The organism is Pseudomonas sp. MIS38, from assembly GCF_019891575.1.
GTDB lineage: Bacteria > Pseudomonadota > Gammaproteobacteria > Pseudomonadales > Pseudomonadaceae > Aquipseudomonas > Aquipseudomonas putida_A.
The window spans coordinates 1-191522 of the sequence record NZ_JAFLXF010000013.1 but is presented as its reverse complement, the minus strand read 5'-3'; the positions used below and the strand labels follow the sequence as shown (position 1 = coordinate 191522).

The following is a 191522-nucleotide window of genomic DNA, read 5'->3' as shown; positions in this document are numbered from 1 at the left end:
CGTAGCTCAGTTGGTAGAGCACGGGATTGTGACTCCCGTTGTCGTGGGTTCGATCCCCATCGTCCACCCCATATTTCGAAAGGCGCCAGATTTAACAGTCTGGCGCCTTTTTTGTTTTACGGCTGGTGGTTTGTCGCGCAGCGTTTCGGGTCGAAGGGCAGGGCGTTTCGTCGTGTTCAGGGGCTTGCTGTCAGCGTGCCGACCGCCGGCCATGTTCGCGGGATCAGCCGTCAGGGAGATGGCTCGCAGTCTCTTCTATATATAGAAGCGGTTGAAGCAGAGCCTTGGCGTGATGGTCTTTATTCGTCTTCGAGGTGGAGTGCATTGCTGCATTCACACCTATAAATGGCCTGCTGTTTTTTTACCCGTTTTCAGTAGGGTGACTTCTTGAGTTTGACCCACTAGAATGCATGCCCTTGATTCTGGGGTCGGAAACGGCCGGCTAACGTCTGTGCAACGAGGAATATCCATGCAAGTTTCTGTTGAAAATACTACTGCTCTTGAGCGCCGCATGAGCGTCACCGTGCCGGCTGAGCGCATTGAGAGCCAGGTCAACAAGCGTCTGCAGCAGACTGCCCAAAAGGCCAAGATTGCTGGCTTCCGTCCAGGCAAAGTGCCAATGAGCGAAATCAAGCGCCGTTTCGGTGCTGACGCTCGTCAGGAAGCTGTTGGTGATGTCATCCAGTCCTCCTTCTACGAAGCCGTGGTTGAGCAGAAGCTGAACCCTGCCGGTTCGCCTTCGATCGAGCCGAAGTCGCTGGAAGCTGGCAAAGACCTGGAATACGTTGCCGTATTCGAAGTGTTCCCTGAGTTCACCGTTGCCGGTTTCGACGGCATCACTGTCGAGCGCCTGAGCGCTGAAGTGGCTGACGCCGATCTGGACAAGATGCTGGACATCCTGCGCAAGCAGAACACCCGTTTTGAAGTGGCCGATCGTGCCGCTCAGAACGAAGACCAGCTGAACATTGATTTCGTTGGCAAGGTTGACGGCGAAGTCTTCGCTGGCGGCTCGGCCAAAGGCACTCAGCTGGTGCTGGGTTCCGGTCGCATGATCCCGGGCTTCGAAGAAGGCCTGGTGGGCGCTAAAGCGGGCGAAGAGCGCGTTCTGAACCTGACCTTCCCTGAGGACTATCAGAACCTGGACCTGGCCGGCAAAACCGCCGAGTTCACCGTGACGGTCAACACCGTTTCCGAGCCTAAGCTGCCAGAGCTGAACGAAGAGTTCTTCGCTCAATTCGGCATCAAGGAAAGCGGCATCGACGGTTTCCGCACCGAAGTTCGCAAGAACATGGAGCGTGAGCTGCGTCAGGCCATCAAGTCCAAGGTAAAAAATCAGGTAATGGACGGTCTGCTGGCCACCAACCCGATCGAAGTGCCGAAGGCTCTGCTGTCCAACGAAGTTGACCGTCTGCGTGTGCAGGCGGTTCAGCAGTTCGGTGGCAACATCAAGCCTGACCAACTGCCGGCCGAGCTGTTCGAAGAGCAAGCCAAGCGCCGTGTAGTGCTGGGTCTGATCGTGGCCGAAGTGGTCAAGCAATTCGACCTGAAGCCTGACGAAGCCCGCGTTCGCGAAATGATTCAGGAAATGGCTTCGGCTTACCAGGAACCTGAGCAGGTCGTGTCCTGGTACTACAAGAACGAGCAGCAACTGAACGAAGTTCGTTCGGTTGTGCTGGAAGAACAAGTTGTGGATACTGTTCTGCAGAAAGCTAGCGTGACCGACAAATCGGTCTCTTACGAAGAAGCGGTCAAGCCGGTAGAAGCTCCAAAAGCCGACTGATTGTTTTTGCGTTAAGAAGTACACACATAAGCCAGCCTTCGAGCTGGCTTATGCGTATTCAAGACATAACTATTTGGGAGTGACTGCAGAGCATGTTCCGTAATTCGTATATTCAGCAGAACTCTGATATCCAGGCCGCTGGCGGCCTGGTCCCGATGGTTGTCGAGCAATCTGCTCGTGGCGAGCGCGCCTATGACATCTACTCGCGCCTTCTGAAGGAGCGCGTCATTTTTCTGGTGGGTCCTGTAGAGGACTACATGGCCAACCTGATCTGTGCGCAATTGCTGTTCCTTGAAGCGGAAAACCCGGACAAGGACATCCATCTCTATATCAACTCCCCGGGCGGTTCGGTGACAGCGGGCATGTCGATCTACGACACCATGCAGTTCATCAAGCCAAACGTCTCGACGACCTGCATTGGTCAGGCGTGCAGCATGGGTGCATTCCTGCTGACGGCCGGTGCTCCAGGCAAGCGTTTCTGCCTGCCGAACTCGCGTGTGATGATTCACCAGCCACTGGGCGGTTTCCAGGGCCAGGCCTCGGATATCGAAATCCATGCCAAGGAAATCCTCTTCATTCGCGAGCGTCTGAACACGCTGATGGCCAAGCACAGCGGTCGTACGCTTGAAGAAATCGAGCGTGACACCAACCGCGACAACTTCATGAGTGCAGAAGCTGCGAAGGAATACGGCCTGATCGACGAAGTCATCAACCAGCGTCCTGCGTAAAATAAGCAGCTCAAAATAAGGTGGGTCGGCAGGTCCGACCACCAGCGGGCTTGAAAAAGCCCGCAATAGCCTTCATCTTGTGTTGCAAGCCTATCGGATTTGGATCGAACGAATGACTGACACCCGCAACGGCGAGGACAACGGCAAGCTGCTCTATTGCTCCTTCTGTGGCAAAAGCCAGCATGAAGTGCGCAAATTGATTGCCGGCCCCTCGGTCTTTATCTGCGACGAGTGCGTCGACCTGTGCAATGACATCATCCGCGAGGAGGTGCAGGAAGCACAGGCCGAAAGCAGCGCGCATAAATTGCCTTCGCCTAAAGAAATCAGCGGCATCCTTGACCAGTATGTAATCGGTCAGGAGCGTGCGAAAAAGGTTCTGGCCGTAGCGGTGTACAACCACTACAAGCGCCTGAACCAGCGTGACAAGAAGGCTGACGACGTCGAACTCGGCAAGAGCAACATCCTGCTGATCGGCCCGACAGGCTCCGGTAAAACCCTGCTGGCCGAAACACTGGCCCGCCTGCTGAACGTTCCGTTCACCATCGCTGACGCAACCACCCTCACCGAGGCCGGTTACGTAGGTGAAGATGTCGAGAACATCATTCAGAAATTGCTGCAAAAGTGCGATTACGACGTGGAAAAGGCCCAGATGGGCATTGTCTATATCGACGAAATCGACAAGATTTCCCGCAAGTCCGACAACCCGTCGATCACCCGCGATGTTTCCGGTGAAGGCGTGCAGCAGGCCTTGCTCAAGTTGATCGAAGGCACGGTCGCTTCCGTTCCACCGCAAGGTGGTCGCAAGCATCCGCAGCAGGAATTCCTGCAGGTCGACACCCGTAACATCCTGTTCATCTGCGGTGGTGCGTTCTCTGGTCTGGAAAAGGTTATTCAAAACCGTTCCACCAAGGGCGGCATCGGTTTCAACGCAGAAGTGCGCAGCAAGGAAGAAGGCAAGAAAGTCGGTGAATCCCTGCGTGAAGTCGAGCCTGACGATCTGGTCAAGTTCGGTCTGATCCCGGAATTCGTCGGTCGTCTGCCGGTTCTTGCGACGCTGGACGAGCTCGACGAGGCTGCGTTGATGCAGATCCTCACCGAGCCGAAAAATGCTCTGACCAAACAGTATGCCAAGCTGTTCGAGATGGAAGGCGTGGATCTGGAGTTCCGGACCGACGCACTGAAATCGGTCGCCAAGCGTGCCCTGGAACGTAAAACCGGTGCCCGTGGCCTGCGTTCGATTCTCGAAGGTGTGCTGCTCGACACGATGTACGAAATCCCCTCGCAGTCCGAGGTGAGCAAAGTCGTCATCGATGAAAGCGTGATTGAAGGCAAGTCCAAGCCACTGTATATCTACGAAAACAGTGAGCCGACGGCCAAGGCAGCGCCGGACGCGTAAGCGTCCACACTGCCGGAACAAAGAAGGGGCCTTCGGGCCTCTTTTTTTTTATGTCGTTTTTTACATCCGCTTTGCGCTTGTTTTTTTTCAAGGCAGCCCCCATCTTGGTTTCAAGTTTAATTCCATCTGATTACGGCCATATGGCCGCCGTAGAGGCGAAATCATGAAGACAACCATCGAATTGCCTCTCCTGCCATTGCGTGATGTCGTGGTTTATCCGCACATGGTTATCCCGCTGTTCGTGGGGCGCGAGAAATCCATCGAAGCCCTCGAGGCCGCGATGACGGGCGACAAGCAGATCCTGCTGCTGGCCCAGAGAAACCCGGCTGACGATGATCCCGGTGAAGACGCTCTCTATCGCGTAGGTACTATCGCCACTGTGTTGCAGCTGCTGAAGCTGCCGGACGGCACCGTCAAGGTTCTGGTCGAAGGTGAGCAGCGCGGTGCTGTAGAGCGCTTCAGCGAAGTCGACGGGCATTGCCGCGCCGAAGTCTCGCTGATCGACGAAGTCGACGCCGCCGAGCGCGAATCCGAAGTGTTCGTGCGCAGCCTGCTGTCGCAGTTCGAACAATACGTGCAGTTGGGCAAGAAGGTCCCGGCTGAGGTCCTGTCGTCGCTCAACAGCATTGATGAGCCTGGTCGCCTGGTTGACACCATGGCCGCGCACATGGCGCTGAAGATCGAGCAGAAGCAGGAAATCCTCGAAATCATCGATCTGTCGGCCCGGGTCGAGCACGTGCTCGCCTTGCTGGATGCCGAAATCGATCTGCTGCAAGTTGAAAAACGCATTCGCGGCCGCGTCAAAAAGCAAATGGAGCGCAGCCAGCGCGAGTACTACCTGAATGAGCAGATGAAGGCCATTCAGAAAGAGCTGGGCGACGGTGACGAAGGTCACAATGAAATCGAAGAGCTGAAAAAGCGCATCGATGCTGCCGGCCTGCCGAAAGATGCCTTGGCCAAAGCCACCGCCGAGCTGAACAAGCTCAAGCAAATGTCGCCGATGTCCGCTGAAGCCACCGTGGTGCGCTCCTACATCGACTGGCTGGTGCAGGTGCCGTGGAAGGCGCAAAGCAAGGTACGCCTCGACCTGGCGCGTGCTGAAGACATTCTCGACGCCGATCACTACGGTCTCGAAGAGGTCAAGGAGCGCATCCTTGAATACCTCGCCGTGCAGAAGCGCGTGAAGAAGATCCGTGGCCCGGTGCTGTGCCTGGTGGGTCCTCCTGGCGTGGGTAAGACCTCGCTGGCAGAGTCGATTGCCCACGCCACCAACCGTAAATTTGTGCGTATGGCCCTCGGTGGCGTGCGTGATGAAGCGGAAATTCGTGGTCATCGTCGGACTTACATTGGTTCGATGCCAGGAAGATTGATTCAAAAGATGACAAAGGTGGGCGTACGCAACCCGCTGTTCCTGCTCGATGAAATCGACAAAATGGGCAGCGACATGCGTGGCGACCCGGCGTCGGCGTTGCTGGAAGTGCTCGATCCGGAGCAGAACCACAACTTCAACGATCACTATCTGGAAGTCGATTACGACCTGTCCGATGTGATGTTCCTGTGCACCTCGAACTCGATGAACATCCCGCCGGCATTGCTGGACCGGATGGAAGTCATTCGTCTGCCGGGCTACACCGAAGACGAAAAGATCAACATCGCCGTAAAGTACCTGTCGCCCAAGCAGATTGCCGCTAATGGTCTGAAGAAGGGTGAGCTGGAATTCGACGAGGAAGCGATCCGCGACATCATCCGTTACTACACCCGTGAAGCCGGTGTGCGTGGCCTCGAACGTCAGATAGCCAAAGTCTGCCGCAAGGCCGTGAAAGAACATGCGCTGGAAAAACGCTTCTCGGTAAAAGTGACAGCTGACCTGCTCGAACACTTCCTCGGTGTGCGTAAATTCCGCTACGGTCTGGCAGAGCAACAGGATCAGATCGGTCAGGTGACTGGCCTGGCGTGGACGCAGGTGGGCGGTGAATTGCTGACCATCGAAGCGGCTGTGGTGCCGGGTAAAGGTCAGCTGATCAAGACCGGTTCGCTTGGCGATGTAATGGTCGAATCGATCACTGCGGCGCTGACCGTTGTGCGCAGCCGTGCCAAAAGCCTGGGCATTCCGCTGGACTTCCATGAAAAGCGCGACACCCACATTCACATGCCGGAAGGGGCGACCCCGAAGGACGGTCCTAGCGCGGGTGTGGGCATGTGCACGGCACTGGTGTCAGCCTTGACCGGGATTCCGGTGCGCGCCGATGTCGCCATGACCGGCGAAATTACCCTGCGTGGCCAAGTGTTGGCGATTGGTGGTCTGAAGGAAAAACTGCTCGCGGCTCACCGTGGCGGAATCAAGATTGTGATTATTCCGGAAGAGAACGTGCGCGATCTGAAGGAGATTCCTGACAATATCAAGCAGGATCTGCAGATTAAACCGGTTAAATGGATTGACGAGGTCCTGCAAATTGCGCTGCAATACGCGCCGGAGCCCTTGCCGGATGTGGCTCCGGAGATAGTTTCCAAGGACGAAAAACGTGAGTCTGATTCAAAGGAAAGAATTAGCACGCATTAATACGTTTTTGCCTGGTGGGCTTCCTTGACAGCTTTTTAGAGCCCTTGTTATAAAGCGGCTCTTAAGTGTCTGTAGGCCATTCAGCACTCGTTTTTGCTTTCACCAAAAAACTTAGAATCATCTCAAAATAGATATAAGGGGACTTAGAGTGAACAAGTCGGAACTGATTGATGCTATCGCTGCATCCGCTGATATCCCGAAAGCTGCTGCTGGCCGTGCGCTGGACGCTGTAATCGAATCCGTCACTGGCGCTCTCAAGGCTGGCGACTCCGTTGTTCTGGTTGGTTTCGGCACTTTCTCCGTGACTGATCGTCCAGCTCGCGTTGGTCGTAACCCACAGACCGGCAAGACGCTGCAAATCGCTGCTGCTAAAAAGCCAGGTTTCAAAGCCGGTAAAGCACTGAAAGAAGCTGTTAACTAAGTTAGTTTGTTTCAGGTTTTTACCCATCCGGGTCGGGGTCATGCCTGACTTGGCAGCGGAGCGGTAGAGCAGGTCGCTGGAACAGCCGCCTGTAACGCCGGGATCGAGGGTTCGAGCCCTGTCCGCTCCGCCAGTTACGAGAAGGCGCATCCTCGGATGCGCCTTTCTTCTATCCGGATTCTACCCACGCTCCACGGTTGCCTAATTTTTGAAGTTCAACCGTTTCTGGGGGACGCATGCTGCAGAATATCAGGGACAATTCACAAGGCTGGATTGCCAAGACCATTATCGGGGTCATCGTTGCACTGATGGCTCTGACCGGTTTCGATGCCATTTTCAAGGCCACGACGCACACCAACGATGCGGCCAAGGTCAATGGTGAAGAAATCAGCCAGAACGAGCTGAGCCAGGCCGTTGACATGCAACGCCGTCAGCTGATGCAACAACTGGGCAAGGACTTCGATGCTTCCTTGCTTGACGAAAAAATGCTCCGCGAATCGGCCCTCAAGGGCCTGATCGATCGCAAGCTGCTGCTGCAAGGCGCAGAACAATCGAAATTCGCTTTCTCCGAAGGTGCACTGGATCAGGTGATCCTGCAGACCCCTGAATTCCAGGTGGACGGCAAGTTCAGTTCCGAGCGCTTCGACCAGGTGATCCGTCAACTGGGCTACACCCGTATGCAATTCCGCCAGATGCTGGCTCAGGAAATGTTGATCGGTCAGTTGCGCGCCGGTGTTGCCGGTAGCGGCTTCGTCACCGACGCCGAAGTGCTGGCATTCGCCCGTCTGGAAAAACAGACCCGCGACTTCGCTTCGCTGAACGTCAAGGCCGACCCGGCCGCGGTCAAGCTGACCGACGATGAGGTCAAGGCTTACTACGACGAGCACGCCAAGGAGTTCATGACCCCTGAGCAGGTGGTTGTCGATTACGTCGAGCTGAAGAAGTCCTCGTTCTTCGACCAGGTGGCGGTCAAGGATGAAGACCTGCAGGCGGCGTATCAGAAAGAGATCGCCAACCTGTCCGAACAGCGCCGTGCCGCGCACATCCTGATCGAAGTCAACGACAAGACCACCGACGCTCAGGCCAAGGCGAAGATCGAAGAAGTCCAGGCGCGTCTGGCCAAGGGCGAGAAATTCGAAGCGCTGGCCAAGGAGTTCTCGCAGGATCCGGGTTCGGCCAACAATGGCGGTGACCTCGGTTTCGCCGGTCCTGGCGTCTATGACCCAGCTTTCGAAAAAGTCCTGTACTCGTTGAACAAGGACCAGGTGTCCGAGCCGGTGCGTACCGACTTCGGTTACCACCTGATCAAGCTGCTGGGTGTTGAAGCGCCTGAAGTGCCGACCCTGGCCAGCCTGAAAGACAAGCTGACCCGCGAGCTGAAGACTCAACAGGTCGAGCAGCGTTTTGTCGAGGCGACCAAGCAGCTGGAGGACTCGGCGTTCGAAGCGTCTGACCTGGCCCAGCCTGCGGCAGATCTGAAACTGACTGTGCACACCTCCAAGCCATTCGGCCGTGAAGGTGGCGAAGGCATCGCCGCCAACCGCGCGGTGGTGACGGCTGCGTTCAGTCAGGAAGTGCTGGAAGAAAACGCCAACAGCACCGGTATCGAGCTGGACCCGGAAACCGTGGTCGTGCTGCGCGCCAAGGAACATCTGAAGCCTGAGCAGTTGCCACTCGAAGCGGTGAACACGGCGATCCGTGCCCAACTGACCAAAGAGCACGCCAGCGCTGCGGCCAAGACCAAGGCTGACCAGTTGATTGCTGGTCTGCGCGATGGCAAGACTGCACTGGACAAGGCGGTTGACGGCCAGAACTGGAAGGTTGTGACGGCGGCGACCCGTGCTCAGGAAGGGGTTGACCCGACTGTGCTGCAGGCGTTGTTCCGCATGCCGAAACCGGCAGCCAAGGGCAAGCCGACGTTCAGCAGCGTGACCTTGCAGGACGGTAGTTTGATGATTGTGCGTCTGGACGGTGTGAATGAAGCAGTAGCGCCGACTGATGAAGAGAAGGCGCAGTACCGTCGCTTCCTTGCTTCGCGTGAGGGTCAGCAGGATTTTGCGGCGTTCCGCAAGCAGTTGGAGAGTCAGGCGGACATCAAGCGGTATTGATGGTTGACTGAGTGGTAACAGGAAAGCCCCGGCCTTATGGTCGGGGCTTTTTTTTATGGTCGGGATTTGGGTGTATATCCGTTGCTTCGGGTGCTGCGCCTGGCGGTTTCGCCCTTACGGCGAGTCACTTTGGCAAACGCCCCAAAGTAACCAAAAGTCTGGGCCCCGGCGTTCGGCCCTCGCTTAGGCTCGGGTTCCTTCGCAGCGGGATTCATCCGGGGGCATCGCCTCCGGTTTGCTTCGCTGCACCTCCTCTCGATGTGTTTGGCTTCGCCAAACGTCGCTGCGCTCCTTCCCCCGGATAAACCCCTCCACTCAGCCTGCCGATGGGGCCGGCACGGCAAGATCAAGAGCTTTCGGCGAGCTGACACTCGGCCTGTGTAGGAGCTGCCGAAGGCTGCGATCTTTTGATCTTTTGATCTTGATCTTGTGGGAGCTGGCCTGCCAGCGATGGCGGCCTGTCAGCCGACCAATCTCTGACTGCCCACACTCAACCCCACTGTAGGAGCGAGCCTGCTCGCGAAGGCGGTCGATCGGTCAACCAATCCGCGACAGGCAAACCCATCACCTCACCCCCGCGAACCCATGACCTCGCGCAATGAGCGCCGCATACAAGGTCAAAACCAGCAACCCCACAACAATCCACGGAAAACCCCCAACCCCCAGACTCCCCAGCAGCAAACCACCCGCCAAACCACCCCCGGCAATCCCGACATTCCACAGGGTCACCAGCATCGACTGCGCCGTATCGGCAGCCTCTCCAGCGGTTTTCGCCGAGGCAGTCTGTAGCAGCGAAGGCATCGCACCGAACGCCAGGCCCCACACGGCGACGGCGATGTAGATCACGGTCGCCGATTCTCGCCACAGGCCAAGAGCGGTGGCCGAGAGCATGAACAGTAGCGTGCTGATCAGCACCAGTTCGCGTAGCCAGTGATCGATCAGGCTGCCGACGATCCATAGGCTCAGCACTGAGGCGAGGCCGAACACCAGCAGCACCCGGTCGATATCGCTGGCCAGTCCCGACGGTTGCAGGAATGGCGCGATGTAGGTGTACAGCAGGTTGTGGGCGATCACGTAGGTCAAGGTCACGAACAACACCGAGCGTACGCCGGGCAGGGCGAAGACCTGACGCAGAGGCAGGCGTTTTCCTGCGTGTTCTCCGGCAAAGTCCGGCACTTGCCAGCGGACCCAGATCACCAGCAACAGCGTCAGCGCGGTCATGATGGCGAAGCTCAGGCGCCAGCCGACCAGTGTACCGAGCAGTGTTCCCGCCGGAATGCCCAGCGACAGCGCCAGCGGCGCGCCGAACATGGCTACGGTGATCGCGCGGCCTTGCAGGTGTGAGGCAACCATGCGGCTGGCGTAGCCTGCCAGCAACGCCCACAGCAGCCCGGCAAATATCCCGGCGAGCAAACGTGCTATCAGGGTCAGCCAGTACCACTCCGACACGGCGGTGATGCTATTGGCGATGGCGAAGCCGCCGATGGCTGACAGCAGCAATGGCCGACGACGCCAGCTGCGGGTGACGATGGTCAGCGGAATGGCGGCGAGCATCGAGCCAATCGCGTACAGCGTGACCAGTTGCCCGATCAGTGCCTGGGAGACATTCAGCCCCGCGCTCATTTGTGGCAGCAGGCCGGCGGGCATGGCTTCGGTCAGCACCGTGATGAAGCCGGCGGTGGCCAGGGCCAGCAGGGCGCCGAGGGGCAATCGTTCGCGGGTGTCGAGTGGCTGGGTGAGGGCCGAGGTCAGTTGTGCGTCGTTCATGAGTCAGCGTCCATGTGCCGAAGTGGGTGAAGGCCATAGGCTAGGGCGCTGCGCATTGGAGAAAAATGGGTTACGGTTCCGAACATATCGGACATGGATGTCGTGAATCGGAGGGGTGGAATGGACAGTCTGGGCAGTATTTCGGTGTTTGTTCAGGTCGCCGAGACCCGCAGTTTTACCGAGGCTGGGCGGCTGCAGGGCGTGTCGCCTTCAGCGGTGGGCAAAAGCATTGCTCGGCTGGAGGCGCGACTCGGCGTGCGGCTGTTTCACCGCACCACCCGCAGCATCACCCTGACCAGCGAGGGCGCGCTGTTCCTCGCACGCTGTCGCAAAATTCTTGCCGAGGTGGAAGCCGCCGAGTTCGAACTCTGCGATTCCGCATCACAACCCCATGGCAAACTGCGCATCAGCCTGCCGCAGGTGCACGGGCTGGTAATGCCGGTGATTAATGAGTTCATGGCGCTGTACCCGCAGATCGAGCTGGATCTGGATCTGACTGATCGCATGGTGGACGTGGTCGAGGAGGGCTTTGATGCAGTGATTCGTACCGGTCAGCCACGTGATTCACGCCTGATGGCGCGGCCCTTGGGCGAGTTTCACATGGTGCTGGTGGCGAGCCCGTTGTATCTGCAGCAGCGCGGCGTGCCGCAAATCCCCGCCGATCTGGCGGAGCACGCCTGCTTGCGGCACACCTTTCATGCCACCGGCAAGCTGGAGCCGTGGCCATTGATTGGCGAGGAGGGCGCGCCGGAGCCGAGCTTGCCGACGCGGCTGGTCACCACTTCCATCGAAGCCGTCAATCATGCAGCCCTGGCAGGGATGGGTATCGCCTGCCTGCCGGATTTCATGACCCATGAGGATGTGGCGCAGGGGCGTTTGCAGCGTGTGCTGGATGCGCATATGAAACACACCGGTCAGTTCTGGGTGTTGTGGCCCTCCAGTCGCCATGCCACCGCCAAATTGCGCGTCTTCATCGATCACTTGTCGCTGCGACTTTTTCCGGCAATCAAGGGTCAATAGGGTTGTAACGGCTTTAAGACACAATCCATGCGCCGCAGGGCCACGTTCTGTTGCACAATACGCCCCGGACTGTTTTTCCTCAGGATGTTCAATGTTGATTTCAACTCCCATGCGTGTCGTTGGGTTGGCGCTGTTGTTGACCGCTGTTGCTGGCTGTTCGAAGGACAAGCCGATCTATGAGCATGAGAACTTCGATGATTCCGGCACGTTCTCGCGCAATTATCCGGTGGCCGACACCGCGAGTTGCGAGGCGGCCCGTCGTGCGTTGCTCAGCCAGGGCTACATCATCACCAGCAGTGACCCGAAACTGATCAGTGGCCACAAAAGCTTCCAGCAAACCGGTGAAACCCACATGGAGATCAGCTTCAATGTGGTGTGTACCGAAGACGGCAGCTCCAAGCACCATGCCACGGTGTTCGCCAACGCCTTGCAGGATCGCTATGCGCTGAAGAAGACCAACAACTCCGCCAGCCTCGGGGTTGGTGTGTTGGGTTCGGTGTCGATGCCGATCGGCTCATCCGACGATTCGATGGTCAAGGTGGCCAGTGAGACCGTGACCTCGCAGAAGTTCTACGAGCGTTTCTTCACGCTGGTTGAGCTGTTCCTGCCAGCCGATGCGAAAAAAGCCGCACACATCGAAGAAAAGCCCAAGACCGATCTCGGTGTGCCGGAGCCCAAGCCTGCCGCTGTAACGCCGGCAACACCTGCCCCGGCGGTAGAGGCTACGCCTGCGCCGCCGCCAGCCGGGATTGTCGAACCAGCCCAGACCACGACGCCGGCAGCCCCGGCAGCGACCCCGGCGCCGGCCCCGGTTGCACCGACGCCCACGGGTTCCGAACCTGTGGTACCGCCTGCGGAGTCTGCGCCGATCACCCCGGCACCGAGTGCTGAACCAGCACCGGCCAGCGAAACGATCACGCCGCCGGCCAACCCGACCAATATCCCGCCACCGTCCGAGCCGATTCCGGCAATGCAGTAAGCCCGGTGCGAAACCCTGTGGGAGCAAGTCTGCTCCCACAGTTGTTTCTGCGATGCGTGAAATCTCGTTACATTCCCCTGACAAAAATCCCGCGATAAATTCCTGACCAACTGCTACGTTTTATTCATGAAGGCTGGATGTCACTTTTCCTTCATGCGGGCACGATAGGCTCGAGGCACTGGTCATATGACCGGGCTATTTTTCAAGCGGGCAGCAGGGGGATTACACGATGGATGACTATCAAGAAGAACTGCTCGAATACCAGGCGTATGAACTGGATCAGCCAGAGCCGGCCGAAGACGCCACCGAGTTGTAAGGTGTCAGGCGGTTTTACGGTGACTGCGGCGAAACTCGCCGGGGGTCTGGCCGCTCCAGCGCTTGAAGGCACGTTGAAACGCCTCGGCTGAAGCAAAGCCCAGCAGGTAGGCGATCTCGCCGAACGCCAGTTCGGTGTCGCGGATGTAGGTCATCGCCAGATCACGGCGGGTGTCATTGAGGATTGCGCGAAACTGCGTGCCTTCCTCGGCCAGTTTGCGGCGCAAGGTCCAAGTCGGCAGTTTCAGGCGCGTCGCCACTTCTTCCAGGTCGGGTTCCCGGCCACCATTGAGCAACGGCCCCAACAGCTGAGTGATGCGTTCGCGCAGGCTGCGGGTGCGGGTCAGTTGCTCCAGTTCCCGTTCACACAATTGCAGCAGATGCCGCCAGGTACTCGGGCAGTGCTCGGGATTACGCTGTGCGAGGCTGTTCAGGTTCAGGCGCAATTGATTGCGTTCGGCGCCGAACTGGATCGGGCAGTCGCCCAGCGCGTTGTAGGCGTCGCGGTAGTCCGGCGCGTCAAATTCGATCTCGATGCGCTCGGCGCGCAGTGGCTCGCGACCGACGCTGGACAGTTGATGCAACCAGCCGGCGATGATCGAATCCACTACAAAACGGTTATAGGCGTTGTACGGGCTGATCGAATAGAAGCGCAGCCACGCGCCATGAGCGTCTTCGTGAAAACTCGACTGCCCGCGATAGTTGGAGCCGTACAGCGGCTCGAAGCGGATCAGACAACGGGCGGCCTCGCGCACGGTCGGCGCCTGCGCGGCAGTGACCCCGGCGAGTCCGGCCTGACTCAAGCGGCTGAGCTGGCCCATGCGCAAGCCCAGTGCCGGATCGCCGGTCAACTGAATCGCGCTGTGCCCCAGACGCATGTAGCGCGGAATCGACAACCGCGCGCCGGCCTCGGCCAGTCGCGCAGCATCCAGCCCATATTGTTCGAGCAGCGGTTGCGGATCGGCACCTTGGCTGCGCACGGCATCAGCGAGGCTGTGCACGAAACCTACCGACAGATCCCCCAGACGCATCGGCAGCGGCTTCATGGCTTACAACCAGATGTTCAGCAGACGCGCGCCACGGGCTTCGCCATCGGCGAATTGCTGGCCGTTGCTGCTGAGGAAGCTTTGCCCCGAACCGGGCTTGTCCCAGAACTGGCCGCGCAGGAACACACTCATGCCAGCAATCGCGCGACTGCTCGGCGGCTGCGCGGTCAGCGTCAGGCGATGCCAGGCCTGCCCCTCACTGATTTCCCCGGGCTTGAGGCTGACCGAACCCGGTGTGCTCGAACCCTTGTAGCCGGCCCACGGCTGATCCCACGCACCGTGGCCGACGACGAAGGCCGGCACCGCCACCAGTTGCGCGCCTTGCTCGTCGAGTCGGCGATAGTTGTCGGGGTACCAGCTGTCGCTGCCGATCAGCACACCCAGACGCCCGGCCGGGGTCTCGATCACGTTGATTGCATGCTCGTCTTCGCTATTGATCACGTCGCGCTGTTCGAAGATCGGGTGCATCTGCCGCTGGGGCTGGCCCAACGGCACACCATCACGGCCGAACACCACGCTGCTGTTGAACAGCGCGCCGCTGCCGGGCTTGAGCTGGCCGTCGCGGATGCTCGGTTCGGGCAGGACGATGGAACCGGCCACCAGTGTGACGTGGAATTCCTTGGCCAGACCACCGAATAACGTCTGGTAATCCTTGGCCATGGCTTTGGACTTCATCCGCAGATGGGCGTCGTCGAGGCGATTTTCGCCCTTGGCAGTGAGCCAGGCGCGGACGAACAGCAACGGATTGCTCGCCGCCAGCCAGTTCATCGCTTCGACGAGGGTCGGCGCCTGATACAGCTCGTCTTTCTCGCCGCTGATCATCAGCCAGGTGCCGACATGCTCGGGCAGTACCACCACGGTTTTTTCGTTGAGCAGCCCCTGATCCTGTGCCTGCTGCAGATAAGCTGCGAGTTTGCGGTGCAGGCGCTCCGGGCTTTGGTAGTCGGTGGGAAACAGTTCCGGCTGGATGCCCAGCAGATTACCGCGGTCGGCGGGCGTGCCCTGATCGACCGCCAGTTTGATGCGCAGGTCCGACAGGTAATGCCCCGCCGGCCGGTCCGCCGCCCACATGGCGTAGGTGGTCAGGGCGGCAACGATGGCCATGGAGAAAAACAGATACAGAAGTTTGCGCATGAAAACCAACAACAGCCGGGTACAGGGTGTGGCGACTAGGGTAGGGCGCATACCTGCGCTTGCCAAGGGGCGCTGCGCATTTGGATCAATAAGTTGTCAGTTTCGGTCATTGAGTGACAGCGGTGCGACTCTTAGTCTGTCGAACATGACTGACGGGGGACGCAGAGCTCCCGCAATTTCCGTGATCGCACGTTGTGGAGTTACCGATGACCGCCGCTCATTACCCGCACCTGTTGGCCCCGCTGGACCTGGGATTCACCACGCTGCGCAACCGCACCCTGATGGGCTCGATGCACACCGGCCTTGAAGAGAAACCGGGTGGCTTCGAACGCATGGCCGCGTACTTCGCCGAGCGTGCCCGTGGCGGTGTCGGCCTGATGGTCACTGGCGGTATCGGCCCGAACGACGAGGGCGGCGTGTACTCCGGCGCAGCCAAACTGACCACCGAGGAAGAAGCGCTCAAGCACCGCATCGTCACTCGCGCAGTGCACGAGGCGGGCGGCAAGATCTGCATGCAGATCCTCCACGCCGGGCGTTATGCCTACAGCCCGAAACAGGTCGCGCCGAGTGCGATTCAGGCGCCGATCAACCCGTTCAAGCCCAAAGAGCTGGACGAGGAGGGCATCGAGAAACAGATCAGCGATTTCGTCACCTGTTCGGTACTGGCGCAGAGCGCCGAGTATGACGGTGTGGAAATCATGGGCTCGGAAGGTTATTTCATTAACCAGTTCCTCGCCGCGCACACCAACCACCGCACCGACCGCTGGGGCGGCAGTTACGAAAACCGCATGCGCCTGCCGGTGGAAATCGTCCGCCGCGTGCGCGAAGCAGTCGGCCCGAACTTCATCATCATTTTCCGTTTGTCGATGCTTGATCTGGTCGAGGGCGGCAGCAGCTGGGAAGAGATCGTGACCCTGGCCAAAGCCATCGAGCAGGCCGGCGCGACCATCATCAACACTGGCATCGGCTGGCACGAAGCGCGGATCCCGACCATCGCCACCAAGGTGCCGCGCGCGGCGTTCAGCAAGGTCACCGCCAAATTGCGTGGTTCGGTGAACATTCCGCTGATCACCACCAACCGCATCAACACCCCGGAAATCGCCGAGCAGATTCTCGCCGAAGGCGATGCCGACATGGTCTCGATGGCACGGCCGTTCCTCGCCGATCCGGACTTCGTCAACAAAGCCGCAGAAGGCCGCGCCGACGAAATCAACACCTGCATCGGCTGCAACCAGGCGTGCCTCGATCACACCTTCGGCGGCAAACTCACCAGTTGCCTGGTCAACCCGCGTGCCTGCCATGAAACCGAGCTCAACTATTTGCCGGTGCAACAGATCAAGAAGATCGCCGTGGTCGGTGCCGGCCCTGCCGGTCTGTCCGCCGCGACCGTGGCCGCCGAGCGCGGGCATCAGGTGACCTTGTTCGATTCCGCCAGCGAAATCGGCGGCCAGTTCAACATCGCCAAGCGTGTGCCGGGCAAGGAAGAATTCTTCGAAACCCTGCGCTACTTCAAGCGCAAGCTGCAGACCACGAATGTCGAGGTGTGCCTGAACACCCGTGTCGACGTGGCGAAGCTGGTCGAGGGCGGTTACGACGAAATCATCCTCGCCACCGGCATCGCGCCGCGTGTGCCGGCGATTCCGGGCGTGGAGAATGCCAAGGTGCTGAGCTACCTGGACGTGATCCTCGAGCGCAAACCGGTGGGCAAGCGTGTCGCGGTGATCGGCGCGGGCGGCATCGGTTTCGATGTCTCGGAATTCCTTGTGCACGAAGGCGTGGCCACCAGTCTGGATCGCACCGCGTTCTGGAAAGAGTGGGGCATCGACACCCATCTGGAAGCCCGTGGTGGCGTGGCCGGGATCAAAGCAGCGCCGCACGCGCCGGCTCGCGAAGTGTTCCTGTTGCAGCGCAAGAAAACCAAGGTCGGTGATGGTCTGGGCAAGACCACTGGCTGGATTCACCGCACCGGTCTGAAGAACAAGCAGGTACAGATGCTCAACAGCGTCGAATACCTGAAAATCGACGACGAAGGCCTGCACATCCGCATCGGCGAAACCGGCGAGCCGCAAGTGCTGGCGGTGGACAACATCGTGATCTGCGCCGGCCAGGATCCACTGCGCGATCTGCAGGAAGGTCTGGTCGCGGCGGGGCAGAACGTGCACCTGATCGGCGGCGCCGATGTGGCGGCGGAGCTGGATGCCAAGCGCGCGATCAACCAGGGTTCGCGCCTCGCCGCTGAGCTCTAAGCCCCACAAATCTCCAATGTGGGAGCGGGCTTGCTCGCGAAGGCGTCGTGTCAGTTGACCTATGCACTGACTGACAGACCGCATTCGCGAGCAAGCCCGCTCCCACAGTAGATTTGTGGTGTTCGCAGAATATATGCATGCCGCGGATCCTGTAGGAGTGAGCCTGCTCGCGATGGCGTCCTGTGAGCGACTAGAATGCCGGCTCTGCCTCGAATGATCAGTCGCCCATGCTTCTTCCTCCCGCCAACTGGCTACCCCAAGCCCCCCTCGAATTGCTTCAACTCGACTGGCTCACCAACGCCGGAATCGAGGTCGCCATCCTGCGCCTCGACCAGATCGACCCGCTGATCAGCGGCAACAAATGGTTCAAACTCACCGAACACCTCAAAGCTGCCGACCGCGCCGGGGCGCAGGGCATCATCAGCCTGGGTGGTGCGCATTCCAATCATCTGCATGCGCTGGCGGCGGCTGGTAAGCGTCTGGGTTTCGAAACCGTTGGGCTGTTGCGTGGCCATCCACAGCAGACGCCCACGGTTGAGGACCTGCAGGCGTTCGGCATGCAACTGCACTGGCTCGGTTACGGTGGCTATCGGGCGCGGCATGAGCCCGGATTCTGGGAGCCTTGGCAGGCGCAGTTCCCGAATCTGCACGCAGTGCCAGAGGGTGGCGGCGGATTGGCCGGTGCCTTGGGCTGCAAAGCGCTCAAGGAACAGGTGATCACGCAACTGAACAATCTGGGCTGGAGCGATTTCCACGGCTGGTGGCTGGCCTGCGGCACCGGGACGACCCTGGCGGGGCTGGTGCTCGCCGAGGCGGGTGCACATCCGGTGTACGGCGCTCTGGCGGTGCCCGAGGATCATGGCGTGGCACCGCAGGTTGAGGCGATTGTTCAGGAGGTGGGGCGGGTTGCGGTGGACTACGCGTTGTTCGACGCGAGCCGCGGTGGGTTCGCCAAGGTCGATCCGGTGTTGCTTGAGTTCATCGAGAGCACTGAGCGCAGTAGCGGCGTTCCGCTGGAGCCGCTGTACACCGGCAAGGCGTTATTGGCGCTGAAGCAGCAGGTTGAAGCGGGCAGGTTCGAGCACGGCACGCGGCTGATCTTCGTGCATACCGGTGGCTTGCAGGGGCGCCGCGGATTCACCAGGATTTAGCGTGAATGGTTTTGTAGCGAGGGGATTCATCCCCGATGGGCGGCGCAGCAGCCCTTTCTTTCAGGGCCGCTACGCGCCCCATCGGGGATGAATCCCCTCACCACAAGGCATGGACAAAACTGGGCCTCAGCGTTCCGCGCGCTTGGGCATCATCCGCACCAACGTGTTATCGCCGACCACATAATGGTGATACAGCCCCGCCAGCGCATGCAGGCCGATCAGCCAGTAGCCGATGTTGCCGATCAACACGTGCCAGTGCTCCACCTGCTTGGCGAATGCCTTGTCTTCATGAACCAGCAGCGGCAGATCGAAACCGTAGAACATCACCTGATGCCCCTCGGCGCTAGTGATCAGCCAGCCAAGAATCGGCATGCTGATCATGAACAGGTACAACAACCAGTGCATCACCCGCGCCAGCAAAGTCTGCCATTGTGGCGAGGCCGGGAAGATTTTCGGTGCCGGGCCGATGCTGCGCGCTACGAGGCGAAACCACACCAGCACGAACACGGTCAGGCCGAGCATGTAGTGCACTTCGCGGATCAGCGTGCGACCGCCACTGCCTTTGGGAAAGATCCCGCGTAGCTCCATGCTGGCGTATACCAGCACCAACAGGACCAGCATCAGCCAGTGCAACAGCACGGACACGGTGCTGTAGCGGGATTCGGAACTTGTCCACGGCATACGGTGTTTCCTCACAGATCAGGGTCGCCACGTGCCGTTCTTGTGCGACGGCATGCTTTAACTGTAATCCGCTTTGGCGGATTTGCCTGAGGCTGATCGGAGTTTCACTGCGCTGAGTCAGGGCTTTAGCCAAAAAAAAACGCCAGTGTCGCGAAGACCCTGGCGTTTTCTATTGTTTTGACGAAAAGGCGCAATCAGCTCGATTGCGGCATCTCACCGTTGGCCAGACGCTTGTTGATGTCGGCAATCACTTCCGGCAGGTCGCTGATGGTGTCGATCATGTAGTGCGGGCGCGAATCGGCGAACAGCGCGTGGATGCGTTTGCGTTCGCTGGCCAGTTCGTCGCTGCCCAGTGCTCGGTAGCCGGCGTAATCCAGGCCCAGCGCGTTGCCCGAGCAGATCAGCGCCACGGTCCACATCCCGGCGCGACGGCCTTCGAGGATGCCCGGCACGGTGTCGTCGATCTTCACGCAGGCCGCAACATCATCGATGCCCAACGCAATCACGTTGGCCAGGGCCTGGGCCGGCCATGGGCGACCGTTCGGCACTTCGTCGGTGGCGACCACGTGGTCGGCGACGTAGCCGTTAGTGGCAGCGAGGGCCACGACCTTGTCCATCACCTGTTTCGGGTAGCCGGAGCAGGAACCGATCTTGATCCCTTGCTGACGCAGGTTGGCAATGGTTTCCAGCGCGCCGGGAATCAGCGCCGAGTGCTCGGCGATCTTCTCGATCTGCAGCGGCATGAAGCGGTTGTAGATCGCGGTCACGTCATCGTCGGTCGGGGTGCGGCCGAAAGCTTTGCGATAACGCTCGGCGACCTGCGGCTGATCGCACAGCGTGCGGATGTGGTCCCACTTGCCCATGCCCATCGGGCCACGGGCTTCTTCGATGGACACCTGAACGTCGAACTCGGCGAAGGCTTCGACGAAGATCTGCGTCGGTGCGAACGAGCCGAAATCGACCACGGTGCCGGCCCAGTCGAGGATCGCGGCTTGCAGCTTGCTTGGGTTGGTGTAGTTCATGGCAATCAATTCCTGAGTTGGCAATACGGTTCAAAACTGTGGGAGCGGGCTTGCTCGCGAATGCGGCGGCACATTCAACATTGATGGCGGCTGACACTCCGCCTTCGCGAGCAAGCCCGCTCCCACAGGGGATTAGTGGTGTTTCAGATATCGAGGACTTCCATCTCGCGCAGCACTTCACCCACTGCTGCCACGGCCTGGCGCATTTCGTCCGGGTTGACGTGGCCGATGCAGCCGACGCGGAAGGTTTCGACCTGGGTCAGTTTGCCGGGGTAGAGGATGTAACCCTTGGCCTTGACCCGTTCGTAGAAGTCCTTGAACTGGTAACGCGGGTCTTGCGGGGCATGGAAGGTGGCGATGATCGGGGCCTGGATCGCTGCCGGCAGGAAGCTGCGCAGCCCGAGCTTGCCCATCTCTTCCATCAACGCCTGACAGTTGGCGGCGTAGCGCGCATGGCGAGCGGGCAGGCCACCTTCTTCGTTGTATTGCAGCAACGCTTCGTGCAGCGCCGCGACCACGTGGGTCGGCGGGGTGAAGCGCCACTGGCCGGTCTTCTGCATATACGTGTGCTGGTCATACAGGTCCATCGCCAGCGAATGCGAGTTGCCGGCCGCTGCTGCCAGTGATTCCTTGCGAGCGAAGACAAAACCCATCCCCGGCACGCCTTCCAGACACTTGCCCGAGGCGGCGATCAGCGCATCGAACGGGACTTTTTGCGCGTCCACTGGCAACGCGCCGAACGAGCTCATGGCATCGATGATCAGGCGCTTGCCGTGTTGCGCGACGACCTCGGCGATTTCCGGCAACGGGTTGAGGATGCCGGTGCTGGTTTCGCAATGAATCAGCGCGACGTGGCTGATGTCGCCGTCGGCACGCAGCAGACGATCGACGTCGGCAGCGGTGGTCGGTTCGTCTTCGGCGGTTTCGAAGGTGCTGAGCGAGCGGCCGAGCACTTCGCAGATCTTCGCCAGACGCTTGCCGTAGGCACCATTGATCAGCACCAGCACCTTGCCGTCACGCGGCACCAGCGTGCCGATGGCGGCTTCGACAGCGAAGGTGCCGCTGCCCTGCAATGGCACGCAGTGGTGAGTGGCGGCGCCGTTGAGGATTGCCAGCAATTGCTCGCAGAGGCTGGCGGTCAGTTGATTGAAGCGGTCATCCCATGACCCCCAGTCGATCATCATTGCCTGGCGGGTGCGGGCCGACGTGGTCAACGGGCCGGGAGTGAGCAGGATGGGTGCGGCAGTACTCATTCGTGTGTCCTCGCGATAGCGCTGTGGGATGAAGCTACGGGGCATACGTTGCAATTCGGCGGTCTATCAATCAAATTGTTTGTTGTTATGCCAGCCATCAGTGAGGGTTATCCATGAATCTGTTCCAGCTGCGCGCCTTCGACGCCGTGGCCCGGGAAGGCAGCTTTACCCGCGCCGCCGCGCGCCTGTTCATCAGTCAGCCGGCGGTCACCGGACACATCAAGGCGCTGGAGGAGCACTACCAGATCACCTTGTTGCGTCGCACCGCACGCCGGGTGGAACTGACCGAGGAGGGCACCAAACTGGCGGCGATCACCCGCGCCATGTTCGGTCTGGCCGAAGAAGCCCAGACCCTGCTCGAAGCCAACCGCCAATTGCTCACCGGGCGCCTGGAAGTGGCGGCGGACGGTCCGCACATGGTCATGCCGATGCTTGCCAGCTTGCGTGCGCGCTATCCGGGGATCACGGTGAATTTGCGCCTGGGCAATGCTCAGGAAACCCTTGCCGCGCTGTTATCCGAGCATGCGGACGTGGCGGTGCTGACCGAGGTCGAACCGCGCAAGGGCCTGCATCTGCAAGCGTTGAGCGAATCGCGGATCTGTGCGCTGGTGCCGGCGGCGCATGCGTGGGCGCAGCGTGCCGGCGAAGTGAAGCTCAAGGAGCTGGATCAGGTGATCATGGTGTTGCGCGAGCCGAGTTCGATCACCCGGCGCACCTTTGATCAGGCGTGTGCGCAGGCGGCGGTCAATCCACGGGTTCTGCTGGAACTGGACAGCCGTGAGGCGGTGACCGAAGCGGTGGCGGCGGAGCTGGGGGTGGGCGTGGTGTCGTCGGTGGAGGTCAGCCATGACCCGCGGGTGGTGGCAATTCCGATTGTCGGCGACGGGCTGGTCAATCGGCACATGATTGGCTGCATGGAGCGGCGGCGGGAGTTGCGCCTGATTCAGGCGTTCTTTGGTCTGGCGCCGGCCTGATACACCGTGTTGCTCCAATCGCGAGCAGGCTCACTCCTACAAGTGTTGTGGGGAGCACACAATGTTTGACCGACATAGATCCTCTGTAGGAGTGAGCCTGCTCGCGATGAGGCTAGGCCTGTTTACACCAGGCTCTCGCGCACCATATCGAGAAATGTCGCCACCACCCGCCGCGAACTCTGCTCGCGCAAGCACACCAGCGTCTCGGTCAAGCGCCGGGTGCAATCGGTGATCGGCAACGCACACACCCGCGAATCCGCGCCAAACTCCGCCGCTGATACCACCCCCACACCGATCCCCACCACCACCGCCTCGCGCGCGGCTTCCCGGCCCTCGACCTGGATTGCCGGGCGAATGCGAAATCCGGCGCGGGCCATTTCTTCTTCCAGAGTCTGGCGGGTTACCGAGCCGTGCTCGCGCAGCACCAGCGGCGTGTCATCGAGATCGGCCAGACAGATCGACTCGCGCTCGGCCCACGGGTGATGGCGCGAGACGAACGCCACCATCGGGTCGTTGCGTAGCGGCACGCACAGCAGACGTTCATCAGTGACATCGCGCCCGAGCAGCGCCAGATCGGCCTGATAGTTGAACAGGCGAAACAGCGATTCATCGGTGTTACCGGTCTCGATCTTCACGCTGATCCCCGGATACCGCTCGCAGAACCGCGCGATCTGCGGCAGCACGTGTATCGGTGCGTCCACTGCGAGAATCAGGCTGCCAGTCTGCAACGCCTGGGATTCCTGCAGCAGTTCCTGGGCTTCAGCCTCGATCACAAACAGCCGCTGAGTAATCGCCAGCAGCCGCTCACCGAGATCGGTCAGGCGCACCGAACGCTTGTTGCGATGGAACAGCAACACACCAAAGCGCTCTTCGAGTTTGCGCACCTGGTCGGAAATTGCCGGTTGCGTGAGAAAAAGCCGTTCGGCGGCTTTGGTGAAGCTTCCATGGACGGCCACGGCGTGGAAGGCTTTGAGCTGGGCGTGGGACACCGACATGCAGCCTCCAGTAACAAGCTGAGCTTATGTGTGAAATACGATAAATCGATTTTATTTATTAAACAGTAATTGCTTTGATCCGCTCACGCCAGCGCTGACTGTCCGCTCGGACAGCAGCGTTGGCGATGAGCCTGTGCGTGCAACAACAGGACTCATCTGACCGCTATCGCCATCAGGGATGGGGCGCTGGCGCAGTGCTCAACAATAAAAACACAGGCGTTTACTTAACGATTCTGCCGGCACACTCACACCCTGAGGTCAGAACCACAATGAACAAGCACATCGGCACCATTGCGCGTTGGCGCATGCAGATTTTCGCTGTCACCTGGCTCGCATACGCCGCTTTCTATTTCACCCGCAAAGCATTTTCGGTGGCCAAACTGGGCATCGCCGAAGACCCGACCTTCATGCTCGACAAGATGGCCATGGCCAACCTCGATGCGATCTATCTGGCGGCCTACGCCATCGGCCAATTCACCTGGGGCATGCTTGCCGACCGTTTCGGCCCAAGGGTCGTGGTGCTTGGCGGGCTGCTGATTTCCGCTGGCGCGGCATTGGTGATGGGCAGTTTTGCCACCTTGCCGATCTTCGCCACCTGCATGCTGATCCAGGGGCTGGCGCAGTCCACTGGCTGGTCGGGATTGTGCAAAAACCTCGGCAGTTTCTTCCCGGCGCAGCAGCGTGGGCGGGTGCTCGGATTGTGGAGCTCCTGCTATGCGTTTGGCGGTCTGGTGGCCTCGCCGTTCGCCGGCTGGTGGGCGTATACGCTGATGGGCACCTGGCACGCGGCGTTCATTTCCAGCGCGGCAGTGGTCGCGGTGGTGGCGCTGTTGTTCTTCATTTTTCAGCGCAACAAACCGGAAGACGTCGGCCTGCCGGCGGTGGAGCCGGAGCCGGAACTCAGTGCCGCGGAAACCGAAGCCAGCAGCAAGCTCAGCGTCTGGGAGCCGTTGAAGGAAATCCTGCGCAACCGCACGGTGCTGGTGCTGGGCCTGGCGTATTTCATGTTGAAACCGGCGCGTTACGCGATTCTGTTGTGGGGCCCGGTGATCGTCTTTGAGCAGATGCCAAGTGTCGGCAAGGTCGGCGCGGCGATCATTCCCACCTCGTTCGAACTGGCCGGGTTGCTCGGGCCGATCATGATCGGTCTGGCCTCGGACAAACTGTTCGGCGCCCGGCGCATGCCGGCCTGCGTCCTCAGTCTGCTGGCACTGACCGTAACGTTGGCGCTGTTCATGGGCGCGTTGCACACCGGCAGCGTGATGCTGGTGGTGGCGCTGCTGTTCGTCATGGGCCTGACCCTGTACGGGCCGGATTCGATGATCAGCGGCGCGGCCGCCATTGACTTCGGCAAGGCCAAGGCCGGTGCCACGGCAGCCGGTTTCGTCAACGGTTGCGGCTCGGTCGGCGCGGTGCTCGGCGGATTGCTGCCGGGTTACTTCGATTCGGTGACGGTGTTCATCGTCTTCGCCGGCTGCGCATTGTTCTCGGCGCTGGTGCTGATTCCGCACTGGAACAGCCGCCCGGTCGGGGTGATGGAACCGCGCGCGGCCATTCCCAATTGCCCACTGACCATCAAACCCCTGCGTAACTGAAAACCCTTGCCCTGCGGCCTGCTGCGGCGCTCGCGGCAGGCTGTGTCGTGGCCATCTGACTGGAGAATCCCATGCGACCGTTTTGGCTCGAACAGGCCTTGCAGGCCGATCCATCCGCGACGTGTCCGTCACTGCAAGGCGAAGTGCGCAGCGACGTGTGCATCGTCGGCGGCGGCTACACCGGGTTGTGGACGGCGATCATGCTCAAGCAGCAGAACCCTGAACTCGACGTATTGCTGATCGAAGCCGACATCTGCGGCGCCGGTGCCAGTGGGCGCAACGGTGGGTGTGCGTTGTCGTGGTCGGCCAAGTATTTCACCCTCGAGCGGCTGTTCGGCGTCGAGGAGGCGGTGCGCCTGGTCAAGGAATCCGAGCGCAGCATCCACGCCATCGGCGCGTTCTGCGAACAGTACGGCGTCGATGCCGATTATCGCCTCGACGGCACGCTGTACACCGCCACCAACAAGGCGCAGGTCGGTTCGACCGACGCCGTGATCGCGGCGCTGGAGCGTAACGGCATCAACTCGTTCACGCAGCGCCCGGTGGTCGATGTGCAGCGCATGGCGGGTTCCAGCAAGCATCTGGAGGGCTGGTTCTCGCCAGCGGCGGCCAGTGTGCAGCCGGGCAAACTGGTACGCGGGCTGCGTCGGGTGGCGTTGCAACTGGGCGTGAAGATCCACGAGAACACGGCGATGACCGGCCTGGAGGAGGGCCGTCCGGCGCGTATTCACACCGCTGGGGGCTGCGTGATAGCCGACCGTGTGGTACTGGCGATGAATGCGTGGATGGCCCGGGCGTTTCCACAGTTCGAACGTAGCGTGGCGATTGTCTCCAGTGACATGCTGATCACCGAGCCGCGCCCGGATCTGCTGCAGGAAATCGGTTTGACCAGCGGTGTCACGGTGCTCGATTCGCGGATTTTCGTGCACTACTACCACAACACGCCGGACGGCCGGATCATGCTTGGCAAGGGTGGTAACACGTTTGCGTATGGTGGGCGAATGTTGCCGGTGTTCGATCAGCCATCGCCCTATGCGGATTTGCTCAAGCGCAGTCTCGGCGACTTCTTCCCGGCGTTTGCCGATGTAAAGATCGACGCAACGTGGAACGGGCCGTCGGATCGATCGGTCACCGGGTTGCCGTTTTTCGGGCAGATGAGTGCCAGTGGCAATGTGTTTTATGGCTTTGGTTATTCCGGCAGTGGCGTCGGGCCGTGTCACATGGGCGGGCAGATTCTTGCCTCGTTGGTGCAGGGGCTCGATAACCCTTGGACCCGTTCGCCGTTGGTGAACGGGCCGCTGGGGTATTTTCCGCCGGAGCCGATTCGGTATCTGGGGTCGTTGATGGTGCGTAATGCGATTCGGCGCAAGGAGCGGGCTGAGGATCATGGGCGGCGGCCGCGGCATCTGGATGTGCGGTTGGCGAGGTTTGCGGCGGCGGCGGGGAAGGCTGACAAGGGGTGATTGGGGGCTTTGATTTATGGGGGCATATCCGTTGCTGCGGTAACGGCTGCTTAGGGTTCCGCCCTTACGGCGGGTCACTTTTGCAGACGCCCAAAAGTAACCAAAAGGCTGGGCCCCGGCGTACGGCCCTCGCTTAGGCTCGGGTTCCTTCGCTCCGGGGTTCATCCGGGGGGCAGCGCCTACGGTTTGCTTCGCTGCACCTCCTCTCGCTGTGTTTGGCTGCGCCAAACGGTCGCTGCGCTCCCACCCCCGGATAAACCCCTCCACTCAGCCTGCCGAAGGGGCCGGCACGGCAAGATCAAGAGCTTTCGGCGAGCTGACACTCGGCCATTTGAGTGGTGAAAAGCATGCGCTTGGCTTTAGCTCCCTGTGGGAGCTGGCCTGCCAGCGAAGGCGGCCTACGAGCCGACCAGCCTCCAACTGCCCGCACCCAATCCAACTGTGAGAGCTGGCTTGCCAGCGATAGCGACCTCCCAACCGACCAATCTCCAACATCCCACACCCAATCCACTGTGGGAGCGGGCTTGCTCGCGAAGGCGGCCTGCGAGCCGACCCACCTCCAACAGCCCACACCCAATCCAACTGTGAGAGCTGGCTTGCCAGCGATAGCAATCTCCCAGCCGACCAATCTCCAACAACCCACACCCAATCCACTGTGGGAGCGAGCTTGCTCGCGAAGGCGGCCTCCCAGCCGACCCAGCTCCAACAGCCCGCACCCAATCCAACTGTGAGAGCTGGCTTGCCAGCGATAGCAATCTCCCAGCCGACCAATCTCCAACAGCTCACACCCAATCCACTGTGGGAGCGGGCTTGCTCGCGAAGGCGGCCTGCGAGCCGACCCACCTCCAACAGCCCGCACCCAATCCAACTGTGGGAGCTGGCTTGCCAGCGATAGCGACCTCACAACCACCCAGTTTCTTCCAGGTGTACTCAATGCCAATGTCTGCGGCGCTTAGGGATCGGCACCGTGCAGCAGCCAATCGAGCAACAGGCTGCTGTCGCGCGGTGGTGGTGTTTCACTCGGTGGCGCAGGGCGTGGGTTGGCGAGGCACAGAATCGGTCGATCCGGGTCGCTGTCGAGGAAGCTGACCCACACCTCACTGCCGGCGCGGGGCAACTGGTGGGTGGCGAGCCGGCCGGCGCCGGTCAGTGCGATTGGCAGCCACAGGCATGCAGACTCAGTTGTCTGCGCCGGCCAGAGGTTGACGCCGATGCGCCCGCGATCATCCAGTTGCGCGGGCTGGCCGGGCGATCCCAGCACTTGTGCCAGATGGTAGCCGCCGATGTTCGGACGCGGCTGTGCCAATGGCGGGCGAAAATCGCTTGACCAGGGCAGGGCAGTGAAGTCGTTTCGATAGCGATGCACATCAGTGGTCGGGTCGAGGATCGAGGGGTGCTGGCCCTGGTGATGCAGTTCGGTGATCAGCCATTGTTCATTGAAGGTATTGATCGGATGCTCGCTGATCTGTAACAGATGCCCGCTGCGCAACGCGCTGCAATCGCAGTTGCCCCGGATCGAGCGCGACTGACAGCGCTGGCGCTGCAGATGGCGACGGCTGCGTTGTTCGGCGTGACGCTGTTCGCCCGACAGGTTCTGCGGTGCGAGTGCGGGCAAGGGATGGTTGGCCGCGTCGGTGGCGATGGCCTCCTGCCCGCGGTTGCGAATGCCGTGCGCAGCCATCACCGGTGGCGCGTCATGGCGCTGAAACAGCGTGCTGACGCGCGGTGATGGTGTGTCGTCGGTGATGCCAAACGGCACCGGCAACGGTTCCTGCGGCAGGCTGAGGTTGTCATCGGCAAACACCAGCACATGCCCGTTCGGGTGATGCTCGAAGTGATAGTGGATGCCTTCCTCCTCACACAGCCGTTGCACGAAGGCCAGGTCACTTTCTTCGTACTGGATGCAAAAGGGCCGCGGCGGGTATTGGCCGACGCTCATTTCGATCCGGTAACTGTCCGCCGGCAACGCATGCTCGCCGAGCAATTGCGCGAGGATCGTCGGCACGCTCGTTTGCACGAAGACCCGGCGCCGGGGCGGCTGGTCCAGACTCAGCAGCAGCGGGACGAGGATCAGCCGGTAGCCGATGCGGTGGCTGGCGCGATGCTCGCAACTGACGCTGTGGATCAGACCGTGGATCCCGTGATCGGCGCCCAGGCGCAGGAACGCCGGTTGGCGCAGCAGACTGCCTGGGGGCAACGCCGGTGCCAGACCGATCATTTCAATCTCGAAGCGAAACGGCTGATTGAGTGCTTCCTTGCCACTAAAACGCAAGACCGGCAGGCACAGCGGGCCGTCGGTCAGGGTCAGGGTGAACGGGCTTTCCTTATCATTGAGCATTCGTACGGGCTCTGTGGGCAATACGGACGGCAGAGGGTACGAAAACGCGAGCACGAATGGTCATGGCTGGTGGGCTTTTCAGAATCGCCCTACAAGTCGTGGTGACGATGTCGATTCAACAATGATTTTTTTGGTCGATTGCCGACTTTAGGCCGTATAAACTTGGCGCCACGCGTCGGCCAATAGATGTCTCGGCGCCACAGATCAAGAGAGTGAGTAATGGGCGCACAGTGGAAGGTTAAACACAAAGAAGCGGCAGCCAACGCCAAGGGCAAGATCTTCGGCAAGCTGGTGAAAGAAATCACCATCGCTGCCCGCAACGGTGCCGATACCGCCACCAACGCACACCTGCGTCTGGTGGTCGAGCAGGCCAAGAAAGCCTCGATGCCCAAGGAAACCCTGGACCGCGCCATCAAGAAAGGCGCCGGCCTGCTGGGCGAAACCGTGCAGTACCACCGCGTGACGTACGAAGGTTTCGCACCGCATCAGGTTCCGTTGATCGTCGAGTGCGTCACTGACAACATCAACCGCACCGTCGCGGAAATCCGCGTGGCGTTCCGCAAGGGTCAACTGGGCGCTTCCGGTTCGGTGGCCTGGGACTTCAACCACGTCGGCATGATCGAAGCGTCGCCGGACACCCCGGACGCCGATCCGGAAATGGCCGCGATCGAGGCCGGTGCCCAGGACTTCGAGCCGGGCGAAGAGGGCGCGACCCTGTTCCTGACCGATCCGACCGACCTCGACGCCGTGCAGAAAGCCCTGCCTGAGCAAGGCTTCACGGTGCTGTCGGCCAAACTCGGCTACCAGCCGAAGAACCCGGTCAGCGGCCTGAGCGCCGAACAGATGGCTGAAGTTGAAGCGTTCCTCGAAGGCCTCGACAACCACGACGACGTGCAGGACATGTTTGTCGGTCTGGCGGGCTGATTTGCTGCAAAGATAAACTGTGGCGAGGGAGCTTGCTCCCGCTCGGCTGCGCGGCAGTCGTTGTTTTTGGGACGGCTTTGCCGTCCAGCGGGAGCAAGCTCCCTCGCCACAGGATTTGCTTCAGTTAAAGCGTTTCCAGGACCTCGATCACTTCGCTGAACCCCGGCCGCGCCAGCACGTCCGGCTGACAGCAACGCTGTTCCAGCGCCTCCAGCACCTCGCGTTGTTCATCGCGCAACCCCGAGTCGACGCGCGCCAGCAATTCCCCGAGCAGAACCCCGAACGCCCGCACTTCGATGCGTTGCAGTGCCCGGGTTTCCAGGTTGTCGGTGGTGGCATGGAACGACGCCGCGCCGAAATCCCCGAGCAAGCAATCGCCCTGATCGTTCAACAGAATGTTGTGGCCGTAGAGATCGCCGTGGGTGATGCCCTGTTGATGCAAGTGCTCGGCCGCCGAAGCGATGCCCTTGGCAATGTTCAGCGCCACTTCGGCACTGAAGCGGCAGTCCTCGGCATAGACATCCCGCGAGCAGCTCGCCAGGCTCGGCAATGCCGCCAGGTTGCGAAAGCTTGGGTCGATCAGTTGCATCACCAGCCCCTGTTGGCCATCGGGATGCCCGTGAATACGGCCTTCCACGCGGATCAGGTTCGGGTGCAAGCCGGCGGTGATGCAGGCGTTCATCTCGTGCAGCGGCGAACCGTCGCTGGTCATTTCACCTTTATAGAGCTTCACCGCGACCGGCACCTGCGAGCCGTCGGCGCGCTGCCACTGCGCCCGGGAAATCACCCCCGAGGCGCCTTCGCCCAGGCGCTGTTCCAGACGCAGCGCCGACCAGTCGATCAGCGGCGTGGCTTCCAGCGCGGCGGCATCGGCTTCGGTTTCCAGCGGATTGCCGGCATACGCCAGCCAGGTCAGGCTCGGCAGGGTCAGCAGCCACTGCGGCAGTTCACGCATCTGGTTGGCGGCGATGCGGATCAGCTCCAGGCGATGGCACTGGCTCATTGAAGCGGGCAGCGCTTGCAGGCGATTACCGGCCAGCAGCAGTTTTTGCAGGTGGGGGCGCTCACCCAGTTCGACGGGCAGGCTTTCGATGCAGTTGTCGGTCAGGATCAACCAGCGCAGCAGCGGCGGCAGTGCTGCGCCCGGCACGTGGCTGATGCGGTTGGCCTTGAAGCCGATCATCGTCAGCGCCGCACATTTTCCGACGCACTCCGGCACCTCGGTGAAGCGGTTGTCCGAGCAGAACAGAATGCGCATCCTGGTCAGGCGATGCAGGTCGTCGGGCAGACTGCTCAAGGCGTTGCCGCTGAGATTGAGCACCTCCAGCGTATCGGCCAGTTCGAAAATCTCCCGGGGGAACTCGGTCAGGCCGCAAGACAGATCCAGCCGGGTAATGCCCGACAACTCGCCGGCGCGCAATTGAGCAAGGGTGTGCATGGGGATGTTCACTATCAAAGGAAAGAAGCGCCGGGCGCTCGGAATGGGCGACATGATAACGGCAAAGCCGGGATTTGCACTGAAGAACACTCTGATCCACTGTGGGAGCGAGCTTGCTCGCGAAGGCGTCCTGTCAGTCAGTGATTCGTCACTGACACTCCGCTTTCGCGAGCAAGCCCGCTCCCACAGGGGATCCGAGGGATCAGTGGGTTTCCTGCAACTGCCCCAGGCGACTGCGGGTGCGCGCCAGATCGATGGCATTGCCGCCAAGGGCCTCGCGCAGTGGCAAGCGGCTGAGCAGGGTCAGGTGCTTGTCCTGGTCGTAGAGCACGTCGATCAGGTTGATGAAGCGCTGTTGTGCGGCGATCGAGCACTCACCGAGTTCCGGCAGGTCGTCGATGATCCACTGGTCGAAACGCCGACACAGCTCCAGATAATCCATCACCGCTGTCGGTTGCTCGCACACGTCGCTGAAGGTGAAAGCGACCCGGCTGCCATCGCACAGGCGCGCCTGAACGTGTCGGCTGCCCACCGGCAACGCAATGGCCGGGGCACCTTCGGGCGGCAGGTTCAGCGCCTGGCGCTGGGTTGCGGTGGCTGGCCACACATAGTGGCCCTGCGTGAAAACCTGATGCGCATGGTTGCTCGCCTGGCTGCGGTAATCGTGCGGGCCGCCGACCTCCATCACTTGCATTCGGGCGTTGATCAATTCGATCACCGGTTTGAAGCGCGCATGATAGAGCGGGTTGGGCAGCAAGCCTTCCGGCGGATAGTTGGAAGTCACCAGCAGCAGAATCCCGCGCTGGAACAAGGCCTTGAACAGGCGGGTGATGAGCATCGCATCGCCGATGTCATGCACATGAAATTCGTCGAAACACAGTACCTGGCAATCGGCTAACAGCTCGTCGAGGGCGACGCCGAGAGCGTCGTCCTGTTCGCGATGGTTAAACATGCCCTGATGCAACCGGGCAAAGAATTCATGGAAATGCACGCGCTGTTTCTGCGCGGTCGGCAGTGCCTGGAAAAAACCGTCGAGCAGCCAGCTCTTGCCGCGTCCGACCGCGCCATGCAGGTACAGGCTCGGCGGCATTTGCGGCTTGGCGCCGAACAACAGGCTGGCCTGCTGCGCCATGCAATCGATCACCCGCTGTTGGCTGTGGCTGAGGGTGTAACCCTGACTATGGGCCTTGTGCCGGAAATAGTCGCGGATCGACTGGGCATTCGCGTCATGCCCGGCATGCGCGGGCCGGCCCTTGGCGAACCAGCGGCGCAGCGCCGACCAGCGCAGGGTCAGTGGCGATCGTTTGGGCGCTCGAGAGGGCACAGTGCAGTCACTCCGTGTTCATCAGACCCGCGCCCGGGAGCGCGGCGCCGTAGTGTAACCAGAGGCTGCGCCCGGCTTCCATCGCGGCTCGTCGACAGTGGGCGATCACTGAACAGATTTGTGCGGGGCGTACAGCTATTTTCAGCGATGTAATTCGCCGTGTTGCCAAACTTTCGAAACATATCCCGGCAGATCCATGGATCCAATCGACTGGCGGATTCGTCGTCCGTTGCTACCCTGAAACACAGTAACGTCATCCAGGATGTTCCCTCACAAGGAATGGGACAGTGATTGTACGCGTGGTGATGGGCCTGCTCGGGGTGCTTGGGGCCTCGGTGCATGCGGCGGATCTTCAGGTCGAAGTCCGCGTTGACGTGCAGCGTGGTTGCCAGTTGATCGGCCAGCAGCGCGAGGCAGGTATTGAACAGCTGGGCGTGCTGGATTTCGGCAGTGCTGCGCGTCTCGATGATCCGGCCGGGCCACTGGGTGCGGCGCTGACCAACCAGCGGTTGCCGCGCCTGGAGTGCAACCCCGACACACCGTATCAATTGCGGGTCGACGGTGGCCTGCATGGCGGCGCTGGCGAGGTTCGCTACATGGCGGGGGCGGCGGGGAGCCAGCCGATTCCATATCGGCTGTATCAGGACGCGGCGCGCCGGGTGCCGCTGGTGGTGAACGTGCCAGTCAGCGGCCGGGTGCCGGACACCGGCACGGTGGAGTTGCCGCTGTACGCGCGGATCGAGCGTCTGGCGCAGGTGCCGCAGGTCAGCCGCTATTCGGATCTGGTGAAAGTCACCGTGACCTGGTGAGTGCAGGATTTCAGGCAATCCGCTGGAGGCGGGTTGCGCAGGGAAGGGGCGTTCAATCCTGAACGCAAGGTACGCAGGCATCCTGAAGGAGTAGGACGGACGCAATGACAGGCAAGCACTGGATGGTTATCGCCACGGGTACGTTGCTGTTGCTCGCTGACGACGCACAGGCGGCGATCAGTGGGCAGATCAATGCGCGGCTGATCCTGATCGCCGGGTGCGAAGTCACCAACAGCGCCACCCCGGCGATCCCGGTGAGCAATCTGGGCACCCTCGATTTCGGTCAGCAGGGGCCGACCTGGAACGCGCCGATCAAGGCCAGTCTCGACGGCGACAGCAGCGGCAAGCTGAACGTCGCCTGCAATCCCTCGGTCACCGGTTTCACCGTCACCATCGACGGCGGCAGCCACGGCGACGGCACCACCCGCCGCCTGAGCAACGGGCGCCAGACCCTGCCTTATCAACTCTTTCTGGATGCCTCCGGTAGCCAGCGCTACAGCATCGGTCAACAACACAATTTCGCTGTCACCAGCGGTGCGCAGATACCGATTCCGGTGTTTGGCACGGTGGTGGCGAATACCCGCGCGGTTCCGGCAGGTGTCTACACCGACACGCTGACGGTGACGCTCGACTGGTAACCCCGTAGAGGACGGACACCATGCGCAAGTTTGCATCAAGGATAGGTTTGTCGTTGCTCGGCCTGACGCTGGTTTCCAGTGCCAACGCCGCCACCACGGTCACCGGCCAGATCACCGCCAGCCTGACCCTGATCAGCAGCTGTCAGGTCAACGGTGCCGGCGGCTCCACCGGGCTGAACTTCGGTGCCTTGAACTTCGGCACCGCCAACAGCCTGTTCACCACCGCCAGCGGGCAGGTTCTGGGCGGTGGCGGCGGGGCGCTGTCGATTCTCTGCTCCAGCGGCACGACCCCGGTGGTCAAGGTGCGTGCCGGTGCTCACGATGGGCAGTCGCCGGGCGGCGCTCGCGCGCTGTACGACGGTGTCGCCAACTACGTGCCGTACGACTTCTACACCGACGCCGGGCATTCGCAACTGCTGCCGATCGACGGCACGATCAACCTGGCGACCAGCACTGGCGTGGCGCAGACGGTGAATATCTACGGTCAGGCGGTGGGCAAGGCCGGGCTGCCGGCAGGGACTTACACCGACACCGTCGCTGTTGAACTGACGTTCTGATGCCATGCGCCGCCAGTTCTGCGCTGCGATGCTCCTGCTCTGTGCGGGCAGTGTGCCGCTGCCGCTGGGGGCGGCGAACAGTCAGAGCTTTCAGGTCAGCGCGACCATCACGCCGGGATGCCTGGTGGTGGGCGGGGTGTCGAATTACGGCGGACTGAATTTCGGTTCGAGTTCGGCCCTCGCGACCGGCACGGTGCAAGTGGCATTGACCGGCGGCGTGCAGTTGCAATGCACGCCGGGGGTGGCACTGAACATGACGGTCGATGGCGGCCAGTACAACAGCAGCGGTCGCCACATGCAGATCAACAGCGGCAGTGCGCGGGTGGCGTATGCGCTGTTTCGCGATGCGGCTTACAGCCAGAGCCTGGGCATCGGCCAGAGCGTGGCGGTGGCCTATAGCGATGCGAACAACATCAGCCTGCCGATTTACGGTCAGGTGCAATTGCCGGGCAATCAGCCCGGGGGGACGTACAGCGACGTGTTGCAGGTGCAGCTGTCGTGGTAAAGCGAAATTTGAATGGCCGACAAGGAGCAGGTTCATGGGGGCAGTTACGTCTGGGCATTCGTTGTTGCAGGGCGCGTTGCTGGCACTGGTCATGCTCGGGGCCGGCCATGCGCAGGCCGCCAGTTCGGTGCTGATCTGGCCGATCGATCCGGTGCTGGAGGCCGATCAACAGGCCAGTGCGCTATGGCTGGAAAACCGTGGCACGGAAACCGCCAACCTGCAGATCCGCGTGTTCGGCTGGAGCCAGAGCGGCTTTGCAGAGCAATACCAGAACCAGCGCGACGTGATCGGCAGCCCGCCAGTGGCGAAGATCGAGCCGGGGCAAAAACAACTGGTGCGCCTGACCCGGACCAAGGATGTGCCGCCGGGGCAGGAACTGGCCTACCGGATCATCATCGACGAAATCCCTTCCGCCCAGCCGCCGGCCGCCGAAGGCGGCAAAACCGCAGCCGCGATCCGCTTTCAGATGCGCTATTCGGTGCCCTTGTTTGCCTACGGCGCGGGGCTGTGGAGCAAGGAAGACAGCACCCGCCCGCGTGACCCCAAAGGTATCGGTGTGCCGCAGCTGAGCTGGCGCACGGTGGCGGTGGACGGTCGACCGTATATCGAAGTGCGCAATCAGGGCGCTGTGCATGCGCGGCTGACCGACGTCGCGATCAAACAGGGTGGACAGAGCAAGCCATTAGCCGAGGGGTTGCTGGGTTACGTGCTGCCGGGCGCGGTGATGCGCTGGCCGGCACCTGGAGCGTTGGCGAGTGAGTCGGCGTTGCAAGTGCGAGTCAATGGCGGGGCGCAGGTGCAGAGCATTGCGCCGGGACGCTGAAAAGGGAGCCATGCCGAGTGGACTTTTGTGGCGAGGGAGCTTGCTCCCGCTGGGTTGCGAAGCCGCCCCAAGCCATGTCAGGCAGTCCGCTTAAACAGTTCTGACGACGGCTGTGCAGCCGAGCGGGAGCAAGCTCCCTCGCCACAATGAATGCATCGTGTCGTCAAAATTCCAGAGAAAGATAACTGGCTTTGGCAAGAGTGGCATCAGGAGGATCGAGTCCATTGACGGACGTAAAGCGTGTATGAGCCCGGGATGGGCTCGTCGTATTCAGCGTCCGTTGTGGCTCATGACCGGCGCGTGTTGCCTGATGTTCGTGCAACCATCCGAGGCCGGCGAACTGCCGCCACCGCCCAGCGGCATGGAGGCCGTGAGTGATGCACAGTTGTTTCTGGAGTTGGTGGTCAATCAGATGAACACCGGGCGGGTGGTGGCGGTGCAGCAACGTGACGGGCATCTGTTTTTGCCGGCCAGCGTATTGGCTGAAACCGGGATGAAATTGCCGGGCAATCCTGGTGCTGAAGTTGATCTCGACGGCCTGCCTGGACTGCACAGCGAATACGACAGTGTCGGCCAGCGCCTGCTGCTGGTGGTGCCACCGCAGTGGCTGCCGGATCAGTTCATCGGTAATCGCGAGAACTATCCGCGCACCCCGGCGCTGAGCAGTTTCGGCGCGTTGTTCAACTATGACCTGTACCTCAACGACACCGACGATGCCGGCACTTATCTGGCGGCGTGGAACGAGGTGCGGCTGTTCGATAGCTGGGGCACGTTGTCCAACACCGGGCAGTACCGGCGCACCTTGTCCGGCGATTCGGTCAGCACACTGGACAACGGCTACCTGCGCTACGACACCACCTGGCGTTACTCCGACGACGAGCGAATGCTCACCTACGAGGGCGGGGACGTGATCAGCGGCGCCTTGCCGTGGAGCAACTCGGTGCGTCTGGGCGGTGTGCAGTTCTCGCGGGACTTTGCCGTGCGTCCGGATCTGGTCACCTATCCGTTGCCGCAGTTCGCCGGTGAGGCCGCGGTGCCGTCGTCGGTGGATCTGTTCATCAACGGCTACAAGTCGAGCAGCACCGACCTGCAACCGGGTCCATATACCCTGACCAACATTCCCTTCATCAACGGCGCCGGTGAGGCCGTCGTGGTGACCACCGATGCGCTGGGGCGGCAGGTGTCGACCACGGTGCCGTTCTATGTCACCAGCAGTCTGCTGCAAAAAGGCCTGAGTGATTTCTCGGTGGCGGCCGGTACGTTGCGCCGCGATTACGGTTTGAAGGACTTCAGCTATGGCCCTGGCGTGACCTCCGGCAGCCTGCGCTACGGTGTCAGCGACAGCTTCACCCTGGAAAGCCACGCCGAAGCGGCTGACTCGTTGACCCTCGGCGGGATCGGCGGCAATTGGCGTCTGGGCAATTTCGGCGTACTCAACAGCGCCATCAGTCAGAGCCGATTCGACGGCGACGGCGGCGAGCAGTTGAGTCTCGGTTATCAGTACAGCAGCCAGCGCTACAGTTTTTCCTGGCAGCGCCTGCAACGCCGCGATCAGTACGCCGACCTCAGCGTGATCGACAGCCCGTATATCAGCCTCAGCCGGCGCAGCGAGCAGGCGACCCTGAGCGTCAACCTTGAGCGCTGGGGCAGCCTCGGTGCCGGTTATTTCGATGTGCGCGCGGCGGACGATTCGCGTACGCGTCTGCTCAACCTGAGCTGGAGCAAACCGCTATGGCGCAACAGCAGCTTCTATCTGTCGGCCAACCGCGAGATCGGCGACAGCAACTGGGCAGTGCAGGCGCAACTGGTGATCCCGTTCGATCTGCGCGGCAGCCTGGCGATCAGTAGCGAGCGCAGTAAGACCGGGCAGAGTCAGCAGCGGGTCAATTACAGCCGCTCGGTGCCGACCGAGGGCGGGGTGGGTTTCAATCTGGGTTACGCCAAGGGTGATGGTCCCGATTATCGCCAGGCCGACGTGACCTGGCGTCTGCAATCTGTGCAGTTGCAGGCCGGGGTCTACGGCACGTCCGAGGCCGAGACCCGTTGGGCCGATGCCAGTGGCTCGCTGGTGTGGATGGACCGCCAGGTGTTCGCCGCCAATCGCATCGACGACGCGTTTGTGGTGGTCAGCACCGAGGGTTTCGCCGACATTCCGGTGCGCTACGAAAACCAGCAGGTCGGTCAAACCGATAAAAACGGCCACTTGCTGGTGCCTTGGAGCAGCGCGTACTACCGCGGCAAATACGAAATCGATCCGCTGAATCTGCCGGCCAACGTGCGCAGCCCCAACGTCGAACAACGCATCGCCGTGCGCCGTGGCAGCGGTTATTTGCTGGAGTTTCCACTGACCCGGGTGATCGCTGCGAGTATTGTGCTGGTGGATGCGCAGCAGCGTGAATTGCCATTGGGCACGGGTGTGCTTCATGAGCAGAGCGGTACGCGCACGGTGGTCGGTTGGGACGGCTTGGTCTATCTGGAAAACCTCCAGGCGCAGAACTCGTTGCAGGTGACGCTGGCCGACGGCAAGACCTGCAACGCGCAATTCGCCGTGGATATGCAGCAAAGCCAGGTGCCGCTGATCGGCCCGTTGGTGTGCCAATGAGCGCGGCGCGGATTTGCCTGTGTCTGGCGTTGCTGCTGCCGGGGATGGCGCAGGCCTTGTGTTCGGTGGTCAGCACCACGCCGGCGGCGTTCGGTTCGATCAGTTCGATTGCCGTGCGCACCACGACGCAGCCCAGTTCCACGCTCAATGCCGGGTTGAGTTGTACCGGTTCGCTGTTGTCATTGCTGACCAGCAACGACCATTTCTACGCCACCATTACCTCGACCCAGAGCGGCTTGCTCGGGCCGACCGGTGACGTCATCGGCTACACGATCTACGCCAACAACAGCACCAGCTACCCGGTCACCCGTGGCACCGCCTTCGACTTCGCCCGCAACGGCATCATCGATGCTTTGGGGCTGCTCAACGGCACCACCCCGAAAACCGTGCCGCTGTACTTGGGCACGACCATTGGCAGTAACGTCGCCGCCGGGGTTTATACGGAAACCCTGAGCATTTTCTGGAACTGGAATTACTGCTCCGGGATCGGTATCGGCAGTGTTTGTCTGGGGCGCGACATCAATAGCGGTACCGCGACGTTGACGGTGAACCTGACCGTGTCCAACGACTGCACGATTACTGCGCCGAACATTGCCTTTGGCAGTGCACCGGTAATCAGTGCCTTTACCCCGGTGACCGGGCAGACCATCAATCTGGCCTGCACCAAGGGCAGTGCTTACACCGTCGGTTTGAGCGACGGACAGAACCCGGTCAGTGTCGGCGGTCGGCGGCGGATGATTTCCGGAAGTAATTATCTGGCCTACGATATCTTCAAAAGCGCTGGCACCACCCGGTGGGGCAGTGTCGGCAGCGCACGCCGGTCGAGCACCGATGCCGAGGTGAATCCGGGGAATGGGCTGGGCACCGGAAGTCAGATCTTCAACTACAACGCGAAGATCTACACCGATCAGACCACACCGCCGGCGGGGACTTACCTGGACAATGTGGTGCTCGACGTAGGGTTCTGACTCATACGATGACCCCTGTGGGAGCGGGCTTGCTCGCGAATACGGTGTGTCATTCAACAATGATGGTGGCTGATCTAGCGCTTTCGCGAGCAAGCCCGCTCCCACAGGGGGATTGGCGCAGTTTTCACAATGGCAGTGACTGCCTCAATTGCTGCACCGCCGGCGAATCCGTCGGGCTGACCATCGCATAGTTGTACCCGCCACCGGACCAGTAATCGGCCTGCAGATCGCCGTCGCTGCGACTGCCGCGTGGCAGGAAGGTGTTTTCAGGTCCCGGTGGTCGCACATAGAAACTGACCTTGTGGCCGCTGCGGTCCTCATACATGACCATCGCCGCCGGGCCTTCGTCGGTGCTGAGCAGGCGGCCACTGACCGGTTCGAAACCGGCGGATTTCAGATCCGGCAAGCGACTGGCCTGGGTGAAATAACGGTCGAGCCAATGCTGCATGTCGCCGTCAGTGTCGACCTTGTAGTCCGCCGGTAATATCCCTTGCTGGGCGATCAAACGATAGGCCTGCAAGGCATCGGTCATCGGTAGTGTGGAAGAGCGCACGAGGGTCATTTCCCGCGCCTGCCAGCCACTTAAACCGCCGATGCCGACCGCGATCAGCAACACCGCCGCGCTGGCCAGATGACGTCGCGACTGACGCTTGAGGCGCTGGCGAATCAGCGTGGGATCGAGCTCCGGATTGGCCGGTTGCTGCAAGGCACCGCCCAGGGCTGCGCGCAACAACTGGGCGTCGTGCTGCCAAGCGCGCACCTGCGCGGCGGCTTCCGGGTGAGTGGTCAGCCAGGTGTCGACCAGACGCCGGTCGGCTTCGTTGAGTTGGTGATCGACGTACGCGTGCAGGTCGCGCTCGCTGGGGGGCATGCTGATCATTTGAGTATCCGCAAGGAAGGGCTGCTGATTTCGCCGTCGCTGAGTTGGCGCAAGGCTTGGCGGGCGCGGGACAGGCGCGACATCACCGTGCCGGTGGGGACGTCCAGAATTTCGGCGACTTCCTTGTAGCTCAGGCCTTCGACCGAGACCATCAGCAACAGCGCGCGTTGTTCGGTGGGCAGGCGATCGAAGGCTTGCAGGGTCGATTGGGCGATCACGGTGCGCTCGACCGAGGGTTCGGCGTCGTCGCGACCGGTGAAGAATTCGAGCATCCGCGCATAACGACGCGAGCGCCGATGGGCGTCGAGAAATTGCCGATAGAGAATCGCGAACAGCCATGCGCGCACATCACCCTCGGCGCGTTTCGCACCCCAGCCGGACAGGGCCCGCTCGAGGCTGGCCTGCACCAGATCGTCGGCGCTACTGCTGTTGCGGGTCAATGACACGGCAAAGCGGCGCAATCTGGGAATGATTTCTCTCAACTGTTCGTCGAATTCGCTCATGAATTTCTGCTAGTCACTACGCTGTGGACTAGGGAGACGTCTGCCGTTCGAGGTTATTCCACGTTCGGAAAAATAAATACCGGGCCATGGAATAAATCCCGCTGGGGCGCGTCTTGCTGATTCTTCCTACTTGTGGCCGATGGCCCTGGAGTTATTCATGGTTGATCGCACTTCACCGCCGGGCAGGCCGTCGCGCCCGCCCTTGAGTGCCGCGAGCACAGTGTTGCGCCTGACGGCGATTGCCGTGGTGGTTGCCGCAGTGGCCGGGGCGTTTGCCTACGTGCACGGTAACCTTGACCCACAACGTCTGACGCCCAAGGCGCTGGTCGATGTGCTGGAGAAAAACAACGGCGTGCATCCCGGGTTTCGGCGTAACCACGCCAAGGGCGTGTGCGTGATCGGGCATTTCGAGAGCAGTGGCGAGGCGCGGGCGTTTTCTTCGGCGCAGGTGTTCAACGAGGCGCAAACCCCGGTGGTCGGGCGTTTCGCATTGCCGGCGGGGAATCCCTACGCCCCGGACAGCAGCGTGCCGATCCGCAGCCTGGCGCTGCGTTTCACCCAGGCCAACGGTCAGCAATGGCGCACCGGGATGAACAGCATGCCGGTGTTCCCGGTCGGCACTCCAGAGGCGTTCTATCAATTGCAGCAGGCGCAGTCGCCGGACCCGGCCACGGGTAAACCGGATCCGTCGAAAGTGCCGGCATTCTTCGCCGCGCACCCGGAAGCCGTGCCGTTTCTGACGTGGGTGAAGACCGCCAAACCGTCGGCCAGCTATGCCACTGAAACCTACAACAGCATCAATGCGTTCTATCTGGTCAACGCCAGCGGGCAGAAGCAGGCGGTGCGCTGGAGTGTCACGCCACTGGCGCGCGATGCCGCCGGAGCCTCGGCGCCGGAGGGGGCGGATTTTCTCGAGAAGGATCTGGCGCAGCGCCTGGCCGAGGGACCGTTGCGCTGGCAGTTGAATATCACCCTGGCCAACCCCGGTGATCCGGTGAACGATGCCAGCAAAACCTGGCCCGAGGGTCGCAAGGTGATCAACGCCGGCACGCTGGTGCTGGAGAAGACTCAGCCGCAGCTCAGCGGCGAATGCCGCGACATCAACTACGATCCGCTGGTGCTGCCAGCCGGGATCGAGGGCTCCGACGACCCGCTGCTCGCGGCGCGTTCCGCCGGTTACGCCGATTCTTATCTGCGGCGCACCAGTGAAGTCAGCCAATTGCCCGCCGCCCGTCAGGAGGCTCGCCCATGAGCACGCAACCGACTCATTTCGCGCTGTTGGCGCGGCTGCTGCACTGGCTGATGGCGCTGATGATCATCGCCATGTTGTTCATTGGCGCCGGCATGGTCACTTCGGTTTCACAGCGGCATGAATGGCTGATTCATCTGCACAAACCGCTGGGGATTGCGATTCTGCTGCTGGTGGTCGTGCGTCTGTTGGTGCGGTTTTCCACTCGACAGCCGCCGCTGCCGGCGGATCTGCCGGGCTGGCAGGTGATGGCGGCCAAGGCTTCGCATGTGTTGTTGTACGCCTTGATGCTGGTGCTGCCGCTGCTCGGTTGGGCGATGATCAGTGCCTCGGGGGAGCCGGTGATGCTCAGCAATACCTTGCAGTTGCCATCGATTTTGCCAGCCGACGCGCAAGTATTTGCCCTGCTGCGCAAGGCGCATGGCTATCTGGCGTACCTGTTGTTCCTGACTGTGCTGTTGCACCTGGCGGCGGCGCTGTACCACGGTTGGGTGCGCCGCGACGAGGTGCTCGACAGCATGTTGCGCGGTCGCGATCGCGATTAACCCGCTTGTGTGGCGCACCGCTGCGGTGCGCCACTTCTCAGGGTCAGCCACCAATAACCCAGCGCCACTGCGTTGATAACGGCGCCAAGCAGACACACGCCGGTCCAGCCGGCCCAGGCGTACATCGCCGTCGAGGTAATCGAACCCAATGCACTGCCGATCGAATAGAACAGCATGTAGCCGGCGGTGAGGCGGCTTTGCGCTTCAGGGCGCACGCTGTAGATCATGCTCTGGCTGGTGACGTGCACGGCCTGCAAGCCCAGATCGAGGGTGATCACGCCGAGCAACAGCGCCCACAGCGAGGACTGGGTGAGGGCGATCGGCAGCCACGAGGCGAGCATCAGCAGCAGCGACAGACCGCTGACCCATTGGCCCAGACCGCGATCAGCCAGATGTCCGGCGCGCGCGGCGGCGAGTGCACCGGCGGCGCCGGCCAACCCGAACAGGCCGATTTCACTGTGCGACAGCGACAGTGGCGGGGCGGCCAGCGGCAGCACCATCGGCGTCCACAGCACCATGGCGCTGGCGAAGGTCAGCAGCGCGAGAATCGCCCGTTGCCGCAGCACCGGCTCTTGCCTGAACAGGCTGAACACCGATGCGATCAGCGCGCCGTAACGGCTTGCGGGCTGCGCGGCTTCATTCTTGGGCAAGACGCGCAACAGCAGCAGTGCCATCAGCAGCGTCAGCCCCGCCGACAGCAGATAGATCGCCCGCCAACCGGCCAGATCAGCCATGGCCCCGGCAATGGTGCGCGCGAGCAGAATGCCGACGACGATGCCGCTGGTGACGACGCCGACCACCCGACCGCGTTGCGCCGGGACGGCTAATGTCGCGGCGTACGCCACCAGCACTTGCGTCACCACGGCGAGCAAACCGGTCAGCGTCATGCCGAGCAGCAACCACACACTGTTGGGCGCCAGCGCGATCATCAACAGTGTGGCGGCCGAGAGCAGGGTCTGGGTGACGATCAGTCGCCGTCGGTTGAGCAGGTCGCCGAGTGGCACCAGCAATACCAGACCGATGCCATAGCCGATCTGCGTCAGGGTAATGACGATGCCGATGGTTGCCGGTGACATGGCGAAGGCATCGGCCATGGCGTCCAGCAGCGGCTGCGCGTAATACACGTTGCCCACCGCCAGTCCACAGGCAATGGCGAACAGCAGCACCACACTGCTTTTGAGGGGTTGAGATTGCATGCCCTGATTCCTTTTTGGGTTTTAAATTAAAACCAGAATCAAAGTAGATAGTTTGGTTTTAATTTGCAACCTGATTGGAGGTGGCATTTTATTGCGCAAAAAAAAGATCGCAGCCACAGCTGCGATCTTTGGGTGGAGCGGGGGAGGGATCAACGCAGAGTGTCGACCATGTCTGCGATGGTGGTCAGCACGTCCTTGCCCAACTGTTTCGAGCGCTTGCCCGACCAGCCCGTTTTTTTGTCCGGATGGTCGTCGTGATCCTTGAACGGCATTTCCAGGGTCAGCGCCAGGCAGTCGTATTGCTGCCCGACCGCGTTGCAGGCCAGGGTCATGTTGGCCTGGCCCGGTTCGTCGCGGGTGTAGCCGTATTTGGTCTGGAAGTCTTTGGTGGTGTGCTTGAGGTGCGTGCGGAAATGCTCTTCGAGCTTCTCGATGCGCGGCGTGTAACCCGGGTTGCCTTCACAACCGGCGGTGAACACGTGGGGAATTTCTTCATCACCGTGTACGTCGAGGAACAGATCGACGCCGTACTTTTCCATCTGCTGCTGTACGAAAAGTACCTCGGGGCTGACTTCCTGACTGGCGCTCTGCCAGGCGCGGTTCAGGTCCTGGCCCATGGCGTTGGTACGCAGATGGCCGTGGAAGGCGCCGTCCGGGTTCATGTTCGGCACCAGATACAGATCCGCGCTGGCCAGCAGCTTGTTCAACACCGGGTCGTCGTGGCGTTCCAGGCGTTCGATCACACCCTCCATGAACCATTCGGCCATGTGCTCACCCGGGTGCTGTTGCGCGATGATCCAGATTTTGCGCTGGCCTTCGGCGCCCCTGCCCTTGCGCAGCAGTTGAATGTCACGACCTTCGACGCTTTTGCCGGTAGCCAGCAACTCGGTGCCGGCCTTGCTCAGCGCCTGCTCAATCAGCCAGTCGTGACGACCGCGGCTGTAGGGTTCGAAGTAGGCGAACCAAGCGTGAGTCTGCTCGGCTTCGAGGCAAAAGCGCAGGCTGTCGCCTTCGAAACTGGTAGGAATACGAAACCAATTCACATGGTCGTAGGACGCAACAGCCTGATAGCCAGTCCAGGCCTTGTTGTAAGAGGATTGACTGGCGTTGACCAGGCGAAACCAGTGTTCCTGATGAACATGCAGGCCGCTGGCCTTGAAGTGGAACCACTGGAAGTGAGCGCTCCGGGTATCCGGGCGAATGGCCAGAACCGGGTTGAGCGGATTGGAAATATCGATGACTTGAATGTTGCCGCTGTCGAAGTTGGCGCTGATGTCGAACGAAGATTTGGCCACGGTCATAATCGGTTCCTGAATATGATTTTTATGGCGGCTACTTTACACGCAAGACTGGGGTGAAACCGAGGGAAATTGCGGGTTGCGGTGGGGGGCGTCTTCCGTGACGCGCAAGCAGCTTAGAGACTGTGCGATTGATTCTCAAGTGCTAATTGTCATTAGTTTGCCCCAATCTGGCCGGGCTTTGCTTGCCAAGCGATATTCTTTTGATATTATCCGCGCCATCGAATTTGCAGCACCCAAAGACTTCATTAGCCTGAAGCCATAAGCCCGAAAAGCGGGCAAAAAAAGACCCGGCAAAAAGCCGGGTCAAAAACCGTGATTAGCCTGATGAGGAGATAGTCCAGAAGACCGACCTAAGGTCTCTGGTCCATCGACTGATCTCGCGACCAGCTGCCTGCAATAATAATCATTATCATTTGCAAGTCAAATGTTTTTATCTGCGCGATTGGAAAACTCTTTCCTGTCCGTCCGCTTCCCGTGTCCGTTAGAGCTGTTCGCCATCAATTGAATGGTCGACCATCGCTCGCGCCATATCCACCATATGCACCACCGAAAATGCCAGGTCGCGGCTTGCACCCTGCAGGTTTTCGGCTGCCTTGAGGGCGGTGGCGGCTGCGCAGCGCAACAGATCCGACGCGTGCACGAGGGCCTCTTCGCCGCTGAGATGGCGTTTTACATCAAAAAAACGTTCATCTACCTCGGGTTCTGACACAGCTGGTTTCAAGTAATAGTCCAGTGCTCGCTGCGCTGCTGCATTGCCTTGAGGGGAGGTGAACGTGGTGTCCATTTGCAGATCGGGCAAGTCTTTGCTGCTGATATTCATGGTGAAGGGTCACTCCTTGTTCGATTGAAAGTCCGTGCTTCCAGCATAGTACGATGCGTAGTTGTGACCAGAATTTAAATACTACAATATGTGTTTTGCCGGCCGAAGGCGGGGCAAGTAAGGTGCCGCACATGGATAAATGGATTGAGTTGGTCAAGGCCAAAATGAGTGAACTCAAAATCACTCAAACAGAGCTCGGAGAGCGCGTCGGCATGTCCCAGGGCGGGATCGGCCATTGGCTGAACAAACGTCGCGAGCCGGGTATTACGGAAATGAACCGCGTATTGCAGGCGCTGGGGATGGACTTCCTGGAAGTGGTGCTGGTGATTCGCGAGCCGCAGGAGACCGACGATGACGAGATGCCGCTGGCGCAGAAGTACAACCCGTATTTCCGCTATCCGGTCAGCGATTGGCACACGCCGTGCGAATCGCGTGAGAGTGCAACCGCCGCTTACGCCCCGTCACATGACAAGCAGCGCTTCGAACTGACGGATTATCACGCCCGTGGCGCAGCGTTCTGGCTGACCGTGACGGGAAATTCGATGACCGCACCTTCAGGTCAGAGCATCGCCGAAGGCATGCTGATCCTGGTGGACCCGGAGGTGGAGGCGCTGCCCGGCAAACTGGTGATCGCCCAGTGGCAGGGCTGCGATGAAGCGATCTTTCGCAAGCTCGACGAAGAGGGCGGCCAGCGTTATCTGGTACCGCTCAATCCGACCTGGCCTAAAGCCCTGTTCACCGATGAGTGTCGAATCATCGGCGTGGTGGTTCAGGCCACGGCGCGTTTCTAGTCAGATCGATCCTCGCTCGGCGTAGGATCGATCTCCCATTTACTCGGCTTCCAGTTCCACCAAAGCGCTGCCTTCGCCGACCATTTCGCCTTCCTGGCAATACAGCGCTTTGATCACTCCCGCATGGGGCGCGCGAATGCTGTGCTCCATCTTCATCGCCTCCAGCACCACCAGTTGCGCACCGGCCTCGACCGATTGCCCGGCCTCCACCAACACCCGCACGATGCTGCCGTTCATAGGCGCAGTCAGACCGCCCTGATGGCTGTGGCTGGCGTCGACGGCGCTGATTGGGTCGAACATCTGAATACGCCGCAACTCGCCTTCCCATTGCAGGTACAGCGAATCGCCCTGACGAATGGCGCGCAAGGTGCGACGTACGCCATCGTGCTCGACGACCAATGCTTCATCCGACAGTTTGGCGTTGTCGGTGCTGCCCAAGGTCAACGCCCGATCCTGACCTTCGCAGCTCAAGTGCAAGGTGACTTCCGCCGGCAACCCTGCGCGCAACCCGCTGTTCAACGCCCACGGCGAACCCAGGTCATCCGCCCGAACAGCGCCCGGCAGACTCTGCGCGAAAGCCTGTGCTGCGGTCTGCCAGAACTCATCGCTCAGCTCACCCGGAGCGGGCAGCAGCGTTTCCTGATAACGCGGAATAAACCCGGTATCCAGCTCCGCGGCGGCAAACGCGGGATGCGCGATGATCCGCCGCAGGAAGTTGATGTTGGTCTTCAAGCCGCCAATCGCGAACTCATCAAGCATGCTCAACAGCCGTAGGCGCGCCTGTTCGCGATCTTCGCCCCAGGCGATCAGCTTGCCGAGCATCGGGTCATAGAACGGCGAAATTTCATCGTCTTCTGCAACCCCGCTATCCACCCGACGCCCCGGTCCGGCGGCCGATTCACGGTAAAGCTCCAGACGTCCGGTGGCGGGCAGGAAATCATTCGACGGATCTTCGGCATACAGGCGCACTTCAATCGCATGGCCATTGAGCGGCACCTGATCCTGCGTGATCGGCAACGCTTCACCACGCGCCACACGAATCTGCCACGCCACCAGATCGAGGCCAGTGATCGCTTCGGTGACCGGGTGCTCGACCTGCAGGCGCGTGTTCATCTCCATGAAGAAGAATTCGCCACGTGCATCCAGGAGGAACTCCACGGTCCCCGCGCCGACATAACCGATCGCCTGCGCCGAACGCACCGCCGCTTCGCCCATGGCGCGGCGCAGTTCCGGGGTCAGGCCCGGGGCCGGGGCTTCTTCGACGACCTTCTGGTGCCGGCGCTGGATCGAGCAATCACGCTCGTTGAGGTACAGGCAGTTGCCATGCTGATCGGCGAACACCTGAATTTCCACATGGCGTGGTTTGAGCAGGTATTTCTCCACCAGCATCCGCGAATCGCCGAACGACGACTGCGCCTCACGCTGCGCCGAGGCCAGCGCTTCGGCCAGTTGGCTGACGTCCTCAACCACTTTCATGCCTTTACCGCCGCCACCGGCCGTGGCCTTGAGCAGCACCGGATAGCCAATGCGTGCGCAGGCATCGCGGAAGGTTTCGAGATCCTGCGCCTCGCCGTGATAGCCCGGCACCAGCGGCACACCGGCGGTTTCCATCAGCGCCTTGGCTGCGGATTTGCTGCCCATCGCGTCGATGGCCGAAGCGGGCGGGCCGAGGAAAATCAGCCCGGCCTGTTCAATGGCACGGGCGAAGCCGGCATTCTCCGACAGGAAACCGTACCCCGGGTGAATCGCCTGCGCGCCGCTGGCCTTGGCCGCCGCGATCAGCTTGTCGATTTGCAGATAACTGTCGGCGGCTTTGCTGCCGCCGAGATCAACGCGGATATCCGCTTCGCGGCTGTGCCGCGCTTCGCGGTCGGTGGCGCTGTGCACGGCGACGGTGGTCAGGCCCAGCGCCTTGGCGGTACGCATGACCCGGCAAGCGATTTCGCCACGGTTGGCCACCAGCAGGGTGGTGAGAACAGGTGCGCTCATCAACGCGGCTCCTTGGGGGTGGTTGCGGCTTGCCAGCTCGGTGCACGTTTTTGCAGGAAGGCGCGCAAGCCTTCCTGGCCTTCAGGGCTGACGCGGATGCGCGCGATGGCGTTTTCGGTGTAGCGGCGCAGCGCCGGGGTCAGCGCGCCGTTGCCGACTTCGCGCAGCAGATCTTTACTGGCGCGCATCGCGGCAGGGCTGTTGAGCAGCAGGTTGTCGATCCATTGTTCGACGGCTTGATCAAGCTCGGCGGCCGGGTAGCTCTCGGACAACAAGCCGATTTCCCGCGCACGCTGCCCACCGAAGCGCTCGGCAGTCAGCGCGTAGCGACGCGCGGCACGTTCGCCGATGGCTTGCACCACGAACGGACTGATCACCGCCGGCGCCAGGCCGATGCGCACTTCCGACAGACAGAACTGCGCATCATCGGCGCCAATCGCCATGTCGCAGCAACTGATCAGCCCCAGCGCGCCGCCGAACGCCGCGCCTTGCACCACGGCCACGGTCGGGATTTTCAGCTTGGCGAGGTTGTACATCAGCTCCGCCAGTTCGCGGGCATCGTCCAGGTTGGTGTGGTAATCGAGTTCGGCCGATTGCTGCATCCACGCCAGATCGGCGCCGGCGCTGAAATGCTTGCCACGCCCGCGCACCAACAGGAAACGCAGGCTGGCGTCGCTGGCAACCTTGTCCAGTGCGAGGATCAGTTCGCGGATCATTTCGGCGTTGAACGCGTTGTTTTTCTCCGCGCGGTTGAGCCACAGGGTGGCGAAACCCCGTGAGTCGTTGTGCAGTTCGAGGGTGTTGAAGTCGCTCATATTCTTCCGTCTCCACGGTTTCTGTGGGAGCGGGCTTGCTCGCGAAGACGGTCTGTCAGTTGCGGATACGTCGACTGATACACCGCTTTCGCGAGCAAGCCCGCTCCCACAAAAAAGCATCACATCCGGAACACGCCGAAGCGGCTCGGTTCGATAGGCGCGTTCAACGACGCGGACAAGGCCAAGGCCAGCACATCGCGGGTCTGCGCCGGGTCGATGACGCCGTCGTCCCATAGGCGTGCGCTGGAGTAGTAGGGGTGACCCTGCTCTTCGTACTGGTCGAGGATCGGTTGTTTGATCTCGGCTTCCTGCGCGGCGCTGAAGGCTTGGCCGCTGCGTTCGGCCTGCTCGCGCTTGACCTGCACCAGCACGCCCGCCGCCTGCTCGGCACCCATCACGCCGATGCGCGCATTCGGCCACATCCACAGGAAGCGCGGATCGTAAGCGCGCCCGCACATGCCGTAGTTGCCGGCGCCGAAACTGCCGCCGATGATCACGGTGAATTTCGGCACTTTGGCGCAAGCCACGGCGGTCACCAGTTTCGCGCCGTGCTTGGCGATGCCGCCGGCCTCGTATTTCTGGCCGACCATGAACCCGGTGATGTTCTGCAGGAACAGCAGCGGAATGCCGCGCTGGCAGGCCAGTTCGATGAAGTGCGCGCCTTTTTGCGCGGCTTCGGCGAAGAGGATGCCGTTGTTGGCGAGGATCGCGATCGGGTAGCCATGCAGGTGCGCAAAACCGCAGACCAGGGTGGTGCCGAACAGCGCCTTGAATTCATCGAACACCGAACCGTCGACCAGCCGCGCAATCACTTCGCGCACGTCGAATGGCTGTTTGGCGTCGGCCGAAACCACGCCATATAACTCGTCGCTGGCGTACAGCGGCGCAATCGGCGTGCGCTGCTGCACTTCGCCGAGCTTGCGCCAGTTGAGGTTGGCGACGCTGCGGCGGGCGAGGGCGAGGGCGTGTTCGTCGCTCTCGGCGTAATGGTCGGCCACGCCGGAAATCTTGCAGTGCACATCGGCACCGCCGAGGTCTTCAGCGCTGACCACTTCTCCGGTCGCGGCTTTCACTAAAGGTGGGCCGGCGAGGAAAATCGTCGCCTGATTGCGCACCATGATTGCTTCGTCCGCCATCGCCGGCACATAGGCGCCGCCTGCGGTGCAGGAGCCCATGACCACGGCGATCTGCGGAATGCCCATGGCGCTCATGTTGGCCTGGTTGAAGAAGATCCGGCCAAAGTGCTCGCGATCCGGGAACACTTCGTCCTGACGCGGCAGGTTGGCGCCGCCCGAGTCCACCAGATAGATGCACGGCAGGCGGTTCTGCTGGGCGATGGTCTGCGCGCGCAGGTGTTTTTTCACGGTCAGCGGGTAGTACGAGCCACCTTTCACCGTCGCGTCGTTGGCGACGATCATGCACTCGACGCCTTCGACCCGGCCGATCCCGGCAATCACCCCGGCGGCTGGCACGTCTTCGCCATACACGGCGTGGGCGGCGAGCTGGCTGATCTCGAGAAACGGCGAGCCCGGATCAAGCAGGCGGTTGATGCGTTCGCGCGGGAGCAACTTGCCTCGCGAGGTGTGACGTTCCTGGGCTTTCGCACCGCCGCCCTGCGCCACTTGGGCGAGCAGGGTGTGCAGCGCGTCGACCTGTTCAAGCATCGCCGCGCTGTTGGCGGCGAACTCCGCTGAACGGGGATTGAGCTGGGTATGCAGGATAGCCATGTGCAGCTCCGTTTAGCGGGTTTCGTTGAACAGTTCGCGGCCGATCAGCATGCGCCGGATCTCGCTGGTGCCGGCGCCGATTTCGTACAGCTTGGCGTCACGCAGCAGACGTCCGGCCGGGAATTCGTTGATGTAGCCGTTGCCGCCAAGAATCTGGATCGCGTCGAGGGCCATTTGCGTGGCGCGCTCGGCGGTGTAGAGGATCACCCCGGCGGCGTCCTTGCGCGTGGTTTCGCCACGCTCGCAGGCCTGAGCGACTGCATACAGGTAGGCGCGGCTGGCGTTGAGCTGGGTGTACATGTCGGCGACTTTGCCCTGGATCAGCTGGAATTCGCCGATGCTCTGGCCGAACTGCTTGCGATCGTGGATGTACGGCACGATCAGATCCATGCACGACTGCATGATCCCGGTCGGGCCGCCGGACAGTACGACGCGCTCGTAATCGAGGCCGCTCATCAGCACTTTCACGCCACCGTTGAGCACACCGAGGATGTTTTCTTCCGGCACTTCGACGTCATCGAAGAACAGCTCGCAGGTGTTGGAACCGCGCATGCCGAGCTTGTCGAACTTGTTGCTGCGGCTGAAGCCTTTCCAGTCGCGTTCGACGATGAACGCGGTGATGCCGTGCGGGCCTTTTTCCAGGTCGGTCTTGGCGTAGATCACGTAGGTGTTGGCGTCAGGGCCGTTGGTGATCCAGGTCTTGCTGCCGTTGAGTACGAAGCGGTCGCCGCGTTTGTCGGCGCGCAGTTTCATCGAGACCACGTCGGAACCGGCGTTCGGCTCGCTCATGGCGAGTGCACCAACGTGTTCGCCGCTGATCAGCTTCGGCAGGTATTTGGATTTCTGTTCGTGGTTGCCATTACGGTTGATCTGGTTGACGCAGAGGTTGGAATGCGCGCCGTAGGACAGGGCCACCGAGGCCGATCCACGGCTGATTTCTTCCATCGCCACCACATGCGCCAGGTAACCCAGGCCCGCGCCGCCGTACTCTTCCGGCACGGTGATGCCGAGCAGGCCCATGTCACCGAATTTGCGCCACATGTCGGCCGGGAACAGGTTGTCGCGGTCGATCTGCGCGGCGCGTGGGGCGATCTGATCGGCGACGAAGGACTGAACCTGATCGCGCAGCATGTCGATGGTTTCACCGAGGGCGAAGTTCAGGGATGGGTAGCTCATGGGTCACCTTTTGGCTTTTTTGTAGGGTGGGGAGGGCGGTCGAACGGCTCTCACCTTTACGTTAACGTAAGCCTGTGACGAATGGCTGTCAATCACCCTTTACGTTAACGTCAACATAGGCGAGAGTAGGACCAGTTCAGGATTGAAGCGGAGTGCTTTTGGTGGGAGCGGGCTTGCTCGCGAATGCAGTGTGTCAGCCTATACATCTGGCGACTGATCCTCCCCATTCGCGAGCAAGCCCGCTCCCACCCGAAGCAAAATCCCGGTAAACCCACTAATAAAGACAATAGGGGTCATCATGGATCAACCCAGTGCAAACCCGCAGCGCAGCTATACCCGAGGCTCCCAGGACAAAGCCTTGCTGGCGATGACCATCGGGCAGAAGTTCGATCAGACTGTCGCGCAACACCCGTACGGCGAGGCGCTGGTCGTAAGGCATCAGCAGTTGCGTTATACCTGGCAGCAACTGGCCGATAGCGTCGACCTGCACGCCAGAGCCTTGCTGGCGCTGGGTTTGCAGGCGGGAGATCGGCTCGGCATCTGGGCGCCGAACTGCGCGCAGTGGTGCATCACGCAAATCGCCACGGCGAAAATTGGCGTGATCCTGGTCAACATCAACCCGGCCTACCGCAGCTCCGAACTGGAATACGTGCTCAAGCAGTCCGGTTGCCAGTGGCTGGTGTGCGCCGGCGCTTTCAAGTCCTCCAACTACCACGCCATGCTGCAAGGGCTGGTACCGGAACTCGCCGAACAATCCATCGGCCAGTTGCGCAGCAAACGTCTGGCGGATTTACGTGGGGTGATCAGCCTCGACGCACAGCCACCGTCGGGGTTCCTGCCGTGGTCGCAATTGGCCGATCTGGCGAGCAGTGTTTCGCCCGAACAACTGCGTGAGCGCAGCGACAGCCTGCACTTCGATCAACCGGTGAATATCCAGTACACCTCCGGCACCACCGGTTTCCCCAAGGGCGCGACCCTCAGTCACTACAACATCCTCAACAACGGTTACATGGTCGGCGAAAGCATCGGCCTGACCCCGAGCGACCGCCTGGTGATCCCCGTGCCGCTGTATCACTGCTTCGGCATGGTCATGGGCAACCTCGGCTGCATCACCCACGCCAGCACGATGATCTACCCCAACGACGCGTTCGACCCGTTACTGACCCTGCAAACCGTCGCCGAAGAACAAGCCACCGGCCTCTATGGCGTGCCGACCATGTTCATTGCCATGCTCGATCAGCCGCAGCGCGCCGTGTTCGATCTGTCGACCCTGCGCACCGGGATCATGGCCGGCGCCACTTGCCCGATCGAGGTAATGCGCCGGGTCATCAGCGAGATGCACATGAGCGAAGTGCAGATTGCCTACGGCATGACCGAGACCAGTCCGGTGTCGCTGCAGACCGGGCCGAACGATGAGCTGGAACTGCGCGTCACCACCGTCGGCCGCACCCAGCCGCAACTGGAAAGCAAAATCATCGACGAGGCGGGCAACCTGGTGCCGCGCGGCACCATCGGTGAGCTGTGCACCCGCGGTTACAGTGTGATGCTCGGTTACTGGAGCAACCCGCAAGCCACGGCCGAAGCCATCGACGAGGCAGGCTGGATGCACACCGGCGATCTGGCGAGCATGAACGATGAGGGTTACGTGAACATCGCCGGGCGTAACAAGGACATGATCATTCGCGGTGGCGAGAACGTTTATCCGCGTGAGCTGGAAGAATTTTTCTTCACCCACCCGGCGGTGGCGGACGTGCAGGTGATCGGCATTCCGTGCTCGCGTTACGGCGAGAAGATTGTCGCCTGGATCAAGTTCCATCCCGGCCACAGTGCCACCGAACAAGAGCTGCAAGCGTGGTGCAAGGAACGCATCGCGCACTTCAAGACGCCGCGTCATTTCAAGTTCGTCGAAGAGTTTCCGATGACGGTGACGGGCAAGATCCAGAAATTCCGGATGCGCGAGATCAGTATCGAGGAGCTCCGCGAAAAGCAGGCCTGACAACAATCAAATGTGGGAGCGGGCTTGCTCGCGAATGCGGTGTATCAGATACAAATTTGTCGCCTGACACTCAGCATTCGCGAGCAAGCCCGCTCCCACAATGGAGATAGAGTATTTTCAGGAATCACAGAAAGCACAAAGGGGAGCCGAAGCTCCCCTTTAATTTTGTCGTCGCGTGCTCTTTTTTATTATTGAGGGGCGGTCTGTTGTTGTTTTTGGCAACCGTGGCCCTTTACCGCTGTTTTTGGCGACCCCCATCCGGGGTCAAGAGCAAACGTATTTTTTTGAGCGCTGATCTGCTTTCTCGTTAAACGATCCAACCGATTCGGGAGCTACCTGAAGGTAGTTTTATTGTTCTCTGCCCGGTTGCGGGTCACTCCTGAGAGCACCCTGAAAAGCACACCTTCTCCAAAAAAATCTGTTAGCTGCGTCTCTGCCGTGTTGTTTTTGTTATGTCAGAGTCGGTACGTCTTATTTTTATTGGTTTGCTGCTTTTTATTCTTGTTATGCCATAGAGATAGCAGAAGCCGTGCCAACTTTTTAAATCCCTTGTAAATCAATGCCTTGAGATTTTTGAAGGATTTTTCCTTCAGGGCAAAACAGACAATTTGTTTCCGTGTTACTCGACTACGCCCACGTTTCCGACACAGCGGTAACACCTTCGCCCTCACTGGGCGTTACGGGCCTTGGCCACACGCGAACCGCTCGGGCGACCGAGCACCGCGCTGATCTGCTGACCCGCCGCAATCAGGGCGTCGAGGTCGATACCGGTCTCGATGCCCAGGCCGTTGAGCAGGTACACCACGTCTTCGGTGGCGACGTTACCGCTCGCGCCTTTGGCGTACGGGCAGCCGCCGAGGCCGGCGATAGAGCTGTCGAACACCGCGATGCCTTCCAGCAGGCTGGCATAGATGTTGGCCATCGCCTGGCCGTAGGTGTCGTGGAAGTGCCCGGCGAGTTTTTCCCGTGGCACTTGCGCCGACACCACTTCGAACAACCGCCGGGTCGCGCCGGCGGTGCCGGTGCCGATGGTGTCGCCGAGGGACACTTCGTAGCAGCCCATCGCATACAACTCGCGGGCGACCATCGCCACTTGTTCCGGTGCGACCTCGCCTTCATAAGGGCAACCGAGCACGCAGGACACGTAACCGCGCACGGTAACGCCGTGCTGTTTCGCGGCCTCCATGATCGGTGCGAAGCGCGCCAGGCTTTCGCTGATCGAGCAGTTGATGTTGCGCTGCGAGAACGCCTCGGACGCCGCAGCGAACACCGCGACTTCTTTCACGCCGGCAGCCAGCGCATCTTCAAATCCGCGCAGGTTCGGCGCCAGTGCGCCGTAGGTCACACCGGGTTTGCGCTGGATCTGCGCAAACACTTCGGCGGATCCGGCCATCTGCGGCACCCATTTCGGCGAGACAAAACTGCCGACTTCGATATAACCAAGGCCGGCGGCGCTCAGGGCGTCGACCAGTTGCACCTTGTCAGCCACGCTGATCGGTTGGGCTTCGTTCTGCAGGCCATCGCGCGGGCCGACTTCGATCAGGCGTACTTGGGAGGGGAGGGACATGGGTTGACCTGCTCTTCTGGATTCGAGGAGATCCCCTGTAGGAGTGAGCCTGCTCGCGATAGCGGTGAGTCAGTTAATATTTGCTCGACTGACACACCGCTATCGCGAGCAGGCTCACTCCTACAAGGGATTTGTGTTGTTTACTAGCTCGCCTGCTGGCCCTTGAGCGTCTGCTCCAACGCCTGCACGCAGCGCTCTTCAGCGGTGTCGAGTTCCAGCTTCATCTGTTCGATGTCGAGCAACTGCTGCTCAAGCTGTTCGCGGCGTTCGCTGATTTTCGCCAGCATGCTGTTGAGCTGTTTGGTGTTACCGCTGGACGGGTCGTAGAGTTCGATCAATTCGCGGCATTCGGCCAACGAAAAGCCGATGCGCTTGCCACGCAGGATCAGCTTCAGGCTGACCTTGTCGCGCGGCGAGTAGATACGTTCCTGGCCACGGCGCTCAGGGCTGAGCAAGCCTTGTTCTTCGTAAAAGCGGATCGCCCGGGTGGTGATGTCCAGCTCGCGGGCGAGGTCGGAAATGCTGTAGGTCTGGCTGCTCATGAAAGCGCTCGGAAAAAGGTCTTGGCGCTAAGCTAATGGCGAGTTGACGTTTACGTCAAGCAGGAAGGATCGTTGTTGTCAGTGCCGGCCTCTTCGCGAGCAAGCTCGCTCCCACAGGATCAGTGGCCTACACAAGATCATGTGGGAGCGAGCTTGCTCGCGAAGAACGATGACTCGGTAAAAAGACTTACACTTTATCGAGCTTCTTCTCCTGCGCTGCCACCTGCTGGCACAACTCGATGATCTGCTCGCGCATCCAGCGATTTGCTGGGTCCTGGTCGGTGCTTTCATGCCAGTACAGGTGAGTCTCCAGCGGCGGCACGTCGTTGACTGGCAGGTTGAACGCATGCAGGTCATTACGCCGGGCAAAGCGCTCGGGTACCGTCATCACCATGTCGGTCTGCTGCATGACCTGCGACGCCATCAGATAATGCTGCGAGCGCAGGGCGATCTTGCGCTGAATGCCCATTTTGCCTAGCGCCAGATCGACGTAGCCCAGACCACTGCGGCGGCTGGAAATGTGGATGTGGGTCAGCGACAGATAGTCATCCAGCGACAGTTTCTCCTTGCCCGCCAGCGGATGGCCCTTGCGCATCGCACAGACGTAACGGTCCTCCATCAGCTTGACGTGGCGCACCTGCGGGTCGGTGTTGAGCGGTGCATCCACGGCGAAATCCAGACGTCCGGCGGCCAGTTCCTTGGTGGTCTCGCGGCGTTTGGACAGAAAGCTCTCGATGATCACCGTCGGCGCCAGACGCCGCAAACGCTGGAACAGCGGCGGCAGAATCACTGCTTCAGTGAGGTCGGTCATGCTGATGCGATAAGTCTTCACCGCCTGCGCCGGGTTGAAAATCCGGCTCTCCTGGACCGACACCCGCAGCAGCGACAGCGCGTTGCGCACCGGGCCGATGATGTTCTGTGCCATCGGCGTCGGCACCATGCCCTGCGCGGTGCGCACGAACAGTGGATCGTTGAAGGTCTCGCGCAACCGCGCCAGCGCGTTGGACACCGCCGGCTGGGTAATCCCGACAATCTGCCCGGCGCGGGTCAGGTTGGCTTCGGTGTAGATCGCGTCGAAGACGATGAAAAGGTTGAGGTCGACCTTACTCAGATTCATAACGCGGCTTCTCTTGTTCTAGGGGCTGACGATCAGCGGATCATATATCGGTGATGAATGTTTATACACGCCGAGAATAGGCTAGGTAAATTATCAGCGCTGTTCTAGCATCGATTGCATGATCTGAACAACCTCTGCCTAAAGAAGGTAATTGCTCATGGATTTCGCTTATTCGCCCAAGGTGCAAGAACTGCGTGAGCGCGTGACCGCGTTCATGGACACTTACGTTTACCCGGCCGAAGCCGTGTTCGAACGCCAGGTTGCCGAGGGTGATCGCTGGCAGCCGACCGCGATCATGGAAGAGCTCAAAGCCAAGGCCAAGGCTGAAGGGCTGTGGAATCTGTTCCTGCCTGAGTCGGAACTCGGCGCCGGTCTGACCAACCTTGAATACGCACCGCTGGCAGAAATCATGGGCCGTTCGCTGCTGGGGCCGGAGCCGTTCAACTGCTCGGCGCCGGACACCGGCAACATGGAAGTGCTGGTGCGCTACGCCAACGAAGAGCAGAAACAGCGCTGGCTCGAACCGCTGCTGCGCGGCGAGATCCGCTCGGCGTTTGCCATGACCGAGCCGGACGTGGCCTCGTCCGACGCCACCAACATGGCCGCCCGCGCCGTGCGTGATGGCGATGAATGGGTGATCAACGGCAAGAAATGGTGGACTTCCGGCGCCTGCGATCCGCGCTGCAAGATTCTGATCTTCATGGGCCTGAGCAACCCCGACGCACCGCGTCATGCGCAGCACTCGATGATCCTCGTGCCGGTTGACACCCCCGGGGTGAAAATCGTCCGCCCGCTGCCGGTATTCGGCTACGACGACGCACCGCATGGTCACGCTGAAGTGCTGTTCGACAACGTGCGCGTGCCTTACGAAAACGTCCTGCTCGGCGAAGGTCGCGGCTTCGAAATAGCTCAGGGTCGCCTAGGTCCAGGGCGGATTCACCACTGCATGCGCTCGATCGGCATGGCTGAACGTGCGCTGGAATTGATGTGCAAACGCTCGGTGAGCCGCACCGCGTTCGGCAAGCCATTGGCGCGTCTGGGCGGTAACGTCGACAAGATCGCCGACTCGCGCATGGAAATCGACATGGCGCGCCTGCTGACCCTGAAAGCGGCGTACATGATGGACACCGTCGGCAACAAAGTGGCGAAGAGCGAGATCGCGCAGATCAAGGTCGTCGCGCCGAACGTGGCGCTGCGGGTGATCGACCGGGCGATCCAGATCCACGGCGGGGCCGGGGTCTCGAATGATTTCCCGTTGGCCTACATGTACGCCATGCAGCGCACCCTGCGCCTGGCCGACGGCCCGGACGAAGTGCACCGCGCGGCGATCGGCAAGTTCGAGATCGGCAAGTACGTGCCGAAGGAAATGTTGCGCAGCAGTCATTAAGACCGCGTCGCCGGCTTCGCGAGCAAGCCCGCTCCCACATTCGACCGCATCCCGACTGGAAGAATGCGATCAAAAGTGGGAGCGGGCTTGCTCGCGAAGGGGCCCATGCATCCAGCACACCTGCATCAGATTCAGTACACCCAAACCTCAACCCGCCGATTCTTGATCCTGCCTTCATCCGCACTGTTCGCCGCCACCGGCATCAACGCGCCAAACCCGCGCACTTCGCGCATCACCACGCCGTTCTTCACCAATTCACGGCGCACCGCCATCGCCCGCAGCTTTGACAGCAGGTCGGCGCGGGCCGGATCGTCTTTCTCGTCGCCAAACCCCACCAGCGTCACCGCGCGCTCGGTCTTGTCATGGCGCTGTATATAGTCGAGCACCCGCGCCAGATCCTGCCGCGCCTTGTTGTCGAGGCTGGCGCTGCCTTCTTCGAAACGGAAATTCACCGTCAGACGCTGGGCATGGCGGCTGAGGGATTGATAACCCTCGGGCATCAGCGCATTCGGTGTCACGGTCATCGCGTGCACGGTCTGGCTGATGAAGCCGTTGGCCGCAACAATCTTCTGGCCCTGTGGGCTTTGCGCAAACGCCACCAGTGCCGATGCCCACGGATTCTGGTTGCCCGGCGGCAGATAAAAGAACAGGCGCCGCGACAGCGGATAGTCCTCAGTGGCAATCAGGCTGTTGAGCGGCAACATCGATTGCGATGCGCCGTCGGCAATCGCCACGGCTTTGGCCTGACGCACATACGGCAGACCGATGAAACCGATACCCTGCGGATCACTGCTCACCGCGTCGGACAATTGCTCGCTGGATTCGAAGCGTTTCGCACTGGAACTCAGACTTTTCCCACGCCGACCCAGCACCAGTTCCTTGAACGTGTCGTAAGTGCCGGACTGATCATCCCGCGCATATAAATGAATCGCGCCGCCGCGACCGCCGAGGTCTTCCCAGGTTTTCACCTCACCGCTGAAGACCCGCGCCAGTTGCTCTGTGTCCAGTTGCTGCAGTGGGTTGCCTGGGTGAAGGATGATCGCCAGGCCGTCGATGGCAATCACCTGCTCGGCGGCGGCGCTTTTCAGATCGCCGAGCGCTTGCAGGCTGAGCAGTTCGCTGTCCTTGATCGGTCGGGAGGAGGCGGCGAGGTCGGCACTGGCGCTTTTCAGCGCGGTGAACCCGGTGCTGGAACCGTGGGCGGCGACTTCAATCACCACCCGTTTGCCTTGGGCAGTCTGGCCGACGATGTGTTGTTCGTTGGCGGTGTCGGGATTTTCGCGGTGGACTTTGAGCAGCCCTTGCTCTTGCAGAAAACCTTCAACCAACGCCGGGCCGAGATCGGCACCGATGGTGTTGGAACCCTGAATGCGCAATGCCGGGCCGTGTTCGGGGATAGGCAGGGTGGCGGCACTGACCGTCAGCCATGCACTCGACAGAAAAGCGAACAGAACACGCAGGGTCATGCCGGCACCGAATCAAGCCAAGGGGATTGCCGGGGAGATTAAGTCAGGCGCATGACCAAAACATGACAGTGATCCAATGTAGGAGTGAGCCTGTGGTGAGGGGATTTATCCCCGATGGTTGGCGAAGCCGACCCAAAATCTTCATTTCGATCTACTAGAGACGACTGGGGCCGCTTCGCAGCCCATCGGGGATAAATCCCCTCACCACAGGCTCACTCCTACAGGGAGAAGCGTTGTGAATCAGCTCAACTCAAGCCAGATCGGCGCATGATCCGACGGTTTTTCCATGCCGCGCAGTTCATAGTCCACGCCCGCATCCTTGACCCTTGGCAGCAAACCATGGGACGCCAGGATCACGTCAATCCGCAGCCCGCGCTTCGGTTCGTCTTCAAAACCACGGCTGCGATAGTCGAACCAGCTGAACATGTCGGTCACGTCCGGGTTCAAGTGGCGATAGCTGTCGGTCAGGCCCCAGTTTTTCAGGCGGGCCATCCACTCGCGCTCTTCCGGCAGGAAGCTGCATTTGCCAGTTTTCAACCAGCGCTTCATGTTGTCCGGGCCGATGCCGATGTCGCAGTCCTCCGGGGAAATGTTCACATCGCCCATCACCACCAGCGGCTGTTCGTTGTGGAACTGGCTTTCCAGCAGGGTTTGCAGGTCGCTGTAGAAGCGTTGTTTGGCCGGGAATTTGGTCGGGTGGTCGCGGCTTTCGCCCTGCGGGAAGTAGCCGTTCATGATGGTCACCGGCACGCCATTGGCGTCGGCGAAGGTGCCCCAGATAAAGCGGCGCTGCGCGTCTTCTTCATCGCTGGCGAAGCCTTTGTGGATCGCGATCGGTTCTTTGCGCGAAAGCAGGGCGACGCCGTAATGGCCTTTCTGACCGTGGAAATAAACGTGATAGCCCAGCGCACGCACTTCTTCCAGCGGGAACTGGTCGTCGTGAACCTTGGTTTCCTGCAGGCCGATCACGTCCGGCTGATGCTTTTCGATCAGCGCTGCCAGCTGATGCGGACGGGCGCGCAGTCCGTTGATGTTGAAGGAAACAATCTTCATGGTCGGCAGTCCTGGCAAAAGGGCGATGCTAGCTGACATGTGGGATGGGGGCCAGTGTGGGGTGGGAGAAATCATTTTTGTCTGTGGGATGTGGGTTGCCCGAGCTGACGCCATCGCGAGCAGGCTCGCTCCTACAATTGGAATGCGTACCCCTGTAGGAGTGAGCCTGCTCGCGATTGACGGCCGCCCGGTCGATGAAGCTCCCGGCTTGGTCTATACCTGTGGGGAACTGCGCCACCCGCAAAAGGTTCGTACCATCAAGAGCGCAGTCATTTGAGCCGCGCCCCGGGGGAGAATCACCGTCATGCCTGAAACCCAGACCGCCATCGCCGACATCCACATGCTCGACCGCGGTTACTCGCGCGAAGCCCGATCGCTGCTGTATCAGGCCTATCGCCACGAGCCGACCTTCGGTTACTTGTTCGAGGCCGAGCGGCCGGGTTACGAGCAGCGCGTGCGGGCCACGGTGCGGGAACTGGTCAAACAGCACTTTCTGCAGGATCAGCCGGCCATCGGCCTGTTGGTCAATGACCGTCTGATCGGCATCGCCCTGATCGCGCCGCCGCAGCGTCGTCTGGGCATCACCGAAAGTTGGGCGTGGCGCCTGCGCATGGTGCTCAGCACCGGATTCCGCTGCACCCGGCGTTATCTGGAATACCACGATGCGGTGGCCGCCTGCGTGCCCAGCGATTCGGTGCACATGCTGCCGCTGCTGGGGATTCATCCGCAGTTTCAGGGCAAACACTTCGGCGAGCAGTTGCTGACCGCCGTGCATAACTGGTGCGCAGTGGACGAAACCTCGCAAGGCGTGGTGCTCGACACCGGCAACCCGCGCTACCTGGAATTCTACAAACGTCAGGGTTATGAGGAGATTGGCGAAGTGGCCGTCGGCCCGGTGCGCGAGCACGTGTTTTTCCACGCCAATCCGCAGGTGTTACAAACTGCAACGGCTTAGCCATAGAACTTTTTCGGAAATTTCCTGTTCTATCACGCTCCCAAGCCCGTGATAGCATCCGCGCCTATGAAGTTTCCAGGAAGATTTACCAGTGGCGTGCTCATGCTGTTAACCAGCTGCGCGGCGCTGGCGCAAAGTGAATTGGACGTGCGGATCAAACCGTCCAACGATGAACTCAAGGCCAATATAGAAGGTTATATCGGCAGCCTCGGCGATCGTGACGAACAAGCCTTGCTGCGCTTCAGTCGCGGGGCCGAGGAGCAGGCGCGCAAAGCCGCGCAGGCCTTGGGTTATTACCAGCCGCAGATCGACAGTGACGTGAAGGGCGGCGAAAAACCGCGCCTGGTGCTGAACATCGATCCCGGCGAACCGATTCGTCTGCGCAACGTCACCATCCGCGTCGATGGGCCTGCCGCCTCCCTCAAATCCTTTCGTGTGCCGAGCAGTGACACGCTCAAGTCCGGCGCCGTGCTCAACCATGGGCGTTATGAAGACGCCAAACGCCTGATCCAGAACCAGGCCTCGCGCTTCGGCTTTTTCAGTGGCCATTTCACCAGCCAGAAACTTTTGGTCGACCCGCGTGCCGGGGTGGCCGACGTTGAATTGATCTACGACAGCGGCCCGCGTTATGCGCTGGGCAAAGTCAGTTTCGAGGGCGATACGCCGTTCGACGAAGACCTGCTGCAACGCATGGTGCCGTTCAAGGCTGGCGATCCGTATGACTCCGAGCTGATCGCCGAACTCAACCGCGACCTGCAATCGAGTGGCTATTTCGAAGGCGTGCGCGTCGATGCGGCGCCGACGGCGGCGAAAAACGACGTGATCCCGGTCGACGTCAAACTCGACACGCGCAAACCACGCACCATGGGCCTGGGCCTCGGTTATTCGACCGACGTCGGCCCGCGGATCAAGGCCAACTGGACGCGCCACTGGGTCAACCCGCAGGGCGACAGTTACGGCTGGGAAGCCGAGTTGTCGGCGCCACGGCAGAACGTCGGATTGTTCTATGACATCCCGCTTGACCCGCCGCTGACCGACAAACTGCGCTGGGCCGGTGGTTATCAATACGAAGACATCGACGGCTCCGACACCCTGAGCAAGCTGCTGACGTTTGGCCCGGAATGGCACAGCAAGTTGCCCAGCGGCTGGCAGCGAGTGATCTCGCTGAAATGGCAGCGCGAAGAATATGAACTCGGCGACGACTCCGGCCTGAGTACCTTGCTGATGCCCGGCATCAGTTACTCGTACCTGAAAAGCGACAACCGCATCGACCCGCACAACGGCTATCGCCTGACCTTTGAAAGCAAGGTGGCGAAGGAGGGCCTCGGTTCGGACAACAACCTCTTATATGGCACGGCGTTGATCAAAGGCCTGACCACGGTGTTCGACAACCACCGCTTCCTCGGTCGGGTGCAGGTCGGCGGCAGCGCCACCAATGGTTACAACTCGGTACCGCCGTCCCTGCGTTTCTTCGCCGGTGGCGATCAGAGCGTGCGCGGTTACGACTACCAAAGTCTGTCCCCGGAGAACTCCAAGGGCGACCGTATTGGCGGACGCTACATGGTCGCCGGCAGCGTCGAGTACCAGTATTCGATTGCCGAGAAGTGGCGGGTCGCGACCTTCGTCGACCAGGGCAACTCCTTCAACAAACTCGAACTGCCGAACCTCAAGACCGGGGTCGGTATCGGTGTGCGCTGGGTCTCGCCGGTGGGGCCGATCCGCCTCGACCTGGCCCACGCGCTGGACGACGACGGCGGCATCCGGCTGCACTTTTCCATGGGGCCTGAGCTGTGAAGCGTGGTTTGAAAATTACCGCTCTGGCGCTGTTGGCGCTGGTGTTATTGATCGTACTGAGCATCAGCGCGGTACTCGGGACGCAGGCCGGCAGCCGTTGGGCGCTGAGCCTGGTGCCGGGTTTGAGCGTGGAGAATTTCCAGGGCCGTCTTGGTGGCCAATGGAGCGCCGATCATCTGCTGTGGCAGCAGGACAGCAGTCGCGTCGAGCTGAATCAGGCGATCTTCGCCTGGTCACCGCTGTGCCTGACCCGCATGACTTTGTGCATCGAACAGCTCAAGGCCGATCAGGTAATTCTGCAATTCCCGCCGAGTGAAGAAACCACTGAAAGCGGCCCGATCAAACTGCCGGATCTGCAACTGCCGGTGGCCATCGAACTCGGCGACGTACAAGTCGGCAGCCTGCTGTTCAACGGCAGCGAGCAGCTCAAGGGCCTGCAACTGGCGGCGCACTGGACCGCCCAGGGCATGCAGATCGACAGCGTGAAATTGCAGCGCGACGACCTCAGCCTGAACCTCTCCGGCCTGCTGCAACCGACCGGCAACTGGCCGCTGAACATCGCCGGTGACCTGAGCCTGCCGTCCCCAGGCACTGGCCCATGGACGCTGGCGTTGAAAGTCGACGGCGATCTGCTGAAAACCCTCAACCTGCACGCCGACAGCCACGGTTACCTCGACGGCCAGTTGAGCGGCGAACTGCAACCGCTGGCGGAAAACCTGCCGGCCAAGGTGCGTATCACCTCCGAGGCATTCAAACCGAGCGCCGATCTGCCGGACACTCTGCAACTCAATCAACTGGTTTTGACCGGCGAAGGTGACTTGAAAAACGGTTACCAGTTAAACGGCAATGCCACGCTGCCCGCCGATAAAGGCCCGGTGGCGCTGCTGCTCAAAGGCAAGGTCGATGCCAGCGGCGCGCAGATCGCCGGCCTCGACCTGACGGCCAACGATAAGCAAAGCCTCAAGCTCACCGGCAGCGTTGACTGGAGCAAAGGCCTCACGGCTCAGGCCAACATCAACTGGCAGGATTTCCCGTGGCATCGGCTGTATAACGAAATCGACGAGCCGCAAGTTGCCTTGCGTACCTTCACCGGCGAAGTCTCCTACACCGACGGTCAGTACCTCGGTAACTTCGCCGCCGACTTCGATGGCCCGGCGGGGGCGTTCAGCCTGAGCAGTCCGTTCAGCGGCAGCCTGAAACAGATCGCCTTGCCGCAATTGAAAATGGAAGCCGGGCAGGGCAAGGCCGAAGGTCATGTCAACGTGCAGTTCGCCGACGGCATCGCCTGGGACACGGCGCTGGATCTATCGGCACTCAACCCGGCGTACTGGGTTGCGGAGCTGCCGGGCACCTTGGCCGGGCCACTGAAAAGCAAAGGCGAAATGAAGAACGAGCGCTTGAGCCTCACCGCCGATCTCGACCTCAAGGGCAAATTGCGCGGGCAACCGGCCGTCCTCCAGGCCAAGGCTGACGGTGCCGGTGAGCAATGGAATCTCAACGCCCTGCAAATCCGCCTCGGCGATAACAGCATCAGCGGCAAAGGCAGCCTGCAACAGAAACTCACCGGCCAGATCGACATCAAACTGACGCGTCTGGCCCAGCTCTGGCCGCAGCTGCGGGGGCAGGTCACGGGTCAGGTCAACGTTGCCGGTACGCTGAAAGCACCGCAAGGCAAACTCGGCCTGCAAGGTTCGCAACTGGCGTTCCAGGACAATCGCCTGCAAAGCCTCAACCTCGACGCCACGCTAGACAGTGCACAGCGGGTGAAGATCGACCTCAAGGGCAGCGGCATTCAGGCCGGCGATACCAATCTTGGCGTGTTGACCGCCAGCGCGCAGGGCGACATCAAGAGCCAGAAACTCAACCTCGACCTGCTCGGGCCGAAGTTGAAACTGGCCCTCGGCCTTGATGGCAATCTGGACAAGGGTAACTGGCGCGGTCGTTTGGCCAGCGGCGATATTCAGGCCGGCGGCCAGGACTGGAAACTGCAGAGCCCGGCCAAACTCGAACGCCTCGCCGACGGCAAGATCAACTTCGGCGCGCATTGCTGGATGTCCGGCAATGCCAGTCTGTGCGGTGAAGATCAGCGCCTGCTGCCGGAGCCGAAACTGCGTTACCACCTCAAGCAGTTCCCGATTGAAAGCCTCGCACAATGGCTACCGAAAGACTTCGCCTGGCAGGGCAAGCTCAACGCCGACCTGCAACTGGACCTGCCAGCCAGCGGCCCCAACGGCGTGGTCAGCGTCGACGCCAGCGGCGGCACCTTGCGCATGAAGGAAAAGGATCAGTGGCTGGACTTCCCGTACCAGACCCTGAAGCTCACCAGCAAACTCACACCGAAGCGCGTGGACACCGAACTCAACTTCGTCGGCGGCAAGCTCGGCGAATTGATGGTGCAGGCACAGCTCAATCCGTTGCCGAAAAACAAACCGCTGAGTGGTTCTTTCCGTCTCAGCGGGCTGGACCTTTCGGTGGCGCGGCCGTTTGTGCCGATGGTCGAGAAACTGACCGGGCGCCTCAACGGCAGCGGCACGATATCCGGCGGACTGCTGGCGCCGCTGGTCAACGGCACGGTGAAGCTCAGTGACGGCGAAGTCTCCGGCGCCGAGCTGCCGATGGAACTCAAAGACCTGCAACTGCAGGCGGTGATTGCCGGTGAATCGGTGCGTCTGGACGGCGGCTGGAAGAGTGGCAAGAGCGGGCAGGGCAGCCTGAACGGTAACGTCGCCTGGGGCCAGGCGCTGGTGGTCGATCTGGCGCTCAAGGGCACGCAATTGCCGGTCACCGTTGAACCGTACGCCAAGCTTGAAGTGGCGCCGGACCTGAAAATTTCCATGGCCGGCGATGAGCTGAAGATTGCCGGCAAGGTACAGGTGCCGCGAGGCGAAATCACCGTGCGTGAACTGCCGCCATCGACGGTAAAGGTTTCCGACGACACGATCATCGTCGGCGCGCAGACCGAAGAGGGCAAACCACCGCTGGCGATGAAAATGGACATCGACGTGGTGGTCGGCGAAGACAAACTGAGCTTCGCCGGGTTCGGCCTGACCGCCAACCTGCAAGGTCACGTGCACATCGGCGACAACATGGACACCCGTGGCGAGCTGTGGCTCAACGACGGCCGTTACCGCGCCTACGGCCAGCGCCTGAACGTGCGCCGTGCGCGTCTGTTGTTTGCCGGCCCGATCGATCAGCCGTATCTGGACATCGAAGCGATCCGCCAGACCGACGACGTGATCGCCGGTATCCGCCTGAGCGGCAGCGCCGAGCAACCGACCACGCAAATCTTCTCTGAACCGGCGATGAGTCAGGAGCAGGCGTTGTCGTATCTGGTGCTCGGGCGACCGTTGAGCACCAACGGCGAAGACAACAACATGCTCGCGCAAGCGGCGTTGGGTCTGGGCTTGATGGGCAGTTCCGGGGTCACCAGCGGCCTGGCCAAAGACCTTGGGATTCAGGACTTCCAGCTCGACACCCAAGGCAGCGGCAACACCACCAGCGTGGTCGCCAGCGGTAATATTTCCGAGAAGCTCAGCTTGCGTTATGGCGTCGGCGTGTTCGAGCCAGCCAACACCATCGCGCTGCGCTACAAGCTGAGCAAGAAGGTATATGTCGAGGCGGCGAGTGGCGTGGCCAGTTCGCTGGATATCTTCTACAAGCGCGATTTCTGAGAACTGGGCCAATAGCCGGGTCGTGACGCTGCGATCCGGTTTTTCCAGGATGTATTAGACTCACCGAACCCTCAAAACCTTGCCGGTTGCGCCTATGGTCCGCTTGAGTATGGTCTTGCTCGGTAATGACTTTGTCCGTAACCGTTGGTCGACGCTGGCGCTGACCGGCATTGTCTGGGGCGCGGCCGGGGTGGCGATCTTCATCGATGCACTGGACGGCGTGCTGTATTTTCCGCTGCATGTCTTTGGCTATCTGCTGTTACTCGAGGCCCTGATTATCCTGCTGGTGCCAGCACCGCAGACCGGCACCGCCGCCGCTTTGCGCAAGGCGCGCGGTCTGGCGTTCCTGCTGCTTGGGCTGCTGATCGTCGACCGGCAACATGTCGCCAGCCTGATTCTGGCAGTGCTGTTCGGTGTGGCGTTTCTGCTCGATGGCGGCTTTCGGCTGGCGGCTGCGGTGGTGGTGCGCTTTGTCGGTTGGCGATTGTCGCTGCTCACCGGATTGTTCGAAATCACCTTTGGCCTGTTCATCCTCGAACCGTATCCGACGTTGTATAAGGGCACGGTGCCTTTCTGCATTGGCATGAGCATCTTTCTTTCGGGCTGCGCGTTGTTGCGCCAATCACTGCGCTTCAAACACCAGCCACCGTTGGCGAGTCCGGCCTCGGTCGGTGGGCCGGCCCCCAGCACAGCGCTGGTGATCCATGTCTGGACCCCCAGCGGCACCGTCGATGACACTCTGGTGCGCAATCGCCTGCTCAACCGCTATATCGCCGCGGTCGACATCAACGGCGTGATCTCCGCCGGCCACGCGGCGCTGGAATGTGGCCCGGACATTTACATCAGCCATTACCCGCTGGACGACATCGATCGTTCGGCGGGGGATTTCGTGCGCTTGCTGCGGGCGACGCCGAACAACGATGTCGCCGGGCGGTTTCTGCCGGACTATGCGGGGGAGGTGGCCGACTGGTGCCCGTCTTCGGTTCAGGTCAGTTTTGCTCACTATGACGCCCGGCGGTTGCAGGCGTTCTGGGCTGAGTATCGACAGAACAGCACATACAACCTCACCAGCCGCAACTGCTCGAGTGCCGTCGCCCACAGCCTCGAAGCAGCCCTTGAAGGGGCGATGAATCGCGGGCATTCGAGCATGCTCGATTTCGCCAGAGTGATCCTCAGCCCCGAGTTCTGGGTGGCGGCGCAGGTGCGTAAACGCGCCGAAGTGATGGCCTGGACGCCCGGTCTGGTGCTCGATTATGCACGGGCGTTGCATGCCGCCATCGAGCCGGCACCGCCGGGCTGGCACAGCATGTATGCGGTGATCAAACGCGCTTGCGGTTATGCGCTGACGGCCTTGCGCGGGCGCGAAGTGCATCCCCTCCAGCCGCCGGCTGTGCATCCTTCCGACAAATCCTGACCGACGTTACACCGAGTCGCTGCCTTCGCGAGCAAGCTCGCTCCCACATTGATCCATGTATGCATGAGATCCCTGTGGGAGCGAGCTTGCTCGCGAAAGCGTCAGTGCGGGCAACACAAAAACCCAGTCCACTGGTCAACTAATTACAAAGCAACCTAACTATTACGTTGACATTCGCTGCCTAGGCAGTAACATCTCGACATACATTCACTGCCTAGGCAGTTATTAGGTGAGCACATGAAGCATTTCACCCCGGACGAATTCAAACATTGCCATCTCGGCCTGTTGCTCGGCCGTGCCGCGCTGCTCAAGGACCGGATCATCGACACCCACATGGAACCCCACGGCATCACAGCCGCGCAATTCAAGGTGTTGATCATCATGGCCCAGTTCGGCGTCGACACCCCGGCCGAGCTGTGCCGGCATTTGTCGCTGGACAGCGGTTCGATGACACGCATGCTCGATCGTCTGGAGCAGAAAGGCTTCCTGGTTCGCCAACGCAGCGAAGGCGATCGCCGTCAGGTGCAGCTCAAGCTCACCGAGCAGGGCCAGCAACTGGCCGATCGCCTGCCGCACATCGGCGCCGATGCGATGAATGAACTGGCCGGTGCCGTCACTACGGACGAGTTGAAGACCCTGGAATACATCCTCAAGAAAATCCTGCTGGCAGCCGGTGACCCGATCACTATCCAGCGGTTAGGTGAACACAATGAGCGGTAAAACCTTGCGCACCAGCCTGACCCTGGTGCTGTCGGCGATGATCCTCGCCGGCTGCGCCAATTACAGCGGCCTCGACACTCAAGGCAAAAGCCTGGATGCGAAAAGCCTCAACGCCAGCCAGTCCCTCAACGGCGTGACCCTGTCGCCGGCCGCGTGGCCAAAAAGCGACTGGTGGACCAGCCTCGGCGACCCGCAACTCGACGGGCTGATCCGCGAAGCGCTGCACGACAGCCCGGACATGCAGATCGCCGAAGCCCGCGCGCATCAGGCCAGCGCCGCCGCGTATGCCGCCGATGCCGAACGCTATCCGACCCTCGACGCCAGCGCCGGCATCAGCCGTTCGCGCCTGGCCAAGGATCAGGACCCGCGAGGGCAGGGCGATGCCTACGCCACCGTGCGTAACGTCAGCGCCGGTTTCAATTACAACTTCGACCTGTGGGGCGGCCAGCGTGATGCCTGGGAAGCTGCACTCGGTCAGGCTCGCGCTGCCGAAGTCGACCGTCAGGCCGCGCAATTGACCCTCGCCGCCGACGTGGCCCGGGCCTACAGCGATCTGGGTCAGGCGCATATCGTTTACGACCTGGCCAACGACGATCTGAAACGCACCAAACAGATGCTCGATCTGAGCCAGCGCCGCTTGAGTGCCGGGATCGACAGCCAGTACCAGTTCCAGCAAACCCAAAGCCTTGAGGCCAGTTCCGAAGCCAGCCTGATCGACGCTGAAAAACGTCTGAACAGCGCGAAAATCGCCCTGGCCGTACTGCTCGGCAAAGGCCCGGATCGCGGCAACGAAATTGCTCGACCGAAAGTTCTGCAAGCCAGCGCCGTGGCGGTGCCGTCGGTGTTGCCGGCGGAACTGCTTGGTCGGCGTCCGGATCTGGTCGCTGCGCGCTGGCGCGTTGAGGCCGCGAGCAAGGACATCGACTCGGCGAAAACCCGCTTCTATCCCAACTTGAACCTCACGGCTTCGGCCGGTGCCGAATCCTTGTTGGGTGACGCGATGTTCGGGTCGGCCAGTCGCTTCTTCAGCATCGCCCCGACCATTTCGGTGCCGATCTTCGACGGCGGGCGCCTGCGCGCCAACCTCGATGCGCGCGACGCCGATTACGATCTGGCGGTGGCGCAGTACAACAAAAGTCTGGTGAAAGCACTGGGCGATGTCAGCGACACGATCAACCAGTTGCGTGACATCGGCCGGCAGATCGGCGCGCAGCAGCACGCCACCGAGATTGCTCAGGATTCTTACAACACCGTCGTCCAGCGTTACGGTTCCGGCATCGGCAACTACCTGGACGTGCTCAGCATCGAGCAGCAATTGCTGCAAGCCCAGCGTCAGCTGGCCAACCTCAATGCCGAGCAGATCGACCTGTCGATTCAACTGATGCAAGCGCTGGGCGGCGGCTTTCAGGGTGAAACCCTGACCGCAGCCAACGCCACCCCAGCCACGTCGCACAACTAATTCAGGTATTTGTCATGGCCACTGCCGAAAACACCCAAACTCAAACCAACACCCCCGACACCGGCAATCCGCGCAAGCGCAAATTCATGCTGCTGGTGCTGGCCGTCGTGGTCCTGCTCGCCGGTGCTGGCGTGTGGGCGTATCACGAATTCATCGGGCGCTTCAACGAGAGCACCGACGACGCCTACGTCAACGGCAACGTCGTGGAGATCACCCCGCTGGTGACCGGCACCGTGGTCAGCATTGGCGCTGACGATGGTGATCTGGTTCACGAAGGTCAGGTGCTGATCAACTTTGACCCGAACGACGCCGAAGTCGGCCTGCAAAGTGCCCAGGCGAAACTGGCGCGCACTGTACGTCAGGTGCGCGGCCTGTACAGCAACGTCGATGGCATGAAAGCCCAGGTCAACGCGCAACAGGCTGAGGTGCAGAAGGCTCAGGACAATTACAACCGCCGGAAAAACCTCGCTGCTGGCGGGGCGATTTCCCAGGAAGAACTGTCCCACGCCCGCGACGACCTGACCTCGGCGCAAAACGCCCTGGCCAACGCCAAGCAGCAACTGAAAACCACCAGCGCGCTGGTCGATGACACCGTGGTTTCGTCGCACCCGGACGTGATGTCCGCCGCTGCCGATCTGCGTCAGGCGTACCTGACCAACGCCCGTAGCACCCTGATCGCGCCAGTCACCGGTTACGTCGCCAAGCGCACCGTGCAACTCGGTCAGCGCGTACAGCCGGGCACCGCGCTGATGGCGGTGATTCCGCTGGATCAACTGTGGATCGATGCCAACTTCAAGGAAACCCAATTGCGTGACATGCGCATCGGTCAACCGGTGGACATCGAGTCCGACATCTACGGCAGCAGCGTGAAGTACAGCGGCACCGTCGACAGCCTCGGCGCCGGTACCGGCAGCGCGTTCGCCCTGTTGCCGGCGCAGAACGCCACCGGTAACTGGATCAAAATCGTGCAGCGTGTGCCGGTGCGGATTCACATCAACGCCGAAGAACTGGCCAAGCACCCGCTGCGGGTCGGGCTGTCGACCAACGTTGAAGTGAACCTGCACGACCAGAGCGGCCCGGTGCTGGCCCAGCAACCGCCGCAAAAGGCCTCGTTCAGCACCAACGTTTACGACCGCCAACTGGCCGAAGCCGACGCGATGATTGCGCAACTGATCCACGACAACAGCGCTGCGGTGAGCAAGACCGCGCAACGCTGAATCTTCCCCCTGTGGGAACAGGTTCTCAAGGTGATGAGATTTACTGTGGTGAGGGGATTTATCTCCGATGGACTGCGCAGCAGACCCAGCTTTTCTGAATCAAAGGAGGGGCCGCTTCGCGACCCATCGGGGATAAATCCCCTCACCACAGATGAACTTCCTCATCACAAGGGCCTGTTCCTTATGGGCAACTGCTTCTTTAACAGACGCAGCGTCAACCCGGTTTCATAGGATTCACAATGAGCAATAACGCCTCTTTCACGCCGCCCAGCCTGTTGCTCAGCACCATCGGCCTGTCGCTGGCGACGTTCATGCAAGTGCTCGACACCACCATCGCCAACGTGGCGCTGCCGACGATTTCCGGCAACCTCGGGGTGAGTTCGGAGCAGGGCACCTGGGTGATCACCTCGTTTGCCGTGAGCAACGCCATCGCGCTGCCGCTGACCGGTTGGCTCAGCCGCCGTTTCGGCGAGGTGAAGCTGTTTCTCTGGGCCACCATTCTGTTCGTGCTGGCCTCGTTTCTCTGCGGCATCTCCACCTCGATGCCGGAACTGATCGGTTTCCGCGTGCTGCAAGGCCTGGTGGCCGGGCCGCTGTACCCGATGACGCAAACCCTGTTGATTGCGGTCTATCCCCCCGCGAGGCGCGGCATGGCCCTGGCGTTGCTGGCGATGGTCACGGTGGTCGCGCCGATTGCCGGGCCCATCCTTGGTGGCTGGATCACTGACAGCTACAGCTGGCCGTGGATCTTCTTCATCAACGTACCGATCGGCATCTTTGCGGTGATGGTGGTGCGCTCGCAACTGGCCAAGCGCCCGGTGGAGACCAGTCGCCAACCGATGGACTACGTCGGCCTGATCACGTTGATCATCGGCGTCGGCGCGTTGCAGGTGATCCTCGACAAGGGCAATGACCTGGACTGGTTCGAGTCGAACTTCATCATCATCGGCGCGGCGATTTCGGTGATCGCCTTGGCAGTGTTTGTGATCTGGGAAATGACCGACCAGCATCCGGTGGTGAATCTGCGCCTGTTCGCCTACCGCAACTTCCGCATCGGCACGCTGGTGCTGGTCCTTGGATACGCCGGTTTCTTCGGCATCAACCTGATCCTGCCGCAGTGGCTGCAAACCCAGATGGGTTACACCGCGACCTGGGCCGGTCTGGCGGTGGCGCCGATCGGGATTCTGCCGGTGTTGCTGTCGCCGTTTGTCGGCAAGTACGCGAACAAGTTCGACCTGCGCCTGCTGGCTGGTCTGGCGTTCCTGGCGATTGGCCTGAGCTGCTTCATGCGCGCCGAGTTCACCAACGAGGTGGACTTCCAGCACATCGCTCTGGTGCAGCTGTTCATGGGTATCGGCGTGGCGCTGTTCTTCATGCCGACCCTGAGCATCCTGATGTCCGACCTGCCGCCAAGCCAGATCGCCGACGGCGCAGGCCTGGCAACCTTCCTGCGCACCTTGGGCGGCAGCTTTGCGGCATCGTTGACCACGTGGATCTGGATCCGCCGCGCCGATCAGCATCATGCGTACATGAGCGAAAGCATCAGTACCTTCGAACCGGCGACCCGCGAGACCTTGAACCATTTAGGCGGCGCGAGCCAATCGGCGTACGCGCAGATGGATCAGATCCTCACCAGTCAGGCGTACATGCTCTCCACCGTGGATTACTTCACGCTGCTGGGCTGGGGCTTCATGGGGCTGATTCTGATTGTGTGGCTGGCGAAGCCGCCGTTTGCGGCGAAGGCCGGGCCTGCTGCTTCAGGACACTAAGGTCAAAAGCCCCTCACCCTAACCCTCTCCCGGAGGGAGAGGGGACTGACTGAGGGTTTCTTTCGAGGTCCGCCGACCTGAGCCACCGAGTTGAACTCAGGTTTTGAATAGCATGAAGATCGGCTCCCTTTCCCCCTCGCCCCCCTGGGGGAGAGGGCTGGGGTGAGGGGGGGCGATCTTCAGCCGTGCGGCAGGGCCGGCGGCGGAGCAAAATCGAACGGTGCCAGGGCATACCCGTTCTCATCCACCTGCAACGCCCAACCCTGACGATCCCAGTCCCCCAGCACAATCCGCTTCGCCGCCTGCTCGCCGAGTTGCAGCTTGTGGATCGCCGGACGATGGGTATGCCCGTGAATCAGGGTTTTCACCGCGTATTGCTGCATGATCCGCGGAATTTCCTCAGGTGTGACATCAACAATGTCATTGGCCTTCATCCGCGTCTGCGCGCGGCTTTCGCTGCGCAGCTTGCGCGCCAGTTTGTGGCGGGTGCTCAGCGGCAGGTGGCGCAGGATGAACAGGGTGATCGGGTTACGCAGGTAGCGGCGCAGCTTCATGTAGGCTTCGTCGCGGGTGCACAGGCTGTCGCCGTGCATCAGCAGCACCGGCTCGCCGTAAAACTGCACGACACTCGGGTCCTTCAACAGGGTGCAGCCGGCTGCTTTGCAGAAGGCCTTGCCGAGCAGGAAGTCGCGATTGCCGTGCATGAGAAAGATCGCCGTGCCGCTGTCGCTCAGTTCGCGCAGGGCCAGGCAGATGGAACGCTGGAAGGGCGTCATGGCATCGTCGCCAATCCACGCCTCGAAAAAGTCGCCGAGGATGTACAACGCACTCGCCGAGCGGGCGCGTCCGGCGAGCAAATCCAGAAACGCCCGGGTAATGTCCGGGCGCTCCTCTTCCAGATGCAAGTCTGAAATCAGCAATATCACGCTTCGATGATCTCGGCTTTCTCGATGATCACGTCGTCTTTCGGCACGTCCTGGTGACCGGCCTTGGAAGTGGTGGCCACGCCTTCGATCTTGTCGACCACGTCGGTACCGGCAACGACTTTACCGAACACGGCGTAACCCCAGCCCTGAGCGGTCTTGGCGGTGTGGTTGAGGAAGCTGTTGTTGGTGGCGTTGATGAAGAACTGCGCCGAGGCCGAGTGCGGGTCCATGGTGCGGGCCATGGCCAGGGTGTACTTCTCGTTCTTCAGGCCGTTGTCGGCTTCGTTCTGGATGCTCGGGCGCTTGTCTTTCTTTTCCTGCATGCCAGGCTCGAAACCGCCGCCCTGGATCATGAAACCCTTGATGACGCGGTGGAAAATCACGTTCTCGTAGTGACCGTTTTTAACGTATTCGAGGAAGTTGGCAGCGGTGATCGGCGCTTTTTCCGCGTCCAGTTCGATGACGATGTCGCCGTAGTTGGTGGTCAGTTTGACTTGAGTCATGATCGGTGCTCTTTTTCAATGAAGCGTTTTATAAGGAATTCGTGGTTTTCGGACACTGCGTCCCGAAACCGGTTCAGCCTGCTTCGGCCAAGGTGCGCAGTTTAGCGTGACAGGCGCGAATTTCGAGGCTGTTTTTCATATCCCGGCGATTAAATGCGCTCCTTTATAGGCCGCGCTCTGTCAGGCCCTTGACAGCATCGGCTATGATAGCGGCTTTGTTTTGTCTGGCCCCCTTTGCGGCCGCGCACATGTAAGTCAAGGATCCTATGAGCAAGCCCACTGTCGACCCTACCTCGAATGCCAAGTCCGGCCCTGCCGTGCCGGTCAATTTCCTGCGGCCGATCATCCAGGCAGACCTGGACTCGGGCAAGCACACCCAGATCGTCACCCGTTTTCCGCCTGAGCCCAACGGCTACCTGCACATCGGCCACGCCAAGTCGATCTGCGTGAACTTCGGCCTGGCCCAGGAGTTCGGCGGCGTCACGCACCTGCGTTTCGACGACACCAACCCGGCCAAGGAAGACCAGGAATACATTGACGCGATCGAATCCGACGTCAAATGGCTGGGCTTCGAGTGGTCCGGCGAAGTGCGCTACGCCTCGCAGTATTTCGACCAGTTACACGACTGGGCGGTCGAGCTGATCAAGGCCGGCAAGGCCTACGTCGACGACCTGACCCCTGAGCAGGCCAAGGAATACCGTGGCAGCCTGACCGAGCCGGGCAAGAACAGCCCGTTCCGCGACCGTTCGGTAGAAGAGAATCTCGACTGGTTTGCGCGCATGCGCGCCGGTGAGTTCCCGGACGGTGCCCGCGTGCTGCGCGCGAAGATCGACATGGCCTCGCCGAACATGAACCTGCGTGACCCGATCATGTACCGCATCCGCCACGCTCATCACCATCAGACCGGTGACAAGTGGTGCATCTACCCGAACTATGACTTCACCCACGGTCAGTCCGACGCCATCGAAGGCATCACCCACTCGATCTGCACCCTGGAATTCGAAAGCCATCGTCCGCTGTACGAGTGGTTCCTGGAAAACCTGCCGGTGCCGGCCAACCCGCGCCAGTACGAATTCAGCCGTCTGAACCTGAACTACACCATCACCAGCAAGCGCAAGCTCAAGCAACTGGTCGATGAAAAGCACGTGCACGGCTGGGACGACCCACGCATGTCGACGCTGTCGGGTTTCCGCCGTCGCGGCTACACCCCGGCATCGATCCGTAACTTCTGCGACATGGTCGGCACCAACCGTTCCGATGGCGTGGTCGACTTCGGCATGCTCGAGTTCAGCATCCGTCAGGACCTGGACGCCAACGCGCCGCGCGCCATGTGCGTGCTGCGTCCGTTGAAAGTGGTGATCACCAATTACCCGGAAGGTCAGGTCGAAAACCTCGAACTGCCGCGTCATCCGCAGAAAGAAGAACTCGGCGTGCGCCAGCTGCCGTTCGCCCGTGAAATCTACATCGACCGCGATGACTTCATGGAAGAACCGCCAAAGGGCTACAAGCGCCTGGAGCCGAACGGCGAAGTGCGTCTGCGTGGCAGCTACGTGATCCGTGCCGACGAAGCGATCAAGGACGCCGACGGCAACATCGTCGAGCTGCGTTGCTCGTACGACCCGGACACCCTCGGCAAGAACCCTGAAGGCCGCAAGGTCAAAGGCGTGATCCACTGGGTGCCGGCCGCTGCCAGCATCGAGTGCGAAGTGCGTCTGTACGATCGCCTGTTCCGTTCTCCGAACCCGGAGAAGGCCGAAGACAGCGCGAGTTTCCTCGACAACATCAACCCTGACTCACTGCAAGTGCTGACCGGTTGTCGTGCTGAGCCATCGCTTGGCAACGCACAGCCGGAAGACCGTTTCCAGTTCGAGCGCGAAGGCTACTTCGTCGCCGACATCAAGGACTCGAAACCAGGTCAGCCGGTATTCAACCGTACCGTGACCCTGCGTGATTCGTGGGGCCAGTGATTTAGCGTCAAGGAAATATAAAGTGCTGACGATCTACAACACGCTCACCAAGAGCAAAGAAGTCTTCAAGCCGCTGGATGGCAACAAGGTGCGCATGTACGTGTGCGGCATGACCGTGTACGACTACTGCCACCTCGGCCACGGCCGCAGCATGGTCGCGTTCGACCTGGTGACCCGCTGGTTGCGCTTCAGCGGTTACGACCTGACCTACGTGCGCAACATCACCGACATCGACGACAAGATCATCAATCGTGCCCGCGAGAACGGTGAGTCGTTCGAAGCGCTGACCGAGCGCATGATCGCGGCGATGCACGAAGACGAAGCGCGCCTGAACATCAAGAAGCCGGACATGGAACCGCGCGCCACGGATCACATTCCGGGCATGCACGCGATGATCCAGACCCTGATCGACAAGGGCTTCGCTTACGCCCCGGGCAATGGCGACGTGTACTACCGCGTCGCCAAGTTCATGGGCTACGGCAAGCTGTCGCGCAAGAAGATCGAAGACCTGCGCATCGGTGCGCGCATCGAAGTCGACGAATCGAAAGAAGATCCGCTGGACTTCGTCCTGTGGAAAGCCGCCAAGCCGGGCGAGCCGAGCTGGGAATCGCCGTGGGGCGCCGGGCGTCCGGGCTGGCACATCGAGTGCTCGGTGATGTCTACCTGCTGCCTCGGTGAGACCTTCGACATCCATGGCGGCGGCAGCGACCTCGAGTTCCCGCACCATGAAAACGAAATCGCCCAGAGCGAAGCGGCCACCGGCAAGACCTACGCCAACGCGTGGATGCATTGCGGCATGATCCGTATCAATGGCGAGAAGATGTCCAAGTCCTTGAACAACTTCTTCACCATTCGCGACGTGCTCGACAAGTACCACCCGGAAGTCGTGCGTTACCTGCTGGTGTCGAGCCACTACCGCAGCGCGATCAACTACTCGGAAGACAACCTCAAGGACGCCAAGGGCGCACTCGAGCGTTTCTACCACGCGTTGAAAGGCCTGCCGAGCGTGGCCCCGGCCGGCGGCGAAGCCTTCGTCGAGCGTTTCACCACGGTGATGAACGACGACTTCGGCACGCCGGAAGCCTGCGCGGTGCTGTTCGAGATGGTGCGTGAGATCAACCGTCTGCGCGAGAGCGATCTCGACGCGGCGGCCGGTCTGGCGGCACGTCTGAAAGAACTGGCGAGCGTGCTGGGCGTGTTGCAGCTGGAAGCCGATGACTTCCTGCAAGCGGGCGCCGAAGGGCGTGTCGATGCCGCTGAAGTCGACGCGCTGATTGCTGCACGTCTGGCGGCACGCGCCGGCAAGGACTGGGCCGAATCCGACCGCATCCGCGACCAGCTCACCGCCATGGGCGTGGTGCTGGAAGACGGCAAGGGCGGCACGACCTGGCGTCTGGCTGACTGATTGCCTGATCCGCTTTAAAACAAAACCCGCCTTGTGCGGGTTTTTGTTTTTCCGGGGGCATAAGTTAGAGCTAGGTATTTAGTTGGTGTGGTTTTTGAAATTCTGATATGTGATTTCCGGGCCTGCCAAAGCGGTTAATCACTCTCATCGCTTTTCGAAGCGGAATCTTTATACATCGCATTAATCAAGACAATATGCTTGGATTCACTCAGTCCGTTTTTTGTGAGTATTCTCTGAACTTTGTCTCTTTCAGAAAAGTTGAAGTATAGTATGACCATTATAGGTGGGTTCGTGGCTCTGGAAGCATCGCTATAGATTTTTGCTTGATGTTTTATGTTTTTCTCCATATGCGAGTTTTTTGCAAGCTTAAACTCAATTATGGTTTTGTCGTCGCTTCCATAAGATACGAGAAAGTCTGCAGGGCCTCTTCCGTTGTTGACTTCTGCGTCTGAACTGTATTTTGAAGCAAACCATGTTAGTTTGAACATGATTTGTAGATCACTTTCTCTCGATATTGGTTTTTTATTTACATAGAAAAGGCGATACCCATCTTGCTTTTCGATTACATGCTTGAGATGCATTACCCGTTGCATTCCGGCTTCGTAGCTGTCCGGTTCGGTTTCGTAGAATTGATTTTTATCTAGCAAGTCAACTAGCTTGCGAAGATGGTCTTCGAACAGTTTTTGCGCAATAGAAACCTTTTCCAAACTCTCGGATGTAGCCTCCTCTTTACTAGTCTCTCGAATATTGACATATATATCCATTAGGTTTGGGTATTTCAATATTGTTTTTTCAAAGGCAAGGGCTTTTTCATCTTTGGTTGGATCTGAAGGCATTACCTTAGTAATATAAAGGTTTATTTGATCACGTAATTGGTCGTTCGGGACGGAACTTACTACTTGGCTGAAATCTTCAATAAAACCTTTGTGGGATATCCAGGCTTCATCTTTGGTAAGTATTTCAATTGGTGTGAGTAAAACGTATTCAGAGCCGTATTTTGGTAGGGTGTACTGTTTTGATTTCCATGTTTCTGTCGTGTAGTTAAACTCGGCCTTTTGTATTGTGAACTTCTGTAGTTTGCTGGTTGCAATGTGTCTTAGTGAAAATTGTTCCGTATAATATGCAAGGAATCCATGTATTAAGTTGCATGTGAAATCACTGATCTGGTCTTTTCCTACGCCGTGTTTAACAAGTGTGAGTTTGCCTAGGTGTGTTGCTCCACCAGTTTCGTTACCGAAATCAGAAAATACGCCTTTAAAGTTAATTTGCAATGATTTTGCAAACGAAGGGCCGAGTCCTCGACCACTATTGCCTGCCTTGCTAAAGCCGAACCAGTTTTCTTTGACTTCGGGAAACATGTACCAGGATTTGATTAAGCCTGATGGGAGGTCTAGTGCTGATTTTTGCTTAAGAAATAGCATGTACTTTATTATATCGTTGTGTAGCTTCTGAAATGTCTCGTCATCACTATTGAATAGAAGGAATGGGTCTACAAATAACGGAAGGTCGTTTATTAGAGAGATGTTGAAAGCCCCGTGGGACTCAATAAGTTCACGGGGTACGTCAAAAAAATCAGAGAAATAAATCTTGAGTTTGCGCTTGGTAAGTTCCATGTGCTTGTCATTCCTGGTTGATCTGTAAGTTGAATCCCGATTCTTATATTGTTTTATAGTTTGGGTGACATAGTGCCACTATAGGGTTGTCTCTTCGAAAAGCCAATAGGGGCGCATCGCCTGCAATCTCTAGATAGATGGAGGACGTCTTTGTGCTGAAATTTGTTGAAGAAGTGTTAATGAAAAAAGTTTGCTCAGATTCCCGTTTGTAACTGCCTTTCTTCAGCTATATAAGAGATTTTTATTTAAATTCAATAGGTTAGATTTTTGATGAGGCGAGGAGCGTGACAAATGAGTCAATTGATCTGCCGCAGCCTTTTATAGAGCGTGTTGCGGCTTATACCCAACCGCCGCGCCAGATGCGAAATATTCCCCCCGGCTGCTTTCAACTCGCGGTTCAACGCCTCCACATCATTCAGATCCAGCCCCAGCGGCTGCACGCTCTCCACCGGCTCCATCTCCAGATCGACAAAAAAGTCATCCGGCAAATGCTCTGGCCGCACCGGCTGTTCCTCGGCCATCGCCAGCGCTACCTGCATCACACTGCTGACCTGACGCAGATTACCCGGCCACGGGTGCCGCTCGAACAACTCCAGCACTTCGCGGCTGAGCCCGGCCCATTGTGTCGGTTCGCGATGTTGTTCCCACAGGCGTCTGAACAGCGCCTCTTTATCACTGCGCTCTCTGAGCGGCGGCAGTTCCAGTGTCAAACCGCCAATTCGGTAGTACAAGTCCTCACGAAATCGGCCCAATTGCACTTGCTCGCGTAAAGAGCGGTTGGTCGCCGAGATGATCCGCAAGTCCACCGCGAACAACTCGCTGCTGCCCACCGGTTGCACGCAGCGCTCCTGCAACACCCGCAACAACCGCGCCTGAGTCGGCAACGGCATGTCGCCGATTTCGTCGAGGAACAGGGTGCCTTTGTCGGCTTTGCGGATCAGGCCGATGCTGCCTTTCTGGTTGGCGCCGGTGAACGCGCCTTTTTCATAGCCGAACAGTTCTGATTCCACCAGTTCGGCGGGGATCGCCGCGCAGTTGACGGCGATAAATGCCTGTTTGCTGCGCGAGCTGGCCTGATGCAGGGCTTTGACGAAGACTTCCTTGCCGACTCCGGTTTCGCCGTGGATCAGCAGCGGAATGTCTTTTTCCAGCAGGCGTTCGGCCTGACGCACGGCTTTTTCCACGCGGCTGTCGCCAAAATGCAGAGAGTTGAGGCTGATCACGCCCGGCGCTTTGATCGGCGCCGTTTTCGGTTCGGCAAATACCCGAGGCTGAACAGGCGCCTGTTGCGGTCGCTTCAACAGGCACTGGAAACGGTTGCGCCCCGAGGTCTGCAAGGCAAACGGCAAGCCGTCCGGCTGATTCAGCAGCTCCAGCAGCGACACGTTGAACAGGCTTTCGACGCTGACCCGCGACAGGCGCACGCCAAGCAGATTGTCCGCGCGGCGATTGGCCGACAGCACTTGACCGCTCTCATCAAAAATCAGCAAACCGGCCCACTGACTGTCGAGGTTGTTCAACCCGGTGTTGAAGGTCAGTTGAAAGTGCTGGCCATGGAACAGGTTGAGGATCAGCCGGTTCTCCACGGTCTGGCTCATCATCTTGACCATGCCCAGCGTGTGCGAGGGCGGCAGGTAGCTGTCGCTGGACACGTCGAGCACGGCGATAACCTTGCGCTCGGCATCGAAAATCGGCGCGGCGGAACCGGTCATGAAACGGTTGGCTTTTAGAAAGTGTTCATCGTGCTCGATGTGCACCGCTTGCTCGCAGGCCAGCGCGGTGCCGATCGCATTGGTGCCGCTGCAGCGTTCCATCCAGCTCGCCCCGGCGCTAAACCCTCGGGCCAGGTTCGGCTCGATAAAGCGCTGAGTGCCCCACGAGGTCAGCACCTGACCCTGATGGTCGGCGAGCATGATCAGGCAATTGGAGTTGCTGAGGATGTTCTCGTAATACGGCAGCACTTCCTGATGGGTGGTTTGCACCAGCGCGTGGTGACGGTCGAGCAGCTGGGCGATGCCGGCGGCGGGCAATTGATCGAAGGCCGGGGCGCTCTGGTGGTCAAGGCCGAAGGCGCGGCAACGTTGCCAGGAGGTCTGGACAATCGCGTCGTGGGACAGCGGCGGGGCAGGTGCGGCCATGGTGGTGGGCCTCTGAAGCAGCGTTTTTTATTGTTGTTATGAACCCAAATCGTGAGCAAAACACAGATCAACTGTGGGAGCGAGCTTGCTCGCGAAAGCGTCGTATCAGTCACCGAATCGGTTGAATGACACACCGCATTCGCGAGCAAGCTCGCTCCCACAGGATCTCCGGTGTTCACCGAAATGAGTTCATAGAGTGTTGTTCACTATTGTTCATTGTCAATCGCCCAGCTGTTCAAATGTGTTCAGCAATGAACGCCTGATCCCCGCGTTTTCAGCCCTTTTCACGACAAATCAACCACTTGCCATTTCTGGCACGAATGTCGCTCTGCTGCATAGGTCGCTTGACTCCAATAATAAAAAGGCCGAGCCATGTCACTCACCCTGGAGCACGTCAGCCGCACCGTCGAGGGCCAGACCTGGATCGACGATGCCTGCCTGAAATTCGAACCCGGATCTTTCAACGTTCTGCTCGGCCGCACGCTGTCCGGCAAGACCAGCCTGATGCGCCTGATGGCAGGCCTGGACAAGCCCGACAGCGGCCGGATCCTGATGAACGGCGTCGACGTCACCCAGCGCCCGGTGCGCCTGCGCAACGTGTCGATGGTTTATCAGCAGTTCATCAATTACCCGACCATGACCGTGTTCGAGAACATCGCCTCGCCGCTGCGTCAGGCCGGTGTTTCCAAAGAAATCATCCATAGCAAAGTGCTGGAAACCGCGAAGATGCTGCGCATCGAGAAGTTCCTGCAGCGCTATCCGCTGGAGCTGTCCGGCGGCCAACAGCAGCGCACGGCGATGGCCCGGGCGTTGGTCAAGGATGCCGAGTTGATCCTGTTCGACGAGCCGCTGGTCAACCTCGACTACAAGCTGCGCGAAGAACTGCGCCAGGAAATGCGCGAGCTGTTCAAGCTGCGCCACACCATCGCGATCTACGCCACCACTGAACCCAACGAAGCGTTGGCGCTGGGCGGCACCACGACGATTCTGCACGAGGGCCGGGTGATCCAGAGCGGCCCATCGACCTCGGTCTACCACCAGCCGCAAACCGTGCTGGCGGCGGAGTTGTTCTCCGAGCCGCCGATCAACCTGATGCCCGGGCGCATCGCCGGCAACGAAGTCAGCTTCGCCAACTTCGTGCACTTCCCGTTGAACGTCGACCTGCGCCCGGTGGGTGAGGGCGAGTTCCGCTTTGGCGTGCGCCCCAGCCATATCTCGCTGGTGCCGAGCAACGATGACGATTTGGAACTGGCAGTCACCGTCGAAGTGGCGGAGATCAGCGGCTCGGAAACCTTCCTGCACGTGCGCAACGAGCATTTCCTGCTGGTGCTGCACCTGCCGGGGGTTCACGAATACGACGTCGATGCGCCGATCCGCATCTACATCCCGACCCACAAACTGTTCGTGTTCGATGCGCAGGGCCGTCTGGTGCAGGCACCGGGTCAACGTGTCGCGAGGGTTGCCTGATGGCCGAAATCCGTTTGCAGCACCTCGCCCACAGCTACAGCAAGCAGCCGAGCGGGCCTGACGATTACGCGATCCGCGAGATGGATCACATTTGGGAGCAGGGCGGCGCGTATGCCTTGCTAGGCCCTTCGGGTTGCGGCAAGTCGACCTTGCTCAACATCATTTCCGGCCTGCTCAGCCCCTCGCAAGGGCATGTGCTGTTCGATGGCAAAGCGGTCAACGACCTGACCCCGGAGAAGCGTAACATCGCTCAGGTGTTCCAGTTCCCGGTGGTCTACGACACCATGAGCGTGTTCGACAACCTTGCCTTCCCCCTGCGCAATCAGGGCATGGCCGAGGCGAAAGTGCTCAGCAAGGTGCAGGAAATCGCCGAAGTCCTCGACCTGCAAAACCTGCTGAGCAAGAAGGCGCGCAACCTCACCGCCGACGAAAAACAGAAAGTCTCCATGGGCCGTGGCCTGGTGCGCGACGACGTTTCCGCAATCCTGTTCGACGAGCCGCTAACGGTGATCGACCCGCACCTGAAGTGGAAACTGCGGCGCAAGCTCAAGCAGATCCACGAGCAGTTCAACATCACCATGGTCTACGTCACTCACGATCAACTGGAGGCCTCTACCTTCGCCGACAAGATCGCGGTGATGTACGGCGGACAGATCGTGCAGTTCGGCACGCCACGGGAATTGTTCGAGCGGCCGAGCCATACCTTTGTCGGCTACTTCATCGGCAGCCCGGGGATGAATCTGATCGAGGTGCAGCCGCAGCCGGGCGGGGTCGGTTTCGCTTCGACGCACTTGCCACTGTCCGACGCCTTGCAACGGCATATCGAACATGGTCAGTGGAAAAATCTGAAGGTCGGCATCCGCCCGGAGTTCATCCATGTCTGGGACGAGCCGTTTGACGAGGCGATGCAGGCGCGGGTGGTTCACGTCGAAGACCTCGGCACCTACAAGATCCTCACCCTCGACCTCGATGGCGCGCCGCTGAAGGTGCGTCTGGCCGAAGACAAACCGGTGCCGCAGGGCACGGCGTACATCAGTTTTCCGGCACAGTGGCTGATGGTCTATGCCGATGAGTTTCTGCTTGAAGCCGATGAAGAGGTGCAGCCATGAACAAGGTGCAGAACAACAAGGCCTGGTGGCTGGTGTTGCCGGTATTTCTGCTGGTTGCGTTCAGTGCGGTGATCCCGATGATGACCGTGGTCAACTATTCAGTGCAGGACATCTTCGACCAGTCCAGCCGCTACTTTGTCGGCGCCGACTGGTACAAGCAGGTGCTGCTCGACCCGCGTCTGCATGACTCGCTGCTGCGCCAATTCATCTACTCGGCCTGCGTGCTGCTGATCGAAATTCCGTTGGGTATCGCCGTCGCCCTGACCATGCCGACCAAGGGCCGCTGGTCGTCGGTGGTGCTGATCATCCTGGCGATTCCGCTGCTGATCCCATGGAACGTGGTGGGCACCATCTGGCAGATTTTCGGGCGTGCCGACATTGGTCTGCTGGGGTCGAGCCTGAATGCGCTGGGCATCAGTTACAACTACGCGGCCAACACCATGGACGCCTGGGTGACGGTGCTGGTGATGGACGTCTGGCACTGGACTTCGCTGGTGGCGCTGCTGTGTTTTTCCGGGTTGCGGGCGATTCCCGACGTGTATTACCAGGCGGCGCGAATCGACCGCGCCTCGGCGTGGGCAGTGTTCCGCCATATTCAGTTACCGAAGTTGAAAAGCGTGCTGCTGATCGCGGTGATGCTGCGTTTCATGGACAGTTTCATGATCTACACCGAGCCGTTTGTGCTCACCGGTGGCGGGCCGGGCAATGCCACGACCTTCCTCAGTCAGACGCTGACGCAGATGGCGGTCGGCCAATTCGATCTGGGGCCGGCGGCGGCGTTTTCGCTGGTGTACTTCCTGATCATCCTGCTGGTTTCGTGGCTGTTCTACACCGCCATGACCCATTCCGACGCCAACCGCTGAGGGCCCGGCCATGAGCAAGAGAAAGCTGATTCCGCTGCTGGTGTACATCCTGTTTCTGCTGGTGCCGATCTACTGGCTGCTGAACATGTCGTTCAAGAGCAACACCGAAATTCTCGGCGGGTTGACCCTGTTCCCCCAGGATTTCACCTGGCACAACTACAAGGTGATTTTCACCGATCCGAGCTGGTACACCGGTTATCTCAATTCGCTGTATTACGTCAGCCTGAACACGGTGATCTCGCTGAGTGTGGCGCTGCCGGCGGCGTACGCGTTTTCGCGCTATCGCTTCCTCGGCGACAAGCACCTGTTCTTCTGGCTGCTGACCAACCGCATGGCGCCACCGGCGGTGTTTCTGTTGCCGTTCTTCCAGCTGTATTCGTCGATTGGGCTGTTCGACACGCACATCGCCGTGGCCTTGGCGCACTGCCTGTTCAACGTGCCGCTGGCGGTGTGGATTCTTGAAGGTTTCATATCCGGGGTGCCCAAGGAAATCGACGAAACCGCGTACATCGACGGCTACAGCTTTCCCAAGTTCTTCGTGAAGATTTTCATCCCGCTGATCGGCTCCGGCATCGGTGTGACGGCGTTTTTCTGCTTCATGTTTTCCTGGGTCGAACTGCTGCTGGCGCGCACGCTGACTTCGGTCAACGCCAAGCCGATTGCCGCGGTGATGACCCGCACGGTTTCCGCTTCGGGCATCGACTGGGGCGTGCTGGCGGCGGCGGGGGTGTTGACCATCCTCCCGGGCATGCTGGTGATCTGGTTTGTTCGCAACCACGTGGCCAAGGGCTTTGCCCTCGGTCGGGTCTGAGGAACGCATGATGGAATGGATGAGCTGGACTACCCCCACGGCGGGGTTCTTTATCGCCATCGGCCTGTTGCTGGTGGGCATGACCACTTGGGAATTGCGCTCGCCAAGCATCCTGCGACGCGGTTTTCTGCCGATTGCCACCACCCGTGGCGATCGCTTGTTCATCGGTCTTCTCGGCAGCGCCTACCTGCATCTGCTGGTAATCGGCGTCACCGACTGGAGCATCTGGGTGGCGTCCGCGCTGTCTCTGGTGTGGCTGTTGGTTGTGATGCGCTGGGGCTAGTCGAGTCGCTCGGCAATCGTGCTCCGTAACTCAAACTGGAGGTCTCTATGTTCGACAAAAACAATAAGCTGCGACATAGCATTTCATTGGCAGCCTTGCTGGCACTCAGCGGTTTGAGCGCATCTGCCTGGGCCGATGCCTACGAAGACGCTGCGAAAAAATGGATCGGCAGTGAATTCAAGCCGTCGACCCTGACGGCCGATCAGCAACTCGAAGAATTGAAGTGGTTCATCAAGGCCGCCGAGCCGTTTCGCGGCATGGAAATCAAAGTGGTTTCCGAGACCCTGACCACCCACGAATACGAGTCCAAGGTGCTGGCCAAGGCGTTCACCGAAATCACCGGGATCAAGCTCACCCACGACCTGCTGCAAGAAGGCGATGTGGTGGAAAAAATGCAGACGGTGATGCAGTCGGACAAGAACATCTACGACGGCTGGGTCAACGACTCGGACCTGATCGGTACGCACTTTCGCTACGGCAAGACCGAATCGATCACCGACCTGATGGCCAACGAAGGCAAGAACTTCACCTCGCCGACCCTCGACATCAAGGACTTCATCGGCATCTCGTTCACTACCGCGCCGGACGGCAAGATCTATCAACTGCCCGACCAACAGTTCGCCAACCTGTACTGGTTCCGCGCCGACTGGTTCGAACGCGCCGATCTGAAAGCCAAGTTCAAGGAAAAGTACGGCTACGAATTGGGCGTGCCGGTGAACTGGTCGGCCTATGAAGACATCGCCAAATTCTTCAGCGAAGACGTCAAGGAGATCGACGGCAAACGCGTCTACGGACACATGGACTACGGTAAGAAAGACCCGTCGCTGGGCTGGCGTTTCACCGATGCCTGGTTTTCCATGGCCGGTGGCGGCGACAAGGGCCTGCCCAACGGCTTGCCGGTGGACGAGTGGGGGATTCGCGTCGAGGACTGCCACCCGGTCGGCTCCAGCGTGACCCGCGGCGGCGACACCAACGGCCCGGCGGCGGTGTTCGCGACGCAGAAATACGTCGACTGGCTCAAGGCCTACGCGCCACCGGAAGCGGCGGGCATGACCTTCTCCGAGTCCGGCCCGGTGCCGTCGCAAGGCAACATCGCCCAGCAGATCTTCTGGTACACCGCGTTCACCGCCGACATGACCAAACCGGGCCTGCCGGTGGTCAACGCCGACGGCACGCCGAAATGGCGCATGGCGCCGTCGCCGCGCGGGCCGTATTGGGAAGAGGGCATGAAGCTCGGGTATCAGGACGTGGGTTCGTGGACATTCATGAAATCCACCCCTGAGAAACAGAAGTTGGCGGCGTGGCTGTACGCGCAGTTCGTCACTTCGAAAACCGTGTCGCTGAAGAAAACCATCGTCGGCCTGACGCCGATCCGCGAGTCGGACATCAACTCGCAGGCGATGACCGATCTGGCGCCGAAACTCGGTGGCCTGGTCGAGTTCTACCGCAGCCCGGCCCGCGTGCAATGGACCCCGACCGGCACCAACGTGCCGGACTATCCGCGCCTGGCGCAATTGTGGTGGAGCCACATCGCCGAAGCGGCCAGCGGCGAGAAGACTCCGCAACAGGCGCTGGACGGCCTGGCCAAGGATCAGGACGCAATCATGACCCGCCTCGAACGCTCCAAGGCGCAAGCAGTATGCGCCCCGAAAATGAACCCGGAACGCGACGCGCAATACTGGTTCGACCAACCGGGCGCACCAAAACCAAAACTGGCCAACGAGAAGCCGCAGGGCGAGACCGTGAGCTACAACGAACTGCTGAAATCGTGGGCGGATGCGCGTAAGTGATGGTTGATGTGTGAAAAGCAAAACGGCACCGTGAGGTGCCGTTTTTTTTGTTGCCTGATCTACCGCTTTCGCGAGCAAGCCACGCTCCCACAGGGTTCTGTGTTGCTTACAAATTCAGTGTGCACCCGAAACCACTGTGGGAGCTTGCCTGCAAGCGATTGCTTTCTGACATTCAACATGGATATCGCCTGATCCGACGCTTTCGCGAGCAAGCTCGCTCCCACAGGTTTTGGCGGTGTCCACACATTTTGTGAATGACTACTGTCCCTGTGGGAGCGAGCTTGCTCGCGAAGGCTCAGTATCAGGCAGTGCAGATGTTGCAGGATCCACCGCCATCGCGAGCAGGTGAAGGCCTACAGGTTTCAGTGGTGGTCACAAAACCTGAGTACCCCGCAAATCACTGTGGGAGCTTGCCTGCAAGCGATGGGGCCATGGGTGTCGCCGCAGGAAAACCGAGGCGGAACACGGTCATGACACCTGGCAAGCTCTTCACCTCCGCTACCCCCTGATGCAGGCTCATGATCGAGCGCACGATCGCCAGCCCCAGCCCGGTGCTGCCCTGTGAGCGCGAGCGGGCGCTGTCGACGCGGTAGAAGCGGTCGAACAGATGCGGCAGATGTTGCGCCTCGATGCCGGCGCCGGGATTGCTCACCAGCAGTGAAGCCTGCGTTGCGCCTTGCTCGATCAGCAAGGTGATGGTTTTGCCGTTCGGGCAATGACGCAGCGCATTCGACAGCAGATTGGAAATCGCCCGCTGGATCATCAGCCGATCGCCCAACACCGATGCGCTGCCAACAACATTCAAATGAATCTGCTTGTCCTGCGCCGCCAGCGAAAACATCTCCGCGACCTTCGCCGCTTCCTCCTCCAGCGCCACCGATTCAAACGGCGCCAGTGCCGACGGATGACTGACCTGCGCCAAAAACAGCATGTCGGAAACAATCCGCGCCACGCGCTCCAGCTCCTCGGTGCACGACACCAGAACGTCCTGGTATTCCTCGCTCGTGCGCTCGCGCGACAGCGTCACCTGGGCCTTGCCCATCAGGTTGTTGATCGGCGTGCGCAGTTCATGCGCCAGGTCATCGGAGAACTGTGACAACTGCTGCACCCCGGCATCGAGGCGATGCAGCATGAAGTTGATGCCCTGCGCCAGTTCGCTCAACTCCTGCGGCATGTTCACCACCGACAGCCGATGCTCCAGGTCCTGCGTCGAGACCATCGCCGCCACTTTGCGAAACTCGCGCAGCGGCGCCAATCCACGCTGCACCGCGCCCCACGCCGTCAGGCCGATGAACACCAGCAACAGCGGCAAGGCAATCAGCGTCGAGCGCAGATAGGCGCTGAGCAGCGCCTGATCGTGCGCGTTGTCCATCGACAGCAGCACCGGCACGCTGCTGCCGTCCTTGAGCCGAATCAGCTTCGACGCGGTAAGGAACTTCGCACCCTCGTCATCGATGCTGTCGCTATAGGCCAATTGTTCGGTGGTGGTTCGCACTGCGCGCAATTCGGCGCGTGGATCCTTGAGTCCCGAGCCGGATTTGAGCAGCGGCGTACGCAGGTTCGAGCGGTCATAAATCGTCAGCGTCAGGTTGTCGTGGCCCATGACCTGATCGAGCAGAATGTGCGGCTTGCCACTGACCTCATTGGCGTCGACATACAGCGACAGGCTGTGCTCCACCTGCGCCATCTTCTTTTGCAGGCTGTCGCGGGACAGCGCATTCAGCTCATGGGTCAGGGCGAAATAGGCGAGGATCGCCAGGAATACCACCAACAGCGCGCCGAGAATACTTACCGTCAGACCGAGGCGCATCGACAGGCTGGCCGGCCTCATTCTCGCGCCTCCAGCACATAGCCGACACCGCGCAGGGTGTGGATCAGCTTGTTGTCGAACGGGTCATCGATCTTCGCCCGCAAGCGCCGGATCGACACTTCGACCACGTTGGTGTCGCAGTCGAAATTCATGTCCCACACCAGCGAAATGATCTGCGTACGGGTCAGCACCTCGCCGGACTGGCGCATCAACAAGTGCAGCAGGGCGAATTCCTTGGTGGTCAGGTCGATGCGCTGCGCACCCCGAAACGCCCGATGCCGGCCCGGATCAAGCTCCAGATCGGCGACTTTCAACACCTGCGGCACCGGTATGTTTTCGCTGCGGCGCATCAGGGTGCGCACCCGCGCCAGCAGTTCGGGAAACTCGAACGGCTTGACCAGGTAGTCGTCGGCGCCCAGATCCAGACCACGAATCTTGTCCGCCAGCCGCCCGCGCGCGGTGAGCATCATCACCCGCGTCGAGTGGGTGCGGCGCAGTTGCTCCAGCACGCCCCAGCCGTCCAGTTCCGGCAAGTTCACGTCGAGAATGATCAGGTCATACGCCTGCTGTTGCGCCAGATGCAATCCATCGGCACCGGTGGCGGCGTGATCAACGATATAACCACTTTCGGTCAAACCCTGATGCAAGTATTCGGCAGCTTTAAGCTCGTCCTCGACGACAAGGATTCGCATGATCTATCACCACTTTTATTTAATGGATATCTAATTAAGGCAACCCCTCACCCTAACCCTCTCCCCGAGGGAGAGGGGACTGAATGCGGGATATTTCAGAACTACGCCAACGTGAAAAAACTTTACTGAATCCATAATCGACTTGATGTAACAGGTCGATAAAAAACCCGAGACACTTCGGTCGGCCCCCTCTCCCCCCGGGAGAGGGCTGGGGTGAGGGGATGTCCGCAACGATAAAGGTTGTAGCGGCTACAGGGTCAACAACCCAATGCTTTAAACCGGGGCTGTGCGACAGTCCGCCGCAGCGCGGACCACGTGATTCTCGTAAGTTTGATTCCGACAAGTACTGTTCAGCAGTTAACTACCGAGTATTTGTTTCTATGTATTGCGGCAAAGCCGATTGCACTTCGCATCCTAGAACAAAACAACTTTGCCAAACCGTGGATAACGGATTTGTAATGTTCCAGTCACCTTGTCGATAAGTTCAAAACCCTAACGTGGCGGCATCGAAAAATCCTGAATTAAAGGAAGTCCTCCATTGCCCGGTTTAATCGAACTGACGGCGCGATCACGCCTGAACAAAACCGCCAGCGGCCTCTTGTTGCTGGCGTGCAGCAGCCTGGCCAGCGCATCGACCCTGACACTGGATCAGGCGCTGCAAAGTGCCTTCGCCGGCAACCCCGATCTCGCTGCCGCGCAATGGGAAATCGGTATTGCCGAGGGCGATCGCCAGCAGGCCGGGCTGATCCCCAATCCCGAGGTGTCGTGGGAGGCCGAAGACACCCGGCGCAACTCGCGCACCACCACGGTGATGCTCAGTCAGCCGATTGAACTGGGCGGCAAACGCGGCGCGCGCATCGATGTCGCCAGGCGTGCGCAGGACGCCGCCGGCATCGAGCTGGAGCGCAAGCGCAATGCCTTGCGCGCCGATGTGATTCAAGCGTTCAACAGCACGCAAACCGCGCAGCAACGCTTGCAGCTGGCGCGCCAGTCGCTGCAACTGGCCGAGCACGGTGTGCGCGTTGCTCAGGGGCGGATCGAGGCCGGTAAATCGTCGCCGGTCGAAGGCACGCGGGCGCAAGTGCAGCTCTCGGAAGTGCGCCTGGAGGTGAGCCGCGCCGAGCGCGATCAGGCCAACGCCTATCAGCAACTGGCGCAGGTCATGGGCGCACCGTTGCCGACTTCGACCAACGTGCAACCCGGCACACAGAACCTCGCCACGCTGCCGCCGCCCGGCCGTTTGCTTGAGCGTCTGAACCAGACTGCCGAGCTGCGTCTGGCGGAGCTGCAGATCGATCAGCGCGAAGCCTCGTTGGGCCTGGAAAAGTCGCAGCGCATTCCCGATCTGACCGTGAGCATCGGCAGTCAGTACAGCGAAACCGAGCGCGAACGGGTCAACGTGGTCGGGCTGTCGATGCCGATTCCGCTGTTCAACCGCAATCAGGGCAACGTGCTCGCCGCCGCACGCCGCACCGATCAGGCGCGGGATCTGCGCAACGCCACCGAGCTGCGTTTGCGCACCGAAGTCCAGACCAGCCTTGAGCAATGGCAGACCGCCAACGGCGAAGTCAACGCGTTCAACCAGACCATCCTGCCTGCCGCACAAAGCGCAGTGGACAGCGCCACGCGCGGTTTCGAAATGGGCAAGTTCGGTTTCCTCGACGTACTCGATGCCCAACGCACCCTGATCGCTGCGCGCAGCCAATACATCCAGGCCGTCAGCGAGGCGACCGACGCCCGCGTGCGCCTCGAACGGATCTACGGCGACCTCAGCGTCAGCCCTTGAATTTCACTTTTCAGACAACTGCGCGATGGCACGGCGCAGAGGAGTTTCCATGGATAAAAAACTGATGGTGGTCGCGGTGGCGACCTTGGCGCTGGGCATTGGCCTCGGTTCGATGTGGCCGGCCAATTCAAATATCGACGCGCATGCTGATGAGGCCTCCGAACACGCCGATCACGCCGAGGAGGGCGCTGCCGCCGAAGGCGAACATGCCGAAGAAGGCCACATCGAATTGAGCGCCGAGCAGATCGCCGCCGCAGGCATTCAACTGGCCGAGGCGCGGGCGCAGAGCATCAGTCTCGGCCTGTCGTTCCCCGGCGAAGTGCGCTTCGACGAGGACCGCACGGCGCACGTCGTGCCGCGCGTGCCGGGGGTGGTCGAGTCGGTGGCGGTCAACCTCGGGCAACCGGTGAAGAAGGGCCAGTTGCTGGCGGTGATCGCCAGTCAGCAGATTTCCGATCAGCGCAGCGAGCAGGCCGCCGCGCAACGTCGCTTGGCGTTGGCGCGCACCACCTACGAACGCGAGAAAAAGCTCTGGCAGGACAAGATCTCCGCCGAGCAGGATTTCCTCCAGGCCAGGCAGGCGTTGGAAGAGGCGGAAATCGCCATGAACAACGCCCGGCAGAAAATCAGCGTACTCAGCGGCAGCGTGGTCGCCACCGGCGGCAATCGCTACGAACTGCGCGCACCGTTCGACGGTGTGGTGGTGGAAAAACACCTGACACCGGGCGAGGTGGTCGATGAAACCACTGCCGCATTCACCCTCTCGGATCTGTCGCGGGTGTGGGTCACGTTCGGTGTCTCGCCCAAGGATCTGACCAAAGTGCAGGTGGGCAAACCGGTGACTGTCAGCGCGCCTGAGTTAAAGGCCGAAGTGACCGGCAGCGTGGCGTACGTCGGCAGCCTGCTCGGCGAACAGACCCGCACCGCGACCGTGCGCGTGACGCTGGAAAACCCGCAGGGCTCATGGCGTCCGGGGCTGTTCGTCACCGCACTGGTCGCCACCGAGAGCCGCCAGGCCAAAGTCGCCGTGCCGGAAACCGCGATCCAGACCGTCGAGGACAAACCCACGGTGTTCGTGCGCACCGATGACGGTTTCAAGGCGCAGGCCGTCGAGCTGGGCAGCCGCGCCGCCGGCCACGTGGAAGTCACTCAAGGGCTGGAACCGGGCGTGCAAGTCGCCAGCGCCGGCAGCTTCGTCCTCAAGTCGGAGCTGGGCAAAGCCTCAGCCGAGCACAGTCATTAATTCTGGAAGGTCACCATGTTCGAACGCCTGATCCAGTTTGCCATCGAGCAGCGCATCATCGTGCTGCTCGCCGTTCTGCTCATGGCCGGCCTCGGCGTCGCCAGTTATCAAAAGCTGCCGATCGACGCCGTGCCCGACATCACCAACGTCCAGGTGCAGATCAACACCGGCGCCGCCGGGTTCTCGCCGCTTGAGACCGAGCAGCGCATCACCTTCCCGATTGAAACCGCGATGGCCGGTTTGCCGGCGCTGGAGCAGACCCGTTCGCTGTCGCGCTCGGGCCTGTCACAGGTCACGGTGATCTTCAAGGACGGCACCGACCTGTTCTTCGCTCGCCAACTGGTCAACGAGCGTCTGCAGATCGCCAGGGAGCAATTGCCTGAAGGCGCGGAAGCAGTGATGGGGCCAATCTCCACCGGCCTCGGCGAGATCTTTCTGTGGACGGTGGAAGCCCAGGAGGGCGCGCTGAAGGACGACGGCAGCGCCTACACGCCGACCGATCTGCGGGTGATTCAGGACTGGATCATCAAGCCGCAATTGCGCAACGTACCGGGCGTTGCCGAGATCAACACCATCGGCGGGTTTGCCAAGGAATACCAGATCGCGCCGGACCCGAAACGCCTCGCCGCGTACAAGCTCACGCTTACCGATCTGATCACCGCGCTGGAGCGCAACAACGCCAACGTCGGCGCCGGCTACATCGAGCGCAGCGGCGAGCAGTTGCTGATCCGCGCACCGGGGCAAGTGGCGAGCACCGAGGACATCGCCAACATCGTCATGGCCAATGTCGATGGCACGCCGATCCGGGTGAAGAACGTCGCCACGGTGGAAATCGGTCGTGAGTTGCGCAGCGGTGCGGCCACAGAAAACGGTCGCGAAGTGGTGCTGGGTACGGTGTTCATGTTGATCGGCGAGAACAGCCGCACCGTTTCGCAAGCGGTGGCCAGCAAGCTGGAACAGATCAATAAATCCCTGCCGCAAGGCGTGATCGCCGTGCCGGTGTACGACCGCACGCACCTGGTCGACAAAGCCATCGCCACGGTGAAAAAGAACCTGATCGAAGGCGCGATTCTGGTGATCGCGATTCTGTTCCTGTTCCTCGGCAACATCCGCGCCGCGCTGATTACGGCGATGGTGATTCCGCTGTCGATGCTGTTCACCTTCACTGGCATGTTCAGCAACAAAGTCAGCGCCAACCTGATGAGCCTCGGCGCGCTGGACTTCGGGATCATCGTCGACGGCGCGGTGGTGATCGTCGAAAACACCCTGCGTCGTCTGGCGCATGCGCAGCAGCATCACGGCCGTTTGTTGACCCGCGCCGAGCGTTTCAAGGAGGTCTTTGCCGCGGCGAAGGAGGCGCGCCGACCGCTGATTTTCGGCCAGTTGATCATCATGGTGGTGTATCTGCCGATCTTCGCGTTGAGCGGCGTCGAAGGGAAAATGTTCCACCCGATGGCGTTCACCGTGGTCATCGCGTTGCTCGGTGCGATGCTGCTGTCGGTGACCTTTGTGCCGGCAGCGATTGCGCTGTTCGTCACCGGCAAGGTCAAGGAAGAAGAGGGCGCGGTGATGCGCGGTGCACGTCGGGTGTATGCGCCGGCGCTGGCCTGGGTCATGGCCCATCGCACGGTGGCCGTGGGCGCGGCGTTGGGCGTGATCGTGCTCAGCGGCGTGCTCACCAGCCGCATGGGCAGCGAGTTTGTACCGAGCCTCAGTGAGGGGGATTTTGCCCTGCAAGCGCTGCGCGTGCCGGGCACCAGCCTGACGCAATCGGTGGACATGCAGCAGCGGCTGGAAACGCTGATCCTGGCCAAAGTGCCGGAGGTTGAAAGGGTGTTCGCCCGCACCGGTACGGCGGAAATCGCCTCCGATCCGATGCCGCCGAACATCTCTGACAGCTACGTGATGCTCAAACCGAAGGATCAATGGCCAGACCCGAACAAGTCCCGCGAAACACTGATGGCCGAGTTGCAACAAGCCGCCGCGACGTTGCCGGGTAGCAACTATGAACTGTCGCAGCCGATTCAACTGCGCTTCAACGAACTGATCTCCGGTGTGCGCAGCGATGTCGCAGTGAAGGTGTTCGGCGATGACATGGACGTGCTCAACGCCACGGCAGCGAAGATCGCGGCGGCGATGCAAAAGGTCAACGGCGCCTCTGAAGTGAAAGTCGAGCAGACCACCGGGTTGCCGGTGCTGACCATCAACATCGACCGCGACAAGGCGGCGCGTTACGGGCTCAACGTCGGTGATGTACAGGACACCATCGCTGTGGCAGTGGGCGGGCGTCAGGCTGGGACCTTGTATGAGGGTGATCGGCGTTTCGACATGGTGGTGCGCTTGTCCGATGCCATGCGCAAGGACATCGACGGCTTGTCGGCGTTGCTGATTCCGGTGCCGGCGCTGAGCGGTGCGGCGAATCAGATCGGGTTTATCGCGCTGAAAGACGTCGCCAGCCTCGATCTGGTGCTCGGGCCGAACCAGGTCAGCCGCGAAAACGGCAAGCGCCTGGTGATCGTCAGCGCCAACGTGCGCGGGCGGGATATCGGCTCGTTCGTCAGCGAGGCGGGTGCGCTGATCGAGCGTGATGTGCAGGTGCCGGCCGGTTATTGGACCAGTTGGGGCGGGCAGTTCGAGCAACTGCAATCGGCGGCCAAGCGCTTGCAGATAGTCGTGCCGGTGGCGCTGCTTCTGGTGTTCGGCTTGTTGTTCATGATGTTCAACAATCTGAAGGACGGCTTGCTGGTGTTTACCGGTATTCCGTTTGCCCTGACCGGCGGGGTGATGGCGCTGTGGCTGCGGGATATTCCGTTGTCGATTTCCGCTGGCGTGGGGTTTATCGCGTTGTCCGGGGTGGCGGTGCTCAACGGTTTGGTGATGATCGCGTTCATTCGCAATTTGCGCGAGGAAGGGCGCTCACTGACGGAGGCAATCAACGTCGGCGCGCTGACGCGGTTGCGGCCAGTGTTGATGACCGCGTTGGTGGCGTCGCTGGGGTTTATTCCGATGGCGCTGGCAACCGGCACCGGTGCTGAAGTGCAGCGGCCGCTGGCAACCGTGGTGATCGGCGGAATTCTGTCCTCGACGATTCTCACGTTGCTGATCTTGCCCGCGCTGTACCAGATCGCCCATCGCCGGGATGAGGACACCGTACCGTCTGAGTAGGTGATCTCCTGTGGGAGCGGGCTTGCTCGCGAAGAGGCCGTGTCAGTCGACATCAATGTTGGATGACACACCGCTTTCGCGAGCAAGCCCGCTCCCACACGGGTTCCGTGCACTGATCCGGCAGATAACGGATATGTAATTCCCCCGCCACCGTCACGAAAGGTGCGCCTTGTTACCTTGATCCCGTCAGCTACTTAAACGAGGAATCAACCATGAAATTCGCCCAACTGAGCACCTTCGCAGCCGCCCTGATGCTGTCGTCCCTGGCCATGGCCGAAGGCGGCGGTGACCGCACGTTCGACCGGATGATGACCGCCAATGATCGCGCCGTGGAGCTGTTCGTGACCAAGGAACAGGCCCGCGACCCGGTCGTCGTCAACGAGAAGAAAGACGACAAGACCAAAGACCTGTAAGCCCGGCGCACTGGAACAAGCCCGTTGTCGTGTGCCGATGCCGGGCTTTTTTACGGAGGAGTAAACATGCAGTTGATCAAATGGATGACCTTCGCCGGCGTCATGGCGATGTCGGTAAATGCACTGGCTGAAGGCGGCGGCGATCGCACTTTCGAACGTGCTTTCAGCGCCAACGCCAAAGCCATGGAGCAATACGCAGCCGAGCGCGGCAAAGCGGCGCCGGTGGTCAAGGAATACGAATACGGCATGAAGCTCGACGTGGTGAAAATCGTCAGCGTGGTGAAGCCGCAGCCTGCCTGCTCGGTGGTGCCTACCGCTATGACCTACGAAGACTCGCAAGGGCAGCTCAACACCCTCAGATACAGCGTGGCCGGCGTGTGCCGCAACAGTGGTGGCTAACCAACACCTGATCCCCGGAGCTGCATTTAAAAGTTGTGTGGGAAAAGCAGAACCTTCCCACATGTTTTCAGGTTGTCCTTCGGATGTCAGCTCTCTAGCCTGTGTGTTCGAGGAGGGTTACCTGGTCGGCAATGGCTCGACATCCACAACGGCCGGGAGCGGAGACGATTCCTGGTTCAACTTGCGTCGGGCAATCTCGGCGCCGCGCAGACGCAGAGGCGTTTCGATAAAGCGGTAGTTGAGTTCGCTCAGCAGCACCAGCAGACCCACCGACGTCAGTAACAGCTCAAGGGTGAAACGCCCATCCAGCGGCACGCCTTGGTTGGCGGCAACACGCGTCCAGATCTCTGTACTCAGGTGGTTGGTGAACACGTGGATCACGTAGAGCCCATACGACCGTGAGCCAAGCCACTGCATGAGACCGCGCATGAACGCCGGGCAGTAGATGTAGCCTTTCTGATAACTCGCCAGCCAGACAATCAATACCGCGACCATCGCGACGATGCCGACAGCAATGGGCATGGCAATCAGCTGGATGGCGACAGAACCCAGCATGTACAGCAGGAACAGCGTGCAAAGCAGCGGTTTGATCGTCCCCTGACCCAGCCCGACCGGTTCTATCTGCCGATAGAGGCGGGTACGGGTGAACAGGCACAGGAGAATTCCCCAGAGCATTGCATCCAGACGGAAGTGCGTGAGGATGCTCGCAGGTTGGCCGTAAGGGTTTCGATCAATACCGAACTGCAACGCAATCAGTGCGAATAGGGCAATGATCCGCCAACGCGGGGCAGTGACAAACAGCAGAAAAAACGGAAACACGAAGTAAAACTGCTCTTCGAGCGCCAGGCTCCAGTATTGAGGGCTAGGGCCCAGCAGCGAGTTGTAATGCATCGCCAGATTGCCGCTGAAGGTCGCGACGGCGGTGAAACTGCGCAGATTGTCGTACCACGAACCAAAGGCGTTCGATTGGTTGAAAACAATGGAAAACAACAGCGGAATGAGTATCCAGAGCCATGCTGTGGGCAGCAGGCGATAGGCGCGGCGCAGCCAGAAACAGGCAGTTGCCAGACCGGACTGACCTTGGGCGCGCTGTTGGTCGAAATGGTCCAGATAGGCCTTGCTGACCACGAAACCGGAAATGCAGAAGAACAGGTCGACACCGGTCCAGGGCATGAAAATCGAGAATATTCTCAGCAGCGTATCGGTATGGAACGGCAGCATCATGGTGACATGGCACAAGAAGGTCATGGCCACAGCAGCCCCTCGCAAGTACTCGATTTCCAGGTTCTTACGGCTACTCATCGGTCCCTCGTTATTCTTGTTGGTCAGCGCAGGCGAAGATGGCAGGTGGCTTGCGGTTCGGTCAAGAAAACGATGAGTTTATTCAGCGCAAAAAAAGGCGCCCCGAAGGACGCCAAAAAATTCACCTCTGACCAAAGGAGCAAGGAGCTTCTAAAGGTGAATGGTATTGCTCGGGGAAACTCAGAGAATCGCCAACGGATACTCGACGATCACCCGCACTTCATCCAGGTCCGACTCGAACGCCGTGGCACGGGTGGTGGCCTGGCGCAAACGCAGCGACAGGTCTTTCATCGAACCGCTCTGCACCACGTATTTGACTTCGATGTCGCGCTCCCAGCGCTTCTGGTCGGTCAGCGGATTGCCTTCGGCATCGCGGCGCATGTACACGGCGTTGGCGTTGGAATAGTCGGCGTCGGTGCCACGTGCGTAACGGGTCATGAACGACAGACCGGGTACGCCGTAAGGGCTCATGTCGAGGTCGTAGCGCACCATCCACGAACGCTCCTTCGGTGAGTTGAAGTCGCTGTACTGGATCGAGTTGTCGAGGAAGATCGAGTCGGACTGGCGCAGGTAATCGAAGTCGTCGTTGCCGTTGTTGCGCTGATGGGAGAGGGCGACGGAATGGGCGCCGAGCTTCACGCCGACGCGGCCGCTCCAGATGTTGTTGTCGAACTGGCCAAGCAGTTGTTTGCCTTCGTCGACCGCCTTGTAATAGTTCAGGCCGCCGAACAGCGACAGGTCGTCCGCCAGCGGATAGGTCCAAGCGGTGCCGGCGTAATACTGATTCCAGGCATCCTTGAGACGACTGGAGTACAGGCTGAAACTGAGGTTCTTGTTCAGCACGTAGTCGCCCCCGCCATAAGCGATCCACGGCGAATTGACCGGGCCGGCGTAGAACGTGGCGAAATTTTCGCGCATGTCGCTGGACACCGGTTGGCTCATCGCATGCAAACGACCGCCCTGAATCGACAGACCGTCGATGCTGGTGTTGGTCGCCGTCACACCGCGAAAGCTTTCCGGCAGCAGGCGCGAATCACCTGCGGCCACCACCGGGTTGGCCGGGAACACATCACCGACCTTGACCACGGTATCGAAGGCCCGCACTTTGGCGGCGCCACCGATCTTGGTGTATTCATCCCGCGCCTGGCCGTCACGGTTGACCGGCAGCACATCGAACGAACTGCGCCCGCCGTTGCGGCCGTCACCGGTGTCGAGTTTCAAGCCGAGCATGGCAAATGCATCCACACCGACCCCGACGGTGCCTTGGGTGAAACCGGATTCGAACTTGCTGATCACCGCATGCGCCCAGGCTTCGGAATAACCGTTGCCGGTGGGGCTGGACTGGCCGTTGCGATGATCACGATTGAAGTAGAAGTTGCGGTTGAGCACCGTCAGGCTGCTGCCTTCGACAAAGCCTTCGGGCTTGTCTTCTGCAAACACCATGGACGGCCCGGAGCCGAGCACCACCGCTAAAGCGGCCATCGACATTTTTGTATTGTTAACCATCAAACACTCCTTGGGTTCGGCAGAACGGGAACGTGCGTCGGCGTGGTTTTATTGTTCGGCGGGGCAGGGCCCGCCGGCATTGGTCGCCGGGTCACATCGTTGCAAGCTGCGGATAACGCCAAGGTGATGGGGGAATTACAATTTCGTCATGTGGCTGGAATCAAAACCCCGTGTCAGGTCAGGGCTGCGAGTTGTTCGATTGTCTGTGGAAAACGCTCGACCAGACGGATCAGGGTTGTGGCCTGAGCATTGGGCGTAGCTCGTCCTTGCTCCCAGTTCTCGAGCGTTCGCGTATTGGTGCGTAGATACATCGCGAAAACTGACCGGGAAAGATTAAGTTGCTGACGGATGGCTATCACTTCCTCAGCAGTGATCGGCATCAGTTTTGGCAGCTGAACCTTATGGGTACGCAAGGTGATTTTGCCTTGGCGTTCATCGGCCAGTGCTTCCAGTCCATCCATCAGTTCGGAAAAAATGTCACGTTTCATAGTGGCTTCTCGCGTTGAGTTCTCTATCCAGTGTTTTTCTGAAAAGCTTTTTCTGGGCAGGCGTCAAATCGTCCTGCTCGTTTTTGTTGAAGACGGTAAAGAGCCAGAACTGATCGAAGCCTGGCCACCAGTAATAAATCACTCGTAATCCGCTGCGCTTGCCTTTCCCTCTTCGTTGGTCGCTGAAGCGAATTTTACGAAGCCCGCCTGTGTCCTCGATGAGATCGCCCGCTTCCGGATTTTTCAGCAACTCCAATTGAAAGCTGCGAAACAGATCGTCATCCAGATAGTCGTCTCGGTGCTTCTGAAACACAGGCAATTCGATAAATAGAGCATCCATGTTCTGTACGCTACCTACGTATAGTGTTGTCTCGATAATCGAATCGGTCAAGGCCTCCAGGCCGTCCTTTTCGTCCCTTTTTGAACGGTAGACGCCGGTCGTAAAAACACCTGTAGGACGAATCGACGAGTGTGGTGAGAACGTTCGATTGAGTAGCGAGGAGGCTTAGCAGTTGACGTGTCGGAACAATCCGCAGCACTATCGCCCCATGACTGTCCAACTTCGAATGACCAAGATGTGCTCCTCCATGACCGCTTCCGGCGGGCCATAAGGTCATACGTGTTTGTCATTTGACGTTTACCCAAAGCCCCGCCAGCAATGGACGGGGCTTTTTCATGCCCCGTCCGCACATGGCTCAAGGAGAGAGAAATGTTCGACATCAGAAGAGCTACCCCGGACGATGCGCAGATCGCGTTCGACATTCGGCGACTGGCCATCCGGCACCAATGCATCGGTGCCTACAGCCAGCAGCAAATGCTCGACTGGACCAAAGGAGCGGCCGAAGACGGCTACGACACGCTCATGGCAAAGCATTTCTATCTGGTCTGCACTGAGGGTGAACCTGTAGCAACTGGAATGCTTGATCTGGAGCAGCATGAAATCGGCGCAATCTTCATCCGCCCGGATTTCATGCAGCGTGGGCTGGGCAAGCGTGTTCTGTTCTTTCTCGAAGATCTGGCGCGGGAGCTGGGCTGGCAGAGGTGTGTCTGGACGCGACATTGAACGCTGTCGATTTTTACCGGCGCTGCGGTTACATCGGGGAGGGGAGTGCAATTTATCAATCGCCTTCTGGTCTGCAACTGGCCTGCGTGCCAATGGTGAAGAAACTGTGATGCCATTGTGGCGAGGGAGCTTGCTCCCGCTGGACTGCGTAGCAGTCCCCGCTTCTCAGCTGAACAGCGGGGCCGCTTCGCGTCCCAGCGGGAGCAAGCTCCCTCGCCACAGGTTATTTGTTGCTGCATAGAATCCGTAAAACAAAAACGGCACCCGAAGGTGCCGTTTCCGTTTCCAGCCAGTCGAGCAATCAGCCCGCCAGACCCGCCTGCTGAACCAGGGTCAGCAATGGCTGCGGGTACACACCGAGGAAGAACGCGACCAGGGCGATGGCCAGCAACATCACGCCGCCTGCCTTCTGTTCCCAGTGCAGTTGGGCGTCGTGGCGGCGCAGGTTCGGTTCGATCAGGTACAGGGTGACCATCACGCGCAGGTAGTAGAACACGCCGATGGCGCTGCCCAGTACCAGCGAACCGACCAGCCACCATTGGTGCGACTCGACACCGGTGGCGATGATGTAGAACTTGCCGATGAAGCCAGCGGTCAGCGGAATACCGGCCAGGGACAGCATCATCACGGTCAGCACGGCGGTCAGGTACGGACGGCGCCAGAACAGGCCGCGGTACTCGTACAGCGCGTCGGCGTCACGGCCGTTGTACGGCGAGGACATCAGAGTGATCACGCCGAACGCGCCGAGGCTGGTGATCACATAAGTAACCAGGTACACGCCGATGGCTTCCACCGCCAGACCCTTGCTCGCCACCAGGGCAATCAGCAGGTAGCCGAAGTGCGCGATGGACGAGTAACCGAGCAGACGCTTGAGGTTGCTCTGGGTCAGGGCCAGCAGGTTACCGAACAGGATCGAGGCGACGGCGATCACGCTCAGTACGTCGCTCAGCACGCCACTGCTCGCGGCAGGGGAGATCTGGAACAGACGCACCATCACCGCGAATACGGCAACCTTCGACGCCGTGGCGAGGAACGCGGCGACCGGCGCCGGAGCACCTTCGTACACGTCCGGCGTCCACAGGTGGAACGGTACCAGCGACAGCTTGAATGCCAGACCGATCAGCATCATGCCCAGACCCAATTGAGCCAGCGAGCTCGGCAGGTTGGTGGTGGCCAGGGCCTGACCGATACCGTTGAAGCTCAGGGTGCCGGCGTCAGCGTAGAGCAGGGCCATACCGAACAACAGGAACGCGGAACCGGCGGCCGACAGCACCATGTACTTGATACCGGCTTCCAGCGAACGCTTGTTGAAGAAGGCGTAAGCCACCAGACCGTAGACCGGCACCGACAGCAGTTCCAGACCGATGAACAAACCGGCCAGGTGCTGCGCGCTGACCAGAACCAGACCACCGGCGGCGGCCATCAGGATCAGCAGGTACAGTTCTTCACGGTTGCCCGGGTAACCCGAACCGCCATCGCCGAGGTAGGCGTGGGCGAGGGTTACACAAGCGAGGGTGGCGACCAGGATCAGCGCCATGTACAGGCAGGCGAAGGTGTCGACTTGCAGCAACGGGGTCACGGCCAGAGGCGCGACTTTCAGGGCTGGCAGGATCGACAGCAGGGCCAGGTTCAGACCGGCGACCGAGATCAGGAAGGTCTGCGAGTGGTTGCGGCGCCAGGCGATTGCCAGCATCACCACGATAATGGTGAGGCTGGTGATCAACAGTGGCGCAAGCGCAATAAAGTGTTGAATCGTGAATTCCATAGCGCTCTTACCGGGCCGAAGCGAGTTGAGTGAAGGCGGTGCCGAGCCACTGCTGCACGCCATGCATCGTGGCGGCGGAAGTGTCGAGGAACGGTTGCGGGTAGACGCCGAGGTAAATCAGCAGCACCGCAAGGCCCAGCACCATGATCAGTTCGCGACCGTCCATGCCGTGCAGTATCGAATCCGATTTCGACGGACCGAAGTAGGCACGGTGGATCATGATCAGCGAGTAGACCGAACCGAACACCAGACCGGAGGTGGCAATCGCGGTGATCCATGGCGCACTGGCGAACGTACCGATCAGGATCAGGAACTCGCCGACGAAGTTACCGGTACCCGGCAGACCCAGCGAAGCGGCGGCGAAGAACAGGCTGATCGCCGGCAGGTAAGCGATACGCGACCACAGACCGCCCATCTCACGCATGTCACGGGTGTGCAGACGCTCGTACAGCTGACCGCTGAGGATAAACAGTGCCGCGGCCGACAGACCGTGCGCCAGCATCTGGATCACTGCACCTTGCAGTGCCAGTTGGCTGCCGGAGTAGATGCCGATCAGTACGAAGCCCATGTGGGAAACGGACGAGAAGGCGATCAGACGCTTGATGTCGGTTTGCGCGAACGCGAGGAACGCACCGTAGAAGATCCCGATCAGACCGAGGGTCATGGCGATCGGCGCGAACTCGGCCGAAGCATTCGGGAACAGCGGCAGGGCGAAACGCAGCAGACCGTAGGCCGCGGTTTTCAGCAGGATACCGGCGAGGTCGACGGAACCGGCAGTCGGCGCCTGGGCGTGGGCATCAGGCAGCCACGAGTGGAACGGTACAACTGGCAGCTTGACCGCGAAGGCGATGAAGAAGCCGAGCATCAGGATGTACTCGGTGGTCATCGACATCTTGGTCTTCAACAGGTCGGCGTAGTTGAAGGTAATCACGCCAGTGTTGTTGAAGTTGACCAGCACCAGACCGAGGATCGCCACCAGCATGATCAGGCCGGAAGCCTGAGTGAAGATGAAGAACTTGGTCGCTGCGTAGATCCGGGTTTTCTTGCCGTCCGAAGAACTGTGACCCCAGAGCGCGATGAGGAAGTACATCGGCACCAGCATCATTTCCCAGAAGAAGAAGAACATGAACAGGTCGAGGGCGAGGAACACGCCGACCACGCCGCCCAGGATCCACATCAGGTTCAGGTGGAAGAAGCCAACGTGACGTTGAATCTCTTTCCACGAGCAGAGTACCGAGAGGATACCCAGCAGGCCGGTCAGCAGGATCATCAACAGCGACAGGCCGTCGAGGGCCAGGTGCACGTTGATGCCGAAGCGCTGGATCCAGACGTGCTTGAACTCGAGCGCCCAGGTCGGATCGGCGCCAGGCGCCGGAGCAAATGAATAGTCACCGTGGGCCCACAGCCAGAGGCCGAGGGCGAGTTCCAGGGTCATGGTCAACAGCGCAATCCAGCGGGGGAGGGTAGCGCCGAAGCGCTCACCCATCCAGCACAGCAGGCCGCCGATGAAGGGGATCAGGATTAGCCAAGGCAGAATCATGACGGGCTCGTTTCCTTTCGCAAATTCGCAAGGTTCATATCAGACCGCTACCAGCACGATGGCGCCGATTACCAGCACGGCACCAGCAGCCATCGAGGCGGCATACCAACGCAGTTGACCGGTCTCGGTGCGGCTCAGGGCGGTGTGACCGCCTTTGGCCATACGCGGGATCAGACCGATGGTCTGGTCGAGCGGGTCTCTGCGCAGTACATGGCTGATCGCAAGGTACGGCTTGACGAACAGTTTGTCGTAGATCCAGTCGAAGCCCCAGGCAGCGAACCACCAGGCTGAAAGGAAACGGCCGACGCCGCTGTTGGCGATCGCGGTCACGAAGCGACGCTTGCCGAGGAACAGCAGGGCCGCCAGCAGGATACCGGCCAGGGCGATGGCGCCCGAAGCGATTTCCAGACTGTGCTTGGCTTCACCACCGGCATGGCCAACGCTCTCAGGCAGTACGCCGTGCAGCGGTGGAACGATCATGGCGCCGACGAACGTCGACAGTACGATCAGCACCGACAGTGGCAGCCAGTGAGAGATGCCGTGACCGGCGTGGGCTTCAGTCTTGGCTTCACCGTGGAACGTGATGAAGATCAGGCGGAAGGTGTACAGCGAAGTCATGAACGCGCCGACCAGACCTGCGTAAAGCAGACCGTGGTTGCCGCTGGCGAACGCTTCCCAAAGGATTTCGTCCTTGGAGTAGAAGCCTGCGGTGACCAGTGGCAGGGCGGCCAGTGCAGCACCACCGACGATGAAGCTGGCGTAGGCCAGTGGCAGCTTTTTCCACAGACCGCCCATCTTGAAGATGTTCTGCTCGTGGTGGCAGGCAACGATCACCGCACCGGAAGCAAGGAACAGCAGGGCCTTGAAGAAGGCGTGGGTCATCAGGTGGAAAATCGCGCCATCCCAGGCACCAACGCCCAGCGCCAGGAACATGTAGCCGATCTGGCTCATGGTCGAGTAGGCGAGGATACGTTTGATGTCGGTCTGTACCAGTGCGGCGAAACCGGCCAGTACCAGAGTCACACCACCAACGATGCCGACCAGGTGCAGGATTTCCGGCGCCAGGGTGAACAGACCGTGGGTACGGGCGATCAGGTAGACACCGGCGGTCACCATGGTTGCAGCGTGGATCAGTGCCGACACCGGGGTCGGACCGGCCATCGCGTCCGCGAGCCAGGTTTGCAGTGGCAGTTGCGCCGACTTACCGACCGCACCACCCAGCAGCATCAGGGTCGCCAGGGTGATCCAGAAGTCGCCGACCTGGAATTTCTGCGGTGCCAGCACCAGCAGTTCCTGGATGTTCAGCGTGCCCACTTGCTGGAACAGGATGAACAGGCCGATGGCCATGAACACGTCGCCGATCCGGGTCACGATGAAAGCCTTGAGTGCGGCGTTACCGTTGTTGCGGTTGCTGTAGTAGAAACCGATCAACAGGTACGAGCACAGACCCACGCCCTCCCAGCCGAAGTACAGGAACAACAGGTTATCGCCGAGGACCAGGAACAGCATGCTGGCGATAAACAGGTTGGTGTACGAGAAGAAGCGCGAGTAGCCCGCTTCGCCGCGCATGTACCAGGACGCGAACAGGTGGATCAGGAAACCCACGCCCACCACCACGCCGAGCATGGTGATCGACAGGCCATCGATGTAGAGGGCGAAGTCAGGCTTGAAGCCTTCGACCGCCATCCACTTCCACAGCACCAGGGTGTAGTGACCGCCCTCGGGAGGCGCGACGTTGAATTGCCAGATGACGTAGGCGGCGACGATCGCCGACAAGCCAATGGAACCCACGCCGATCAGCGCCGAGAGGTTTTCCGACCAGCGTCCACGGGAGAACGACAGCAGCAGGAAACCGATCAGAGGGAATACAAAAGTCAGAAAGATTAGGTTCATCCGCGCATCTCACTGGCAGCGTCGATATCGAGCGTGTGGAAGCGGCGATACAGTTGCAGCAGGATCGCCAGGCCAATACTGGCCTCGGCGGCTGCCAGGCTGATCACCAGGATGAACATGATCTGTCCATCCGGTTGGCCCCAACGGGCGCCTGCAACGATGAAGGCCAGTGCAGAGGCGTTCATCATCACTTCCAGACTCATCAACACGAACAAAATGTTGCGGCGGACCATCAGGCCGACCAGACCAAGGCAGAACAGGATGCCGGCAACGGCCAATCCATGTTCGAGAGGGATAGCAGGCATGTCTTACTCCTTCGCCTCGTTACGGCCCAAATGGAACGCCGTGACGGCTGCGGCGAGCAGCAGCATCGAGGCGAGTTCGACCACCAGCAGATACGGACCGAACAGGCTGACGCCCACGGCTTTTGCATCGACGGTGGTGTGGCCGATGGCCTGGCCGCTCTGGTGAGCGAACAGCACATACAGCAGTTCGGCCAGCAGCAGGGCGGCGAGAATCACCGGCCCGGCCCAGATACCGGGCTTGAGCCAGGTGCGTTCCTGCTGAACCGAGGCGGGACCCAGGTTCAGCATCATCACCACGAACACGAACAGCACCATGATGGCGCCGGCGTAGGCGATCACTTCCAGCACGCCGGCGAACGGTGCGCCGAGGGCGAAGAAGGTCATGGCCACGGCGATCAACGAGATGATCAGGTAGAGCAGGGCGTGCACAGGGTTGGTGTTGGTGACCACACGAAGCGTGGACACCACCGCGATACCCGATGCGAAATAGAAAGCGAATTCCATCGTTCTTCCTTAAGGCAGCAAGCTCTTCACGTTGATCGGTTCGGCTTCGTTCTGCGCAGAGCCTTTCGGCTTGCCAGCGATTGCCATACCTGCAACACGATAGAAGTTGTAATCAGGGTTTTTGCCGGGGCCGGAGATCAAAAGATCTTCTTTCTCGTACACCAGGTCCTGACGTTTGAACTCGGCCATCTCGAAATCCGGGGTCAACTGGATTGCGGTGGTCGGACAGGCTTCCTCGCAGAGACCGCAGAAAATGCAGCGCGAAAAGTTGATACGGAAGAAGTCCGGGTACCAGCGACCGTCTTCGGTTTCAGCTTTCTGCAGCGAGATGCAACCTACCGGGCACGCCACGGCGCACAGGTTGCAGGCTACGCAACGCTCTTCGCCATCGGGGTCACGGGTCAGGACGATGCGACCACGGTAGCGTGGTGGCAGGTAGACCGGCTCTTCCGGGTATTGCAGGGTGTCGCGCTTGCGGAAGCCATGGCCGAAGACCATGACCAGGCTGCGCAACTGGGTACCGGTACCCTTAACGATGTCGCCAATATATTTGAACATGGGTCAAATCCTCACTGAACCGCAACCGCAGGTGTGTTCCACAACACAACCGCAGCGGTTATCAGCAAATTGATCAGGGTCAGTGGCAGGCAGAATTTCCAGCTGAAATCCATCACCTGGTCATAACGCGGACGCGGGATGGAAGCGCGCAGCAGGATGAACAGCATGATGAAGAACGCGGTCTTCAGTGCGAACCAGACGAAGGACAGTTGCGGCAGGATGCCGAACGGACCGTGCCAGCCACCGAAGAACAGGGTGACCAGCAGCGCCGAGATCAGGATGATGCCGATGTATTCACCGACGAAGAACATGCCCCATTTCATACCGGCGTATTCAATGTGGTAACCGTCGGCCAGTTCCTGTTCCGCTTCCGGCTGGTCGAACGGGTGACGGTGAGTCACGGCGACGCCAGCGATGAAGAAGGTACAGAAGCCGAAGAACTGCGGAATGATGAACCACAGGTTCTGCGCCTGGTACTCGACGATGTCGCGCATGTTGAACGAGCCGACCTGCACCACGATGCCCATCAGGGCCAGGCCCATGAACACTTCGTAGGACACGGTCTGCGCCGAAGCACGCAAGCTGCCGAGCAGGGCGAACTTGTTGTTGCTCGACCAGCCGGCGAACAGCACCGCGTAGACCGACAGACCGGCCATGGCGAAGAAGAACAGCAGGCCGATGTTCAGATCCGCCACGCCCCAGGTCGGGGTGATCGGGATGATCGCGAACGCGATCAGCAGGGCGGACATGGCGACCACCGGTGCCAGGGTGAAGATCACCTTGTCGGCAAACGGCGGGGTCCAGTCTTCCTTGAAGAACATCTTCAGCATGTCGGCGGCGATCTGGAACATGCCGAACGGGCCAACGCGGTTCGGACCGTAACGGTCCTGCCACCAGCCCAGCAGGCGACGTTCGACAAAGCTCAGCAACGCGCCCGCGACCACGACGGCCAGCAGAATCACGATGGCTTTGATGACCGTCAGGATCACATCGATCACTTCAGGGGTGAACCAGGTCATTGCGCTGCCTCCTGCAGACCGTCGACGGACAGGCCGGCGAATGCCGGTGGAATGCCGGCGATGCCCGCAGGCAAGGCCACCAGACCCGCGCCCAGTTCTTCATTGATGCGCAGCGGCAGACGCAGGGTCTGGCCGGCCACGTTCAGGCTCAGCAGAGCACCGTCGTTGACGCCCAGGCGATCCGCTTCGGATTTGGCCAGCGCCACGTACGGAGCCGGGATGCGTTCCTGTACCGGTGCGGCTTTCGACGAGTTTTCGTCGCTGCCGAACAGGTGGTAGAACGGCACGGCCTGCCAGGTGCCCGGCGCCGGGTTGAATGCGCGCGGAGCAGCGGCGAACCAGTTCAGCGAATCGCCGGTGCTTTCGATCAGGCGGGTGCCCGGGTCGCCAGCACGCAGGTGACCACCGACTTCATCCTGGAACTTGTTCCAGGCTTGCGGCGAGTTCCAGCCCGGCGACCAGGCGAACGGCACTTGCTGACGCGGTTCGGCCGAGCCCGAGTAACCTTCCATGGAGAAGGCGAACGCGGTGTCTTTGTCTTGCGGGGTGCGCGGTTCGTGAACGCTGATGTCGGCGCGCATCGCGGTGCGACCGGAATAACGCAGCGGCTCACGCGCCAGTTTCAGACCCTTGATGCGGAACGCGGCAGACGGCGCGGCGTCGACGATACGCGCCAGTTGCTCGGTGCTCGACGCCACGGCAGCGGTGACGTGGTCGAGTTGCGTCCAGTCGATCGGCTGGTTCAGCAGGGTCGAGCGCAGGGCGTGCAGCCAGCGCCAGCCTTCGTGAACCAGGATGCTCGCATCCATGTATTGCGGATCGAAAACCTGGAAGAAGCGCTGGGCGCGGCCTTCCTGGCTGACCAGCGTACCGTCGCCTTCAGCGAAGCTTGCCGCTGGCAGCACCAGTTGCGCGCGGTCGGTGGTGGCGGTTTTCTGGTGGTCGGCAACGATCACGGCTTTCGCAGCGTTCAGCGCGGCATCGACCTTGGCTTTCGAGGTGCGGGTGTACAGATCGTTTTCCAGCACGACGATGGCGTCGGCCTTGCCGTCGATCACGGCTTGCAGCGCCGCGTCGACCGATTCGCCACCGAGCATGGCCAGGCCAAGGCTGTTGGCTTCCGGCACGATCAGGCTGATCGAACCGTTCTTCTCGCGCAGCTTCAGGGCTTTGGCGATGTTCGCCGCCGCTTCGATCAAGGCTTTGGAACCCAGCGAAGTACCGGCGATGATCAGCGGGCGCTTGGCCGCGAGCAGGGCGTCAGCGATGCGCTGAGCCAGTTCCAGTGCTTCGGCGTCCAGACCTTCAACGGCCGGGGCGCTGGCGTCCAGTGCGTGGGCCACAGCGAAGCCGATGCGCGCCAGATCGTCCGGAGCGGCGTGAACGCACTCTTCCGCGATGTCGTCGAGCTTGGTTTCCGCCAGGCTGGCGATGAACAGCGGGTTCAGTTCGTGCTGACCGATGTTCTTCACCGCGGCATCGAGCCACGGCTGAACGCGCATGGCTTCGGCCATGTCTTCAGCTTTGCCCTTGACCGACTGACGCAGGGACAGCGCCATACGGGCGGCGGTCTGGGTCAGGTCTTCACCGAGGACGAACACGGCGTCGTGGTCTTCGATGTCGCGCATGTTCGGCACTGGCAGCGGGCTGTCTTTGAGCACTTGCAGGACCAGACGGATGCGCTCCAGTTCGGAGGCTTCGATACCGGAGTAGAAATGCTCGGCGCCGACCAGTTCACGCAGCGCGTAGTTGCTTTCGAGGCTGGCACGCGGCGAACCGATACCGACGATATTGCGCCCGCGCAGCAGATCGGCTGCCTTGTCCAGCGCCTGATCCAGGCCCAGCTTGGTGCCGTCGGCCAGCAGTGGCTGACGTGGACGGTCGGTGCGGTTGACGTAGCCATAACCGAAACGGCCACGGTCGCACAGGAAGTACTGGTTCACCGAACCGTTGAAACGGTTTTCGATGCGACGCAGTTCGCCGTAACGCTCGCCCGGGGAAATGTTGCAACCGCTGGAGCAGCCATGGCAGATGCTCGGCGAGAACTGCATGTCCCATTTACGGTTGTAGCGCTCGGAGTGAGTCTTGTCGGTGAACACACCGGTCGGGCAGACCTCGGTGAGGTTGCCGGAGAACTCGCTTTCGAGGGTGCCGTCTTCAACGCGACCGAAGTACACGTTGTCGTGGGCGCCGAACACACCGAGGTCGGTGCCGCCGGCGTAGTCCTTGTAGAAACGCACGCAGCGGTAGCAGGCGATGCAGCGGTTCATTTCGTGGGAAATGAACGGGCCCAGTTGCTGGTTCTGGTGGGTGCGTTTGGTGAATCGATAACGGCGCTCGTTGTGGCCGGTCATCACCGTCATGTCTTGCAGGTGGCAGTGACCGCCTTCTTCGCACACAGGGCAGTCGTGCGGGTGGTTGGTCATCAGCCATTCGACAACACTGGCGCGGAACGCCTTGGATTCTTCATCGTCGATGGAGATCCAGGTGTTGTCGGTGGCAGGGGTCATGCAGGACATGACGATGCGACCACGGGTGTCGTTCTCGTCGGTGTACTGCTTGACCGCGCACTGGCGGCAGGCCCCAACGCTACCAAGCGCGGGGTGCCAGCAGAAATAAGGGATGTCGAGGCCCAGCGACAGACATGCCTGTAACAGGTTGTCTGCCCCGTCGACTTCGAGCGCTTTGCCGTCTACGTGGATAGTGGCCATGGTTCAAAGGTCTTCGTTGGCCCGGTGTCAGCGGGCGTGGCTAATGGAATCTTGTTATCCGTCCGAATCCAGTCAGCCCCGAAAGGCGTCATCGGACGAAAGGCGAAGGGCACGGACCCTTCGCCTTTTTAAGCGTTTACGCGCCGATTACGATCGGCCTTGCCAGAGGCGGGACGGCGGCGCTTGCAGGCGCGATACCGGCTTCGAACTCTGGACGGAAGTATTTGATGGCACTGCCCAGCGGCTCCACGGCACCCGGTGCGTGAGCACAGAAGGTCTTGCCTGGGCCGAGGAAGCCGACCAGACCCAGCAGGGTCTCGATGTCGCCTGGCTGACCACGGCCTTCTTCGATGGCCATCAAGAGCTTGACGCTCCATGGCAGGCCATCACGGCACGGGGTGCAGAAGCCGCAGGATTCGCGAGCGAAGAACTGCTCCATGTTGCGCAGCAAGGAGACCATGTTGACGCTGTCGTCCACCGCCATCGCCAGGCCGGTACCCATCCGGGTGCCCACTTTGGCGATGCCGCCGGCGTACATCTGTGCGTCGAGGTGTTCCGGCAACAGGAAACCGGTACCGGCGCCACCTGGCTGCCAAGCCTTGAGCTTGTAACCGTCTCGCATGCCGCCGGCGTAGTCTTCGAACAGCTCGCGACCGGTGACGCCGAATGGCAGCTCCCACAGCCCCGGATTCTTGACCTTGCCGGAGAAGCCCATGAGCTTGGTGCCCATGTCTTCGCTGCCTTCGCGGGCCAACGATTTGTACCAGTCAACGCCGTCGGCAATGATCGCCGGCACGTTGCACAGGGTTTCCACGTTGTTCACGCAGGTCGGCTTGCCCCACACGCCGACGGCGGCAGGGAAGGGCGGCTTGGAGCGCGGGTTGGCGCGGCGGCCTTCGAGGGAGTTGATCAGTGCGGTTTCTTCACCGCAGATGTAACGTCCGGCGCCGGTGTGGACGAACAGTTCGAAATCGAAACCGCTGCCCAGAATGTTCTTGCCCAGCAGGCCCGCAGCCTTGGCTTCTTCCACGGCACGATTCAAGTGCTTGGCGGCGGTGGTGTACTCGCCACGCAGGAAGATGTAGCCACGGTAGGTTTTCAGTGCGCGGGCACTGATCAGCATGCCTTCGATCAGCAGATGGGGGAGTTGCTCCATCAGCATGCGGTCTTTCCAGGTGTTCGGCTCCATCTCGTCCGCGTTGCACAGCAGGTAGCGGATGTTGATGGATTCGTCCTTGGGCATCAGGCCCCACTTCACGCCAGTGGGGAAGCCTGCACCGCCGCGACCTTTGAGGCCGGCGTCTTTCACGGTCTGGACGATGTCGTCCTGAGCCATGTCGGCGAAGGCTTTGCGCGCAGCGGCGTAACCGTTCTTGGCCTGGTATTCGTCGAGCCACACGGCTTCGCCGTCGTCACGCAGACGCCAGGTCAGCGGGTGAGTCTCGGCCGAACGCTTGATGCGGTTGGCGGGACCGAAAGATGTCAGGGTCATACGTAGCCCTCGAGCAGTTTGGCCACGCCGGCAGGCTGCACGTCGCCAAAGGTGTCGTCGTCGATCATCAACGCCGGTGCCTTGTCGCAGTTGCCGAGGCAGCAGACAGGCAGCAGGGTGAAACGACCGTCGGCGGTGGTCTGACCCAGGCCGATGCCCAGATTGTTCTGGATTTCGCTGACCACCGACTCGTGGCCGCCGATGTAGCAGACCATGCTGTCGCAGACGCGAATGATGTGACGGCCGACCGGCTGACGGAAGATCTGGCTGTAGAACGTCGCCACGCCTTCAACGTCGCTGGCCGGGATGCCGAGGATCTCGCCGATCGCGTACAGGGCGCCATCCGGCACCCAGCCGCGTTCCTTCTGAACGATCTTCAGGGCTTCGATCGACGCCGCGCGCGGGTCTTCGTAGTGATGCAGCTCGTGCTCGATGGCCGAGCGCTCGGTTTCACTCAAGGTGAAACGGTCTGTCTGGATAAGCGTGCTGTTCATGCTTAGCGGTCCACGTCGGCCATAACGAAGTCGATACTACCCAGGTACGCAATCAAGTCCGCGACCATGCTGCCTTTGATCACCGAAGGGATCTGTTGCAGGTGCGGGAAGCTCGGAGTGCGGATCCGGGTACGGTAGCTCATGGTGCCGCCGTCGCTCGTCAGGTAATAACTGTTGATGCCCTTGGTCGCTTCGATCATCTGGAAGGATTCGTTGGCCGGCATGACCGGGCCCCACGAAACTTGCAGGAAGTGCGTGATCAGGGTTTCGATGTGCTGCAGCGTGCGCTCTTTCGGCGGCGGCGTGGTCAGCGGGTGATCCGCCTTGTACGGGCCTTCCGGCATGTTGCGCATGCACTGGTCGATGATCTTGATGCTCTGGCGCATCTCTTCGACGCGCACCATGCAGCGATCGTAGGCATCGCCGTTGGCGGCCAGCGGTACTTCGAATTCGAAGTTCTCATAGCCGGAATACGGACGCGCTTTACGCAGGTCGAAGTCGCAACCGGTCGAACGCAGGCCGGCACCGGTGACGCCCCATTCCAGGGCTTCTTTGGTGTTGTACTGCGCGACGCCGATGGTCCGGCCTTTGAGGATGCTGTTCTGCAGGGCAGCCTTGGTGTATTCGTCGAGGCGCTTCGGCAGCCATTCAACGAAGTCTTTCACCAGTTTGTCCCAGCCGCGCGGCAGGTCGTGGGCGACGCCACCGATGCGGTACCAGGCCGGGTGCAGACGGAAACCGGTGATGGCTTCGATCACCGTGTACGCCTTCTGGCGGTCGGTGAAGGTGAAGAACACCGGGGTCATGGCGCCGACGTCCTGGATGTAGGTGCCCAGGAACAGCAGGTGGCTGGTGATCCGGAAGAACTCGGCCATCATGATGCGGATGACGTCGACCTTCTCCGGGACCTTGATGCCGGCCAGCTTCTCGACCGAGAGCACGTACGGCAGGTTGTTCATCACGCCGCCGAGGTAGTCGATACGGTCGGTGTACGGGATGAAGCTGTGCCAGGACTGACGCTCGGCCATCTTCTCGGCGCCACGGTGGTGGTAACCGATGTCCGGTACGCAGTCGACGATCTCTTCACCGTCGAGTTGCAGAATGATGCGGAACGCACCGTGCGCCGAAGGGTGGTTCGGGCCCAGGTTGAGGAACATGTAGTCCTCGTTGGCCCCGGAACGCTTCATGCCCCAGTCTTCAGGACGGAAGCGCGCGGCTTCTTCCTCAAGCTGCTGCTTGGCGAGGTTGAGGCTGAACGGATCGAATTCGGTGGCGCGCGCCGGGAAGTCCTTGCGCAGCGGGTGACCTTCCCAGGTCGGCGGCATCATGATGCGCGACAGGTGTGGGTGGCCTTTGAAGTCGATGCCGAACATGTCCCAGACTTCACGCTCGTACCAGTTGGCGTTCGGCCAGATGCTGGTGACGGTCGGCAAGCTCAGGTCGCTTTCGGACAAGGCGACTTTGATCATCACGTCACTATTACGCTCAAGCGACATGAGGTGATAGAACACGGTGAAGTCGGCGCCCGATGGCAGCCCTTGACGCTTGGTGCGCAGACGCTCGTCCACGCCGTGCAGGTCATAGAGCATGACGTACGGCTTGGGCAGGTTGCGCAGGAAGGTCAGGACTTCGACAAGTCTGGCGCGCGCCACCCACAGCACCGGCATGCCGGTGCGGGTCGACTGAGCGGTGAACGCTTCGGCGCCAAAACGGTTGTTCAATTCGACGACCACATCCTGGTCGTCTGCCTTATAAGGCGGGATGTACAGAGCGCTGCCTGTAGTCATGGTTATTTTTTCGCTTTCGGTCAACGTAAAGAATGAAGCCAGCTTCTCGTTTCTTTGAAACAGACTGGATCAGACTTCGTCAGGGCTGCGCAGATTGGTGACTGCGATTCGCTGTTCGCGGCGCTGTTCCTTTTGCGAAGGCATGTCGGCGCGATAAACGCCTTGGTCGCCAACGACCCAGGAAAGCGGACGACGCTCCTGTCCAATCGATTCCTGCAACAGCATCAAGCCTTGAAGGAATGCTTCTGGACGAGGCGGGCAGCCAGGTACGTAGACGTCCACGGGCAGGAACTTGTCCACCCCTTGAACCACGGAGTAGATGTCGTACATGCCACCGGAGTTGGCGCACGAACCCATGGAGATAACCCACTTAGGCTCGAGCATCTGCTCGTAGAGACGCTGAATGATCGGCGCCATCTTGATGAAGCAGGTACCGGCGATAACCATGAAGTCGGCCTGACGCGGTGATGCCCGGATAACTTCGGCGCCAAAGCGCGCGATGTCGTGGGGCGCCGTGAAGGCGGTGGTCATTTCCACGTAGCAGCACGAAAGGCCGAAGTTGTACGGCCACAGGGAGTTTTTACGCCCCCAGTTGACCGCGCCACTCAGCACGTCTTCGAGCTTGCCCATGAAAATGTTTTTGTGAACTTGATCCTCTAACGGATCGGAAACGGTTTCCCGTTCGCCGATCGGATACTGCTCGTTAGGAGCATCGGGGTCGATTCTGGTGAGATTGTATTGCATTGCCAAAGCCTCATTGTTTCAGCTTCGCCTGCCGCTTGCGACGAGCTTCCGGAGCCCAGTCAAGGGCGCCCACTCGGAACAGGTAGACAAGACCTGCCAACAGAATTGCTATGAAAACGAGAGCTTCGACGAATCCGGTCCAGCCGCTTTCGCGGACGGACACAGACCATGCAAAGAGAAAGAGGGCTTCGATATCGAAGATCACGAACAGCATCGCGACCAGATAGAATTTGGCTGAGAGCCGCAAGCGGGCGCCACCTGTAGGTAGCATGCCGGACTCGAACGGTTCGTTTTTGCTGCGGCCCCAGGCTTTTGACCCGAGGAGGCTGGAGACGCCAAGCATGAAGGCACACAGGCCGACGACACCCAGAAGGAAAATGGCAAAGCCCCAGTTGTGGGCCATGAGTCCTGTCGCTTCGGGCATGCTGGTAATCCTTAACAGAGAGCAAAGGTCTCTGAGCTTGATAAAGAAATAGGCAGTGACGATATGTCGCAGCAATCAATCGCGCTGATTTTATGGCTAAACACCCGGCAAGTAAAATTCCTATAGCGAAATTATTTATTGGAATAAGGACATAGCGTACCTCCAATGCCCTGCAGCCCATGCGTTGCGGGCATTAGCCGGGTTTATGCAAATAATGTTTTGTAGGGAATGTAACGAACATAGTTGCGGCTAAATGATAATTGATATCGTTTGGAGTGGTTTTGTAACTGTTTAGCGGCGCAGTAAACAGAAAGTTGTCTTATATGCCTGTTACTGCAAGTAGCGGTGGCGCCCGTTTTAGCTGATTTTTCTGGCGTTGGTACCGCTCTGGATCAATGTTTTTGTCCGAGCGACGTCCATCCCTGTAGGAGTGAGCCTGCTCGCGATAGCGGTGGGTCAGTCGCGCATCTGCAAGCTGACACTACGCTTTCGCGAGCAAGCCCGCTCCCACAAGGGGGGGGCTGTGGTGTTTGGGGAATCGGCGCGCAAAAAAAAACGCCCCGAACCAGTCGGGGCGTCAGTCTTGCGGCTTTGCGGTTAGCTTTCTATACGATCCGCAAAGGCCGTTTGCTCAGCGAAGCCGAATCAGTGGAACTGTTCTTCTTCGGTCGAACCGGTCAGCGCGGTCACCGAGGACGAGCCACCCTGAATCACGGTGGTCATGTCGTCGAAGTAGCCGGTGCCCACTTCCTGCTGGTGAGCCACGAAGGTGTAACCCTTGGCGGCGTCAGCGAATTCCTGCTCCTGCAGCTTCACGTAGGCAGTCATGTCGTTGCGGGCGTAGTCGTGCGCCAGGTTGAACATGCTGTGCCACATGTTGTGAATGCCGGCCAGGGTGATGAACTGGTGCTTGTAGCCCATGGCGGACAGTTCGCGCTGGAACTTGGCGATGGTCGCGTCGTCCAGGTTTTTCTTCCAGTTGAAGGAAGGCGAGCAGTTGTACGACAGCAGTTGGTCCGGGTATTCCTTCTTGATCGCTTCAGCGAAGCGACGGGCTTCTTCCAGATCCGGTTTGGCGGTTTCGCACCAGATCAGGTCGGCGTACGGTGCGTAGGCCAGGCCACGGGCAATCGCCTGATCCAGACCGGCACGTACCTTGTAGAAGCCTTCCTGAGTACGCTCGCCAGTCACGAACGGCTGGTCGTACGGATCGCAGTCCGAAGTCAGCAGGTCAGCCGCGTTGGCGTCGGTACGCGCCAGGATGATGGTCGGCGTGCCGGCAACGTCAGCCGCCAGACGAGCAGCGGTCAGCTTCTGTACGGCTTCCTGAGTTGGAACCAGTACCTTGCCGCCCATGTGGCCGCATTTTTTCACGGAAGCCAGTTGGTCTTCGAAGTGAACGCCGGCGGCGCCTGCTTCGATCATGCTCTTCATCAACTCGTAGGCGTTCAGTACGCCGCCGAAACCGGCTTCAGCGTCAGCCACGATTGGCGCGAAGTAGTCGATGTAGCCTTCGTCGCCCGGGTTCTTGCCGGCCTTCCACTGGATCTGGTCAGCACGACGGAACGAGTTGTTGATGCGCTTGACCACGGTTGGTACCGAGTCCACCGGGTACAGCGACTGGTCCGGGTACATCGATTCTGCGGAGTTGTTGTCCGCAGCCACCTGCCAGCCCGACAGGTAGATCGCCTGGATACCGGCCTTGACCTGCTGAACAGCCTGGCCGCCGGTCAGGGCGCCCATGCAGTTGACGAAATCTTTCTCTGGGCGGAAGGACGGCTTGGCACCCTGGGTCACCAGGTTCCACAGCTTCTCGGCGCCCATTTTCGCAAAGGTGTGCTCAGGTTGAACCGAGCCACGCAGACGGACGACGTCAGCAGCGGAGTAAGTGCGAGTCACGCCTTTCCAGCGCGGGTTTTCAGCCCAGTCTTTTTCAAGGGCTGCAATTTGCTGTTCGCGTGTCAGTGCCATGGAGATAAACCTCGTCGCGTCTTTATGAAAAGTTGTTCTGCGGTGGAAAATTCCTGCGCTCGCTGACCAGAAGCTTAGGTGGTCAAGTCGGATTCGGCGGGGGAGGCGACGGGATGAACGATGGGCTCGAGGGGAAGTGAGCAGGTAGTGGCGGACTGCGGGCGCATTCGGGCGTCGTGGGCCTTTATACGGACTACAGCGTGAAGCCGGGTTACCTAATTACGCTTCCGTCCCTCGGGACAACTTCGTTCCAGTCGGCAACCTCGTCAAACACACCTTGTGGGCGGTACAGACACGAAGCGGTTCGCGGGGTAGGTGCGAACATCGCTTCGAAGGCCCTTGCCAGGGCCTCTGATTAGCGGGAGCGAGGCCATCATGCCTTCGCTTTTTTGGCTCGTCAAACGTTTTGTAGTGCTTTTTTTCAAGCACTACATCTTTCGTCTAATACGACTAATCAGTCAGTTTTCGGTGCTTTAGTCCAGGGCGTCGACTTTGACCCGTAAAGTCATGTCATCCCGGCCTTGAGTCGAGTAGCTGCGGGTCAGGCCCTGTTTGTCGGCCTGAGTCTGGCGATTTACGCCGGCGAGGGTGATCCATTCGCCCAGGCGTCCGCTCACTGTTGTGTCGGTACTTTGCACGTTCACTACATCGGGACGTTCCTGGCTCATGCGGTCACGGTTGGTACTGATTGCCAGGTGAACGATGTCGCCGGTGACGCTGGCGGTGACGTAGAAGCCTTGAGTGACGTTGCGGTATTGGGTCTGGCTACTGTAATCGCCGTAGGAGTTGGTCTGGCTGCTGGTGATCGGCACACTTTGGCCGACCTGGATCAGCGCCGGCATGCCGTCGGTAGCCTGTACTTGCTGCACGCCGCCGTCACGGCTGGCGGTGCTGCGACTGATAATGCGGGTCTGATTCGGCTGCGCGCCGTTGACCGAGTAGCCTTCATCGCCGCGACCGTTGTTTTCATTGGTATCAACCGTGATCAACAGGCGTTTGGGCGCAGTATCGAGCTGGGTAATCAGCGCTTTGAGTTCCTGAATCTTGTCCGGCTCGGCCTTGATGATCAGTTGGTTGCCATAGGCGCTGACCTGACCGTCCTTGCCGATAAAGTCTTGCGCCATCGGCAACATGTCGGCGCTGGTGCGGTAGTTGAGAGGCACGATTTCTGTGGCTGCCATCACCGAAAAACTGCAACCGAGCAGCAGGGTGGTGAGCAGGGTGCGTAGGGACATGTCCGTTATCTCCGCTTTCGAAAGGCTTGATATTGCCAGTTTGTCGGCCCGGGGTGGGGCAAGTTGAATCGTAGACAGCAAAACGCCCCGGCATCGGTTGATGTCGGGGCGTTTTGTGGTGTTCTTGCTGGCCTCTTCGCGAGCAAGCTCGCTCCCACATTGAATCTCTGTCTGACACACAATCTGTGTCTGCTGCAGATCAACTGTGGGAGCGAGCTTGCTCGCGAAAGCCGCGCCGCGGTCTCAGGCCGAATGGCGAACCATATCGACATGCGGAATCCCGGCTTCGAGGAATTCCTCGCTGACCAGGCTGAAGCCCAGGCGCTCATAGAACGCCGTGGCCTGTACCTGGGCGCTGAGCATCTGCTGCTGCAGGCCACGGGCTTCGGCTTCGGCGATGACCGCTTGCATCAGCGCATCGCCTACCTTCATCCCGCGCCAGTCCTTCAACACCGAAACCCGACCAATGTGCCCGTCGGGCAGCAGGCGGGCGGTGCCGATCGGAAAGTCGCCTTCGAACGCCAGAAAATGCACGGCGGTCGCGTCATCGGCGTCCCATTCAAGCTCGGGTGGCACCGATTGTTCGGCGATGAACACCGTTTCACGAATGCGCCGGATCTCGGCGTTGTCCTTTTGCCAGTCTGCGACACGTACGCGAATCTTATTCATCGGCAAATCCCAGGCTGCCCTGTTTGACCAGTTCGCACAGCAGGCCGCGACCGTCTTCGTCGTTGAGCCACTCGCCGAGGTTGTCGACGTGCAGCGCATCGGCGGCGCAGATCATCTTCAGCAGCTCGCGCAGCTTGCCCGGCAGGTAACGGCTCTGGCCGCTGGCGAACAGCAGCAGATCGTCATCGACTTCCGACCAGGCCAGGCGCGCGCTCGGGTTGCGGATCAGCACCGCACCGTCCTGCAGAGCGTTGAGGAAGTCATCTTCTTCAACGTCTTCCGGGCCAACCACCAGTTCCGGGTAGCGTGGCTCGGTCATGTACTGGCCGAACCACGTCAGCAGCAGGCGCTCGTCACTCATGTGTTCGGCGAGCAGGCTTTTCAGGCGGCCGAGTGCATCGTGCTGGATCTGATGTGGATCATCGCTGACCGGCTTCGCATCGGCGTCGGTGTAGCGTTCTTCGTCAGTCAGGAACTGGCTGAGGAAGTCGGTGAAGTGGGTCAGCACTTCCGAGGCGCTTGGCGCACGGAAACCAACCGAGTAGGTCATGCAGTTGTCCACGGCGACACCGCAGTGAGCCAGGCGCGGCGGCAGGTAGAGCATGTCGCCCGGTTCCAGCACCCATTCTTCGGTTTCGTGGAATTCGGCGAGGATGCGCAGATCCGCGTGTTGCAGCAGCGGGCTCTCGGAGTCGCACATCTGGCCGATTTTCCAGTTGCGCTGGCCGTGGCCTTGCAGCAGGAACACGTCGTAATTGTCGAAGTGCGGGCCGACGCTGCCACCCGGGGCGGCGAAGCTGATCATCACGTCATCGACGCGCCAGCTCGGCAGGAAGCGGAAGTTTTCCAGCAGCTCGCTGACTTCCGGGACGAATTGATCAACGGCCTGAACGAGCAGGGTCCACTCTTTTTCCGGCAGCTTGCTGAATTCGTCTTCGGCGAACGGGCCGCGACGCAGCTCCCACGGGCGCTCGCCGTGCTCGATCACCAGGCGCGACTCGACCTCTTCTTCCAGGGCCAGGCCGGCGAGTTCGTCGGCGTCGATCGGGCTTTCGAAGTCAGGGATGGCCTGACGGATCAGCAGCGGCTTTTTCTGCCAGTAATCGCGCATGAATTCGCGCGCCGTGAGACCGCCCAAAAGTTGAAGAGGAGTATCAGGATTCATGTGTAACCTATTGAAAAAAAGCATTTTTCAGACGGGAATAAAAACGCCCGGCGCGGCCGGGCGTCTCAAACGGGTCAAGCGGTGAATCAGATGCGTTTGGCTTGCGCTACAGCGTTACCGATGTAGTTGGCCGGGGTCAGCTGTTTCAGCTCGGCTTTCGCTTCGGCTGGCATGTCCAGGCCGTCGATGAAAGTCTGCAGCGCTTGCGGGCTGATGCCCTTGCCGCGGGTCAGTTCTTTGAGCTTTTCGTACGGGTTTTCGATGTTGTAGCGGCGCATCACGGTCTGGATCGGCTCGGCCAATACTTCCCAGCAAGCGTCCAGATCGGCAGCGATCTTGTCAGCGTTCAGCTCAAGCTTGCTGATGCCTTTGAGGCTGGCTTCGTAGGCGATCACGCTGTGAGCGAAGCCCACACCGAGGTTGCGCAGTACGGTGGAGTCGGTCAGGTCGCGCTGCCAGCGGGAAATTGGCAGTTTGCTCGCCAGGTGCTGGAACAGTGCATTGGCGATGCCCAGGTTGCCTTCGGAGTTTTCGAAGTCGATCGGGTTGACCTTGTGTGGCATGGTCGACGAACCGATTTCGCCAGCGATGGTGCGCTGTTTGAAATAACCGAGGGAGATGTAGCCCCAGATGTCACGGTCGAAGTCGATCAGGATGGTGTTGAAGCGCGCGATCGCGTCGAACAGCTCGGCGATGTAGTCATGCGGTTCGATCTGCGTGGTGTACGGGTTGAAGCCCAGGCCCAGTTCGTCTTCGATGAAGGCGCGGGCGTTGGCTTCCCAGTCGATCTGCGGGTAGGCCGACAGGTGCGCGTTGTAGTTGCCTACGGCGCCGTTGATCTTGCCCAGCAGCGGCACGGCAGCGACTTGAGCGATCTGACGCTCGAGACGGTAAACCACGTTCGCCAGCTCTTTACCCAGAGTAGTCGGGGAGGCCGGTTGGCCGTGGGTGCGCGACAGCATCGGCACGTCGGCGAAACGGATCGCCAGTTCGCGGATGGCGTTGGCAGTCTGGCGCATCAGCGGCAGCATCACGTCGTCACGGCCTTCGCGCAGCATCAGGGCGTGGGACAGGTTGTTGATGTCTTCGCTGGTGCAGGCAAAGTGGATGAACTCGCTGACCTTGGCCAGCTCCGGCAGCTTGGCCGCCTGCTCCTTGAGCAGGTATTCGATCGCCTTGACGTCGTGGTTGGTGGTGCGCTCGATCTCTTTGACGCGCTCGGCGTGCTCCAGCGAGAAGTTTTCAGCCAGTTCATTGAGAACGGCGTTGGCCTCGGCGGAGAAGGCTGGCACTTCCGGGATACCGGCGTGGGCGGCCAGGCGCTGGAGCCAGCGCACTTCAACCAGGACGCGGGCACGGATCAGGCCGTACTCGCTGAAAATCGGGCGCAGGGCCTGGGTTTTGCCGGCGTAGCGGCCGTCAACAGGGGAAACCGCAGTGAGCGAAGAGAGCTGCATGGGGTGTTCTCGGACAGTCGGGCAACGAAATGGGGCGCGTATCATACATGAAAAAATCCGCCGGTCCGTTGCCAACTGACCGGCGTATTACGCGCTACAAACTACAAAACTTTTATTGCGCGACGATTTACTCGCTGCGCATCAACGGATACAGCTCTTTGAGCAGCTTGCGCCGACTGATCACCAACTGCCAGCGGTGGCCGCCGAGCTGCCGCCACAGGCGTGCCGAACGGATGCCGGCCAGCAGCAGGGCGCGGATCTTCGAAGCGTTGCTCGGTTGCTGCAGGTTGCGCATGTCGCCATGCACCTGAATCCGCTGGCGCAGCGTGCTCAGGGTGTCCTGATACAGCGCACCGCAGGCGGCGATCACGTTTTCGTGGGCCGGGCCGAAGTGTTCGACCTGCGACTGGATCTGCGGCAGGCGTTTGCCAATGGTGTCGAGCATGTCGTCACGTTTGGCCAGTTGGCGTTCCAGGCCGAGCATCGACAGGGCATAGCGCAGCGGTTCGCGTTGCAGGGTGCTCGGGTCGCGCTCGAGGGCGCCGATCAATGCCCGATAACCCTCGCGCAGATTGAGGTCGTCGCCGCCGTACACGTCCAGTGTGTCCTTCGGGTCGCGTACCAGCAGGCTGCCGAGCATGCAGCTCAGGCCGGCCTCGCTGGTCTGGCCGGTCTTGGCGATGCGGTCGACCAGCACCGCGGCGAGGAACACGCCGCCCAGCGCCGTCAGTTGCTCCTGAGTCGGGCTCATGCCTGGCCGCTCCACGGCTCGGCAACCTCGATCACGCCGCCACCGAGGCAGATTTCACCGTCATAGAACACCACGGACTGACCCGGGGTTACCGCGCGTTGCGGTTCGTCGAACACGGCGCGGTAGCCGTTTTCGGTTTTTTCCAGGGTGCAAGCCTGATCGCTCTGGCGATAACGCACTTTGGCGGTCAGGCGCAGCGGCTGGCTCAGGTCGATCGGATTGACCCAGTAGATTTCCGAAGCGAGCAGGGCGCTGGAGAACAGCCACGGATGGTTGTTGCCCTGGCCGACGATCAGCTCGTTGCTGTCCAGATCCTTGCGCAGCACGTACCACGGCTCGTCGCCCGCGTCTTTCAGGCCGCCGATACCCAGGCCCTGACGCTGACCGATGGTGTGGTACATCAAGCCGTGGTGACGGCCGATGACTTCGCCTTCGGTGGTCTTGATCTCGCCCGGTTGTGCCGGCAGGTATTGCTTGAGGAAGTCGCTGAAACGTCGCTCACCGATGAAGCAGATCCCGGTGGAATCCTTCTTCTTGGCGGTCGCCAGCTCGTATTTCTCGGCAATGGCGCGCACTTCGGGCTTTTCCAGTTCACCGACCGGGAACAGGGTCTTGGCGATCTGTTCGCCGCCGACAGCGTGCAGGAAGTAGCTCTGGTCCTTGTTCGGATCGAGGCCCTTGAGCAGTTCGGTACGACCATCGATGTCGCGACGGCGCACGTAATGGCCGGTGGCGATCAGGTCGGCGCCAAGCATCATGGCGTAGTCGAGGAACGCTTTGAACTTGATCTCGCGGTTGCACAGGATGTCCGGGTTCGGCGTGCGACCGGCCTTGTATTCGGCCAGGAAGTGCTCGAACACGTTGTCCCAGTACTCGGCGGCGAAGTTGGCGGTGTGCAGCTTGATGCCGATCTTGTCGCACACGGCCTGGGCATCCGCCAGGTCGTCCATGGCGGTGCAGTATTCCGTTCCGTCGTCTTCTTCCCAGTTCTTCATGAACAGGCCTTCCACCTCGTAACCCTGCTCGATCAGCAGGAGAGCGGAAACGGAAGAGTCCACGCCGCCGGACATGCCGACAATGACGCGCTTCTTGGATGTGTCAGAAGGGGCTGGATCACGCATAGGGATTCAATGAGTGTCTTGAAAAAGGACGCGATTCTAGCAGGCTCACGGCCTCAAGGCTAAAGAGAAGGGCGGATCAGTTCGAGACTGAAGTGATGACCGGCCAGATAGTCGTCGATGCAGCGGATGATCAGCTCGCTGCGCCAGTTGTCGCGCTGGGCGATTAATTCGCTGCGGGTCAACCACTTGGCGCCGACGATGCCATCGTCGAGTTGATAGTCCGGGTGGTGTTTCACCGCTTTGGCGCTGAAGCACACGCGTTGATAAGTCACGCCGTTGCTCGGCGCGGTATACAGATAAATGCCGATCACGCCGGTGGGTTCGACGTCCCAGCCGGTTTCCTCAAGGGTTTCGCGGATGGCGGCGTCGATCAGGGTCTCGTTCGGGTCCAGATGACCGGCCGGCTGGTTGAGCACGTTACGCCCGGCCTTGTGTTCTTCGACCATCAGGAAGCGACCGTTGTCTTCGACGATGGTGGCAACGGTGATGTGGGGGAGCCATTCCATAAATCTTCCTCAATCTATTGGTTAAACCCCAATCCCCTGTGGGAGCGGGCTTGCTCGCGAAAGCGGTGGGTCAGTCAATGACGATGTTGAATGATAAACCGCATTCGCGAGCAAGCCCGCTCCCACAGGGGGTTCGTGTTGTATTCGGAAACAGAAACCCCGGCACTGGGCCGGGGCTTCTTTGCAGCATTACAAGCTTAAACCAGCGCAGCAATCGCCGCGTTGAAGGTTGCGCTTGGGCGCATGGCCTTGCTGATCAGCTCGGCGTCGGCGTGGTAGTAACCACCGATGTCCACTGGCTTGCCCTGCACGGCGTTGAGCTCTGCAACGATGGTCGCCTCGTTCTCGGTCAGGGTTTTGGCCAGAGTCGCGAACTGCGCTTGCAGTGCAGTGTCTTCGGTCTGGGCGGCCAGGGCCTGAGCCCAGTACAGCGCCAGGTAGAAGTGGCTGCCGCGGTTGTCGATGTTGCCGACCTTGCGCGATGGCGACTTGTTGTTGTCGAGGAACTGACCGGTGGCCTGATCCAGGGTTTTCGACAGAACCAGCGCTTTCGGGTTGTTGTAGTTCACACCCAAATGCTCGAGGGAGGCTGCCAGAGCCAGGAATTCGCCCAGCGAATCCCAGCGCAGGAAGTTCTCTTCAACCAGTTGCTGCACGTGCTTCGGCGCCGAACCGCCGGCGCCGGTTTCGAACAGGCCACCGCCGTTCATCAGCGGCACGATCGACAGCATCTTGGCGCTGGTGCCCAGTTCCATGATCGGGAACAGGTCGGTCAGGTAGTCGCGCAGTACGTTGCCGGTCACCGAGATGGTGTCCTTGCCTTCGCGGGTGCGCTGCAGGGTGTACTTCATGGCATCGACCGGCGCCATGATCTGGATATCCAGACCAGTGGTGTCGTGATCCTTCAGGTAAGCCTGAACCTTCTCGATCACTACGCCGTCGTGGGCGCGCATCGGGTCCAGCCAGAAGATCGCCGGGGTGCTGCTGGCGCGAGCACGGTTGACAGCCAGTTTGACCCAGTCCTGGATCGGCGCATCTTTGGTCTGGCACATGCGGAAGATGTCGCCGGCTTCGACAGTCTGTTCCATCAGCAGGTTGCCCTTGCTGTCGGTGACGCGAACCACGCCGTCAGCCTTGATCTGGAAGGTCTTGTCGTGCGAGCCGTACTCTTCGGCTTTCTTCGCCATCAGGCCAACGTTTGGCACGCTGCCCATGGTGGTCGGATCGAACGCGCCATTGGCTTTGCAATCTTCGATCACAGCCTGGTAGATGGTTGCGTAGCAACGATCCGGGATCACTGCCTTGGTGTCGTGTAGCTGACCGTCGGTGCCCCACATCTTGCCGGAGTCACGGATCATTGCTGGCATCGAGGCGTCGACGATGACGTCGCTCGGCACGTGCAGGTTGGTGATGCCCTTGTCGGAGTTGACCATCGCCAGCGATGGGCGAGCAGCGTAGACCGCCGCGATGTCAGCTTCGATCTGTGCTTGCTGCTCGGCCGGCAGGGCCTTGATGCGCGCGTACAGATCACCGATGCCGTTGTTCAGGTTGAAGCCGATCTGGGCCAGCACGTCAGCGTGCTTGGTCAGGGCGTCTTTATAGAACTCGGCAACGATCTGGCCGAACATGATCGGGTCGGAGACCTTCATCATGGTCGCTTTCAGGTGCACCGAGAGCAGTACGCCTTGCGCCTTGGCGCTGTCGATTTCAGCGGCGATGAACGCGCGCAGGGCGTTTTTGCTCATCACGGCGCAGTCGAGGATCTCGCCAGCCTGAACGCTGGTTTTTTCTTTCAGGACGGTTGCGGTGCCGTCTTTGGCGATCAGCTCGATTTTCACAGCGTCAGCGGCGTCGATCAGGGCAGCTTTTTCGCTGCCGTAGAAATCGCCGGTGCTCATGTGAGCGACGTGGGATTTGGAGTCTTTGGCCCAGGCGCCCATTTTGTGCGGGTGCTTGCGGGCGTAGTTTTTTACCGACAGCGGAGCGCGGCGGTCGGAGTTGCCTTCACGCAGAACCGGGTTCACGGCGCTGCCCTTGACCTTGTCGTAACGCGCCTTGGCTTCTTTTTCGGCGTCGTTGGTCACGGTTTCCGGGTAGTCCGGCAGGTTGTAACCCTGGGCTTGCAGCTCTTTGATCGCCGCTTGCAGCTGAGGCACCGAAGCACTGATGTTCGGCAGCTTGATGATGTTGGCTTCAGGCGTAACGGCCAGGTCGCCCAGTTCGGCGAGGTGGTCGGCTACGGCTTTGTCGCCCAGTTGCTCGGGGAAGCTGGCCAGGATGCGTGCTGCAAGAGAGATATCGCGGGTTTCCACGGCGATATCGGCCGAGGCGGTGTAAGCCTCGATGATCGGCAGCAGGGAATAGGTGGCGAGGGCTGGAGCTTCGTCGGTGAAGGTATAGATGATCTTCGAGCGGGTGGGCATATTCGGATTAACTCTCTCTTCTTTGCTAAAGCGTGCGCAGAAACTCGAGGGGCGCCGGGTAAGCGCGTTCGTTCAAAGTCATCCATGAACCGAATGTCGAGATTCTTCGCGGTGATGTTGGGTGCATCAGTAGAGCGTCAAGCAGTCGGACTGCGGTAACAACCCGACCAATCAGGCGGAAAGTCTCGTGCTAGAGAGGCCAGCCGTCGTGACCCTTTGGTCAGCGGGCGGCATTATACATAGGTAGCTGGCAATCTGCCGATGGTTCATATGCAACGATTCTCGTCCATTGGTCTAAAGGTCGCAGGGGCGGGTGGGGCGTAGAGTCGCTGCGAATGCTTGAGTTTGGCGCTTTTCCCTTTGCTTTCAGGGTTGTACGAAACCAGATGTGCCCGCGCCGTGAACAGAGGGTTTGCGTGTTGATTTAACTGGGTTACGCTCGAACCAAGCCAGATGTTCAATCCAAACAATGGAGTTCAGCATGGGTTACAAGAAGATTCAGGTTCCAGCCGTCGGCGACAAAATCACCGTCAATGCAGACCATTCTCTCAATGTTCCTGATAACCCGATCATCCCCTTCATTGAAGGTGACGGCATTGGCGTCGACGTCAGCCCGGTGATGATCAAAGTGGTTGATGCTGCCGTGGCCAAGGCCTATGGGGGCAAGCGCAAGATTTCCTGGATGGAGGTTTATGCTGGCGAAAAAGCGACCCAGGTCTACGACCAGGACACCTGGCTGCCCCAGGAAACCCTGGACGCCGTCAAGGATTACGTGGTCTCCATCAAGGGCCCGCTGACCACCCCGGTCGGTGGTGGCATCCGCTCCCTCAACGTAGCCCTGCGCCAGCAACTCGATCTGTATGTGTGCCTGCGTCCCGTGGTGTGGTTCGAAGGTGTGCCAAGCCCGGTGAAAAAGCCTGGCGACGTCGACATGGTGATTTTCCGCGAGAACTCGGAAGACATTTATGCCGGTATCGAATGGAAGGCCGGCTCCCCTGAGGCCACCAAGGTCATCAAGTTTCTGAAAGAAGAAATGGGCGTCACCAAGATCCGTTTCGACCAGGATTGCGGTATCGGCATCAAGCCTGTTTCCAAGGAAGGCACCAAACGTCTGGTGCGCAAGGCCCTGCAATACGTGGTGGACAACGACCGCAAGTCGCTGACCATCGTGCACAAGGGCAACATCATGAAATTCACCGAAGGTGCCTTCAAGGACTGGGGCTACGAGGTGGCGAAGGAAGAATTCGGCGCCGAGCTGCTCGATGGCGGCCCATGGATGAAATTCAAGAACCCGAAAACCGGCCGTGAAGTCATCGTCAAGGACGCCATCGCCGACGCCATGCTCCAGCAGATCCTGCTGCGTCCAGCCGAGTACGACGTAATCGCCACGCTGAACCTCAACGGTGACTACCTCTCCGACGCCCTGGCGGCGGAAGTGGGCGGTATCGGTATCGCGCCGGGCGCCAACCTGTCCGACACCGTGGCCATGTTCGAGGCGACCCACGGTACCGCGCCGAAGTACGCCGGCAAGGACCAGGTCAACCCGGGCTCGGTAATTCTGTCGGCCGAGATGATGTTGCGTCATTTGGGCTGGACCGAAGCGGCTGACCTGATCATCAAGGGCACGAACGGCGCCATCAAGGCCAAGACTGTGACCTATGACTTCGAACGTCTGATGGACGGTGCCACGCTGGTGTCTTCTTCGGGCTTCGGTGAGGCGATCATCAAGCACATGTAAGAGTGGCAGTCGCAACGAAACCGCCCGGCTCGAGTGATCGAGCCGGGCGGTTTGTTTTCTGGCAGGTGTTCGGGTTGCTTCAGCTGGTCACTGATTGGTGCTGAGCGGCTGTCGAGGCACTATCTTTTGCTGTCTCGACATTCTGAATTTTTGTCGCGTGCAGGCCTTTTGGCCCTTGCACGATCTCGAATTTGACGATTTGCCCGGCTTTGAGGGTTTTGTACCCGTCCATTTCAATGGCGGAGTAGTGAGCAAAGAAATCGATGTCCTTGCCATCCTCGTCCTTCCCCTCGCGGGCATCGGTATTGATGAAGCCGAATCCCTTGGCATTGTTGAACCACTTGACCTTGCCGACAGCCATGCTCAAATCCCTCTGCAACAGACTCCATCGCTGGAGTATCATCCAGGACATCCGCAATCTAATCCGTTAAAAGGATTGACTCCGCGGATCTTTTTTACCCACTGTGGGCTCTATTGGTTGTAACACCGTTTTCCCGATAGTCAAGGTGACCGGGCAGTCGGAGTTGAAAAGGTGTACAGCCGCCCCCACCACTGTATTTGCACAACTGACGAACCTTTCTTTCCATGCATGCAATCAGCCAGATTCGACTAACATTCAATCAGGATCGCCCGCTTCTCCAAAAGGATCATCCAGAGGAGCACGACGACGATTCGGCAGGCGTTGCTGTTCAGGAAGCAAAGCCTGCGTTACAGGCGCCGCCGATGTACAAGGTGGTTTTGTTCAATGATGACTACACACCGATGGATTTCGTCGTCGAAGTGCTCGAGGTGTTTTTTAACCTGAATCGCGAGCTGGCGACCAAGGTCATGCTGGCCGTTCACACAGAAGGACGGGCAGTATGTGGAGTGTTTACCCGCGACATCGCCGAGACAAAGGCCATGCAGGTCAACCAGTACGCCAGGGAAAGCCAGCATCCGCTACTCTGTGAAATCGAGAAGGACGGTTAATCGCCGACCACTTGGGTATGAGGTGAAGCTATGTTAAACCGCGAGCTCGAAGTCACCCTCAATCTTGCCTTCAAGGAGGCTCGTTCGAAGCGTCATGAATTCATGACCGTCGAACACCTGCTGCTGGCCCTATTGGACAATGAGGCTGCCGCCACCGTATTGCGTGCCTGCGGCGCAAACCTCGACAAACTCAAGCACGACCTGCAGGAGTTCATCGACTCCACCACGCCACTGATCCCCGTCCATGACGAAGATCGCGAAACCCAGCCAACCCTGGGCTTCCAGCGTGTACTGCAACGTGCTGTCTTCCATGTGCAGAGCTCGGGCAAACGCGAAGTAACCGGCGCCAACGTGCTGGTTGCAATCTTCAGTGAGCAAGAGAGTCAGGCCGTATTCCTGCTGAAACAGCAGAGCGTTGCGCGCATTGATGTCGTCAATTACATCGCCCACGGCATTTCCAAAGTGCCAGGGCACGGCGATCACTCTGAAGGTGAACAAGATATGCAGGACGACGAGGGCGGTGAGTCTTCTTCTTCAGGCAATCCGCTGGATGCTTATGCCAGCAACCTCAACGAACTCGCACGCCAGGGTCGGATCGATCCGCTGGTCGGCCGCGAGATGGAAGTCGAGCGTGTCGCGCAGATTCTCGCGCGTCGGCGCAAGAACAATCCGTTGCTGGTCGGCGAGGCAGGCGTGGGTAAAACCGCGATTGCCGAAGGCCTGGCCAAGCGCATTGTCGACAACCAGGTGCCGGATCTGCTGGCCAACAGCGTCGTCTATTCGCTCGACCTAGGTGCACTGCTCGCAGGCACCAAGTATCGCGGTGATTTCGAGAAGCGCTTCAAGGCGCTGCTCAATGAGCTGAAAAAACGTCCGCAGGCGATCCTGTTCATCGACGAGATTCACACCATCATCGGTGCGGGTGCTGCGTCCGGTGGCGTGATGGATGCCTCGAACCTGCTCAAGCCGCTGCTGTCGTCTGGCGACATTCGCTGCATCGGCTCGACCACGTTCCAGGAATTCCGCGGAATCTTCGAGAAGGATCGTGCGCTGGCACGACGCTTCCAGAAGGTCGATGTTGTCGAGCCGTCGGTGGAAGACACCATCGGTATCCTGCGCGGCCTGAAAGGGCGTTTCGAACAGCACCACAACATCGAATACAGCGATGAGTCGTTGCGCGCTGCTGCCGAGCTGGCATCGCGCTACATCAATGACCGGCATATGCCGGACAAGGCCATCGACGTGATCGACGAGGCGGGTGCCTATCAGCGCCTGCAGCCGGTCGAGATGCGCGTCAAACGCATCGAAGTGCCGCAGGTTGAAGACATTGTGGCGAAGATCGCGCGGATTCCGCCAAAACACGTCACCAGCTCCGACAAGGAATTGCTGCGTAACCTGGAGCGCGACCTGAAGCTGACGGTGTTTGGTCAGGATGCGGCGATCGATTCGCTGTCGACCGCGATCAAACTGTCCCGTGCCGGGCTCAAGTCGCCTGACAAGCCAGTCGGCTCGTTCCTGTTCGCAGGTCCTACCGGTGTCGGTAAAACCGAGGCCGCGCGGCAACTGGCCAAGGCGTTGGGTATCGAACTGGTGCGCTTCGACATGTCCGAGTACATGGAGCGCCACACCGTATCGCGTCTGATCGGTGCGCCTCCGGGCTATGTCGGCTTTGATCAGGGCGGTCTGTTGACCGAAGCGATCACCAAGCAACCGCACTGCGTATTGCTGCTCGATGAAATCGAGAAGGCGCATCCGGAAGTCTTCAACCTGCTGCTGCAGGTGATGGACCACGGCACGCTCACCGACAACAACGGGCGCAAGGCGGATTTCCGCAATGTGATCGTGATCATGACCACCAACGCCGGTGCCGAAACCGCGGCGCGTGCTTCGATCGGTTTCACCCATCAGGACCACTCGTCTGATGCGATGGAAGTGATCAAGAAGAGCTTCACGCCGGAGTTCCGTAACCGTCTGGACACCATTATCCAGTTTGGTCGCCTCAGCCATGAGGTCATCAAAAGTGTGGTGGACAAGTTCCTTACCGAACTGCAGGCGCAGCTGGAAGACAAGCGTGTGTTGCTGGAAGTTACCGATGCGGCGCGCAGTTGGCTGGCGGCCGGCGGTTATGACTCGGCGATGGGTGCACGTCCGATGGCGCGTCTGATCCAGGACAAGATCAAGCGTCCGCTGGCGGAGGAGATTCTGTTTGGCGAGCTGGCCGAGCATGGCGGTGTGGTGCACATCGACATCAAGGATGGTGAGTTGACGTTTGACTTCGAAACCACGGCTGAGATGGCCTGACAGCTGTAAAACAAGAGGGCGCCTTCGGGCGCCTTTTTGTTGTCTGATATTTTGGGTGTATATCCGTTTCTGCGGTAACGGCTGCTTAGGGTTCCGCCCTTACGGCGGGTCACCTTTTCCAAACGCCGAAAAGGTAACCCAAAAGGCTTTACCCTGACGTTCGGCCCTCGCTTAGGCTCGGGTTCCTTCGCTCCGGGATTCATCCGGGGAGCAGCGCCTACGGTTTGCTTCGCTGCACCTCCTCTCGCTGTGTTTGGCTGCGCCAAACGGTCGCTGCGCTCCCACCCCGGATAAATCCCTCCACTCAGCCTGCCGACGGGCCCTGAGATCAAAAGCGGTACTCGAGCTAACGCTCATCGTGTTGAGTGGGGCGGCTTCGCCGCATGGGGTGCACGCACTCTGAACTGTAGGAGCCAGCCTGCTGGTGATGGCGGCCTACGAGCCGACCGATCTCTAACTGAATACACTCATTCCAAATGTGGGAGCTGGCCTGCCAGCGATGGCGGCCGACCAGCCTACCAATCTCCAACTGCCTACCCCAATCCACTGTGGGAGCGGGCTTGCTCGCGAAGGCGGCCTGCCAGCCGACCAAACTCCAAATGAAAACACCCAATCCCATGTAGGAACTGCCGAAGGCTGTGATCTTTTGATCTGCTTTGGCTTTGGCTTTTGATGTGGCTTTTGATGTGGCTTTTGATCTTCAACCCCTTCGGCAGGCCGAGCGTAGGTGTCCATCAGGGGGGTGGGCGCGCAGCGCCATGCGGCGAAGCCGCATCCATCGAGAGGAGGTGCAGCGAAGCAAACCGGAGGCGATGCCCCCTGATGGGCACCGTAGCGAGGGAACACTGAGCCTCAGCGAAGTGCCGTACGCCGGGGGTAGCCTTTTTGGTTACTTTTTCGGCGTTTGGAAAAAGTGACCCGCCGTAAGGGCGGAACCGTAATCAGCAACCACCGCAGCAACGGATATGCTCACAAACCCAAACCCAAACCCAAACCCAAACCCAAACCCAAACCCAAACCCAAACCCAAATCGCAGACAAACAAAAACGCCCGGCAAAGCCGGGCGTCTTGTATTGACTTGATTAACGAGCGCGGTAAGTAATGCGCCCTTTGCTCAAGTCATAGGGCGTCAGCTCGACGCGCACTTTGTCACCGGTAAGAATACGAATGTAGTTCTTGCGCATCTTGCCGGAGATATGCGCGGTTACGACGTGCCCATTTTCCAACTCCACACGAAACATGGTGTTGGGCAGGGTGTCGACGACAGTGCCTTCCATTTCGAAGCTGTCTTCTTTCGACATGCAGTAAAGCCCTCGGTGTCCAATGAATGGCCCGGTGCAACTGCGCCAGGCAAAAGCGGCGTGCATTGTGCCCGAAAAAGGGGGTTTAAGCCAAGGGGTTTACGGCTTGCGATCAGTTAAGAATCACCCAGCGCTGATTAATCAGCAATTCAATGGGGCGATACTGGGTCTTGTAGTTCATCTTTTTGCAGTTCTTGATCCAGTAACCGAGATACACCGCCTCTAGCCCCAGGCGCTGGCTTTCGGTGATTTGCCACAGAATTGCGAAACGCCCCAGGCTGCGGCGTTCCTCGTCAGGTTCGTAGAAGGTATAGACCGCTGACAAGCCATTGGGCAGCAGATCGGTCACCGCGACGGCGAGTAACCGTCCGTCGAGACGAAATTCATAAAAGCGCGAGAAGGGCAGATCGCGCACCAGAAAGGTCGAGAACTGGTCACGACTTGGCGGGTACATATCGCCGTCGGCATGGCGCTGCTCGATATAGCGCTGATACAGATCGAAATATTCTTCGCTGAAGTGCGGTTTTACCGGGCGTACCTGCAGATCGGCATTGCGTTTGAAAATGCGTTTCTGCTGGCGGTTGGGCAGGAACTGCGCCACCGGGATGCGTGCAGGCACGCACGCATTGCAATTCTGGCAATGGGGCCGATACAGATGATCGCCGCTGCGACGAAAACCCATTTCCGACAGGTCTGCGTAGACGTGCACATCCATGGGCTGACTCGGATCGAGAAACAGCGTCGTCGCCTGCTCCTCGGGCAGATAACTGCAGGAATGAGGCTGAGTGGCATAGAACTTCAAGCGCGCCAACTCGGTCATGATCAACCCTCGGGATAAGCTGGTGAATTAAGTGTAAGCCACGCGCGCAAAAGTCGCTCAGCAAACCCAGGTGGCACGACTCGGTTGATCCAGGTGGCGAGCCAGATAGTCGGCGAATTCGTGGCGGGGGATCGCGCGGGCGCCGAGGCTGTGCAGATGATCGGTCGGCATCTGGCAGTCAATCAGAACGAATCCAGCGTCTTTCAAATGCTGCACCAGCATGGCAAAGCCGAATTTGGAGGCGTTGTCGGCGCGGCTGAACATCGATTCGCCGAAAAACAGCTGACCCATCGCCAGGCCATACAGGCCGCCGACCAGTTGGCCTTGATCCCAGACCTCTACCGAGTGGGCGAAGCCGCGGCGGTGCAGTTCGAGGTAGGCGTCCTGCATCGCTTCGGTGATCCAGGTGCCGTCGGCGTAATCCCTGGGGGCGGCGCAGGCACGAATCACGGCGTCGAAATCCTGATCGAAGGTCACCTGGTAGCGTTGTTTGCGCAGCAGTTTGCCGAGGCTGCGCGAGACATGCAGTTCGTCGGGAAACAGCACGGTGCGTGGGTCCGGCGACCACCAGAGGATCGGCTGGCCTTCGGAGAACCACGGAAAACAGCCGTGCCGGTAAGCCTGCACCAGCCGATCGGCGGACAGATCGCCACCGGCAGCCAGCAATCCATTGGGATCGCGCATGGCCTTTTCCAGGGGCGGGAAGGTCAGGGAATTGCGTTGTAACCAAGTCAGCATGGCGTCCAGGCTTGCAGAAGGGGGAGGGCAGTGCGGGCATCAGGCCCGCGATAAAGTGTGCCGTTAAATGACAGGAATGTCGTCCAGATACTTCTCCGCGTCCAGTGCCGCCATGCAGCCGGCGCCGGCCGAGGTCACGGCCTGGCGGTAGACGTGGTCGGCCACATCGCCGGCAGCGAAGACGCCGGGGATCTCTGTGGAGGTGGCGTCGCCGTCGCTGCCGCCCTTGACCAGCAGGTAGCCGTCGCGCATTGGCAACTGACCCTGAAACAGGTCGGTGTTGGGTTTGTGGCCGATGGCGATGAACACGCCGGCCAGTGTCAGTTCGCGGGTCTGCCCGCTGTGGCTGTCACGCAGGCGCGCACCGGTCACGCCGCTGGCATCGCCCAGCACTTCGTCCAGATTCTGGTTCCAGTGCAGGCGAACGTTGCCGTTGGCGGCTTTTTCGAACAGTTTGTCCTGAAGGATTTTCTTCGAGCGCAATTTGTCGCGGCGATGGATCAAATGCACCTCTCTGGCGATGTTCGACAGGTACAGCGCCTCCTCGACAGCGGTATTGCCGCCGCCCACCACGGCGACCACCTGATTGCGATAGAAGAAGCCGTCACAGGTCGCGCACGCCGAAACCCCTTTGCCGGCGAAGGCTTCTTCCGAAGGTAGACCCAGATACTGCGCCGAGGCGCCGGTGGCGATGATCAGCGCGTCGCAGGTGTAAGTGCCGCTGTCGCCAATGAGTTCGAACGGGCGCTGCTGCAACTTGGCGGTGTGGATGTGGTCGTAAACGATCTCTGTGGCAAAGCGCTCGGCGTGTTTTTGCATGCGCTCCATCAGCGCCGGACCGGTCAGGCCTTCGACGTCGCCAGGCCAGTTGTCGACTTCGACGGTGGTGGTGAGCTGACCACCGGCCTGCAGCCCGGTAATCACCACCGGTTTGAGGTTGGCACGGGCGGCGTACACGGCGGCGCTGTAACCGGCAGGGCCGGAGCCGAGAATGATCAGGCGTGAATGCTTCGCTGCGTTCATCAAATACACCTCATAAGCCTTTGTCACAAAAGACAATGCATGCTCAAATTGAAACGCAGTATTTGTGCGCTTGGCTATGCTCAGCTATGGGTTGAAGCATGGCATCAGCCGCACAAACCCGTACAATGCCGGGCTGTTACAGAATATTTGTAGAGCGCTGTGTTTATGGCTGTGTTTATAAAAGCTGCGGCACAGTGTTAAAAGTAGTCTCAGATGCGCCGGTTCACTTTTTTACCTGCCTGGATTGGGCAGTTTTTTATCGACATTCAATAGATGGACGCGCCCTGGGCGCAGGAAAAGAAGCGTTTTGAAGAAATCCACCGCAGCACCAAAAACAGTCGTTCCGCTCTGGCGCCAGCAATTGCACTACCGGCTCAAGGAAGGTGCATTGATCGCCATCGGAGCCTTGTGCCTGTTCCTGATGATGGCCTTGCTGACCTACGGCAAGGACGATCCGGGCTGGAGCCACAACAGCAAGATTGACGATGTGCAGAATTTCGGCGGCCCCGCCGGTTCTTACAGCGCCGACATCCTGTTCATGGTGCTGGGTTACTTCGCGTACATCTTCCCGTTGCTGCTGGCGGTCAAGGCGTATCAGATCTTCCGTCAACGCCACGAGCCGTGGCAGTGGAGCGGCTGGCTGTTCTCCTGGCGCCTGATTGGTCTGGTGTTTCTGGTGCTGTCGGGCGCCGCGCTGGCGCATATCCATTTTCATGCGGCCACCGGCCTGCCGGCGGGCGCCGGCGGGGCGCTGGGCGAAAGTCTCGGTGATCTGGCGCGTAACGCGCTGAATATCCAGGGCAGCACGCTGCTGTTCATTGCACTGTTCCTGTTCGGCCTGACCGTATTCACTGACCTGTCGTGGTTCAAGGTGATGGACGTCACCGGCAAGATCACCCTCGACCTGTTCGAACTGTTCCAGGGCGCGATCAACCGCTGGTGGTCGGCGCGTACCGAGCGTAAGCAACTGGTTGCGCAGCTGCGTGAAGTCGATGATCGCGTCCACGACGTGGTGGCGCCGACCGTTACCGACAAGCGTGAACAGGCCAAGGTCAAGGAGCGCCTCATCGAGCGCGAACAGGCCCTGAGCAAGCACATGTCCGATCGCGAGAAGCAGGTGCCGCCGGTTATCGCCCCGGCTCCGGTCAAGGCGCCCGAGCCAAGCAAGCGAGTGCAGAAAGAGAAGCAGGTGCCGTTGTTCGTCGACAGCGCCGTGGAAGGCACCTTGCCGCCGATCTCGATCCTCGATCCTGCGGAAAAGAAACAACTCAATTATTCGCCGGAATCCCTGGCAGCGGTCGGCCACTTGCTGGAGATCAAGCTCAAGGAATTCGGCGTCGAAGTCACCGTGGACTCGATCCACCCGGGCCCGGTGATTACCCGTTACGAAATCCAGCCAGCAGCCGGCGTCAAAGTCAGCCGCATCGCCAACCTGGCGAAAGACCTTGCACGTTCGCTGGCCGTGACCAGTGTGCGGGTGGTCGAGGTGATTCCGGGCAAGACCACGGTCGGTATCGAGATCCCCAACGAAGACCGGCAGATCGTGCGTTTCTCCGAAGTGCTGTCGACCCCCGAGTACGACAACTTCAAGTCGCCGGTCACCCTGGCCCTGGGCCACGACATCGGCGGCAAACCGGTCATCACCGACCTGGCGAAGATGCCGCACCTGCTGGTCGCCGGTACCACTGGTTCCGGTAAGTCGGTGGGCGTGAACGCGATGATCCTGTCGATCCTGTTCAAATCCGGCCCGGATGACGCCAAACTGATCATGATCGACCCGAAAATGCTCGAACTGTCGATCTACGAAGGCATTCCGCACCTGCTGTGTCCGGTAGTGACCGACATGAAGGACGCCGCCAACGCCCTGCGCTGGAGCGTTGCCGAGATGGAACGTCGCTACAAGCTGATGGCGAAGATGGGCGTGCGTAACCTGTCCGGCTTCAACGCCAAGGTCAAGGAAGCGCAGGATGCCGGCGAGCCGTTGAGCGATCCGCTGTACAAGCGCGAAAGCATTCACGACGAAGCGCCGCTGCTGCAGAAGCTGCCGACCATCGTCGTGGTGGTCGACGAATTCGCCGACATGATGATGATCGTCGGCAAGAAGGTTGAAGAACTGATTGCGCGTATCGCGCAGAAGGCGCGTGCCGCCGGTATTCACCTGATCCTCGCGACCCAGCGACCTTCGGTGGACGTGATCACCGGTCTGATCAAGGCCAACATTCCGACGCGTATGGCGTTCCAGGTGTCGAGCAAGATCGACTCGCGGACCATCATTGACCAGGGTGGCGCCGAACAACTGCTCGGTCACGGTGACATGCTCTACATGCCCCCGGGCACCAGCCTGCCGATCCGGGTACACGGCGCGTTCGTTTCCGACGATGAAGTACACCGCGTGGTCGAAGCCTGGAAACTGCGTGGCGCACCGGAATACAACGATGACATCCTCAACGGTGTCGAAGAGGCGGGCAGCGGTTTCGAAGGCAGCAGCGGTGGCGGTGACGGTGATGATCCGGAAGCCGACGCGCTGTATGACGAAGCCGTACAGTTCGTCCTGGAAAGCCGCCGGGCGTCGATTTCCGCGGTACAGCGCAAGCTGAAGATTGGTTACAACCGCGCTGCGCGCATGATCGAAGCCATGGAAATGGCCGGGGTCGTCACCTCAATGAACACCAACGGTTCGCGTGAAGTTCTGGCCCCGGGCCCGGTTCGCGACTGATTGCAAAAGCAAAGGGCGGGACAATGATGTGCCGCCGCTCTCCCAACGAGTATTCAAGAGGACTCCCATGCGTCTTATCCGCATGCTGTTGCCAGTACTGGCGCTGACCACGTTCACGGCCCACGCCGACGACAAGGACGTGGCGCGTCTGACCCAATTGCTGGAAACATCGAAAACCCTGACCGCGAACTTCTCGCAGCTGACCCTCGACGGCAGCGGCACGCAGTTGCAGGAAACTCGCGGTGATATGGTTCTGCAGCGTCCGGGCCTGTTCTACTGGCACACCGAAGCGCCAAACGAGCAGACCATGGTCTCCGATGGCAAGAAAGTCACCCTGTGGGACCCGGACCTGGAACAGGCCACCATCAAGAAGCTCGACGAGCGTCTGACCCAGACCCCGGCGCTGCTGCTGTCCGGTGATGTGTCGAAGATCAGCCAGAGCTTTGACATTAGCGCGAAAGAGGCGGGTGGCGTGATCGACTTCACCCTCAAGCCGAAGACCAAGGACACCCTGTTCGACAGCCTGCGTCTGTCGTTCCGCAACGGCCTGGTCAATGACATGCAACTGATCGACAGCGTTGGTCAGCGCACCAACATCCTGTTCACCGGGGTCAAGGCCAACGAAGCGGTGTCGGCGTCGAAGTTCAAGTTCGACATCCCGAAGGGTGCTGACGTTATCCAGGAATAAGCCCTCAGCCCTGTAGTTCTGTGAAGGGGCTTTTGTGGCGAGGGGATTCATCCCCGATGGGCTGCGAGCAGCCCCAAAAAAGGTGACTGCTACGCAGTCAGTCGGGGATGAATCCCCTCACCACAGGGTTCTCGACAGGCTTTAAGACAATCAGAGGTTTCAACGCTACGTGATGGATCTGTTTCGCAGTGCACCGATTGCCCAGCCACTGGCCGCGCGTTTGCGTGCGACCAATCTGGATGAGTATGTCGGTCAGGAGCACGTGCTCGCTCGCGGCAAGCCTCTGCGTGAGGCGCTGGAGCAGGGTGCCCTGCATTCGATGATCTTCTGGGGGCCGCCGGGCGTGGGCAAGACCACTCTGGCGCGATTACTCGCGGAAGTCTCGGATGCGCACTTCGAAACGGTCTCGGCGGTTCTCGCCGGGGTCAAGGAGATCCGTCAGGCCGTTGAAATCGCCAAGCAGCAGGCCGGCCAGTACGGCAAGCGCACGATCCTGTTCGTTGATGAAGTGCACCGTTTCAACAAGTCGCAGCAGGATGCGTTCCTGCCGTATGTTGAGGACGGCACGCTGATTTTCATCGGTGCCACCACCGAAAACCCTTCATTTGAATTGAACAACGCGCTGTTGTCGCGGGCCCGTGTCTATGTGCTGAAAAGCCTCGACGAGACCGCGCTGCGCAAACTGGTACATCGCGCGCTCACCGAAGAGCGCGGGCTGGGCAAGCGCAACCTGACCCTCAGCGATGAAGGCTTCCAGATGCTGCTGTCGGCCGCCGATGGCGATGGCCGGCGCCTGCTCAATCTGCTGGAGAACGCCTCGGATCTGGCCGAAGACAACAGCGAGATGGGCACCGAGCTGCTGCAAAGCCTGCTCGGCGATACCCGACGGCGCTTCGACAAGGGCGGCGAAGCGTTCTACGACCAGATCTCGGCGCTGCACAAATCGGTACGCGGCTCCAACCCCGACGGCGCGCTGTACTGGTTCGCGCGGATGATCGACGGCGGCTGCGATCCGTTGTACCTGGCCCGGCGCGTGGTGCGCATGGCCAGCGAAGACATTGGCAACGCCGACCCGCGCGCCCTGAGCTTGTGCCTGGCGGCGTGGGAGGTGCAGGAGCGCCTCGGCAGCCCGGAAGGCGAATTGGCGGTGGCTCAGGCCATCACCTATCTGGCCTGCGCGCCGAAAAGCAACGCGGTGTACATGGGTTTCAAGACTGCACTGCGCGCCGCTGCCGAGTACGGTTCGCTGGAAGTGCCGCTGCACTTGCGCAATGCACCGACCAAGCTGATGAAGCAATTGGGCTATGGCGACGAATACCGCTACGCCCACGACGAACCGGACGCCTATGCCGCCGGCGAAGATTATTTCCCGGAAGAGCTTGAACCGATCCCGTTCTATCAACCGGTGCCCCGTGGCCTGGAATTGAAGATCGGCGAGAAGCTCAACCACCTCGCCCAACTCGACCGTTTAAGCCCAAGACAGCGGAGAAAATAGTGCTTCCATTGATCGTTGCGGTCTCCGTCGGCGGGATTGCCGGCACCCTGTTGCGCTTCGCCACCGGCAATTGGGTCAACGCCAATTGGCCGCGGCACTTCTATACCGCGACGCTGGCCGTTAATATCTTGGGCTGTCTGCTGATTGGCGTGTTGTACGGCCTGTTTTTGATACGCCCGGAGGTGCCGATCGAGGTGCGTGCCGGGTTGATGGTCGGCTTCCTCGGGGGGCTGACGACTTTTTCATCCTTTTCACTGGATACGGTGCGCCTGCTGGAAAGCGGGCAAGTGCCGCTGGCCCTGGGCTATGCGGCGATCAGCGTATTCGGCGGGCTGCTCGCGACGTGGGCCGGCCTGTCCCTGACCAAACTTTGATAACGAGAAACCGACATGCTCGATTCCAAACTGTTACGTAGCAACCTTCAGGACGTAGCGGACCGCCTGGCTTCCCGTGGCTTTGCCCTGGATACCGCGCGCATCGAAGCGCTGGAAGAACAGCGCAAGACCGTCCAGACCCGCACCGAAGCACTGCAGGCTGAGCGTAACGCGCGTTCCAAATCCATCGGTCAGGCCAAGCAGCGCGGCGAAGACATCGCGCCGCTGATGGCGGACGTCGAGCGCATGGCGGGCGAGCTGAGTGCCGGTAAGGTCGAGCTGGACGCGATCCAGACCGAGCTGGACTCGATTCTGCTGGGTATCCCCAACCTGCCGCACGAATCGGTACCGGTCGGCAAAGACGAAGACGATAACGTTGAAGTGCGCCGCTGGGGCACGCCGACGCAGTTCGATTTCGAAGTGAAAGACCACGTTGCACTGGGCGAGAAGTTCGGCTGGCTGGACTTTGAAACCGCCGCCAAGCTGTCCGGCGCCCGTTTCGCTCTGCTGCGCGGTCCGATCGCCCGTCTGCACCGCGCTCTGGCGCAGTTCATGATCAACCTGCACGTCAACGAGCACGGCTACGAAGAGGCCTACACGCCTTATCTGGTCCAGGCCCCGGCGCTGCAAGGCACCGGTCAGCTGCCGAAGTTCGAAGAAGACCTGTTCAAGATCGCTCGCGAAGGCGAAGCCGATCTGTACCTGATCCCGACCGCCGAAGTGTCGCTGACCAACATTGTGGCCGGTGAAATCGTCGACTCGAAACTGCTGCCGATCAAGTTCGTCGCCCACACCCCATGCTTCCGCAGCGAGGCCGGTGCGTCGGGCCGTGACACTCGCGGCATGATCCGTCAGCACCAGTTCGACAAGGTTGAAATGGTCCAGATCGTCGAGCCGTCGACTTCGATGGAAGCGCTGGAAGGCCTGACCGCCAACGCCGAAAAAGTCCTGCAACTGCTGGGTCTGCCTTACCGCACCCTGGCGCTGTGCACCGGTGACATGGGCTTCAGCGCCGTGAAAACCTACGACCTCGAAGTGTGGATTCCGAGCCAGGACAAGTACCGCGAAATTTCGTCGTGCTCCAACTGCGGCGACTTCCAGGCCCGCCGCATGCAGGCGCGTTTCCGCAACCCGGAAACCGGCAAGCCTGAGCTGGTACACACCCTGAATGGTTCCGGCCTGGCGGTCGGTCGTACGTTGGTGGCGGTGCTGGAAAACTACCAGCAGGCCGACGGTTCGATCCGTGTGCCGGACGTGCTGAAGCCGTACATGGGTGGCCTTGAGGTCATCGGTTAAATGAAATATCTGCCGCTGTTTCACAACCTGCGCGGCAGTCGTGTGTTGGTGGTCGGTGGGGGGGAAATTGCCTTGCGCAAATCCCGCCTGCTGGCCGATGCCGGTGCGCTGCTGCGGGTGGTCGCACCTGAAATCGAAGCGCAACTGCGCGAACTGGTCAGCGCCAGCGGTGGCGAGTGTCTGTTGCGTGGTTACGTGGAAGCGGATCTGGACGGTTGCGGGCTGATCATTGCCGCCACCGACGATGAAACGCTGAATGCGCAGGTCTCCAGCGATGCCCATCGGCGTTGCGTGCCGGTCAACGTGGTCGATGCGCCGCAGCTGTGCAGCGTGATCTTCCCGGCGATCGTCGATCGCTCGCCGCTGATCATCGCGGTGTCCAGCGGCGGCGATGCGCCAGTGCTGGCGCGGCTGATTCGCGCCAAGATCGAAACCTGGATTCCTTCGACCTACGGCCAACTGGCCGGTCTTGCCGCGCGTTTCCGCAATCAGGTGAAAAACCTGTTTCCGGATGTGCAGCAGCGCCGTGGTTTCTGGGAAGACGTGTTTCAGGGCCCGATTGCCGACCGGCAACTGGCCGGGCAGGGCACTGAGGCTGAGCGGCTGTTGCAGGCCAAGATTGATGGCGAAGCGACTGTTACTACCGGCGAGGTGTATCTGGTGGGGGCAGGGCCGGGTGATCCGGATCTGCTGACCTTCCGCGCCTTGCGCCTGATGCAGCAAGCCGACGTGGTGCTGTACGACCGCTTGGTCGCTCCGGCGATTCTTGAGCTGTGCCGTCGCGATGCCGAGCGCGTCTATGTCGGCAAGCGTCGCTCTGATCACGCGGTGCCGCAGGATCAGATCAACCAGCAACTGGTGGATCTGGCCAAGGCCGGCAAACGCGTGGTGCGCCTGAAGGGCGGTGACCCGTTCATCTTCGGTCGCGGCGGTGAAGAGATCGAAGAGCTGGCGGCCCACGGGATTCCGTTCCAGGTGGTGCCGGGGATCACGGCGGCCAGCGGTTGCGCGGCGTATGCCGGGATTCCGCTGACCCATCGCGATTACGCGCAGTCGGTGCGCTTCGTCACCGGGCACCTGAAGGACGGTTCCACCGATCTGCCATGGGCCGACCTCGTTGCACCGGCGCAGACGCTGGTGTTCTACATGGGCCTGGTGGGCTTGCCGGTGATTTGCGAGCAGTTGATCAAGCACGGTCGCAGCGCGGACACCCCGGCGGCGTTGATCCAGCAGGGCACCACGGTCAATCAGCGGGTCTTCACCGGCACGCTGGCCGACCTGCCGCGACTGGTGGCAGAGCATGAAGTGCATGCGCCGACGCTGGTGATCGTGGGGGAAGTGGTGCAGTTGCGCGAGAAACTGGCGTGGTTCGAAGGGGCTCAGGCGCAGGTCTGAAAACCGAGTTGCCCTCATTCGCGAGCAAGCCCGCTCCCACATTGGATCTGTGTCATGCACAAATCCAATGTGGGAGCGGGCTTGCTCGCGAAGAGGCCCTCAAAAACACCGAATCAATTAACCCCGCCGCCAAACTCCTTTCCCGCTCAGCCGCTCCCGATCATGAGCGATGGTGAAATCCTGCTTCGGCCCCTTCGGCACAATCCCCGTCGGATTGATGGTCTTGTGGCTACCGTAGTAGTGGTTTTTGATGTGCTGAAAATCCACCGTCTCGCCAATCCCCGGCCACTGATACAGCTCTCGCAGCCAGTTCGACAGGTTCGGGTAATCGGCAATCCGCCGCAGATTGCACTTGAAGTGCCCGTGGTACACCGCATCGAAGCGAATCAGCGTGGTGAACAGTCGCACATCGGCCTCGGTCAGGTATTCCCCCGTCAGATAGCGATTGGCGCCCAGCACCCGTTCCAAGTGATCCAGCTCGGCAAACACCTCATCGAACGCCTCTTCATAAGCCTGTTGCGAGGTGGCAAAGCCGGCGCGATACACACCGTTGTTCACCGCCGGATAAATCCGTTCGTTCAGTGCATCAATCTCGCCGCGTAACGGTGCCGGGTAGAAGTCCAGTTCGTTACCGGTCAGGCCATCGAACGCGCTGTTGAACATGCGGATGATTTCCGCCGACTCATTGCTGACAATGCGCTTGAGCTTTTTGTCCCACAGCACCGGCACAGTGACACGGCCGGTGTAGTCCGGGGTGTCGGCGGTGTAGCGCTGATGCATGAAGTCGAAGTGGTCGAGCTTGTCGCCGGTCGAGCCAAGGGTCTGGTCGAAGGTCCAGCCGTTTTCCAGCATCAGCCAGCTGACCACGGACACGTCGATCAGGCTTTCCAGACCTTTGAGCTTGCGCAGGATCAGCGTGCGGTGTGCCCACGGGCAGGCGAGGGAAACGTAAAGGTGATAGCGCCCGGCTTCGGCGGCGAAACCGCCTTCACCGCTCGACCCTGCCTGGCCGTCAGTGGTGACCCAGTGACGGCGCTGCGCCTGTTCGCGCTGGAACGCGCCGTCCTTGCTGCTTTCGTACCACTTGTCCTGCCAGTGGCCGTCGACGAGTAAACCCATGATCAAGACTCCTGAATCCAATAAGCGTTGGAGCCGAGTCTATTCCGATGAGTTCGAACAAAAAGCGCAAAGATCGGGCGTCGATGATCGGTTAAATCGATTTGTTACGCGCCGCCCAGTATTGCTCGGCGGTTTCGAACGCCTGCTCGCGACTTTGACCGAGACCGCGCAGGGCCAAGGCCATGGTCGAAATCAGGGCCATTTGCGGATAGCTGTCGACCACCTCGCCGCGCCACACAGCCTTGAGATGTTCGACGTCCAGCGAGGCCGGTTTGACGTGGCGCTGGCTCGACAGCTGCGGCCATTCCTCGTCCCAGCTCTCGCCGCCCCTGGTGCCGTAAAGATGGCTGTCGGCATCCGGGTTGATCTCGATTTCGCCGCCATCGCCCTTGACCACGATCGCCGTGTCGCCGAGCAGACCGCTGGCCTCGCGATGCACCGCTTGATAGCCCGGGTGGAAAATACTTTGCAGGCCACAACGGGCGCGCAGTGGATTGAGGATGCGTGCCAGCGAGTGAATCGGCGAGCGCAGGCCCATGGTGTTGCGCAGGTCGATCATCTTCTGCAACTGTGGCGCCCAGTCGATCAGCGGCATGAACGCCAGACCGCCGTGGTCCAGCGCGCTGCCGACTTGCTGCCAGGTGCGGCACAGCGGGATGTTCAGCTCGCCAAGCAGTTGTTCGGTGTACAGACGTCCGGCGGTGTGCGCGCCGCCGCCGTGCATGAAAATCCGCACGCCGTTTTGCGCCAGGCACTTGGCCGACAGCAGGTACCACGGCAGATGGCGTTTCTTGCCGGCATAGGTCGGCCAGTCCAGATCGACATTCAGCGTTGGCGCTGACAGGCGCTCGCGCAAGGCTTCGGTGAAACCGGCCATTTCCTCCGCGCTTTCTTCCTTGTGCCGAAGCAGCATCAGAAAGGCGCCGAGCTGGGTGTCTTCGACTTTGTCGTCGAGCACCATGCCCATGGCTTCCCGCGCTTCTTCACGGGTCAGGTCGCGGGCGCCGCGTTTGCCCTTGCCGAGGATCCGTACGAACTGCGCGAACGGGTGCTCGGCGGGCGTTTCGAGGGTCAGCGCTGGAAAGTCGGTCATAAGCAATTCGTCGGTTTGGGCAGGCCCGCCAGTTTCGCGGCGAGTTTGGCAGGGGTGCCTTTGAACAGTCGGTTCAGGTGCAGGCTGTTGCCTTTGTCCGGGCCGAGTTTGAGTGCGGTGTACTTGATCAGCGGGCGGGTGGCCGGCGACAGCTGGAATTCTGCGTAGAAACTGCGCAGCAGTTCGAGGACTTCCCAGTGTTCCGCGGTCAGTTCGATGTCTTCAGCGACGGCGAGGGCGCTGGCAACGTCATGAGACCAGTCGTCGAGGTCGACCAGAAAGCCGTCCTTGTCCAGTTCGATGGCGCGGGCGCCGACAGTCATCGAGTTCATAGCCAACTGTTGACCTTGTCGTGGTGGATCGACAGTTCGACGAAGGCCGGGTAATCGATGGCTTCGGCCCAGTCGGGAGCAACGATGGCACGGGCCTGCAGGTCTTCGGCGAGGGCGAATAGCTTGACCCGGCGCTCGTTCAGCGTGGCGAATGGCGCAGTGCCCGGTTGCAGGGCGTAAACCGCATCACCGGATAACAGTAAGGCGTCGGCAGCGCCGATCACGCGCAGGCAACTGCTCAGGCGATCATCGCCGAACGGGGAATGAGACAACACATGCAAAGTCGACATCAGAGGGTGATCACCTGGTCGTAACGGTCAATAAGGGCGGTGATTTCGCTGGCGCCGAGCGGCTGCGCTTCGTCCAGCGACAGCGTGCTCAGGCCACGGGCGCTGGCGCTGTCGGTGCAGTAGAACAGTTCTTCAACGCCGAACATCGGCAGCGCCTGCAGATTGGCGCTGAGGTCTTTCTGTTGCAGGGCCTTGGCGTTCTGCCCGGCGGCCAGTTGCAACACGCCATCGTCGAGAAACAGCAGGCCGATCGGCAGATCGAACGCGCCGCCGGCCAGCACGACGTCCAGCGCTTCGCGGGCGCCGGGGCCGGACCATGGCGACTGGCGGCTGATGATCAACAGGGATTTGGCCATTTCACGCGCCTCCGAAACAGATCAGTCGATCGGCGTCCTGCACCGCGTCGTGCAACTGGCCGAGGCCGGACAATTCCCACGGCGCGCTGACCGCGACGGCATCACGCTGGTAGCGTTTGGCTTCTTCGTCATTCAGCACGCCACGGCGCAGGGCGGCGGCGATACACACCACACCGTCCAGATGCTGCTCGCTGATGAACGTGCGCCATTGTTTGGGCAGGTCCAGTTCGTCCTGCGGGGTGACCACCGCGTCGGAGGCGTTGTACACGCCGTCCTGATAAAAAAACAGCCGGACAATCTCATGCCCGCCGGCCAGCGCAGCCTGCGCAAACAGCAGGGCACGGCGCGAGGAGGGCGCATGGGCGGCGGAAAACAGCGCGATGGCGAACTTCATGACGGACTCGATCAGCAAAACTGCGGCCATGATAAAGCTTTATGAAGGCAGCCGCGAAACCAAGTGAAGCACATGCCCTCTGTGGGAGCGGGCTTGCTCGCGAAGGCGTTGGGTCATTCGACACATCTTTGACTGATGCACCGCTTTCGCGAGCAAGCCCGCTCCCACAGGATCGTATTTCAGCGCGGCATATAGCCCAGTTGCCAACGCCGCGGAATGCTCAGGGACAGCACGCCCAGCACCGCCGCCAGCAAGCCGCTGGCGAACAATGCCCGAAGTCCGAAATGATGTTCCAGCACTGCGCCGAGTATCGCGCCGATGAACATCCCGCTCCACGGCACCAGTTGCACCCGCCAGCCATTACGCCGCTCGCCGAGCATCCAGCGCCCCAGTCCACGGCCGAACCGCGACAGCGCTCCGGTCACGTACGTCAGGCCCACTGGCAGGCCGTTCACTTCCTCGACCGCCGCGTTGAGCATGCCCATCGCGATGATCGCCGCCAGCAGCGCCGGCAGTTGCGTGTCGTACGGCCATGCCGCCGCCAGGCAAAGCAGGGTGGCGATGCATAGCAACAAGGGCAGCGTGCGCCGGCCACCGAGGCGCCCGATCACGATCCCCAAGGCATTACCGATCACGAAGGTGACGACCAGGATGATCAGGCGCAAGGTCAGTCCGAGGTCGCCGTCACTGATCGCCACCGCCAGCCGCGTGGTATTGCCGCTCATGAACGAAACGAAATCGCCGCTGGCCATGAAGCCGATTGCATCGGTCATGCCGGCGAGTACCGACAGGCTGGCCACCAGTGCCAGACCGATGCGGCCACGCCATTTCTGCCGGTGCAGATGCCCGGAAGTGGCGCGGTGAGTCGAAGTGGAGGGCAGCATCGGCGACGATATCCTTCAGCGGCGTTTACGGTTCCAGCCCATACAGATCGCAGTAATCCTTCCAGCTCATGTGGGCCATTTCCGCTACCTCGCGATGCACCTCCATGCGCTGGGCCTGATACTCCTCGGGTGTTGCGGCCGTCAGGAGCAAAGTCAATTCCCAGGCAAACAGCCCCTGCTCTTCAGCTTCGGCCTCGAAGGCTTCATGCAGGCGTTCTTCACGATACTGCGCAGCGGTTTCACCCTTGGCCTGGGCCAGCAGCGGATTGAGATGATCGAGGGTTTCGCGCAATTCGGGGCGCGCGTCGAGAAACAGTTTCAGGGCTTGTTCATGTCGCTGGTCGGTGGGCGCCATGTGTGTTCCTTGTGAGGCTGATGACCCTAGGGTGCCGGAGCGGCTGCCGCATGTCGCGCTATAAATGCAGTAAAGCAGAACGATTTTGCCTGTTGCGGTGATACAGTCCGCTTTTTTCTGAATGAGCGAATGCAATGCGAATTCTGATGGTAGCGCTGGCCGCGACCGTGCTGGCCGGTTGCGCGGGTTCGGTGATGGACGATTCTCGCACCAAAGCCCCGTACAAGGTTCTGACTTCGGACAAGCCGGAGAAAGTTGTCGCTCAGTGCGTACAGTTCGGCTGGCAGGACGAAGCAGTGTTTGGCGTGGACGCCGGAGCGTATCTGCAACCGGGCAAGAAGGGTGGCTCGACGGTGTACACCCGTTCCGCAGAGTCATTTGTCGACGTGACCAGCGATGCGTCGGGAACCGTGCTCAACTACTACGCGCAGAAGGACGATTTTGTTGCCAAACGCCGGTTGGCGGCGTTGGCGACCTGCCTCTGATCAAGCGTTGAAGCGGCTGCCGTTATCGCCAGCAGGCTGGCTCCCACACTGGATTTGTGTTTGCCACCGATCCTGTAGGAGTGAGCCTGCTCGCGATGAGGCCAATGAATTCAACCGATCAAGCGCTTCTGGAAATAGTGCCGGCTATGCCCCGGCGGGTAATCAACGATCTCGCCAAACTGGCTGAATCCCAGCTTCTCGTAGAACGCCGGCGCCTGAAAATCGAAGGTGTCCAGCCAGATGCCCAGGCAGTTCTTCTCCTTGGCCAGATTTTCCGCCATGGCCATCAGTTCCGAGCCGATGCGTTGCCCGCGACCCTGTTCCGGGACGCACAGCAACTCGATGTACATCCACTGGAAGATCACCCGGCCGTACAAACCGCCGAGAATCGCGTCGTGTTCATCGCGCACCAGCAGGGCGAAAGGTTCAGATGTGGAACCACCGGTCCGGGCGTCGTTATACGCAATCAAAGGCTCGAGAATGGCTTTGCGCTGTTCTTCCGTAGGGTTCTGCGACAGCTCGATTCGCAACGTCATGTGCAACTTCCTTGTGAGATGAACCGGCAGCCTATCCTGCCCGGGGAGCGTCTTCCAAGTCCTTCTTCATCCCTTTGGAACCGCCGCTGTCGCGCCGGGGTCTAGCTTTTACAGCGTCATTCCGAACGCGGTTGATGAGGATCCCCCATGAATATTTTCGAAGCCCTTCGCGAAAGCCACGACCGCCAGCGCAGTTACGCCAAAGCCCTGGTCGAAACCAGCGGTGATACTCCGGAGCGGGTTGAGGCCTACAAACAGCTCAAGGCTGAACTTCAGGCCCATGAAACCGCCGAAGAGCGGCACTTCTACATCCCGCTGATGGAGTTCGACAACGGTGTCGACCTCAGTCGCCATGCCATCTCCGAGCACCATGAAATGGACGAGATGATGGAAGAGCTGGACGAGACCGAGATGTCCAGCCCGGCGTGGCTGGCAACGGCGAAGAAGCTCTCCGACAAAGTCCATCATCATCTCAAGGAAGAAGAGCAGAAGTTCTTCCAGATGGCCGGCAAATTGCTCGATGACAAGCAAAAGGAACAGCTCGCTGGCCAGTACGAAAAGGAGTACCAGGCGCAACTGCCATGAGTACTGAATGCCAGTTTTTGCAGTGTCGGCGTGTAGGCCTTTGGCCATGCGTTGGGTGGGTCTTGTCGTAATTGACTGTATATTCATCCAGTGTTTTCGGCGTTTTTGACTTGAGACGCCGATTGACTGCGACAAAACCGCCGATGGACAAAAAAACCACCTCCGTTAGCTTGAAGGCCTCTCCTCGGACAGGAGAGTTCTTAAATCAACGGAGTGAAAAACATGAATCAACCACAAGCTCAAACCCAACTGCGACACGGTCGCGTCACCTCCCCAGCCAGCCGCGGTGCGGTAGCCATCGAGCAAGGATTGCTCGGTGCCTGGCAGGTCAACGAAATGGAAGGCGGCAAGAACTTCCCGGCGCTGACGGCAGGACCTTTTCCTGCTCCCTATGGCAGCGACAGTGACAGTGTCACGCCGCCCGCCGACGGTTACATCCTCAGCGGTGGCAAGACCGATGCCCGTGACTGCGTGAACTTCACCGACGAGGAAATGAGCAAAAAGCTCAATCGTCCGTTCAGCTGGCCACTGCTCAGTGTCACCCCGGGCCAGACACTGGAAGTGAAGTGGGAATACACCGCGCCACACACCACCCGTGGTTATCGCTGGCTGATCACCAAGGATGGCTGGGATCCGAAACAGCGTATTTCCCGTGCACAACTCGAAGCGCAGCCTTTCGCCGAAGACTTCTACACTCAAGTGCCGTATTACAGCTATCCGGGGGAATTGAAGGCCAAGGTCAATCATTCGGTGAAATTGCCGGCCACCAAAAAGGGCCGTCACGTCATCGTGCTGATGTGGATCGTCGCCAACACCGGCAACGCGTTCTATCAGGCGTTCGACGTCGACTTCAAATAACGGCGTTACGCTCAACTCACAGGTTCTGAAGGATTAGAACATGTCAAATATCGACTTCACGCTAGTGCAAAACCAGGCGGCCGACGCGGCCTCGCTGATGCCGAGCATCGCCGGCAAAAAAATACTCATGGGCTTCTGGCACAACTGGCCGGCGGGTCCAAGTGACGGCTATCGTCAGGGCCGCTTCGCCGAAATAGCTCTGGAAGCGGTGCCCAAGGAGTACAACGTGGTCGCGGTGGCGTTCATGAAGGGCAGCGGGATTCCAACCTTCAAGCCGTACAACGTCTCCGATGCCGAGTTCCGGCGTCAGGTCGGCGTGCTCAACAGCCAGGGGCGGGCGGTGCTCTTGTCCCTGGGTGGCGCCGATGCGCACATCGAGTTGCGGGCCGGACAGGAACAACCACTGGCCAATGAGATTATCCGTCTGGTGGAAACCTACGGCTTCGATGGGCTGGACATCGATCTTGAACAGAGCGCGATTGATTTCGCCGCCAACAAGACCGTGCTGCCGGCCGCGCTGAAACTGGTCAAGGATCACTACGCAGGCCAGGGCAAGCACTTCATCATCAGCATGGCCCCGGAGTTTCCGTACCTGACCACCAATGGCAAATACGTCGGTTACCTGCAGGCACTTGAAGGCTATTACGACTTCATCGCGCCGCAGTTCTACAACCAGGGCGGCGACGGGGTCTGGGTGCCGGAAGCCAATAATGGCAATGGTGCATGGATCGCGCAGAACAACGATGCGCTGAAAGAGGACTTCCTCTATTACCTGACCGAAAGTCTGGTGACCGGCACCCGGGGCTTCACCAAAATCCCGGCGGACAAATTCGTCATCGGCCTGCCGGCCAACGTCGATGCGGCTGCCACCGGTTACGTGATCGACAGCACCGCCGTCGGCAATGCGCTCAAACGTCTGGCGATCAAAGGGCTGCCGATCAAGGGCCTGATGACCTGGTCGGTAAACTGGGACAACGGCGTCAGCAAGGATCGCGTGCCGTATGGCTGGGAATTCAGTCGGCGTTATGGACCGCTGATTCACGGAGCGAAAACAGCGGCACAGGAAACGGATGACACGTTGTCGCGCGTCGCCCGTTAGCAGCAATTAAAGAGCCCGGTAGCGCTGCCGGGCTTTTTTGCGTGGGCCAGGCAAACAATGCTCGGGTGTGAGTCATAGCGGAGCGGGTTGCTTATCCGATTGGGACGCGCTCGATACATTGAGTGAATGACTGGACGAGATCCAGCAAGCAGGCAGCCGCCTGATTGATCTGCGTATCGGTAAGCGCCGCGTAGCCAATCAGCACGCCGGGTTTGACCGCGTGACTGCTGGTGAATGCGGATACCGGTTGCAGGCAAAGATTGAAGAGGGCAGCCCGTGCGCAGAATTCTCTTTCATCAATGTCTGTGGGTAACCAGAGCACAAAATGTAATCCGGATTGCTCGCCGGAAATCTGCAGATCAGGGTTTTCTCGCAGCTTTGAGATCAGCAAATCGCGTCGATGTTGATACGTCTGTCGCGAGATGCGCAAATGCCGTACATATTTTCCGGTGCAGAGAAACTGGTTGAGTGCGAGCTGACCCAGTATGCCTGGCGTCTGGCCGGTGTCTTCGATGAGGTTGATGACTTTCTTCTGTAAATGTTTGGGAATGACCATGAAGCCCAGACGAAAGTTGCTGAACAGGGTTTTATTGAAGCTGCCGCAGAAAATCACCCGGTCGTTTGTATCTATTGATTTGATGGCGGGCAGGGGAGCACTGCCATAGTTGTATTCGCTGTCGTAGTCGTCCTCGATGATGATCGCATTGGCTGCGGTCGCCGAGGCCAGCAGAGCCTTGCGGCGTGCCATGCTCATGCAGACACCCAAAGGAGCCTGGTGAGAGGGCGTGACATAAATGGCCTGAACCGGACTGGCGGGTGACAACGCTTCAACGATCAGACCTGCATCGTCCACTGGAATATCGATGATTGTGTTGCCGGAACAATTGAATATCCGCCGGGCCCAGTAATAGCCGGGATCTTCCATGGCAACGACGGCCTCTTTTCCCAATACCCGGCTGATGAGGTCGAGACAGTGCCTGATGCCGTGGGTAATCACGATGTCCTGAGGTGAGCAGTCAATTCCCCGGTAGATCTGGATATGGTCGCAAATGGACTTGCGCAAGTTCTCGTCACCGCCGAGTGACGAGGCCGATACTGCGGTGGCGAGGTCTTTGGCGGAAGGTGTGCATAACGACTTTACATCTTTTTCTTCGAGCAATCCCGGATCGGCCAGTCTGGCAATAAACGGTACATACGGCTGTAAATAAGTAATGGGAGCAGGTGAATCGGATGACCGGTGAGTATCAAGTTCGACTTGCAGTTCCTTAGTTCTGGCGGCGGCGATCAGATTATCCGGCAATGTTGCGCAGACTACCGAGCCGGCACCTCGCTTGCGAATGATGAAACCTTCTTCGCGCAATTGATCGAAAACAGTTTCCAGGGTCCCTCGGGAAACTCCCCATCTTTGCGCAAGCGTACGCGTGGAGGGCAGCGCTTCGCCGGATTGGAGCCGACCGGAGCTGATCAGGTGTTCAAGGAAACGGCACAAAAGCTGATGTTTGGTGGACAGCGAATGTTCGGTCAATTCGAACGGCAAGACTAGGTCGAGGCCAACTGGCCGCTTACCTCTGGTCATAGTGGTACACACCAAAATCCATTTAATGGATCTTCATCTTAGCGCGGCATACAAATACGCTCAACGCCGCTCAAGCTAACGCGTTGAGGGGTGGCGCGCGAGTCATTGGGGTCAAGAGAAACTGGATTGGTATAGGGATATCGTCGGCAATGACTGCTTTTGAAAAACTGTCAACACTCAATAAGACTAATCATCGCGAGCCGCAACTAAAGATTGCGATAGTCGGAGGGGGTGCAACAGCGATTAGTGTAATTGATGCGTTGCAGCGCGACGTTAAGCTGAAAAATATGGATGTTGCAATTACCCTCTATGAGCCTGACAAGAAAATAGGTCCAGGTCGCGCTTATCAAAACGATGGTGATTATGGATTGATTAATCGCCAGGCCCGCTTCATGTCCGTGAAAAGTGACGATCCCCGGCACTTTGTAGGATGGGTCACTCATAAATATGGAAGTGCACTGGCGCAACTTGATTTCTTGCCCCGTCACTATTTTGGTGAGTACCTGTCCGATTGTTTTGCCGAGCAAGTGGCGCTGGCGCGCGACCTCAAGCGGCCGATTCGGGTGATCGGGCAAAAGGTCACCAGCCTGACAATGCACGATGACAAAGCAGTCGTCGGTGTCGAAAACGGGCCGCAACAAGTGTTCGACCGGGTGATTCTGTGCATCGGTACCGCTGAACCGGCGGATATCTTCTCGTTGGCCTGCTCCCAAAACTACATCGGCAATCCGTATCCGATGTGGACCAAGTTTTCCGCGATTGGCGGCGACGATCAGGTGGCGATCATTGGTTCCAGCCTCTCCGCTGTCGATGCAGTCCTGGCCCTGAATGCCCAGGGACACCGCGGCAAGATCGTCATGCTGTCGCGCAATGCGCTGCTGCCAGCGGTGCGCATGCCGCATCACGACTTCACTTACAAGGTCATCACCCGCGAACGCATCGAAGAGCTGCGTGATGAAGCGGGGATGATCTCCTGGTCGAAATGGCTTGGCCTGATCACCTTCGAACTGACAGCCCAAGGCGTGGATCTGGAGAAGCTCAAGGCTGAACTGGCGCCAGGTCAACTGCCGTTCGAGCGGCTGGAGCGCCATCTTCAGGCGTCGGTCCGCGGCGAAAAGTGGCTGTCCATCCTGATTGATATTGCCAACGACTACGTCGAGCTGGCCTGGGACAGCCTGAGTGCGGGCGATCGCAGTTATTACATGGCCAACTATCACTCGATTTTCATGAGCCTGTGCAACCCGATGCCTCCGGCAACGGCCAACAAGTTGCGCAACATGCTCGAATCCGGGCACCTCGTGATTCGTCCTGGCCTGAAGGGCGTGGAACTGAGTCCCGGAGGCGGTTTCGTCCTGAATTACCAGGCAGGCGCCTGTCATGCCGACTGGGTCATCAACGCCACGCGATCTGAAACCGGTGGTGTCGGGCAGACCGGTACCGAGCTGGTGTCTTCGATGGTCAACAATGGCGTCGCTCAGCACCATCCGTTTGGTGGCCTGCACGTGTCATTCGGCTCGCACAAGGTCATCGACCGCAGTGGCAAGGCCAGCGACGCTATTTATGCCTTGGGCCAACTGGCTGCCGGTAACCATTACTACACCAGTTCACTGGCCATGATCACACGTCAGATCGATCGGGTTCTGCCGCATTTGCTGACGACTGATCAATACCTCAAGGAGCTTTCTGCGTGAAATCCAGCCGCCCCGGAATCCTGTTACCTGCAGCGTTGTTGTCGGCTGTAATCGTGCCGCAGCTCGGACTCGGCCTGATGACGCCCACCGTTGCAAAACTGGCGGAGGAGTTTCGAGTCCCCCATGAGGCGATTCAGGAAACGTTTGTTGTTTACATGATCGGGTATGCGTTGTCCGTGGTATTGGCGGGGATTCTTGCCGATCGTATCGGAGCCCGTCGCGTACAGATTTCGGGGTTGCTGATTTGTGCTGCCGGGTGCCTGCTTGCAGCGTTCTCGGACTCCTTTTACCTGTTTGCGGTTGCGCGTTTCATGCAGGCCCTCGGAGGGTGTGTAGGGACCGTAACCACCAGGCTGATCGTGAAATCCGATTATCCGGAAAGCAAGCGCCTGCGAATTCTCACCACCCTTGCCTCGGCGATAGCGCTCACGCCGTGTATCGCACCGTTGCTCGGCGGCATGCTGTTACCTTCGCTGGGATGGCGCTGGATGATGGGCGGCGTGGGGATGTTCAATCTCGCGGCATTGGTGCTTTTCTGGCAGGTCGACACCTCTCCGGGGGCATCGGATTCGACGGGGCGCAGCATCATTGCCGTTTATGCCGCCAACTTCAGAAATGCGGATTATCTGGCTTATGCCGCCGGCATCAGTCTGGTGTGGATGAGTTACTTCGTGTTCCTGTCCTGTTCGACTTATGCGTTGCAGACGGAACTGGGCATGTCCAGCCTGGGTTACGGCGCGGTGATCTCCCTGTGCGCTGTCGGTTATGTGATTGGCAGTACGTTGGCGCGAGCATTGAGCGCCAGGTGGGCGTTGAACGAGATCCTGCTGCTTGGAAGCAGGGTAGGCATGGCCGGGTGCATGTTGCTGGGCATTCTGCTGTCGGTGTTTGGCAGTGTGCTGCCGGCGCTGCTGATTCCGATGGTGTTCATTCTGTTGTCGGTCGGGATGGTGATTCCCGCGACTCAGGCCGGGCTATTGAAGAGTGTCAGTCGCGATATCGGTATTTCCTCCGGGCAGTTTTTCTTTTTCCAGATGGCGGCGGGGGCCGGTTACGGTTTGCTGGTCAGTTCCTTTTCCGAACTGGGCGTTCGTGGCCTGGCACTGTTTATCGCCATTCCGATGGTCGTGTTGTTCGTTTTCCTGAATATGTCGCGGGCACTGTCGAAGTCCCCGGAAGAACAGTTGAAGGCAGTCTCTCGGACCTGAGTTTGCTGTTGCTGCGACCCTGATAAAAAAAACAAGGATGTGTAGTCGTGCAGTATCTGAAATCGCTGAAGTTGAACAGTGTGTGTTATGACATTCGTGGCCCGGCACTGGAGCAGGCCAGAAAGATGGAGGAGGACGGCCAGCGCATTCTCAAGTTGAATATCGGCAATCCCGCGCCCTTCGGTTTCGAGGCACCCGACGAGATACTCCAGGATGTGATCCGTAATTTGCCGACGGCGCAAGGTTACAGTGACTCCAAAGGCTTGTTCAGCGCCCGCAAGGCCGTCATGCAGTACTGTCAGCACAAGCAGATCGAGGGCGTCGGCGTAGACGATATCTACCTGGGCAATGGCGTCTCCGAGCTCATTGTGATGTCACTGCAGGCGCTGCTGAACAACCGCGACGAAGTGCTGGTGCCTGCTCCGGATTATCCGTTGTGGACCGCCGCGGTGAGTCTTGCCGGGGGCAATGCGGTGCACTACAGGTGCGACGAGCAGCAGGACTGGTGGCCGGACCTCGATGACATACGGGCCAAAATCACCCCCAACACCCGAGCGCTGGTGATCATCAACCCCAACAATCCCACCGGTGCGGTGTATCCGCGAGACGTGCTGCTGGGAATGCTGGAGATCGCGCGCCAGCACAATCTGGTGGTGTTCTCCGACGAGATCTACGACAAGATTCTCTACGACGAAGCTGTGCACATCAGCACCGCCTCGCTGGCGCCGGACCTGCTGTGCCTGACCTTCAACGGGTTGTCCAAGTCGTACCGGGTGGCCGGGTTTCGTTCCGGCTGGCTGGTGATTTCCGGGCCGAAGCAGCATGCCGCCGGCTACATCGAAGGCATCGACATGCTGGCGAACATGCGCCTGTGCGCCAACGTTCCGGCCCAGCATGCGATCCAGACCGCGCTGGGGGGTTACCAGAGTATCAATGACCTGGTCTTGCCTCAGGGGCGTCTGCTCGAGCAGCGTAACCGGGTGCATGAACTGCTCAACGCTATTCCCGGCGTCAGTTGCGTCAAGCCGATGGGCGCGCTGTACGCATTTCCAAGGATCGATCCGAAAATTTGCCCGATCAAGGATGACGAAAAGTTTGTCCTCGAACTGTTGATGTCGGAAAAGCTGCTGGTGGTCCAGGGAACCGCGTTCAACTGGCCCGCGCCCGACCATTTCCGCGTGGTCACGTTGCCGGCATTGCCGGACATCGAAGACGCCATGGCGCGGATTCATCGATTCATCAGCAGCAGGTCAGTCAACAACCTGAGCGTTCGCCGAATGTCGAATAACGCCCGGGACCTGTGGCCGGTCTTCTGATTCCAGACGCAGATCAAGTAAGCAAGTTGTCATGCCAGACGTAAGTTTGTGGCAGGTGTGACAGCGCAAAGTGCCAGACGGCTGGATGCCACACTCGGCCATCTCTCTAAGTTGTGCAGCATAAAGGAATGAGTATGCGGAACTTTGATGCGCAGGTTTCTTATCGGGTCATGCTTTCTCAGGATGAGATTAATCATCGTGGGGCCGGTTGGGAAAAAGAGGCCTTGAATGAACTGCAAGAGCGACTTGGGGCAGGGTCCGACTTTCCCTGCATCTTTTCCAAGAATGCATTCAAGAAGTCTTCGATCAAGTTTGTATTTGTCGACACTTTGGATGCTCAAGGGCTGGCGAAACTGGCTGAAGGGTTAAAAGAGTATGTAACGCTTTCCAGAACATGGAGTGGTTCAATCGAGGACGCTTATCCGCTCATCGTGTTCTTTTCAACCGATGCGATATCGGCGAGTACCGCGCAGGAGTATCAGGCCGCCGGGTGGGGCGTGCTGCAGAGCCTGCACTGGCTGGATGAAAGCCCGTGGCCGGACAGCGTCGATGTCGACCCGGAGTCACCGTTCTGGTCGATGTGCTTCGCGGGAATGCAACTGTTTGTGAATATGAGTTCTCCCGCACACAAACTTCGCAAGAGCAGAAACCTCGGGTCGAGATTTGCGCTGGTGATTAATCCGCGTGAACGCTTCGATGTATTTGCCGGCGATACCGTGGGCGGACGTAATGTTCGCGCCAATATTCGCAAACGCATCCTTAAATATGATTCGGTGCCCCACGCCTTGCAATTGGGCGGCTTCGGCTCTGACGCCAAAGAGTGGTGGCAATACGGTTTGATTGAAGAAAATGCAGAGCGCACGGATGTTTGCCCGTTCAAACATTCCAGCCATGAAAATAAAGAGGAAGCCTGATGTTCAAGTTGATTGTATCCAACGGCAGAGTGGCAGACCGCACGGCATTTACCCGTATCGGCGCGTTGAAGGCCGCGTCGGCACTTGAAGCAAAGTACGGTGTAGCGCCGCTGTATATCGGTGACGGCAGCTGCGAGCCGGCGGCCGATGACTGGACAGTCAGTCTGCCGGCAGGACGTGAGCAGATCGATTCGCTGCATCGCGCCGTGGCCTGTGCGGTAGAGGAGCAGCAACTCACAGTGATCATCAACGGCACCTGCCCGGCCAGCCTGGGCAGCGTACCTGCGGTTGCCAGACATTACCCGGACCTTTGTCTGGTGTGGGTCGATGCCCATGGTGACTTCAATATTCCGACGACCACTGACACGGGCTACCTGGGCGGGATGGTGGTGTCGGCATTATGTGGCCTCTGGGACAGCGGCTGTGGCGCCGGCGTGCGTGCGGAGAACGTCATTCTGGTCGGCGCGCGTGACATCGACGGGCAAGAGCAGCGTCTGCTGAGCGCCAATAATGTGCGCACGCTTTCCCCGCAGCAGGCAACCGCCGAAGCGGTGCGCAGCGCGATCGGCCAATCGAAGGTCTGGGTGCACATCGATTGGGACTCTCTTGAGCCTGGCTACGTGCCCGCCGACTACGCAGTGCCTGACGGTCTGCTGCCGCAACAGCTCGCGGCGATCCTGGGAGCAATTCCGCTGGAGCAGATCGTCGGCCTGGAAATCGCCGAGTTCAACGCCTCCTGCGATGCGGCGACGGCACAGCGTGCGACCCAGTGCATCATCGATATCGTTGACCCGCTCCTGTCCAAAGCGTGTCTTGAGGCGAGTGTGTGCCATGCATAAGCCGCCTGCTGCTGCCCGGCTGCGTTTCAGCAAGATGCACGGTGCGGGCAATGACATGATCATTCTCGATCTGCGTGATGCGCAGGATCCGTCGCGCGAATTGTGCAAGTACCTGGCTAACCGCCATAAAGGTATCGGCGCCGATATGGTTCTGGGCGTCAAGGCGGCGCGCAATCCATCGTCCGTGGCCTCGTTCGATATATGGACGGCGCAGGGCGAGTCCTCCCGGCAATGCGGCAACGGCGCGCGGTGTGTCGCCGCATGGCTGGTTCGGGCAGGCCTGACGGAGGCGTCCGAGTTCACCCTCGACAGTCCCTCCGGTACCCACCGGGTCCGGGTCATGGAGGACGGCAACTATCAGATCAGCATGGGCGCACCGAATTTCTCGCCCGCCGCCATCCCGGTGTTCGGCTTCGACCAGGCGCAGTCGGCTTATCAACTCGAACTCGCCGGGCAACACCTGGCGTGTTCGGCGGTATCGATGGGCAACCCGCATGCGGTGATCGAAGCCGAACGTGATCAGTATGAGATTCCAGCTGTCGGCAGCGCCCTGCAAAACTCCGGGTATTTCTCCCCTGATGTCAACGTCGGGTTTGTACAGCTGCAATCGCGCAACAGGATAAAACTCAAGGTCTACGAATTCGGCGCAGGCGAGACGCTGGCCTGCGGCAGCGGTGCCTGCGCGGCGGTCGCGGTGCTGGCGCGGGCCGGGCGGGTCGACCGCTCGGTCGATGTCGAACTGCCCGGCGGAGCCCTTGAAGTGACATGGGAGAGTGACTTGTCCGCGATGTACCTCTCCGGCCCTGCTGAATTCGTATTTGATGGAGAACTCGCTCATGCCGTTGTATGAAAGCATTCTGGACACGATCGGCCGTACGCCAATCGTCAAGCTGCAAAGGCTCGCCCCGGAACACGTCAGCATTTATGTGAAGGTCGAGTCGTTCAACCCCGGCGGCTCGGTCAAGGACCGGCTGGCGCTGGCGGTGGTACTCGACGCCGAAGCCAGAGGCCTGTTGAAGCCTGGCGATACGATCGCCGAATGCACCTCCGGCAACGTCGGCATTGCGTTGGCGATGGTTGCCGCGGCGCGCGGCTATAACTTTGTGGCGATCATGTCCGACAGTTACTCGATCGAACGGCGCAAGCTGATTCGTGCCTATGGCGGCAAGGTTCTGCTGTTTCCTGCTCACCTGGGCAGCAGCGGCGGCAACCAGATTGCCGATGAACTGGCGCAGAAGTTTGGCTGGTTCAGATCGCGACAATTCGATAACCCGGCCAACCCTTCCTATCACCGCGAAACCACCGCCACCGAAATCCTCGGTGATTTTGCCGGTAAACGCCTGGACTACTTTGTCACCGGTTTCGGCACCAGCGGCACACTGACCGGCGTTGGCCAGATGCTGCGAGTCGCGCGACCTGCGGTGCAGATCGTTGCCGCAGAACCGGAAAATGCTGCGTTGCTGTCGGGCGGCACCTGGGGCGTGCACCAGATTCAGGGACTCGCGCCCAACTTCACGCCGACCATCATGGACAAGACCGTCATCGACAAAGTCCTGACCGTGAACGAGTACGAAGCACGTGACACTTCGCAGCGCCTGGCCAGGGAAGAGGGGATCTTCGTCGGCATTTCTTCGGGCGCTTCGGTCGCCGCAGCGTTGAAGGTTGCCGAGACCGCGGCGGCCGGTTCGGTGCTGCTGGCCATGTTGCCGGATACCGGTGAACGTTATCTCTCGACGTTCCTGATGGACGGCATCGCCGAAGGTTCCGACGATGACTGGTTGCAGTCGCTCGAGCCGTAACAGGCAACCGGTTACTTGGCGAAGCAGGCGCTCTAAGGGATTAGCATCATGGTGGAAACTCTTCCGGCAGCAGATTACATCGAGTTCGCGCGCCCGTTTCCAATGCATCGTGGAGGTGTACTGGAAGATTTCAGGCTGACGTATGAGACGTTCGGGCAACTGAATGATCGTCGCGACAACATCGTCCTGGTGCTGCCCGGCATGTCCGCCAACAGCCACGTCTGCAGTGTCGCCCGCGATCCTGAGGCGGGCTGGTGGGAGGACTTTGCCGGTTCAGGCAAGCCGATCGATACAGACCGCTGGTATGTGATCTGTTTCAACTATCTGGGGGGTTGCAAGGGCTCGACGGGGCCGCTGTCCACCGAGCGGGCGAGTGGCAGGCCTTACCAGTCGCGCTTTCCCGAGCTGAGCATCGAAGACATCGTCGACACGATCGTCATGGCCGTGAAAGCGCTGGGCATGGCGCAAGTGACCTGCCTGATCGGCGCTTCGATGGGTGGCATGTGTGCGCTGGCCCTGTTGACCCGGCATCCGGGGTTTGTCCGGCATCACATCAACCTGTGCGGCGCGGCGAGTTCGCTTCCCGTGTCCACGGCCTTGCGTTCATTGCAGCGGGAAGCCATCCGCAGTGATCCGCTATGGGCCGGTGGCGAGTATTCGCCGGATGCGCGCCCGATCCACGGCATGACGCTGGCCCGCAAGATCGGCCTGTTGAGTTATCGCTCCGGCGCGCAATTGAATCGCCGTTTCAGCCGCAGCGATCAGGCGGCGGGGAAATCCGCCGGCATGACCCACGACTTTGAAGTCGAGGACTATCTGCAGGCCAATGCCTGGCGATTCGCACGGGATTTCGACCCTAACAGTTATCTGCAGTTAAGCCGCGCGATTGATCTTTATGCCTGTCTGACGCCGCCGCAGGGCGGTTTTCAGACTGCCGGGCTGGAGCAGGTTCTGGTGGTCGGCGTCGAGAGCGACACGCTGTTTCCTGTTGCGCAACAGCAGCACATCGCTCAAGGGCTCGAGCAGGATGGTGCCGAGGTGACCTTTGTCCGGCTCGATTGCCCGGACGGCCACGACGCCTTTCTGACCGATCTGCGGGCGTTCGGGCCACTGCTGGAACATTTCATGAATCGTATTGGTTCCGTCCTCCCTGCGGGCAGGGCGGAGCGTTGTCTGGAGTTGCACGATGAACGATTTTGACAAGGTTGCATTGGTGACCGGTGCCAACCGTGGCATCGGTTTTGAGGTGGCGCGACAACTGGCCGCCGAGGGCGTGACGGTGGTGCTCAGTGGCAGGAATTATCAGGCTGTCGCTCAGGCGGCCGACGAGTTGGTCGGCATGGGCCTGAAGGCGTTCCCGTGCCTGCTGGATGTCACGGATGAAGACAGCATCGCCTCGGCGGTCAAATTGCTGGAGGCGAAGTTTGGTCGACTGGATATCCTGATCAATAACGCCGCGATCCGTATCGAATCCTACGGGTTGAACCCTTCGCAACAACCACTTCAACAGTGGCGCCAGACGTTTGAAACCAACCTGTTCGGCATGGTCGCGGTGACCCAGCATTGTCTGCCGCTGATTCGCCAGTCTGCGGCCGGACGCATCGTCAACGTATCCAGTCTGCTGGCATCGCTCACCACCCATACCGACGTCGATTCCTACGCCTATTCACCGATGTTCAAATCCTTGCCGGGCTACAGCGCCAGTAAAAGCGGGGTGAATTCGTGGACGGTTCATCTGGCTTACGAGCTTCGCGACACGCCCGTCAAGGTCAATGCCGTGCACCCCGGTTACACCAAAACCGGCATGAATGACGGCGCCGGTGATCTCGATGTGCAGGAAGGCGCGCGGACCAGTGTCGCTCTGGCATTGATCGGTGCCGATGGCCCCACGGGCACTTACCGCCATCAGGACCGCGTGATTCCCTGGTGAGTCGTCGCTGTTTTTCTGCTTCCAACTGTTCAGTAGAAAGGATTCTTCATGATTAAGCTTGCACTCGTCACCGATAAGCCGAACCTGCACATTGACTACGACATGCCGCCATTGCTTGAAGCCTGCAAGCAACTGTCGATCAACGCCGATGTGTGCTTCTGGGACGATCCGTCAATCGATTGGGCGGCGTATACCGCCGTATTGATCCGTTCACCGTGGGACTGCATTGAAAGCCTCGACGAATTCTTTGCCTGGTGCGACAAGGTGCATGCACTGACCTGCCTGTTAAACGTGCCGTCCGTGGCCCGGTGGGGCTTGAACAAGTTGTACCTGAAGGACATTGCTGCGCGCGGCGTGCCGATTATTCCGAGTGTGTTCCTGGCGCCCGACGACGCTCCCGAGGGTTATCTGGCTGACTTCCTCGACGCGAACACCGACAGCCACGAATTTGTCGTCAAACCGACGATCGGCTCGTACTCGCGCGGGGTGAAAAGATTTGTCCGCGGCGGTTCCCAGGCCGCGCTGGCGCACATTCGCGCGCTGCAAAAGCGCGGTTCGCATGTGATCATTCAGCCGTACATCACCACCATCGACACTTACGGCGAGACGGACCTGACCTTCTTCGATAACACCTTCAGCCATTCCATCCGCAAGGGCGCCATGCTCATGGCGGACGGTACGGTGAATGTGCCGACCCCCGAATTTCGCCAGCCGCGCGAGGCGGATGCCGAGGAGCAGGCGGTGGCGCTATCGGCGCTGGTGGCTTCTGCCGAGGTGCTCGGGCTTGAGCTGCCGTTGCTCTACGGCCGGGTCGACGTGATCCGCGACTATGACGGTCGGCCGATGATCATGGAAATGGAGATCTGCGAGCCTTCGCTCAACCTGCCGTTTCGCGCCGACAGTGCGATGAACCTGATCAAAGGCGTGCTCAAGCGCATCGACCGGCACCTGGTCGATCTCTGACACCCTCCGCGAACACCAGTAAACAAGCCCGACAGCATTGCCGGGCTTTTTTTGTGCGCGCGATTATTCGACTATGGGCGTTTTCCGATGGCACAAGGAACAGGCGTCATGACCAAGACAGCCGAGCGGGTCAACATTGTCGATACTCAGGTGTTGTCCCACGACTGGTATCTGTTGCAGAAAATCACCTTCGACTATCTGCGCAACAACGGTGACTGGCAGCGGCAGACTCGCGAAGTCTACGACCGTGGCAATGGCGCGGCGATTCTGTTGTTCAACCGCGAAAAGCGCACGGTGGTGCTGACCCGCCAATTTCGCTTGCCGGTGTTCGTCAACGGCCACGACGGCTTGTTGATCGAAGTGGCGGCGGGGCTGCTGGAAGGTGCGGCGCCGGAACAGCGGATCCGCGACGAGGCCGAAGAGGAAACCGGTTACCGCGTGCATGAGGTGAAGAAGGTCTTCGAGGCCTACATGAGCCCCGGCTCGGTGACCGAGAAGCTGCACTTTTTTATCGCCGAATACGACGCGAAGTCGAAGGTCAGCGAGGGCGGCGGCCTGGAAGAGGAAACCGAAGAACTGGAAGTGCTGGAGTGGCGCTTCGATGAGGCACTGGCGGCGTTTCAGCGCGGCGAGATCTGCGACGCCAAGACCATCATGCTGCTGCAATACGCGGCGATGAATAACCTTTTCGACAGCTGATTCAACGCCAATCCATTGTGGCGAGGGAGCTTGCTCCCGCTGGGCTGCGCAGCGGCCCCAGGTTTTTGCCCGTGCTGCGCACTGGAGCGGGAGCAAGCGCCCTCGCTACACAATGGCATTTACGGGGTTAAAACAGGTCCCCTGTTCTACCGACATCAGACCAGTCCCCGCCCTCCAGCGTCAGCAACCGCTCCTTGGCCTCAAGCCCACCCGCAAACCCGGTCAACTTCCCCGACGCGCCGATCACCCGATGACACGGCGCCACAATCGAGATCGGGTTACGCCCGTTCGCCGCGCCCACCGCACGCACCGCCGTCGGGTTGCCGATCTGCTCGGCGATCTGGCTGTAAGTGCGCGTCTCGCCAAAGGGGATAGTCAGCAGCGCCGCCCAGACCTTTTTCTGAAAATCGGTGCCGACAAAATCCAGTTCCAGGTCGAAGCGATCACGCTTGCCGGCAAAATATTCCTCAAGCTGCTGCGCGGTTCGCTGCAGCAGCGGATTGTCCGGCGCTTCCGTCATCGGCCCGAGGCGCACTCGGCCCGGTTTGTCGTTTTTCCAGAGGATGGCCGCCAGTCGTGAGCCGTTCGCAACCAGCTTCAATTCGCCGACCGGTGAGGGCAGGGTGATGAACGTGTACGACATGGGCAGAACTCCGGATCGGTACGGCGAGAGCGCCCAGCATACTGCCTGAGCGGGGAGGCGCAAATCGTAATAGCGACCATACTGCTTGGTGCTTTTGCAGCGTTCCCCTCTGTTCTGCACAGAACCCGAAAACAAAAAAGAGATCGACTCATGAAGTACGAACCTTTGGTCAAAACGCTGATTGCGACGTCACTGGCACTGAGCTGCCTCATGGCCCACGCCGCTTCCGTAGCACCGGTTGCCGCCGAAAACGGCATGGTGGTCACCGCTCAACACCTGGCCTCGCATGTCGGTGTCGATGTGTTGAAAAACGGCGGTAATGCGGTGGATGCGGCGGTCGCTGTGGGCTATGCGCTGGCGGTGGTGTATCCCGCCGCAGGCAACCTCGGCGGTGGCGGTTTCATGACCATTCAACTGGCGGACGGGCGCAAGACGTTCCTCGACTTCCGCGAAAAAGCCCCGCTGGCGGCGACGGCCAACATGTACCTGGACAAGGACGGCAACGTCGTCCCGGATCTGAGCACTCGTGGTCACCTCGCCGTGGCGGTGCCGGGCACCGTGTCGGGCATGGAGCTGGCGCTGAGCAAGTACGGCACCAAACCGCGCAAGGACATGATCGCCCCGGCGATCAAACTGGCGGAAGACGGCTTCGAGCTGGAGCAGGGCGACGTCGATCTGTTGGACTACGCCACCGATGTGTTCAAAAAGGACATGCGTGATTCCGGCTCGATCTTCCTGCACAACGGCGAGCCGATGCAGGTCGGGCAGAAGCTGGTGCAGAAGGATCTGGCGAAGACCCTGCGCACCATTTCCGAAAAAGGCGCTGACGGTTTCTATAAAGGCTGGGTGGCCGACGCCATCGTTACGTCCAGTCAGGCCAACAAGGGCATCATCACCCAGGCCGACCTCGACAAATACAAGACCCGCGAACTGGCCCCGGTGGAGTGCGATTACCGTGGCTACCATGTGGTCTCGGCGCCACCGCCAAGCTCCGGCGGGGTGGTGATCTGCGAGATCATGAACATTCTTGAAGGCTATCCGATGAAGGATCTGGGCTTCCATTTGGCCCAAGGCATGCACTACCAGATCGAAGCGATGCGTCACGCTTACGTGGACCGCAACAGCTATCTGGGTGACCCGGATTTTGTGAAGAACCCGATCGAGCATCTGCTGGACAAGAACTACGCGACCAAGCTGCGCAACGCGATCCAGCCGCAGAAGGCCGGGATCTCCGCCGAGCTGAAACCCGGCGTCGCGCCGCATGAAGGCAACAACACCACGCACTATTCGATTGTCGACAAGTGGGGCAACGCGGTGTCGGTGACTTACACCCTCAACGACTGGTTCGGCGCCGGGGTGATGGCGAGCAAGACCGGTGTGATCCTCAACGACGAGATGGACGACTTCACCTCCAAGGTCGGTGTGCCGAACATGTACGGTCTGGTGCAGGGCGAGGCCAACGCCATCGCCCCGGGCAAAACCCCGCTGTCGTCGATGAGCCCGACCATCGTCACCAAGGACGGCAAAGTGGTGATGGTGGTTGGTACGCCGGGTGGCAGCCGCATCATCACCGCGACCTTGCTGACCATGCTCAACGTCATCGACTACGGCATGGGCCTGCAGGAAGCGGTCGACGCGCCACGCTTCCACCAGCAATGGATGCCGGAAGAAACCAACCTCGAAGACTTCGCCGCCAGCCCGGATACGAAGAAGATCCTCGAGAGCTGGGGCCACAAGTTCGCCGGGCCGCAGGATGCCAACCACATCGCCGCGATCTTGGTCGGCGCGCCGTCGCTGGGCGGTAAACCCGTGGGCAAGAACCGTTTCTACGGGGCCAACGATCCACGGCGCAATACCGGGTTGTCATTGGGTTACTAAGAGGCGTAAAAACGGGGTGGGCTCAGGTCCGCCCCTGTTTCAAGGATCGATCAAGGAAGACTCATCATGTCTACTGCATTGCTGATCATCGACGTCCAACAGGCTCTCTGCTCAGGCGAGTATCAGTGCTTCGACATCCACCGTGTGATCGACACCATTAACCAGCTCAGCACGCGTGCGCGTGAGGCGGGTGTGCCGGTAGTGCTGATTCAGCATGAGGAAAAGGACAGCCCGCTGGCCCATGGGGCCGAAGGCTGGCAACTCGCCGCCGGATTGCTGACGACCGCCGAAGACCTGCGCGTAGGTAAAACCACCCCGGATTCGTTCTATCAGACCGAGCTGGGCAAACTGCTGCCCAGCGAAGACTTCGAACGCCTGATCATTTGCGGCCTGCAGACCGACTACTGCGTCAACGCCACCGTGCGCAAGGCTCATCAGTTGGGTTACGACGTGGTGCTTGTGGCAGACGCCCATTCCACCCTCGACAACGGCACCATGAGCGCCGAAGACATCATCGCCGAACACAACAAGGATCTGGCGCACCTGACCGGCGCTACCGGTCGCATCGATGTTAAACCTGCAGCCGAGATCATTTTCTGAGGCCCGAAAATTCCTCTGTCGGTCTTACTGGCCTCATCGCTGGCAAGCCAGCTCCCACAGGGTTTGGCATGGATCACAAAGTCTTTGAACAACACAGATCATTGTGGGAGCTGGCTTGCCAGCGATGGCGATAGATCTGTCAATGAAGATGCAAGCTGTGCCAACCCAATCGCCAGCAGGCTGGCTCCTACAATGATTGATGGTGTTCACAGATTCCATGTACAGCAAAAAATCCCTGTTGGAGCGGGCGTCCTCGCGAAGACGGCAGCACTGACCACACTTCACTGGCATAATCCCGCGCCCCGAAGAATGGAATCTGTCGATGTTGTCTTTCAAACTCCGCCACGCTTTTCTGCTGGCGTCCCTGACGTTTATTCCAGCTGTACACGCCAGCAGTTTCGATTGCGCCAGCGCTACCAGTCCGACTGAAAAAACCATCTGCACTGATCCCTACATCTCAAGCCTTGATGAAAGGCTGGGTGTGCTGTGGTCGCAGACGTTGGCTAGCGTGGCTGATCCCAAAGCGCTGAAGACTGATCAGCGGCAATGGCTGAAGAGTCGAAACGGCTGCGCCCAACGGATAGCCTGTCTGCGTCGGGAGTATCTGATGCGAATTGCCGAACTTGATTACGCGTCCAGGCCTTTCAATTGGGACGCTACGTGGCAGCTGATTCCCACCGGCCCGGCGACAGCTTCAGAAATAACAACCAAACGGCGTGACACGGCGCATATCACGTTCGACATTTCGGCACAGGAGGGCGGCAACTCTGGCGATCTAAGCGGTGTCGCCTTGTTGAAGGGGAAACAGGCCGATTACGCCGAGGGACAATGTGCGCTGCGTTTTACTGCGATCAACGGGATACTCAATGTATCGCAGGACGGTGCGGATGCCGACTGCGGCGGGGGAATGGGTGTCTTTTACGCGGGTCGTTATGTGGCTTCCGATCAGCCTTTGAAGCTTGATTACGACTTGCTCAGCCTCGGGTTGGCCCGTTCGCTGGAGGAGGACCAGACATTGCGCTCGCTACTCAAGGCGGATTATCAATCGTTGGTAGAGTTTTCTGGCTCGATGATGACAGGCGATCCCAGTGTCGATGTGCCGGGTAGTCAGATCGTCGAGATGTGGATGCGAGGTCTGGGCGCTACCGCCATGTTCATGAGCACGCCTGATAGCCGGTTTTGGGTCATGGTGATGGCCTACGATGGTCAGGGAAAACCTCATGTCCGTTACTACAGCAACGCGCCGCAATGGAAGACGCGTTTACCCGACGTCATGCAGGCCTGGTATCAGCGCAGGTCGGGTGAAACAACGGTGCCGCTGGATTTCATGCCCTGACTATTCAAGTCGCAAACAAAACCCCACGAATCTCCCCAACCCGCGGGGCCACGACGCCCTCCAGCACCAACCGCGTAATGGTCTCGGCTGCCGTCGCGTAATCCTCATCCTGCGGCACTTCGCGCCCGGTGATGCAGCCCATTTGCCAGCCAATGTTGGTGTAGGTGCGGGTCGCCGACCAGATGAACAGCATCAGGTGTTCCGGGTCCACCGGGGCCAGCAGGCCGCGTTCGATCCAGCTGCGCAGGCACTCGACGTTGCGTCGGGCTTCGGCGTGCAACAGGTCGCGGCATTCGTCTGGCAACTGGCGCCCGCCGAGCAGCAGCTCGCCGCTGAATACCCTGGCAATCGCCGGGTGTTCGCGGGCGATGCGGATGCGTGCGGCGATGTAGGCGCGCAGGCCGATCAGCGGGTCATCGCTTTCGCGCAACGCTGCCGAGGCTTCCAGCAGCGGTTCGACAAACCCCAGGAGGACTTTCGAGTACAGGTTTTCCTTGGTCTGGAAGTAGTAATACAGGTTGGCCTTGGGCACGCCGGCGCGGGCGGCGATGTCGCGGGTCTGGGTCGCGTCAAAGCCGTTGGCGGCGAACTCTTCGCTGGCGGCGGCGAGGATCAGTTGCTCGTTGCGTACGCGGATGGCGCTCATGGGAACACGGTGTGAATAGAAGGCATGGGCAGATACGGGCAATTTCGGTTTCGCAATATACAAAACTATATAGCGTCGAAGCCAGCTAACTGTTCCACTTGCGACAGGGCTGAGCGGATATTTTTGTGTAAATTTCCTGATTCAGTCTTTCCTCAAGCGAGCGCTCTCTCTAGAATCCGCCACGCCTCCGCAATGGAGGCTCATTGCTATCATTTGGCTCGGTTCACATAGGGAAGACAACATGCAATTCGGGAAAATCCTTGCGCTGGGCCTGGTGCTTGCGCTCGGTGGCTGTGCCAGTTTCACCAAAGACGAAGTGGCGCCGGTCAAACTGCCATCGATGGCCAGCTACGCCAACAAACCCAATGTCTATGTGGACTTCGACTTCTATCAGGGCGAGCCGAAAAGCGCTTCGGCCGTAGAAGTGCCGCAGGCGCGTGATCAGCTCAAGCCTGAGCTGCAAAAGATTCTGACCGATTCGGGCCTGTTCGGCCGTGTCACCCTGGACGAGTTCCAGAAGCAACCGGGCGACTACAGCCTGCGTCTGAAAATGTACAACCATCCGCCGAATGCCGGTTCGATGGTGCTGGGCTTCATCAGTGGTTTCAGCCTGGGGGTGATCCCGGCATACGGCACCGATCAGTACACCATGAGCCTCGAAGCCGTGGACGGAACGGGTCAGGCCCTGACCACCGCGAGCAACCATGATGCGGTCGTTACCTGGATCGGCATCTGGTTCATTCCGCTGATGGGCAACACTCCGAAGGCGGCGGTCAACGACACCTTCGCCCGTCAGGTCAATGCGCTGCTCAAGCAGATGATCGACAACAACAACCTGAAATACTCGGCACTCGAGCCCCGCACTCCACGGGCCTGATGGCAAAAAAAAGAGCCGCAATCGCGGCTCTTTTTTCGCCCTTACTTCAGGGCCTGGATGAACTGAGGATCGCTGTACAGTTCTTTCAGCAAGTCACGCAGCATCGGGTTGTAGGCGTTGACCGCGTTCGGAATCGCGATGAAACCAAAGAAGCTGCTGCTCCACTGGCTGCTGACATGCTTGGTCGCGTCGTAAACCACGTTCTGGCCATTGAGCAGGGTGAAGCGTGCCGCGAGTTGGCCTTCGCCTGTGCCCATGCCGGCCGACAGGTTGTTCTTCACCACCAGCACTTTCAACTGACGCTGAGCCTGCGGATCAAGCAGACCGGCCTTGCGCAGTTCTTCGGTGATCGCGTCCTGGATATGCGCCGGGATGCTGCCGGATGGCGAGCGCACCGGGTTGGCCCGCACAGTCAGCGAACCTTCGCCAGACTCGGCAGTTACCTGAGGATTGCTGATCGCCTGCAGGGGCGGAGTCTGCTTGAGCTTCTGAACGTTTTCGAAGCTCGGCTCATAGCGGGTCATGGTCATGCCACAACCTTGCAGCAGCACTGCCAGCATCGGGATCAACAACAGAGACTTTTTCACGGCGTTTCCTTGCGTGAGGAATAAGGGGAGCGAATTATGGGCAGAGTGCCATCATTGGGCAACCGACTTCACCGTGAAGCGCTCAGAGCTTCAACAGATTCTCGATCTGCGCCAGTTCCCAGGTACTGAGCAGATTCACCGGGTCGGTGCCGTAACGGCTGTTGAATTGCCATTCGCGGCCATCCGGGCAGCGGCACTGTTCACATTGATGCAAGCGCCCACCCTCAAAATCCAGCAACAGGCGCCAGCCCTCGATATCGACCGTAACCAGTCCGGTATCAGCGGGCGTCTCGGATCTATTGAACATCAGCACGCCCAGCGCAGCCTCGCGCAAGCGCTGGCAAACGTCGCGGGCGGTCAGCAATGCAGTCATGGTCGTACTCGATGGGCAGAAGCGCGTCAGGATAAATCGCGCGTCGACGGGTGTCAGCGATCACTGGCCCGATTCCGAACTATTCCGTAACATCCGCACCCCTCATTTTCGCGAACATCCGCGGCCACCCTCGTTGGCCGCTCAGTCAGGTAAGCCATGAAACCGAAACGTCTGCGCGCCGATGTCCTGGCCGGACTCACCACCTCGTTTGCCCTGTTGCCCGAATGCATTGCGTTCGCGCTGGTGGCTCACCTCAACCCGCTGATGGGCCTGTACGGCGCCTTCATCATTTGTACGCTGACTGCGTTGTTCGGCGGCCGGCCGGGAATGGTCTCCGGGGCGGCGGGTTCGATGGCGGTGGTGATCGTGGCGCTGGTGGTGCAGCACGGCGTGCAGTACTTGCTGGCGACGGTGTTGCTCGGCGGTTTGATCATGATGGCGTTCGGCTTGTTGCGCCTGGGCAAACTGGTGCGCATGGTGCCGCATCCGGTGATGCTCGGTTTCGTCAACGGCCTGGCAATCATCATTGCACTGGCGCAACTGGAGCATTTCAAGAGCGGTGAACATTGGCTCAGCGGCACGCCGCTGTACCTGATGACCGGGCTGGTGCTGCTGACCATGGCCATCGTCTACATCCTGCCGCGCCTGACCCGCGCGGTGCCGCCGGCATTGGTGGCGATCCTCGGCGTGGGCCTGCTGGTCTACCTGTTCGGTCTGCCGACGCGCACCCTTGGCGACATGGCGCACATCGCCGGCGGTCTGCCGACTTTCGCGCTGCCTGACATCCCGTGGACGCTGGAAACCCTGCGCATCATCGCCCCGTACGCGATTCTGATGGCGCTGGTCGGTCTGCTGGAAACCCTGCTGACCCTGAACCTTACCGACGAAATCACCGAAACCCGCGGCTACCCGGATCGCGAGTGCGTGGCGCTGGGCGCGGCGAACGTGGTCTCCGGCGCATTCGGTGGCATGGGCGGTTGCGCGATGATCGGCCAGACCGTGATCAACCTCAGCTCCGGCGGCCGCGGGCGTTTGTCCGGGGTGGTGGCGGGGGTGCTGATTCTGCTGTTCATCCTGTTTCTGTCGCCGCTGATTGAGCGTATTCCGCTGGCGGCATTGGTGGGCGTGATGTTCGTGGTCTCGCAGCAGACCTTCGCCTGGGCCTCGTTGCGGGTGTTGAACAAAGTGCCGCTCAACGATGTACTGGTGATCATCGCCGTGACCACTATCACCGTGTTCACCGATCTGGCCACCGCCGTGCTCTGCGGGATCATCATTGCCGCGCTGAACTTTGCCTGGCAGCAGGCCCGCGAGTTGTACGCCGATGAGCATCTGGAAGCCGACGGCAGCAAACTCTACCGCCTGCACGGCACACTGTTTTTCGCCTCGACCACGCCGTTCCTCAACCAGTTCGACCCGGCCAATGACCCAGCACGAGTGACTCTCGATTGCCGGCATTTGAGCTTCGTCGATTACTCGGCGATTGCCGCGTTGAAGACCCTGCGCGAGCGTTACGAAAAGGCGGGCAAGGAGCTGCAGGTGTTTCATCTCTCCGAGCGCTGCAAGAAGCTGTTGAAACGCGCCGGCGTCGAACACCACTGAGTGCAGTTGTGGGCGCGGCTTGCTCGCGAAGGCGGTATGTCGGTGAAACGGTATCGACTGCCACTACGCCTTCGAGCAAGCCCGCTCCCACAGAGGCGATGCCAAAGATCACTATCGGGAGAACTTCTTCGCCCCGGCCACACAAAGAATCACGCCCACCGTCACCACCAGCATGCCGATGCTGACCTGCTCATGCAGCAACGTCGCTGCCAGCGCCAGGCCGAAAAACGGTTGCAGCAACTGCAGTTGACCAACCGCGGCAATCCCGCCCTGGGCCAGACCGCGATACCAGAACACGAACGCGATCAGCATGCTGAACAGCGAAACGTAGCCCAGACAGACCCATGCCGACACGCTGATGCCGCTGAAGGATGGTGGGGCCAGCCACAGGCTCGCAATTGCCATCGGGGGCAGCGACAAGACCAGCGCCCAACAGATCACCTGCCAGCCACCCAGGGTGCGCGACAGTTTTGCGCCTTCGGCATAACCCAGACCACAGACCAGAATCGAGGCGAGCATCAGCAGGTCACCGGTGGGCGAGGCGGACAATCCCTGTGACAAGGCGAACCCCACCACCAGAGCACTGCCGAGGATCGAGAAGAACCAGAATACCGGGCGCGGACGCTCGCCACCGCGCAACACGCCAAACAGCGCAGTGGCCAATGGCAGCAAGCCGACAAAGACGATCGAATGCGCCGATGTCACGTGCTGCAATGCCAACGCCGTCAGCAGCGGGAAACCGAGCACGACGCCCAATGCCACGATCAACAACGAAAACCACTGATCCCTGGACGGTCGCCGTTCACGGAACAACCACAACAGGGCAACGGCCAGGACGCCGGCAATGGCGGCGCGCGCGACGGTGAGAAACACCGGGTCAAACTCCAGCACGGCCAGGCGCGTCGCCGGCAGCGAGCCGCTGAAGCACACCACGCCAATAAAGCCGTTGATCCAGCCGCTGGTTTTTTCCAGTGCCGGGTTGCTCACGTTTGAAGTCCGTTCCATACGATTCACACTCATTGTGGGTTGCTTTGAGAGAATCCTATGATTGAGAATCAGGACAATCAAAAAATTGTCATGGATACATCCCGACATGTCCCGCTCTCGCTACAAGACCCTCGTCGACACTTACGCCGCCGACATTCGCACCGGACGTCTGGCGCCCGGCACCCGTCTGCCGACGCACCGGCAACTGGCCACGCAGGAAGGCCTGGCGCTGGTCACGGCCTCGCGGGTGTACGCCGAACTCGAAGCCATGGGGCTGGTCAGCGGCGAAACCGGGCGCGGCACCTTCGTGCGCGAAACCTCGTTGTCGCCGGGGCAGGGCATCGACCAGAAAGACGTGGCCGTCGGCATGATCGACCTCAATTTCAACTACCCGTCCTTGCCCGGTCAGACGCAATTGTTGCGCACCGCACTGCGCCAGTTGGCGTTGTCGGGAGATCTGGAAGCGTTGTTGCGCTATCAGCCCCATGCCGGCCGGGCCCACGAACGGGCTTCGGTCGCGCGCCATTTGCTCAGTCGCGGTGTCAACGTCGACGCCGAACAAGTACTGCTGGTCAACGGCGCCCAGCAGGGGCTGGCGGTGACGCTGATGGCGTTGCTCAAGCCCGGCGATGTGATCGCCGCCGATGCGCTGACCTATTCCGGGTTCAAAGTGCTGGCCGAGGCGTTGCATCTGGAAGTGGTGGCGATCCCGGTCAACGAGCAGGGGCCGGATCTGGCCGCGCTGGAAAAACTCTGCCGCAGTCGCTCGGTGCGTGCGGTGTACAGCATGCCGACCCTGCACAACCCGCTTGGTTGGGTGATGCCTATCGAGCAGCGCGAAGAATTGGCTGCCATCGCGCGGCGGCATGATCTGACCCTTATCGAAGACGCGGCCTACGCTTTTCTGGTGGAAGACCCGCCGCGTCCTCTGATCGACCTGGCGCCTGAGCGCACGGTCTACGTTTCGGGCCTTTCGAAGAACATCGCCACCGGCCTGCGCGTCGGTTTCATTGCTGCGCCTGCGGCCCACGTTCCGGCACTGGAGCGGGTGATTCGCGCAACCACCTGGAACACCCCGGGACTGATGACCGCGATCGTCTGCGGCTGGCTCGACGACGGCACCGTGATCGAACTGGAAGCGCAAAAACGCCACGATGCTCAGGCGCGCCAGGCACTGGCTGCCGAGTTGCTCAAAGGGTTGCCATGCGTCGCCCATCCGAACTCGTATTTCCTGTGGCTGCCCTTGCCGGAAGACGTGCGTGCCGATCAGATTGTGGTGGAGCTGATGCAGAAGCAGATTTCGGTCACCACGGCCGAGCCGTTCGCCGTATCGGCGCATGTGCCGCATGCGATTCGACTGGCCCTGGGTTCGGTGGAAATGGATGTGTTGCGGCAGGCCTTGACCACCGTCAGGAAGGTCATCGCCGCTTACCTGTAAAACAAGGCCCGAGGGACAGATGTTACCCTTGCGCAGCCAGATTCAAGCCGTTCCGGAACCCTAGATGAAAAACACCGTTGCACTCTTGCTTGCCTTGACCGCCACCGCCGTACTGTTCAGCTCGACCACCCGCGCTGCAGGCGATCCGCAGGCCGGCGAAAAGATCTTCCCGCGCCTGTGCGGCGGCTGCCACCAGGTTGGCCCGGATGCGCGCCCGGGGTTCGGCCCGCAACTCAACGGCATCATCGGTCGAGCGGCCGGAACCTCGGCCAATTACGTGTATTCCGAGGCGATGAAAAATTCGGGCAAGACCTGGGACCGCGAAACGCTGACTGCGTATCTGAAAGATCCAAAGGGCGTGGTGCCGGGCACACGAATGATTTTCTGGGGGCTGAGTGACGAGGAGAAGATCGATAATTTGCTGGCGTATCTGCAGCAGTTCTCCAATTAAAGATTTTGCTCGGCCGGCCCGGCAAACCAGGCCAACGGCATTTGCGAAGTCAAAGAGGGCTGATCAAGCCACCTGATTACGGCCCGCCGCTTTCGCCTGATACAGCTGCTGGTCGGCACGTTTGATCAGCATCGTGTGGCTGTTGTCCGCCGGGTCGGCCAGCGCGACGCCAATGCTCACCGTGACCTGTCCGATCTCGGGAAAGTGCGCCTGGGCCACGGCGACACGGATCTTTTCGGCGACCATCTCTGGAGTATCAGGCTGGGCGACTTCCGGCAGCAGTACGGCGAATTCCTCGCCGCCATAACGGGCGACGAAGTCTGTGGCGCGCACGCTGACCTGAATGAGCTGCGCCAATTGCTGCAACACGTCGTCGCCAATCGCGTGGCCGTAGGTGTCGTTGATACGCTTGAAGTGATCGGCGTCGATCAGCAGCAGGGCAAACGGTCGCCCGGTGCGGCGGAACAGCAGACTGTATTCGCTGAGTTTTTCATCGAAGCGGCGACGGTTGTAGACGCCGGTCAGGGCGTCGTGGGTCGCCAGGTTCAACAGTTCGGCATTGGCCTGCATCAGTGCCGCGGTGCGCTGGGCGACGGTGGCTTCCAGCGAGGCGTTGGCTTCCTGCAGTTCGCGCTCCTTGGCCAGCAGCGACCGGGTCATGGCGTCGATCGACTGCCCAAGCTGGGCGATTTCCCGCACCGGGTGCTGCAGCGGGAAGTGTGCGCCGGGCTGTTGGTTCTGCACCTGTTTGGCCGAGTGCGCGAGTTGCTCGATCGGCCGGCTCAGATACTGCGCCAGATAGTACGCCACCAGCCCGAATGCCACGGCGGCGGCCACACCCAGCAGCAACAATTTATAGAGCAGCAGGCGCGCCGGCTCCAGAGCGGTGTCCAGTGGCTGGCGCACGGCAATCGACCAGGACAACGCCGTACTCGAAGGCGTCGGTACGGTGACCATGCTGGTCAGGTAACCGTTGCCGACCGACCAGCCCGGCGACTTCGAATCATTCACCGCCAGTTGCTGGCCCATCAGGGCTTCCGGGTACAGCACCTTGCCGTCGTGATCGATGATCAGCGCTTCGATATCCGGCGACGCATTTTTATGCGAGAACGCTGCCGATTCGACGATACGCGTCACCCAGCTCCAGTGCGCGTGCGCGCCCAGCACGCCAATCACCTGGCCGTCGGCGTTGCGGATCGGGGCGGCGAAGTCGATGAAACGCAGCGGTTCGCCGTTGGGCGTTCCCGGCAGCAGTTTGGCCAGCAACACCGCTTCGTGCGGGTCACCGGTGTACTCACCCCGCAGGCCAGCCTGGAACCATGGCCGTTGCTGCACCGATTGCCCGACCAGCAAATTATTCACCGCTTGATGCACATGGCCATCGGCATCGGTCACGCCCATCCACGCATACTCGGCCCGGGCCTGGGTGCGCAGTTGCATCGATTTGAGAATCGCCGGGTTGTCGAGGTCGCCGCGTTCCAGATGCGGCGCACGGCTGAGCAGGTAGACCTCCAGCTGGCGCTCGCGTAATTGGTCACCGAGCAACGTTGCCGCAGAACGCGCGGTATTGAGCAGTGAATTGCCGCTGACCTGTTTCATCTGTTCGGTGGCGATATGCCCGACATAGAAGCCGACGATCGCCAGGGTCAGCAGGGACAAACCGGCGAACCAGAGGGTCAGGTGACTTCGCAGACTGGCTTTGAGCATGGGCAGGCAAATTCTGTTTGGACGTTGTGGCCGCATGGTATGCGCATTAAGCGTCGGGCTGCCAGTCGGTCGCTTCGGATAAGCACCGTCGGAAGTTTCGCCAATGCCCTACAAGGCAAGATCCTTTCTGACGCGGGTTGTTGAAAAGAACCACGCCAGCAAACGACGAAATGCAAAAGCCCGGCTGATCAGGCCGGGCTTCTTTGACTGCTTTAGAGCCGTTGTTTTATGCATTGCGGCTTTCGATCAGACGATCCGAACCACCTTCAGCGACACGGCGTTCTTGCAGACGATCCGAACCACCTTCAGCGACGCGGCGTTCCTGCAGACGATCCGAACCACCTTCAGCGACGCGGCGTTCCTGCAGACGATCCGAACCACCTTCAGCGACGCGGCGCTCCAGCAGACGATCCGAGCCACCTTCAGCGACACGGCGTTCTTGCAGACGATCCGAACCACCTTCAGCGACGCGGCGCTCCAGCAGACGATCCGAGCCACCTTCGGCAACACGGCGCTCCAGCAAACGATCAGAACCACCTTCAGCCAGACGGCTTTCAATCAACTTGTCCGAGCCGCCTTCAGCGACCAAAGTGTGAACGGGTGTTGCTGCAAAAGCGTTAACTGCAAGAACCGAGAAAGCGATGCCGAGGATGGTTTGGCGTTTCATGATCGTGTGCTCCGGGGTGTATTGGGTTGGTATGGAGCTGATGTTACGCCGCGGATTTTTTATGAGAACTTCATTGGCGTGATGGTGACTATCGACGCCAGCGATGTATGCCGCAAGTCCGGATTCAGAGCTTCTGCGCCCGAATGCATAGTTCTCCGGTGGCGCGGGTCAGGGCCAGATCATGCAGTGCGTCGTGTGTCAGGCCCTGCCGGGCCTTGGCCAGCCAGACCGGGCAATTCGGGTCGCGGCGATGCGGCGCGAAGTCGGCGTACTGGCGCAGCAGGCGGGTTTGCAGCTCGTCCAGGCGCGGACGAATCTGCCCGGCCAGATCCGGTCGCGGGGTGTCCGGCGCCGCACCAGCCGCTTGCCATTGCGCGAGCAATCCGTACTGCACCAGTTTGTTTGCCTCCATTTGTGCAGCGATCAACTGGGCGACTTCTTCGGGGTCGAGCTGGTGTTCGGTCGCCAGGGTGCGGGCATTGGCGATGACCTGGGCTTCGCGCGGGCTGTCCTGAATCGGCTTGCCACTGTCCCATTTGGTCAGGGCGACGAGGTCGCCGATGTTCAGGCGTTCGTTCAAGGTTGTCAGCAACGGACGCAACGATTCGGAGGAAACAGGGGGCTCGGCGGCGCCGGCAGCGTGGCTGAACAGAACCAGCAGGGAACAGGTCAGAGCATTTCGCAACGGAGTCATGGGCAGGCGCGTTCCACAAAAAATAGTGCCGACATTTAAGCCTTGAGCAGAGGCGATGTCGACCGACTTTATCCCGTCCATCTAGCGTAATATCCCTCGCATCTCCCACCCCGAGAACGATCCTCAATGCAAACCCCCAGCACCATCAAACCGCTCTGGCAAACCTACCTGCTGTTCCTTGCGCCGATGGTGTTGTCCAACTTCCTGCAATCGATGTCGGGCACGGTCAACAGCATTTACATTGGGCAGATGCTCGGTACGCAAGCGCTGGCGGCGGTGTCGGGGATGTTCCCGGTGATCTTTTTCTTTATCGCGCTGGTGATCGGCCTGGGCGCGGGCGCCGGGGTGTTGATCGGCCAGGCGTGGGGCGCGCGCGAGGCACACATGGTCAAGGCGATCGCCGGGGCAACGCTGTTGCTGGGGGTGTTGATCGGTTTGCTGGCGGCGGTACTCGGCAGCGTGTTTGCGCGTCAGGCATTGCAAGGGTTAGGAACGCCGGCGGATGTACTGGACGACGCAGTGGCGTATGCGCATGTGATGATGTGGATTCTGCCGTCGATGCTGGTGTTTGTGCTGTTCACGCAATTGCTGCGCGGAGTCAGCGACACCGTGTCGCCACTGTTGGCGCTGATCGTGTCGACCTCGGTCGGGCTGGCGCTGACCCCGGCGTTGATTCGTGGCTGGTTCGGTCTGCCACAGTTGGGCATTCAGAGTGCCGCCTTCGCCGGTCTGGCCGGTAACCTGTCGGCCATGACGTGGCTGGCGTGGCGGCTGATTCGCAAGGACCATCCGCTGGCGCCGGACCGCGAGTTCTTCGCGGCACTGCGCCTGGACGCGGCGATTCTCGGCAAGGTGCTGCGCATCGGCCTGCCGACCGGGGTGCAGATGATTGTGTTGTCGCTGTCGGAGCTGGTGATTCTGGCGCTGGTCAACCAGCACGGCTCGCAGGCGACAGCGGCCTATGGCGCGGTGACGCAGATCGTCAACTACGTGCAGTTTCCGGCGCTGTCGATTGCCATCACCGCCTCGATCCTTGGCGCCCAGGCCATTGGTGCCGGGCAACTGCAACGCCTGGCAGCGATCCTGCGCACCGGGCTGTTGATCAACGTGTGCCTGACCGGCGGTTTGATTGTGCTCGGTTACCTGTTGTCGCACTGGTTGCTGGGACTGTTCCTGACCGAAGATTCGACCCGGGCGATGGCTGAGCACTTGCTGCACATCATGTTGTGGAGCCTGTTGGTGTTCGGCTTCCAGGCGATCATCGGCGGCATCATGCGCGCCAGCGGAACGGTGCTGGTGCCGGTGATTATTGCGATTGTCTGCGTGGTCGGCGTGCAGTTGCCGGCAGCTTACTGGCTGGACGGTCAGTACGGTTTGCAGGGCGTTTGGATGGCGTTCCCGGTGGCGTATCTGGGCATGCTGGTGTTGCAGACGCTGTATTACAAACTGGTCTGGCAGCATCAGAAGATCGAGCGGCTGGTCTGAGCCCGAGCCACACCGGCAGACAAATGACATGGCGCATTCGCCGGTTGTTTGCTTAAGTCAGTCGAGGCCTCGAAGGTTTGCCCTGTCCGGAGAATCCCATGCGTGCCCGATTCACCGCTGCGGCACTGTTTGCCTGCCTGTGCGTCACGAGCGCGGCGCAGGCTGCTGAATACAACCGCGTCAACACCACCGCCAGCCAGATCAGTTTCACCTACAGCCAGATGGGCTCGCTGATGTACGGCACCTTCGGCAAGTTCGACGCGACACTGCAGTTCGACAGCGACAACCTCGCCGGCGCCCACACCACATTGCACATCGACCTGAACAGCATCGACGCTGGCAGCACTGACGCCAACACCGAACTGGTGAAACCGGCGTGGTTCGATACGCAGCGCTTTCCCGTGGCGGTGTTCGAGTCCAGCCGTTTTACCCGGGTCACGGGCAATCATTATCTGATCGCCGGCCAGCTCACCCTCAAGGGCATCACCCGCGAGGTGCAGGTGCCGGTCGAGCTGAAACCGGACAGTTCGATCGGCATTTTCGACGGTGAGCTGGTGCTCAAGCGTGACCAGTTCGGACTCGGGGCGGGGGAGTGGACGGACACTGTGGTGTCCAACGACATCGCGATCAAGTTCAAGGTAGTGGCGCCACAGCAGTGACGCCAGCCGCTCAGGTCAGTAGGCGCGCCAATGTCCCGGTGCCCAGCGCCACTCACGTCCATCCCAACGATAGTGACCGGCGACCCAGTGATAACCGGGCGCTGGCATGACCGGCACGACTTCCACCGGCGGCGGTGGCCGATGCGGCCGTACCGGTTCGACAATGCAGCCCGACAGGGTGATCGCGACCAGTGAGGCGGCGAGCAGGGTTTTCAGGTTTCGCGACATGGTGGTCTTCCCGGTAGATAAGTTGTTGTTGCCGAGCGGGTTCAACGGGCCCAGTGGCCTTCGACCCAGTACCAGTTAGGACCGCGCGCCTGCCAGTGGCCTGGTCGCCAGTGCGCGCCGTACCTCACCGGTTGCCAATGACCGGGCATCCACACGTAGCCGCGTCCTTCCCAGCGCCAATGGCCCTGATCCCAGACATAACCGGGGCGCGGGCCGGGCATCACTTCCATGCGCATCGGCGGCGGTGCCTGCTGAATGTAAACCGGGGGTTGTGCAAACACCGGGGTGCTGGCCAGCGCTGCCAGGGTCAGCGGCACCAGCAACAAGGCTTGCCGCCATTTGAACAGTGAACGCAAAACGCTCATGTGAACTCCTCAAGGCCTGCGTTAAAAAAGTGAACGCAGCTGAAGAATTGGACGCTAAATCGGCGAAAGATCCGAGCCTTGGCAGATGAAATTTTCTTCAGGTCAACCGTCAGCTTGCTTCGGTATTTCCTGCGACGGTGGCAGGCGTCGGGACACGGTATGATGTCGCGGTTTTCCGCCGGAGTTCAGTTGTCATGCCACGCATCACCCACTACCAATCCCCATGCCCCGAAAGCGTTAACAGCCAGATTCTGCAACTGGTGGTCGATTACCTGACCGACATCAGCGCGGTCGGTCTTGGCCCGAGCAATCTGCTGTACAACGTCTATCAGTACGCGGTCGGCTATGAGGTGCATCTGTATCTGGAGGCGCTGAATGGCGAGAAGGGCACCGAGGTGGAGTTGCTGGTAGCGACGGCCGAGGACGATCCGGAGCGGGTCATAGGTTTCCTCTTGTACCTGCCGGTGCAAGGCGATTGGGAAGCCTGCAGCGTCGCCTACATGGCCGTGCGCGAAGGCTATCGGCGCCAGGGCGTGGCGCGGGCGATGATCGGCGAGATGGTCAGCCGTTATCCGCATGCCGAACTGACCTGCAGCGTCGGCAAGGTGCCGTACTTCGAGGCGCTGGGTTTCGAGGTGATCGGCGCGCGCGAAACCCAGGTGTTGATGAGCACCCGGCATTACCGCAGCAATGGCCTGCGCGGTTTCATCGACACCACACCGATCTATCGCTCGCTGGAAGTGCAGCAGATCCACACCTACCTGCTGCAGAAAAACGGCAAGCGCGCGATGCTCGATGCCGAAAAACAGCGCGACCGGCATCTGGATCAAACTACCCGTCACGTCGAAGAATTTGTCCGTCAGCGCCTGACGCTGCACTGAGTCCTGAGTCCGGCGCAAAAAACGGACAAAAAAAGAGCCTCAAGGCTCTTTGATGGGGAGAAGTAGAGCCCATGAGGCTCAAGCTGCGCATGAAACAGGGAACAGGCTTGATTTGGGGTTCAGAACACCCGTTCCCTACGCAGTCGCTCAGGAGTGAAGCGCCCGCGTACCTTCATCATGGGAACGCGCGGGGGCCGACTCAAGTACCGCTAGTCGCACGGGCGGCGGCCCGTTCCACCATCGCGATGATGGTCGCGATCAACTCGTCCTTCGCTTGCCCGGCACTGATTTCAGCACTGGCGGCAGCATTCGACAACGCCTCGGCGGCACCGAGCATCGCGCGCAAACCGGCCTGGGTGATTTCCCCGCCAGCAGCCAGCGGTTGCAGCACACTGCGGCACTTTTCGAGGAAGATTGCCTCGTAGTCGCGCTTGATCTTTTCCAGCTCCGGCGTGCTGCCCAGCGCGGCAATCACCCCCGGAATCTCATTGCCCTGCAATAACACGCAATCGACGTACGCCGTGGCGATCACCGTCGCGGTGTCGATCAGCGTTGGCGGGCACTGGTCGATGGCAGCGTCCATCACCGCAGTCTGGCGCGTATCGAAGTCCCGGTAAAGCGCCGCGAGCAAGCCCGAGCGAGTGGTGAAGTGGTCGTAGACCACCGGTTTGGTCACCCCTGCCTTGTCCGCCAGATAACCCAGGGTCAGGGCATCGGTGCCCTCGGCCCGAATGATCTGCCAGGCGACGTCGAGCAACTGGCGGTTGCGATCTTCGCGCGACAGGCGACGTCGCGGCTGGGCAGGGGAGTCGGCTTCGGTCATTTCTGTGGTTGACATCGGTTATATACCAAACGTAACTTACTGTTCGTAACTTACCAAGAGTACATAGCCCTTGGTCAGCGCAAACTTACAGGAGAATGACCATGCACGCATTGATTGTTGTGGCGCATCACGAACCGCGTTCGCTGACCCACAGCGTGGCAACGCAGATTGCCGAGGGCCTGACAAGCGCCAACCCTGCCAATACCCGGGAAATCGCCGATCTTTACGCCGAGGGATTTCAGCCGGTGTTCGGCGCAGCGGATTTCGCCGTGCATCACCGTGAGGCGCGGCCGCCAGCCGACGTATTGGCGGAACAGGCACGGATTGATCGGGCCGACGCTCTGGTGCTGGTATTCCCGGTGTACTGGTGGTCGATGCCGGCGTTGCTCAAGGGTTGGATTGATCGGGTGTTCAGCAACGGCTGGGCGTTTGATTTCGCTGGCGACCTCAAGCATGTGAAGAAGCTGCAGCGCCTGCGCGTGCATCTGGTCGGGCTTGCGGGGGCCGATGAACGCGCCTACGAACGTCACGGTTATGGCCCGGCGATGAAGGCGCAGATCGAACACGGGATTTTCGATTACAGCGGGGCGACGGTGGTCAGCTCGACGCTGATGGTGGAGTCGGAGGTGCGTGATCCGCAGGAGCATCTGCAAACGGCGCGACATATCGGCGCCCAGATGTTCACCTGAGTCGCACCTCCTGTAGGAGCTGCCGAAGACTGCGATCTTTTGATTTTTTTAAAGCAAGATCAAAGGATCGCAGCGTGCCGCAGCTCCTACAGGTCAGCGGGCGCCGGGCCAGCCGGCCTTGGCGAGGGCGGCGAGCAGAGTTTCCTTATCCAGCCCAGGCACTGCATGCCCGTTGCCCGCGGTGCTCTCGCTGGCGAGCAGGGCGTTGATGATCGCTTCTTCGACCGCCTCGGTAGCCGCGAGGAACAGCTCGCTGATGTGGTCGTTGTTGACCATGCGCAAGCCGTTGCAGGTTGGCGCGCCTTTACCCTCGTAAGCGGCGGATGGCACCTGCTCGTTGCCGGTGGCAAAGGCAATGAAAATGTCGCCGCTGTGGTCTTCGTTACCGCCGCCGCTGCGCGCCAGACCGAGGCTGGCGCGCTGTGCCAGGCGCGTGCATTGATGCGGCAGCAGCGGTGCGTCGGTGGCCAGGCAGACCACGATCGAACCCATGCCCGGATGCGGCAGCGAAGCCCGCAGGAACGGCGAATCCACCTGTTCCATGTAACGGCCCACCGGATAACCGTCGACCCGCAACTCGCTGCGAATGCCGTGGTTGGCCTGGACGATCGCGCCCACCGTCCAACCGCCCTGAGCGCTGCTCAAACGGCGTGACGCGCTGCCGATGCCGCCCTTGAATTCATGGCAGATCATGCCGCTGCCGCCACCAACGGCGCCTTCTTCTACTGCGCCGTCATGCGCTGAGCTCAGCGCCTCGGCGACATGCTCGGGCTTTACGTGAAAACCATTAATGTCGTTGAGCAAGCCATCGAAAGTTTCCAGCACCGCCGGCATGTTCCAGTAGAGGCGCCCGTCGTCCGGTTGCTGCTGACGATCCAGCGCAATCAACGCATCGCGCACCACGCCAAGACTGTGGGTGTTGGTGAAGGCGATGGGACTGGTCAGCAGCCCGGCCTCGCGAATCCACTCAAGGCCGGTGGCATCGCCATTGCCATTGAGCACATGCACCCCGGCGAAGCACGGTTGCTGGTTGGTCGAGCCGCGGCGCGGTTCGATCACTGTGACGCCGGTGCAGATGTCCCGTCCGCTGTCGCTGCGGCCACGCACGTTACTGTGGCCGACGCGCACGCCGGGGACGTCGGTGATGGCGTTGAGCGGGCCGGGTTGCAGTTGGCCGATGCGGATGTTGAGGTCACGGGCACGAGGTTTCATGGGATGTCTCTCTATAAAAAGGCAGAAATGAATGAGCGGGACTGAACACAAAACCCTGTGGGAGCGTGGCTTGCCCGCGAAGGCGGTGTGTCATTCAAAGGAGATGTTGACTGACCCGACGCATTCGCGAGCAAGCTCGCTCCCACAGGGAAATGTGTTGGGGTTACTGGCCGTTCTTGACCTTGCTCCACACCCGCGTACGCACGCGTTCGGTGGCTTTGGGCAGCGGTTCCAGGGTGTACAACGTGGCCATCGCCGCGGCCGACGGATACACCGCCGGGTTATCCCGGGTGGCCGCAGCCACCAGTGGCGTCGCGGCGCGGTTGCCGTTGGGGTACGACAGGTGATCACTGACCGGCGCGATCACTTCCGGGCGCAGCAGGTAGTCGATGAACGCCAGACCCTGAGCGCGGTTCGGCGCGTCCTTGAGCAGCACCAGCGTGTCGAACCACACCGGCGCGCCTTCCTTGGGCAGGCTGTAGGCGATCTTCACGCCGTTGTGCGCCTGCTCGGCGTTGGTCTTGGCTTCGAGCATCGCCCCGGACCAGCCCACCGCCACACAAATGTTGCCGTTGGACAGGTCACTGATGAATTTCGACGAGTTGAAGTAGGCAATGTGCGGGCGCAATTTGAGCAGCAGCGCTTCGGCTTTCTGATAGTCCTCGGGGTTGGTGCTGTTGGGCGGCAAGCCCAAGTAGTGCAGGGCGACCGGGAGCATCTCCGACGGCGAATCAAGCATCGCCACCCCGCACTGGCCAAGCTTGGCGAGGTTCTCTTCCTTGAACACCAGATCCCACGAATCCAGCGGCGCCTTGTCGCCGAGTGCGGCGCGCACTTTGTCGACGTTGTAGCCGATGCCGTTGGTGCCCCACAGATAAGGCACGGCGTATTGATTGCCGGGATCGTTGTTGGCCAGTTTGCTCAGCAGATCGCTGTCCAGATTGTTCCAGCCCGGCAGTTGATCGCGAGGCAGCGGGGCGAGGGCGCCGGCCTTGATCAGCGTCGGCAGGCTGAAGTTGCTCGCCACCACCACGTCGTAACCGCTGCGGCTGGTCAGCAGTTTGCCTTCGAGCACTTCGGCGCTGTCGAAGGTGTCGTAAACCGGTTGAATGCCGCTGTCGCGCTTGAAGTCAGCCAACGTCGTGGGGCCGATGTAGTCGTACCAGTTGTAAACGTGCACGCTCGGCGCATCGGCGGCACTGGCGGCGGATGCGACGCCAAAACAGGCGAGCAGGCCAAGGTTGATGCCCCGGTTGATATAGCCACGACGACAACGCATGATGCGGCACTCCTGGCCTGCGGCAGGCCGGTGATTGACAGGAGTGCTCAGCCTATCCGGGCGGGCACGCCTGACCCATTCCCATCATGGGTTACTCAAAAGGGGTAGAGCGTGGACGCGTTGTTGCAGGAGTTGCCGGTGCACCAAAGTCTGGCGCGGGTGTTTACCGCCGTCGGCCAGGACGCTTTCTGGCGCGCGTTGGTCGACACGCTGCGCCTGCTGGTGCCGCTGGACAACGCGCTGGTGGCGTTGATGAAGGCGGGGCAGGCACCGCAATTGCTGATCGACTTCGACAGCAAGGGCCGCGCCGATGAACAGGAAGAACTGGCCAGCTACAGCGCCGGGATGTACCTGCTTGATCCGTTCTATCAAACCGCCTCGACCGGCATCGCCGACGGCTTGCACAGCCTGGCCTCGGTGGCGCCGGACCAGTTTCTGCACAGCGAGTATTACCAGAGCTATTTTCGCTCGGTGGTCGGTGAGGACGAGTTGCAGTTCATGATCAACATCGAGGGCGGCGTGCTTGGCCTGTCACTCGGACGCTCGACGGCTTTCGATCTGGCCGAGCAGGGCCGTCTGCTGTGTGTGCGCGACTGGGTGCTGGCGGCGATGCGCCGACACGTGCAGCTGTTGCCGCCACAAGGGACGGGCGCCGAGCCGGTGGCGGGGGATCTGGCAACGCTGCTCGATCGCTTCGATGCGCGCCTGACCACCCGTGAAGTCGACACCGCGCGGCTGATTCTGCAGGGCTTTTCCAGCAAGGCCATCGCCCAGCAGATGGGCATCTCGCCGGAGACGGTGAAAGTGCATCGGCGCAATCTCTATCACAAGCTCAATGTGAACGGGCATGGCGAGCTGTTTGCGCTGGTGTTGCGCCCACCGACTGCCTGAACCTGTGGGAACTGGCTTGCCAGCAATGACGCCCTTACAGCCAACCAATCCCCAAATGAATACACCCAATACAACTGTAAGGGCCAGCCTGCTGGCGAAGGCGGCTCACCAGCCAACCAATCCCAAACTGAATGCACTCAGTCAAATTGTGGGAGCGGGCTTACCAGCGATGGCGGCCTGCCAACCGACCAACCTCCCACCTGAATGCACTCATTCCAACTGTGGGAGCGGGCTTGCTCGCGAAAGCGGCCTACCAGACAAAATCAAAACAACAGAGCAAACCCCGCACATAAACATAACCCCGCAACCACGTTTAAAGTACACGAACCGTTACGCCATAACGGCTACAACGCCTTGCGCCGTTACCTACGCGTACGCCAGAATCCGCCGGCTT

The 191522-nt window shown here is 60.3% G+C and carries 165 protein-coding genes and 3 pseudogenes; 84 read left to right on the top strand and 84 right to left on the bottom strand.

Annotated elements, in window-relative coordinates; genetic code table 11:
- Positions 1 to 469: 469 nt before the first annotated feature.
- The 6 genes from tig to J1G18_RS16725 all read left to right on the top strand — a co-directional run bounded on the left by tig (position 470) and on the right by J1G18_RS16725 (position 8993).
- Positions 470 to 1780 carry a trigger factor gene (gene tig, locus J1G18_RS16750; protein ID WP_095138797.1) on the top strand — a complete coding sequence of 437 codons (1311 nt, stop codon included), beginning with the start codon at positions 470 to 472 and terminating at the stop codon, positions 1778 to 1780.
- A 92-nt stretch (positions 1781 to 1872) separates the two neighbouring features.
- Positions 1873 to 2508 carry an ATP-dependent Clp endopeptidase proteolytic subunit ClpP gene (clpP, locus tag J1G18_RS16745; RefSeq protein WP_007951559.1) on the top strand — a complete coding sequence of 212 codons (636 nt, stop codon included), beginning with the start codon at positions 1873 to 1875 and terminating at the stop codon, positions 2506 to 2508.
- Positions 2509 to 2620: 112 nt separating this feature from the next.
- Positions 2621 to 3904 carry an ATP-dependent Clp protease ATP-binding subunit ClpX gene (gene clpX, locus J1G18_RS16740; RefSeq protein WP_003223632.1) on the top strand — a complete coding sequence of 428 codons (1284 nt, stop codon included), beginning with the start codon at positions 2621 to 2623 and terminating at the stop codon, positions 3902 to 3904.
- Positions 3905 to 4067: 163 nt separating this feature from the next.
- Positions 4068 to 6464 carry an endopeptidase La gene (lon, locus tag J1G18_RS16735; RefSeq protein ID WP_003223634.1) on the top strand — a complete coding sequence of 799 codons (2397 nt, stop codon included), beginning with the start codon at positions 4068 to 4070 and terminating at the stop codon, positions 6462 to 6464.
- 148 nt (positions 6465 to 6612) lie between these two features.
- Positions 6613 to 6885, top strand: coding sequence for an HU family DNA-binding protein (locus J1G18_RS16730; protein ID WP_008077714.1), 273 nt, complete (start codon positions 6613 to 6615; stop codon positions 6883 to 6885).
- 236 nt (positions 6886 to 7121) lie between these two features.
- The gene (locus tag J1G18_RS16725; protein WP_223008100.1) at positions 7122 to 8993 is read left to right on the top strand and encodes a SurA N-terminal domain-containing protein; all 1872 of its coding nucleotides are present in this window, start codon (positions 7122 to 7124) and stop codon (positions 8991 to 8993) included.
- A 564-nt stretch (positions 8994 to 9557) separates the two neighbouring features.
- Here J1G18_RS16725 and J1G18_RS16720 read toward each other — a convergent pair.
- Entirely contained in the window at positions 9558 to 10760 is a 1203-nt protein-coding gene (locus tag J1G18_RS16720; protein ID WP_223008099.1) for an MFS transporter, read from the bottom strand.
- Between the two features lie 120 nt (positions 10761 to 10880).
- Here J1G18_RS16720 and J1G18_RS16715 point away from each other — a divergent pair, with 120 nt between their 5' ends.
- Entirely contained in the window at positions 10881 to 11780 is a 900-nt protein-coding gene (locus tag J1G18_RS16715) for a LysR family transcriptional regulator (protein ID WP_223008098.1), read from the top strand.
- Between the two features lie 91 nt (positions 11781 to 11871).
- Entirely contained in the window at positions 11872 to 12759 is an 888-nt protein-coding gene (locus J1G18_RS16710) for a DUF2242 domain-containing protein (protein ID WP_223008097.1), read from the top strand.
- Positions 12760 to 13079: 320 nt separating this feature from the next.
- Here J1G18_RS16710 and J1G18_RS16705 read toward each other — a convergent pair whose 3' ends face one another.
- Together J1G18_RS16705 and J1G18_RS16700 are read right to left on the bottom strand one after the other, a co-directional pair.
- Positions 13080 to 14120, bottom strand: a complete 1041-nt coding sequence (locus tag J1G18_RS16705; protein ID WP_223008096.1) for an AraC family transcriptional regulator — start codon at positions 14118 to 14120, stop codon at positions 13080 to 13082.
- A gap of 3 nt (positions 14121 to 14123) precedes the next feature.
- Complete coding sequence (locus J1G18_RS16700) at positions 14124 to 15254, bottom strand: carbon-nitrogen hydrolase family protein (RefSeq protein ID WP_223008095.1); 1131 nt, start codon at positions 15252 to 15254, stop codon at positions 14124 to 14126.
- A gap of 206 nt (positions 15255 to 15460) precedes the next feature.
- Between J1G18_RS16700 and J1G18_RS16695 the strand changes: the two genes are divergently transcribed.
- Both J1G18_RS16695 and J1G18_RS16690 read left to right on the top strand, forming a co-directional pair.
- Entirely contained in the window at positions 15461 to 17500 is a 2040-nt protein-coding gene (locus J1G18_RS16695; RefSeq protein ID WP_098968100.1) for an FAD-dependent oxidoreductase, read from the top strand.
- A 227-nt stretch (positions 17501 to 17727) separates the two neighbouring features.
- The gene (locus J1G18_RS16690) at positions 17728 to 18651 is read left to right on the top strand and encodes a 1-aminocyclopropane-1-carboxylate deaminase/D-cysteine desulfhydrase (RefSeq protein ID WP_223008094.1); all 924 of its coding nucleotides are present in this window, start codon (positions 17728 to 17730) and stop codon (positions 18649 to 18651) included.
- Between the two features lie 126 nt (positions 18652 to 18777).
- Here the strand turns inward: J1G18_RS16690 and J1G18_RS16685 are convergent, their stop codons facing one another.
- The 3 genes from J1G18_RS16685 to J1G18_RS16675 all read right to left on the bottom strand — a co-directional run bounded on the left by J1G18_RS16685 (position 18778) and on the right by J1G18_RS16675 (position 21607).
- The gene (locus tag J1G18_RS16685) at positions 18778 to 19332 is read right to left on the bottom strand and encodes a cytochrome b (RefSeq protein ID WP_223008093.1); all 555 of its coding nucleotides are present in this window, start codon (positions 19330 to 19332) and stop codon (positions 18778 to 18780) included.
- A gap of 194 nt (positions 19333 to 19526) precedes the next feature.
- Entirely contained in the window at positions 19527 to 20354 is an 828-nt protein-coding gene (gene phnX, locus J1G18_RS16680) for a phosphonoacetaldehyde hydrolase (RefSeq protein WP_007961173.1), read from the bottom strand.
- 143 nt (positions 20355 to 20497) lie between these two features.
- The gene (locus tag J1G18_RS16675; RefSeq protein WP_223008092.1) at positions 20498 to 21607 is read right to left on the bottom strand and encodes a 2-aminoethylphosphonate--pyruvate transaminase; all 1110 of its coding nucleotides are present in this window, start codon (positions 21605 to 21607) and stop codon (positions 20498 to 20500) included.
- Between the two features lie 113 nt (positions 21608 to 21720).
- On the opposite strand from J1G18_RS16675, the gene J1G18_RS16670 reads away from it, so the two are divergent.
- Entirely contained in the window at positions 21721 to 22581 is an 861-nt protein-coding gene (locus J1G18_RS16670) for a LysR substrate-binding domain-containing protein (protein WP_202369796.1), read from the top strand.
- Positions 22582 to 22703: 122 nt separating this feature from the next.
- Here the strand turns inward: J1G18_RS16670 and J1G18_RS16665 are convergent, their stop codons facing one another.
- A complete protein-coding gene (locus tag J1G18_RS16665) occupies positions 22704 to 23576 on the bottom strand; it encodes a LysR family transcriptional regulator (protein ID WP_135295403.1) in 873 nt (290 codons plus the stop codon).
- Between the two features lie 269 nt (positions 23577 to 23845).
- Here J1G18_RS16665 and J1G18_RS16660 point away from each other — a divergent pair, with 269 nt between their 5' ends.
- Together J1G18_RS16660 and J1G18_RS16655 are read left to right on the top strand one after the other, a co-directional pair.
- A complete protein-coding gene (locus J1G18_RS16660) occupies positions 23846 to 25171 on the top strand; it encodes an MFS transporter (RefSeq protein ID WP_223008091.1) in 1326 nt (441 codons plus the stop codon).
- A 71-nt stretch (positions 25172 to 25242) separates the two neighbouring features.
- A complete protein-coding gene (locus tag J1G18_RS16655; RefSeq protein ID WP_223008090.1) occupies positions 25243 to 26634 on the top strand; it encodes an FAD-dependent oxidoreductase in 1392 nt (463 codons plus the stop codon).
- A 952-nt stretch (positions 26635 to 27586) separates the two neighbouring features.
- On the opposite strand, the gene J1G18_RS16650 is transcribed toward J1G18_RS16655, so the two are convergent.
- Entirely contained in the window at positions 27587 to 28972 is a 1386-nt protein-coding gene (locus tag J1G18_RS16650; RefSeq protein ID WP_223008089.1) for a type VI secretion system Vgr family protein, read from the bottom strand.
- 219 nt (positions 28973 to 29191) lie between these two features.
- Between J1G18_RS16650 and J1G18_RS16645 the strand changes: the two genes are divergently transcribed.
- Positions 29192 to 29896, top strand: coding sequence for a YebC/PmpR family DNA-binding transcriptional regulator (locus J1G18_RS16645; RefSeq protein ID WP_027614601.1), 705 nt, complete (start codon positions 29192 to 29194; stop codon positions 29894 to 29896).
- 124 nt (positions 29897 to 30020) lie between these two features.
- Here the strand turns inward: J1G18_RS16645 and J1G18_RS16640 are convergent, their stop codons facing one another.
- Together J1G18_RS16640 and zapE are read right to left on the bottom strand one after the other, a co-directional pair.
- A complete protein-coding gene (locus J1G18_RS16640) occupies positions 30021 to 31334 on the bottom strand; it encodes a protein kinase (RefSeq protein ID WP_223008088.1) in 1314 nt (437 codons plus the stop codon).
- 202 nt (positions 31335 to 31536) lie between these two features.
- A complete protein-coding gene (gene zapE / locus J1G18_RS16635) occupies positions 31537 to 32658 on the bottom strand; it encodes a cell division protein ZapE (RefSeq protein WP_098968108.1) in 1122 nt (373 codons plus the stop codon).
- A gap of 305 nt (positions 32659 to 32963) precedes the next feature.
- On the opposite strand from zapE, the gene J1G18_RS16630 reads away from it, so the two are divergent.
- The 7 genes from J1G18_RS16630 (at position 32964) to J1G18_RS16600 (ending at position 39560) form a co-directional block, all read left to right on the top strand.
- Positions 32964 to 33467, top strand: a complete 504-nt coding sequence (locus J1G18_RS16630) for a spore coat U domain-containing protein (RefSeq protein WP_193774911.1) — start codon at positions 32964 to 32966, stop codon at positions 33465 to 33467.
- 104 nt (positions 33468 to 33571) lie between these two features.
- Positions 33572 to 34105 (top strand): spore coat U domain-containing protein, encoded by a 534-nt coding sequence (locus tag J1G18_RS16625; RefSeq protein WP_096795681.1) that lies wholly within the window; start codon positions 33572 to 33574, stop codon positions 34103 to 34105.
- 20 nt (positions 34106 to 34125) lie between these two features.
- Positions 34126 to 34662: a spore coat U domain-containing protein gene (locus J1G18_RS16620; RefSeq protein WP_098968110.1), complete on the top strand. Its 537-nt coding sequence runs from the start codon at positions 34126 to 34128 to the stop codon at positions 34660 to 34662.
- Between the two features lie 4 nt (positions 34663 to 34666).
- Positions 34667 to 35167 (top strand): spore coat U domain-containing protein, encoded by a 501-nt coding sequence (locus J1G18_RS16615; RefSeq protein ID WP_098968111.1) that lies wholly within the window; start codon positions 34667 to 34669, stop codon positions 35165 to 35167.
- Between the two features lie 34 nt (positions 35168 to 35201).
- Entirely contained in the window at positions 35202 to 35990 is a 789-nt protein-coding gene (locus J1G18_RS16610) for a molecular chaperone (RefSeq protein WP_096795679.1), read from the top strand.
- A gap of 244 nt (positions 35991 to 36234) precedes the next feature.
- Positions 36235 to 38592 (top strand): fimbria/pilus outer membrane usher protein, encoded by a 2358-nt coding sequence (locus tag J1G18_RS16605; protein WP_098968112.1) that lies wholly within the window; start codon positions 36235 to 36237, stop codon positions 38590 to 38592.
- Positions 38589 to 39560 carry a spore coat protein U domain-containing protein gene (locus tag J1G18_RS16600; RefSeq protein ID WP_098968113.1) on the top strand — a complete coding sequence of 324 codons (972 nt, stop codon included), beginning with the start codon at positions 38589 to 38591 and terminating at the stop codon, positions 39558 to 39560. The genes J1G18_RS16605 and J1G18_RS16600 overlap by 4 nt, the downstream gene beginning before the upstream one ends.
- A gap of 124 nt (positions 39561 to 39684) precedes the next feature.
- Here the strand turns inward: J1G18_RS16600 and J1G18_RS16595 are convergent, their stop codons facing one another.
- Together J1G18_RS16595 and J1G18_RS16590 are read right to left on the bottom strand one after the other, a co-directional pair.
- Complete coding sequence (locus tag J1G18_RS16595; RefSeq protein WP_098968114.1) at positions 39685 to 40440, bottom strand: anti-sigma factor family protein; 756 nt, start codon at positions 40438 to 40440, stop codon at positions 39685 to 39687.
- On the bottom strand, positions 40437 to 40943 hold the full coding sequence (locus J1G18_RS16590) for an RNA polymerase sigma factor (RefSeq protein ID WP_098968115.1): 507 nt from the start codon (positions 40941 to 40943) through the stop codon (positions 40437 to 40439). Before J1G18_RS16590 ends, J1G18_RS16595 begins: the two co-directional genes overlap by 4 nt.
- 157 nt (positions 40944 to 41100) lie before the next feature.
- Between J1G18_RS16590 and J1G18_RS16585 the strand changes: the two genes are divergently transcribed.
- Positions 41101 to 42195, top strand: a complete 1095-nt coding sequence (locus J1G18_RS16585; protein ID WP_223008087.1) for a catalase family peroxidase — start codon at positions 41101 to 41103, stop codon at positions 42193 to 42195.
- The gene (locus J1G18_RS16580) at positions 42192 to 42737 is read left to right on the top strand and encodes a cytochrome b (protein ID WP_135295411.1); all 546 of its coding nucleotides are present in this window, start codon (positions 42192 to 42194) and stop codon (positions 42735 to 42737) included. The genes J1G18_RS16585 and J1G18_RS16580 overlap by 4 nt, the downstream gene beginning before the upstream one ends.
- Here the strand turns inward: J1G18_RS16580 and J1G18_RS16575 are convergent.
- The 3 genes from J1G18_RS16575 to J1G18_RS16565 all read right to left on the bottom strand — a co-directional run bounded on the left by J1G18_RS16575 (position 42734) and on the right by J1G18_RS16565 (position 46054).
- Positions 42734 to 43933 (bottom strand): MFS transporter, encoded by a 1200-nt coding sequence (locus tag J1G18_RS16575; protein ID WP_223008086.1) that lies wholly within the window; start codon positions 43931 to 43933, stop codon positions 42734 to 42736. The genes J1G18_RS16580 and J1G18_RS16575 overlap by 4 nt on opposite strands.
- A gap of 149 nt (positions 43934 to 44082) precedes the next feature.
- Entirely contained in the window at positions 44083 to 45234 is a 1152-nt protein-coding gene (locus tag J1G18_RS16570) for a M14-type cytosolic carboxypeptidase (protein WP_134785978.1), read from the bottom strand.
- 481 nt (positions 45235 to 45715) lie between these two features.
- Positions 45716 to 46054, bottom strand: a complete 339-nt coding sequence (locus tag J1G18_RS16565) for a DUF6124 family protein (RefSeq protein ID WP_223008085.1) — start codon at positions 46052 to 46054, stop codon at positions 45716 to 45718.
- 131 nt (positions 46055 to 46185) lie between these two features.
- On the opposite strand from J1G18_RS16565, the gene J1G18_RS16560 reads away from it, so the two are divergent.
- A complete protein-coding gene (locus tag J1G18_RS16560; RefSeq protein WP_027614618.1) occupies positions 46186 to 46845 on the top strand; it encodes a LexA family protein in 660 nt (219 codons plus the stop codon).
- A gap of 39 nt (positions 46846 to 46884) precedes the next feature.
- Here the strand turns inward: J1G18_RS16560 and J1G18_RS16555 are convergent, their stop codons facing one another.
- The 4 genes from J1G18_RS16555 to J1G18_RS16540 form a co-directional block, all read right to left on the bottom strand.
- Positions 46885 to 48834, bottom strand: a complete 1950-nt coding sequence (locus tag J1G18_RS16555) for an acetyl/propionyl/methylcrotonyl-CoA carboxylase subunit alpha (RefSeq protein WP_223008084.1) — start codon at positions 48832 to 48834, stop codon at positions 46885 to 46887.
- On the bottom strand, positions 48834 to 49649 hold the full coding sequence (locus J1G18_RS16550; protein WP_135295414.1) for a gamma-carboxygeranoyl-CoA hydratase: 816 nt from the start codon (positions 49647 to 49649) through the stop codon (positions 48834 to 48836). Before J1G18_RS16550 ends, J1G18_RS16555 begins: the two co-directional genes overlap by 1 nt.
- A gap of 119 nt (positions 49650 to 49768) precedes the next feature.
- A complete protein-coding gene (locus J1G18_RS16545) occupies positions 49769 to 51376 on the bottom strand; it encodes a carboxyl transferase domain-containing protein (RefSeq protein WP_139054542.1) in 1608 nt (535 codons plus the stop codon).
- Positions 51377 to 51388: 12 nt separating this feature from the next.
- Positions 51389 to 52552: an isovaleryl-CoA dehydrogenase gene (locus tag J1G18_RS16540; RefSeq protein ID WP_007961115.1), complete on the bottom strand. Its 1164-nt coding sequence runs from the start codon at positions 52550 to 52552 to the stop codon at positions 51389 to 51391.
- 298 nt (positions 52553 to 52850) lie between these two features.
- Here J1G18_RS16540 and J1G18_RS16535 point away from each other — a divergent pair, with 298 nt between their 5' ends.
- Positions 52851 to 54548, top strand: a complete 1698-nt coding sequence (locus J1G18_RS16535; RefSeq protein ID WP_223008083.1) for an AMP-binding protein — start codon at positions 52851 to 52853, stop codon at positions 54546 to 54548.
- Positions 54549 to 55215: 667 nt separating this feature from the next.
- Here the strand turns inward: J1G18_RS16535 and J1G18_RS16530 are convergent.
- The 3 genes from J1G18_RS16530 to J1G18_RS16520 all read right to left on the bottom strand — a co-directional run bounded on the left by J1G18_RS16530 (position 55216) and on the right by J1G18_RS16520 (position 57774).
- Positions 55216 to 56115 (bottom strand): hydroxymethylglutaryl-CoA lyase, encoded by a 900-nt coding sequence (locus J1G18_RS16530; RefSeq protein WP_027614624.1) that lies wholly within the window; start codon positions 56113 to 56115, stop codon positions 55216 to 55218.
- Positions 56116 to 56258: 143 nt separating this feature from the next.
- Complete coding sequence (locus J1G18_RS16525; RefSeq protein WP_098968123.1) at positions 56259 to 56657, bottom strand: MerR family transcriptional regulator; 399 nt, start codon at positions 56655 to 56657, stop codon at positions 56259 to 56261.
- 187 nt (positions 56658 to 56844) lie between these two features.
- Entirely contained in the window at positions 56845 to 57774 is a 930-nt protein-coding gene (locus J1G18_RS16520; RefSeq protein WP_027614626.1) for a LysR family transcriptional regulator, read from the bottom strand.
- A 157-nt stretch (positions 57775 to 57931) separates the two neighbouring features.
- Between J1G18_RS16520 and J1G18_RS16515 the strand changes: the two genes are divergently transcribed.
- Positions 57932 to 59161 (top strand): acyl-CoA dehydrogenase, encoded by a 1230-nt coding sequence (locus J1G18_RS16515; protein WP_223008082.1) that lies wholly within the window; start codon positions 57932 to 57934, stop codon positions 59159 to 59161.
- A gap of 131 nt (positions 59162 to 59292) precedes the next feature.
- Here the strand turns inward: J1G18_RS16515 and J1G18_RS16510 are convergent, their stop codons facing one another.
- Both J1G18_RS16510 and xthA read right to left on the bottom strand, forming a co-directional pair.
- Positions 59293 to 60627, bottom strand: coding sequence for a substrate-binding domain-containing protein (locus J1G18_RS16510; RefSeq protein ID WP_223008081.1), 1335 nt, complete (start codon positions 60625 to 60627; stop codon positions 59293 to 59295).
- Between the two features lie 240 nt (positions 60628 to 60867).
- Positions 60868 to 61680, bottom strand: a complete 813-nt coding sequence (gene xthA / locus J1G18_RS16505) for an exodeoxyribonuclease III (RefSeq protein ID WP_027614628.1) — start codon at positions 61678 to 61680, stop codon at positions 60868 to 60870.
- A gap of 304 nt (positions 61681 to 61984) precedes the next feature.
- Here xthA and J1G18_RS16500 point away from each other — a divergent pair, with 304 nt between their 5' ends.
- The 8 genes from J1G18_RS16500 to J1G18_RS16465 all read left to right on the top strand — a co-directional run bounded on the left by J1G18_RS16500 (position 61985) and on the right by J1G18_RS16465 (position 74679).
- Positions 61985 to 62635: a GNAT family N-acetyltransferase gene (locus J1G18_RS16500; protein WP_007961094.1), complete on the top strand. Its 651-nt coding sequence runs from the start codon at positions 61985 to 61987 to the stop codon at positions 62633 to 62635.
- A 66-nt stretch (positions 62636 to 62701) separates the two neighbouring features.
- A complete protein-coding gene (locus tag J1G18_RS16495; RefSeq protein WP_134785984.1) occupies positions 62702 to 64429 on the top strand; it encodes an autotransporter assembly complex protein TamA in 1728 nt (575 codons plus the stop codon).
- On the top strand, positions 64426 to 68100 hold the full coding sequence (locus tag J1G18_RS16490) for a translocation/assembly module TamB domain-containing protein (protein WP_223008080.1): 3675 nt from the start codon (positions 64426 to 64428) through the stop codon (positions 68098 to 68100). The genes J1G18_RS16495 and J1G18_RS16490 overlap by 4 nt, the downstream gene beginning before the upstream one ends.
- Before the next feature lie 94 nt (positions 68101 to 68194).
- Positions 68195 to 69514, top strand: a complete 1320-nt coding sequence (locus tag J1G18_RS16485; RefSeq protein ID WP_135295425.1) for a DUF308 domain-containing protein — start codon at positions 68195 to 68197, stop codon at positions 69512 to 69514.
- Between the two features lie 237 nt (positions 69515 to 69751).
- Positions 69752 to 70234, top strand: coding sequence for a MarR family winged helix-turn-helix transcriptional regulator (locus J1G18_RS16480; RefSeq protein WP_134785987.1), 483 nt, complete (start codon positions 69752 to 69754; stop codon positions 70232 to 70234).
- Positions 70224 to 71693, top strand: coding sequence for an efflux transporter outer membrane subunit (locus tag J1G18_RS16475; protein ID WP_098968130.1), 1470 nt, complete (start codon positions 70224 to 70226; stop codon positions 71691 to 71693). The genes J1G18_RS16480 and J1G18_RS16475 overlap by 11 nt, the downstream gene beginning before the upstream one ends.
- Before the next feature lie 14 nt (positions 71694 to 71707).
- Complete coding sequence (locus J1G18_RS16470; RefSeq protein ID WP_096795658.1) at positions 71708 to 72910, top strand: efflux RND transporter periplasmic adaptor subunit; 1203 nt, start codon at positions 71708 to 71710, stop codon at positions 72908 to 72910.
- Positions 72911 to 73149: 239 nt separating this feature from the next.
- A complete protein-coding gene (locus tag J1G18_RS16465) occupies positions 73150 to 74679 on the top strand; it encodes a DHA2 family efflux MFS transporter permease subunit (protein WP_047597558.1) in 1530 nt (509 codons plus the stop codon).
- A gap of 179 nt (positions 74680 to 74858) precedes the next feature.
- Here the strand turns inward: J1G18_RS16465 and lpxH are convergent, their stop codons facing one another.
- Positions 74859 to 75605: a UDP-2,3-diacylglucosamine diphosphatase gene (gene lpxH, locus J1G18_RS16460; RefSeq protein WP_134785990.1), complete on the bottom strand. Its 747-nt coding sequence runs from the start codon at positions 75603 to 75605 to the stop codon at positions 74859 to 74861.
- On the bottom strand, positions 75602 to 76108 hold the full coding sequence (locus tag J1G18_RS16455; RefSeq protein WP_223008079.1) for a peptidylprolyl isomerase: 507 nt from the start codon (positions 76106 to 76108) through the stop codon (positions 75602 to 75604). The genes lpxH and J1G18_RS16455 overlap by 4 nt, the downstream gene beginning before the upstream one ends.
- A gap of 266 nt (positions 76109 to 76374) precedes the next feature.
- Here J1G18_RS16455 and J1G18_RS16450 point away from each other — a divergent pair, with 266 nt between their 5' ends.
- Together J1G18_RS16450 and cysS are read left to right on the top strand one after the other, a co-directional pair.
- On the top strand, positions 76375 to 78075 hold the full coding sequence (locus tag J1G18_RS16450) for a glutamine--tRNA ligase/YqeY domain fusion protein (RefSeq protein ID WP_223008078.1): 1701 nt from the start codon (positions 76375 to 76377) through the stop codon (positions 78073 to 78075).
- 22 nt (positions 78076 to 78097) lie between these two features.
- Positions 78098 to 79480: a cysteine--tRNA ligase gene (gene cysS, locus J1G18_RS16445; protein WP_047291685.1), complete on the top strand. Its 1383-nt coding sequence runs from the start codon at positions 78098 to 78100 to the stop codon at positions 79478 to 79480.
- A gap of 134 nt (positions 79481 to 79614) precedes the next feature.
- On the opposite strand, the gene J1G18_RS16440 is transcribed toward cysS, so the two are convergent.
- Together J1G18_RS16440 and J1G18_RS16435 are read right to left on the bottom strand one after the other, a co-directional pair.
- Complete coding sequence (locus J1G18_RS16440) at positions 79615 to 81093, bottom strand: hypothetical protein (RefSeq protein ID WP_223008077.1); 1479 nt, start codon at positions 81091 to 81093, stop codon at positions 79615 to 79617.
- A 296-nt stretch (positions 81094 to 81389) separates the two neighbouring features.
- Positions 81390 to 83231 carry a sigma-54-dependent Fis family transcriptional regulator gene (locus tag J1G18_RS16435; protein ID WP_223008076.1) on the bottom strand — a complete coding sequence of 614 codons (1842 nt, stop codon included), beginning with the start codon at positions 83229 to 83231 and terminating at the stop codon, positions 81390 to 81392.
- Positions 83232 to 83603: 372 nt separating this feature from the next.
- On the opposite strand from J1G18_RS16435, the gene J1G18_RS16430 reads away from it, so the two are divergent.
- The 6 genes from J1G18_RS16430 to J1G18_RS16405 are packed head-to-tail and all read left to right on the top strand — an operon-like array spanning position 83604 to position 89554.
- Positions 83604 to 84698 (top strand): ABC transporter ATP-binding protein, encoded by a 1095-nt coding sequence (locus J1G18_RS16430; protein ID WP_095138884.1) that lies wholly within the window; start codon positions 83604 to 83606, stop codon positions 84696 to 84698.
- A complete protein-coding gene (locus tag J1G18_RS16425) occupies positions 84698 to 85807 on the top strand; it encodes an ABC transporter ATP-binding protein (protein ID WP_223008075.1) in 1110 nt (369 codons plus the stop codon). Before J1G18_RS16430 ends, J1G18_RS16425 begins: the two co-directional genes overlap by 1 nt.
- Entirely contained in the window at positions 85804 to 86670 is an 867-nt protein-coding gene (locus J1G18_RS16420; protein ID WP_007961995.1) for a carbohydrate ABC transporter permease, read from the top strand. Before J1G18_RS16425 ends, J1G18_RS16420 begins: the two co-directional genes overlap by 4 nt.
- A gap of 10 nt (positions 86671 to 86680) precedes the next feature.
- Positions 86681 to 87481 carry a carbohydrate ABC transporter permease gene (locus tag J1G18_RS16415; protein WP_223008074.1) on the top strand — a complete coding sequence of 267 codons (801 nt, stop codon included), beginning with the start codon at positions 86681 to 86683 and terminating at the stop codon, positions 87479 to 87481.
- A 10-nt stretch (positions 87482 to 87491) separates the two neighbouring features.
- Entirely contained in the window at positions 87492 to 87764 is a 273-nt protein-coding gene (locus J1G18_RS16410; protein ID WP_027614647.1) for a DUF2160 domain-containing protein, read from the top strand.
- A gap of 47 nt (positions 87765 to 87811) precedes the next feature.
- Positions 87812 to 89554: an ABC transporter substrate-binding protein gene (locus J1G18_RS16405; protein WP_098968138.1), complete on the top strand. Its 1743-nt coding sequence runs from the start codon at positions 87812 to 87814 to the stop codon at positions 89552 to 89554.
- 397 nt (positions 89555 to 89951) lie between these two features.
- Here J1G18_RS16405 and J1G18_RS16400 read toward each other — a convergent pair whose 3' ends face one another.
- Positions 89952 to 91385, bottom strand: a complete 1434-nt coding sequence (locus J1G18_RS16400; RefSeq protein ID WP_223008073.1) for a heavy metal sensor histidine kinase — start codon at positions 91383 to 91385, stop codon at positions 89952 to 89954.
- On the bottom strand, positions 91382 to 92056 hold the full coding sequence (locus tag J1G18_RS16395) for a heavy metal response regulator transcription factor (RefSeq protein WP_027614650.1): 675 nt from the start codon (positions 92054 to 92056) through the stop codon (positions 91382 to 91384). The genes J1G18_RS16400 and J1G18_RS16395 overlap by 4 nt, the downstream gene beginning before the upstream one ends.
- 538 nt (positions 92057 to 92594) lie before the next feature.
- On the opposite strand from J1G18_RS16395, the gene J1G18_RS16390 reads away from it, so the two are divergent.
- From J1G18_RS16390 to J1G18_RS16370, 5 genes are all read left to right on the top strand, one after another.
- The gene (locus tag J1G18_RS16390; protein WP_223008072.1) at positions 92595 to 93842 is read left to right on the top strand and encodes a TolC family protein; all 1248 of its coding nucleotides are present in this window, start codon (positions 92595 to 92597) and stop codon (positions 93840 to 93842) included.
- A gap of 49 nt (positions 93843 to 93891) precedes the next feature.
- Entirely contained in the window at positions 93892 to 95085 is a 1194-nt protein-coding gene (locus tag J1G18_RS16385; RefSeq protein WP_223008071.1) for an efflux RND transporter periplasmic adaptor subunit, read from the top strand.
- 15 nt (positions 95086 to 95100) lie between these two features.
- The gene (locus tag J1G18_RS16380) at positions 95101 to 98250 is read left to right on the top strand and encodes a CusA/CzcA family heavy metal efflux RND transporter (protein ID WP_223008070.1); all 3150 of its coding nucleotides are present in this window, start codon (positions 95101 to 95103) and stop codon (positions 98248 to 98250) included.
- A 212-nt stretch (positions 98251 to 98462) separates the two neighbouring features.
- Positions 98463 to 98663 (top strand): co-regulatory protein PtrA N-terminal domain-containing protein, encoded by a 201-nt coding sequence (locus J1G18_RS16375; protein WP_134785998.1) that lies wholly within the window; start codon positions 98463 to 98465, stop codon positions 98661 to 98663.
- A gap of 66 nt (positions 98664 to 98729) precedes the next feature.
- Positions 98730 to 99062 (top strand): DUF2790 domain-containing protein, encoded by a 333-nt coding sequence (locus J1G18_RS16370; protein ID WP_098968144.1) that lies wholly within the window; start codon positions 98730 to 98732, stop codon positions 99060 to 99062.
- 117 nt (positions 99063 to 99179) lie between these two features.
- Here the strand turns inward: J1G18_RS16370 and J1G18_RS16365 are convergent, their stop codons facing one another.
- The 4 genes from J1G18_RS16365 to J1G18_RS16350 form a co-directional block, all read right to left on the bottom strand.
- The gene (locus J1G18_RS16365) at positions 99180 to 100364 is read right to left on the bottom strand and encodes an acyltransferase family protein (protein ID WP_223008069.1); all 1185 of its coding nucleotides are present in this window, start codon (positions 100362 to 100364) and stop codon (positions 99180 to 99182) included.
- A gap of 180 nt (positions 100365 to 100544) precedes the next feature.
- Positions 100545 to 101870: an OprD family porin gene (locus tag J1G18_RS16360; protein ID WP_135295439.1), complete on the bottom strand. Its 1326-nt coding sequence runs from the start codon at positions 101868 to 101870 to the stop codon at positions 100545 to 100547.
- Positions 101871 to 102043: 173 nt separating this feature from the next.
- The gene (locus tag J1G18_RS16355; protein ID WP_027614657.1) at positions 102044 to 102358 is read right to left on the bottom strand and encodes a helix-turn-helix domain-containing protein; all 315 of its coding nucleotides are present in this window, start codon (positions 102356 to 102358) and stop codon (positions 102044 to 102046) included.
- Positions 102348 to 102698: a toxin gene (locus tag J1G18_RS16350; RefSeq protein ID WP_135296915.1), complete on the bottom strand. Its 351-nt coding sequence runs from the start codon at positions 102696 to 102698 to the stop codon at positions 102348 to 102350. The genes J1G18_RS16355 and J1G18_RS16350 overlap by 11 nt, the downstream gene beginning before the upstream one ends.
- A gap of 369 nt (positions 102699 to 103067) precedes the next feature.
- Between J1G18_RS16350 and J1G18_RS16345 the strand changes: the two are divergent.
- Positions 103068 to 103531, top strand: a pseudogene (locus tag J1G18_RS16345) (GNAT family N-acetyltransferase).
- 191 nt (positions 103532 to 103722) lie between these two features.
- Here the strand turns inward: J1G18_RS16345 and nuoN are convergent.
- The 22 genes from nuoN to J1G18_RS16235 form a co-directional block, all read right to left on the bottom strand.
- On the bottom strand, positions 103723 to 105186 hold the full coding sequence (gene nuoN, locus J1G18_RS16340) for an NADH-quinone oxidoreductase subunit NuoN (protein ID WP_003223784.1): 1464 nt from the start codon (positions 105184 to 105186) through the stop codon (positions 103723 to 103725).
- A 7-nt stretch (positions 105187 to 105193) separates the two neighbouring features.
- Positions 105194 to 106726: an NADH-quinone oxidoreductase subunit M gene (nuoM, locus tag J1G18_RS16335; protein ID WP_003223785.1), complete on the bottom strand. Its 1533-nt coding sequence runs from the start codon at positions 106724 to 106726 to the stop codon at positions 105194 to 105196.
- A gap of 39 nt (positions 106727 to 106765) precedes the next feature.
- Positions 106766 to 108619, bottom strand: coding sequence for an NADH-quinone oxidoreductase subunit L (gene nuoL, locus J1G18_RS16330; protein WP_115990180.1), 1854 nt, complete (start codon positions 108617 to 108619; stop codon positions 106766 to 106768).
- A complete protein-coding gene (gene nuoK / locus J1G18_RS16325) occupies positions 108616 to 108924 on the bottom strand; it encodes an NADH-quinone oxidoreductase subunit NuoK (RefSeq protein WP_003223790.1) in 309 nt (102 codons plus the stop codon). The genes nuoL and nuoK overlap by 4 nt, the downstream gene beginning before the upstream one ends.
- A gap of 3 nt (positions 108925 to 108927) precedes the next feature.
- Positions 108928 to 109428 carry an NADH-quinone oxidoreductase subunit J gene (nuoJ, locus tag J1G18_RS16320; RefSeq protein WP_003223793.1) on the bottom strand — a complete coding sequence of 167 codons (501 nt, stop codon included), beginning with the start codon at positions 109426 to 109428 and terminating at the stop codon, positions 108928 to 108930.
- 9 nt (positions 109429 to 109437) lie between these two features.
- Positions 109438 to 109986, bottom strand: a complete 549-nt coding sequence (gene nuoI / locus J1G18_RS16315; RefSeq protein ID WP_003223795.1) for an NADH-quinone oxidoreductase subunit NuoI — start codon at positions 109984 to 109986, stop codon at positions 109438 to 109440.
- Positions 109987 to 109997: 11 nt separating this feature from the next.
- Positions 109998 to 111005, bottom strand: coding sequence for an NADH-quinone oxidoreductase subunit NuoH (nuoH, locus tag J1G18_RS16310; RefSeq protein ID WP_007964859.1), 1008 nt, complete (start codon positions 111003 to 111005; stop codon positions 109998 to 110000).
- Positions 111002 to 113716, bottom strand: coding sequence for an NADH-quinone oxidoreductase subunit NuoG (nuoG, locus tag J1G18_RS16305; protein ID WP_223008068.1), 2715 nt, complete (start codon positions 113714 to 113716; stop codon positions 111002 to 111004). The genes nuoH and nuoG overlap by 4 nt, the downstream gene beginning before the upstream one ends.
- A 136-nt stretch (positions 113717 to 113852) precedes the next feature.
- Complete coding sequence (gene nuoF / locus J1G18_RS16300) at positions 113853 to 115208, bottom strand: NADH-quinone oxidoreductase subunit NuoF (protein WP_041073222.1); 1356 nt, start codon at positions 115206 to 115208, stop codon at positions 113853 to 113855.
- Positions 115205 to 115702 carry an NADH-quinone oxidoreductase subunit NuoE gene (gene nuoE / locus J1G18_RS16295; RefSeq protein ID WP_003223804.1) on the bottom strand — a complete coding sequence of 166 codons (498 nt, stop codon included), beginning with the start codon at positions 115700 to 115702 and terminating at the stop codon, positions 115205 to 115207. Before nuoE ends, nuoF begins: the two co-directional genes overlap by 4 nt.
- A 2-nt stretch (positions 115703 to 115704) precedes the next feature.
- Positions 115705 to 117489 carry an NADH-quinone oxidoreductase subunit C/D gene (gene nuoC, locus J1G18_RS16290; protein ID WP_003223807.1) on the bottom strand — a complete coding sequence of 595 codons (1785 nt, stop codon included), beginning with the start codon at positions 117487 to 117489 and terminating at the stop codon, positions 115705 to 115707.
- Positions 117490 to 117558: 69 nt separating this feature from the next.
- Positions 117559 to 118233, bottom strand: coding sequence for a NuoB/complex I 20 kDa subunit family protein (locus J1G18_RS16285; RefSeq protein ID WP_003223809.1), 675 nt, complete (start codon positions 118231 to 118233; stop codon positions 117559 to 117561).
- Between the two features lie 10 nt (positions 118234 to 118243).
- The gene (locus J1G18_RS16280; protein WP_003223812.1) at positions 118244 to 118657 is read right to left on the bottom strand and encodes an NADH-quinone oxidoreductase subunit A; all 414 of its coding nucleotides are present in this window, start codon (positions 118655 to 118657) and stop codon (positions 118244 to 118246) included.
- Positions 118658 to 119302: 645 nt separating this feature from the next.
- A complete protein-coding gene (gene aceA, locus J1G18_RS16275; protein ID WP_003223815.1) occupies positions 119303 to 120628 on the bottom strand; it encodes an isocitrate lyase in 1326 nt (441 codons plus the stop codon).
- A 473-nt stretch (positions 120629 to 121101) separates the two neighbouring features.
- On the bottom strand, positions 121102 to 121863 hold the full coding sequence (locus tag J1G18_RS16270; RefSeq protein ID WP_096795640.1) for a secretin N-terminal domain-containing protein: 762 nt from the start codon (positions 121861 to 121863) through the stop codon (positions 121102 to 121104).
- 243 nt (positions 121864 to 122106) lie between these two features.
- On the bottom strand, positions 122107 to 122532 hold the full coding sequence (locus tag J1G18_RS16265; protein WP_003223818.1) for a GNAT family N-acetyltransferase: 426 nt from the start codon (positions 122530 to 122532) through the stop codon (positions 122107 to 122109).
- Positions 122525 to 123697: a cupin domain-containing protein gene (locus J1G18_RS16260; protein WP_003223820.1), complete on the bottom strand. Its 1173-nt coding sequence runs from the start codon at positions 123695 to 123697 to the stop codon at positions 122525 to 122527. Before J1G18_RS16260 ends, J1G18_RS16265 begins: the two co-directional genes overlap by 8 nt.
- A gap of 86 nt (positions 123698 to 123783) precedes the next feature.
- Positions 123784 to 125154, bottom strand: a complete 1371-nt coding sequence (gene purB, locus J1G18_RS16255) for an adenylosuccinate lyase (protein WP_098968150.1) — start codon at positions 125152 to 125154, stop codon at positions 123784 to 123786.
- Between the two features lie 127 nt (positions 125155 to 125281).
- Positions 125282 to 125905 (bottom strand): high frequency lysogenization protein HflD, encoded by a 624-nt coding sequence (hflD, locus tag J1G18_RS16250; protein WP_003223824.1) that lies wholly within the window; start codon positions 125903 to 125905, stop codon positions 125282 to 125284.
- Entirely contained in the window at positions 125902 to 127026 is a 1125-nt protein-coding gene (mnmA, locus tag J1G18_RS16245) for a tRNA 2-thiouridine(34) synthase MnmA (protein ID WP_096795638.1), read from the bottom strand. Before mnmA ends, hflD begins: the two co-directional genes overlap by 4 nt.
- A gap of 59 nt (positions 127027 to 127085) precedes the next feature.
- Positions 127086 to 127532, bottom strand: coding sequence for an NUDIX hydrolase (locus J1G18_RS16240; RefSeq protein WP_007964846.1), 447 nt, complete (start codon positions 127530 to 127532; stop codon positions 127086 to 127088).
- A gap of 197 nt (positions 127533 to 127729) precedes the next feature.
- The gene (locus J1G18_RS16235; RefSeq protein ID WP_223008067.1) at positions 127730 to 129955 is read right to left on the bottom strand and encodes an NADP-dependent isocitrate dehydrogenase; all 2226 of its coding nucleotides are present in this window, start codon (positions 129953 to 129955) and stop codon (positions 127730 to 127732) included.
- A 481-nt stretch (positions 129956 to 130436) separates the two neighbouring features.
- Between J1G18_RS16235 and icd the strand changes: the two genes are divergently transcribed.
- Positions 130437 to 131693 (top strand): NADP-dependent isocitrate dehydrogenase, encoded by a 1257-nt coding sequence (gene icd, locus J1G18_RS16230; protein ID WP_047601677.1) that lies wholly within the window; start codon positions 130437 to 130439, stop codon positions 131691 to 131693.
- A 79-nt stretch (positions 131694 to 131772) separates the two neighbouring features.
- Here icd and J1G18_RS16225 read toward each other — a convergent pair whose 3' ends face one another.
- The gene (locus J1G18_RS16225) at positions 131773 to 132054 is read right to left on the bottom strand and encodes a cold shock domain-containing protein (protein ID WP_027614669.1); all 282 of its coding nucleotides are present in this window, start codon (positions 132052 to 132054) and stop codon (positions 131773 to 131775) included.
- A 224-nt stretch (positions 132055 to 132278) separates the two neighbouring features.
- Between J1G18_RS16225 and clpS the strand changes: the two genes are divergently transcribed.
- Both clpS and clpA read left to right on the top strand, forming a co-directional pair.
- Complete coding sequence (gene clpS, locus J1G18_RS16220) at positions 132279 to 132662, top strand: ATP-dependent Clp protease adapter ClpS (RefSeq protein ID WP_027614670.1); 384 nt, start codon at positions 132279 to 132281, stop codon at positions 132660 to 132662.
- Positions 132663 to 132692: 30 nt separating this feature from the next.
- Positions 132693 to 134963: an ATP-dependent Clp protease ATP-binding subunit ClpA gene (clpA, locus tag J1G18_RS16215; protein WP_097088113.1), complete on the top strand. Its 2271-nt coding sequence runs from the start codon at positions 132693 to 132695 to the stop codon at positions 134961 to 134963.
- 1082 nt (positions 134964 to 136045) lie between these two features.
- On the opposite strand, the gene infA is transcribed toward clpA, so the two are convergent.
- From infA to trxB, 4 genes are all read right to left on the bottom strand, one after another.
- On the bottom strand, positions 136046 to 136264 hold the full coding sequence (gene infA, locus J1G18_RS16210) for a translation initiation factor IF-1 (RefSeq protein WP_002553999.1): 219 nt from the start codon (positions 136262 to 136264) through the stop codon (positions 136046 to 136048).
- 112 nt (positions 136265 to 136376) lie between these two features.
- Complete coding sequence (locus J1G18_RS16205) at positions 136377 to 137084, bottom strand: arginyltransferase (RefSeq protein ID WP_027614671.1); 708 nt, start codon at positions 137082 to 137084, stop codon at positions 136377 to 136379.
- Between the two features lie 57 nt (positions 137085 to 137141).
- Positions 137142 to 137822, bottom strand: a complete 681-nt coding sequence (aat, locus tag J1G18_RS16200) for a leucyl/phenylalanyl-tRNA--protein transferase (RefSeq protein WP_139054575.1) — start codon at positions 137820 to 137822, stop codon at positions 137142 to 137144.
- A 63-nt stretch (positions 137823 to 137885) separates the two neighbouring features.
- Positions 137886 to 138845, bottom strand: a complete 960-nt coding sequence (gene trxB / locus J1G18_RS16195) for a thioredoxin-disulfide reductase (protein ID WP_223008066.1) — start codon at positions 138843 to 138845, stop codon at positions 137886 to 137888.
- Between the two features lie 307 nt (positions 138846 to 139152).
- Between trxB and J1G18_RS16190 the strand changes: the two genes are divergently transcribed.
- The 6 genes from J1G18_RS16190 (at position 139153) to cysG (ending at position 146809) form a co-directional block, all read left to right on the top strand.
- Positions 139153 to 141561, top strand: a complete 2409-nt coding sequence (locus J1G18_RS16190; RefSeq protein WP_098968156.1) for a DNA translocase FtsK — start codon at positions 139153 to 139155, stop codon at positions 141559 to 141561.
- Positions 141562 to 141628: 67 nt separating this feature from the next.
- Complete coding sequence (lolA, locus tag J1G18_RS16185; RefSeq protein WP_098968157.1) at positions 141629 to 142249, top strand: outer membrane lipoprotein chaperone LolA; 621 nt, start codon at positions 141629 to 141631, stop codon at positions 142247 to 142249.
- A 172-nt stretch (positions 142250 to 142421) separates the two neighbouring features.
- Positions 142422 to 143744, top strand: coding sequence for a replication-associated recombination protein A (locus J1G18_RS16180; RefSeq protein ID WP_003223849.1), 1323 nt, complete (start codon positions 142422 to 142424; stop codon positions 143742 to 143744).
- Positions 143744 to 144118, top strand: coding sequence for a fluoride efflux transporter CrcB (gene crcB / locus J1G18_RS16175; RefSeq protein WP_223008065.1), 375 nt, complete (start codon positions 143744 to 143746; stop codon positions 144116 to 144118). Before J1G18_RS16180 ends, crcB begins: the two co-directional genes overlap by 1 nt.
- Before the next feature lie 15 nt (positions 144119 to 144133).
- Entirely contained in the window at positions 144134 to 145414 is a 1281-nt protein-coding gene (serS, locus tag J1G18_RS16170) for a serine--tRNA ligase (protein ID WP_003223852.1), read from the top strand.
- The gene (gene cysG, locus J1G18_RS16165; RefSeq protein WP_027614676.1) at positions 145415 to 146809 is read left to right on the top strand and encodes a siroheme synthase CysG; all 1395 of its coding nucleotides are present in this window, start codon (positions 145415 to 145417) and stop codon (positions 146807 to 146809) included. It begins immediately after the preceding gene.
- A 117-nt stretch (positions 146810 to 146926) separates the two neighbouring features.
- Here cysG and J1G18_RS16160 read toward each other — a convergent pair whose 3' ends face one another.
- From J1G18_RS16160 to J1G18_RS16125, 8 genes are all read right to left on the bottom strand, one after another.
- Entirely contained in the window at positions 146927 to 147928 is a 1002-nt protein-coding gene (locus J1G18_RS16160; protein WP_134786010.1) for a glutathione S-transferase family protein, read from the bottom strand.
- A 91-nt stretch (positions 147929 to 148019) separates the two neighbouring features.
- Positions 148020 to 149021 (bottom strand): glycosyl transferase family protein, encoded by a 1002-nt coding sequence (locus J1G18_RS16155; protein ID WP_223008064.1) that lies wholly within the window; start codon positions 149019 to 149021, stop codon positions 148020 to 148022.
- The gene (locus tag J1G18_RS16150) at positions 149018 to 149353 is read right to left on the bottom strand and encodes a TusE/DsrC/DsvC family sulfur relay protein (protein ID WP_098968162.1); all 336 of its coding nucleotides are present in this window, start codon (positions 149351 to 149353) and stop codon (positions 149018 to 149020) included. The genes J1G18_RS16155 and J1G18_RS16150 overlap by 4 nt, the downstream gene beginning before the upstream one ends.
- Positions 149350 to 149643 (bottom strand): sulfurtransferase complex subunit TusB, encoded by a 294-nt coding sequence (gene tusB, locus J1G18_RS16145; protein WP_027614680.1) that lies wholly within the window; start codon positions 149641 to 149643, stop codon positions 149350 to 149352. The genes J1G18_RS16150 and tusB overlap by 4 nt, the downstream gene beginning before the upstream one ends.
- On the bottom strand, positions 149643 to 149999 hold the full coding sequence (gene tusC / locus J1G18_RS16140) for a sulfurtransferase complex subunit TusC (RefSeq protein WP_027614681.1): 357 nt from the start codon (positions 149997 to 149999) through the stop codon (positions 149643 to 149645). The genes tusB and tusC overlap by 1 nt, the downstream gene beginning before the upstream one ends.
- A gap of 1 nt (position 150000) precedes the next feature.
- Entirely contained in the window at positions 150001 to 150393 is a 393-nt protein-coding gene (tusD, locus tag J1G18_RS16135) for a sulfurtransferase complex subunit TusD (protein WP_098968502.1), read from the bottom strand.
- Positions 150394 to 150572: 179 nt separating this feature from the next.
- A complete protein-coding gene (locus J1G18_RS16130; RefSeq protein WP_027614683.1) occupies positions 150573 to 151277 on the bottom strand; it encodes a YoaK family protein in 705 nt (234 codons plus the stop codon).
- Between the two features lie 25 nt (positions 151278 to 151302).
- Positions 151303 to 151632, bottom strand: a complete 330-nt coding sequence (locus J1G18_RS16125; protein WP_134787564.1) for a DUF6388 family protein — start codon at positions 151630 to 151632, stop codon at positions 151303 to 151305.
- A 134-nt stretch (positions 151633 to 151766) separates the two neighbouring features.
- On the opposite strand from J1G18_RS16125, the gene J1G18_RS16120 reads away from it, so the two are divergent.
- Positions 151767 to 152117 carry a hypothetical protein gene (locus tag J1G18_RS16120; protein WP_047601654.1) on the top strand — a complete coding sequence of 117 codons (351 nt, stop codon included), beginning with the start codon at positions 151767 to 151769 and terminating at the stop codon, positions 152115 to 152117.
- Positions 152118 to 152227: 110 nt separating this feature from the next.
- Here J1G18_RS16120 and J1G18_RS16115 read toward each other — a convergent pair whose 3' ends face one another.
- On the bottom strand, positions 152228 to 152653 hold the full coding sequence (locus tag J1G18_RS16115; RefSeq protein ID WP_098968166.1) for a GNAT family N-acetyltransferase: 426 nt from the start codon (positions 152651 to 152653) through the stop codon (positions 152228 to 152230).
- A 147-nt stretch (positions 152654 to 152800) separates the two neighbouring features.
- On the opposite strand from J1G18_RS16115, the gene J1G18_RS16110 reads away from it, so the two are divergent.
- The 3 genes and pseudogenes from J1G18_RS16110 to J1G18_RS16100 all read left to right on the top strand — a co-directional run.
- Complete coding sequence (locus J1G18_RS16110) at positions 152801 to 153238, top strand: hemerythrin domain-containing protein (protein WP_027614687.1); 438 nt, start codon at positions 152801 to 152803, stop codon at positions 153236 to 153238.
- Between the two features lie 222 nt (positions 153239 to 153460).
- A complete protein-coding gene (locus J1G18_RS16105; RefSeq protein WP_027614688.1) occupies positions 153461 to 154096 on the top strand; it encodes a lytic polysaccharide monooxygenase auxiliary activity family 9 protein in 636 nt (211 codons plus the stop codon).
- 40 nt (positions 154097 to 154136) lie between these two features.
- Positions 154137 to 155159 (top strand): annotated as a pseudogene (locus J1G18_RS16100) (chitinase); the annotation flags it as partial.
- Between the two features lie 127 nt (positions 155160 to 155286).
- Here the strand turns inward: J1G18_RS16100 and J1G18_RS16095 are convergent.
- Complete coding sequence (locus J1G18_RS16095; protein ID WP_167734116.1) at positions 155287 to 156732, bottom strand: PLP-dependent aminotransferase family protein; 1446 nt, start codon at positions 156730 to 156732, stop codon at positions 155287 to 155289.
- Between the two features lie 188 nt (positions 156733 to 156920).
- Between J1G18_RS16095 and J1G18_RS16090 the strand changes: the two genes are divergently transcribed.
- The 11 genes and pseudogenes from J1G18_RS16090 (at position 156921) to J1G18_RS16040 (ending at position 168130) form a co-directional block, all read left to right on the top strand.
- Positions 156921 to 158462: an FAD/NAD(P)-binding protein gene (locus J1G18_RS16090; RefSeq protein WP_223008063.1), complete on the top strand. Its 1542-nt coding sequence runs from the start codon at positions 156921 to 156923 to the stop codon at positions 158460 to 158462.
- Positions 158459 to 159670: an MFS transporter gene (locus tag J1G18_RS16085; RefSeq protein WP_103369449.1), complete on the top strand. Its 1212-nt coding sequence runs from the start codon at positions 158459 to 158461 to the stop codon at positions 159668 to 159670. Before J1G18_RS16090 ends, J1G18_RS16085 begins: the two co-directional genes overlap by 4 nt.
- 47 nt (positions 159671 to 159717) lie before the next feature.
- Positions 159718 to 160911, top strand: a pseudogene (locus J1G18_RS16080) (pyridoxal phosphate-dependent aminotransferase); the annotation flags it as partial.
- Positions 160912 to 161120: 209 nt separating this feature from the next.
- Entirely contained in the window at positions 161121 to 161900 is a 780-nt protein-coding gene (locus tag J1G18_RS16075; protein WP_223008061.1) for a YqcI/YcgG family protein, read from the top strand.
- Entirely contained in the window at positions 161900 to 162739 is an 840-nt protein-coding gene (locus J1G18_RS16070; protein WP_223008060.1) for an arginase family protein, read from the top strand. Before J1G18_RS16075 ends, J1G18_RS16070 begins: the two co-directional genes overlap by 1 nt.
- On the top strand, positions 162732 to 163589 hold the full coding sequence (dapF, locus tag J1G18_RS16065) for a diaminopimelate epimerase (RefSeq protein ID WP_262415597.1): 858 nt from the start codon (positions 162732 to 162734) through the stop codon (positions 163587 to 163589). The genes J1G18_RS16070 and dapF overlap by 8 nt, the downstream gene beginning before the upstream one ends.
- The gene (cysK, locus tag J1G18_RS16060; RefSeq protein ID WP_027614693.1) at positions 163576 to 164538 is read left to right on the top strand and encodes a cysteine synthase A; all 963 of its coding nucleotides are present in this window, start codon (positions 163576 to 163578) and stop codon (positions 164536 to 164538) included. The genes dapF and cysK overlap by 14 nt, the downstream gene beginning before the upstream one ends.
- Before the next feature lie 48 nt (positions 164539 to 164586).
- The gene (locus tag J1G18_RS16055; protein WP_081730311.1) at positions 164587 to 165738 is read left to right on the top strand and encodes a homoserine O-acetyltransferase MetX; all 1152 of its coding nucleotides are present in this window, start codon (positions 164587 to 164589) and stop codon (positions 165736 to 165738) included.
- Positions 165725 to 166468 (top strand): SDR family oxidoreductase, encoded by a 744-nt coding sequence (locus J1G18_RS16050; protein ID WP_027614694.1) that lies wholly within the window; start codon positions 165725 to 165727, stop codon positions 166466 to 166468. The genes J1G18_RS16055 and J1G18_RS16050 overlap by 14 nt, the downstream gene beginning before the upstream one ends.
- Before the next feature lie 48 nt (positions 166469 to 166516).
- The gene (locus J1G18_RS16045) at positions 166517 to 167431 is read left to right on the top strand and encodes a RimK family alpha-L-glutamate ligase (RefSeq protein ID WP_134786018.1); all 915 of its coding nucleotides are present in this window, start codon (positions 166517 to 166519) and stop codon (positions 167429 to 167431) included.
- A 108-nt stretch (positions 167432 to 167539) separates the two neighbouring features.
- Positions 167540 to 168130: an NUDIX domain-containing protein gene (locus J1G18_RS16040; protein ID WP_096795624.1), complete on the top strand. Its 591-nt coding sequence runs from the start codon at positions 167540 to 167542 to the stop codon at positions 168128 to 168130.
- A gap of 127 nt (positions 168131 to 168257) precedes the next feature.
- On the opposite strand, the gene J1G18_RS16035 is transcribed toward J1G18_RS16040, so the two are convergent.
- Positions 168258 to 168773: a methylated-DNA--[protein]-cysteine S-methyltransferase gene (locus tag J1G18_RS16035; RefSeq protein WP_223008059.1), complete on the bottom strand. Its 516-nt coding sequence runs from the start codon at positions 168771 to 168773 to the stop codon at positions 168258 to 168260.
- 150 nt (positions 168774 to 168923) lie between these two features.
- Here J1G18_RS16035 and ggt point away from each other — a divergent pair, with 150 nt between their 5' ends.
- The 3 genes from ggt (at position 168924) to J1G18_RS16020 (ending at position 172587) form a co-directional block, all read left to right on the top strand.
- Entirely contained in the window at positions 168924 to 170651 is a 1728-nt protein-coding gene (ggt, locus tag J1G18_RS16030; protein WP_223008058.1) for a gamma-glutamyltransferase, read from the top strand.
- A 66-nt stretch (positions 170652 to 170717) separates the two neighbouring features.
- Complete coding sequence (locus tag J1G18_RS16025) at positions 170718 to 171251, top strand: cysteine hydrolase family protein (protein WP_223008057.1); 534 nt, start codon at positions 170718 to 170720, stop codon at positions 171249 to 171251.
- A 322-nt stretch (positions 171252 to 171573) separates the two neighbouring features.
- Positions 171574 to 172587 carry a lysozyme inhibitor LprI family protein gene (locus J1G18_RS16020; RefSeq protein ID WP_223008056.1) on the top strand — a complete coding sequence of 338 codons (1014 nt, stop codon included), beginning with the start codon at positions 171574 to 171576 and terminating at the stop codon, positions 172585 to 172587.
- A 4-nt stretch (positions 172588 to 172591) separates the two neighbouring features.
- Here J1G18_RS16020 and J1G18_RS16015 read toward each other — a convergent pair whose 3' ends face one another.
- Positions 172592 to 173233, bottom strand: coding sequence for a TetR/AcrR family transcriptional regulator (locus tag J1G18_RS16015; protein WP_223008055.1), 642 nt, complete (start codon positions 173231 to 173233; stop codon positions 172592 to 172594).
- A 241-nt stretch (positions 173234 to 173474) separates the two neighbouring features.
- Between J1G18_RS16015 and J1G18_RS16010 the strand changes: the two genes are divergently transcribed.
- A complete protein-coding gene (locus tag J1G18_RS16010) occupies positions 173475 to 174110 on the top strand; it encodes a hypothetical protein (RefSeq protein WP_223008054.1) in 636 nt (211 codons plus the stop codon).
- Positions 174111 to 174151: 41 nt separating this feature from the next.
- Here J1G18_RS16010 and J1G18_RS16005 read toward each other — a convergent pair whose 3' ends face one another.
- Positions 174152 to 174697, bottom strand: a complete 546-nt coding sequence (locus J1G18_RS16005; protein ID WP_027614702.1) for a hypothetical protein — start codon at positions 174695 to 174697, stop codon at positions 174152 to 174154.
- A gap of 82 nt (positions 174698 to 174779) precedes the next feature.
- The gene (locus J1G18_RS16000; RefSeq protein ID WP_223008053.1) at positions 174780 to 175070 is read right to left on the bottom strand and encodes a hypothetical protein; all 291 of its coding nucleotides are present in this window, start codon (positions 175068 to 175070) and stop codon (positions 174780 to 174782) included.
- Positions 175071 to 175226: 156 nt separating this feature from the next.
- Between J1G18_RS16000 and J1G18_RS15995 the strand changes: the two genes are divergently transcribed.
- Positions 175227 to 176672: a SulP family inorganic anion transporter gene (locus J1G18_RS15995; RefSeq protein ID WP_223008052.1), complete on the top strand. Its 1446-nt coding sequence runs from the start codon at positions 175227 to 175229 to the stop codon at positions 176670 to 176672.
- A gap of 111 nt (positions 176673 to 176783) precedes the next feature.
- Here the strand turns inward: J1G18_RS15995 and J1G18_RS15990 are convergent, their stop codons facing one another.
- Positions 176784 to 177677, bottom strand: a complete 894-nt coding sequence (locus tag J1G18_RS15990) for a DMT family transporter (protein ID WP_096795618.1) — start codon at positions 177675 to 177677, stop codon at positions 176784 to 176786.
- Positions 177678 to 177765: 88 nt separating this feature from the next.
- On the opposite strand from J1G18_RS15990, the gene J1G18_RS15985 reads away from it, so the two are divergent.
- Positions 177766 to 179097 (top strand): PLP-dependent aminotransferase family protein, encoded by a 1332-nt coding sequence (locus J1G18_RS15985; RefSeq protein ID WP_096795617.1) that lies wholly within the window; start codon positions 177766 to 177768, stop codon positions 179095 to 179097.
- A gap of 64 nt (positions 179098 to 179161) precedes the next feature.
- Entirely contained in the window at positions 179162 to 179548 is a 387-nt protein-coding gene (locus tag J1G18_RS15980; protein ID WP_027614707.1) for a c-type cytochrome, read from the top strand.
- A 63-nt stretch (positions 179549 to 179611) separates the two neighbouring features.
- On the opposite strand, the gene J1G18_RS15975 is transcribed toward J1G18_RS15980, so the two are convergent.
- The 3 genes from J1G18_RS15975 to J1G18_RS15965 form a co-directional block, all read right to left on the bottom strand.
- Positions 179612 to 181255, bottom strand: a complete 1644-nt coding sequence (locus J1G18_RS15975; protein ID WP_223008051.1) for a diguanylate cyclase — start codon at positions 181253 to 181255, stop codon at positions 179612 to 179614.
- Positions 181256 to 181481: 226 nt separating this feature from the next.
- Positions 181482 to 181922 (bottom strand): phage infection protein, encoded by a 441-nt coding sequence (locus tag J1G18_RS15970; RefSeq protein ID WP_223008050.1) that lies wholly within the window; start codon positions 181920 to 181922, stop codon positions 181482 to 181484.
- A 124-nt stretch (positions 181923 to 182046) separates the two neighbouring features.
- Positions 182047 to 182616 carry a chorismate mutase gene (locus J1G18_RS15965; protein WP_210557714.1) on the bottom strand — a complete coding sequence of 190 codons (570 nt, stop codon included), beginning with the start codon at positions 182614 to 182616 and terminating at the stop codon, positions 182047 to 182049.
- 126 nt (positions 182617 to 182742) lie between these two features.
- On the opposite strand from J1G18_RS15965, the gene J1G18_RS15960 reads away from it, so the two are divergent.
- Together J1G18_RS15960 and J1G18_RS15955 are read left to right on the top strand one after the other, a co-directional pair.
- Positions 182743 to 184101, top strand: a complete 1359-nt coding sequence (locus tag J1G18_RS15960; RefSeq protein ID WP_027614711.1) for an MATE family efflux transporter — start codon at positions 182743 to 182745, stop codon at positions 184099 to 184101.
- 98 nt (positions 184102 to 184199) lie between these two features.
- On the top strand, positions 184200 to 184760 hold the full coding sequence (locus J1G18_RS15955) for a YceI family protein (protein ID WP_134786027.1): 561 nt from the start codon (positions 184200 to 184202) through the stop codon (positions 184758 to 184760).
- Between the two features lie 15 nt (positions 184761 to 184775).
- Here the strand turns inward: J1G18_RS15955 and J1G18_RS15950 are convergent, their stop codons facing one another.
- Entirely contained in the window at positions 184776 to 184988 is a 213-nt protein-coding gene (locus J1G18_RS15950; protein WP_027614713.1) for a YXWGXW repeat-containing protein, read from the bottom strand.
- A 41-nt stretch (positions 184989 to 185029) separates the two neighbouring features.
- Entirely contained in the window at positions 185030 to 185353 is a 324-nt protein-coding gene (locus tag J1G18_RS15945; RefSeq protein ID WP_223008049.1) for a YXWGXW repeat-containing protein, read from the bottom strand.
- A gap of 194 nt (positions 185354 to 185547) precedes the next feature.
- Between J1G18_RS15945 and J1G18_RS15940 the strand changes: the two genes are divergently transcribed.
- The gene (locus J1G18_RS15940; RefSeq protein ID WP_223008048.1) at positions 185548 to 186234 is read left to right on the top strand and encodes a GNAT family N-acetyltransferase; all 687 of its coding nucleotides are present in this window, start codon (positions 185548 to 185550) and stop codon (positions 186232 to 186234) included.
- A gap of 199 nt (positions 186235 to 186433) precedes the next feature.
- Here J1G18_RS15940 and J1G18_RS15935 read toward each other — a convergent pair whose 3' ends face one another.
- The gene (locus J1G18_RS15935) at positions 186434 to 187072 is read right to left on the bottom strand and encodes a TetR/AcrR family transcriptional regulator (protein ID WP_027614716.1); all 639 of its coding nucleotides are present in this window, start codon (positions 187070 to 187072) and stop codon (positions 186434 to 186436) included.
- A gap of 86 nt (positions 187073 to 187158) precedes the next feature.
- Between J1G18_RS15935 and J1G18_RS15930 the strand changes: the two genes are divergently transcribed.
- Complete coding sequence (locus J1G18_RS15930) at positions 187159 to 187746, top strand: NAD(P)H-dependent oxidoreductase (protein ID WP_098968187.1); 588 nt, start codon at positions 187159 to 187161, stop codon at positions 187744 to 187746.
- A 93-nt stretch (positions 187747 to 187839) separates the two neighbouring features.
- On the opposite strand, the gene J1G18_RS15925 is transcribed toward J1G18_RS15930, so the two are convergent.
- Positions 187840 to 188958 (bottom strand): P1 family peptidase, encoded by a 1119-nt coding sequence (locus tag J1G18_RS15925; protein ID WP_223008047.1) that lies wholly within the window; start codon positions 188956 to 188958, stop codon positions 187840 to 187842.
- A 163-nt stretch (positions 188959 to 189121) separates the two neighbouring features.
- Positions 189122 to 190237: a polyamine ABC transporter substrate-binding protein gene (locus J1G18_RS15920; protein ID WP_223008046.1), complete on the bottom strand. Its 1116-nt coding sequence runs from the start codon at positions 190235 to 190237 to the stop codon at positions 189122 to 189124.
- 111 nt (positions 190238 to 190348) lie between these two features.
- On the opposite strand from J1G18_RS15920, the gene J1G18_RS15915 reads away from it, so the two are divergent.
- Positions 190349 to 191128, top strand: coding sequence for a helix-turn-helix transcriptional regulator (locus tag J1G18_RS15915; RefSeq protein WP_223008045.1), 780 nt, complete (start codon positions 190349 to 190351; stop codon positions 191126 to 191128).
- Positions 191129 to 191522 lie beyond the last annotated feature (394 nt).

Bases quoted from the DNA above. Each gene is read 5' to 3' on its own strand.
- tig (WP_095138797.1), top strand. From the start codon at position 470: ATGCAAGTTTCTGTTGAAAATACTACTGCTCTTGAGCGCCGCATGAGC.
- clpP (WP_007951559.1), top strand. From the start codon at position 1,873: ATGTTCCGTAATTCGTATATTCAGCAGAACTCTGATATCCAGGCCGCT.
- clpX (WP_003223632.1), top strand. From the start codon at position 2,621: ATGACTGACACCCGCAACGGCGAGGACAACGGCAAGCTGCTCTATTGC.
- lon (WP_003223634.1), top strand. From the start codon at position 4,068: ATGAAGACAACCATCGAATTGCCTCTCCTGCCATTGCGTGATGTCGTG.
- J1G18_RS16725 (WP_223008100.1), top strand. From the start codon at position 7,122: ATGCTGCAGAATATCAGGGACAATTCACAAGGCTGGATTGCCAAGACC.
- J1G18_RS16720 (WP_223008099.1), bottom strand. From the start codon at position 10,760: ATGAACGACGCACAACTGACCTCGGCCCTCACCCAGCCACTCGACACC.
- J1G18_RS16715 (WP_223008098.1), top strand. From the start codon at position 10,881: ATGGACAGTCTGGGCAGTATTTCGGTGTTTGTTCAGGTCGCCGAGACC.
- J1G18_RS16710 (WP_223008097.1), top strand. From the start codon at position 11,872: ATGTTGATTTCAACTCCCATGCGTGTCGTTGGGTTGGCGCTGTTGTTG.
- J1G18_RS16705 (WP_223008096.1), bottom strand. From the start codon at position 14,120: ATGAAGCCGCTGCCGATGCGTCTGGGGGATCTGTCGGTAGGTTTCGTG.
- J1G18_RS16700 (WP_223008095.1), bottom strand. From the start codon at position 15,254: ATGCGCAAACTTCTGTATCTGTTTTTCTCCATGGCCATCGTTGCCGCC.
- J1G18_RS16695 (WP_098968100.1), top strand. From the start codon at position 15,461: ATGACCGCCGCTCATTACCCGCACCTGTTGGCCCCGCTGGACCTGGGA.
- J1G18_RS16690 (WP_223008094.1), top strand. From the start codon at position 17,728: ATGCTTCTTCCTCCCGCCAACTGGCTACCCCAAGCCCCCCTCGAATTG.
- J1G18_RS16685 (WP_223008093.1), bottom strand. From the start codon at position 19,332: ATGCCGTGGACAAGTTCCGAATCCCGCTACAGCACCGTGTCCGTGCTG.
- phnX (WP_007961173.1), bottom strand. From the start codon at position 20,354: ATGAACTACACCAACCCAAGCAAGCTGCAAGCCGCGATCCTCGACTGG.
- J1G18_RS16675 (WP_223008092.1), bottom strand. From the start codon at position 21,607: ATGAGTACTGCCGCACCCATCCTGCTCACTCCCGGCCCGTTGACCACG.
- J1G18_RS16670 (WP_202369796.1), top strand. From the start codon at position 21,721: ATGAATCTGTTCCAGCTGCGCGCCTTCGACGCCGTGGCCCGGGAAGGC.
- J1G18_RS16665 (WP_135295403.1), bottom strand. From the start codon at position 23,576: ATGTCGGTGTCCCACGCCCAGCTCAAAGCCTTCCACGCCGTGGCCGTC.
- J1G18_RS16660 (WP_223008091.1), top strand. From the start codon at position 23,846: ATGAACAAGCACATCGGCACCATTGCGCGTTGGCGCATGCAGATTTTC.
- J1G18_RS16655 (WP_223008090.1), top strand. From the start codon at position 25,243: ATGCGACCGTTTTGGCTCGAACAGGCCTTGCAGGCCGATCCATCCGCG.
- J1G18_RS16650 (WP_223008089.1), bottom strand. From the start codon at position 28,972: ATGCTCAATGATAAGGAAAGCCCGTTCACCCTGACCCTGACCGACGGC.
- J1G18_RS16645 (WP_027614601.1), top strand. From the start codon at position 29,192: ATGGGCGCACAGTGGAAGGTTAAACACAAAGAAGCGGCAGCCAACGCC.
- J1G18_RS16640 (WP_223008088.1), bottom strand. From the start codon at position 31,334: ATGCACACCCTTGCTCAATTGCGCGCCGGCGAGTTGTCGGGCATTACC.
- J1G18_RS16630 (WP_193774911.1), top strand. From the start codon at position 32,964: ATGGGCCTGCTCGGGGTGCTTGGGGCCTCGGTGCATGCGGCGGATCTT.
- J1G18_RS16625 (WP_096795681.1), top strand. From the start codon at position 33,572: ATGACAGGCAAGCACTGGATGGTTATCGCCACGGGTACGTTGCTGTTG.
- J1G18_RS16620 (WP_098968110.1), top strand. From the start codon at position 34,126: ATGCGCAAGTTTGCATCAAGGATAGGTTTGTCGTTGCTCGGCCTGACG.
- J1G18_RS16615 (WP_098968111.1), top strand. From the start codon at position 34,667: ATGCGCCGCCAGTTCTGCGCTGCGATGCTCCTGCTCTGTGCGGGCAGT.
- J1G18_RS16610 (WP_096795679.1), top strand. From the start codon at position 35,202: ATGGGGGCAGTTACGTCTGGGCATTCGTTGTTGCAGGGCGCGTTGCTG.
- J1G18_RS16605 (WP_098968112.1), top strand. From the start codon at position 36,235: ATGAGCCCGGGATGGGCTCGTCGTATTCAGCGTCCGTTGTGGCTCATG.
- J1G18_RS16600 (WP_098968113.1), top strand. From the start codon at position 38,589: ATGAGCGCGGCGCGGATTTGCCTGTGTCTGGCGTTGCTGCTGCCGGGG.
- J1G18_RS16595 (WP_098968114.1), bottom strand. From the start codon at position 40,440: ATGATCAGCATGCCCCCCAGCGAGCGCGACCTGCACGCGTACGTCGAT.
- J1G18_RS16590 (WP_098968115.1), bottom strand. From the start codon at position 40,943: ATGAGCGAATTCGACGAACAGTTGAGAGAAATCATTCCCAGATTGCGC.
- J1G18_RS16585 (WP_223008087.1), top strand. From the start codon at position 41,101: ATGGTTGATCGCACTTCACCGCCGGGCAGGCCGTCGCGCCCGCCCTTG.
- J1G18_RS16580 (WP_135295411.1), top strand. From the start codon at position 42,192: ATGAGCACGCAACCGACTCATTTCGCGCTGTTGGCGCGGCTGCTGCAC.
- J1G18_RS16575 (WP_223008086.1), bottom strand. From the start codon at position 43,933: ATGCAATCTCAACCCCTCAAAAGCAGTGTGGTGCTGCTGTTCGCCATT.
- J1G18_RS16570 (WP_134785978.1), bottom strand. From the start codon at position 45,234: ATGACCGTGGCCAAATCTTCGTTCGACATCAGCGCCAACTTCGACAGC.
- J1G18_RS16565 (WP_223008085.1), bottom strand. From the start codon at position 46,054: ATGAATATCAGCAGCAAAGACTTGCCCGATCTGCAAATGGACACCACG.
- J1G18_RS16560 (WP_027614618.1), top strand. From the start codon at position 46,186: ATGGATAAATGGATTGAGTTGGTCAAGGCCAAAATGAGTGAACTCAAA.
- J1G18_RS16555 (WP_223008084.1), bottom strand. From the start codon at position 48,834: ATGAGCGCACCTGTTCTCACCACCCTGCTGGTGGCCAACCGTGGCGAA.
- J1G18_RS16550 (WP_135295414.1), bottom strand. From the start codon at position 49,649: ATGAGCGACTTCAACACCCTCGAACTGCACAACGACTCACGGGGTTTC.
- J1G18_RS16545 (WP_139054542.1), bottom strand. From the start codon at position 51,376: ATGGCTATCCTGCATACCCAGCTCAATCCCCGTTCAGCGGAGTTCGCC.
- J1G18_RS16540 (WP_007961115.1), bottom strand. From the start codon at position 52,552: ATGAGCTACCCATCCCTGAACTTCGCCCTCGGTGAAACCATCGACATG.
- J1G18_RS16535 (WP_223008083.1), top strand. From the start codon at position 52,851: ATGGATCAACCCAGTGCAAACCCGCAGCGCAGCTATACCCGAGGCTCC.
- J1G18_RS16530 (WP_027614624.1), bottom strand. From the start codon at position 56,115: ATGTCCCTCCCCTCCCAAGTACGCCTGATCGAAGTCGGCCCGCGCGAT.
- J1G18_RS16525 (WP_098968123.1), bottom strand. From the start codon at position 56,657: ATGAGCAGCCAGACCTACAGCATTTCCGACCTCGCCCGCGAGCTGGAC.
- J1G18_RS16520 (WP_027614626.1), bottom strand. From the start codon at position 57,774: ATGAATCTGAGTAAGGTCGACCTCAACCTTTTCATCGTCTTCGACGCG.
- J1G18_RS16515 (WP_223008082.1), top strand. From the start codon at position 57,932: ATGGATTTCGCTTATTCGCCCAAGGTGCAAGAACTGCGTGAGCGCGTG.
- J1G18_RS16510 (WP_223008081.1), bottom strand. From the start codon at position 60,627: ATGACCCTGCGTGTTCTGTTCGCTTTTCTGTCGAGTGCATGGCTGACG.
- xthA (WP_027614628.1), bottom strand. From the start codon at position 61,680: ATGAAGATTGTTTCCTTCAACATCAACGGACTGCGCGCCCGTCCGCAT.
- J1G18_RS16500 (WP_007961094.1), top strand. From the start codon at position 61,985: ATGCCTGAAACCCAGACCGCCATCGCCGACATCCACATGCTCGACCGC.
- J1G18_RS16495 (WP_134785984.1), top strand. From the start codon at position 62,702: ATGAAGTTTCCAGGAAGATTTACCAGTGGCGTGCTCATGCTGTTAACC.
- J1G18_RS16485 (WP_135295425.1), top strand. From the start codon at position 68,195: ATGGTCCGCTTGAGTATGGTCTTGCTCGGTAATGACTTTGTCCGTAAC.
- J1G18_RS16480 (WP_134785987.1), top strand. From the start codon at position 69,752: ATGAAGCATTTCACCCCGGACGAATTCAAACATTGCCATCTCGGCCTG.
- J1G18_RS16475 (WP_098968130.1), top strand. From the start codon at position 70,224: ATGAGCGGTAAAACCTTGCGCACCAGCCTGACCCTGGTGCTGTCGGCG.
- J1G18_RS16470 (WP_096795658.1), top strand. From the start codon at position 71,708: ATGGCCACTGCCGAAAACACCCAAACTCAAACCAACACCCCCGACACC.
- J1G18_RS16465 (WP_047597558.1), top strand. From the start codon at position 73,150: ATGAGCAATAACGCCTCTTTCACGCCGCCCAGCCTGTTGCTCAGCACC.
- J1G18_RS16455 (WP_223008079.1), bottom strand. From the start codon at position 76,108: ATGACTCAAGTCAAACTGACCACCAACTACGGCGACATCGTCATCGAA.
- J1G18_RS16450 (WP_223008078.1), top strand. From the start codon at position 76,375: ATGAGCAAGCCCACTGTCGACCCTACCTCGAATGCCAAGTCCGGCCCT.
- J1G18_RS16440 (WP_223008077.1), bottom strand. From the start codon at position 81,093: ATGGAACTTACCAAGCGCAAACTCAAGATTTATTTCTCTGATTTTTTT.
- J1G18_RS16435 (WP_223008076.1), bottom strand. From the start codon at position 83,231: ATGGCCGCACCTGCCCCGCCGCTGTCCCACGACGCGATTGTCCAGACC.
- J1G18_RS16430 (WP_095138884.1), top strand. From the start codon at position 83,604: ATGTCACTCACCCTGGAGCACGTCAGCCGCACCGTCGAGGGCCAGACC.
- J1G18_RS16425 (WP_223008075.1), top strand. From the start codon at position 84,698: ATGGCCGAAATCCGTTTGCAGCACCTCGCCCACAGCTACAGCAAGCAG.
- J1G18_RS16420 (WP_007961995.1), top strand. From the start codon at position 85,804: ATGAACAAGGTGCAGAACAACAAGGCCTGGTGGCTGGTGTTGCCGGTA.
- J1G18_RS16415 (WP_223008074.1), top strand. From the start codon at position 86,681: ATGAGCAAGAGAAAGCTGATTCCGCTGCTGGTGTACATCCTGTTTCTG.
- J1G18_RS16410 (WP_027614647.1), top strand. From the start codon at position 87,492: ATGGAATGGATGAGCTGGACTACCCCCACGGCGGGGTTCTTTATCGCC.
- J1G18_RS16405 (WP_098968138.1), top strand. From the start codon at position 87,812: ATGTTCGACAAAAACAATAAGCTGCGACATAGCATTTCATTGGCAGCC.
- J1G18_RS16400 (WP_223008073.1), bottom strand. From the start codon at position 91,385: ATGAGGCCGGCCAGCCTGTCGATGCGCCTCGGTCTGACGGTAAGTATT.
- J1G18_RS16395 (WP_027614650.1), bottom strand. From the start codon at position 92,056: ATGCGAATCCTTGTCGTCGAGGACGAGCTTAAAGCTGCCGAATACTTG.
- J1G18_RS16385 (WP_223008071.1), top strand. From the start codon at position 93,892: ATGGATAAAAAACTGATGGTGGTCGCGGTGGCGACCTTGGCGCTGGGC.
- J1G18_RS16380 (WP_223008070.1), top strand. From the start codon at position 95,101: ATGTTCGAACGCCTGATCCAGTTTGCCATCGAGCAGCGCATCATCGTG.
- J1G18_RS16375 (WP_134785998.1), top strand. From the start codon at position 98,463: ATGAAATTCGCCCAACTGAGCACCTTCGCAGCCGCCCTGATGCTGTCG.
- J1G18_RS16370 (WP_098968144.1), top strand. From the start codon at position 98,730: ATGCAGTTGATCAAATGGATGACCTTCGCCGGCGTCATGGCGATGTCG.
- J1G18_RS16365 (WP_223008069.1), bottom strand. From the start codon at position 100,364: ATGAGTAGCCGTAAGAACCTGGAAATCGAGTACTTGCGAGGGGCTGCT.
- J1G18_RS16360 (WP_135295439.1), bottom strand. From the start codon at position 101,870: ATGGTTAACAATACAAAAATGTCGATGGCCGCTTTAGCGGTGGTGCTC.
- J1G18_RS16355 (WP_027614657.1), bottom strand. From the start codon at position 102,358: ATGAAACGTGACATTTTTTCCGAACTGATGGATGGACTGGAAGCACTG.
- J1G18_RS16350 (WP_135296915.1), bottom strand. From the start codon at position 102,698: ATGGATGCTCTATTTATCGAATTGCCTGTGTTTCAGAAGCACCGAGAC.
- nuoN (WP_003223784.1), bottom strand. From the start codon at position 105,186: ATGGAATTCACGATTCAACACTTTATTGCGCTTGCGCCACTGTTGATC.
- nuoM (WP_003223785.1), bottom strand. From the start codon at position 106,726: ATGATTCTGCCTTGGCTAATCCTGATCCCCTTCATCGGCGGCCTGCTG.
- nuoL (WP_115990180.1), bottom strand. From the start codon at position 108,619: ATGAACCTAATCTTTCTGACTTTTGTATTCCCTCTGATCGGTTTCCTG.
- nuoK (WP_003223790.1), bottom strand. From the start codon at position 108,924: ATGCCTGCTATCCCTCTCGAACATGGATTGGCCGTTGCCGGCATCCTG.
- nuoJ (WP_003223793.1), bottom strand. From the start codon at position 109,428: ATGGAATTCGCTTTCTATTTCGCATCGGGTATCGCGGTGGTGTCCACG.
- nuoI (WP_003223795.1), bottom strand. From the start codon at position 109,986: ATGTTCAAATATATTGGCGACATCGTTAAGGGTACCGGTACCCAGTTG.
- nuoH (WP_007964859.1), bottom strand. From the start codon at position 111,005: ATGACCTGGTTCACCCCTGAAGTGATCGATGTGATCCTGACGGTCATC.
- nuoG (WP_223008068.1), bottom strand. From the start codon at position 113,716: ATGGCCACTATCCACGTAGACGGCAAAGCGCTCGAAGTCGACGGGGCA.
- nuoF (WP_041073222.1), bottom strand. From the start codon at position 115,208: ATGACCCTGACATCTTTCGGTCCCGCCAACCGCATCAAGCGTTCGGCC.
- nuoE (WP_003223804.1), bottom strand. From the start codon at position 115,702: ATGAACAGCACGCTTATCCAGACAGACCGTTTCACCTTGAGTGAAACC.
- nuoC (WP_003223807.1), bottom strand. From the start codon at position 117,489: ATGACTACAGGCAGCGCTCTGTACATCCCGCCTTATAAGGCAGACGAC.
- J1G18_RS16285 (WP_003223809.1), bottom strand. From the start codon at position 118,233: ATGCAATACAATCTCACCAGAATCGACCCCGATGCTCCTAACGAGCAG.
- J1G18_RS16280 (WP_003223812.1), bottom strand. From the start codon at position 118,657: ATGCCCGAAGCGACAGGACTCATGGCCCACAACTGGGGCTTTGCCATT.
- aceA (WP_003223815.1), bottom strand. From the start codon at position 120,628: ATGGCACTGACACGCGAACAGCAAATTGCAGCCCTTGAAAAAGACTGG.
- J1G18_RS16270 (WP_096795640.1), bottom strand. From the start codon at position 121,863: ATGTCCCTACGCACCCTGCTCACCACCCTGCTGCTCGGTTGCAGTTTT.
- J1G18_RS16265 (WP_003223818.1), bottom strand. From the start codon at position 122,532: ATGAATAAGATTCGCGTACGTGTCGCAGACTGGCAAAAGGACAACGCC.
- J1G18_RS16260 (WP_003223820.1), bottom strand. From the start codon at position 123,697: ATGAATCCTGATACTCCTCTTCAACTTTTGGGCGGTCTCACGGCGCGC.
- purB (WP_098968150.1), bottom strand. From the start codon at position 125,154: ATGCAGCTCTCTTCGCTCACTGCGGTTTCCCCTGTTGACGGCCGCTAC.
- hflD (WP_003223824.1), bottom strand. From the start codon at position 125,905: ATGAGCCCGACTCAGGAGCAACTGACGGCGCTGGGCGGCGTGTTCCTC.
- mnmA (WP_096795638.1), bottom strand. From the start codon at position 127,026: ATGCGTGATCCAGCCCCTTCTGACACATCCAAGAAGCGCGTCATTGTC.
- J1G18_RS16240 (WP_007964846.1), bottom strand. From the start codon at position 127,532: ATGGAATGGCTCCCCCACATCACCGTTGCCACCATCGTCGAAGACAAC.
- J1G18_RS16235 (WP_223008067.1), bottom strand. From the start codon at position 129,955: ATGCCCACCCGCTCGAAGATCATCTATACCTTCACCGACGAAGCTCCA.
- icd (WP_047601677.1), top strand. From the start codon at position 130,437: ATGGGTTACAAGAAGATTCAGGTTCCAGCCGTCGGCGACAAAATCACC.
- J1G18_RS16225 (WP_027614669.1), bottom strand. From the start codon at position 132,054: ATGGCTGTCGGCAAGGTCAAGTGGTTCAACAATGCCAAGGGATTCGGC.
- clpS (WP_027614670.1), top strand. From the start codon at position 132,279: ATGCATGCAATCAGCCAGATTCGACTAACATTCAATCAGGATCGCCCG.
- clpA (WP_097088113.1), top strand. From the start codon at position 132,693: ATGTTAAACCGCGAGCTCGAAGTCACCCTCAATCTTGCCTTCAAGGAG.
- infA (WP_002553999.1), bottom strand. From the start codon at position 136,264: ATGTCGAAAGAAGACAGCTTCGAAATGGAAGGCACTGTCGTCGACACC.
- J1G18_RS16205 (WP_027614671.1), bottom strand. From the start codon at position 137,084: ATGACCGAGTTGGCGCGCTTGAAGTTCTATGCCACTCAGCCTCATTCC.
- aat (WP_139054575.1), bottom strand. From the start codon at position 137,822: ATGCTGACTTGGTTACAACGCAATTCCCTGACCTTCCCGCCCCTGGAA.
- trxB (WP_223008066.1), bottom strand. From the start codon at position 138,845: ATGAACGCAGCGAAGCATTCACGCCTGATCATTCTCGGCTCCGGCCCT.
- lolA (WP_098968157.1), top strand. From the start codon at position 141,629: ATGCGTCTTATCCGCATGCTGTTGCCAGTACTGGCGCTGACCACGTTC.
- J1G18_RS16180 (WP_003223849.1), top strand. From the start codon at position 142,422: ATGGATCTGTTTCGCAGTGCACCGATTGCCCAGCCACTGGCCGCGCGT.
- serS (WP_003223852.1), top strand. From the start codon at position 144,134: ATGCTCGATTCCAAACTGTTACGTAGCAACCTTCAGGACGTAGCGGAC.
- cysG (WP_027614676.1), top strand. From the start codon at position 145,415: ATGAAATATCTGCCGCTGTTTCACAACCTGCGCGGCAGTCGTGTGTTG.
- J1G18_RS16160 (WP_134786010.1), bottom strand. From the start codon at position 147,928: ATGGGTTTACTCGTCGACGGCCACTGGCAGGACAAGTGGTACGAAAGC.
- J1G18_RS16155 (WP_223008064.1), bottom strand. From the start codon at position 149,021: ATGACCGACTTTCCAGCGCTGACCCTCGAAACGCCCGCCGAGCACCCG.
- J1G18_RS16150 (WP_098968162.1), bottom strand. From the start codon at position 149,353: ATGAACTCGATGACTGTCGGCGCCCGCGCCATCGAACTGGACAAGGAC.
- tusB (WP_027614680.1), bottom strand. From the start codon at position 149,643: ATGTCGACTTTGCATGTGTTGTCTCATTCCCCGTTCGGCGATGATCGC.
- tusC (WP_027614681.1), bottom strand. From the start codon at position 149,999: ATGGCCAAATCCCTGTTGATCATCAGCCGCCAGTCGCCATGGTCCGGC.
- tusD (WP_098968502.1), bottom strand. From the start codon at position 150,393: ATGAAGTTCGCCATCGCGCTGTTTTCCGCCGCCCATGCGCCCTCCTCG.
- J1G18_RS16130 (WP_027614683.1), bottom strand. From the start codon at position 151,277: ATGCTGCCCTCCACTTCGACTCACCGCGCCACTTCCGGGCATCTGCAC.
- J1G18_RS16125 (WP_134787564.1), bottom strand. From the start codon at position 151,632: ATGGCGCCCACCGACCAGCGACATGAACAAGCCCTGAAACTGTTTCTC.
- J1G18_RS16120 (WP_047601654.1), top strand. From the start codon at position 151,767: ATGCGAATTCTGATGGTAGCGCTGGCCGCGACCGTGCTGGCCGGTTGC.
- J1G18_RS16115 (WP_098968166.1), bottom strand. From the start codon at position 152,653: ATGACGTTGCGAATCGAGCTGTCGCAGAACCCTACGGAAGAACAGCGC.
- J1G18_RS16110 (WP_027614687.1), top strand. From the start codon at position 152,801: ATGAATATTTTCGAAGCCCTTCGCGAAAGCCACGACCGCCAGCGCAGT.
- J1G18_RS16105 (WP_027614688.1), top strand. From the start codon at position 153,461: ATGAATCAACCACAAGCTCAAACCCAACTGCGACACGGTCGCGTCACC.
- J1G18_RS16090 (WP_223008063.1), top strand. From the start codon at position 156,921: ATGACTGCTTTTGAAAAACTGTCAACACTCAATAAGACTAATCATCGC.
- J1G18_RS16075 (WP_223008061.1), top strand. From the start codon at position 161,121: ATGCGGAACTTTGATGCGCAGGTTTCTTATCGGGTCATGCTTTCTCAG.
- J1G18_RS16070 (WP_223008060.1), top strand. From the start codon at position 161,900: ATGTTCAAGTTGATTGTATCCAACGGCAGAGTGGCAGACCGCACGGCA.
- dapF (WP_262415597.1), top strand. From the start codon at position 162,732: ATGCATAAGCCGCCTGCTGCTGCCCGGCTGCGTTTCAGCAAGATGCAC.
- cysK (WP_027614693.1), top strand. From the start codon at position 163,576: ATGCCGTTGTATGAAAGCATTCTGGACACGATCGGCCGTACGCCAATC.
- J1G18_RS16055 (WP_081730311.1), top strand. From the start codon at position 164,587: ATGGTGGAAACTCTTCCGGCAGCAGATTACATCGAGTTCGCGCGCCCG.
- J1G18_RS16050 (WP_027614694.1), top strand. From the start codon at position 165,725: ATGAACGATTTTGACAAGGTTGCATTGGTGACCGGTGCCAACCGTGGC.
- J1G18_RS16045 (WP_134786018.1), top strand. From the start codon at position 166,517: ATGATTAAGCTTGCACTCGTCACCGATAAGCCGAACCTGCACATTGAC.
- J1G18_RS16040 (WP_096795624.1), top strand. From the start codon at position 167,540: ATGACCAAGACAGCCGAGCGGGTCAACATTGTCGATACTCAGGTGTTG.
- J1G18_RS16035 (WP_223008059.1), bottom strand. From the start codon at position 168,773: ATGTCGTACACGTTCATCACCCTGCCCTCACCGGTCGGCGAATTGAAG.
- ggt (WP_223008058.1), top strand. From the start codon at position 168,924: ATGAAGTACGAACCTTTGGTCAAAACGCTGATTGCGACGTCACTGGCA.
- J1G18_RS16025 (WP_223008057.1), top strand. From the start codon at position 170,718: ATGTCTACTGCATTGCTGATCATCGACGTCCAACAGGCTCTCTGCTCA.
- J1G18_RS16020 (WP_223008056.1), top strand. From the start codon at position 171,574: ATGTTGTCTTTCAAACTCCGCCACGCTTTTCTGCTGGCGTCCCTGACG.
- J1G18_RS16015 (WP_223008055.1), bottom strand. From the start codon at position 173,233: ATGAGCGCCATCCGCGTACGCAACGAGCAACTGATCCTCGCCGCCGCC.
- J1G18_RS16010 (WP_223008054.1), top strand. From the start codon at position 173,475: ATGCAATTCGGGAAAATCCTTGCGCTGGGCCTGGTGCTTGCGCTCGGT.
- J1G18_RS16000 (WP_223008053.1), bottom strand. From the start codon at position 175,070: ATGACTGCATTGCTGACCGCCCGCGACGTTTGCCAGCGCTTGCGCGAG.
- J1G18_RS15995 (WP_223008052.1), top strand. From the start codon at position 175,227: ATGAAACCGAAACGTCTGCGCGCCGATGTCCTGGCCGGACTCACCACC.
- J1G18_RS15990 (WP_096795618.1), bottom strand. From the start codon at position 177,677: ATGGAACGGACTTCAAACGTGAGCAACCCGGCACTGGAAAAAACCAGC.
- J1G18_RS15985 (WP_096795617.1), top strand. From the start codon at position 177,766: ATGTCCCGCTCTCGCTACAAGACCCTCGTCGACACTTACGCCGCCGAC.
- J1G18_RS15980 (WP_027614707.1), top strand. From the start codon at position 179,162: ATGAAAAACACCGTTGCACTCTTGCTTGCCTTGACCGCCACCGCCGTA.
- J1G18_RS15975 (WP_223008051.1), bottom strand. From the start codon at position 181,255: ATGCTCAAAGCCAGTCTGCGAAGTCACCTGACCCTCTGGTTCGCCGGT.
- J1G18_RS15970 (WP_223008050.1), bottom strand. From the start codon at position 181,922: ATGAAACGCCAAACCATCCTCGGCATCGCTTTCTCGGTTCTTGCAGTT.
- J1G18_RS15965 (WP_210557714.1), bottom strand. From the start codon at position 182,616: ATGACTCCGTTGCGAAATGCTCTGACCTGTTCCCTGCTGGTTCTGTTC.
- J1G18_RS15960 (WP_027614711.1), top strand. From the start codon at position 182,743: ATGCAAACCCCCAGCACCATCAAACCGCTCTGGCAAACCTACCTGCTG.
- J1G18_RS15955 (WP_134786027.1), top strand. From the start codon at position 184,200: ATGCGTGCCCGATTCACCGCTGCGGCACTGTTTGCCTGCCTGTGCGTC.
- J1G18_RS15950 (WP_027614713.1), bottom strand. From the start codon at position 184,988: ATGTCGCGAAACCTGAAAACCCTGCTCGCCGCCTCACTGGTCGCGATC.
- J1G18_RS15945 (WP_223008049.1), bottom strand. From the start codon at position 185,353: ATGAGCGTTTTGCGTTCACTGTTCAAATGGCGGCAAGCCTTGTTGCTG.
- J1G18_RS15940 (WP_223008048.1), top strand. From the start codon at position 185,548: ATGCCACGCATCACCCACTACCAATCCCCATGCCCCGAAAGCGTTAAC.
- J1G18_RS15935 (WP_027614716.1), bottom strand. From the start codon at position 187,072: ATGTCAACCACAGAAATGACCGAAGCCGACTCCCCTGCCCAGCCGCGA.
- J1G18_RS15930 (WP_098968187.1), top strand. From the start codon at position 187,159: ATGCACGCATTGATTGTTGTGGCGCATCACGAACCGCGTTCGCTGACC.
- J1G18_RS15925 (WP_223008047.1), bottom strand. From the start codon at position 188,958: ATGAAACCTCGTGCCCGTGACCTCAACATCCGCATCGGCCAACTGCAA.
- J1G18_RS15920 (WP_223008046.1), bottom strand. From the start codon at position 190,237: ATGCGTTGTCGTCGTGGCTATATCAACCGGGGCATCAACCTTGGCCTG.